Origin of the sequence: Streptomyces sp. NPDC005722 (assembly GCF_040630935.1) — a bacterium.
GTDB lineage: Bacteria > Actinomycetota > Actinomycetes > Streptomycetales > Streptomycetaceae > Actinacidiphila.
In genome coordinates this window covers 1-185,319 of record NZ_JBEXYN010000016.1, presented here as the reverse complement: position 1 = coordinate 185,319, position 185,319 = coordinate 1, and the positions used below count along the sequence as shown (strand labels likewise).

Annotated in this window: 180 protein-coding genes and 2 pseudogenes; 85 read left to right on the top strand and 97 right to left on the bottom strand. The window is 72.9% G+C overall.

Going from position 1 to position 185,319, the window contains the following annotated elements:
• Nucleotides 1-441: 441 nt before the first annotated feature.
• Nucleotides 442-927: a TIGR04141 family sporadically distributed protein gene (locus tag ABZ479_RS20675; protein WP_500462932.1), complete on the top strand. Its 486-nt coding sequence runs from the start codon at nt 442-444 to the stop codon at nt 925-927.
• Here the strand turns inward: ABZ479_RS20675 and ABZ479_RS20670 are convergent.
• From ABZ479_RS20670 to ABZ479_RS20650, 5 genes and pseudogenes are all read right to left on the bottom strand, one after another.
• Nucleotides 924-1,730, bottom strand: a complete 807-nt coding sequence (locus tag ABZ479_RS20670) for a hypothetical protein (protein ID WP_500462931.1) — start codon at nt 1,728-1,730, stop codon at nt 924-926. The two genes, ABZ479_RS20675 and ABZ479_RS20670, sit on opposite strands and share 4 nt — an antisense overlap.
• A 302-nt stretch (nt 1,731-2,032) precedes the next feature.
• Nucleotides 2,033-2,629, bottom strand: coding sequence for a hypothetical protein (locus tag ABZ479_RS20665; RefSeq protein WP_500462930.1), 597 nt, complete (start codon nt 2,627-2,629; stop codon nt 2,033-2,035).
• Between the two features lie 355 nt (nt 2,630-2,984).
• Nucleotides 2,985-3,659 (bottom strand): formylglycine-generating enzyme family protein, encoded by a 675-nt coding sequence (locus tag ABZ479_RS20660; protein ID WP_500462929.1) that lies wholly within the window; start codon nt 3,657-3,659, stop codon nt 2,985-2,987.
• Nucleotides 3,660-4,088: 429 nt separating this feature from the next.
• Nucleotides 4,089-4,268, bottom strand: a pseudogene (locus ABZ479_RS20655) (site-specific integrase); the annotation flags it as partial.
• A gap of 82 nt (nt 4,269-4,350) precedes the next feature.
• Complete coding sequence (locus tag ABZ479_RS20650) at nt 4,351-4,833, bottom strand: WapI family immunity protein (protein WP_500462928.1); 483 nt, start codon at nt 4,831-4,833, stop codon at nt 4,351-4,353.
• A gap of 663 nt (nt 4,834-5,496) precedes the next feature.
• On the opposite strand from ABZ479_RS20650, the gene ABZ479_RS20645 reads away from it, so the two are divergent.
• The gene (locus ABZ479_RS20645; RefSeq protein ID WP_500462927.1) at nt 5,497-6,060 is read left to right on the top strand and encodes a hypothetical protein; all 564 of its coding nucleotides are present in this window, start codon (nt 5,497-5,499) and stop codon (nt 6,058-6,060) included.
• A 264-nt stretch (nt 6,061-6,324) separates the two neighbouring features.
• On the opposite strand, the gene ABZ479_RS20640 is transcribed toward ABZ479_RS20645, so the two are convergent.
• A complete protein-coding gene (locus tag ABZ479_RS20640) occupies nt 6,325-6,534 on the bottom strand; it encodes a hypothetical protein (RefSeq protein WP_500462926.1) in 210 nt (69 codons plus the stop codon).
• Between the two features lie 434 nt (nt 6,535-6,968).
• On the opposite strand from ABZ479_RS20640, the gene ABZ479_RS20635 reads away from it, so the two are divergent.
• Nucleotides 6,969-7,262, top strand: a complete 294-nt coding sequence (locus ABZ479_RS20635; protein ID WP_500462925.1) for a hypothetical protein — start codon at nt 6,969-6,971, stop codon at nt 7,260-7,262.
• 114 nt (nt 7,263-7,376) lie between these two features.
• On the opposite strand, the gene ABZ479_RS20630 is transcribed toward ABZ479_RS20635, so the two are convergent.
• The 3 genes from ABZ479_RS20630 to ABZ479_RS20620 form a co-directional block, all read right to left on the bottom strand.
• Nucleotides 7,377-8,096 (bottom strand): DinB family protein, encoded by a 720-nt coding sequence (locus tag ABZ479_RS20630; protein ID WP_500462924.1) that lies wholly within the window; start codon nt 8,094-8,096, stop codon nt 7,377-7,379.
• Between the two features lie 243 nt (nt 8,097-8,339).
• Nucleotides 8,340-8,888 (bottom strand): hypothetical protein, encoded by a 549-nt coding sequence (locus tag ABZ479_RS20625; protein WP_500462923.1) that lies wholly within the window; start codon nt 8,886-8,888, stop codon nt 8,340-8,342.
• A gap of 493 nt (nt 8,889-9,381) precedes the next feature.
• Nucleotides 9,382-10,197, bottom strand: coding sequence for a hypothetical protein (locus tag ABZ479_RS20620; RefSeq protein WP_500462922.1), 816 nt, complete (start codon nt 10,195-10,197; stop codon nt 9,382-9,384).
• 106 nt (nt 10,198-10,303) lie between these two features.
• Between ABZ479_RS20620 and ABZ479_RS20615 the strand changes: the two genes are divergently transcribed.
• On the top strand, nt 10,304-10,804 hold the full coding sequence (locus tag ABZ479_RS20615; protein WP_500462921.1) for a hypothetical protein: 501 nt from the start codon (nt 10,304-10,306) through the stop codon (nt 10,802-10,804).
• 38 nt (nt 10,805-10,842) lie between these two features.
• On the top strand, nt 10,843-11,055 hold the full coding sequence (locus ABZ479_RS20610) for a hypothetical protein (RefSeq protein WP_500462920.1): 213 nt from the start codon (nt 10,843-10,845) through the stop codon (nt 11,053-11,055).
• Nucleotides 11,056-11,211: 156 nt separating this feature from the next.
• Here ABZ479_RS20610 and ABZ479_RS20605 read toward each other — a convergent pair whose 3' ends face one another.
• On the bottom strand, nt 11,212-11,604 hold the full coding sequence (locus ABZ479_RS20605; RefSeq protein WP_500462919.1) for a hypothetical protein: 393 nt from the start codon (nt 11,602-11,604) through the stop codon (nt 11,212-11,214).
• Between the two features lie 435 nt (nt 11,605-12,039).
• Here ABZ479_RS20605 and ABZ479_RS20600 point away from each other — a divergent pair, with 435 nt between their 5' ends.
• Complete coding sequence (locus ABZ479_RS20600; protein ID WP_500462918.1) at nt 12,040-12,849, top strand: hypothetical protein; 810 nt, start codon at nt 12,040-12,042, stop codon at nt 12,847-12,849.
• 201 nt (nt 12,850-13,050) lie between these two features.
• Here the strand turns inward: ABZ479_RS20600 and snpA are convergent, their stop codons facing one another.
• Together snpA and ABZ479_RS20590 are read right to left on the bottom strand one after the other, a co-directional pair.
• Entirely contained in the window at nt 13,051-13,854 is an 804-nt protein-coding gene (snpA, locus tag ABZ479_RS20595; RefSeq protein WP_500462917.1) for a snapalysin, read from the bottom strand.
• Between the two features lie 487 nt (nt 13,855-14,341).
• Nucleotides 14,342-15,304 (bottom strand): TIGR03619 family F420-dependent LLM class oxidoreductase, encoded by a 963-nt coding sequence (locus tag ABZ479_RS20590; protein WP_500462916.1) that lies wholly within the window; start codon nt 15,302-15,304, stop codon nt 14,342-14,344.
• A 94-nt stretch (nt 15,305-15,398) separates the two neighbouring features.
• Between ABZ479_RS20590 and ABZ479_RS20585 the strand changes: the two genes are divergently transcribed.
• On the top strand, nt 15,399-15,965 hold the full coding sequence (locus tag ABZ479_RS20585) for a helix-turn-helix domain-containing protein (protein WP_500462915.1): 567 nt from the start codon (nt 15,399-15,401) through the stop codon (nt 15,963-15,965).
• Between the two features lie 26 nt (nt 15,966-15,991).
• Here ABZ479_RS20585 and ABZ479_RS20580 read toward each other — a convergent pair whose 3' ends face one another.
• A complete protein-coding gene (locus ABZ479_RS20580) occupies nt 15,992-16,438 on the bottom strand; it encodes a DUF4240 domain-containing protein (protein ID WP_500462914.1) in 447 nt (148 codons plus the stop codon).
• Nucleotides 16,439-16,749: 311 nt separating this feature from the next.
• Here ABZ479_RS20580 and ABZ479_RS20575 point away from each other — a divergent pair, with 311 nt between their 5' ends.
• Together ABZ479_RS20575 and ABZ479_RS20570 are read left to right on the top strand one after the other, a co-directional pair.
• Nucleotides 16,750-17,763 (top strand): DUF1259 domain-containing protein, encoded by a 1,014-nt coding sequence (locus ABZ479_RS20575; RefSeq protein WP_500462913.1) that lies wholly within the window; start codon nt 16,750-16,752, stop codon nt 17,761-17,763.
• A gap of 149 nt (nt 17,764-17,912) precedes the next feature.
• Nucleotides 17,913-18,233 carry a hypothetical protein gene (locus ABZ479_RS20570; RefSeq protein ID WP_500462912.1) on the top strand — a complete coding sequence of 107 codons (321 nt, stop codon included), beginning with the start codon at nt 17,913-17,915 and terminating at the stop codon, nt 18,231-18,233.
• Between the two features lie 83 nt (nt 18,234-18,316).
• On the opposite strand, the gene ABZ479_RS20565 is transcribed toward ABZ479_RS20570, so the two are convergent.
• The 5 genes from ABZ479_RS20565 to ABZ479_RS20545 all read right to left on the bottom strand — a co-directional run bounded on the left by ABZ479_RS20565 (nt 18,317) and on the right by ABZ479_RS20545 (nt 22,767).
• Entirely contained in the window at nt 18,317-19,540 is a 1,224-nt protein-coding gene (locus ABZ479_RS20565) for an NAD(P)/FAD-dependent oxidoreductase (RefSeq protein WP_500462911.1), read from the bottom strand.
• Between the two features lie 98 nt (nt 19,541-19,638).
• On the bottom strand, nt 19,639-20,604 hold the full coding sequence (gene sigJ / locus ABZ479_RS20560) for an RNA polymerase sigma factor SigJ (RefSeq protein ID WP_500462910.1): 966 nt from the start codon (nt 20,602-20,604) through the stop codon (nt 19,639-19,641).
• Between the two features lie 33 nt (nt 20,605-20,637).
• Nucleotides 20,638-20,811, bottom strand: a complete 174-nt coding sequence (locus ABZ479_RS20555; RefSeq protein ID WP_500462909.1) for a hypothetical protein — start codon at nt 20,809-20,811, stop codon at nt 20,638-20,640.
• 187 nt (nt 20,812-20,998) lie between these two features.
• Nucleotides 20,999-21,298, bottom strand: coding sequence for a hypothetical protein (locus ABZ479_RS20550; RefSeq protein ID WP_500462908.1), 300 nt, complete (start codon nt 21,296-21,298; stop codon nt 20,999-21,001).
• 377 nt (nt 21,299-21,675) lie between these two features.
• Nucleotides 21,676-22,767 (bottom strand): hypothetical protein, encoded by a 1,092-nt coding sequence (locus tag ABZ479_RS20545; protein WP_500462907.1) that lies wholly within the window; start codon nt 22,765-22,767, stop codon nt 21,676-21,678.
• Nucleotides 22,768-23,275: 508 nt separating this feature from the next.
• Between ABZ479_RS20545 and ABZ479_RS20540 the strand changes: the two genes are divergently transcribed.
• On the top strand, nt 23,276-23,791 hold the full coding sequence (locus ABZ479_RS20540; protein ID WP_499598577.1) for a VOC family protein: 516 nt from the start codon (nt 23,276-23,278) through the stop codon (nt 23,789-23,791).
• A gap of 82 nt (nt 23,792-23,873) precedes the next feature.
• Here ABZ479_RS20540 and ABZ479_RS20535 read toward each other — a convergent pair whose 3' ends face one another.
• The 3 genes from ABZ479_RS20535 to ABZ479_RS20525 all read right to left on the bottom strand — a co-directional run bounded on the left by ABZ479_RS20535 (nt 23,874) and on the right by ABZ479_RS20525 (nt 28,292).
• Nucleotides 23,874-24,956 (bottom strand): WxL protein peptidoglycan domain-containing protein, encoded by a 1,083-nt coding sequence (locus tag ABZ479_RS20535; RefSeq protein ID WP_500462906.1) that lies wholly within the window; start codon nt 24,954-24,956, stop codon nt 23,874-23,876.
• Nucleotides 24,957-25,027: 71 nt separating this feature from the next.
• Nucleotides 25,028-26,953: a purple acid phosphatase family protein gene (locus ABZ479_RS20530; protein ID WP_499598583.1), complete on the bottom strand. Its 1,926-nt coding sequence runs from the start codon at nt 26,951-26,953 to the stop codon at nt 25,028-25,030.
• A gap of 130 nt (nt 26,954-27,083) precedes the next feature.
• Nucleotides 27,084-28,292 carry a HupE/UreJ family protein gene (locus ABZ479_RS20525; RefSeq protein WP_500462905.1) on the bottom strand — a complete coding sequence of 403 codons (1,209 nt, stop codon included), beginning with the start codon at nt 28,290-28,292 and terminating at the stop codon, nt 27,084-27,086.
• Nucleotides 28,293-28,465: 173 nt separating this feature from the next.
• On the opposite strand from ABZ479_RS20525, the gene ABZ479_RS20520 reads away from it, so the two are divergent.
• The 5 genes from ABZ479_RS20520 to ABZ479_RS20500 all read left to right on the top strand — a co-directional run bounded on the left by ABZ479_RS20520 (nt 28,466) and on the right by ABZ479_RS20500 (nt 32,807).
• Nucleotides 28,466-29,143 carry a type 1 periplasmic-binding domain-containing protein gene (locus ABZ479_RS20520; RefSeq protein WP_500462904.1) on the top strand — a complete coding sequence of 226 codons (678 nt, stop codon included), beginning with the start codon at nt 28,466-28,468 and terminating at the stop codon, nt 29,141-29,143.
• A gap of 363 nt (nt 29,144-29,506) precedes the next feature.
• Nucleotides 29,507-30,025, top strand: coding sequence for a hypothetical protein (locus ABZ479_RS20515; RefSeq protein ID WP_500462903.1), 519 nt, complete (start codon nt 29,507-29,509; stop codon nt 30,023-30,025).
• A gap of 84 nt (nt 30,026-30,109) precedes the next feature.
• The gene (locus tag ABZ479_RS20510; RefSeq protein WP_499598594.1) at nt 30,110-30,952 is read left to right on the top strand and encodes a DUF4097 family beta strand repeat-containing protein; all 843 of its coding nucleotides are present in this window, start codon (nt 30,110-30,112) and stop codon (nt 30,950-30,952) included.
• A gap of 59 nt (nt 30,953-31,011) precedes the next feature.
• Nucleotides 31,012-32,016, top strand: a complete 1,005-nt coding sequence (locus ABZ479_RS20505) for an ATP-binding cassette domain-containing protein (RefSeq protein WP_500462902.1) — start codon at nt 31,012-31,014, stop codon at nt 32,014-32,016.
• Nucleotides 32,013-32,807: an ABC transporter permease gene (locus tag ABZ479_RS20500; protein WP_500462901.1), complete on the top strand. Its 795-nt coding sequence runs from the start codon at nt 32,013-32,015 to the stop codon at nt 32,805-32,807. Before ABZ479_RS20505 ends, ABZ479_RS20500 begins: the two co-directional genes overlap by 4 nt.
• A 72-nt stretch (nt 32,808-32,879) precedes the next feature.
• On the opposite strand, the gene ABZ479_RS20495 is transcribed toward ABZ479_RS20500, so the two are convergent.
• Together ABZ479_RS20495 and ABZ479_RS20490 are read right to left on the bottom strand one after the other, a co-directional pair.
• Nucleotides 32,880-34,553 carry an alkaline phosphatase D family protein gene (locus ABZ479_RS20495; protein ID WP_500462900.1) on the bottom strand — a complete coding sequence of 558 codons (1,674 nt, stop codon included), beginning with the start codon at nt 34,551-34,553 and terminating at the stop codon, nt 32,880-32,882.
• A 113-nt stretch (nt 34,554-34,666) separates the two neighbouring features.
• The gene (locus ABZ479_RS20490) at nt 34,667-35,338 is read right to left on the bottom strand and encodes an HNH endonuclease family protein (protein WP_499598606.1); all 672 of its coding nucleotides are present in this window, start codon (nt 35,336-35,338) and stop codon (nt 34,667-34,669) included.
• Between the two features lie 320 nt (nt 35,339-35,658).
• Here ABZ479_RS20490 and ABZ479_RS20485 point away from each other — a divergent pair, with 320 nt between their 5' ends.
• Nucleotides 35,659-36,144 carry a hypothetical protein gene (locus ABZ479_RS20485; RefSeq protein ID WP_500462899.1) on the top strand — a complete coding sequence of 162 codons (486 nt, stop codon included), beginning with the start codon at nt 35,659-35,661 and terminating at the stop codon, nt 36,142-36,144.
• On the opposite strand, the gene ABZ479_RS20480 is transcribed toward ABZ479_RS20485, so the two are convergent.
• Both ABZ479_RS20480 and ABZ479_RS20475 read right to left on the bottom strand, forming a co-directional pair.
• Entirely contained in the window at nt 36,039-36,797 is a 759-nt protein-coding gene (locus tag ABZ479_RS20480; protein WP_500462943.1) for a Mut7-C RNAse domain-containing protein, read from the bottom strand. The genes ABZ479_RS20485 and ABZ479_RS20480 overlap by 106 nt on opposite strands.
• A gap of 67 nt (nt 36,798-36,864) precedes the next feature.
• The gene (locus ABZ479_RS20475) at nt 36,865-37,884 is read right to left on the bottom strand and encodes an NAD-dependent epimerase/dehydratase family protein (protein ID WP_500462898.1); all 1,020 of its coding nucleotides are present in this window, start codon (nt 37,882-37,884) and stop codon (nt 36,865-36,867) included.
• Nucleotides 37,885-38,010: 126 nt separating this feature from the next.
• On the opposite strand from ABZ479_RS20475, the gene ABZ479_RS20470 reads away from it, so the two are divergent.
• Nucleotides 38,011-38,586: a TetR/AcrR family transcriptional regulator gene (locus ABZ479_RS20470; RefSeq protein WP_500462897.1), complete on the top strand. Its 576-nt coding sequence runs from the start codon at nt 38,011-38,013 to the stop codon at nt 38,584-38,586.
• A 409-nt stretch (nt 38,587-38,995) separates the two neighbouring features.
• On the opposite strand, the gene ABZ479_RS20465 is transcribed toward ABZ479_RS20470, so the two are convergent.
• The 4 genes from ABZ479_RS20465 to ABZ479_RS20450 all read right to left on the bottom strand — a co-directional run bounded on the left by ABZ479_RS20465 (nt 38,996) and on the right by ABZ479_RS20450 (nt 42,489).
• Nucleotides 38,996-39,520, bottom strand: a complete 525-nt coding sequence (locus ABZ479_RS20465; protein WP_500462896.1) for a ferredoxin — start codon at nt 39,518-39,520, stop codon at nt 38,996-38,998.
• A gap of 455 nt (nt 39,521-39,975) precedes the next feature.
• Nucleotides 39,976-40,638 (bottom strand): HAD-IA family hydrolase, encoded by a 663-nt coding sequence (locus tag ABZ479_RS20460; protein WP_499598620.1) that lies wholly within the window; start codon nt 40,636-40,638, stop codon nt 39,976-39,978.
• Nucleotides 40,639-40,809: 171 nt separating this feature from the next.
• Entirely contained in the window at nt 40,810-41,343 is a 534-nt protein-coding gene (locus ABZ479_RS20455; protein WP_500462942.1) for a hypothetical protein, read from the bottom strand.
• Nucleotides 41,344-41,502: 159 nt separating this feature from the next.
• Complete coding sequence (locus ABZ479_RS20450) at nt 41,503-42,489, bottom strand: peptidoglycan-binding domain-containing protein (RefSeq protein ID WP_500462895.1); 987 nt, start codon at nt 42,487-42,489, stop codon at nt 41,503-41,505.
• A 187-nt stretch (nt 42,490-42,676) separates the two neighbouring features.
• On the opposite strand from ABZ479_RS20450, the gene ABZ479_RS20445 reads away from it, so the two are divergent.
• A complete protein-coding gene (locus ABZ479_RS20445; RefSeq protein ID WP_500462894.1) occupies nt 42,677-44,722 on the top strand; it encodes an MFS transporter in 2,046 nt (681 codons plus the stop codon).
• 13 nt (nt 44,723-44,735) lie between these two features.
• On the opposite strand, the gene ABZ479_RS20440 is transcribed toward ABZ479_RS20445, so the two are convergent.
• Both ABZ479_RS20440 and ABZ479_RS20435 read right to left on the bottom strand, forming a co-directional pair.
• A complete protein-coding gene (locus ABZ479_RS20440; protein WP_500462893.1) occupies nt 44,736-45,242 on the bottom strand; it encodes a hypothetical protein in 507 nt (168 codons plus the stop codon).
• Nucleotides 45,243-45,334: 92 nt separating this feature from the next.
• A complete protein-coding gene (locus tag ABZ479_RS20435) occupies nt 45,335-45,664 on the bottom strand; it encodes an antibiotic biosynthesis monooxygenase family protein (protein WP_500462892.1) in 330 nt (109 codons plus the stop codon).
• 154 nt (nt 45,665-45,818) lie between these two features.
• On the opposite strand from ABZ479_RS20435, the gene ABZ479_RS20430 reads away from it, so the two are divergent.
• Nucleotides 45,819-46,106: a DUF2087 domain-containing protein gene (locus ABZ479_RS20430; protein WP_500462941.1), complete on the top strand. Its 288-nt coding sequence runs from the start codon at nt 45,819-45,821 to the stop codon at nt 46,104-46,106.
• Nucleotides 46,107-46,136: 30 nt separating this feature from the next.
• Here ABZ479_RS20430 and ABZ479_RS20425 read toward each other — a convergent pair whose 3' ends face one another.
• Nucleotides 46,137-46,814 carry a hypothetical protein gene (locus tag ABZ479_RS20425; RefSeq protein WP_500462891.1) on the bottom strand — a complete coding sequence of 226 codons (678 nt, stop codon included), beginning with the start codon at nt 46,812-46,814 and terminating at the stop codon, nt 46,137-46,139.
• Between the two features lie 129 nt (nt 46,815-46,943).
• A complete protein-coding gene (locus ABZ479_RS20420; RefSeq protein ID WP_500462890.1) occupies nt 46,944-47,615 on the bottom strand; it encodes a DedA family protein in 672 nt (223 codons plus the stop codon).
• Nucleotides 47,616-48,103: 488 nt separating this feature from the next.
• Here ABZ479_RS20420 and ABZ479_RS20415 point away from each other — a divergent pair, with 488 nt between their 5' ends.
• From ABZ479_RS20415 to ABZ479_RS20405, 3 genes are all read left to right on the top strand, one after another.
• A complete protein-coding gene (locus tag ABZ479_RS20415; RefSeq protein WP_499598645.1) occupies nt 48,104-49,525 on the top strand; it encodes a family 2B encapsulin nanocompartment shell protein in 1,422 nt (473 codons plus the stop codon).
• Nucleotides 49,526-49,721: 196 nt separating this feature from the next.
• Entirely contained in the window at nt 49,722-50,489 is a 768-nt protein-coding gene (locus ABZ479_RS20410; RefSeq protein ID WP_500462889.1) for a DUF4097 family beta strand repeat-containing protein, read from the top strand.
• A gap of 90 nt (nt 50,490-50,579) precedes the next feature.
• The gene (locus tag ABZ479_RS20405) at nt 50,580-51,824 is read left to right on the top strand and encodes a hypothetical protein (protein ID WP_500462888.1); all 1,245 of its coding nucleotides are present in this window, start codon (nt 50,580-50,582) and stop codon (nt 51,822-51,824) included.
• 698 nt (nt 51,825-52,522) lie between these two features.
• Here ABZ479_RS20405 and ABZ479_RS20400 read toward each other — a convergent pair.
• Both ABZ479_RS20400 and ABZ479_RS20395 read right to left on the bottom strand, forming a co-directional pair.
• Nucleotides 52,523-52,747 (bottom strand): FmdB family zinc ribbon protein, encoded by a 225-nt coding sequence (locus tag ABZ479_RS20400; protein ID WP_499598650.1) that lies wholly within the window; start codon nt 52,745-52,747, stop codon nt 52,523-52,525.
• A 20-nt stretch (nt 52,748-52,767) separates the two neighbouring features.
• Nucleotides 52,768-53,427: an O-methyltransferase gene (locus ABZ479_RS20395; RefSeq protein WP_500462887.1), complete on the bottom strand. Its 660-nt coding sequence runs from the start codon at nt 53,425-53,427 to the stop codon at nt 52,768-52,770.
• A 22-nt stretch (nt 53,428-53,449) separates the two neighbouring features.
• On the opposite strand from ABZ479_RS20395, the gene ABZ479_RS20390 reads away from it, so the two are divergent.
• The gene (locus tag ABZ479_RS20390) at nt 53,450-54,094 is read left to right on the top strand and encodes a nucleoside/nucleotide kinase family protein (RefSeq protein WP_500462886.1); all 645 of its coding nucleotides are present in this window, start codon (nt 53,450-53,452) and stop codon (nt 54,092-54,094) included.
• Here ABZ479_RS20390 and ABZ479_RS20385 read toward each other — a convergent pair.
• From ABZ479_RS20385 to ABZ479_RS20375, 3 genes are read right to left on the bottom strand one after another with little or no spacing between them, the layout of a single operon-like run.
• Nucleotides 54,075-54,902, bottom strand: coding sequence for an HAD family hydrolase (locus tag ABZ479_RS20385; protein WP_500462885.1), 828 nt, complete (start codon nt 54,900-54,902; stop codon nt 54,075-54,077). The two genes, ABZ479_RS20390 and ABZ479_RS20385, sit on opposite strands and share 20 nt — an antisense overlap.
• Complete coding sequence (locus ABZ479_RS20380; protein WP_500462884.1) at nt 54,899-57,325, bottom strand: phosphoribosyltransferase; 2,427 nt, start codon at nt 57,323-57,325, stop codon at nt 54,899-54,901. Before ABZ479_RS20380 ends, ABZ479_RS20385 begins: the two co-directional genes overlap by 4 nt.
• Nucleotides 57,326-57,357: 32 nt before the next feature.
• Nucleotides 57,358-58,524: an HpcH/HpaI aldolase/citrate lyase family protein gene (locus ABZ479_RS20375; protein ID WP_500462883.1), complete on the bottom strand. Its 1,167-nt coding sequence runs from the start codon at nt 58,522-58,524 to the stop codon at nt 57,358-57,360.
• A 226-nt stretch (nt 58,525-58,750) separates the two neighbouring features.
• Between ABZ479_RS20375 and ABZ479_RS20370 the strand changes: the two genes are divergently transcribed.
• Entirely contained in the window at nt 58,751-59,716 is a 966-nt protein-coding gene (locus ABZ479_RS20370; RefSeq protein WP_500462882.1) for a TerD family protein, read from the top strand.
• 25 nt (nt 59,717-59,741) lie between these two features.
• On the opposite strand, the gene ABZ479_RS20365 is transcribed toward ABZ479_RS20370, so the two are convergent.
• The 6 genes from ABZ479_RS20365 to ABZ479_RS20340 form a co-directional block, all read right to left on the bottom strand.
• Nucleotides 59,742-60,473, bottom strand: a complete 732-nt coding sequence (locus ABZ479_RS20365; RefSeq protein WP_500462881.1) for a TerD family protein — start codon at nt 60,471-60,473, stop codon at nt 59,742-59,744.
• Between the two features lie 82 nt (nt 60,474-60,555).
• Nucleotides 60,556-61,698, bottom strand: a complete 1,143-nt coding sequence (locus ABZ479_RS20360) for a DUF475 domain-containing protein (RefSeq protein ID WP_500462880.1) — start codon at nt 61,696-61,698, stop codon at nt 60,556-60,558.
• A gap of 16 nt (nt 61,699-61,714) precedes the next feature.
• Complete coding sequence (locus tag ABZ479_RS20355) at nt 61,715-62,290, bottom strand: TerD family protein (protein ID WP_500462879.1); 576 nt, start codon at nt 62,288-62,290, stop codon at nt 61,715-61,717.
• 62 nt (nt 62,291-62,352) lie between these two features.
• A complete protein-coding gene (locus ABZ479_RS20350; RefSeq protein ID WP_499598660.1) occupies nt 62,353-62,928 on the bottom strand; it encodes a TerD family protein in 576 nt (191 codons plus the stop codon).
• A 73-nt stretch (nt 62,929-63,001) separates the two neighbouring features.
• Complete coding sequence (locus ABZ479_RS20345) at nt 63,002-63,460, bottom strand: peroxiredoxin (protein WP_500462878.1); 459 nt, start codon at nt 63,458-63,460, stop codon at nt 63,002-63,004.
• A gap of 132 nt (nt 63,461-63,592) precedes the next feature.
• Nucleotides 63,593-64,033: a DUF3052 domain-containing protein gene (locus ABZ479_RS20340; RefSeq protein ID WP_026250565.1), complete on the bottom strand. Its 441-nt coding sequence runs from the start codon at nt 64,031-64,033 to the stop codon at nt 63,593-63,595.
• 406 nt (nt 64,034-64,439) lie between these two features.
• On the opposite strand from ABZ479_RS20340, the gene aceE reads away from it, so the two are divergent.
• On the top strand, nt 64,440-67,184 hold the full coding sequence (gene aceE / locus ABZ479_RS20335; RefSeq protein WP_500462877.1) for a pyruvate dehydrogenase (acetyl-transferring), homodimeric type: 2,745 nt from the start codon (nt 64,440-64,442) through the stop codon (nt 67,182-67,184).
• Nucleotides 67,185-67,263: 79 nt separating this feature from the next.
• Here aceE and ABZ479_RS20330 read toward each other — a convergent pair whose 3' ends face one another.
• Entirely contained in the window at nt 67,264-67,653 is a 390-nt protein-coding gene (locus ABZ479_RS20330) for a peptidase inhibitor family I36 protein (protein WP_500462876.1), read from the bottom strand.
• A gap of 104 nt (nt 67,654-67,757) precedes the next feature.
• Complete coding sequence (locus tag ABZ479_RS20325) at nt 67,758-69,359, bottom strand: MFS transporter (protein WP_499598667.1); 1,602 nt, start codon at nt 69,357-69,359, stop codon at nt 67,758-67,760.
• 106 nt (nt 69,360-69,465) lie between these two features.
• On the opposite strand from ABZ479_RS20325, the gene ABZ479_RS20320 reads away from it, so the two are divergent.
• The 3 genes from ABZ479_RS20320 (at nt 69,466) to ABZ479_RS20310 (ending at nt 72,337) form a co-directional block, all read left to right on the top strand.
• Nucleotides 69,466-70,149, top strand: a complete 684-nt coding sequence (locus ABZ479_RS20320; protein WP_499598668.1) for a TetR/AcrR family transcriptional regulator — start codon at nt 69,466-69,468, stop codon at nt 70,147-70,149.
• Between the two features lie 53 nt (nt 70,150-70,202).
• On the top strand, nt 70,203-71,402 hold the full coding sequence (locus ABZ479_RS20315; RefSeq protein WP_500462875.1) for an alpha/beta hydrolase: 1,200 nt from the start codon (nt 70,203-70,205) through the stop codon (nt 71,400-71,402).
• 146 nt (nt 71,403-71,548) lie between these two features.
• Complete coding sequence (locus tag ABZ479_RS20310) at nt 71,549-72,337, top strand: DUF4429 domain-containing protein (RefSeq protein WP_500462874.1); 789 nt, start codon at nt 71,549-71,551, stop codon at nt 72,335-72,337.
• On the opposite strand, the gene ABZ479_RS20305 is transcribed toward ABZ479_RS20310, so the two are convergent.
• Entirely contained in the window at nt 72,298-73,323 is a 1,026-nt protein-coding gene (locus ABZ479_RS20305) for an aldo/keto reductase (protein WP_500462873.1), read from the bottom strand. The two genes, ABZ479_RS20310 and ABZ479_RS20305, sit on opposite strands and share 40 nt — an antisense overlap.
• 5 nt (nt 73,324-73,328) lie before the next feature.
• Nucleotides 73,329-73,790 (bottom strand): MerR family transcriptional regulator, encoded by a 462-nt coding sequence (locus ABZ479_RS20300; RefSeq protein ID WP_499598675.1) that lies wholly within the window; start codon nt 73,788-73,790, stop codon nt 73,329-73,331.
• 61 nt (nt 73,791-73,851) lie between these two features.
• Between ABZ479_RS20300 and ABZ479_RS20295 the strand changes: the two genes are divergently transcribed.
• Complete coding sequence (locus ABZ479_RS20295; RefSeq protein WP_500462872.1) at nt 73,852-74,670, top strand: serine hydrolase domain-containing protein; 819 nt, start codon at nt 73,852-73,854, stop codon at nt 74,668-74,670.
• On the opposite strand, the gene ABZ479_RS20290 is transcribed toward ABZ479_RS20295, so the two are convergent.
• Together ABZ479_RS20290 and ABZ479_RS20285 are read right to left on the bottom strand one after the other, a co-directional pair.
• Nucleotides 74,642-75,364 (bottom strand): cache domain-containing protein, encoded by a 723-nt coding sequence (locus ABZ479_RS20290; protein WP_500462871.1) that lies wholly within the window; start codon nt 75,362-75,364, stop codon nt 74,642-74,644. The two genes, ABZ479_RS20295 and ABZ479_RS20290, sit on opposite strands and share 29 nt — an antisense overlap.
• 47 nt (nt 75,365-75,411) lie before the next feature.
• Complete coding sequence (locus ABZ479_RS20285) at nt 75,412-76,158, bottom strand: FadR/GntR family transcriptional regulator (protein WP_499598681.1); 747 nt, start codon at nt 76,156-76,158, stop codon at nt 75,412-75,414.
• Nucleotides 76,159-76,272: 114 nt separating this feature from the next.
• Here ABZ479_RS20285 and ABZ479_RS20280 point away from each other — a divergent pair, with 114 nt between their 5' ends.
• From ABZ479_RS20280 to fabF, 9 genes are all read left to right on the top strand, one after another.
• The gene (locus tag ABZ479_RS20280) at nt 76,273-77,379 is read left to right on the top strand and encodes an ABC transporter ATP-binding protein (RefSeq protein ID WP_500462870.1); all 1,107 of its coding nucleotides are present in this window, start codon (nt 76,273-76,275) and stop codon (nt 77,377-77,379) included.
• On the top strand, nt 77,370-78,569 hold the full coding sequence (locus tag ABZ479_RS20275; protein WP_500462869.1) for an ABC transporter substrate-binding protein: 1,200 nt from the start codon (nt 77,370-77,372) through the stop codon (nt 78,567-78,569). The genes ABZ479_RS20280 and ABZ479_RS20275 overlap by 10 nt, the downstream gene beginning before the upstream one ends.
• 7 nt (nt 78,570-78,576) lie before the next feature.
• Nucleotides 78,577-79,485 carry an ABC transporter permease gene (locus ABZ479_RS20270; protein ID WP_500462868.1) on the top strand — a complete coding sequence of 303 codons (909 nt, stop codon included), beginning with the start codon at nt 78,577-78,579 and terminating at the stop codon, nt 79,483-79,485.
• A gap of 11 nt (nt 79,486-79,496) precedes the next feature.
• Nucleotides 79,497-80,312 (top strand): ABC transporter permease, encoded by an 816-nt coding sequence (locus ABZ479_RS20265; protein ID WP_500462940.1) that lies wholly within the window; start codon nt 79,497-79,499, stop codon nt 80,310-80,312.
• Between the two features lie 67 nt (nt 80,313-80,379).
• A complete protein-coding gene (locus ABZ479_RS20260; protein WP_500462867.1) occupies nt 80,380-81,579 on the top strand; it encodes a PucR family transcriptional regulator in 1,200 nt (399 codons plus the stop codon).
• A 101-nt stretch (nt 81,580-81,680) separates the two neighbouring features.
• Nucleotides 81,681-82,616 (top strand): ACP S-malonyltransferase, encoded by a 936-nt coding sequence (locus ABZ479_RS20255; RefSeq protein ID WP_500462866.1) that lies wholly within the window; start codon nt 81,681-81,683, stop codon nt 82,614-82,616.
• Between the two features lie 14 nt (nt 82,617-82,630).
• Nucleotides 82,631-83,662 (top strand): ketoacyl-ACP synthase III, encoded by a 1,032-nt coding sequence (locus ABZ479_RS20250; protein WP_499598692.1) that lies wholly within the window; start codon nt 82,631-82,633, stop codon nt 83,660-83,662.
• A gap of 76 nt (nt 83,663-83,738) precedes the next feature.
• Nucleotides 83,739-83,984 (top strand): acyl carrier protein, encoded by a 246-nt coding sequence (locus ABZ479_RS20245; RefSeq protein ID WP_018556746.1) that lies wholly within the window; start codon nt 83,739-83,741, stop codon nt 83,982-83,984.
• Between the two features lie 64 nt (nt 83,985-84,048).
• Nucleotides 84,049-85,311 (top strand): beta-ketoacyl-ACP synthase II, encoded by a 1,263-nt coding sequence (gene fabF / locus ABZ479_RS20240; RefSeq protein ID WP_499598694.1) that lies wholly within the window; start codon nt 84,049-84,051, stop codon nt 85,309-85,311.
• A gap of 67 nt (nt 85,312-85,378) precedes the next feature.
• Here the strand turns inward: fabF and ABZ479_RS20235 are convergent, their stop codons facing one another.
• On the bottom strand, nt 85,379-86,335 hold the full coding sequence (locus tag ABZ479_RS20235) for a beta-ketoacyl-ACP synthase III (RefSeq protein WP_500462865.1): 957 nt from the start codon (nt 86,333-86,335) through the stop codon (nt 85,379-85,381).
• Between the two features lie 62 nt (nt 86,336-86,397).
• Between ABZ479_RS20235 and ABZ479_RS20230 the strand changes: the two genes are divergently transcribed.
• From ABZ479_RS20230 to ABZ479_RS20220, 3 genes are all read left to right on the top strand, one after another.
• Nucleotides 86,398-87,000 (top strand): TetR/AcrR family transcriptional regulator, encoded by a 603-nt coding sequence (locus ABZ479_RS20230; RefSeq protein WP_500462864.1) that lies wholly within the window; start codon nt 86,398-86,400, stop codon nt 86,998-87,000.
• 72 nt (nt 87,001-87,072) lie between these two features.
• On the top strand, nt 87,073-87,747 hold the full coding sequence (locus ABZ479_RS20225; protein ID WP_500462863.1) for a hypothetical protein: 675 nt from the start codon (nt 87,073-87,075) through the stop codon (nt 87,745-87,747).
• Nucleotides 87,748-87,750: 3 nt separating this feature from the next.
• The gene (locus ABZ479_RS20220; RefSeq protein ID WP_500462862.1) at nt 87,751-88,512 is read left to right on the top strand and encodes a bestrophin-like domain; all 762 of its coding nucleotides are present in this window, start codon (nt 87,751-87,753) and stop codon (nt 88,510-88,512) included.
• Here ABZ479_RS20220 and ABZ479_RS20215 read toward each other — a convergent pair whose 3' ends face one another.
• On the bottom strand, nt 88,513-89,388 hold the full coding sequence (locus tag ABZ479_RS20215) for an NAD(P)-dependent oxidoreductase (protein WP_500462861.1): 876 nt from the start codon (nt 89,386-89,388) through the stop codon (nt 88,513-88,515).
• 99 nt (nt 89,389-89,487) lie between these two features.
• Here ABZ479_RS20215 and ABZ479_RS20210 point away from each other — a divergent pair, with 99 nt between their 5' ends.
• The 3 genes from ABZ479_RS20210 to ABZ479_RS20200 all read left to right on the top strand — a co-directional run bounded on the left by ABZ479_RS20210 (nt 89,488) and on the right by ABZ479_RS20200 (nt 92,512).
• Nucleotides 89,488-90,072 (top strand): sigma-70 family RNA polymerase sigma factor, encoded by a 585-nt coding sequence (locus ABZ479_RS20210; RefSeq protein WP_499599331.1) that lies wholly within the window; start codon nt 89,488-89,490, stop codon nt 90,070-90,072.
• Complete coding sequence (locus ABZ479_RS20205) at nt 90,069-90,851, top strand: anti-sigma factor (protein WP_500462860.1); 783 nt, start codon at nt 90,069-90,071, stop codon at nt 90,849-90,851. Before ABZ479_RS20210 ends, ABZ479_RS20205 begins: the two co-directional genes overlap by 4 nt.
• A gap of 302 nt (nt 90,852-91,153) precedes the next feature.
• Entirely contained in the window at nt 91,154-92,512 is a 1,359-nt protein-coding gene (locus ABZ479_RS20200) for a cryptochrome/photolyase family protein (protein WP_500462859.1), read from the top strand.
• 288 nt (nt 92,513-92,800) lie between these two features.
• On the opposite strand, the gene ABZ479_RS20195 is transcribed toward ABZ479_RS20200, so the two are convergent.
• The 5 genes from ABZ479_RS20195 to ABZ479_RS20175 are packed head-to-tail and all read right to left on the bottom strand — an operon-like array spanning nt 92,801 to nt 98,214.
• Nucleotides 92,801-93,622 (bottom strand): DUF1295 domain-containing protein, encoded by an 822-nt coding sequence (locus ABZ479_RS20195; RefSeq protein ID WP_500462858.1) that lies wholly within the window; start codon nt 93,620-93,622, stop codon nt 92,801-92,803.
• A gap of 5 nt (nt 93,623-93,627) precedes the next feature.
• A complete protein-coding gene (locus ABZ479_RS20190; RefSeq protein ID WP_500462857.1) occupies nt 93,628-94,914 on the bottom strand; it encodes a class I SAM-dependent methyltransferase in 1,287 nt (428 codons plus the stop codon).
• Nucleotides 94,911-96,197, bottom strand: a complete 1,287-nt coding sequence (locus ABZ479_RS20185) for a class I SAM-dependent methyltransferase (protein ID WP_500462856.1) — start codon at nt 96,195-96,197, stop codon at nt 94,911-94,913. The genes ABZ479_RS20190 and ABZ479_RS20185 overlap by 4 nt, the downstream gene beginning before the upstream one ends.
• Nucleotides 96,194-96,949: a DUF1365 domain-containing protein gene (locus tag ABZ479_RS20180; RefSeq protein ID WP_500462939.1), complete on the bottom strand. Its 756-nt coding sequence runs from the start codon at nt 96,947-96,949 to the stop codon at nt 96,194-96,196. Before ABZ479_RS20180 ends, ABZ479_RS20185 begins: the two co-directional genes overlap by 4 nt.
• The gene (locus tag ABZ479_RS20175) at nt 96,943-98,214 is read right to left on the bottom strand and encodes an NAD(P)/FAD-dependent oxidoreductase (RefSeq protein WP_500462855.1); all 1,272 of its coding nucleotides are present in this window, start codon (nt 98,212-98,214) and stop codon (nt 96,943-96,945) included. Before ABZ479_RS20175 ends, ABZ479_RS20180 begins: the two co-directional genes overlap by 7 nt.
• Before the next feature lie 182 nt (nt 98,215-98,396).
• Here ABZ479_RS20175 and ABZ479_RS20170 point away from each other — a divergent pair, with 182 nt between their 5' ends.
• Genes ABZ479_RS20170 through ABZ479_RS20160 form a run of 3 tightly spaced genes read left to right on the top strand, consistent with a single transcriptional unit; the run spans nt 98,397 to nt 100,794 of the window.
• Nucleotides 98,397-99,107, top strand: a complete 711-nt coding sequence (locus tag ABZ479_RS20170) for an alpha/beta hydrolase (protein WP_500462854.1) — start codon at nt 98,397-98,399, stop codon at nt 99,105-99,107.
• A complete protein-coding gene (locus ABZ479_RS20165) occupies nt 99,104-99,313 on the top strand; it encodes a hypothetical protein (protein ID WP_500462853.1) in 210 nt (69 codons plus the stop codon). The genes ABZ479_RS20170 and ABZ479_RS20165 overlap by 4 nt, the downstream gene beginning before the upstream one ends.
• Entirely contained in the window at nt 99,310-100,794 is a 1,485-nt protein-coding gene (locus ABZ479_RS20160) for an SDR family oxidoreductase (protein WP_500462852.1), read from the top strand. The genes ABZ479_RS20165 and ABZ479_RS20160 overlap by 4 nt, the downstream gene beginning before the upstream one ends.
• Before the next feature lie 10 nt (nt 100,795-100,804).
• Here ABZ479_RS20160 and ABZ479_RS20155 read toward each other — a convergent pair whose 3' ends face one another.
• Complete coding sequence (locus tag ABZ479_RS20155) at nt 100,805-101,221, bottom strand: MarR family winged helix-turn-helix transcriptional regulator (RefSeq protein WP_500462938.1); 417 nt, start codon at nt 101,219-101,221, stop codon at nt 100,805-100,807.
• 170 nt (nt 101,222-101,391) lie between these two features.
• Here ABZ479_RS20155 and ABZ479_RS20150 point away from each other — a divergent pair, with 170 nt between their 5' ends.
• Nucleotides 101,392-103,527 (top strand): MMPL family transporter, encoded by a 2,136-nt coding sequence (locus ABZ479_RS20150; protein WP_500462851.1) that lies wholly within the window; start codon nt 101,392-101,394, stop codon nt 103,525-103,527.
• Here the strand turns inward: ABZ479_RS20150 and ABZ479_RS20145 are convergent.
• Nucleotides 103,515-104,009 carry a DUF3145 domain-containing protein gene (locus tag ABZ479_RS20145; protein WP_499598721.1) on the bottom strand — a complete coding sequence of 165 codons (495 nt, stop codon included), beginning with the start codon at nt 104,007-104,009 and terminating at the stop codon, nt 103,515-103,517. The two genes, ABZ479_RS20150 and ABZ479_RS20145, sit on opposite strands and share 13 nt — an antisense overlap.
• A gap of 236 nt (nt 104,010-104,245) precedes the next feature.
• Here ABZ479_RS20145 and ABZ479_RS20140 point away from each other — a divergent pair, with 236 nt between their 5' ends.
• The 9 genes from ABZ479_RS20140 to ABZ479_RS20100 all read left to right on the top strand — a co-directional run bounded on the left by ABZ479_RS20140 (nt 104,246) and on the right by ABZ479_RS20100 (nt 115,012).
• Entirely contained in the window at nt 104,246-105,154 is a 909-nt protein-coding gene (locus tag ABZ479_RS20140) for an SGNH/GDSL hydrolase family protein (RefSeq protein WP_500462850.1), read from the top strand.
• A 198-nt stretch (nt 105,155-105,352) separates the two neighbouring features.
• Entirely contained in the window at nt 105,353-106,513 is a 1,161-nt protein-coding gene (locus ABZ479_RS20135; RefSeq protein ID WP_499598724.1) for a mandelate racemase/muconate lactonizing enzyme family protein, read from the top strand.
• Nucleotides 106,510-107,532: a zinc-dependent alcohol dehydrogenase gene (locus tag ABZ479_RS20130; RefSeq protein WP_500462849.1), complete on the top strand. Its 1,023-nt coding sequence runs from the start codon at nt 106,510-106,512 to the stop codon at nt 107,530-107,532. Before ABZ479_RS20135 ends, ABZ479_RS20130 begins: the two co-directional genes overlap by 4 nt.
• Before the next feature lie 103 nt (nt 107,533-107,635).
• A complete protein-coding gene (locus ABZ479_RS20125) occupies nt 107,636-108,682 on the top strand; it encodes a hypothetical protein (protein WP_499598727.1) in 1,047 nt (348 codons plus the stop codon).
• 6 nt (nt 108,683-108,688) lie between these two features.
• The gene (gene chvE / locus ABZ479_RS20120; RefSeq protein ID WP_499598728.1) at nt 108,689-109,810 is read left to right on the top strand and encodes a multiple monosaccharide ABC transporter substrate-binding protein; all 1,122 of its coding nucleotides are present in this window, start codon (nt 108,689-108,691) and stop codon (nt 109,808-109,810) included.
• 64 nt (nt 109,811-109,874) lie between these two features.
• Nucleotides 109,875-111,425: a multiple monosaccharide ABC transporter ATP-binding protein gene (gene mmsA / locus ABZ479_RS20115; RefSeq protein WP_500462848.1), complete on the top strand. Its 1,551-nt coding sequence runs from the start codon at nt 109,875-109,877 to the stop codon at nt 111,423-111,425.
• A gap of 1 nt (nt 111,426) precedes the next feature.
• On the top strand, nt 111,427-112,686 hold the full coding sequence (mmsB, locus tag ABZ479_RS20110; RefSeq protein ID WP_499598731.1) for a multiple monosaccharide ABC transporter permease: 1,260 nt from the start codon (nt 111,427-111,429) through the stop codon (nt 112,684-112,686).
• A gap of 42 nt (nt 112,687-112,728) precedes the next feature.
• Nucleotides 112,729-113,910 carry an aldose epimerase family protein gene (locus ABZ479_RS20105; RefSeq protein WP_500462937.1) on the top strand — a complete coding sequence of 394 codons (1,182 nt, stop codon included), beginning with the start codon at nt 112,729-112,731 and terminating at the stop codon, nt 113,908-113,910.
• Nucleotides 113,911-114,124: 214 nt separating this feature from the next.
• Entirely contained in the window at nt 114,125-115,012 is an 888-nt protein-coding gene (locus ABZ479_RS20100; RefSeq protein ID WP_500462847.1) for a hypothetical protein, read from the top strand.
• 51 nt (nt 115,013-115,063) lie between these two features.
• Here ABZ479_RS20100 and ABZ479_RS20095 read toward each other — a convergent pair whose 3' ends face one another.
• The 7 genes from ABZ479_RS20095 to ABZ479_RS20065 form a co-directional block, all read right to left on the bottom strand.
• Nucleotides 115,064-116,683, bottom strand: a complete 1,620-nt coding sequence (locus tag ABZ479_RS20095; RefSeq protein ID WP_500462846.1) for a pyridoxal phosphate-dependent aminotransferase — start codon at nt 116,681-116,683, stop codon at nt 115,064-115,066.
• 153 nt (nt 116,684-116,836) lie between these two features.
• A complete protein-coding gene (locus ABZ479_RS20090) occupies nt 116,837-118,057 on the bottom strand; it encodes a PA0049 C-terminal domain-containing protein (RefSeq protein WP_500462845.1) in 1,221 nt (406 codons plus the stop codon).
• 632 nt (nt 118,058-118,689) lie between these two features.
• On the bottom strand, nt 118,690-119,460 hold the full coding sequence (locus tag ABZ479_RS20085) for a class I SAM-dependent methyltransferase (protein ID WP_500462844.1): 771 nt from the start codon (nt 119,458-119,460) through the stop codon (nt 118,690-118,692).
• 87 nt (nt 119,461-119,547) lie between these two features.
• The gene (locus tag ABZ479_RS20080) at nt 119,548-120,354 is read right to left on the bottom strand and encodes an EI24 domain-containing protein (RefSeq protein WP_500462843.1); all 807 of its coding nucleotides are present in this window, start codon (nt 120,352-120,354) and stop codon (nt 119,548-119,550) included.
• Nucleotides 120,355-120,394: 40 nt separating this feature from the next.
• Nucleotides 120,395-120,937 carry a hypothetical protein gene (locus ABZ479_RS20075; protein ID WP_500462842.1) on the bottom strand — a complete coding sequence of 181 codons (543 nt, stop codon included), beginning with the start codon at nt 120,935-120,937 and terminating at the stop codon, nt 120,395-120,397.
• A 257-nt stretch (nt 120,938-121,194) separates the two neighbouring features.
• Nucleotides 121,195-123,711 carry a beta-glucosidase gene (locus ABZ479_RS20070; RefSeq protein ID WP_500462841.1) on the bottom strand — a complete coding sequence of 839 codons (2,517 nt, stop codon included), beginning with the start codon at nt 123,709-123,711 and terminating at the stop codon, nt 121,195-121,197.
• 505 nt (nt 123,712-124,216) lie between these two features.
• Nucleotides 124,217-125,242, bottom strand: coding sequence for an aldo/keto reductase (locus ABZ479_RS20065; protein WP_500462840.1), 1,026 nt, complete (start codon nt 125,240-125,242; stop codon nt 124,217-124,219).
• A gap of 165 nt (nt 125,243-125,407) precedes the next feature.
• Here ABZ479_RS20065 and ABZ479_RS20060 point away from each other — a divergent pair, with 165 nt between their 5' ends.
• Entirely contained in the window at nt 125,408-125,971 is a 564-nt protein-coding gene (locus tag ABZ479_RS20060; protein WP_500462839.1) for a TetR/AcrR family transcriptional regulator, read from the top strand.
• Nucleotides 125,972-125,978: 7 nt separating this feature from the next.
• Here the strand turns inward: ABZ479_RS20060 and ABZ479_RS20055 are convergent, their stop codons facing one another.
• From ABZ479_RS20055 to ABZ479_RS20040, 4 genes are all read right to left on the bottom strand, one after another.
• The gene (locus ABZ479_RS20055) at nt 125,979-126,656 is read right to left on the bottom strand and encodes a response regulator transcription factor (RefSeq protein ID WP_500462838.1); all 678 of its coding nucleotides are present in this window, start codon (nt 126,654-126,656) and stop codon (nt 125,979-125,981) included.
• Nucleotides 126,644-127,816, bottom strand: coding sequence for a sensor histidine kinase (locus tag ABZ479_RS20050; RefSeq protein WP_500462837.1), 1,173 nt, complete (start codon nt 127,814-127,816; stop codon nt 126,644-126,646). Before ABZ479_RS20050 ends, ABZ479_RS20055 begins: the two co-directional genes overlap by 13 nt.
• Nucleotides 127,817-128,433: 617 nt before the next feature.
• Entirely contained in the window at nt 128,434-129,273 is an 840-nt protein-coding gene (locus ABZ479_RS20045) for an oxidoreductase (protein WP_500462836.1), read from the bottom strand.
• Nucleotides 129,274-129,442: 169 nt separating this feature from the next.
• Nucleotides 129,443-130,117 carry a TVP38/TMEM64 family protein gene (locus ABZ479_RS20040; RefSeq protein WP_500462835.1) on the bottom strand — a complete coding sequence of 225 codons (675 nt, stop codon included), beginning with the start codon at nt 130,115-130,117 and terminating at the stop codon, nt 129,443-129,445.
• 56 nt (nt 130,118-130,173) lie between these two features.
• On the opposite strand from ABZ479_RS20040, the gene ABZ479_RS20035 reads away from it, so the two are divergent.
• Nucleotides 130,174-130,881 carry a DNA alkylation repair protein gene (locus ABZ479_RS20035; protein WP_500462834.1) on the top strand — a complete coding sequence of 236 codons (708 nt, stop codon included), beginning with the start codon at nt 130,174-130,176 and terminating at the stop codon, nt 130,879-130,881.
• A gap of 294 nt (nt 130,882-131,175) precedes the next feature.
• Nucleotides 131,176-131,922 (top strand): hypothetical protein, encoded by a 747-nt coding sequence (locus ABZ479_RS20030; protein ID WP_500462833.1) that lies wholly within the window; start codon nt 131,176-131,178, stop codon nt 131,920-131,922.
• Between the two features lie 79 nt (nt 131,923-132,001).
• Here the strand turns inward: ABZ479_RS20030 and ABZ479_RS20025 are convergent.
• The 4 genes and pseudogenes from ABZ479_RS20025 to ABZ479_RS20010 all read right to left on the bottom strand — a co-directional run.
• Nucleotides 132,002-132,211, bottom strand: a pseudogene (locus tag ABZ479_RS20025) (tyrosine-type recombinase/integrase); the annotation flags it as partial.
• Between the two features lie 316 nt (nt 132,212-132,527).
• A complete protein-coding gene (locus ABZ479_RS20020) occupies nt 132,528-133,031 on the bottom strand; it encodes a hypothetical protein (protein ID WP_500462832.1) in 504 nt (167 codons plus the stop codon).
• Between the two features lie 426 nt (nt 133,032-133,457).
• Nucleotides 133,458-133,646: a hypothetical protein gene (locus ABZ479_RS20015; RefSeq protein ID WP_500462831.1), complete on the bottom strand. Its 189-nt coding sequence runs from the start codon at nt 133,644-133,646 to the stop codon at nt 133,458-133,460.
• Nucleotides 133,647-133,883: 237 nt separating this feature from the next.
• Nucleotides 133,884-134,384: a DUF6086 family protein gene (locus ABZ479_RS20010; RefSeq protein WP_500462936.1), complete on the bottom strand. Its 501-nt coding sequence runs from the start codon at nt 134,382-134,384 to the stop codon at nt 133,884-133,886.
• 331 nt (nt 134,385-134,715) lie between these two features.
• Between ABZ479_RS20010 and tuf the strand changes: the two genes are divergently transcribed.
• Complete coding sequence (tuf, locus tag ABZ479_RS20005) at nt 134,716-135,888, top strand: elongation factor Tu (RefSeq protein ID WP_499600781.1); 1,173 nt, start codon at nt 134,716-134,718, stop codon at nt 135,886-135,888.
• Nucleotides 135,889-135,973: 85 nt separating this feature from the next.
• A complete protein-coding gene (locus ABZ479_RS20000) occupies nt 135,974-136,828 on the top strand; it encodes a spermidine synthase (protein ID WP_500462830.1) in 855 nt (284 codons plus the stop codon).
• Here ABZ479_RS20000 and ABZ479_RS19995 read toward each other — a convergent pair.
• Both ABZ479_RS19995 and ABZ479_RS19990 read right to left on the bottom strand, forming a co-directional pair.
• Nucleotides 136,768-138,102, bottom strand: a complete 1,335-nt coding sequence (locus ABZ479_RS19995) for an MFS transporter (RefSeq protein WP_500462829.1) — start codon at nt 138,100-138,102, stop codon at nt 136,768-136,770. The genes ABZ479_RS20000 and ABZ479_RS19995 overlap by 61 nt on opposite strands.
• Before the next feature lie 74 nt (nt 138,103-138,176).
• The gene (locus tag ABZ479_RS19990; protein WP_500462828.1) at nt 138,177-139,145 is read right to left on the bottom strand and encodes a DUF8017 domain-containing protein; all 969 of its coding nucleotides are present in this window, start codon (nt 139,143-139,145) and stop codon (nt 138,177-138,179) included.
• Nucleotides 139,146-139,218: 73 nt separating this feature from the next.
• Between ABZ479_RS19990 and ABZ479_RS19985 the strand changes: the two genes are divergently transcribed.
• Together ABZ479_RS19985 and ABZ479_RS19980 are read left to right on the top strand one after the other, a co-directional pair.
• Nucleotides 139,219-139,671, top strand: a complete 453-nt coding sequence (locus ABZ479_RS19985) for a DUF4442 domain-containing protein (RefSeq protein WP_500462827.1) — start codon at nt 139,219-139,221, stop codon at nt 139,669-139,671.
• A 362-nt stretch (nt 139,672-140,033) separates the two neighbouring features.
• Complete coding sequence (locus ABZ479_RS19980; RefSeq protein ID WP_500462826.1) at nt 140,034-140,690, top strand: DedA family protein; 657 nt, start codon at nt 140,034-140,036, stop codon at nt 140,688-140,690.
• Nucleotides 140,691-140,709: 19 nt separating this feature from the next.
• Here ABZ479_RS19980 and ABZ479_RS19975 read toward each other — a convergent pair whose 3' ends face one another.
• Entirely contained in the window at nt 140,710-141,243 is a 534-nt protein-coding gene (locus tag ABZ479_RS19975; protein ID WP_500462825.1) for a gamma carbonic anhydrase family protein, read from the bottom strand.
• 56 nt (nt 141,244-141,299) lie between these two features.
• Between ABZ479_RS19975 and ABZ479_RS19970 the strand changes: the two genes are divergently transcribed.
• The 3 genes from ABZ479_RS19970 (at nt 141,300) to ABZ479_RS19960 (ending at nt 144,205) form a co-directional block, all read left to right on the top strand.
• Nucleotides 141,300-142,220 (top strand): pseudouridine-5'-phosphate glycosidase, encoded by a 921-nt coding sequence (locus ABZ479_RS19970; protein ID WP_500462824.1) that lies wholly within the window; start codon nt 141,300-141,302, stop codon nt 142,218-142,220.
• 40 nt (nt 142,221-142,260) lie between these two features.
• A complete protein-coding gene (locus ABZ479_RS19965; RefSeq protein ID WP_500462823.1) occupies nt 142,261-143,037 on the top strand; it encodes an acyltransferase in 777 nt (258 codons plus the stop codon).
• Between the two features lie 85 nt (nt 143,038-143,122).
• Nucleotides 143,123-144,205 (top strand): NAD(P)/FAD-dependent oxidoreductase, encoded by a 1,083-nt coding sequence (locus ABZ479_RS19960; protein WP_500462822.1) that lies wholly within the window; start codon nt 143,123-143,125, stop codon nt 144,203-144,205.
• 55 nt (nt 144,206-144,260) lie between these two features.
• On the opposite strand, the gene ABZ479_RS19955 is transcribed toward ABZ479_RS19960, so the two are convergent.
• The gene (locus ABZ479_RS19955; RefSeq protein WP_500462935.1) at nt 144,261-144,761 is read right to left on the bottom strand and encodes a helix-turn-helix domain-containing protein; all 501 of its coding nucleotides are present in this window, start codon (nt 144,759-144,761) and stop codon (nt 144,261-144,263) included.
• Nucleotides 144,762-145,512: 751 nt separating this feature from the next.
• Between ABZ479_RS19955 and ABZ479_RS19950 the strand changes: the two genes are divergently transcribed.
• Complete coding sequence (locus ABZ479_RS19950; protein WP_499600769.1) at nt 145,513-146,070, top strand: YbaK/EbsC family protein; 558 nt, start codon at nt 145,513-145,515, stop codon at nt 146,068-146,070.
• Complete coding sequence (locus ABZ479_RS19945; protein ID WP_500462821.1) at nt 146,067-146,891, top strand: GNAT family N-acetyltransferase; 825 nt, start codon at nt 146,067-146,069, stop codon at nt 146,889-146,891. The genes ABZ479_RS19950 and ABZ479_RS19945 overlap by 4 nt, the downstream gene beginning before the upstream one ends.
• On the opposite strand, the gene ABZ479_RS19940 is transcribed toward ABZ479_RS19945, so the two are convergent.
• Nucleotides 146,866-147,408 (bottom strand): GNAT family N-acetyltransferase, encoded by a 543-nt coding sequence (locus ABZ479_RS19940; RefSeq protein WP_500462820.1) that lies wholly within the window; start codon nt 147,406-147,408, stop codon nt 146,866-146,868. The genes ABZ479_RS19945 and ABZ479_RS19940 overlap by 26 nt on opposite strands.
• Nucleotides 147,409-147,513: 105 nt before the next feature.
• On the opposite strand from ABZ479_RS19940, the gene ABZ479_RS19935 reads away from it, so the two are divergent.
• A complete protein-coding gene (locus ABZ479_RS19935; protein WP_500462819.1) occupies nt 147,514-147,681 on the top strand; it encodes a hypothetical protein in 168 nt (55 codons plus the stop codon).
• Nucleotides 147,682-147,687: 6 nt separating this feature from the next.
• On the opposite strand, the gene ABZ479_RS19930 is transcribed toward ABZ479_RS19935, so the two are convergent.
• Nucleotides 147,688-148,095: a CoA-binding protein gene (locus ABZ479_RS19930; RefSeq protein ID WP_500462818.1), complete on the bottom strand. Its 408-nt coding sequence runs from the start codon at nt 148,093-148,095 to the stop codon at nt 147,688-147,690.
• Nucleotides 148,096-148,242: 147 nt separating this feature from the next.
• On the opposite strand from ABZ479_RS19930, the gene ABZ479_RS19925 reads away from it, so the two are divergent.
• On the top strand, nt 148,243-148,470 hold the full coding sequence (locus ABZ479_RS19925; RefSeq protein WP_500462817.1) for a hypothetical protein: 228 nt from the start codon (nt 148,243-148,245) through the stop codon (nt 148,468-148,470).
• Between the two features lie 186 nt (nt 148,471-148,656).
• Nucleotides 148,657-149,286, top strand: coding sequence for a YigZ family protein (locus tag ABZ479_RS19920; RefSeq protein WP_500462816.1), 630 nt, complete (start codon nt 148,657-148,659; stop codon nt 149,284-149,286).
• Nucleotides 149,287-149,313: 27 nt separating this feature from the next.
• Here the strand turns inward: ABZ479_RS19920 and ABZ479_RS19915 are convergent, their stop codons facing one another.
• Together ABZ479_RS19915 and ABZ479_RS19910 are read right to left on the bottom strand one after the other, a co-directional pair.
• Nucleotides 149,314-149,541, bottom strand: coding sequence for a hypothetical protein (locus tag ABZ479_RS19915; protein WP_500462815.1), 228 nt, complete (start codon nt 149,539-149,541; stop codon nt 149,314-149,316).
• A gap of 67 nt (nt 149,542-149,608) precedes the next feature.
• Nucleotides 149,609-151,252, bottom strand: a complete 1,644-nt coding sequence (locus tag ABZ479_RS19910; RefSeq protein ID WP_500462934.1) for a serine/threonine-protein kinase — start codon at nt 151,250-151,252, stop codon at nt 149,609-149,611.
• 183 nt (nt 151,253-151,435) lie between these two features.
• Here ABZ479_RS19910 and ABZ479_RS19905 point away from each other — a divergent pair, with 183 nt between their 5' ends.
• Complete coding sequence (locus ABZ479_RS19905; protein WP_500462814.1) at nt 151,436-152,596, top strand: exonuclease SbcCD subunit D; 1,161 nt, start codon at nt 151,436-151,438, stop codon at nt 152,594-152,596.
• Nucleotides 152,596-155,598, top strand: coding sequence for an AAA family ATPase (locus tag ABZ479_RS19900; protein ID WP_500462813.1), 3,003 nt, complete (start codon nt 152,596-152,598; stop codon nt 155,596-155,598). The genes ABZ479_RS19905 and ABZ479_RS19900 overlap by 1 nt, the downstream gene beginning before the upstream one ends.
• Here the strand turns inward: ABZ479_RS19900 and ABZ479_RS19895 are convergent.
• A complete protein-coding gene (locus ABZ479_RS19895) occupies nt 155,563-156,012 on the bottom strand; it encodes an Lrp/AsnC family transcriptional regulator (protein ID WP_499600760.1) in 450 nt (149 codons plus the stop codon). The genes ABZ479_RS19900 and ABZ479_RS19895 overlap by 36 nt on opposite strands.
• A 94-nt stretch (nt 156,013-156,106) precedes the next feature.
• On the opposite strand from ABZ479_RS19895, the gene ABZ479_RS19890 reads away from it, so the two are divergent.
• Nucleotides 156,107-156,643, top strand: coding sequence for a rhodanese-like domain-containing protein (locus ABZ479_RS19890; RefSeq protein ID WP_500462812.1), 537 nt, complete (start codon nt 156,107-156,109; stop codon nt 156,641-156,643).
• Between the two features lie 18 nt (nt 156,644-156,661).
• On the opposite strand, the gene ABZ479_RS19885 is transcribed toward ABZ479_RS19890, so the two are convergent.
• From ABZ479_RS19885 to ABZ479_RS19865, 5 genes are all read right to left on the bottom strand, one after another.
• Nucleotides 156,662-157,471 carry an ATP-grasp domain-containing protein gene (locus ABZ479_RS19885; protein ID WP_500462811.1) on the bottom strand — a complete coding sequence of 270 codons (810 nt, stop codon included), beginning with the start codon at nt 157,469-157,471 and terminating at the stop codon, nt 156,662-156,664.
• 42 nt (nt 157,472-157,513) lie between these two features.
• Nucleotides 157,514-158,056: a GNAT family N-acetyltransferase gene (locus ABZ479_RS19880; RefSeq protein ID WP_500462810.1), complete on the bottom strand. Its 543-nt coding sequence runs from the start codon at nt 158,054-158,056 to the stop codon at nt 157,514-157,516.
• Nucleotides 158,053-159,000, bottom strand: coding sequence for an ATP-grasp domain-containing protein (locus tag ABZ479_RS19875; protein WP_500462809.1), 948 nt, complete (start codon nt 158,998-159,000; stop codon nt 158,053-158,055). Before ABZ479_RS19875 ends, ABZ479_RS19880 begins: the two co-directional genes overlap by 4 nt.
• A 215-nt stretch (nt 159,001-159,215) precedes the next feature.
• Nucleotides 159,216-160,892 carry a DUF885 domain-containing protein gene (locus ABZ479_RS19870; RefSeq protein WP_500462807.1) on the bottom strand — a complete coding sequence of 559 codons (1,677 nt, stop codon included), beginning with the start codon at nt 160,890-160,892 and terminating at the stop codon, nt 159,216-159,218.
• A gap of 48 nt (nt 160,893-160,940) precedes the next feature.
• The gene (locus ABZ479_RS19865) at nt 160,941-161,423 is read right to left on the bottom strand and encodes an Lrp/AsnC family transcriptional regulator (RefSeq protein ID WP_500462806.1); all 483 of its coding nucleotides are present in this window, start codon (nt 161,421-161,423) and stop codon (nt 160,941-160,943) included.
• Between the two features lie 59 nt (nt 161,424-161,482).
• Between ABZ479_RS19865 and ABZ479_RS19860 the strand changes: the two genes are divergently transcribed.
• Nucleotides 161,483-162,658, top strand: coding sequence for a trans-sulfuration enzyme family protein (locus ABZ479_RS19860; protein ID WP_500462804.1), 1,176 nt, complete (start codon nt 161,483-161,485; stop codon nt 162,656-162,658).
• On the opposite strand, the gene ABZ479_RS19855 is transcribed toward ABZ479_RS19860, so the two are convergent.
• The 5 genes from ABZ479_RS19855 to ABZ479_RS19835 all read right to left on the bottom strand — a co-directional run bounded on the left by ABZ479_RS19855 (nt 162,612) and on the right by ABZ479_RS19835 (nt 167,288).
• The gene (locus ABZ479_RS19855; RefSeq protein WP_500462803.1) at nt 162,612-163,982 is read right to left on the bottom strand and encodes a GNAT family N-acetyltransferase; all 1,371 of its coding nucleotides are present in this window, start codon (nt 163,980-163,982) and stop codon (nt 162,612-162,614) included. The genes ABZ479_RS19860 and ABZ479_RS19855 overlap by 47 nt on opposite strands.
• 76 nt (nt 163,983-164,058) lie before the next feature.
• Complete coding sequence (locus ABZ479_RS19850) at nt 164,059-164,619, bottom strand: DUF1990 domain-containing protein (RefSeq protein WP_500462933.1); 561 nt, start codon at nt 164,617-164,619, stop codon at nt 164,059-164,061.
• Between the two features lie 174 nt (nt 164,620-164,793).
• Nucleotides 164,794-165,507, bottom strand: a complete 714-nt coding sequence (locus ABZ479_RS19845; RefSeq protein ID WP_500462802.1) for a hypothetical protein — start codon at nt 165,505-165,507, stop codon at nt 164,794-164,796.
• Between the two features lie 74 nt (nt 165,508-165,581).
• The gene (locus ABZ479_RS19840; RefSeq protein ID WP_500462801.1) at nt 165,582-166,175 is read right to left on the bottom strand and encodes a dihydrofolate reductase family protein; all 594 of its coding nucleotides are present in this window, start codon (nt 166,173-166,175) and stop codon (nt 165,582-165,584) included.
• Between the two features lie 492 nt (nt 166,176-166,667).
• Nucleotides 166,668-167,288 carry a TetR/AcrR family transcriptional regulator gene (locus ABZ479_RS19835; protein ID WP_500462800.1) on the bottom strand — a complete coding sequence of 207 codons (621 nt, stop codon included), beginning with the start codon at nt 167,286-167,288 and terminating at the stop codon, nt 166,668-166,670.
• Between the two features lie 158 nt (nt 167,289-167,446).
• Here ABZ479_RS19835 and ABZ479_RS19830 point away from each other — a divergent pair, with 158 nt between their 5' ends.
• From ABZ479_RS19830 to ABZ479_RS19805, 6 genes are all read left to right on the top strand, one after another.
• Nucleotides 167,447-168,073, top strand: a complete 627-nt coding sequence (locus tag ABZ479_RS19830) for a cysteine hydrolase family protein (RefSeq protein WP_500462799.1) — start codon at nt 167,447-167,449, stop codon at nt 168,071-168,073.
• 111 nt (nt 168,074-168,184) lie between these two features.
• A complete protein-coding gene (locus ABZ479_RS19825; RefSeq protein WP_500462798.1) occupies nt 168,185-168,865 on the top strand; it encodes a flavodoxin family protein in 681 nt (226 codons plus the stop codon).
• A 77-nt stretch (nt 168,866-168,942) separates the two neighbouring features.
• Nucleotides 168,943-169,197, top strand: a complete 255-nt coding sequence (locus tag ABZ479_RS19820) for a hypothetical protein (protein WP_499600745.1) — start codon at nt 168,943-168,945, stop codon at nt 169,195-169,197.
• Nucleotides 169,198-169,378: 181 nt separating this feature from the next.
• The gene (locus ABZ479_RS19815; RefSeq protein WP_500462797.1) at nt 169,379-169,936 is read left to right on the top strand and encodes a helix-turn-helix transcriptional regulator; all 558 of its coding nucleotides are present in this window, start codon (nt 169,379-169,381) and stop codon (nt 169,934-169,936) included.
• 42 nt (nt 169,937-169,978) lie between these two features.
• Nucleotides 169,979-170,710, top strand: a complete 732-nt coding sequence (locus ABZ479_RS19810) for a hypothetical protein (RefSeq protein WP_500462796.1) — start codon at nt 169,979-169,981, stop codon at nt 170,708-170,710.
• Between the two features lie 182 nt (nt 170,711-170,892).
• On the top strand, nt 170,893-171,570 hold the full coding sequence (locus ABZ479_RS19805; RefSeq protein WP_500462795.1) for an alpha/beta fold hydrolase: 678 nt from the start codon (nt 170,893-170,895) through the stop codon (nt 171,568-171,570).
• Between the two features lie 97 nt (nt 171,571-171,667).
• Here ABZ479_RS19805 and ABZ479_RS19800 read toward each other — a convergent pair whose 3' ends face one another.
• A complete protein-coding gene (locus ABZ479_RS19800; RefSeq protein ID WP_500462794.1) occupies nt 171,668-173,251 on the bottom strand; it encodes an alkaline phosphatase D family protein in 1,584 nt (527 codons plus the stop codon).
• 432 nt (nt 173,252-173,683) lie between these two features.
• Between ABZ479_RS19800 and ABZ479_RS19795 the strand changes: the two genes are divergently transcribed.
• The 3 genes from ABZ479_RS19795 to ABZ479_RS19785 all read left to right on the top strand — a co-directional run bounded on the left by ABZ479_RS19795 (nt 173,684) and on the right by ABZ479_RS19785 (nt 180,429).
• The gene (locus ABZ479_RS19795) at nt 173,684-175,522 is read left to right on the top strand and encodes an HSP90 family protein (protein ID WP_500462793.1); all 1,839 of its coding nucleotides are present in this window, start codon (nt 173,684-173,686) and stop codon (nt 175,520-175,522) included.
• Nucleotides 175,519-178,488 carry a tetratricopeptide repeat protein gene (locus ABZ479_RS19790; RefSeq protein WP_500462792.1) on the top strand — a complete coding sequence of 990 codons (2,970 nt, stop codon included), beginning with the start codon at nt 175,519-175,521 and terminating at the stop codon, nt 178,486-178,488. Before ABZ479_RS19795 ends, ABZ479_RS19790 begins: the two co-directional genes overlap by 4 nt.
• Before the next feature lie 99 nt (nt 178,489-178,587).
• Nucleotides 178,588-180,429, top strand: coding sequence for a glycoside hydrolase family 15 protein (locus ABZ479_RS19785; protein ID WP_500462791.1), 1,842 nt, complete (start codon nt 178,588-178,590; stop codon nt 180,427-180,429).
• Here the strand turns inward: ABZ479_RS19785 and ABZ479_RS19780 are convergent.
• The 3 genes from ABZ479_RS19780 to ABZ479_RS19770 all read right to left on the bottom strand — a co-directional run bounded on the left by ABZ479_RS19780 (nt 180,426) and on the right by ABZ479_RS19770 (nt 184,509).
• Complete coding sequence (locus ABZ479_RS19780; protein ID WP_500462790.1) at nt 180,426-181,202, bottom strand: N-acetyltransferase; 777 nt, start codon at nt 181,200-181,202, stop codon at nt 180,426-180,428. The two genes, ABZ479_RS19785 and ABZ479_RS19780, sit on opposite strands and share 4 nt — an antisense overlap.
• Before the next feature lie 50 nt (nt 181,203-181,252).
• A complete protein-coding gene (locus ABZ479_RS19775; RefSeq protein WP_500462789.1) occupies nt 181,253-182,482 on the bottom strand; it encodes an MFS transporter in 1,230 nt (409 codons plus the stop codon).
• A 578-nt stretch (nt 182,483-183,060) separates the two neighbouring features.
• A complete protein-coding gene (locus tag ABZ479_RS19770; RefSeq protein WP_500462788.1) occupies nt 183,061-184,509 on the bottom strand; it encodes an NCS2 family permease in 1,449 nt (482 codons plus the stop codon).
• Between the last annotated feature and the right edge of the window lie 810 nt (nt 184,510-185,319).

The following is a 185,319-nucleotide window of genomic DNA, read 5'->3' as shown; positions in this document are numbered from 1 at the left end:
CTTGAAACGATCCCTGCGCGGTAAGTCTTTCTCTTCCTCTTCAAGGCGCTCCCGCCGCGCAGAGCGCGGCGGCGCGCGGCCCGGCGCCTCGGGCCGACGCTCCAGTCTTCGCCCCGCTCCGGCCCGGCCGCCGGCCGCCCGCCAGACGGCGGAGGGTTGACGAGGGGGACACCCTCTGTGGCTGGGGCAGTCGGCTCCGCGGCTTTACGCGGCCACCATGGGGCGAGCCTCGAAGATCGGGGCCCACATCGGGCCTTAGCGGGCAGGTCCACAGACCGCCCGAGTCGCCAACAGCTTACGGGCCCCGATCTCTCGCCCCATGGCAGCTCCCGCCCAAAGCCGCTACGCCGACCTCTGAGCCGACAGCAGACACCCCATCAAACAATCATTCGCATTTTGTGGATTTACCGCACTCTGTCACGAACTCTACCAGATAGACACATGCCATGGGACCATCAGAAGCTCGAACCCGGGCCTCAGGGGGATGCGATGCGGGTATCAATCTATCTGTTTCGAGCCGAAGCCAGCGCATTCAGTGACCTGCTACGAGAATTCCCCTCCGGCTCCCGCGAACCGGAACGGCGCAGGCTGAAGGACGGCATAACGATATTTGGACTTCGCGTAACGGCGAACATGGCGGACCCGTTCAAAGTCGCAGCGATCCAAGTAAGGACCCTGAGCGAAAACTCGCGCCAGCAGCGAAGTCAAACAGCTAATCGGACTAGAGTTGCAGAGTTCGACGTAGAAGTAGAACGAGAATGGCTGAGATACTTGAAGGCCGATGTAAGTGACGGCGTAAGCTGGGCATCCGGAGTGGGCGGCTCACAGTCTCTGTCACTCACCACCAGGATGGATTTGCGGACGGTCGCGGCGGGAGTGCGGTATCGGGACCCCCCGTGTGGCGATCCCGAGACGTTCACTCGCTAACCTGCAAGGTGGCGGAGGAAGTCGTTCACAAACTTCCCCACCTGTTCCTTAGTTGTAGTGTCACGCACATCGATTCGGTCGATGTATCCGACCCCTGCGTTACGCAGCAACCGCTCCCTGCTCTTATCATCCGAGGCCCTAGCCTTGTGATGAGGCCCGTCGACTTCGATCACACCTACCCGACCACGATAGGTTACTAGCAAGTCCGGCTCGAATGTATGCCCAAGAACTCGCATGGCACCCAACGGCATGATTCCAATTGTGTCGTTATCAGGAAGCGTTGCCTGGTGCGCCTTCAGCATCGAATAGACACGGTGTTCCCACTTATTAGTGAAGTGGAGGCCATCTTCTGTCGGGTGCTTAGGTTCGGTCCGGACACGCCTCGCCTGATTTGTTTGATATACGCCTTGGGATGCGCGAAGCTGATCTCGCCAGTCTGCGGCAACCTTGGGAAGCAATGTACGGATGCGGACCTGGTTGATCTCAAATCCATCCTTCTCCGTCACCGTGCATGCGGCAAAGTAGATGCGTTCGACGATCTCAGACGTGAAGAGATCCAACAAGTGAGGTTCAACGTCGACTACTACTTCGTAGTAGTCCTTGCCCCAGTCCGTGCTGACGTAATCCAGCTCGAACCCGGGCACCTCGGTAAGGAGCGTTGACGCGTCCGCGTGTCCGCGCTGAAGCAGAAGGACCGCAGTCGCCCCGTGGACGCGCTCGTTCTTCAACCGCCGTATCTCGTCGTCTGACAGTCCCGCAGGATCAGCCAACATGTCGTCAATCGACCGGAGTTCATCACCCATAGCCCTAGATTGTGGCAGCCACCACCGACATCCGGGTGTGGACCAGGTGACAGCGGCCAACCACATCGCTTGGGAGCTCGGCGCCGGTGCGAGCTGACACGCAGCGACCATCTACGAGTAGTCCGGGCCGTGTCGAATGTCTGTCGAAGCCGAGTGATAGGCCGTCGTCGGCGCTGATGGTTGCCCGGGTCAGGACCCGGTGCAGCCCGGCCCGTGTCCAGGTCACAGGCGTAGGGGACATCGCTCAGGTACTCGTTTCCGCCGAGGGTGGACGGCTGGCAAGATGGGCTGCTTCTTGTCGCCTAGGCTCCGGCGCCCAACGGGAGAGGGTCGTGGTGATGCCAGATGAGGTAGCGGTCCTCCCGGCGTAGCTCCGCCGAGCCCCACTCGATCCTCATGACGCCCCGCTCCATGGAACACGCGTAGGCGATGAGGACTAGGCGCACGTCCTCGGGCAAAAGGTTGAGATCGGGGTGCACCTCAGACTCGTCGAGCTCATCCAGACCCAGGTCAAAAGCTTGTTGCATGGGCTCCGGACCATGACGCCGGATCAGATCAGCCCGGAAGCCGGTGGCTCGCCGTAGACGCGCGGCTGTGACAGGAACGTCCTTCTTCGCATAGCGGATCGGATAGAACACTCGATCACTAACGACCATCAGCGTTCGCCCCTGCAACCGTACGGGGGTCGCACCCGCAACTGTGGCCAGGCCGGCGGCGAGCTCCTCGTACTGCACGGCGTACAGCCCATGCCCGTAAGCCTCTAGGGTCTGAGTGTGAACCCCCTCGTGCCCGCTACGTGCCCTAGCGTGCGCTCGTTCCAGGCTGGCGGGGATGGCCTCGGATAGAAGCTCTGCAGCATCACCGAAGGCTTGCTGTGCCCACCCTGTCACTGCCTCCACGACACACCACCCATCCCCTTGTGACCCCGACCCCAGCGCCGTCCACCCAAACGGTGTGGCGAGGGTAGTGAGGGCTGCAAGTACGCATCCGGCGCACAACGGGGCGCACATACTGAGGAGGGACCCCGCCGAGACGTCACTCAGACCTCCTCACGGGTCCACTTCCTGCCGCACGGGGAGGGCCTAAGGCGCCTACTCCGCTGTCGCGGCTGACATCACCGGGTGACATCAACGCCAACGCATCACCGCAGAGCCGAGCGACCGGAGACCGGCGAGAGACCGGCCCGGCAGGCGCCTTCTACCAGTACACAAGGAGCCTGGCCCGAACTTACAAGGCAGCTGTCACGCGCGCTGCCTAGACATGCCCTGGACCGGTTGGCACAGGTGCGACCGGACGGAGCGCAGTGAAGCCGTTGATCTCGTATCGGGTGCTGGAGAGCAACAACAGCCACTCGTCGCAGCCTTGCCACGGATAGCAGTCGGCGGCGCCTCCGCGCGCCACCCGCAGACCGTCACCAGTGCGTGGGCGGGCGTCCACCGGCGCGTCCGTGAAATGCGGTACCCACACGTCAGCGCAGATTTCGTTCGCCGACCCCATCGCCGCCAGCCCGAAGGCGTTCTCGGCCGCGGCGGTCCGCTCCTCGTCGGCGAAGTCGTCGAGCACCTGGTCCTCGTCCGGCTTCCCATCACCGCGGAAGGTCAGGGTGGTCGTGCCTGCGCGGGCCGCGTACTCCCACTCCGCCTCGCTCGGCAGCCGGAACGGCCACGCGCCGAGCAGGTCGTCCAGGTCGTCCTCGACCCGGGCCGTGCCCGACGCCGAATCGGTGAATCTGTCCTCGTACTCGGGCAGCCAGTGTTGTACCTGCGCGACCGTGAGCGGATGCCGGGCGATCAGGAACGGCTCGACCCGCACTTCTCGCACCGGTTGGGCCTCGGCGGCACCAGCGAAGAACGGTTCGAGGTCGTCCTCTGCGCCGCCGGCACGCTCGATGGCGCGGACCGCGTCCAGCTCCGCGTCAGACAAGCCCATCCGAAACGTCCCACCGGGAACCACGCGGAAGACCACTCCGGACGGCGTGTGCCGCCAAGCCGGTCGGCCGGCCACGATCTCTTGAGCCCACATGGTGCCGGACGCTAGCAGTCAGGCATCCCGGATGAACGAGGGGCTCTGCATTCCATCGCGCAGCGGTAGAGCTTCGGGTCACGAGGTGCAGTGCCACATCCGTGCCACATCGGACGGCCAACCACGGTCAATGACGGCATGCCGCAGTCGAGATACCGCGCTGAGCTGGGGACGCCCCAAAGCCGCTCTGACCTGCGTACCCTCGACGACCCTGACCGCCAGGCTTACAAGGCAGGTGTCGGCGGTTCGAAACCGTCCACGCCCACCAGTGAAAAGACCCCCAGCCGGTCATGGCTGGGGGTCTTCGACATCCGGATCCGACATCAACGCCCACGCTCACTCACGGCCGGGACGCCTCCGCAGCAGCCGGTCCATGTGGCTGACGGCCTCCCGCTGGGTGTCCTGCACCACGTGCGTGTAGACGTTCATCGTGACGGCGATCTGGGAACGGCCCAGGATCTCCATCACCACGCCGGGCGCGACGCCGGCCGCGGTGAGGAGTGTGGCGCAGCCGGATGACGAGCCGCGACAACGCTGATCCACCGTCTCCTGGTCGGCGGCACAAGCGACGACGCAGAGATCTGTGGACTCTTGTTGATCAGCGGGCCGGGAAGGAAGCCAGGGCAAGATCCCACTGGTCCGCGGCAAGAAGCAGTGAAGAGGCATCCGTCCGGACCTCTACGAAGTACTGGTAGATGTCTGGCCTGTCATCCCCCAGTCGCCACGGCGGCGCCGCCTCCAGGGATAGATGAAGGCGAATCACTGCCTCAGCTTCGCTTTGCGCGGCGAGACTGAAGGCCAGGACCGGCTCGTTGAACCAGGTGTCGGGGGACAAAAAGCCTTCCTCATCGGGGTGCCTCACAGCCACTGCCCCCTCAGCCACCGCACGTAGCCACGCGGTGACCTGGCCAGCCTCGTGGGTCAGCAGAGCTGGATCGGCAAAGGCCCAGTGGCCTTCAGCGGTCGTCACCTTGCCACCAATGACCAGCCAGTTGTCGTCGTACCGATTACCTCGGGCCCTGGCGAACTGATAGCGCAGTGGGCGAAGCTCGACACGGTTTACATGATCACTCAAGAGCACTGCTACAGGATGCCACGGCCCTCTCGGGCGGTGAACGGCGCTGATCAAGACCAGGGCAACGCTGGGACAACAAGCACCTCATCCCGGTGCGGTAGGACTTTCTCTACTTCATCAAGACGCCCGGCGTCCGGCCGCGCCCACGCTTCTGCCTCCGTCCCCCTCGGCGCGCCGTCCGCCGCCACGCGCCACGAAGGTAGGCAGAGGGGCATGAGGTCAGAACCGTGGTGGCTGGGGCGGGCGCCGACACGATCTCCACCGCTCCGGGGTCACAGCGTTCAAGCACCGCTCCAAACCGATGGCTACAGGTCAGCAGAGGTTTTCCTGATGTACCGCGATGCTGTTGGCCCGGCCTCGTCTCATTCGCCCCGAGCCGTCCGGGCCGTCCGGGCCGGGACAAACCCACCCGAGTTACCGGCAAGCGTACGGCCACCTCATCACGCCCGGCCCCAGCCCAGGCGCGCCGTCGGCCATACCCGCTCCGCCACCCTCGTCCCCGTCCACGCGAGCCATCCCGATGAGATGACCAACGGCATGAAGTGTCGCCATACTGGCCCTCTCACGAGGTGGGGAGCCCATGACCGATGGTCCACAGGTCTCCGAGCTGACGAAGAGTGCGAAGATCACGTCGTGGCCGCGGCTCCGGTATGACCGAAAGGACGGGATGTGGACCGTGATGAGGCGCCTACCAGGTGGAGTGGATGGCTCAGCCGGGAGATCGAGATCGCGGAGAATGTATTGGATAACCCGGTACCCGTGGAGATACGGGGAGGGTGGACGAGTAACTTCCAGATATTTCCGCTGCGAAAGACATCCTGCGAGATCGTCACCGGACGCGAATTGGGCTGGACCAGGGGTGTCCGGCCGACCCGGGCCGTCGTGCCCGCCGGCTTCAACTTCCTGCGGGTGGTTCGCCGGTGCCCGGGGCGCAGTGTGGGTGGGTTCGCCCGTTGGCGGCTGTCCGTGCTCTCCGGGGCGGAATTGCCGCTTCTCTCAGGGACGGTGTCCGGCAGTGGAGCCGCCGTGTTCCGCTACGAAGGCGGACCGGCTGGTGTGACCTTCGACTTCCATTCCGAGATCACGGCCAATGCCCTGGTATTCAACCGAGCGGCGGGCGGCGAGGTGATCCGTCTCTCCGAGCACTCCCAGATCAAGGGTGTGGGCCGGCTGCCCGGTGCCGGGCTCCTGAGCGTCCCCGACTGTCGACAGTGGGTCGTCAAGGTCTTCTGATCGACGCAGTCCGGATAGCTCCGACCGGCGTGACGTGACACCGCTCGTAGTGCCTTCTCAGCGCCCGCTCGGGTGGGGGATGAGATCGCCAGATGACATCAACGACGATGGACAACCACAGGACGAGGCACCCGGAGACCGACCAGAGACCTCCGTGTAAACGCCTCCCGGCAGGCCGTGCGAGCCCGGCCCGAACCTACAAGGCTGGGGTCTCAGCGCGGGCGCAGGTCAACGCGGTCGATGGGCTGTGGGGTGGGCAGCGCCCTACACGACCCACAGGGCTGCGTCGACGGCGATGAGGACGGCCCCCAGGACCAACGCGATGAGGCCGTTTCGTCTCACGGTCCTCGCGGTTTCGAAGGCTCCTTCTGCCTTGTCGCGTCGCGCCGAGGCCAGGAGGAGGAGCGCCAACAGCAGACTGATGAGCCCGATCGCCCCGAGGAAAACCCCTACCAGTCTGCCGAGCATCAGCACGGTGCCCGCTTCCCTCGCAGCGATCACAATGGTCCCCCGACGAACACGAGTTCTGTCCCAGTCTCCGCCCATGGTGGTGCCTGCAGCTCCCCACCACAAGATCAATGCCGGTGAAATGTGAAGCTCACGCAGGTGATCTCGATGTCCTCGAGCGCGAACGAGCGGCTCAGATGCAGCACCAGCACGACTCCTTGTTCGCTGAGCGAGCCCCGAAGTCGAGACGACTTAGCCCTTCTGCCGGTCACGGGAGCTCACGCGGCTCTCGACGACGGTAGTGCCGGGCCGTTCAGCACACCCTGCGCTGTGACAGGAGGAGATGGGTGTTCAGGCGAGCGGACCAGGCCGCATGGCTGCGGTGGACCACGCTGTCGGCGACGGCCGGAGCAGTCACGTTGGCGGGGGTGAGTGCCAATGCGTCAGGTGGAGGCACCACGGTGGACTGCCGCAGCAACTCTTCAGCCCTCCAGGCCGCCATCGCGGCTGCTGCTCCGGGGGCGACACTCACCGTGCGAGGGACGTGCATCGGTCCCTTCACCATCGGGAAGTCCCTGACCCTCATCGGCCGGAAAAAGGCAGTACTCGACGGCAATCACGCGGGCACCACCGTGACGGGCAACGGAGCCGTGCAGGTGCGGTTGACCCGCCTGACCATCACCGGTGGCCAGGGAGGTCAGGGCGGAGGTATCCGCAACTCCGGCGGTACGCTGACGGTGGACGATCCACGCTGACCGCGAACACCTCCGCCGGTACCGGGGGCGGCATCTTCAACGACGGCACGGCCACGGTGTTGACGACTGCCGGCAGTGGCAGACCCCACGGCTGGCTCGAGTCCGCAGCCGGCCCTACCCGGCGTCCTGTGCCTCGATCAGGTCGAGGTCGCGGACGCAGAAGCCGTGGTGCTCGAAGGTCTCGTTGAGCACCGTGCCGAGGCACTGCCGCACCGAGCGGCCCCGGGCGTACGGCGGCCAGACATCGTCGTCGGGCACCGGCGCCCGCGCTGCGAGCTGCACAGCGGTGACCTCGTCGAGCCAGGCCTCGAGCTCGGCGGCCTGTGCGTCACGCACGCTCACGATCTCGTCGAGGGCCGGATCGAGCGAGAGGTCAAGCCCGTGCGCTCCACGGTAGGGCTCGGCGGTCGGCCCGATGCCCATCGGCGTGAACAGCTCCGTCGAGCCCAGGCAGCAGCGGCGGAACCACGAGTCGTGGACGAAGACCAGATGGCGCATCGTCTGCACCGCCGACCACTCGTCGTTCACGCTGCGGCGCTCGATGCCGGGCGTACCGCGGATGCGCTCGATCGTGCCGGCCCAGCCGGCATGGAGCTGACGCGATGCCTCGCGCAGATCGGCCGGGTCCTCGGAGCGCATCAGCACCCGCACCGGATGACGCCGGTCGAGCTCTGCCTCGACGTACTCGGTGACCTCGACACCGTTCACCACCAGGTTGGTGACGAGCCCGTCGATCACGGCATCCTGCATGGCGACGCCGATCAGGCGTGCCCCGGTCAGATCGCACTCGCGGAACTCGGCACCGTGCAGATCCTCGTCAACGTACCGCTTCATGCTCCGCATGCTAGGTGCGAGCACTGACAACCCGGCATCCCCAGGTCGCGACTCACGTGGCAGGTCCCGGACGATCATGGAGCGGTCACTGCGCCTCTCCGCACTCGGCCGCTCCTCAAGCTGCGGGCGCCAGCCGCGAGGGCCAGGGAAAGGGTCGACCGCATGCGCCGCGAGCCCTGCCATCAGCCACGCCAAGAAGGATGGGGGCGGCGTCGAGCGCCACCCCTGCGGGTGTCGGAGAGGTCAGCCTTTGACGATGACCACCTTGTCCTTGGGGTTGATGGGGTTCACCGTGTCGAAGACGATGCGGTGGGACTCCTCGTCCAGGTAGAAGGTGGCGGTGTAGAGGTCGCGCGTGACCGTCGCCTCCAGGTCGGTGCTCGTCATCCACGACGAGACCGACGCCGTCCCGGCGGCCTGGGCGACGGGGCCGGGGATGCTCTTGGGACGTGAATGCTCGAACGTCCAGTAGGGGTGGTCGAGGAGCGCCTCCATGTCGGCCGCCGTGGTGTCGAAGTAGCCCACGAGCCGGAAGTCGGTCGGCCCGGGGACCCGACCGGAACCGCCGGAGAGGTTGACGGCGCACCACCGCGTGCGGACGACCGTGCCCAGTTTCGAGAACCGGTCGGTGATCTGCTGCGTAGTGTCGCGCAACTCGCAGCGTGCGGCCGGTTTCCCGTTCTCCGACGCCTCTTGCGCTCGCGCGGGCGCATTGGGGGTGCAGGCAACGGTCAGGAGCAGCGCGGCAACGGACAGCACCCCGGCCGACATACGCGCCCCGTGGTCCCTCATCGGCGGCCTCCCGGTCTGAATGCGCTGGAAAAGCCACGGCGGCGACCCGGACATCTCGTCCACACGCGCACGGTAACAGCCGCCGGGCGTGCCACAGCGGTGCTGCATCGGGCGGGAGCCAGGAGGAGCGTCCCGGGGATCAGGGGTGCGCAAGGGTACGACCTCCGGACTCTGGTCAAGGCAGGGAGCCCGCGGGCGCGGCGCGTGGTTGCCGACCTCCTCGCTCCTGGAGCTGATGTCGCCCACGAGTCGAGCACCATCCCTGGGCCAACGCAGCCGGCAGCCGGCAGCCGGTACAAACTTGCGTACGGCGTGAGTGCGGAAGCCGTACCGGATGACGAGGTCCACGAGTTCTCCGGCTGCGGGTCCAGCGGTCAACAACGTGGCGTCGCGGTCGCGATGCCTGGCTGAGCCCGGGTCTCTCCGCGGCCGCTCTGACCGCGTACCCTCGACGCCCTGGAGCACCGGCCCGAATCTGTTCCGACCCCGGCAGTCAGGTCGCGTGGGGGATGTAGGGCGATGCTGCGACCTGTGCCATCGTCCGGAGTTTCGTGAAGTAGGAAGCGCAGTATTCCTCGTTGATCAGGGGCACGATCTTGTCGAGGTCGGCGATGCAGCCCAAGAGGGAGGCAATGCCCCTGTCGTCAAGTCCGCCGTTCAGTTCTCGTTGCACGAGGCCGGCGACGTCAGCGTCCAGGAGGACCAGGTCCACGCCGTCGAGGTCCACGCCGCGGAAGCCGTCGGGGAACGGTGCACGCCGGTGATCCTTCCACAGCTGGGCGAGTCCGCCGACGGGCTGTACTCCGCCCACCGGGGTGGCTCTCGTCTCTGCTGCGGACGGTGGGCGAAGGAGCAGGGCGACGGCATCGAATACGGCACGCACCATTGCGACCGCTTGGGCCGCTCTGACGGCGGCACTTGACGCGGCGCCCTGCGTGAGCCGGTCGCGCAGTAGCCGGCTGCGGTCGAGTTCGGCGGCGAGTCCGGCCGTGATGAGTCCCGTGTCGGTGGCCCGCTGGATCAGGGCGTGAAGCGGGTCGTTCGAGCCCAGACGCTCGGCGAGGACGTGCTCCAGGGCGAACAGGGAGTGCGTGACGGCGACGGTGGCGAACTCGTAGCGGTAGTAGGAGTGCCGGATGAGCTCGCGGGAGGTTTCCATCGCGCTCATGACGTACATCGACGCCCCGTGAGGCAAAACCAGGTCCGAGACCAAGGCGTGCATGCCGTCGTAGTCCAGAGCGGTGTCGCGGCCACGTGGATCCGGCATGGGCATGGAAAGCGGGCCGGGCATCGACGGCAGGGTGTTCACCGGGGCAGTCTTGTCGCCGGAGGGCTGTTGGTGCCATCGGATTTACTCGGAGCGGTCACCGATCCGCCGCATGTTGCCGCTGGCCCGGCTATGAAGACCAAGTTCAGTGTGGTTGTTCCTGTGGCGGCTGACATCACCGGATGACATCAAAGGCCTCAAGGCCTGGGGCGAGCCCTACGAAGACCTCATACGGCCCACCGACGTTCGTCCACCCCGGCCGACGGAAGGCTGCAGCGACGACCCGCCCTTCCAGGCCACCGGGCTCCCCGCCGGACTCGTGCGTACACTGCTCGCCGACCGCAGCGAGGATCTCATACGACCCGGGAAGGTCGCGTTGCAAGCGAGCGTCACACACATCCCGTTGAACATCGCCACCCCGCTTGCGCCGGACACCGGCTGTCAGGCCGGTGACCGCCTCACCTCGCTCGTAAAACAGGTGCCGGGGGTTGGGTTGACAGTCGATGATGCGCTCATGAGCGACGACTTGACGGAGGAGCCCGTCCGGCTGGTAGCGGCCAACGTCGTGGCCTGGCGTCGGTGTGGCGTGGGCGGGCAGGAACTTCGCCCTGGGACGAAGTTCTTCAAGGGCGGGCGAAGGTGTACGTAGCCGATGTGCAATGGGGCCAAGGAGGCCATCGGCTCACGGTGATCGGACGTGAACGGCACACGAGCCGCTGGATCGCCATCGACATGGCGACCCGCGATCTGCGCAACTTCCGCCCGAAGCCCGTCTACGCCCCGCGAGTCCTGGAGCGGCTGCGCGAAGCCGGACGAGGACACGGGTTCGGCGCAACCGCCGAAACGGTCTCCGCCACCCTGGAGCTGTATGCGCACCAGTACCGGGACGAGGCCGGCTGAGTGCCGAACTGCGCCGCGACAACCACCGCACGAACGCGGACGACCACGGACGTCCACAAGCACTTCGCGCGGGAGGCGGACGGTTCCACCCGAAGTCACAGGGTCGCGTGCAGTGCTTCGGACGACGAGGCCACTCCTGAGGCCTCAGGGAAGCAACTATCCCCCGTTCACGCAGCTGTACGAGCCGTCGTCATTGCGCCCCACGCTGTCGTACGACCAGCAGTGGAGCGCCGGCGCGAGCGTCCACATCCGCACTGCCATGAGGACACCGATGCAGGCGACAGCGGTCCATCCCCCGTAGGACCGCCAGCCGGAGAGCGCCAGTCCGCCGACGCCCACCAGGGCCGCGAACACCAGCATGTAGACGATCACCGGCCCCATGTTCTCCCGCAACCCGGGGAACGACTCCATCTCGATGGTCCCCCCGAAGCTGAACAACACCACGAGTACGGCAAAGGCGAAGACGATGGCGGCCGTGCAACCACGGGCTGCGCGCGCGTACGGCTCAAGCCGGATCTCGGCCGGCTCGGCAGAGTGCTCCTCGTACACGGCACCTCCTCATCCGCGGGTGAGCCGCGATCGTAACGGCCGGGCAGAGCACCGCAGGAGGCACCCGCACCCGACTCGGCACCCGCAACGCGCACTTGGCGGATCCCATGATGTACGCGCCAGGCCTCGGGACAGTCGAATGCGCGTCGGAGCCGGAACAAGCAAAGGCCCGCCCTCCGGAGAGTCGCATCCTGTTACGCGCGGGGCGTGGCTCCCGTCTTCCGCTGCAATCCCGTCCGGGCGGCACCGAACGCATCTACGACGAGTCCACGGACGTCGACCGGCTCACGCCCGCAGAAGTCGCAGAGCGTATGTCCGCGGTCCGGGGAGGCCGGCTGTTCGACGCCCTCGATGACGGTGGCGCCCCACCTGCGGAGCCGGAGCCGTGATCGTAAGCGCCGGAGCGCCGTCTATTGTCCCTCGTAGCCTGTCCTGGTGACGAGCGCACAAGAGCACCCCACGTCCGCGGTGACGCGGTCCCTGCCCGAGGCGGAAACCATCCTCCGCGACACCGACTGGGCCGGTCTGGAGCATCTGTGGGGTCCCGCGGGCGACGTGCCCGCTGCGCTGGCGGCCCTCCGCGGCACGGATCCCGTTGTCCACGCGCGCGTCATGGACAAGGACCTCGATTGCCTGCGCCACTCGAACGGTGTCTCCCCGGCCACGGTGCCCGCGGCGTTGTTCATCGCCGCGATCCTTCCGGATCCGTGCACCGAGGTCGAAGGGACCTACTACTCCTGGGACGCCCCAGTCGGAGGGGAACGGCGCAGCCTGCTCCGCGTGGAACTGCTCGAATGGCTGGCGTCACTGGCCCACGACACCGACGACGAGCTGCACGCCAGGCTACTGAGGCGGGGCGAGGTCTCGCCGGAGATCGAGACGGTACGGGCTTTGCGGCCACTGTTCTTCCGGGCAGTCGCCCCCTTCCTGGACGACGCCGAGTCGGCCGTGCGCCACGCGGCCCTCATGACGGCCGTCTTCCTCTCCGAACACCCCGATCTGGCAGGCCACCGACCTCACCTGGCCATCCGTGCGCGGGACCTCCTGGAGACCTGCGAACGCCCCCAGTACTACCGCCACAGCGCCATCGACGGTCTCAAGGCCTGGGGCGAGCCCTACGAAGACCTCATACGTCCCACCAACGTTCGTCCACCCCAGCCGACGGAACAAGAGGGATCGCCGTGGGATGACGCGGTCTCCGTCGACGACCAGCAGCCCGGCTGCAGCGACGACCCGCGCTATTAGGGCTGCCGGTCCCAAGCCCAAGCGGCGGGCGAGTTCGCGCAGCTCGGGGGCGTCGTACGGGCGAGCCACAGGCGCATCCTCCCGCGGCCACACCCTGCTTGGCGAGCGAGCCGGGCAGCCACCCGTGCCGCATGGGGCGGTCCGCCCGGGTGTGGCTGAAGCCATCCGCGACAGCGCACCGCTTCCCATGCGGGAACGGGATCACCTCCAGGGCGAACCGTGGATCGGACGCCCCGGGCCGTGGCCCGGCATCACGGGCTGCTGCGCCGGGGGTGCGGGGTTGACCTGGCCGCCGGGCAGCTGCGCCGGGGGCACCTGGCCGCCGGGCAGCTGCGTTCCCGTGCCCGGGGCCTGTGCGAGTCCGCCGGCCCACAGCTCGTCGACACGCGAGCGCTCGGTGGCGTCCGGGTAGCGGTTGGTGCAGGACGGGCCGGGGCCGCCGCCCGACATCAGCTCGCTGCACGGCCCGCTGTAGTTGTCCGGCAGGCCCAGCACGTGCCCGGTCTCGTGGGTGACGACGCGGATCGAGTCGTCCTGCCGGTTCTGGGTGTAGTCGAGGAAGACGTAGCCGCTTCCGTGGCCGTCGGTGGAGGCGTAGGACCCGCGCTGGTCGTTGCCCTCGTAGTAGGAGAAGTCCGCGTTGCCCGAGGCTTCTTGAAGCTTGACGTTGGACTCGGAGCTGTTCCATATCGAGGCGGCGCTCGATATCTGCGAACGGAAGCTCGGTGCGTGGGAGGCGTCGTAGTGGACGGTCACCGCCTGCGCGTTGGGCTGGGCGGCGCGCTTCGCGGCGACCGACGTGAGGACGGCCTTGAAGAACGCCTCGTTGTTCGCGGCCTCCTCGCCCGACCCGTCGTACCGCGCCGCTGCGGAAGTACCGGTGGAGGCGGACGGGGTGGCGGGCGCGTGGGCGCTCGCCGGCACCGCCGCGCCCAGCGCGCTGGAGGCCAGACCCAGGCCGAGAGCCAGGGCGAAGAGTCTCGGGGACGTACGGGACGACTTCATGGGAGGTCTCCTACTCACTCGGTGACGCCGAGCGTCCGGTGCGCGTCCGACTCCGCGAACACCGGTTCCGACCTGCAGCGACGTCCTGTGGGTCGCCATTCTTAGAACGGCCCGACGGGGAGCGCAACGGGCCCTGCCACTAGGTCGCCTCGTAGGTCCCGGGACCTTGCCACGGCAAGTGATCGGGCCTCCGTCCGCACACGGCGGTGGAGGAAGGAGCTGTCGCAACGTCAGGACCCGTACGCCGAAGGCAAGTCGGCGTACGGGTCGGCCGGGCGGAATCGCGGGACGCGCGACAGGATTCACATTCCGGCGAAGTTGGACAAATTCGCAGATATCTTCCACACGCACCTACTAAGTGCGGCGGTAGGTAGGCGGGGTCTTGTGACCGATGTCATAGATTGCGGGCTTCCGCTTCTTTCGCACCCCGCCGGCCCCGATTCGGCCCCCTTCCCGAGTCACCCCCACCGCACGGGCGCACCGCTCGTCACGGCGCGCGGACGCCGAGGCGGTCGGCCTCCTCGATCACCTCGCCGAGCAGCCCGAGCCATTCGTCCACGTCGGCGGCCTGCAGGCCCACGTCGAGCCCGAGGCCCTGGCCGCCGGCCAGGTAGACCTGGGTCGCGCCGCACTCGCGGGCGGCCATGAGGTCCTCGGCGACCTGCCGGGGCGATCCGCCGAGGAAGGGCCGGCCCTCCCCGATCGGTTCGCGGGTGAGCGGGGTCGGCCAGGGCACCTGGTTGACCACCGTCAGGTCCCCCGGGTCGCGGCCCGCCTCCCGGGCGGCGTCGTGGAACGCGGAGACGATGCCGCGCAGTTCCTGCGCCGAGGACGTGATCGGGATGAGGCCGTCCGCGATCCGGGCGGCACGCCGGACGGCGGCCGGCGCGTTCGCGGCCAGTAGCACCGGGATGTGGGCCTGGACCGGCTTGGGGTTCACCTCCGAGGGCGCGATCTTGTAGAACTCCCCGTCGTGCCGGACCGGGTCCGGGCCCCACGAGGTCCGCATCGCCGTGATGAATTCCTCCGTGCGGGCGCCCTTGCGGCCGATCGGCACGTTCGCCGTCTCGAACTCGTTGTGCTGCCAGCCCTGTCCGAGGCCGGCGATGACCCGGCCCCCGCTGAACCGGTCCAGGGTGGCGAGCCGGCGGGCGAGCATCACGGGCACGTGCAGCGGCGCCACCAGGACCGCGGTGCCCAGCTTGATCCGCTCGGTCACGGCGGCGACATGGCTCAGCGTCTCCAGCGGCTCGTACGTCGAGCCGTAGAACTCCGGCAGCATGTCGGGGTCGCCCCCCGTCCACAGCACGACCTTCTCGATCGGGCGCAGCAGGCGCTCGAACGTCCACAGGGCGGCGTAGCCGAGGCGTTCGGCCTCCACTGCGACCCTGACGATCGTCTCCGGCGAGGTCTGCGGCCCGGCGGTGGGCAGTGCGAGACCGATCTCCATGGGTCCTCCAACAGGTGCGGTGCGTGGTTCCGGGACGCGGCCGGTGACGACACGGGCGACGCGGGCGGGCTCTCTTTCTTATATACTAGAATCTGTGTCCAATATAGTAGATCCGCTGGTCGCGCAGATCGCAGCGCGCATCCACAGCGAACGGGAACAGCGCCGATGGACCCTGGCGCAGCTCGCGGACGCCTCAGGGGTGTCCCGAGCGATGATCAACCGGATCGAGCGCGCCGAGAGCAGCCCCACCGCCGTCGTCCTCGGCAAACTGGCGGCCGCGTTCCAGGTGCCCCTCTCCGCCCTGCTCACCCCGCCCGAGGCCACCGGGGTGCACCGGACGGCCGACGCCACGGAGTGGCACGACCCGGCCACCGGGTACCGCCGGCGCCAGATCACCGGGCCGCGGTTCCCCGCGGACATCGCCGAGGTCCGCCTGCCGCCGGGGGCCCGTGTGCCGTACCCGGCGGCGTCCCTGGCCTTCCAGCGGGTGGCCGTCTGGGTGCTCGACGGCCGGCTGACCTTCCACGAAGGCGACGCCGTGCACGAACTCGACGCGGGCGACTCGATCGAGATCGACGAACCGGTCGCGCACGTCTTCGCCAACACCAGCGACGCCGAGTGCCGCTACGCGGTCGTGCTCGCCCGCGTCGCGGGGCCGTGACCTCTCCCCCACGGCAGAGCGAGGTCCTACTGGGAGCGCGCCCAGCCCGCGGTGTTGGAGTAGGACTCGTAGCGGTAGCGCGTACGGCGTTCCCACTCCTCGCCGGTGAGGTGCTCGTACGCCAGGTCCGGGACGTACAGCAGGCCTTCGGCCCATACAAGACCGCTCACGAAGGGCTCGAACGCCGCCGGATCCCGCAGGACGCGGTCGTACGTCTCGCGTCCGGCGGCGACGACGGCGGCCCGGGTGTACAGGAAGGCGTCGCCCGACAGGTCCTGTCCGTACTCCCTGCGATCCAGCCGGTACAGCGCCCACGACAGGTGCTCCGCGAACTGTTTCACCGTACCCAGGGGGCCCGCGACCAGGCGTGCGGTCAGGGCGGCGACGAGCCGCTCCGCGTCCGGGTCGGGCGTCGTCGGCGTGCAGTCCTCGATCAGCTGCCAGAAGGCGTTCTCGTCCACGTACGCGAGCATGACGGAAGCCTCCGACAGGCCCCGTCGCGGTCGGCACGGCGCGATGAGCCGGGGGCTCGGGTCGACGTCACGCCCCCGCGGGGCTCCGTCGGGCGCCGTTGACGGGCCGGCCCGGACCCGCCGGGTGCGGGCCGGCGGATGACACCCCGGCGGGCCGCGCCGCCGCCGCGGGCGCGGCGCGGGCGCGGAGGCCGTTGCGCCGGGTGGGCTCACCCGTTTGCCGACGGACGCTTCACCCACCTGGCCGCAGTGCTGGCGGTGCTGGGGTGTGTGCGTGGCTCGCCGTGCTTCCATCCCGTCAGGAGGCACACATGATGCGTGAGGACCGACAGCAGGACACCACCCCGCGGACGGGTGCGTCACGGCGGCATCTGCTCGCCGCGGCCACACTGGCGCCGGTGCTGGGCGGGGCGATCTCGGCGTGCGCGCCGGCCGGGACGTCGAAGCAGCACAACCACCCGTCGGTCATGCCCGTGCGCACCGCCCTGACGGACTGGAAGGACGTGGCCGTCGCGCTGGGGCGGACGGGGGACATCAGGCGCGACTTCATGTACCACACGGGCCTGCCGCGCCGGGACCTCAACGTGGTCTCACAGGGCGTCACCGTCAAACCGGGGCTCGCACTGGGCTCGCACGTGTCCTTCGTCCGGTACGCCGACGGGAACACGCTGCTGATGGGCGACGTGGTGGTCACCGAGAAGGAGATGCAGTCGTTCGCCGACGTGCTGCACGAGCGCAAGATCGAGCAGACCGCGATCCACAAGCACCTGCTGTCGCAGGACCCCGAGATCTGGTGGGTGCACGTCCACGCGCACGGCAAGGACCCCGTGGCCATCGCCAAGGGCCTGCGCGCGGCGCTCGACCGGACCGGCGCCCCGCCCCCGGGACGGCCGGACCACTCCGTACCGCGCCAGCTGGACATGGACACCGCCGCCATCGACAAGGTGATGGGCGTCAAGGGCGGCATCGACGACGGCGTCTACAAGAACACCTTCGTGCGCAAGGAGACCATCACCGACAACGGGATGGTCCTGCCGCCGGGCCTCGGGTCGACCAGTGCGATCAACTACCAGCCGCTGGGCAACGGCCGGGCCGCGGTCAGCGGCGACTGCGCCATGATCGCCAGTGAGGTCCAGGACGTCCTGGCGGCCCTCAGGCGTGCCGGGTGCCAGCTCGTCGAGCTGCACAACCACGGGCTCACGGACGAACCGCGGCTGTTCTTCGTCCACTTCTGGGCCGTTGGTGACGCGGTGAAGCTCGCCAAGGGGATCCGCGCCGCGCTGGACGCCACCAACGTCAAGGGGATGGCGGTCGAGATCGGCTGACCGCCCGTCCCGCCGGCGGGTACGTGTGTCCCGGCCGCCGCTCCGCACCGCACCCCGGTCGCGGCAGCGGCGGCCGGCTCCGTCCCCGCCCCGGGGCGGTACCGTCTGCGGGGACGGTCAAGGGGCGGGACGCGGGGAGGACACGGGGCATGGCGGGACGGTGGTACACCGCGCTGGGGGTGAACCTGCTGCTGGGGATACCGGGCGTGGTCCCGCTCTGGATGCTCTGGTACCTCGCGGCGAACTGGCCGCTGGCGGACCTGGGTCTGACGCGGCGGGATCCGACGGAGAACGACGGCATCCTGCCCGGGCTGGTCCTCTTCGGGCCCGTCGTGCTGCTGTTCGCCGTCCTGTGGTGGGCGGCCAACCGGCCGCTCGCGGCGCGGACGGCGCTCACCGCGCGCCGCTACTGGCTGCTGAGCGTCCTGGCCACGTTGCTGCCGACGGCGGCACTCTTCGCCAACTCCTGAGCGCCCGGGTGTCCCGCCGCCCCGCGCGCGGGGTGGTCCCCCGCGGCGGGGCGTGGTGGGCGTGACGTCGGTCACGGGGCGGGTCAGGCCGGGGTGCGGACGGCGGGGTCGGACGGGACCGGCCGGGTGGCGACCCTGCGGCGGCGGCCGGGGAGGCCCAAGGTCGGGTTGGCGACTCCCCAGGCGGCGCCCTTGCAGACCAGCTCCTTGTAGACGGCGGCGAACCGTCCGGTGACGGCCGCGCCGACGGCACGGTCGTCGGCGGTGACGAACTGGATCAGGCCCTCCTTGCGGCCCAGCGAGATGCACTGGTTGAAGTAACGCAGCGGCACGTTGGGGAGCTTGCCGCCGGTCAGGCGGGCGGCGATGGAGTCGGCGGCCTGCCAGGCGGTGGGGATGCCCGAGGCGCACGACATCCGCAGCGGCTTGCCGCCGGGGCCCGCCACCAGGGCGGCGTCGCCGATGGCGTAGACGTCCGGGTGGGAGACCGAGCGCATGGTGCCGTCGACCACGATCTGGCCGGTGGTGGTGGTCTCCAGGGTGGTGGCCCCGGCGATCGGGTGGACGGCGAAGCCCGCGGTCCACAGGGTGACGGCGGCCGGGAGCGACGTGCCGTCGGCGGTGACGACGTGGCCGGCCTCCACGGCGGCGACGGTGGTGTGCTCGTGCACGGTGATGCCGAGCCGGTCGACGACCTTGCGCAGGTGCCGGGCGCCCTTCGGGGAGAGCCAGTCGCCGAGGCCGCCGTGGGCGGCGAGGGCGACGGCGAGGTCAGGGCGGGCCTCGGCGATCTCGGTGGCGGCCTCCAGACCGGTGAGACCGCCGCCGACCACCATGACGTGACGGCCGGCCTCGAGCCCGGCCAGGCGCTCGCGCGCCCGGAGCGCACCGGCGCGGCCGGCGATCTCGTGGGCGTGCTCGGCGGCGCCGGGGACGCCCTGGTCCTTCCAGCCGCTGCCGAGCGCGTAGACGAGGGTGTCGTACGGCAGTTCCTCGGCGCTGCCGGTGCCGCCGGTGCTTCCGTCACCGTCCACGCCCCGGACGGTGACGGTGCGGCGGTCGGCGTCGACGCCGGTGACCCTGGCCGTCCTCAGTTCGACGCCGGTGCCCTCGAACATCCCGGCGAGGGGCCGGGGCGTGAGGTCCTGGCCCGCGGCGAGTTGGTGCATCCGGACGCGCTCGACGAAGTCGGGGTCCGCGTTCACGAGGGTGACGGCGACGTCCTCGCGGTGCAGTCGCCGGGCGAGGCGCCCGGCGGCGCTGGCTCCGGTGTACCCGGCTCCGAGGACGACGATGCGGTGCTGCATGTCCTGGCTCCTGTCTGCTCTCCAGCGGATTCGCCACTTGAACCGGGCGGCCCGCCGTTTCCTGACAGGAATGGGATGTGAAGCACGTCACATCGGCGTCAGAAGGCGTGGAGCAGGGGTTCCCCGTGGTCGCCGGCCGCCCATCGCCTCGTGGCGCGGTCGAGCTTGTCGGGGTTGACCTGGTTGCGGACGGCGGCGATGCCGGCGGCGGTGAGCTCCAGGCACATGACGCCGACGACCCGGCCGTCGACGACCGCCACCACGGCGGGAGCGCCGTTGGCGGCCGTCACGTGGACCTCGGCCGAGCCGCCGACGAGCGCCCGCTTGGCGGTGCCCGGCGTGAACAGGCCCCGCAGGAACTTCGCGACGGCGACGGCGCCCTCGAACGCCTTGGTGCGGGCCGGGATCTTCCCGCCGCCGTCGCCGACCGCGACGACGTCCTGGGTGAGCAGCCGTACGAGCGGCTCGGTCCGGCCGCTGGTGGCGGCCGCCAGGAACTCCTCGACGACCCGCCGCGCCGCCGCCTCGTCGATCACGGCGCCGGCGCCGGCGGCGGCACCGCGGGCCCTGCCGTCCGCGACGTGCTTCTTCGCGCGGTGGTGGATCTGCTGGCTGGCGGTCTCGGTGATGTCGAGGATCTCGGCGATCTCACGGTGCGGGTAGGCGAAGGCCTCCCGCAGCACGTACACGGCGCGCTCGCTCGGGGTGAGGCGTTCCAGCAGGACGAGGACCGCGTACGAGACCGATTCGCGCTGCTCCGCGGTGTCGGCCGGGCCGAGCATCGGGTCGCCGGCGAGCAGCGGCTCGGGGAGCCACTGGCCGACGTACGTCTCGCGCCTGGCGCGGGCCGAGGTGAGCTGGTTGAGGCACAGGTTGGTGAGCACCTTGGTCAGCCACGCCTCGGGGACCTCGATGCGGCCGACGTCGGCGGCCTGCCAGCGCAGGAACGTCTCCTGCACGGCGTCCTCGGCTTCGCTCGCTGAGCCGAGCAGACGGTAGGCGACGGCTTCCAGGCGGGGCCTGGACGCCTCGAACCGGTCCACGTCGTGCGGGGTCAGGGCCATGGCCGGGATCCTAGCCCTCGCGCGGTCGGGCCGTCAGTGCGTGACGTCGAGGACGTCGAGGCGGGCGACCGCGCCGGTCTCGACGGGCCGGCCGGGCAGCGCCGGGTCGGACACGCCCAGGACGGTGCAGTACGCGGCGGGCGCCGAAGTGCTCCGGCACGCGGTCGAGGGTGCCGAGGGTGGTCCTCGTCCGGAGTTCGAAGTCACCGGTCCCGACGAGGGTTCCGCCGCTGTCGTGGGACGACTGGCCCGGAAGAACCGGGCGGCGAGGGGCCGCCGCCGGGACTCCCGCCGCTGACGGCCGCGGCCCGAGGCCGGAGGCCCCGTGACGGTTCGTCACGGTACCTCCGGCCGGGCGGGGCGTTCCGCGGTGGCCGCCGGGGGCGGTGAACCCTCAGCGGAACGGGAAGTATCCGCCGCCGAATCCGCCGAATCCACCGAATCCGCCGACGGGGACGACCACGGGGACGACGACGGCGGGGACGAACCCACCGTAGAAGTTGTTGCCGTAGAACCCGTTGCCACCGAAGCCGCCGAAGCCGCCGCCGCCTTGGACGTAGCTCGTGACGCCTGTCGAACGGGCGATGGTCGTGGTCTGTGGTGCCGCATCGGCGGTGCCCGCCGCGACAAAGGCGAGCATCGGTGCCGCGAGCGCCGCGGCGACAGTCCGGCGGACGGTGATGTTTGCACGCATGTCAATCTCCTTCGTACGTGAAGATTGGTGGACAACGGCCGTGCCATTTCCGACCGTCGTCGAACCGGCTTCGTGTGCCTGGAGCCGGCAGGACGAGGGGCACGTGACCCACGCGTTCTCGCTCACCGGGCAGGGACGCCGTGATGCAAGGCGGCAAACGCCGAGGACATGACCGTGACACGGGTGGGGCGCGGAGTCAAAAGAAAGCGCCGCGTCACGGCGCGGGCGCGGACGCTTCTCCGCAGGTCAGGAGCGGTGCGACGGCCCCGTCGGAAATCTTCGCGGCCCCGCGGCCGACCGTGTACCCTCCGACGCCCCCTGGCCAATGACCGGGGTCCGGGATCACCCTCCGCGACCATCGCCCGGCCCGGCCCGCGTCACGCGATCGCCGGATCCGACTCCTCGCGCACCGACCAGTGCGGCCCCTCCGGGAGGGCCCCGCTCGCCTCACCCGTCCCGCGCAGCGGCAGGAGGACGACCGCGGCCCCGGCCAGCGCGCACAGCAGCCAGTCGACCGCCCAGTGCAGACGGCCGGGTCCGGCGTAGAGGACGGGGGCGGCGATCAGCGCGGCGAGCAGGGCCCCGCCGAGGATCCGGCCGTGGACCGGTGCGGAGAACGCGGTGGTGCGCGGCAGGCGGCGTACGGGACGGTCGGCGGTGGCCGCGCGGTGTGCGCCCCCGAGGTACGGGCGCGCCTCGTCCGGATCCGCGAGGCCCGTGAAGACCTCGCCGCCGTCGGCGACGAACGCCGCGGGCAACTCCTCGTCGATCAGCTTCCACCGCTCCGGCCAGCAGAGCCAGCCCTCCTGGCCGGCGAGGCGCAGGCTCGCCCGGCCCACCTCCTTCGCGGGCCCGGCCAGCCTGATCTCGCGTGCGCCGTCGTGGAGCACGACCCAGTGGAACTGCGTGACGTCCAGTTCGCCGGGCTTGGACCCGCGCTCGAGGTACCGCATCCGGACCGGTTCCCCGACCCGGACGCGTACGGCGTGGAGTTCGCCCCGTCCCGCGTCCTCGGACAGCACCCGCATCTTGGCGCGCATCTCGGCCCCGCTGACCCGGCGGCGTGCGAAGAGCAGCGTCTTCACCGTCAGCACCAGCACGAGGATGATCACCGCTCCGGACAGGACGCCCCCGGAGCCGGCCGCCAGGCGGGCGAGCACGAACGGCGTCACGATGAGGAGGACGGCCCCCGTCGTGCGGCCCACTGCACGGGCGGGGAGCGGCAGTCTGCGGGGCAGTGGCGGCGGGAGCGGCTGTCCCGGAGGCGAGGGCGCCGTGACGAGGGGCGGCGCCACGTGAGAGGCGAGCGCCCAGGCCCCGGCGGTGACGGCGGCCGCTCCGAGGGCCGAGAGGACGTCCCAGCGCGGGGCCGGGGCGTCGTAGCGCACGAAGACCAGCGCCAGGGCCACGGCGGCGCAGGCCAGGGCCATGCCGCCGAACGTGCGGGTGATCAGGGTGGAGCGTCGCATGGATGTCCTTCACCGGGCGGGTTGAGCCGGGGTGGGGGACGCCGTCTCACAGGGGTGATCTCTCGCGTGCGTACGGCCGGCCGGGGCCGGTGCACCGCTCGCTGTACGGTGCACCAGTTTCACCGGTGATCCGGAGCGAAGTAAAGGGACGCCCCGTCACCATTCGGGAACAGGAAGGCGGTTGAAGCGCATTCAGCCCGCACCACCTCGGGCCGCATGCCTCACGGGCGGCCCGACAGGCCGCGCGGTGGGCGGGTCGACTCCGGTCGCGTCATGCGGCGCAGTGTGGCAGTGCGTGGTCGGGGCCGCGTGGTCCGGACGAGCGGGGTCGTCCGTGCACCGCGCCCACCCCCATGCTTGACGTGTCAAATAAATGGCTCTATGTTCGGTTGACGGGTCAAGTAATTGGGGCAGGGGTCAGGGCGGGCCCGACCGTCGCCAGGGCTCGCCCGCCCGGCCGGCGCGGTCCGGACAGTCGGCCCAGTCCGCAGGATGAGGAGTCACGACCATGGCACAGCCGAACGGCGAGGAACTGCAGGCGATCCTGGAACGCCAGGCGGAACTGCGGGACCGCTACCTCCTGCCGGCCGCGGAGCGCCCCGCGCCGACGACGCAGGGCGTCCACCACGCCGCGTTCATCGCCCGGGACGTCGAGGAGACCATCCTCTTCTACCGGGACGTCCTGGGCCTTCCGCTCGTCGACCTCGTCGAGAACCGCGACTACCGCGGGTCGACGCACTTCTTCTTCGACATGGGCGGCGAGAACATGCTCGCCTTCTTCGACTTCCCGGGGCACCCCCACCCCGAGTACGCCGAGACCGTCGGCGGCGGCCACCACGTCGCGCTGTCGGTCACGCCCGAGGTCTTCGCCACGGTGAAGGCCCGCCTCGAGGAACGGGGCATCGCGTACGCGGACTTCCCGACCGAGGTCGCACAGAGCATGTTCCTGGCCGACCCCAACGGGCTCCGGATCGAGCTCATCACCGAGCCCAAGGGCTACGCGCTCGGCGAGTACCTCCTCTGACCCCGCCACACCAAGAGCCGCGCGCAGCCCGGGCACTCCACGGGCCGCGCGCGGCTCTTGGCGGTTGCGGAGCCGCCGGGCGTCAGCTCTTCTCGGTCGCGCCCTTCGTGTCCTTCTCGCGGAGCGCCTTCTCCACGGCGTCCCGCACGCGGCCGTCCTCGCGCTGCTTGCGCCGTGCGCGGCCGCGGCGGGTGAAGATGATCGCGGCGGCGACGGCCGCGGCGACCAGGACGACCAGCAGGAGCAGGATCCAGGGGACCGCCCAGCCGTGGGCGGTGGCCTCGACCGGGTCCAGGGGGGTGATGGAGCCCGACGCGTCGGTGAGCATCGGGGTGAGGGTGGCGGTCGCGGTCAGGCTGACCGCGGGGGCCACGCCGTGGACGGGCACCTTCACCTTCCAGCGCTCACCGGGGAGCAGCTCGGGCGGTGCGGCGATGTCGCCGGCGTTCGCCCGCAGCCAGCCGAACGGGCCCGCCACCGAGACGGACTGGCGCGCCGACAGCATCGCGTTGCCGGTGTTGTGGATCGTGTACGTGACGGTCGCGTCGCCCTTGCCGAAGGGGCTCGCCGGGCCGTCGTAGTCGACGTGCAGGTCCTCCACCGCGAGCTTGGGCTTGAGTTCGCCGCTGACCCGCAGCTTGACCCGGATGCCCAGCCGCCGGTCCACGTTGATGCCCTGGGCCTCGTCGGACTGCTTGAGCGAGGTCAGGATGCCGCCGACGTAGTCGCCGGGGGTGGCGTTGTCCGGGACGGTGACGGTGAAGGGGATCTCGGCGGTCTTGCCGGGCTCGATCTCGACGCTGTCGCGGTCGGCGTGGACCCAGGCACCGATCTTGACGGACTTCTTGTCCTTGGTGAGCAGGTCGAGCTGCCCGGTGTCGGTGGTGTAGCCGTCGGCGGCGTAGAGCGCGAGCCGCAGCGGGTCCTTGCTGCGGTTGGCCACGACCATGGCGTCCTTGACCTGTCCGCCGGGGTTCACGCTGTAGCTGTAGCTGGACCGGTCGTCGCCGAACCCGTTCGCGGCCGTCCTGACCGTCCAGGTGACGTCGCCGTCGGCCGCCCGGGCGGGGCCCGCGTGGAGGCCCACGAGGGCGAGGGCCGCGAGCAGGACCAGGACGGCGGTGCGGGCGAGGGGCGTCGTGCGGCGCGGTGCGGACGGGTGCATGTCGGGGTCTCCTGGAGCGGGGAGGCGGGGCAGGCACCGACGGTGCCTGCCCCGCCGTCAAACGGGTACGGTCAGCTGCTCAGCGCAGTGATCGTGAGGGTGGCGCGGTAGCCGCCCTTCTCGACGCTGTCCGGGATCTTCAGATCCAGGTCGGCGCCGAGCTTGGCGGAGCCCCGCGGGTGGCCCTGCTCGGCGGTGCCGAGGCCCCGCGAGACGGACAGACCCTGGCCGTGGTCGTCGTAGCCGGAGGTCACCGGGTCACCGGCCGTGGCACCGGCGCCGCCGTCGAGGACGTACGGCGTCCAGCCCAGGTAGGAGCCGGAGAACGTCTTGTCGGCGTCCTTGAAGTCGCTCACGTTGGCCGAGATCGACCACGGGGCGAGCGAACGGCGGCTGTCGGAGACGAGGATCGGGTTGATCTTGCCGCCCGCGACGAAGTGGTCGCCGTTCTCCTCCTTGGCCGTGCCGAGGTCCACCAGGCCGTTGTAGCCGTCGATGGTCCAGCCGAACTCACCCGGAGCCGGGTTGGGGACGTTGACCTGCAGGTCCTGCTTGTCGCCGTGGTACGGGTGCACCGTGACGTCGTCGACGTGCGAACCGACCGGCTGGTCGGCGCCGTTGGCGGCGCTGCGGATGTTCTCGACCACGAGCTTGTCGTTGCGCACCTGGACCTTGACGTAGGTGCGGACGTGCTCCTGGTTCTGGACCGAGTTGTACCAGTAGCTGTTCGGGTTCAGCGGGTCGGCGCCGTTGCCCGCGCCGCTGGTGCCGCTGCTGTCCGGCTTGGTGATGTCGTAGTACTTCGAGCCCGAGGCGGAGTTGGCCGTCACGTAGAGGACGCCGCCGGGACCCGGGTACACGTCGGAGGCGCCGGGCTGCTCGGCCGGGTTCTCCTTCTCACCGTTCTTGATCAGGTAGCTGCGGGAGTAGCTGTGGTCGTGGCCCTGCAGGACCAGGTCCACCCCGAGCTTGGAGAACGTCGTCGGGAAGTCCAGACGACGCTGCTTGTTGTCGCCGTCCTTGGCGTGCGAGGCCGGCGAGTAGATCGCGTGGTGGTAGACGAGGACCTTCCACTTGGCCTCGTTGCCGTGCTTGTTGATGACGTCGGTCACGTAGTTGACGTGCGCCGCGTCACCGCCGCCGTTGGCGGAGTTGTAGCTGTTGCTGTTCAGGTCGATGAACAGGACATCCTTGTAGATGTACCAGTAGTCACCGCCCGACTTGGTGCCCGCGGGGTTCCCGTTGTCGTAGTACGGGGCCGAGCGGTCGGTGTTCGGGGTGGTGAAGTGCTGCTCGTAGGCCTTGCCGCCGACGTCGTGGTTGCCGATGGTGGCGGCCCACGGGTACTGGCGCAGTCCGTCGGGAGCGAGGAAGGAGTTCCACTGGGACTCGGTGTTGGCCGTCTCGACCTGGTCACCGCCCGACACCAGGATCTCGGCGTTCGGGTTGGCACGCAGCGAGACGTCGACCGTGTCCTGCCAGCCGGCCTGGTCGGCGGCCAGGTTGCCGGAGGAACCGATCTGCGGGTCGCCGTAGAACAGGAAGTCGTACTCGCCCTCGAAGTCCTGCGTCTTGAACGAGTAGGCGGAGGACCAGTTGCCCTCGCTGCCGACGCGGTAGGAGTACTGGGTGTTCTCCTTGAGGCCGGTGATCGTCGCGTGGCGGTTGTAGCCGCCGCTCGTGGCGATGTTGGCCGCGCCGATGGCGTCGAAGGAAGCGGCGCCGGCCGGGAACTCGTCGTTCACCAGCTGCGCGGTCGGGACGACCTGGATCTGCTGCGCCGTGTCGGCGGAGGAGTACCAGGTCACGGTGCGCTGCGTCTCGTTGGCGCCGACACCGAGGACGATGCCGCTCAGCGTGGCGGTGTCGGCGGCGGACGCCGAGGTCACCAGCCCGTTGCCAAGGGCAACCGTCAGGCCGAGGAACGCCGCGGTGGCCCCGGTGGCCACACGGCGCCGCGCGGACCCGGAGGTCCGCGAGGAGTTGCTCGATCTCATGTTTGTCATTTCCTTCTGTGCACGAATCGTGTGCATCGAGTGGAGATCTCCACGCTCACCCCGCCAGGTAAAGCGAACATAAATGCGAGCTACGTGGTAGTTGAACTTCGGACGAGCCCTGGACGGAGTCTCAGAATCCGGACACACGTTGCACGAACCACACCAGCCCCATCACGGACACCCCCGCGGAAATCGCACCCGTGGCCCACAGCCCGGCCCGCGCCGAGCGCCGGCGCAACACGATGAGCAGTGGGAAGACGACGGCGATGATGGCCAACTGCACGGTCTCGATACCGACGTTGAACACCAGCAGGGACCACAGCAGCGTCCACGACCAGGCCTCGTCGATCCCCAGAGCGCCCGCGAAGCCCAGGCCGTGCACCAGGCCGAAGCAGAACACGACGCCCAGCCGGGTCCATCCGGCCCGGTCCAGGCTGAAGTGCCCCTGCCCGGACGACTCGAGTTCGGTCGCGTGGTCGCCGCGCCGCCAGATCCGCCACAGGTACCAGCCGGCGACCACGGCGATCGACAGCGCGATGACCGGCTCCACGATCCGCGCGGGCACGTCGACCACGCCCAGCGCGGCGAGCATGAACGTCACCGAGTGCGCCAGGGTGAAGCTGGTGGCCGCCAGCACGATCTCGCGCGGCCGCCGCGAACCGGCGATCAGGGCGAGCAGGAAGAGGATGTGGTCGATGCCGGTCAGCAGGTGCTCGGCGCCGAGCCGGAAGAACTCCCAGAAGCGCTCGTACCAGGACTGGCCGACCGAGAAGGACGGGTGCTGGGCGTCGAGTGCGGCACTGCCCGAGCCGCCGTCGAGCGCGTACGTGACGATCGTCTTGACGCCCTTGACGTAGCCCTCGGAGTCGGGGAACAGCCCGCTGCGCACCTCGTGGTCGTCGCCCTGCGGGCAGTTCCAGTCCAGGCGGAGGGTGGCGTACGGGACGCCCTCGCGGGTGCCCATGGTGAAGCCGCCGGCCTGGGTCGCGGTGCAGGCCTTGGCGTCGGAGGTCACCGTGAAGCGCTCGCGGGCGTACGCCACGGCGGACTCGGCGTGCGCCGCCAGTGCCGCGGCCTGCGCGCGGGAGTCCCCGGCGTCGAAGGCGGCGGTTCCTTCACGGAAGAGGTCGTCGTCGTGCTGGTAGTCGGCGGCGGACACGACGAAGAGGTCGTACTCGAGCTCCAGCGTGGTCCGGATGCGGCCCCCGTCGGCCGGCGCGACGTCGGCGTACACGGTCGAGGTGAACCCGTGCGCGAACGCGGACTGCTGCCCGAGGCCGAGGAGGGCGATCACCGCCGCGGTGATCCCGACGAGGGTGCGGCGGAGGCGATGTGACATGTGGCTCCTTCAGGTTGCCACTGCACCGTGCACGTCATGGGTGAACCGGAACCGGCCGGTCGGCGAATCGTGCGAAAACAAGTTCGAGAACGGCCCCCGGTGGATGGAGACCATGGGAAACGGGATTGCAGGATGGGGACGGCACCACCTGTCACACCCGGAGGTCGATCGCCTTGCGCCCCTCGCTTCGGGCCGCCGCCGTCCTGGCCGCGGCCACCGCGCTGCTCACCGGATGCGGCTCCGGCGACGACTGGTCGCGGCCGCACCCGAGCCCCAGCGCCGTCGGCACCCCCGGCCCCGGGTTCGTCGACCGCGCCGCCCCGCCCGCCCCCGAGGCCACCGCCACCCCGCGGCCCGGCTCCTGGTCGGGGGTCCACCCCTCCGAGGGCTACCGCGTCGTCCTGCTGACCGCGGGCGACGACCGTCCCACCAAGACGCTCGTGACCGCGGTCGAGGAGTGGGCCCGGGCCGAGCACGTCGACCTCAGGAAGGTCGAGGCCGAGCACGCCGCCGACCTCCTGCCCGCCGCCACCCGGGCCCTCGACCTGCACCCGGACCTCATCGTCAGCGCCGGCAACGACCTGATCGACCCCCTCGCCACGGTCACCCCGAACCACCTCTCGCAGCAGTTCCTCGTGGTGGGCGCGGAACTGGCCGAGCCCACCGCCAACGTCACCTCCGTCGACTGGTCCGGCGCCTCGTTCCGCGGCGAGGGTCTGGGCATGTCCTCGACGTACGACGCCGGCACCTTCACCCCCGCCCGCTGCGCCGCGGCGATCCGCGCGGGCGTGGCGTCCGTGCTGGGCGGCGTGACGGGCATCGTCCTCTGGCTGGACGAGCACGAGGGGTGACACCCCCGGCGCCGCGCCCGTCCCCTGGCACTCCGCCGCCGAGGCCCTGACCCGGACCCCGCGCCGCCACGGCGTCGCGCGCTCCGAGGACCCGGCAGAACGCGCGGACTGACCGGCGGGCGGATGCTCCTGCGGAGGCATCACGTGGCACCGGATGGCACCACATGGCGCCATGTGGTGCCATCCGGTGCCATCCGGTGCCACATTGCGCCTCGGATGGCGCGTCGGTCACCGATGACACCACCTCCGACCCCACCGCAACCATCACGTTTACGCAGCTCAGACCCCATGTCGCCATTCCGGTGCCACGTACGGCGCCATAGGGGCTTGCGCATGGCGCCATGATGGTGCCACTATGGCGTCATGGACCTCACCCCGTATGTCGACACCCTCCGCCGCGAACTCGCGGTGGCCGCCGAAGCCGGCGGGGAGGACGCCCGCGAGCTGGCGGAACGGCTCACCGCTCCCCTGGAGTCGGCGACCCGCCTGACCATGCTCAACGTGCTCTCCGCCGCGATGGACGAGATCACCCGTGAACTCGCCCCCGGCTCGGTCGACGTACGGCTGCGCGGGCTGGACCCCGACTTCGTGGTGACGCTGCCGCCCACCGGCGGCGGCACCGCGGACCAGGGCACCGCGCCCGTCGAACCGCTCAGGGCCCCCGCGGCGGCCGAGGGCGACGAGGGCGGCACCGCCCGCGTCAACCTGCGCCTGCCGGCGCACCTCAAGACCCGCGCCGAGGAGGCCGCCGGGCGCGAGGGCCTGTCGGTCAACGCGTGGCTGGTGCGCGCCGTGTCGGCCGCGGTCGACGGCGCACCGCAGCCGCGTGCCGAGGAGAAGACCCGCACCACCGGACAGAGCTTCCGGGGCTGGGTGCGCTAAGCGCCCCCCGCCCCGACCCACTTCACCCACACACCACGTCCCACCAGCGGGGACGACCCAAGGACTCAAGAGGACGGGACAGCCATGCCTTCTTTCGACACCCCCGGACCCATCTCGGTCACCGCCCACGTGGGCGCCGGTTCCATCCGGTTCACCGCGGGCGACCGCCCCGACACCGTGGTCGAGGTGCGGCCCCGCGAGCCGAAGCGGGACAAGGACGTACGGGCCGCCGAGCAGACCGAGGTCGCGTACGCGAACGGCGCCCTGACCGTCAGGACGAAGGAGCGCTTCCTCATCGGGCCCAGCGGCGCCGTCGACGTGACGGTCGAACTGCCCACGGGCTCGGACGTCGACGTCACCGGCTCCTGGACCCAGGTGCTGGGCGAGGGCCGGCTCGGCGAGGTCCGCGTGAAGACCTCGTCCAACGACGTCCGCTTCGACACGACCGGCCCGCTGCAGCTGACCGCCTCCCACGGCACGGTCACCGTCGACCGCGTCGAGGGCCCGGCCGAGATCACCACCAGCTCCGGCACCCTGCGCGTCGGCACCCTCGGCGGCCCCGCCGAGATGCGGAACTCGCACGGCACCACGACCGTCGGCGCCGCGCTCGGGGAACTGCGGGTGCGCGGGGCCCACGGCAACGTCGACATCGCGCGCGCCGAGGCCTCGGTCACGGCCACCGTGGCCCACGGCAACCTGCGCGTGGCCGAGGTCGCCCGCGGCACCGTCCGGCTGGAGACCTCCTACGGCGCGATCGAGGTCGGCGTCCGCGAGGGCACGGCCGCCTGGCTCGACGTCAGCTCCGAGCGCGGGCAGGTGCGCAACACGCTCAGCGGCTCCGAGGCCCCGCAGAAGACCGAGGACACCGTCGAGGTCCACGCCCGGACCCGCTGGGGCAACATCGAGATCCACCGCGCCCGGGCCTGAGCACCACCACCCCCACCGCTCCCCTCCCCACCCGCCTCAGCCTTCGATCGGAGGGCCCCATGCCTTCATCTGTCATGCCCACGCCCAGGACTTCTCCGGACGGCCGCACACCACCGGCCGCCGTCTCCGCCGTCGGACTGCGCAAGTCCTTCGGCGACAAGACCGTCCTCGACGGCATCGACCTGCGCATCCCCGCCGGTTCGGTGTTCGCGCTGCTGGGCCCCAACGGCGCCGGCAAGACCACCGCCGTCAAGATCCTCTCCACGCTCATCACCGCCGACGGCGGGCAGGCCCAGGTCGCCGGCCACGACCTCGCCGTCGAGCCGCAGGCGGTGCGCGCCGCGATCGGCGTCACCGGTCAATTCTCCGCCGTCGACGGGCTGATCACCGGCGAGGAGAACATGCTGCTGATGGCCGACCTGCACCACCTGTCCAAGAGCGAGGGCAGGAAGGTGACCGCCGCACTGCTGGAGCGGTTCGACCTCACGGAGGCGGCCAAGAAGCCCGCGTCGACCTACTCCGGCGGCATGAAGCGCCGCCTCGACATCGCCATGACGCTGGTCGGCAGCCCCCGCATCATCTTCCTCGACGAGCCCACCACGGGCCTGGACCCGCGCAGCCGCCACACCATGTGGCAGATCATCCGCGAGCTGGTCTCCGACGGCGTCACCGTCTTCCTCACCACCCAGTACCTGGAGGAGGCCGACGAACTCGCCGACCGCATCGCGGTCCTGAACAACGGCACCATCGCCGCCGAGGGCACCGCGGAGGAACTCAAGCGACTCGTCCCCGGCGGCCACGTACGGCTCCGCTTCACCGACCCCGCCGCCTACCGCTCCGCCACCGACGAACTGCCCGCCGCCGCCGGCGACGACGAGGCACTGACCCTGCAGATCCCCAGCGACGGCAGCCAGCGCGCCCTGCGCACCCTGCTGGACCGGCTCGACGCCGCCGCGATCGAAGCCGACGAACTGACCGTCCACACCCCCGACCTCGACGACGTCTTCTTCGCCCTGACCGGCGACGCCACCCTTCCCCACCAGACCACGGAGGCCCTGCGATGAGCACCCCCACCTTCGCCCTGCGCGACAGCGCGACCATGCTGCGCCGCAACCTCCTGCACGCCCGCCGCTACCCCTCCCTCACCCTCAACCTCCTCCTCACCCCGGTCATGCTGCTCCTGCTGTTCGTCTACGTCTTCGGCGACACCATGAGCGCCGGCATCGGCGGCGGCACCCCCGACCGCTCCGCCTACATCGCCTACCTCGTCCCCGGTCTGCTCCTGATGACCGTCGGCGGCACCACCATCGGCACCGCCGTCTCCGTATCCAACGACATGACCGAGGGCATCATCGCCCGCTTCCGCACCATGGCCATCCACCGCGGCTCCGTGATCGTCGGGCACGTCGTCGGCAGCGTCCTGCAGTGCCTCGCCGGCGTCCTGGTCGTCGCCGCCGTCGCCGTCGCCATCGGCTTCCGCTCCACCCACGCGACGGTCCTGGAATGGCTCGCCGCCCTCGCCCTGCTCGTCCTGTTCGCCACCGCGCTGACCTGGATCGCCGTCGGCATGGGTCTGGTCAGCCCCAACGCCGAGGCCGCCAGCAACAACGCCACGCCCCTGATCCTGCTCCCGCTCCTGTCGAGCGCCTTCGTCCCCCTCGACTCCATGCCCGGCTGGTTCCGGCCCGTCGCCGAGTACCAGCCCTTCACCCCCGCCATCGAGACCCTCCGCGGCCTCCTCCTCGGCACCGGCATCGGCCACAACGCCTGGATCGCCGTCGCCTGGTGCGTCGGCCTCACCGTCCTCGGCTACTTCTGGTCCACCGCGAGGTTCAACAGCACCGGCAAGTTCTGATCCTCCATACACACCACGACGGAGGGCCCGCGCGCGGCGCGGGCCCTCCGTCGTGGTGTCCGGTCGTGGTGGTCAGCCGGTCGTGAGGTGCGTGTCCATCACCGTCACCAGCGCCGCCCGTCGTGCGGTCCCCTCCGGCGCGCGGGTCTGGTCGAGGCGGAGCTCCGCGGCGCGGCCCCGCAGGGTCAGGGTCATCAACTGGTTGCCGAACCAGGGACCGTCCAGCTTGCGCCAGCCCAGCGCGGGGCGGTCGACGCGGCCGTGGCGGGCGAGCACCCGGCCGAGGAGCCGGGCGGGACCGGTCCAGGCGAAGCGGAAGGCGAGGCGCATGTACCCGGGGATGGTGTTGTGCACCGGGGAGCAGGTGAGTTGCAGCACCCGGGAGCGCAGGGGCCGGCCCGGGCGGGTGGCCTCGGCGGTGTAGGCGTGGTGGACGTCGCCCGACAGGACGCAGATCGTGGCGGGGGCCTCGGGCGCGTCCGCGGCGTCGGTGAGGATGCCGGCGAGGTCGTCGAAGGAGTCGGGGAAGGCCGACCAGTGCTCGAGGTCGCCGGCCTGCCGCAGGCGCTCCCCGCGGTGGGTCCAGCGGTGGCCGCGGCTGCCGCCGCAGAGGGCCGAACTCCAGGCCTCGGTGGCGTGGATGGCGTGCGGCAGGAGCCAGGGCAGCGAGGTGCCGACGAGCAGGTGGTCGAAGCTGCCGTCCGGGCGGGCGTTCTCGCGCAGCCAGTCGAGTTCCGCCGGGTCGAGCATGGCGCGTTCGTGCTCGTCCAGGACGCGGGAGGCACGTGAGTCGACCATGAGCAGGCGGGTGCGGCCGAGGTCGCGGCGGTAGCTCCAGCGGGTGTGCGCCGGGTCGGCCTCCACGCGGGCGGCGAAGGCGCGCAGGGTCTCGGTGCCGTCGTCGGCGGCGCGTACCGCCGCGAGCAGCTTGTCGGCGGCGAGTTCGGCGGGGGTGAGGTTGCCCAGGTGCTGGTGGACCCAGTACGAGGTGAGGCCGCTGGTGACGCGTTCGTGCCACCAGTCCGTCTCCCGCATGCTGTCGCGCCACGTGTGGGAGGTGTTCCAGTCGTCTATGACGTCGTGGTCGTCGAAGATCATGCAGCTGGGCACGGTGGACAGCAGCCAGCGGATGTCCGGGTCGAGCCAGGACTCGTAGTAGAGGTGGGTGTATTCCTCGTAGTCGGCGACCTGGTCCCAGGGCGGCTCGTTCAGGTCGCGTCGCCGGGCGAGCCAGCGACGGGTGGCCGCGGAGGTCTCGTCGGCGTAGATCTGGTCGCCGAGCAGCAGCAGGAGGTCGGGGCGGGGCGCGTCGCCGGAGGCGATGTGGTGGGCGAGGGTGTCCAGCGCGTCGGGGCCGATGGGGTCGGGTTCGTCCGGGGGCGGTGCGGCCCAGCGGCAGGAGCCGAAGGCGACCCGCAGCGGCCGTCCGTCCGCCTCTCCGTCCCCTTCGCCGCTGCCGTCGTGCCCGGCGGTGCGGATCGTGCTCGGCGGGTACGGGGAGTCGGCGAGCGGCCAGACCTGCCGCCCGTCGAGGAGCACGCGGTACGCCGTCGTGGTGCCGGGGCGCAGCCCGTCCACGGTGACGACGGCGTAGTGGTGGCCGGCGATCTGCCAGGTGCGCTCGGTGCCTTCGGCCCCGTCGTCGCAGGAGACGGTCACGGTGGCGGGTCGGTCGGCCTCGACCCACACGGTGGCCGTTCCCTCGTCCACGTACCTCAGCAGCGGGCCCAGGCGCAGTTCTGCCATGGCGGTCGGCCTTCCCTCCGTCGTCGTGAGTTGTGGACGTCGGAGGGAAGGCGTGAGTTCCCGGCCGCGCCCCGGCCGCGGTCCCGGCGGCCGGGCGGGGCCGGGACGCGGGATCAGCAGCCGCTGAGCACGCTGCTGAGCTTGTTCTTCTCGGCGGTGTCGACCGACAGGCCGTAGTAGTACTTGACCTGGACCCAGGCGCGCACGTAGGTGCAGGCGTAGGCGGAGCGCGACGGCATCCAGGTGGCCGGGTCCTGGTCGCCCTTGGCCTGGTTGACGTTGTCGGTGACGGCGATCAGCTGCGGACGGGTGAGGTCGTTGGCGAAGGACTGGCGCTTGGCGGTGGTCCAGGCGGAGGCGCCGGAGTCCCAGGCCTCGGCGAGGGGCACGAGGTGGTCGATGTCGAGGTCGGAGGCGGCGGTCCAGGTGGCGCCGTCGTAGACGGAGTACCAACTGCCGCTGGTGGCCGAGCAGGAGGAGTTGGTGACCACGCCGCTGCCGTCGCGCTTGAGGACGGTCTCACGGGTGTCGCAGGCACCGCTGATGGTGATCCAGTGCGGGAAGAGGTCGCGGTTGTATCCGGAGCGGTTCTCGGTGGCGACCTTGAGCGAGGCCAGGTAGGTGCGGGCCGTGGCGGCGCTGACGGGCGTGGGGAGCGCCGCCTGCGCGGTGGGGCCGTTCAGGGTCGCGAAACCGGCGAACAGGCTGGTGAGAGCCACGAGGAGACCCAGGCGTCGACGCGCGTAGACACTGCGACGCGCGAGAGCACTGCGTATCCGGGACATAGGGAACTCCCTCTAGGTGTGGGGGTGTTTGGCCACTGAAACCGCTGGCCATCCTTCTGCTGGGACGTTTCTGCGGGACAAGCGGCAGGTAACAGGTTGGCGACATGGACACGTCATGTCTAGAGGCCGGACGTCACCGGATCCACACCACCGGGCCCGCGCCGGCCGGCCCCTACGGCCCGGGCACGGTGGGCGCAGGCCGCCAAGGCAGCACGGAACGGGCACCTCTGACTACCCGTCAGTCTTGGCCGCGACGTGCCGCACTGCCGCGAGGGCCCGGGCTACACTGCTCCGCCCGACCCCGACGGGAGGCCCCCTCGGTGTTCCCCGCACGCGTACGTGCCGGTGCATCCTCGGCCCTGGCGGTCCTCGCCCTGTCCGGCTGCTCCGCCGGCTGGGGCTGCAGCGGCACGACCGCGGAACGCGGCGCGGCCGGGGTCCGGGTGCGGGTCGAGGACGACGAGGAGCGCGTGGTGCTGGGCTGCCGGACGATCTCCCCGTCCCAGGCGTTCGGGCCGAACGGCGACCCCACCGGCGACGACTGGCTCACCGTCGGGCACCCCGGGCGGGTGGCCGCGGTGCTGGTGATACCCGACGACCGGTCCTACGACAGGCGGACCTGCGAGCAGGACATCAAGGACGGCGGCGGACCGCACCCCCCGGAACCGGCCCGCATCGGGGAACGCCTCCAAGCCGTCGCTCAGTTGGCGAGCCGTCCGGGCGGGGCGGCCTGGGCGGCGCCGAACTCGGTCACCGCGTCCCGGACGATGGTCTCCAGGCGGGCGTGGTGCGCGCCGCGCCAGTAGGGGCGCTCGCAGTCGGCGCACTGCGCGAAGACGTCGTAGCTGCGACGGGTGCCGTGCTCCAGCTTCTCCCAGACCGCGTCCTTGTCGGCCTCCCGCAACGGCCCGTTGCACGCCGTGCAGCGCGTCCAGGGGGCCAGGTCGGGGGCGAACCGCCCCAACACGTCGCGCAGTTGCTCGTCGGGCTGGTCGCTGTAGACGTACGCGCCCGCCCACAGCTCCCGGCGGCGCAGCAGTCCGCGGTCGCGTGAGAGCATCACCCGCCGCTCGGCGGCCGAGCGGGCGGCCAGGGCCGGGTCCCCGATGTCCTCGCTCTCGTACGCGGCGTCGACGCCCAGCAGGCGCAACCGCCGGGCGAGCGTGCCCAGGTGCACGTCGAGCAGGAAGCGCAGGGGCGCGCCCGGCACCGACTGCGGCCGGGTGACGGGCTCGACCTCCACGTGCTCGCCGCCGGCGGGCACGTACGAGACGGGCACCTCCCGGCCGTCCGCCAGCAGCCGGCCGACCTCGGTGAGCGGGACCCCGAGCGACTCCACGACGTGCCCCAGGGTGGACACCCCGTCGGTGACGACGGTCGTCCGCCCCTCCCGTCGTGGCGCCGCGGCGAAGAGCCGCAGCGCGGAGGCGAAGGTGATGCCGATCTCGGGTCCGTTCAGGCCGCTCACCCCGCCAGGATGTCACCCCGGCGGCGCGGGGCACACGCGGATTTCCCCGCGAGCCGGATCACACCGCCCCGTGGTCGATGAGGCTGCGGGCGCAGTCCAGCACCGTCTGCCGGGCCGGCCGGGGCTCCCAGCCCAGGACGCGGCGCGCCTTCTCGGTGCTGTGGCGGTTGCGGCGGCCGAGCGAGGGCGTGATCTCGCGCAGGGACGGGTCGGTGAACCGGGCCGCGAACCGTACGGCCAGGTCCGGGACCTGCCGGGTGGCCACCTTGCGGCCGTCCGGGCCGAGCCCGTCGCGCAGGGCGCGGGCCATGTCCGCCATCCAGATGAACTCGCCCGTGGCCAGGAAGCGTTCGCCCGCGGCCCGCGGCGAGGCCATCGCCCGGATGTGGACGTCCACGAGGTCGCGCACGTCCACCACCTCCAGCCCGATCCTCGGGACCCCGCGCATCCCGCCGGTCAGCATGCGCGCGACGACGCCGACGGAACCGCAGGTGTCCGGCGTGAGGACGGGGCCGAAGACCGCGCCGGGCAGCACGGTCGTCAGCTCGGTCGGGCCGTCGTGGGCGGCCATGAAGTCCCAGGCCGCGCGTTCGGCGACGGTCTTGGAGCGCCGGTACGGGATCAGCGTCGGGTCGTCGGGGTCGGTCCACAGCGTCTCGTCGGTCACGCCCTCCTCCGCGTACGAGGACGGGCTGGCGGCGTTCGCCGCGGAGGTCATCACGACGCGCCCCACCCCGGCCGCGGTCGCCGCGCGCAGCACCCGCAGCGCGCCGTCGCGGGCGGTGGCGACCAGGGTGCCGGGGTCGGCGGCGTTGAGGCCGAGCGGGGAGGCGACGTGCAGCACCCGGTCGACGCCCTCCAGCGCGGCGTCCCACCCCTCGTCGGAGGTGAGGTCGGCGACGGCGAACCGCAGCCGCCCGGCGGGGTCGGCGACCTGCGCCACGGCCTCGGTGACGGCCCGCTCCCTGTCCCGGCCGCGCACGGTCGTCCGCACGTCGTAGCCGCGCCGCAGGAGTTCGGCGACGCACCAGCCTCCGATGTAGCCGCTACCGCCGGTGACCAGGACCAATTCGGGCATGACGGTGTCCTCCGTGCGTGGGGATGGGTGTGCCAGAATGAAGCGGAGGCCCCTCCGCCACACCTCCCGACCGTACCGGAGGCCACTCCGCTTTAGCAATCGACCACCGACGGACGGCCGACACCCGTGAACCCGAAGCCCCCCGGACCGACCCGCAAGGACGCCCGCGACAACCGCGAGCGGATCCTGACCGCCGCCCGCGAGGAGCTCTCCACCTCCAGCGGCGCGTCCCTCACGGCGATCGCCAGGAAGGCGGGCGTGGGCATCGGGACGCTCTACCGCCACTTCCCCACCCGGGAAGCCCTGATCATGGAGCTCTACCGGCACGACATCGGGAAGCTGATCGGCCGCGCCCCCGAACTGCTGGAAGTCCACCCGCCGTTGACGGCGCTGCGGCTCTGGTTCGACGAGGTCGCCCACTACGGGCGGCTCAAGTTCGGCGTCGCCGAGGTCGTCCACGCGGCGACCAACGGCGGCCTGGACGACGAGAACTACGAACCCTTCGTCGCCGCCATCGGCACGCTGCTCGAGGCGGGGGCCGCCGAGGGGTCGCTCAAGCGCGGGCTCGACCCCGAGGACGTGCTGCTGCAGCTGAGCGTGCTGTGGCGGATCGACCCGGCCCGCAACGGGGAGGCGCGGGCGGGGCGGATCCTGGACCTGATCGTCGACGGGCTTCGCTTCGCGGGGGGCCGGGGGGTGTGAGGCGCCCGGTTGTCGTGTGCGGCGCCGTTGTGGGTTGCTGTTGGGGTCTCTCCCCCACCCTCCCGCCCGATTGCCCGGCGCGGTTGGTGCGGGTCCCGCACCTCGTTGTGGGGTCGGCGCCGCGCCGGCGCACGTCCTCAACGCTCGCGGTTTACGTCCACATCCTTGGGCACCGCGTCCGCCGCTCGTCGTTTCCGGGCGCACCCCGACACACCCCCTCCCGTCGTATCGGCGCACAACGGCCGGTGGAGGGTCAGATAGGCACGCGCGGCAACCCCGGACCGCCTTCGCACCGCGTCCGGCTGTCATGCGCCTCGACTTCCGGAGGGGATATGGCAGGTGCCCTACGGGGGTTGCCCCAGCTCGCACCGCTGACCCACGTTGCTTGACACATCAAACGCGCGGCCGCCTAGAGCCGCGGCAGCCGGTCACCGGGAGTGGGTGAGATCCTCTCCTCCAGCCAGTGGAGGTAGACCCGCAGGTCCGCGGCGAGCCCGTCCGCGATGTACGCTGCGTAGTCGGCGACGGAGGCAGCAAGGCCCTGTCCGGCCCAGTCCGCCTCTTCCCAGCGGTGTTCCCCAGCCGACAGGTATGAGGTGATCCGGCCGCGCTCGCGCCACCACTCCCGGACGGACTCGACGGTCCAGTGTGCGTCGCCGTCGCAGGCGTACCCGGCGAAGGGGTCCTCGTCCGCCGCTTCGACGAGCCGCGCCAGCTCGTCCGGCGTCCGGGGCTGCCGGTAGACGTACTCCGTCAGGTACTCGCCCCCGTAGAGGACGTGACAGGGCGCGTGCAGCCGGCCCGTCCAGCAGTTGTCGGTCTCGGCGCCATAGAAAGGGCCGGGAACGTTGAGCCACATGCGGTCCTCCCAACGGCCGCCGAACACTTTACGGTCGTCGCCGAGAAGCGGGAGGGGGTCGAAGTAGAGGGTCACCCACCGAGACTAGGCCCCAGCCGGGGTCTCCCGGCCGCCCCTCGCACCGAAGGATGGGGCGGCTGAAGACCGGTGCGGGGCGCGAAGGCGGTGCGGGATTGTCGCAAGTGCCATCTGACCCCCCACCGGCCGTTGTGCGCCCATACGAGAGGAGGGGGTGTGTCGGGGTGCGCCCATGGGGGTCCCCCCGGCCGAAGGCTGGGGGAGACGAGCGGTTAAGTGCGGTGCCCGACGATGTGGGGGTAAACCGCGAGCGTTCTGGGGGTCCCCCTGGCCGAAGGTTGGGGGAGTGCGCCGGTGCGGCCCCGACCCCAGACATACTTGCGCAGGCCCGCACCAATCGCGCCGGATGGGGGTCCCCCCGGCCGAAGGCTGGGGGAGGGCGGGAGGGTGGGGGAGAGACCCCAACGGCAACCACAACGGCGCCGCACACGACAACCGCCCCACACCCATGCCTAGCCGATGTGGAGCAGAAGCGTCCCGTCCGCCGCGGCCTCGACGCGCACCTGCGCGAGGTGGTCGACGTGGACCGTCGGCCCGTGGGCCGCCGCGCGGGGGCCCACGCCGACCACCCGCATCCCGGCGGCCTTGGCGGCCGCGATGCCGACCTCGGAGTCCTCGAAGACCACGCAGTCCTCGGGGCCGAAGCCCAGCTCGGCGGCGCCCTTGAGGAAGCCCTCCGGGTCGGGCTTGCTGGCGCTGACGCTCTCCGCGGTGACCATGACCTCGGGCATCGGGAGCCGGGCGGCGCCCATGCGGGCCCGGGCGAGGGCCTCGTCCGCGGAGGTCACCAGGGCGTGCGGACGGCCCTGCAGCGCCGCCATGAACGCCGGGGCGCCCTCGACCGGGACGACGCCGTCGACGTCGGCGGTCTCCTCCGCGAGCATGCGGGCGTTGTCGGCGTGGTTCTCCGCCATCGGGCGGTCCGGGAGCAGCACCGCCATCGTGGCGTGGCCCTGGCGGCCGTGGACGACCTTCATCACGGCGTCGCCGTCGAGCCCGTGCGTCGCGGCCCACCGGCGCCAGCAGCGCTCGACCACGGCATCGGAGTTGACCAGCGTGCCGTCCATGTCCAGCAGAAGGGCGCGGGCGGGGACGACGGTGGACGGCGACAGCATGGAACTCCCTCGGACGTACAAGCAAGTGGCCCGCCCGCCGGTCAGGGGAAACGGGCGGAACCACTTTGTTCCTACACGATACAAAACCGTGCGGCGGTTCCGCCAGGGGGGGGTGCCCGCCGGCGTGTCCGGCGCGCGGGCCGGCCGCGCCCCTCCAGCGGGCGACGCGGGTCACCGCGTGGCGTCCGCCCCGTCCACGTACTGCAGCAGCCCGTGGGTGAAGCCCGCGGTCCGGGGCGCCGCCCCGGGCGGGGCCTGCGGGTCGGTGAACTGCAGCCGCCAGCGGCTGGGGGCGTCGCCCTCCAGGGGCCGCGCGGGCGGGAAGGCCCGGGCCACCTCGTCGACGGTGCAGGACCAGGGCGCGAGGTCGGCGAGGCCCGACAGCCGCGGCCCCCGCTCCCCCGGCGCGCGGACCAGCCACTCGTTCCAGACCGCCCCGCCGCCCGGAGCGCACAGCACCTCGTACCGCAGGGTCGGCCACAGCGGGACCGGCCACAGCAGCGCGGGGCAGGTCAGGTCGCCCACCTGGCGCCGGAGCACCGTCTCGGGCGGCCCGAGCACCGTCCGGTAGCGGCGCTCACCGCGCGGGAAGCCCTTGGCGTGCCCCCAGGCCTGCCAGCGGCGGTTCGCCTCCCGCATCTCGCCACGGCTCGCCCCGAGCGTGCGCAGCGCCTCCTCCACCAGTTCGGGCCGGTGGTCGGCCATGCGCCGCAGCAGTACGAGCTGGAAGCCCCTCGGCCCGAAGTCGTCGATCGCCACGCCCCCATCCTGCCCGAGCGCCCCTGCGGGCCGGACACGGCGGCGCCCGCCGCGGAACCGGGTGCGGTCCGGGGCGGGCGTCGTCGTGCGGAACGCGGCGGCCGGTCAGTCCCGGCCGTGTCCGTTCCCGTCGTCCCCGTCGGGGTCCGGGTCCTGCGTGGACCCGGTCTTCGCCTCCAGGGCGGCCCGGGTGTTGGGCCCGTAGACGCCCTGCGGGTCGCCCTTGACCCCGTAGAAGAACTGGAAGCGGGACACGGCGTCGCCGACCTTGCGGCTGTAGTCGCCGTCGGCGGGACCGTAGTAGAGCCGCATCGCCTTGAGGCGGTTCTGCAGGTCCACCACGGCCGGGCCGGTGTCGCCGCGCTGCAGCGTCACGGGCGCGGCCGGCGGCGGCGCGGAACTGGGGGCCTGGGAGACCTGACCGCTCGCGGAGGCCGTCGGCCGGGACGCGGTCGCGCTGGGCGTCGGCGCGCCGGTCGTGGCCGAGGCCGAGGCGCTCGCCGAGGCGAGCGTGGAGGGGGTGACGCTGGGCGAGGCCGAGCGCGAGACGGAGGCCGAGGGCCGCGCGGAGGACGGCAGTTCGACCGCCGGCTCGGACACGCCCTGGTCGGGGGCCGCCTCGGTGCGGTCCGGCACGCCGGTCAGCTGGGCGGTGAGGAAGACCGCGCCGACGGCGAGGCCGACGGCCGCGATGCCCGCACCGGCGACGAGCGCGCCCCGACGGCGGCGGTGCGCCCCGGCGCGGCGCCTGCCCTCGGAGCGGGAGGGATGGGGCACCAGCTCGCGGGACGTGGCGGCCACCGGCACCGGCAGCCGGTCCGAGGAGACCGTGCCGAGGTCGATGAGGTCGGTGTCCTCCTCCTGCCCGGCCGCCCCGCCGGCCCCCTCCGGCGGCACGGGCGGCAGCGGTGCCGTCGGCGGGCCCGCGTCGTGCGACGGGAAGGCCTCGGCGGCCCCCGCCGCGACGGCGGCCGGCACGGCCTCCTCCGCGTCCGCGTAGCCCTCGGGTCCCGGCACGTACGGCCGCACCCGGAGGGACTCGTACTCGTGCTCCTCCTGCGAAGCCGGTGACCCCGGCTTGTCAGACGCCACCGGCGCCCCCTCCCCATCCCCTGACAGACGCAGTGATTATGCAGACCGCGCGGGCCCGGTGCCCAGGCGCCTCCGGCCCCTCCGGTCGTACAAACGGAGCCAATCTCGTGGAAAGGGTGTGAATATTTATGAAGAAGTGACGTGAACGCGGTACCGGAGCCCCGGTGCCCGAGGGGAACGAGTCCCTATGGCGCAGGACGACACCACTGCCCCGGCGGGACGGGCCGCGGGGGACGGCCCGGCCGAAGTGACCGACAAACGTGCGGTGTACGTCGCGATCGGCGCGCTCGCCCTCGGCCTCCTGCTCGCCGCCCTCGACCAGACGATCGTCTCCACCGCGCTGCCGACGATCGTCAGCGACCTGGGGGGCCTGAAGCACCTCTCCTGGGTGGTCACCGCCTACCTGCTGGCCTCCACCGCCGCCACCCCGCTGTGGGGCAAGCTCGGCGACATGTACGGGCGGAAGAAGCTCTTCCAGTCCGTCATCGTGATCTTCCTGATCGGCTCCGCGCTGTGCGGCCTGTCCCGGAGCATGGGCGAGCTCATCGCCTTCCGCGCGCTGCAGGGCCTGGGCGGCGGCGGGCTGATCGTGCTGTCGATGGCGATCGTGGGCGACATCGTGCCGCCGCGCGACCGGGGGCGCTACCAGGGCGTGTTCGGGGCGGTGTTCGGCGCGAGCAGCGTGCTCGGGCCGCTGCTGGGCGGGCTGTTCGTGGACACCCTCAGCTGGCGCTGGGTCTTCTACGTCAACCTCCCCCTGGGCATCGTCGCGCTCGCCGTCATCGCCACCGTGCTCCACATCCCGGTCCGGCGCACCACGCACCGCATCGACTACGGCGGCATGGTGCTGGTGGCGGCCGCGGCGACCTGCCTGGTGCTGATGACCTCACTGGGCGGTACGACCTGGGCCTGGGGCTCCTGGCAGGTCATCGGGCTGGCGGTGCTGGGCGTGCTGCTGGCCGGGGCCTTCGTCCTCGTCGAGCGGCGGGCGGAGGAACCGGTGCTGCCGCTGCGGCTGTTCCGCATCCGCACCTTCTGGCTGTGCTCGGTGATCTCGTTCGTCATCGGCTTCGCCATGTTCGGCTCGCTGACCTTCCTGCCGACCTTCCTCCAGGTCGTCCACGGCTACTCGCCGACCTGGTCGGGCGTGCACATGATCCCCATGGTGGTGGGCATGCTGGTGGCCTCCACCGCCTCGGGCCAGATCGTCTCCCGCACCGGCCACTACAAGGTCTTCCCGATCGCCGGGACCGCCGTCACGATCCTCGGGCTGTTCCTGCTGCACCGGCTCGACGAGACCACCGCGGTCTGGGCGCTCAGCAGCTACCTGCTCGTCTTCGGCCTGGGGCTCGGCCTGGTCATGCAGGTGCTGATCCTCGCCGTGCAGAACGCGGTGGGCTACGCCGACCTGGGCGCCGCCACCTCGGGTGCCACCTTCTTCCGCTCCATCGGCGCGGCCTTCGGCGTCTCCATCTTCGGCACGATCTTCGCGACCAACCTGGCCCGCGAGATCACCGCCGCCCTCAGCGGGCTCGCCCTGCCGCCCGGCTTCGACCCGGCCATGGTCCAGTCCGATCCGCGCGGCGTACGGCAACTCCCGGCGTCCCTGCGCGACCCGGTGCTGCACGCGTACTCCACCGCCATCACCAGCGTCTTCCTGTGGGCGGTGCCAGTCTGCGCGCTGGCCTTCGTCGTGGCCTGGTTCCTCAAGGAGCAGCCGCTGCGGCGCACCGTCACCGTGCCCGACGCGAGCGAGACGATCGGCGCCAACCCCGTCGACCGCTCCTCCCTCGACGAGATCGCCCGCGGCCTGAGCGTGCTCGGCAGCCGGGAGGCCCGCCGCGACCTGTACGTACGGATCACCGACCTGACCGGCCTCGGCCTCCAGCCCGCCTCCGGCTGGCTGCTGCTGTACATCGCCCGCACCGGCTCCGCCGACCCCGTCGACCTCGCCGTGCAGACCACCGTGCCCTACGACGTCATCGAGGCCGCCGCCTTCGAGATCGAGGAACACCGCTACGCCGCGCGCCGCGGCAACCCGCTGTACCTCACCGAACGCGGTCAGGAGGTCGTGGCCCTGCTCACCGAGGCCCGCCGCAAGGTGCTGGCCGAACTCCTCGGCGACTGGGACCCGGAACACCACGCCGACCTGGCGGCCCTGCTCACCCGGCTCACCACCGAGCTCTGCGGCCAGGACCAGGACCGGCCCGGCCCCCACCGCCCGGCGGCGTGAGCGGGCGGGACGGTCACGGCGCGAGCGCGGCGAAGGCGGCCAGCGCGGTGAAGTCCGGCTCGCGCAGCCCGACGCGCGGGTCGACGTGGTGCAGCAGGGCCGTGCCGGGGTGGTGGGCGGCGACCCAGTCCGTGTCGGCCGGGCTCTGCTCGTCGTCGACCCAGGCGAAACGCCGTCCGGCGGCGTACGCCACCAGTGCCTCGGTCTTCCAGTGGACGAGGTCGGGGCGGTGCGCGAACAGCGCGGCGCCGAAGTCGACGTACGGCAGTTCGGGCAGACCGATGACCGGGCCGATCCAGTGGTTGGCCTCCGCCATCCACGTGGTGGCCCAGCACAGTTCGAAGCCCAGCCCGAGCAGCGCCTCGCCGTGCGCGGGGTTGAGCCACACCCGCAGCGGACGTGCGGAGACGCCGGGCACCGGGACCCGCAGCGTGGTGTAGCCATCGGGCCGCCGGGTGCGCTTGGCCGCGTACGGGTTGAGCGGGCCGTCGACGTCGAGGAAGAGCAGCGGCCTGTCCATGGTCACAGCCTGACGCCCGGTGATCGCGGACGGCAAGGCGGTTTCCCGGGGCCGGGTGGGCGGCGCCCCGCAGGACGGGGCGCCGCGCGGGCTCAGGCCTGCTTCGGCGCGGCCTGCTGGACGACCTCGAAGGACCACACCGTGGACCCGGTGGCGGCCGGCCTGGGGCGCTCGCCGCCCTCGCCGCCGCCCTCGCGGTGCGCGGCCTGCATCGGACCGGACATCCAGTTGCGGAAGTCCTCCTCGCTGCGCCAGCGCGTGTACACGAGGTACTGGTCGGTGCCCTCGACCGGGCGCAGCAGCTCGAACCACTCGAAGCCGTCCGAACTCTCGACGGCGCCCGCCCGCGAGGCGAACCGCTGCTCCAGGACCTCGCGCTGCTCGGCCGGGACGGTCAGTACGTTGATCTTGACGACGCTCATGCGTCCATCCTGCCTCAGCGCACGCCCGTCACCGGCCCGGCGGGCCGCGCACCACGTCCGGGCGTGCCCACGTGGCGCCGGGAGGGAAAATCGCGTGCCGCGGCCGGTCGGGCGTGGGACGCTGCGCGACGGAGTACGCGACGGAGTAGCCGTCCTGATCCTGGAGGAGTGCGCGGTGTCCGAGAGTGGTGCGCATGCGGTGTCGGCCCTGTTCTCGCAGGGACGGCTGACGGTCGTCCCGCGCCGGGCGGCGCGGCGTGAGCAGTTGCTGCGGCACCTGACCGAGACACTCTTCCTGCCGGGCCGGGACTACCACGAGCGCGAGGTCAACGAGGCGCTGCGGACGGTGCACGACGACTGCGCGGCCCTGCGCCGCTACCTGGTCGAGGGCGGCTGGCTGGAGCGCTCCGCGGACGGGGCCGCGTACCGCAGGAAGCGCTGACCCCCGCCGCGGCACGGGAGCCCGGGCGCGTCAGCGGGGGGCGCCGTTGCGCGGCTGACCCGGACCGGCGGGGCCGTCCGGGCCGGGGGCGTCGGCGGCGGGCTGCGGGCGCCCGGGGGCGAGCAGCAGCAGGCACACGGCGATGACCCAGAGACCGGCGAGCCCGAGGCCGATGAAGCCGGCGAACGGGATGAACATCAGTACGCCCAGGACGAAGGCCGCCCATCCCAGCCAGTGCGGCAGCGCGCCGGCGGCACTGCGGGAGACGGCCAGTCCCGCCCCGAGCAGCATGACGCCGATCCCGGCCAGGATGGGCATGAACAGGTCGCTGCCGAGGGCGTTGAGCGCCTGGAGGGCGCCGCCGCCGACCAGTGGCCGGTCGCTGGCCTCGATGAGGCTGAGGGTGAGCCCGGCGCTGATCCAGAAGCCGAGGGCGGCCAGGATGCCGCCGGCGAAGGCGACCTGGGGCAGCCAGCCGGTGCGGTCGGACGCGGCCAGGACGTGCCGCAGGTAGCCGGCGAAGAACGCCAGGAAGAGCCCGGCGACGAGCAGCAGGTAGAGGCCGACGCCCTGCCTGGTGTCGTGGCTGAGGTAGAACGCCCTGACCGCGACTCCGGAACTGCCGATGCCCGGGGTGGCCCCCTGGAGCGCGTAGGAGACGGCGGCCAGGATCACGGCCGCCAGGCCGGTGAGCGGTCCGAGTCGCATCGGGGGTCTCCGATCCGTCCGTGGGCCCCCCAGACCGGTGGATGTCCGTACCGATGCTGTCACGCCTCGTGGTGGGCCGCCCACCGGCGGAGACCACCCGGGGCGGGTGCGGGGCCGAGCCGGTACGGGTCAGCGGGCCTCGGCGACGGCGGCCCGCTCGGGCGAGGCCGCGGCCTGCGCGGGCAGCGTAACGGGGACGACCGCGTGGGCGCGGCGCTCGCGGCGGAAGACGTACGCGGCGAGGGAGCCGGAGCCGAGCAGGGCGACGGCGGAGGTGGCGGTGCCGAGCCAGCCCGCGCCGAGCCACTGGCCACCCGCGTAGCCAAGGCCCACGCTGTACGCGGCCCAGGCCAGTCCGGCCAGCGCGGACCAGGGCAGGAACTCGCGGATGCGGCGGTGCGCGGCGCCCGCGCTGAGGCTGACGACGGAGCGGCCGGCCGGGGCGAAGCGGGCGAGCACGACGAGCGCGCCGCCGCCGCGGGACAGGACCGCGCCGAGGATCTCCTGGGCGGTGGAGAGCCGGCGGGAGTGCGCCACGTGGTGGTCGATCCAGTTGCCGCCGCGCCAGGCCAGGCGGTACGCGGCGAGGTCGCCGAGGGTGGAGGCCGCGGCGGCGCAGAGCAGCAGGGCGAGTACGTCGAGGAGGTCGTTGCTGCCGCCGGCTGCGGTGCCGGCCGTGGCGGCCGAGATGAGCAGGACGCCGCTCGGCATCACCGGCAGGAAGACGTCGAGCACGATGGAGGCGGCTACCAGGGCGTAGATCCACGGTGAATCGAACAGGGAACCTGCTCCGACGAACACCGCGTCCTCCTCTCCTGGCGAGTGCGCGGCGCCTCCGGGGGGTGAGGCGGTGTCGCGCAGAAGCGGTTCTCCTGCGACCCGCTCTCAGCCGTACAGCGTACGCCAGCCATGCTCAGGTGATCCCCTCGGGGGCGCGTGACGTTTTCCTCATCTTCGATGGTGGGCATCGGGAATAGCACGCGATTAACCGGGAGGGGCGACGAAACGTCCCCGGAACGAGATGTTCCACTCACCTTCCCGTGCGCATCATGGACATGCCACACATTCACACCCTGCCGACCTGCGCGAGCGGTCGCACACGCGTACGTCCGGGCGCGCTCACCCGAATGAGTGAGTGCAGGGTGCTCCACCCGGTGGGTAGTTACCGGGAGGAAAGCGGCCGAAGGCAGGGGGACCACCGCACAACAAACCTCGTTCCACCGTGAATTGTTTGTCTTAACCACGCCTTTGTGCGCGTGGGCCATCAGGCCGCAAGGGAAGGACCATCCATGACGGTTGAGCCGGGTGTCGCGTCGGAGGCGGCGACGGGGAACGGCCAGTCTCAGCGGAGTCTGAGCACCGCTGCGGCGCGGAATTTGGCGACGACCACCAAATCCGCGCCACAGATGCAGGGAATCACGTCACGGTGGCTGCTGAGGGTGCTGCCGTGGGTCGAGGCCGCCGGCGGCGCCTACCGGGTCAACCGGCGGCTCAGCTACTCGGTGGGCGACGGGAGGGTGGACTTCGTCCAGACCGGCTCCGAGGTCCGGGTGATCCCGGCGGAACTCGGCGAACTGCCGCTGCTGCGGGGCTTCACCGAGGACGCGGTGCTCACCGCCCTCGCCGGGCAGTTCGAGCAGCGGGAGTACGCGCCCGGCGACACGATCGTGGCCGCCGGGGAGCCGGCCGACCACGTCTTCCTCGTCGCCCACGGCAGGATCAACAAGCTGGCCCCGGCCAAGTGGGACGGCCAGGGCGTGATCGGCAGCATCGCCGACGGCGACCACTTCGGCTCCGAGGGCCTGGCCGGCCCCGAGAGCACCTGGGACTACACCGCGAGGGCGGCCACCCCGGTCACCGCGCTCGCCCTGCCGCGCCAGGCCTTCCAGTCCGTCATGCAGCAGGCCGACGGACTGCGCGAGCACGTCGCGGGCTTCGTCACCGGAACCCAGCAGGCACAGAACAAGTACGGCGAGAAGGCCATCGAACTGGCCTCCGGCCACGTCGGGGAACCCGACCTGCCCGGCACCTTCGTGGACTACGACCTCGCCCCGCGCGAGTACGAGCTGAGCGTCGCCCAGACCGTGCTGAAGGTCCACACCCGCGTCGCCGACCTGTACAACCAGCCCTACAACCAGGTCGAGCAGCAGGTGAAGCTGACCATCGAGGCACTGCGCGAACGGCAGGAGCACGAACTGGTCAACAACCGGGAGTTCGGCCTGCTGCACAACGCGGACTACCGGCAGCGCATCACCACGCACTCCGGCCCGCCCACCCCGGACGACCTCGACGAGCTGATCAGCCGGCGCCGCAACGCCCAGTACCTGCTGGCCCATCCGCGGGCCATCGCGGCCATCGGAAGGGAATTCAACAGCCGCGGTCTCGTGCCGCACACCGTCGATTTCCACGGCCACCACATCCCGTCGTGGCGCGGAATCCCGATCCTCCCCTGCAACAAGATCCCGATTTCCCGGGAGAACACCACCTCGATCCTGGTGATGCGCACCGGCGAGGACAACCAGGGTGTGATCGGCCTCCACCAGACGGGAATCCCGGACGAGTTCGAGCCGGGCCTCTCGGTGCGTTTCATGGGAATCGACGAGAAGGCGATCATCTCCTATCTCGTCAGCACCTACTATTCGGCCGCCGTCCTCGTCCCCGACGCCCTCGGCGTCCTGGAGAACGTCGAGATCGCGCGGGCCGGGGAGTAGCCCCGGCGCCCGCGCGACCCGCGGGAACGACGGCGCGTGCCCGTGGCGCGGCGGAACGGCCCCGGCCGGCCGCACCGTCCACCACGGGCACGGCCGCCGCCCGCGGAACCCCCGGACGGGGCGGGGGTTTTCCCCACCCCGCTTCCGGTGGGCGCCCTGATTCCGGGCAGAACGGGCGCTCCGTAGCGTCCTGGGTATGACGAAGAGCACCCGCACGTTGAGGACCATCGCCGCCGCCGCGGGCGTCGTGGCGCTGATCGGTACGGCGTCCGCCTGCGCGAACGCCTCCGACGACAGCGAGCCGGAGCGCAAGAGCTTCGCGCTCGACGGGAACGAGCTGACCATCGACTCCTCCGACAGCAGGGTCGTGGTGAAACCGGCCGACGTGGACGAGGTCCAGGTCACCCGCTGGTTCGACGGGTGGGCCGTGTTCGGGGACACCCCGAAGGCCACCTGGTCGATGCGGGGGCACACCCTCAGCTTCCGCACCAAGTGCCAGGGCGTGGCGCAGAACTGCTCGGTGCGGCACGAGGTCCTGGTGCCGCGCGGGGTACGCCTGACGGTGGTCAACGGCGACGGCAGCGTGGAGGCGAGCGGCTTCAGCACCCCGCTGGAGCTCAGCACGGGCGACGGCTCGGTCGTCGTCCGGGACGTGACCGGCCCCCTGCGGCTCTCCAGCGGCGACGGCCGGATCGACGCCGACGGCATCGGCTCCCGCGAGGTGAGCGCACACACCTCCGACGGCTCGGTGAAGCTGGCCTTCGACGAGGTGCCCGACCTCGTCGAGGCGACGAGCGGCGACGGCCGGGTCAGCGTCGCGCTGCCCCACCAGGGCTACAAGGTCTCGGCGCGCTCCGGCGACGGGCACGTCAGCGTCGACGTCCCCCGCGACGAGAGCAGCGGCCACGTCGTGACGGTCCGTACGGGCGACGGCTCGGTGAGCGTCACGGAAGCCGGCCGCTGACCGCAACCGCCCGACCCGTGTATTCGTCCCAGCCAGGTGGGAGACTGGAGCGGACAACCACCGGCGGCGGACCTGCGGGAGAGGGCGACTGTGACGACGGCACGCTCGTGGTGGCGGCGCGGCGACAACCTGCGCGCCGACGCCCAGGCCGCGAAGGACGCCGCCGCCGAGGCGTTCTACGAGCTGGACACGGCCCAGCGCGACCTGGTGATCTCCATAGAGACCATCACCGCGGTCGACAGCTCCCCCGCCGCGCGGCGCGCGAGCGAGGACTTCCGCTCGCTGGGCGAGCGCATCGACCAGGTCAGCGCCGCCTACATCGCGGCGGTCGACGCCTACGACCTGGACCGCGACGAGTTGGAGGCCGCCACCGCGGCCCGCGCCCGCACCGAGCTCACCAAGGCGAAGGACGACCTGGTCCGGGCCAGGCAGGACCTGGACGCCTTCGCCCGGGGGCTCGGCCCGCTGCTGGACAAGGCCGAGACCCAGCTCGCCCGGCTGGCCCCGGCCGTCGAACGAGCCCGGCAGGCCCTGCTCGCCGCGTCCAACGCGCTGGACGCGGTACGGGCCTCGGGCCTGCGCGCGGACGACCTCGCGGCCCGGCTGGCCGCTCTGGGCCCGGAGCTGACCAAGCTCAACCAGGGCGCCGGGACGCACGGCGTCCAGGAGACGATCCGGCGGGCCGACGAGGTGCTGCGCACGGCCGAGGCGATCCGCGCGGAGGCCGAGCGGCTGCCCGAGCGGGCCCGCGAGATCGACAAGCGGATCGTGTCGCTGCGCACCCGCACGCAGGCCCTGGCCACCCGCACGGAGGGCGTCGATCCGGTCCTCAGCGAGCTGCGCCGCCGCTTCAGCATGGCGTGCTGGCAGGACCTGCAGCACGTGCCGGAGCGGGCGACGGAGGCCGTCGGCCGTGCGGAGCAGAAGCTCTCGGAGGCGGCGAAGGCCCGGGACGAGCAGCGCTGGCCGGACGCGACGGCCCTGCTCGGCACGGTACGGGCGCTGCTCGACGACGCCGACGCGGCGGTGTCCGCGGCCGGTGACCGGCTGCGCCGGCTCAACGAGGTGAGCAAGGACCCGCAGGGCGAGATCGAGCGGACCCGGTTCGCCGTCCGGGACGCCCAGCGGCTCGCCATGCAGGGCCGTACGACACCGGAGCAGCGGCACGCGCGCCCGCTCGACGAGGCCGTGGCCCGGCTCGACCGCGCCGTCGAGGGCCTCCAGGGCCGGCACCCCGACTGGTGGCACTTCCTCATGGAGACGGCGGCGGTACGCGACGCGGCGGCGCGGGTCGTCACCGCCATCCGCGAGGACCGCGCCTCGGGACGCCCGTAGCGCACCCCGGCCGCGTGCCGTTCGGCTCTCCCGCCGTCTCGCGCCCTGCGGGCGCACAGCGCCGGCTGCGGAGGGGAGGGAGGGGGGCCTGCCTTGTCCGCAGTGTGCGGGTGGGTGGGTGGTGCGGGTTCAGGCGCCGGAGCGGGGTGGGTTGTTCGTCCGGTTCGGGTTTCGTTGCCGTCCGCGGGTACAGATGGCCGGTTGCCACGCCCACTGCCGGTGGTGGGCGCGCCCGCCGTAACCCGCGACTGCGGGTATTTCGGGGTGCTGCAGGGCGGTCGCCGGGAGATCGGGCCCGCTTTCGACGGTATGGACGTCGAAACAGAGCCCGATCTTCGCGCGGACGGAGATCGGGCCCGCTTTCAGCGGTATAGCCGTCGAAACAGAGCCCGATGTCCGATCGGGGAAGCACCCGCAGACGCCGGTTACGGCGGGCGCGCCACCCACGAACGGTAGGCGTGGTCACCAGTCATCTATACCTGCGGACGGCAACGAGACCCGAGCCAGACGAACAACCGGCCCCGCTCCGGCGCCTGAACGCCAGCCACGCACCCACCCGCACACCGCAAACAAGGCAGGCCCCCACCCTCCCCGTCCGCAGCCCGCCGCTGTGCGCCCGCAGGGCGCGAGACGGCGCGACAGCCGAACGACCGGGGACGGTACCGCCCTCAGCCGCAGCCTCCGCCTCAGCCTCAGCCTCAGCCGCAGCACCCTCCGCCGCAGCACCCGCCGCCGCCCGCGGCCGGGCGGGGGGCCGCCGCGGCGGACGCGGAGGCGGTGCCGCCCACCGCGACCGTCGACAGGAGCTTGACGGTGTCGTCGTGCCCGGCGGGGCACTCCGCCGGGGCGGAGGACTCGGCCATCGGCCGGCTCAGCTCGAACGTGGTGCCGCAGGAGCGGCAGCGGTACTCGTAACGGGGCATGGGCACAGATTAACCACGGCTCACAGCTTGCGCGCCAGGGTCAGCCCGTCCGCCACGGTCAGCAGCAGCGCCTCGACGCGCCCGTCGGACGCGACGCGGTCGTTGAAGGCCTGGATCCCCGCCGTGCCGCCCGTGGCGTGCGGGTCCACGACCCGCCCGTGGTAGAGCGTGTTGTCGGCGGCGACGATCCCGCCGGGCCGCATCCGCGGCACCAGTTCCTCCCAGTAGTTGAGGTAGTTGTCCTTGTCGGCGTCGAGGTAGACGAAGTCGATCCACGGATCGCCGGGCAGGGCGCGCAGCGTGTCCAGCGCGGGCGCGATCCGCAGGTCGACGCGGTCGGCGACACCGGCCTTGGCCCAGGCCTCACGGGCGACCGCGGTCCACTCCTCGGAGACGTCGCAGGCGATGAGCCGCCCGTCCGCGGGCAGCGCCTGCGCCATGGACAGCGCCGAGAAGCCGGTGAAGGTGCCGACCTCGACGACCTGCCGCGCGCCGGTCAGCCGTACCAGGAAGGCCAGCAGCGGGCCCTGCTCGCGCGCCGACTGCATGGCGGCCGCGTCACCGAAGCGGGAGCGCGTGATCTCCACCAGTTCCTCCTGGACCGGGTCCAGGGGCGGGTTGTGCTGCAGGACGTACTCGTACAGTTCGGGCGTGAGCTGCGGGTTCTTTGTCTCGTGCACGGCGGCTCCTTAAGGTGGCGGCATGTACGTGGATGACGTCCTCGCCCTGGTGCCCAGCATGCCAGGCAGGCGGGTTCTGCTGGGGCTGACGGGTGCGCCCGCGGCGGGCAAGTCGACGCTGGCCCGTTCGCTGGTGGAGGGGGTCGACGCGCGGCTCGGCGCGGGCACCGCGGCCTACGTGCCGATGGACGGCTTCCACCTCTCCAACGCCCAGCTGGACCGGCTCGGGCTGCGCGGCCGCAAGGGCGCGCCGGAGACCTTCGACGTGGACGGCTACGTCCACCTGCTGCGGCGGCTGCGCTCGTGGCAGGGCCGTACCGTCTACGCGCCGGACTTCGACCGGGCGCTGGACGAGCCGGTCGCGGCGGGGATCGCCGTGCCGCCCGGGGCCCGGCTGGTCGTGACGGAGGGGAACTACCTGGCGGACGACGCCGCCGGCTGGCACGAGGTCAGGGACCTGCTGGACGAGCTGTGGTTCGTCGAGGCCGACCCGGCGGTCCGCGAGGAGCGGCTGCTGGAACGGCATCTGACGGGCGGTCGCACCGAGTCGGAGGCCTGGGCCTTCATCGAGGCCAGCGAACGGCCGAACGCGCTGCGCGTCGAGGCGACGCGCAGCGCGTGCACGCGGGTCGTGCGGCCGGACGGGGTCAGCGGCGCGCCACGCTGAGCATCCGGCGCAGGATCTCCTCCCCCGCCGCGACGCCCGGCAGGGTCAGCGCGTCGACGTGCGGCGCGCCCCAGCCGGTGTCGGCGAGTTCGCCGTGGCCGGGCCGCCAGGCGGTGTGGGCGGCGAGCAGCAGGTCCGCGTCGAGCAGGGAGTCGCCCGCGGCGAGCACGTGGTCGGCGCCGGTGCGGCGGACGACCTCGGCCAGGGCCGCGGACTTGGTGAGGGGCTTGGGGACGGCGTAGACCTTGCGGCCCTGCAGCGAGACCGTCCAGCCGCGCTCCTCGGCCCATTCGGCGAGGTCCTTCACCCAGAGCTCGGGCAACAGCGACCGCTCCACGACCAGGTAGACGAACAGGTCCTCGGCGACGCGCTCCTTGCGCAGCCAGGACCCGTCCGAGGTGCGGGCCAGGTAGGCGCGGACCTCCTCCAGCGGCGCGCAGCCCTCGGCGAGGCGGCGGCGCATCTCGGCGTTCCAGTCGTGGTCGGTGTGGCCCTTGACCAGGAGGTGCCCGCCGTTGGCGCAGATCGCGTACCGCGGCACCGGGCCCGGCAGGTTGATGCGCCGGTACTGCTTGCGGGTGCGGGTCGTCGCCGGGACGAACTCGGCGGCGGCGGCGAGCCGCTGGATCAGCACGGCGGCGTTCTCGGTCATGAAGGACAGCGGCCGGCCCTCGTGCACCTCGACGCACAGCAGCCGCGGTGCCTCCTCGTCGGCCATGGACAGGGCCAGGGCCGAGGGCGAGTAGATGAGGGTGCGGTCCAGGTCGCTGGCGACGAGGGACTTCACGATCTCCGGGCGTTGCTTCACTTGGCCTCCACCGCCTTGCCGTCCGTTCCGGTCGCGCCCCGGGTGAAGCGCGGGTGGATCAGCCCGACGCAGGAGTACGGCAGGTCGTCCACCTCCTCCACCGGAACGCCGCGCTGCTCGGCGAGCAGCCGGATGTGCGCCAGGTCGCCGCCCGCGCCGCGCCGGGCGAGGACCCGCCAGGGCACGCGGCGCAGCAGCACCCGGGTGGTCTCGCCGACGCCGGGCTTGACCAGGTTGACGTCCCCGATCCCGTACTCCTCGCTGATCCGCTCGACGGCCTTCCAGCCCTCCCAGGTGGGCGTGCGGTCGCCGGCCTGGAGTTCCTTGACGTCGCGGGCGACCTCGTCGGTCACGGCGGCGAAGCGGGCCGACACCTCGTCCAGGAAGAGGCCGGAGACGTCCGAGCCGGCCAGCTCGCGGTAGAACTTGGCGCCGTGGAACTCGTCGGGGCCGATCAGGTCGGAGCGCAGCACGGTGCGCGAGACCAGGCCGGAGACGGTCGAGTTCAGGCACGCGGACGGGATGAGGAAGTCGTCGCGGGTGCCGAAGGTGCGGACGCACGAGCCGGGGTCGGCGAGCACCGCGATCTCCGGGTCGAAGCCCCCGAACGGGGCCACGGCGTCGGCCAGTTCGCGGGTGATGGCGCCCTTGCCGGTCCAGCCGTCGACGAACACCGCACGGGCGGGGTCGTGGTGATCGGCCAGCCAGCGCAGGGCGGTGGTGTCGATGCCGCGGCCGCGGACGATGGACACGGCGTAGTGCGGGAGGTCCAGGCCGTGCGCGTGCCGGGCCCAGCGGCGCATCAGCACGCCGACCGGGGTGCCCGCGCGGGCCAGCGACACCAGGACGGCGTCCGGGCCGCGTTCGGCGAGCACCAGCTCGGTCACGGCGCCGACGGCGCGGGCGATCCGGCCGGCGGAGTCCGCCAGCGCGGACCGGAACAGCTCCTGGTACTCCGCGCTGGGCTGGTACTCCACGGGCAGCGACTCGGCGTAGTGCGCCCCGCCGCTCTGGATGGCCTCCTCGCGCTCCTCGGTGGGCGCCTCCAGCTCGACGTCGGAGAGGTCCTTCAGCAGCCAGCCGACCTCGTCGGCGGCGTACGAGGAGAACGCGGGTCCGCGCAGCGGCTCCGGGAGCGTGGGGGCGGGCGGGCGGGGTTCGTACGAGGGCACCACGGCCAGCAGGAGCCTTTCGGTGTGGGCGGCGAGCTGCGCGAGCAGCCCGCCGGGGGCGTGCAGGGCGGGCGTGTCGCCCGCGCTGTCCACGACGGCGACGACGGTGTCGAAGCCCGCGCCCGCCACGTTGTACGCGTAGCGCTCGCCGGGGCCGTCGGCGGGCCCGTCGTGGTCGGGGAAGGTGATCCGGGTGCGTATCGCGTACCCCGGGTCGTCCACGGCCAGGACCGGCGAGCGGGTCGTCGTGGAGAACCGCACCTCCGCGGCGGGCAGGGCGTCCTGCAGGGCCTGCGCCAGCCGCAGCGGGGCGTACATCAGCTCCTCGTTGCCGAGCACGAGGACGCGCCGGGCCGGGTTGCCGCCGAGGACGCGCAGGTCCTCCGCCAGGCCTGCCGCCATCGCGGGCAGCGCCGCCTCCAGCCGTGCGCGGTGCACGGGCGTGAAGCCGTGCCGGCCGCCGTCGGGCAGCCCGGCGGGCCAGTCGAGCCGCGCCCGGTGCGGCACCGCGGCCGCGGCCGCGGCCCGGCAGGCCGGCTCGGCGGCGGCATGGGCGGCGACCAGGGCCTGGCCCCGCTCCAGCACGCCTTCGGGGAGGCCGACCGTGCCCGAGGCCAGGGCGAGGACGTCGACGCCCGCGCCCAGGTCGGCCGCGAAGCGGTCGAGGAGTGCGCGGTCGGCCTCCGAGCGCATGTCGACCAGGGCGACCACGACGTAGCGGCGGCGCGGGTAGCGGGCGTGCAGCGCCCGCACCGTGTTGAGCACCGTCCGGCCGGTGGAGAACTCGTCGTCGACCAGCACCAGCGGCCCGTCCCCGGACAGCAGGCCGGCGTCCTCGGGCAGCAGGAGGTGCGAGGTGGCGTGGCTGTGCTCCTCCTCGAAGCCGCCGACCGGCTCGACCCCGGCGACCGGGCGCCGCGTGGAGTGCAGGTACGGGGCGGTGCCGACGCCGTCGGCCACGGCGTGCCCGAGGCCGGTCGCGGTCTCGGCGTAGCCGAGCACCACGGCGCGGGCCGCCTCCTCATCGCCCAGCAGCTCCCGCACGCGCACGCCGAGCCCGTACCCGGCGTCGTAGACGACCCGCGGGCGCTGCGGCACGTGCTTGCCCAGCACGTTGGAGACGAGCAGGTGCGCGCGCTTGGGGTTGCGGCGCAGGGCGAGGCCGAGCAGACCGCTCAGCCCCTCTCCCCGCAGGGTGACGCCGAGGCGGTCGGCGACCCACTGCCCGGACCAGACGTGCTCGACTGCCATGCGCTCGGCACTCTCCCTCTCGCTGTGGTCGGTCACGACGGCACGCACGCGGAGAGCAGTTCGACGAAGCCGATCTCCTCCCGTGCCACGCCGAAGACCTCGGCGCGCCGCACGGTGCGCTCGGCCCAGGCGCGGTGCGGCTTCACCTCGTTCATCTTGTTCGTGTAGGCCGAGCGCAGCACGCCCCCGCCGCTGCGGTCCTCGTGGAGTATGTCGACGGCGTCGCTCCACTCCTCGTGGGAGACGACGCTGAGCGCGTGCACGGGCTGGACGTGCGAGGGGTGGATGCAGGTCTTGCCCTGCAGGCCGTTCGTCCGGTCCAGTTCGATCTCGCGCAGCAGCCCGTCCATGTCGCGCTGGATGAGGGCCTCGCGCAGGTCCACGGCCGCGGGGACGAAGGGGCTCTGCCGCAGCAGTGGCTTGAACATGCGCTCGGAGTGCTTGAAGTACTCCCAGACCGGTCCGGTGATGGTGAAGCCGGTGCCGTCGGCGCGCCCGAGGACGTTGACGACGTCGGCGATGATCGAGGCGACGATGCGGACGTCGTAGGCGGTCATGTCGGGCGAGCGGCGCAGCCCGTAGGCGGAGCAGAAGTCGGTGACGCCCAGCCGCAGTGCGAGGACCCGGTCACGGTACTTGTCGACGGTGCGGGAGATGCCGTACAGCGTCTCGGTGCGGGTCTCCAGGTGGAGCAGTTGCGGGGACTCCAGGACCGGCATCGCGAACAGCCGCCGTCCGCTGTCCGCCTCGGCGGCGGCGAGGGCCTCCAGGAAGGGGACCCCGGACTCCTCGGTGAACTTGGGGAGCACGAACCCGGAGAGCAGGGACGCGTGGTCGCCGAGCCGGCGGACGAGGTCGGTGATCTGGCCGGGGGTGCGGACGCGGATGAAGAGCAGCGGGGGGTCGCCGTCCGGGATCCGGTGGGACAGTTCGCCGAACTGGCGGACCAGGTTCTCCTCCGCGGCCTCGACGTCGCCGTCGTCGATGGAGTCCTCCAGGCACAGCACCATCGAGACGACCCCACGCGCGGCCTGCTTGAGCACGTCGTCGGCGAGCCGCGACCGGGTGGCCGGGCAGTAGAGGGTGGCGCCGAGGGCGACGGCGAGCGTGCCGGCCGTCGAGGCCGCGGTGAACTCCGCGGGCTCCCGGTGGAAGAGCTCGTTCCGTACGTCCGGCGCGAGGTGCCCGAAGTGGCGCATGCGTTCCCCCGTGGCAGGTGGTGGATGGTGTGGTGGGAAGCGTCCCCCGACGCCGTGGCCGATTATCGTACGTGTGAGCCCCCTGCGGACGTTCCCGGCGTACGTGAAAATCAGGTAACCCCCGCGGGTCCGGAACGTGTCGACCTGTCCGCATCTCTCCCCCGCGCCACACCCGTCACACGCCCCGCGTTGTGGCCACGGCCCCCGGGAGGGCAGGATTACGCGCATGACGCAGGCGATGGTGAAGGGCTCCAACATCCCGGTGACGGCCTCGGGGGTGCGGGCGGTGCTCCGCTGGAGCCCGGGGGCGGGTGTGCCGGACGTCGACGCCTCGGCGCTGCTGCTGGGTGCGGACGGCCGGGTGCGCTCGGACGAGGACTTCATCTTCTACAACCAGCCCCGGCACCCTGGGGGCGCCGCCCGGCACCTGCCCAAGCGCAGCGAGCCGGCCGGCCTGACGGACGCGATCGAGGTCGACCTGACCGCGCTGGAGGAGGGCGTGGACCGGGTGGTCGTCGCGGCCTCCTCGGACGGCGGCCCCTTCGCCCTGGTCTCCGACCTGACGGTGCTGCTCTACGACACGGCAGGCGGCGCCGACGCCGAGCCGCTGGCGCTCTTCGACGTCGTCCCGGACACCGGCGACGAGTCGGCCCTGATCTGCGGCGAGCTGTACCGCCGGTCGGGCGGCTGGAAGTTCCGCGCGCTGGGGCAGGGCTACGCGGCGGGGCTGGAGGCGCTGGCCACCGAGTTCGGCATCACCGTGGAGGAGGGCGACCTCGACGAGGCGCCGCCGCCGCGGCCGGAGGGCGAGGCGGCCGCGGTGCCGCAGCCCGTGCCGCCGACCGTCGCGGTGACCGGGGAGCCGGACGCGTACACCCTGCAGGCCCCGTCCCAGGTGCCCCCGCAGCCCAGCGCGCCGCCCTCCTACGGCTACCCGCAGGAGCCCCAGCCCACAGTGGCCGCCCCGGCGTACGGCTACCCGCAGGAGCCCCAGCCGACCGTGGCCGCGGCCCCGGCGTACGGGTACCCGCAGGAGCCCCAGGCCACGGTGGCCGCCGCCCCGGCGTACGGCTACCCGCAGGAGCAGCCCGCGCCGACCTCCGCGGCCCCCGGTCCCGCGTACGGCTACCCGCAGCCGGTCCAGGGGTTCCGGCTGCCGCCGATGGGCCCGCAGTTCCAGGAACGCCGCTGAGCGGGCCCGGCACGGGGCCGCGCGCTCAGACCTTGGTCTTGTAGCCGCGGCCCCACTGCAGGCCCCAGCCGTAGAGCCGGTCGAGCTCGGCCTGGAAGCCGTAGACGTACTTCACCTCGCGGCGCACGGTCAGGTCGCCCTTCCTGTTCTCGATGAGCACCACGGCGCAGGAGCGGGCCTGCGGTTCGCGCTCGTCCAGCAGGATCTCGATCCGCGGGCCCGAACTGGGGAAGATCTCCACCTTGGCGTGGGTGCGGTCGAAGGCGGGCGTGCCGTCGTAGATGTAGACGAACACGAGCATGCGCCTGAACTCTTCGTGCTTGTCGAGGTTGATGTAGAGCGTCTCGCCGGACGAGCCGCCGAAGCGGTCGTCGCCGGTCATCTGGATGTACGGCGGGGCGTCGAGGTCGCCGAGGAAGTTGCCGAGCGGCTGGACCACGCCCTTGGTGCCGTCGGCCAGCTCGTACATGCACGCCAGGTCGAGGTCGACGTTGACCATGGCGGGGCCGGCGGCCTGCACGGGCTCCGGCTTGAACAGGTGCATCTGCCGGCTCAGCCAGGAGCCGCTGCGCTGGTTCCAGCCGCCGGTGTCGGAGGTGCGCATCTGCCAGGACAGGTTGATGCGCAGGTTGCCGACGGCCGCGCCCTGCTTGGACAGCGAGACGACCTGGTGCCGCTTGGTGAGCTCGATGGTGTGCGCGTTCGCCATGTCGAACTGCGCGTTGAAGCCGCCGCTCGGCCGCAGGAAGTTCCACATGTCCGTCCGTCCCCTGCACGCAGGCCGCCCCCCACCGGTCGGCGGGGGGCGGCGTGAACCCGATTGTCGTGACGAGCCGGGGTCAGACCCCGCTCGTCACCTCCGTCTTGTCGTCCCGCTGCTCGGAGCTTTCCCCGAGACGGCGGTTTCGCACCACCGACGACCAGTAGGAAGCGCCGATCAGGACGACGCCGATGAGGCCGGTGATGACCTCGTTGATCTCGAACCTGATCGTCACCAGGAGGATGACGGCCAGCGCGCCGATCGCGTAGTGCGCGCCGTGCTCCAGGTAGACGTAGTCGTCCAGGGTGCCCTTGCGGACCAGGTAGACGGTCAGCGACCGGATGTACATCGCACCGATACCGAGGCCGAGGGCGATGATGAAGATGTCGTTGGAGATCGCGAACGCGCCGATGACGCCGTCGAAGGAGAACGACGCGTCGATGACCTCGAGGTAGAGGAAGAGGAAGAACGCCGCCTTGCCCGCCAGGCCCACGGCCGAGGCGCCGCTGCCGGCCGGCTTGCCGCCCGAGCTGATCTCCTCGAGCTCCTCGTCGGCCTCGTCCGCCTCGTCCTCCAGCTTGTCCTCGAAGTAGCTCGAGATGCCGCCGACGACGAGGTAGGTGATGAGGCCGCCGATGCCGGAGAGCAGCACCGTGGAGGACTTGTCGCCGCCGCCGTGCGGGACGGCGGTGGCGAGGGTGGTGGCGGTGATCAGCAGGGCGACCAGGGCGACGACCACGGAGAGCGTGTCGAGCTTGCCGAGCTTGGAGAGGGGCTTCTCCAGCCAGGCGAGCCACTTGTGCTCCCGCTCCTCGAAGATGAAGTCGAGGAAGATCATCAACAGGAACATCCCGCCGAACGCGGCGATCGCCGGGTGCGCGGAGGTGACGAGGTGCTCGTACTGTTCCTTGTTGTTGATCGCCAGGTCGATGGCCTCGATGGGCCCGAGCTTCGCCGTGATCGACACGATGATGATCGGGAACACGAGTCGCATGCCGAAGACGGCGATCAGAATGCCGATGGTGAGGAAGATCTTCTGCCAGAAGGCATTCATCTTCCGCAGGATGCCGGCGTTGATCACCGCGTTGTCGAAGGAGAGCGAGATCTCCAGCACCGACAGGATGGCGACGAGGGCAAGCCCCTCCGCACCCCACAGATAACCGGCGAGGGCGAGGCCGGCGGCGGTGACACCGAACGACCAGCCGAAAGTTCGGAGGAGCACTGGATATCCAATCCCTTTACGAAACGTTGACCCCAAAGTCTAGGGCGATGCCCCGGAGCCCTGATGCATACCCCTGGCCAACGGCTCGGAACTTCCATTCGCCGCCGTACCTGTAGAGCTCACCGAAGATCATCGCTGTTTCGCTCGAGGCGTCCTCGGAGAGGTCGTAGCGCGCCAGTTCGCTCTGGTCGGTCTGGTTGACCACCCGGATGAAGGCATTGCTGACCTGGCCGAAGGTCTGGCCCCGGGCATCGGCGTCGTAGATGGAGACCGGGAAGACGATCTTGTCGACCCGCTCGGGCACGGCGGACAGGTCCACCAGCAGGACCTCGTCGTCGCCGTCGCCGTCACCGGTCAGGTTGTCGCCGGTGTGCTCGACCGAGCCCTCCGGGCTCTTGAGGTTGTTGTAGAAGACGAAGTACTCGTCGCCGAGCACCCGGCCCGAGGCGCACAGCAGGGCGCTGGCGTCCAGGTCGAAGGGCGCCCCGGTGGTGGAGCGCGCGTCCCAGCCGAGCCCGATCAGGACCTGGGTCAGATTGGGTGCGGCCTTGGTGAGGGAGACATTGCCCCCCTTGGCGAGCGTCACGCCCATGCTGTTCTCCTCCCCCGCGGGGCTCGCGGCCCGCCGTGCGCGGACCGCGAGGCCCCGGCGAATCAGACGTTGACGCCGAAGTCCTGCGCGATGCCGCGCAGGCCGGACGCGTAACCCTGGCCGATGGCCCGGAACTTCCACTCCGCACCGTGCCGGTAGAGCTCGCCGAAGACCATCGCCGTCTCGGTCGAGGCGTCCTCGGTGAGGTCGTAGCGGGCCAGTTCCTTGTCGTCGGCCTGGTTGACGACGCGGATGAACGCGTTGCGGACCTGGCCGAACGACTGCTGACGGGTCTCGGCGTCGTAGATCGACACCGGGAAGACGATCTTGGCGACCTCGGCCGGCACGCCGGCCAGGTTCACCTTGATCTGCTCGTCGTCCCCTTCGCCCTCGCCGGTGATGTTGTCACCGGTGTGCTCCACGGAGCCGTCGGGGCTCCTGAGGTTGTTGAAGAAGACGAAGTGCTGGTCGGAGAGCACCTTGCCCTCGGTGCCCGTGAGCAGGGCACTGGCGTCGAGGTCGAAGTCGGCGCCCGTGGTGGTGCGGGCGTCCCAGCCGAGGCCGACGATGACGGCCGTGAGGTTGGGGGCCTCCTTCGTCAGCGATACGTTGCCACCCTTGCTGAGGCTGACTCCCACGAGTCCTCCCATGTCATCGCGTGCTGCTCGTATCAGGATCAACGCCCTGAGGTTAGTACCCGGTTCCCCAGGACTACAGGGCTTCGAGCGCCTTGACGTACTCGTTCAGGTCACGGGCGTCCGGCAGGCCGTTGACGACGGTCCAGCGGATCAGGCCCTCCCTGTCGATGACGAAGGTGCCGCGCACCGCGCAGCCCTTGTCCTCGGCGAAGACGCCGTAGGCGCGGGAGACCTCGCCGTGCGGCCAGAAGTCGGAGAGCAGCGGGTACTCCAGGCCCTCCTGGTCGGAGAAGACGCGCTGGGTGTGCATCGAGTCGTTGGAGACCGCGAGCAGCTGGACGTCGTCGTTCTGGAAGGCCGGCAGCTCGTCGCGGAGCGCGCACAGTTCGCCGGTGCAGACCCCGGTGAAGGCGAAGGGGAAGAAGAGCAGGACGACGTTCTTGGAGCCCTTGAAGTCGGACAGCCGCACGGTCCGGCCGTGCTGGTCCCGCAACGCGAAGTCGGGGGCCTGGTCGCCTACGGCGAGCGCCATGGTGGACACACCTCTCGGTGGACGGAGACGGACCCACGGCCGGGTCCCTCCGTCAGTCTCGCACCGCGGGACGCACGCGGTACGAGGCGCCCCCGCGACGCTCGGTCACGGGGGCGCGGTACCGGGCTGCGCTCAGCGCTTGCCGGCCTTCGCCGTCTTGGGGGTCACCAGACGACTGGCGGTCCAGTCCTTGGAGACGTTGACACTGCTGGTCTGAGCCAGGCCCGCGGTCTGCGCGGCCTCTCCGATGTCACTCGGCTCGACGTGCCCGTCACGGCCGGTCTTCGGGGTCATGAGCCAGATCTGGGCGCCCTCGTCGATGGCGGACGTGGCGTCGACCAGGGCGTCGGTCAGATCGCCGTCATCATCACGGAACCACAGGATGACGCCGTCGGCGACGTCGTCGTACTCCTCGTCCGCGAGCTCTTCGCCCGTGATCCCCTCAATACCCTCACGGAGCTCGTGATCGACGTCGTCGTCGTAGCCGAGCTCCTGGACCACCTGTCCGGGCTCAAAACCAAGCCGGCTCGCCGGGTTGGTTTGCTCCTCCGCGTGGCCCGCGGTCGCGCTCACGCTCTGCCTCCTGTCATGGGGGTTGTCTTCCCGCTCCTGTGCGGGGTTATGGGCGGTAGTCCACACGGGCGCGGCGGATCGCGCAAGTACCCAGCCGCCCATCCCGCCCAAACGTTGACGTGTCACCGCAACCCGAACCGTGAGGGGTGACGTGGCTCACTCCACTATGCCAGGGTTTCTCCCGAATCGGGGTTGCGGTCGGTCGTACGTCCGAGTGGGCGTAGAGTTGCGGTTTGGTCGAACGGCCACCGGACAGCCATGCGAGAGCCTCAAGAGGGTCTGGAAGAGGGGTCTGTCTCACTTAGTGGTGGTTACCACTCAGTAGAGATGACGTATCCCGAACGCGCGGTACACGATGGAGGCGGCGCGACCCAGCAGAGCAAGACCCTAGAAGCGAAGGAATAGCGTGGCTTCCGGATCAGATCGCAACCCGATCATCATTGGCGGCCTTCCCAGCCAGGTCCCGGATTTCGATCCCGAGGAGACGGCGGAATGGCTCGACTCGCTTGACGCCGCCATCGACGAGCGCGGACGCGAGCGCGCCCGCTACCTCATGCTCCGCCTGATCGAGCGAGCCCGCGAGCGGCGGGTTGCCGTGCCCGAGATGCGCAGCACCGATTACGTCAACACCATCGCCACCAAGGACGAGCCGTTCTTCCCCGGCAACGAGGACATCGAGCGGCGCATCCTGAACGCGACCCGCTGGAACGCGGCGGTCATGGTGTCCCGGGCGCAGCGCCCGGGCATCGGCGTCGGCGGGCACATCGCCACCTTCGCGTCCTCGGCCTCCCTGTACGACGTGGGCTTCAACCACTTCTTCCGGGGCAAGGACGACGGCAAGGGCGGGGACCAGATCTTCTTCCAGGGCCACGCCTCCCCTGGTGTGTACGCCCGTGCCTTCATGCTGGACCGGCTCTCCGAGACCCAGCTCGACGCCTTCCGCCAGGAGAAGTCCAAGGCGCCGTACGGCCTGTCGAGCTACCCGCACCCGCGGCTCATGCCGGACTTCTGGGAGTTCCCGACCGTCTCCATGGGCCTCGGCCCGCTGGGCGCGATCTACCAGGCGCGGATGAACCGCTACCTGCAGGCGCGCGGCATCGCCGACACCGAGCAGTCGCACGTGTGGGCCTTCCTCGGCGACGGCGAGATGGACGAGCCCGAGTCACTCGGCCAGCTCTCCCTGGCCGCCCGTGAGGGCCTGGACAACCTCACCTTCGTCGTCAACTGCAACCTGCAGCGGCTCGACGGCCCGGTGCGCGGCAACGGCAAGATCATCCAGGAGCTGGAGTCGCAGTTCCGCGGTGCCGGCTGGAACGTCATCAAGCTGATCTGGGACCGCACCTGGGACCCGCTGCTCGCCCAGGACCGCGACGGCGTGCTGGTGAACAAGCTCAACACCACGCCCGACGGCCAGTTCCAGACCTACGCCACCGAGACCGGCGAGTACATCCGCGACCACTTCTTCGGCGACGACCACCGGCTGCGCAAGATGGTCGAGGGCCTCAGCGACGCCCAGATCCTGCACCTGGGCCGCGGCGGCCACGACCACCGCAAGATCTACGCGGCGTACAAGGCGGCCCGCGAGCACAAGGGCCAGCCGACCGTGATCCTGGCCCAGACCGTCAAGGGCTGGACGCTCGGCCCCAACTTCGAGGGCCGCAACGCGACCCACCAGATGAAGAAGCTGACGGTCGACGACCTCAAGCGCTTCCGCGACCGCCTGCACCTGCCGATCGCCGACAAGGAGCTGGAGTCCGGCGCGCCGCCGTACTACCACCCGGGCCGGAACTCGGAGGAGATCCAGTACATGCACGACCGGCGCAAGGGCCTGGGCGGCTACGTCCCGACCCGCGTCGTGCGCGCGAAGCCGCTGGCCCTGCCGGACGACAAGGCCTACGCGGGCACCCGCAAGGGCTCCGGCCAGCAGACGATCGCCACCACCATGGCCTTCGTCCGGCTGCTGAAGGACCTCATGCGGGACAAGGAGATCGGCAAGCGCTTCGTGCCGATCGCCCCGGACGAGTACCGCACCTTCGGCATGGACTCGCTCTTCCCGTCGGCCAAGATCTACAACCCGCTGGGCCAGACGTACGAGTCGGTCGACCGCGAGCTGCTGCTGGCGTACAAGGAGTCCCCGACCGGCCAGATGCTGCACGACGGCATCTCCGAGGCGGGCTGCACCGCCTCGCTGATCGCCGCCGGGTCGTCCTACGCGACCCACGGCGAGCCGCTGATCCCGGTCTACGTCTTCTACTCGATGTTCGGCTTCCAGCGGACCGGCGACCAGTTCTGGCAGATGGCCGACCAGCTGGCGCGCGGTTTCGTGCTGGGCGCCACGGCGGGCCGCACCACCCTCACCGGTGAGGGCCTGCAGCACGCCGACGGCCACTCGCACCTGCTGGCCTCGACCAACCCGGCCGTCGTCGCGTACGACCCCGCGTTCGGCTTCGAGATGGCGCACATCGTCCGGGACGGCCTGCGCCGCATGTACGGCGAGCCCGCCCCCGGCGAGGACCCGAACGTCTTCTACTACCTCACCGTCTACAACGAGCCGATCGTCCAGCCGGCCGAGCCGGAGAACGTGGACGTCGAGGGCATCCTCAGGGGCCTGTACAAGTACCGGGCCGCCGAGGCGGGCGCGATCCCGGCGCAGATCCTGGCCTCCGGCGTGAGCGTGCCGTGGGCGCTGGAGGCGCAGCGGATCCTCGCCGAGGAGTGGAACGTCCGGGCCGACGTGTGGTCCGCGACCTCCTGGAACGAGCTGCGGCGCGACGCCGTCGAGGCCGAGGAGCACAACCTGCTCCACCCGGAGGAGGAGCAGCGCGTCCCCTACGTGACGCGGAAGCTCAGCGGCTCCGAGGGCCCGTTCGTGGCCGTCTCGGACTGGATGCGGGCCGTCCCGGACCAGATCTCCCGCTGGGTGCCGGGCACCTGGCAGTCGCTCGGTGCCGACGGCTTCGGCTTCGCCGACACCCGTGGCGCGGCGCGCCGGTTCTTCCACATCGACGCCCAGTCGGTGGTCCTCGGCGTGCTCACCGAGCTCGCCCGGGAGGGGAAGATCGACCGCTCCGTGCTGAAGCAGGCGATCGACCGCTACCAGCTGCTCGACGTCGCCGCCGCCGACCCCGGCGCTGCGGGCGGCGACGCGTAACACCGTCGTCCCGACCGGGCCCCCGCCGCGCGACCGCGCGGCGGGGGCCCGGCGTTTCCCGGCTCCCCGCGGGCTCGTGTCACTGGTCGACGATCTGGAAGGCGCGGACGGTGTGCCCGGACTCCGGGACCCAGGTGCCCGACGGGAACGTCTCGAAGTCGCCCTCGGTGGAGCACTCGGCGCTCTGGTAGGTCGTCACGAGCTTGCGCGTCCGGTTGACGAACGACTTCGCGGACGTCCCGGGCGGCAGCGGCACACAGGAGTTGACGTCGGTGTCGGCGAGCTCGTGGACGAGCCGCGCCCCGCGGAATCCCGGCTTCCCCCACAGGCACAGCTCCCCCGGGTCGCAGCGGCCGGCCGGACCGGCCGTGGGGCCGGCCGCCGTGGGGGCGGCGGCCGCGGGCGGCGCGGGGGCCGCCAGGGCCGCCGCCGCCGCGGTCAGGGCAAGGGTCAGGGCCGCACTGCGCATGTGGATCACTCCCCCGTGGTGGTCGGAGTTCCACGGTGAACGGCGAGGCCCGGGGCCGCCAAGGGCCCCGGGCCTCGTTCACCCGGATAGGGAAACCTCCGGCGTCAGATGTGCACCCCGCCGCCCGCGGCGTCGGCGTTGACGCCGCGCTTGGTCAGGAAGGCGATGCCCGCGGCGAAGGCCGCCACGACACCGGCGACGGTGAAGGCCAGCCCCATCCCCGAGAGGAAGGTCTCGTTGGTGACCTTGGTGATCAGCGCGACGACCTCGGCCGGGGTGTCCTTGGCGACGGGCGGCACGCCGACCACGACCGCGTCGGCGGCCTGCGCCGCCTGCTCGCCCTTCAGCGGCGGCAGGCCGGCCGCGGCCCACTTCTCGGGCAGCGCGCTGTCCACCCGCGAGGCCATGATCGTGCCGAGGACGGCGGTACCGAGGCTGCCGCCGACCTGCATGGCGGAGCCCTGGAGGCCGCCGGCCACACCGGACAGCTCCAGCGGGGCGTTGCCGACGATGACGTCGGTGGCGCCGACCATCACCGGGGCCAGGCCGAGGCCCAGCAGCGCGAACCACAGGGACATGACCCCGGTGCCGGAGTCGGCCTCCAGGCCGGTCATGCCGAACATGGCGACCGCCGTGCACACCATGCCGCCGACCAGCGGCACCCGGGGACCGAACTTGGTGATCAGCGCGCCCGCCACGGGCGAGCTGACGATCATCATCGCGGTGAGCGGCAGCAGGTGGACGCCGCACTCCACCGCCGACATGCCGTGGACGTTCTGCAGGTAGAAGGTGACGAAGAACAGGCCGCCCAGGAAGGCGAAGGCCATGAGCACCATCAGCGCGGTGCCCGCGGACAGCGGCACCGAACGGAACATCCGCAGCGGGATCAGCGGCTCGGAGGCCTTGGTCTCCCAGAGCGCGAACAGGACGAAGAGCAGCACGGAGCCGACCAGGAAGCCCAGGGTCAGCGGGTCGCCCCAGCCCCACTCCGGGGCCTTGATCAGGCCCCAGACCAGACCGAACATCGCACTGGAGAGCAGCACGATGCCGGGGACGTCGAAGGACCGCGGGGCGTTCTCGGCACGCACGTCCTTGAGGATGACCAGGCCCAGGACCAGCGCGACCAGACCCACGGGCACGTTGATGAAGAAGACCGACTCCCAGTTGACGTGCTCGACGAGCAGACCGCCCGCGATCGGCCCGGCGGCGGTGGAGGCACCGATGACCATGCCCCAGATGCCGATGGCCATGTTGAGCTTCTCGGCCGGGAAGGTGGCGCGCAGCAGGCCGAGCGCGGCGGGCTGCAGCAGCGCGCCGAACACGCCCTGCAGGACGCGGAGCGCGATCACCATGCCGACGCCGCTGGACACCCCGATCAGGCCGGAGGTGAGGGCGAAGCCCGCGAGGCCGACGAGGAAGGTCTGGCGGTGGCCGAACCGGTCGCCGAGCTTGCCCGCGGTGATCAGCGAGACCGCCAGGGCCAGCATGTAGCCGGTGGTGATCCACTGGATCTGCTCGCGGGAGGCACCCAGGTCGGCTTGGATGGCCGGGTTGGCGACGGCGACGATCGTGCCGTCCAGGGCCACCACCATGACGCCGATGGCGACCGAGAACAGGGTCAGCCAGGGGTGGCCGCGGAGGGGTTTCTTGGAAGGCGCCGGTATCGAGTCCGGGGCCTTGTCGGTGACGACGGAGCCTTGGGTCATGGGCAAGAGATTATGTCAGTGCCTGACATTTGACCAAAGCAGTCATCCGTCGGTAACTGTCAGGAAGCACGGAACTATCGTGGGGCCCCCTGGAGGTGGACGGCAGATGAAGCACGCGATGCGCGCGACGCCCGTGTGCGGACTGCGCGAACGCAAGAAGCAGCGCACGCGCGACGCGCTCATACGGGCCGCGATCGAACTGTTCGTCGTCAAGGGCTACGAGCGCACGACCGTCGACGAGATCGCCGCCGAGGTCGAGGTCTCGCAGCGCACCTTCTTCCGCTACTTCGCGGGCAAGGAGGAGGTCGCGCTCGCGCTGGAGGACAGCGTCGAGGAGGCCTTCGTCTCCGCCGTGGCCGAGCGCCCGGCCGGCGAACCGCCCTTCGAGGCGCTGCGCGCGGCGCTGGACGAGTCCTGGCACAGCATCAGCGCCGTCATCGCCGCCGTCGTGCCGCTGTCGACGTACATGGCGATGTACCGGGTGATCGAGTCCACGCCGACGCTGCTGTCCGCCCAGATGCGCCATTCGGCGCTCGTCGAGGAGCGGCTCGCCTCGGTCATCGCCGCCCGGGAGGGACTGGACGCGGCCGACCCGCGGCCGCGGGTGCTCGTGGCGGCCGTCGGCGGGGTCATCCGGGTGGCCCAGCGGCTGTGGGGCGACGGCGACGAGACCACCGTGGAGTCCATCCGCCGGGTCACCGAGGAACACCTCGACCTGCTGGTCCCGGTCCTCGCACAACCGTGGGACGAACACCAGGGTGTGTCCGGAATCTCCTTGTTCCAAACGTGACTTGGGTCACGGCGTGCCCAGGGGGTCTCCGGCGTCTCCTAGGGTGTCCCCCAGTGAACCTCGTCGACGAGCGCTTCAGCTCACCCTCCCTGCGCGCCCTTCTGGCCCTGGCCGTGGTCTTCGTCATGCTGGCGACCACCGGCTGGACCGCGCTGCGCCAGCACAACGGCGGCGGGGACGCGTTGTCGGTGGCCACCGCCGCGTGGCGGCACGGCTCGGTCGGCGGGCGGGCGCTTCCCGATCCCCAGGCGGCCCCCGGTGTGATCGCGCGCTTCTTCGCCTCGGTCGGACCGGACGGCGCCAAGCGGCTCGCCGACCGCTACCCGCTCGTCGTCGGCAACCTCAACGGCGCCCCGCTCGGCCTGCGTTACCAGGCCAACCGGCGTTCGCTCGGCACGGCCCGCGTGCAGGAGACCGCCCGTTCGCGCAGTGCCCTGCTGACCGCGGAGGGCCGCCAGGACGCCGCGCGACGCGCCGAACGCTACGCCTCGCTGCTCGACGGGGGACGGCAGATCCTCGCCTTCGACCCCACCGGCCGGGGCCGCGCCGCCGAGGTCTTCGGCGACCTCGGTTCCGCCGAACGGGTGTCGCTCGTCGTGCCCGGGGTCGACACCGACGTGCTCTCCTTCGAACGCGAGGACGACCCGACCCGGGCCCCCGTCGGCATGGCCCGCTCGCTGTACGCGGCCGAGCGCGCCGCCGCCCCGCGCACCCGGACGGCCGTCATCGCCTGGGCCGACTACACCACCCCGCAGGGCGTCGGCCTGGACGCCTCCACCGGGGAACTGGCCGAGCAGGGCGCCGTCCGGCTGGCCGCGCTGGTACGGGCGTTGCCCGCCCGCGGCCGCGTCTCGCTGTTCTGCCACTCCTACGGCTCGGTGCTGTGCGGAGTCGCCGCCCCCGGCCTGCCGGCCGGCCGGGTCTCCGACATCGCCGTCTTCGGCAGCCCCGGCATGCGGGTCGACAAGGCGGCCGACCTGGGCACGGCCGCCCGGGTGTGGGCGACCCGGGACAGCACCGACTGGATCGGCGACGTGCCGCACATGGAGTTCGCCGGGCTCGGCCACGGCGCCGACCCCGTCTCCCGGGCCTTCGGCGCCCGCGTGGTGACCTCGGAGGCCGCCGAAGGGCACGCGGGCTACTTCCGCTCCGGCACGGACAGCCTCGCCAACTTCACCAGCATCGCCCTCGGCCGCTACCCGGACGTCCGGTGCGCCGACGGCAGCGACTGCACGGCGGGCGTGGCCGAGTAGCCACCCCGAGGACGGCGCTCCGCCGCGCGACGCACCGCACCCGGTGCGCCTGCGGCGCCGGATGGGACACCCCGTGTACCGACATGGCCTAGTCCGGCCGCGCCCGGCCGGTTCCCGAAACGGCGACGCGGCCTACGATGACCCGTATGGGTGACGTATTGGCCGGATCCAACGCCGTATGGGAGTTCGATGCCGACGCTGTGCTCATCCGTTACGAGCGGGGGATGCGCAACTCGAAGCTGCTGCAGATCCTTGGCTGGCGACGTGTCCCCTTCGAAGCCCTCGCGGGCGTCGAACTCGCCCCGGGGCGGCGCGGGACGATGGTGCTGCGCGCGCTTCCGCGCCGGGGCGCCGACCCCCTGATGGAGGCCGCCAAGGGCCAGCTCAAGGAGTCCGCCGACCCCTACCGGCTGGTGCTGCCCGCGGAGCGGGAACTGCTCGCCGAGTACTACGCCGGGGAGCTGCTGTCCGCGATCGGCGCGGCCGGAGGCGGCGCGGAGGCCGGGCCCGCCCAGCGCCACCTGGTGGACGTGCCGTCCGCTCCCCATTCGTTCAAGGCGTACGACGGCAAGGCCACCTTCGACGGCGAGACGGTGTCCTTCCGCTGGTTCTGGACGGGCGCCTCGACGGCCAAGTGGAAGGCCGGCGACCAGCACTTCCCGGTTGCCGCGCTGTCGGGGGTCGACTGGCGCTCCCCCGAGATGCTCGGCGGCCACCTGCGGCTGCTGCCGCGCGACGCGGACGGCCACGGCGCAGGCAACCCCGACGACGACCCGGCGACCGTCGTCTTCGGACTGGGCTACGGCCTCGTCCACGAGTCGCTGCCGCTGGCGGCGGCGGTCGTGGCGGCGGTCCAGCGGGCCGCGCGGGCGCGGCCCGCCCTGGACCGGGAGAGCTACTCGCGCGCCGCCGACGTGGACGACATGTCCGGGTAGCGGTCGCCCGCGACCTGACCGGCGATCGGTTCCAGCCGCCCCAGCTCCGCCGCGTCGAGCACGATCCGGGTGGCGGCGGCGTTCTCCCGCAGACGCCCGGCCTTGCGGGTCCCCGGGATCGGCACCACGGTCAGGCCGTGCACCTGTGCCCGCTGCTGCACCCACGCCAGGGCGATCTGCGCGGGCGTGGCGCCGTGCGCCCCGGCGATCTCCCGCAGCGGCTCCAGCAGGTCGAGGTTGCGCTTGGCGTTCTCCCCCGAGAAGCGGGGCTGGCTCTGCCGGAAGTCGTCCGCCGTCAGCTCGGAGGCGTCCTGGAAGGAGCCGGTCAGGAAGCCCCGGCCCAGCGGGGAGTACGGCACGAGCGCCACCCCCAGCTCGGCGGCGGCGCCGGTCAGCGAGACCTCCACGTCCCGGCTGAAGAGCGACCACTCCGACTGCACGGCCGTGATCGGGTGCACGGCGTGCGCCTCGCGCAGCTCGGCCCCGGTCACCTCCGACAGGCCCAGGTACCTGACCTTGCCCGCCCGCACCAGCTCGGCCATCGCGCCGACGGAGTCGGCCAGCGGCACGGCGGGGTCGCGGCGGTGCATGTAGTACAGGTCGATGACGTCCACACCGAGCCTGCGCAGGCTGCGGTCGACGGCCTGGCGGACGTACTCCGGGTCGTTGCGCACGGCCCGGTACCGCAGGTCGTCGGCCTTCCGTTCCATGCCGAACTTGGTGGCGAGGGTGATCTCGTCCCGGTGCTCGCGCACGAAGGGGGCGAGGAACTCCTCGTTGGCGCCCAGGCCGTACACGTCGGCGGTGTCGAGGAGGGTGACCCCGAGGTCCAGGGCCGCGTCGAGGGTGGCGCGGGCGGCGGCCTCGTCGGTGGGGCCGTAGAACTCGCTCATGCCCATGCAGCCGAGCCCCTGGACGCCGACCCGGGGGCCGTCCGTGCCGAGCGTGACCTCGGCGATCGGCTCGTACGTGTCGCTGTCGCTCATGCGCTTCACGCCCTCTCCGACGCCCGGCGGGCGTCAGCGTAGGTGTCGATCTTGTGGTCCAGGACCGCGAGGGTGTCCTGCAGCTCGGCGATCCGCCGCAGCACGTCGCGCCGGGTGGACTCCAGCAGCTCCTGCCGCTCGGGGAAGGTGTGCTGCCCCAGCCGCACCAGCTCGGCGTAGCGGACCATGTCCGCGACCGGCATGCCGGTCAGCCGCAGCTTGCCGACGAAGGCCAGCCAGTCGAGGTCGCGGTTGGTGAAGCGGCGCTGCCCGGTGTGGGAGCGGTCGACGTGCGGCATCAGTCCGATGCGCTCGTACCAGCGCAGCGTGTGCGCGGTCAGTCCGGTGAAGGCCGCCACCTCGCTGATCGTGTAGCGGTCCCGGCCGTCCGGCAGGGGGTGCCGCGCCTCGTCGGAGCAGTTGCGTACGCTTCCGGGCTTGCTCTTGGCCACCTGCGTCACGGTCATGGGTTCCACGCTAAAACCCTGGAGTGCACTCCAGGCAAGGCCATTCGTTAGGCTCACCGTCATGCGGAGCCTGAGCAGCCTGAGCGCCATCGAGAACTGGCCTGTCCCGACGGCCTCGGCGGCGGTCGTCCGCCGTGACGGCACGGTCCTGGGAACGTACGGCGAGACCGGACGGCGCTTCCGGCTGGCGTCGGTGACCAAGCCGCTGTCCGCCTACGCGGCGCTCGTCGCGGTGGAGGAGGGCGCGGTCGAGCTCGACGAACCGGCCGGGCCCGAGGGCTCGACCGTACGGCACCTGCTCGCCCACACCTCCGGCCTCGCCTTCGACGAGCACCGGGTGATGGCGGCCCCCGGCACGCGGCGGATCTACTCCAACGCCGGCTTCGACGCGCTGGCGGACCACATCACCAAGGCCAGCGGGATCCCCTTCGCCGAGTACCTGCGCCAGGCGGTGCTGGAGCCGCTCGGCATGCACGCCACCGACTGCCCCGGCTCGGCGGGCGCCGGCGCGGTCTCCACCGTCGACGACCTGGTCCGCTTCGCCGCCGAGGTGCAGGCACCGCGGCTGCTGGCCCCGCAGACCGTCGCCGCGGCGACCTCCGTCGTCTTCCCCGGCCTCAAGGGCGTGCTGCCCGGCTACGGCGGTCAGAACCCCAACGACTGGGGCCTGGGCTTCGAGATCCGGGACCACAAGTCCCCGCACTGGACGGGCGCCTCGTCCTCCCCGCGCACCTTCGGCCACTTCGGCCAGTCCGGCACCTTCCTCTGGGTCGACCCCGAGGCGGGCGCCGCCTGCGTCGTCCTGACGGACCGTGACTTCGGCGAGTGGGCCCTGCCGTTGTGGCCGGCGCTCACGGACGCGGTCCTGGCAGAGCTGTGACCAGCGTCAGCGGGATCGGTCCGCAGGACCGGCCGCTGACGCTGCGCAGGAGGGAACCGGCCAGGTGGCGGGGGTCGGTGGAGGCGGCGACCCGGCCCCGGGCGTTGACCAGGGCGGCCGGTGCGGGCAGCCGGTGCAGCAGGGGCAGCACGGCGGCCTCGAAGTGGCGCAGGTAGACGTCGGCCGCGGCGACCCCGAGGAAGTGCCCGCCGTGCCGGACCGGCACCGACAGGGTGAGGCTGTACTCGTCGGAGCACAGGTAGTCCACGTACGGCCCGGCCACGGCGCGCTCGCCGGTGGCGCGGGGCAGCGCGAACCAGTCCCAGTGGGTGTAGTCGGAGTACGCCGAGGTGCCCGGGTCGAGGTCGGGCAGGAGCGGGCGCAGGCCGTCCTCGCCGTGGTTCTGCCACCACTCCAGCCAGGCGGGTACGTCGCCGAGCAGCCCGGGTTCGGCGATGAAGCCGATGCCGGAGACCAGGTCGTGGCGGCGCCGCAGCCGGTCGTGCAGCAGGGGGCGCAGCGCGGCGAGGTCGGCCGTGGTGGGGGCCCGGCCGGCGGCGCGCACGGCGGCGATGGCGGTGGTGCGTTCGGCGACCCGGGCGACGTCGGCGAAGACGTCCTCCAGGGTGCCGCGGACCCGGTCCACGACGTCGGCGACGACCTCGTCGACGAGGGCGGTTGAGCTGACGGCCACGGCGGCTGCCTCCGGTGCGGGAGGACGGGAGGTGCGGGACGCCCGGGTCAGCCGGTGACGGTCAGACGCAGTCCGATCAGGCGTTCCATCGCGTCCTGCACCCGTCGTTCGGCCAGGGACCGGGCCAACTCCGGGTCGCCGTCGCGCACGGCGCGGAGCAGCGCGCGGTGCAGCCCGACGACCGCCGCGCGGGCGTCGTCCTCCCCGAGTGCGAGACAGATTAGCGCTCCGATCTCCGCCTGGATACGGATCTCCTCCTTGGTGAGACGGGCCGACTGGGAGGCGGCGGCGAGTTCCACATGGAGCCGGCCGTAGACGCGGCCGCGGGCGGCGGGGTCGGCGGCCGCCTCGAACTCCTCCAGGGAGCGTTCCAGCGGGGCGAGGTCCTCCGGCGCGGTGCGCTGGGCGGCCAGCAGGGCGGCGGTGCCGGCGACGGCGGCCCAGTGGTCGGCCAGGTCGCGCAGTTCCTCGGTGCTCCAGTCGGCCAGCCGGTGGCCGAGCCGGGCGGTGCGCGGCCGGTCGGGGGCGGTGACGAAGCTGCCGCCGCCGCGGCCGCGGCGGGTGGTGACCAGGCCCTGCTGCCGCAGGGCCATGAGGGCCTCGCGCAGGGTCACGGTGGAGACACCGAGGCGGGTGGCGAGCTCGCTCTCGCCGGGCAGTTGCTCCCCGTCGGCGAGCAGGCCCAGTTCGATGGCGTCCGCGAGGCGACGCACGACCGCGTCGACCCGGGCGAGGTTGCCGACCGGCGCGAAGACCGCGTGCAGCGCGCCATTCGAAAGTTTGCTCACCCGCACACCTTCTCACTTGGCGAAAGCTTTACCCCGGGCAGGCCTTGTCCTCTGAAATATAACTTCATAGGTTTTCGGTCAACGCGTCAACGCTCCAGCCAAGAGGGAGGTTCCCCACCGATGGAGGGAACGGCCGAGGAACCGGACAGCGGCACCCCCGCCGTACGCCTGCGGGACCTGCGCAAGTCCTTCGGGCAGGTGCACGCGGTCGCCGGGGTGGACCTGGAGGTGGCCGACGGCGAGTTCTTCTCGATGCTGGGCCCCTCCGGTTCCGGCAAGACCACGGTGCTGCGGATGGTCGCGGGCTTCGAGGCCCCGACCGCCGGCACGGTGGAGCTGGCCGGCCGGGACGTCACCCGGCTCGCCCCCTTCGAGCGGGACGTCAACACCGTCTTCCAGGACTACGCGCTCTTCCCGCACATGACGGTGGAGCAGAACGTCGCCTACGGGCTGAAGGTCCGCAAGGTGCCCAAGGCGGAACGGGTCGAACGCGCCCGTGCGGCGCTGGCCTCGGTCCGGCTGGAGGGGTTCGGCGGGCGCCGCCCGGCACAGCTCTCCGGCGGCCAGCGGCAGCGGGTCGCACTGGCCCGCGCCCTCGTGGGGCGTCCCCGGGTGCTGCTGCTCGACGAGCCGCTGGGGGCGCTCGACCTCAAGCTGCGCGAGCAGATGCAGGTCGAACTGAAGGCGATCCAGCGCGAGGTGGGCATCACCTTCGTCCTCGTCACCCACGACCAGGAGGAGGCGCTGACCCTCAGCGACCGGATCGCGGTCTTCCACCAGGGCCGGATCGAGCAGGTCGGCACCCCCGCCGAGGTGTATGAGCGGCCGGCCACGCCCTTCGTCGCGGGCTTCGTGGGCACCTCCAACCTGCTCACCGACGGCACCGGGACCTACAGCGTCCGCCCGGAGAAGATCCGCCTGCTGGGTCCCGGCGGCCCCTCGGACGCCCCAATCGCCACAGACGCCTCGGACACCTCGGACGCCTCCGACGACGAGCTGCGCACCGTCTCCGGCACCGTCGCCGAGGTCGTCTACCTCGGCGACAGCACACGCTTCCTGGTCGACCTCGACGGGGGCGGACGGCTCACCGCCCTGCAGCAGAACCAGGAGACCTCCTCGGCCGACGTCGCCGCCTACCGGGGAACCCGCGTCCGCCTCCAGTGGCACCGCCGGCACAACGTCACCGTCCAGTCCCCCCACCCGGAAACGGAGTCCACGTGCGTCTGACCCGTACCCTCGCAGCCTGCACCGTCCTGGCCCTGGCCACCGCCTGCGGCGGGTCGTCCTCCCCCGGCAAGGGCGCCGGCTCCTCCGGCGGCGCCTTCACCCCGCCCAAGCTCAGCGCGCCGAAGGCGCTGGGCAAGACGGAGGGCGCGGTGAACCTGATCGCCTGGGCCGGCTACGCCGAGGACGGCTCGAACGACAAGTCCGTCGACTGGGTCACCCCGTTCGAGAAGGAGACCGGCTGCCAGGTCAACACCAAGGTGGCCGGCACCTCCGACGAGATGGTCAGCCTGATGAAGACCGGCCAGTACGACGCCGTGTCGGCCTCCGGCGACGCCTCGCTGCGCCTCATCGCCTCGGGCGACGCGGCACCGGTCAACACCGGCCTCGTCCCCAACTACAAGGACGTCTTCGCCGACCTGAAGATGCAGAAGTGGAACTCGGTGAACGGCGTCGCCTACGGCATCCCGCACGGCCGAGGCGCCAACCTGCTGATGTACCGCACCGACAAGGTCTCCCCCGCCCCCACCTCCTGGTCGGCGGTCTTCGACAAGGCCTCCCCATACAAGGGCCACGTCACCGCGTACGACTCCGCCATCTACATCGCGGACGCCGCCCTCTACCTGATGAAGACCAAGCCGGAGCTGGGCATCAAGGACCCGTACGCGCTGGACCAGAAGCAGTTCGACGCCTCCGTCGCCCTGCTGAAGGAGCAGAACGCCAACGTCGGCGAGTACTGGAGCGACTACCTCAAGGAGATCTCCTCCTTCAAGAGCGGCGACTCCGTCATCGGCACCAGTTGGCAGGTCATCGCCAACCTCGCCAAGGCCGAGAAGGCACCGGTCGAAGCGGTCCTGCCGAGCGAGGGCTCCACCGGCTGGTCCGACACCTGGATGGTCTCGGCCAAGGCCCAGCACCCCAACTGCGCCTACAAGTGGCTGGACTGGATCGTCTCGCCGAAGGTGAACGCCCAGGTCGCCGAGTGGTTCGGCGAGGCCCCGGCGAACGAGAGGTCCTGCGCCCAGACCGCGGCCAAGGACCACTGCACCGTCTTCCACGCGGCCGACGAGCCCTACTGGAAGCAGGTCCACTTCTGGAACACGCCCATCCCGCAGTGCCTGGACGGCCGCACCGACGTGAAGTGCGTGCCCTACGCCCAGTGGGTCCAGGCCTGGACCGAGATCAAGGGCTGAGCCGTCCGTGACCACCACGTCCACCCCGCCCACCCCGCCCACCACGACGGGCGGCACCCCCGGGCGGCGGCTGGCAGGTTCCCTGCACCGCCGCCCGCGGCTGCGGCTGTCGCTGCTGCTGTCCGCACCGCTGCTCTGGCTGGTGCTCGCCTACCTGGGCTCGCTGGCCGCGCTCTTCCTCTCCGCGTTCTGGACGACCGACCCCTTCACCTCCGACGTGGTGAGGGTCTGGAGCACCGACAACTTCCGCACCCTCCTCACCACGGACGTCTACCGGGACGTCGCCCTGCGCAGCGTCGGCGTGGCCGTCGCGGTGACCGCGATCGACGTCGTCGTCGCCTTCCCCATCGCCTTCTACACCGCCCGGGTGGCCGCCCCCAGGTACCGGCACCTGCTGGTGGTCGCCGTGCTCACCCCGCTGTGGGCCAGCTACCTGGTCAAGGCGTACGCCTGGCGGATCATGCTCTCCGAGGGCGGGCCGCTGGACTGGGCGCTGGCGCCACTCGGCCTGAGCGGACCCGGCTACGGGCTGCCCGCGGCGGTCGTCGTGCTGGCCTACCTGTGGCTGCCCTACATGATCCTGCCGATCCACGCCGGGCTGGAGCAGCTGCCGGACGCCCTGCTGGACGCCTCCGCCGACCTCGGGGCCCGTACCTGGCGCACCTTCCGGTCCGTGGTGCTGCCCATGGTGCTGCCCTCGGTCGCGGCCGGCTCGGTCTTCACCTTCTCGCTCAGCCTCGGCGACTACATCGCCGTGCAGATCGTCGGCGGCAAGACCCAGCTGATCGGCAACGTCGTCTACTCCAACATCACCCTCGACCTGCCGCTCGCCGCGGCGCTGGGCACCGTGCCGGTCGCGGTGATCGTCCTCTACCTGCTGGCCATGCGCCGCACCGGCGCGCTCCGGAGTCTGTGAGGGCCGTGACCATGCAACTCTCCCGTCCCGCCCGCATCGCCCTGCGCGTCGCGGCCGCGCTGGGCTTCGCGATCATCTACGTGCCGCTGCTGCTCGTCCTGCTCAACTCCTTCAACGCCGCCCGCGGCTTCGGCTGGCCCCCCTCGGGGCTGACCCTGCACTGGTGGGCCGACGCCTGGCACAGCTCCGGCGCCCGCTCCGCGCTGTGGACCTCGGTGAAGGCGGGGCTCGGCGCGACGGCGGTCTCCCTGGTCCTGGGCACCCTGATCGCCTTCGCCGTCTCCCGGTACCGCTTCTTCGGGCGGGAGGCGCTCTCCTTCGTCGTCGTCCTGCCGATCGCGCTGCCCGGCATCGTCACGGGCATCGCCCTCAACACCGCGTTCCGTACGGTGCTGGAGCCGCTGGGCGTGGGGCTGGGGCTGTTCACGGTCGTCGTCGGCCACGCCACCTTCTGCGTCGTGGTGGTCTTCAACAACGTCGTGGCCCGGCTGCGGCGCACCTCGGGCTCGTACGAGGAGGCGGCGATGGACCTGGGGGCCGACACCTTCCAGGTCTTCCGCGACATCACCTTCCCGCTGGTGCGCACCGCGCTGCTGGCCGGCGGGCTGCTGGCCTTCGCCCTCTCCTTCGACGAGATCGTCGTCACCACCTTCACCGCGGGTCCCGGTGTCCAGACCCTCCCCGTGTGGATCTTCAGCAACATGGCCAGGCCGCAGCAGGCGCCCGTCGTCAACGTGGTGGCCGCGGTGCTCGTCGTCGCGTCGGTGATCCCGGTCTACCTCGCGCAGCGGCTGTCGGCCGACTCCGCCTCGGGAGGCCGCCTCTGAGCCGCCGGTGGCCGCAGGTGAGGGGTACGTGCCAATGCATCCGCCCGGATAAGGCAGGCTTGTACCCGTGCCAGAACCCGCGCTGAACGCATTCGACCCCGCCCGCGACCACCCCCACTCCGCCACGCTGAGGAGGCTGGAGAAGTCCTCGGGGCGCCTGGCGGCGGCCGCGATCGCGCGGATGGACGGTCAGCTGCCCTGGTACCGGGCCATGCCCCCGGAGAACCGCTCGTGGATCGGGCTGGTGGCGCAGGCGGGCATCGCGGCCTTCACGGAGTGGTTCCGCCACCCGGAGACCCCCCAGGCGATCAGCACCGACGTCTTCGGCACCGCCCCGCGGGAGCTGACCCGGGCGATCTCGCTGCGCCAGACGGTGGAGATGGTGCGCACCACCATCGAGGTCATGGAGTCGGCGATCGACGAGGTCGCGGCCCCCGGCGACGAGTCGGTGCTGCGCGAGGCCCTGCTGGTCTACGCGCGGGAGATCGCCTTCGCGACGGCCCAGGTCTACGCCCAGGCCGCCGAGGCGCGCGGCGCCTGGGACGCCCGGCTGGAGTCCCTGGTGGTCAACGCGGTGCTGTCCGGCGAGGCCGACGAGGGCGTGCTGTCGCGGGCGGCGGCGCTGGGCTGGAGCTCCCCCGACAAGATCGTGGTGGTGCTGGGCACGGCACCCAACGGGGACAGCGAGCTGACCGTCGAGGCGATCCGGCGGGCGGCGCGGCACGCCAAGCTGCAGGTGCTCACCGGGGTCCTCGGCGACCGCCTGATCGTGGTCGCGGGTGGTGACGGGGAGCCGCTGCGCGTCGCCAAGGCCCTGATCGGGCCGTTCGCGGCCGGTCCGGTGGTCGCCGGGCCCGTGGTGGGCGACCTGCTGGCGGCGTCGAAGTCGGCCGCGGCCGCGGCCGCGGGCCTGAAGGCGTGCGCGGCCTGGCCCGACGCGCCGCGTCCGGTGATCGCCGACGACCTGCTCCCGGAGCGCGCGATGGCGGGCGACCGACACGCCCGCGATCAGCTGGTGGAGGAGATCTACAGGCCGTTGGAGGAAGCTGGTTCGGCACTGCTTGAGACTCTGTCCGTCTACCTCGAACAGGCCTCGTCGCTGGAAGGGGCCGCCCGGATGTTGTTCGTTCACCCCAACACCGTTCGCTACCGGCTCCGACGTGTGACGGACGTCACCGGCTGGTCGCCCTCGGACGTGCGCTCCGCCTTCACCCTTCGCATCGCGCTCATCCTGGGCCGACTCTCCGAGGCGGGGCAGACACCGTAGACGCACCCAGGGCCTTTGTGGGACACCAACAAATCGCCCGTCGGTTCTTGGTCCCTGTCCCCACGGGCGGGGATCACCTCGCTCAAGAGAGAGTTGAAAGCGTGCTCGTACTCGTCGCTCCCGGCCAGGGCGCCCAGGCCCCCGGCTTCCTGAACCCGTGGCTCGAACTCCCCGGTGTCGCCGACCGTCTCTCCGGTCTGTCCTCGACCGCCGGTCTCGACCTCGCCCACTTCGGCACCAAGGCCGAGGCCGAGGAGATCCGCGACACCGCGGTCGCCCAGCCCCTGCTGGTGGCGGCCGGTCTGGTCGCGGCGGAACAGCTGTTCGACGGCCCGGCCGCCGCGCGTTCCGCGCTGGGCGCCGTGGCGGGTCACAGCGTCGGCGAGATCACGGCGGCGGCCGTCGGGGGCGTGCTGAGCGCCGAGGCGGCGATGAGCTTCGTCCGTACCCGCAGCACCGCGATGGCCCAGGCCGCGGCCGTCACCGAGACCGGCATGTCGGCCGTGCTCGGCGGCGACCCGGACGTCGTCGTCGCCCACCTGGAGAACCTCGGCCTCACCCCGGCGAACATCAACGGGGCCGGTCAGATCGTGGCGGCCGGCACCGCGAAGCAGCTCGCGGAGCTGACCTCGGACAAGCCCGAGAAGGCGCGGGTCATCCCGCTGAAGGTGGCGGGCGCGTTCCACACCCACCACATGACCCCGGCCGTGGCCGTGCTGGAGGAGCTGGCGCAGTCGCTGGCCGTCTCCGACCCCGCCCTGCCGTACGTGTCCAACGCCGACGGCGCGGTCGTCCGCTCCGGCGCCGAGGTCGTCTCGCGCCTGGTGTCGCAGGTGTCCAACCCGGTCCGCTGGGACCTGTGCATGGAGACCTTCAAGGAACTCGGCGTCACCGCGATCATCGAGCTGGTGCCGGGTGGCACCCTGGTGGGGCTGGCCAAGCGCGCGCTGCCCGGCGTCGCGACCCTGGCCCTCAAGACCCCGGACGACCTCGAGGCCGCCCGCGCGATCGTGGCCGAGCACGGCACCCAGGAATAGGAGTCCCCGCAGACATGGCGAAGATCAGGCCCAGCAAGGGCTCCCCGTACGCGCGCATCATGGGCGTCGGCGGCTACCGGCCGACCCGTGTGGTGCCCAACGAGGTGATCCTGGAGAACATCGACTCCAGCGACGAGTGGATCCGCTCGCGCTCGGGCATCGCCTCCCGGCACTGGGCCGGCCCGGAGGAGACGGTCGCCGAGATGTCGGTGACCGCGGCGGGCAAGGCCATCGCCGACGCGGGGATCTCGGCGGAGGACATCGGGGGCGTCATCGTCGCCACCGTCTCCCACTTCAAGCAGACCCCGGCCGTCGCGACCGAGATCGCGCACCGGATCGGCGCGGGCAAGCCGGCCGCCTTCGACATCTCGGCGGGCTGCGCGGGCTTCACGTACGCCGTGACCCTCGCCAAGGGCATGGTCACCGAGGGCAGCGCGAAGCACGTCCTGGTGATCGGCGTCGAGCGGCTGAGCGACCTGACGGACAAGTCGGACCGCGCCACCGCCTTCCTCTTCGGCGACGGCGCCGGCGCGGTCATCATCGGCCCGGCCGACGAGCCCGAGATCGGCCCCACCGTCTGGGGCTCGGAGGGCGACAAGTCCAACACCATCACCCAGACCGTCGCGTGGGACCGCTTCCGTGTGGGCGACGTCTCGCAGCTGCCGGTGGGCGAGGACGGGGAGCTGAAGTTCCCCGCGATCACCCAGGAGGGCCAGACCGTCTTCCGCTGGGCGGTGTTCGAGATGGCCAAGGTGGCCCAGGAGGCGCTGGACGCCGCCGGGATCAGCGCGGACGACCTGGACGTCTTCATCCCGCACCAGGCCAACATGCGCATCATCGACTCGATGATCAAGGCGCTCAAGCTGCCGGAACACGTCGCGGTCGCCCGCGACATCGAGACCACCGGCAACACCTCCGCCGCGTCGATCCCGCTCGCGATGGAGCGTCTGCTCGCCACCGGACAGGCCAAGAGCGGCGACACGGCACTGATCATCGGTTTCGGGGCGGGGCTCGTGTACGCCGCCACTGTCGTTACCCTCCCCTAGGCACCACCACCCACGCGGCGCGCACTCCCGCCCGCCGCAGCCCGTAGTAACCAGCACGAAGAAGGAGAGCGCCGCCATGGCCACCCAGGAAGAGATCGTCGAGGGTCTCGCGGAGATCGTGAACGAGATCGCCGGCATCCCGACCGAGGACGTCCAGCTGGACAAGTCCTTCACCGACGACCTGGACGTCGACTCGCTGTCCATGGTCGAGGTCGTCGTCGCCGCCGAGGAGCGCTTCGAGGTCAAGATCCCGGACGACGACGTCAAGCAGCTGAAGACCGTCGGCGACGCCGTCGACTACATCCTCAAGGCCCAGGCCTGAGCCTGAGCCACCCCTGGTCGACGTGTCTGTCGCCCGCCCTTCTAGACGTGGAGAGACAATCCCTGTGAGCCCGACCAATCACACCGTGGTCGTCACCGGTATCGGCGCAACCACTCCGCTGGGCGGGGACAGCGCGTCGACCTGGGAAGGGTTGACCGCCGGACGTTCCGGCGTACGCCCCCTGGAGCAGGACTGGGCCGCCGAGCTGCCGGTGCGCATCGCCGCGCAGATCGCCGTGGAGCCGCTGGAGGTCCTGCCCCGCCCGGTCGCCCGCAAGCTCGACCGTTCGGCGCAGTTCGCGCTGATCGCCACCCGTGAGGCCTGGGCCGACGCGGGCTTCACCGCCAAGGCCGGCGAGGACAGCTCGGTCGACCCCGACCGCCTGGGCACCGTGATCGCCTCCGGCATCGGCGGCGTCACCACACTGCTCGACCAGTACGACAACCTCAAGAACTCCGGCCCGCGCAAGGTGTCCCCGCACACCGTGCCGATGCTGATGCCCAACAGCCCCTCGGCCAACGTCAGCCTCGAGGTCAACGCCCGCGCCGGTGTGCACACCCCGGTCAGCGCCTGCGCCTCCGGCGCCGAGGCCGTCGGCTACGCGTACGAGATGATCCGCTCCGGCCGCGCCGACGTCGTCGTCGCCGGCGGCACCGAGGCGGCCGTGCACCCGCTGCCGATCGCCGCGTTCGCCAACATGATGGCGATGTCCAAGAACAACGACGACCCGCGGGGCGCCTCCCGCCCGTACGACAAGGGCCGTGACGGCTTCGTCCTCGGCGAGGGCGCGGGTGTCGTGGTGCTGGAGTCGGCCGAGCACGCCGCCCGGCGCGGCGCCCGGGTCTACGCCGAGGTGCTGGGCCAGGGCCTGTCGTCCGACGCCCACCACATCGCGCAGCCGGAGCCCACCGGCCGCGGCATCGCCGCCGCGCTGGAGCAGCTGATCGCCGCGACCGGCCTGGACCTGGCGCAGATCGTCCACCTGAACGCGCACGCGACCTCCACCCCGCAGGGTGACGTGGCCGAGGTCAAGGCGCTCCGCAAGGTGCTCGGCGACCACCTCGACCACGTGGCCATCTCGGCCACCAAGTCGATGACCGGTCACCTGCTGGGCGGCGCCGGCGGCATCGAGACGGTCGCCACCGTCCTCGCCCTGCACCACCGGCTCGCGCCGCCGTCGATCAACATCGACGACCTGGACGACGAGATCGACCCCGGTCTGGTCTCCACCGAGGCGCGCAAGCTGCCCGAGGGCCCGATCGTGGCCGTCAACAACTCCTTCGGCTTCGGCGGCCACAACGTCGTCATGGCGTTCAAGAGCGCCTGAGCCGTACGGCACCCCTGAGGGCCGGTCAGCCGCTCGCGCGGCCGACCGGCCCTCGGTCGTCCCCGGGTCAGGGGCAGCCGACGACCTGCCCGGCCCAGGACAGCCCGCCGCCGAAACCGAGCAGCAGCACGGGAGCGCCCGGGGTGAGCTCACCCCGCTCGACGAGCTTGGCGAAGGCCAGCGGCACGGAGGCCGCCGAGGTGTTCCCGGAGTCCACGACGTCACGCGCCACGACCGCCTGCGGGGCGTCCAACCGGCTCACGACGGCCTCGATGATCCGCAGGTTGGCCTGGTGCGTCACGATGCCGCCGAGCTCGCGGGGGGTGACACCGGCACGCCGGCAGGCCTCCTCGGCGATCGGGGCGAGGGTCGTGGTGGCCCAGCGGAAGACCGCCTGGCCGTCCTGGGCGAAGCGGGGCTGCCAGGCGCCGGCCAGCCGTACGGCGTCGGCGCGGGTGGGGTCCGAGCCCCACACGACCGGGCCGATGCCGGGGAGCGCCCCCGGAGCGGCGTCCGCGGCGCTGACCAGGGCCGCGCCGGCCCCGTCGCCCAGCAGGACGCAGGTGCTGCGGTCAGTCCAGTCGGTGAGGTCCGACATCTTCTCGGCTCCGACGACCAGGGCGTGGCGCGCGGCGCCGGCCCGTACGGCGTGGTCGGCGGCGGCGAGCGCGGTGGTGAAGCCGGCGCAGGCGTTGTTGAGGTCGTAGGAGGCGGGGGCCGTCATGCCGAGCCGGGCCGCGACCTGGGCGGCGGTGCTGGGGCTGCGGTCGACGGCGCTGGAGGTGGCGACGACGACCAGGTCGACCTCGGAGGGGTCCAGGCCCGCGGTGGCGAGGGCCTTGCCCGCGGCGGCCACGGCCATGTCGGCGACCGACTCGTCCTCGTCGGCGATGTGCCGGGTGGCGATGCCGGTGCGCTGCCGGATCCAGGCGTCGCTGGTGTCGACCATGGTGGCCAAGTCGTCGTTGGTGAGGACGCGTTGCGGCTGGTGGTGGCCCAGGGCGGCGATGCGGGATGCAGTCATGCCCGAACTATAGCGACCGATCGGTCGGACTCTAAAGGCGGAGGGGTGGCTACGATGGGCGCATGAGCCCACGCAAGTCCGCCGCCGAGGCGCGCCACACCCGTGAGCGGATCATCGAACGCAGCGTCGCGGTCGCCTCCGTGGAGGGTCTGGAGGGCCTCACGATCGGCCGGCTCGCGACCGACCTCGGGATCAGCAAGTCCGGGCTGCTGGGGCACTTCGGTACCAAGGAGGCCCTGCAGATCGCCGCGCTGCGGCGGGCCTCGGAGATCTTCACGCGCGCCGTGTGGGTGCCCGCGTCGGGGGCCGCCCCCGGCCTCGCCCGGCTGACCGCGATCTGCGAGGCCTGGGTGACCTACCTGGACCGCGAGCGCGAGGCCTTCCCCGGCGGCTGCCTGTTCACCGCCTCCGCCGTGGAGTTCGACGGCCGGGAGGGGCCGGTCCGGGACGCGGTCGCCCGGCTCTACACCGTCTGGCGGCGCCGGCTGACCCGCGACATCCGGGCCGCCGTGGAGCACGGCGAACTGCCCCCGGACACCGACCCGGAGCAGCTGGTCTTCGAGCTGAACGGGATCTACTTCTCCCTCAACCACGCCGTCCAGCTCTTCGGCGACCGGAGCGCCCCCGACCGCGCCCGGCGTGCGCTGCGGCGTGTCCTGAGCTGACGAATCAGCCCTTCGGGGGGATTGGCCGCATCCCCCGGATGGGCGCGCCCGGCCCCGCGCAGGATCGTGTCCATGAGCATCTGGCTGAGGGGGGCCGGCCTCACGGCGGCCGCGGCGCTGACGGTGCTGGTGCCGGGCGCGGCCGGGGGGACGGCGTACGCGCACGACCCACCCGGGCCACCGGGCCCGCCCGTGGTCCGGTTCCTGCCCGACGGCACCGTACGGGTGGAGACCGGCGGCGGGGCCGTCCGGGTGGAGACACGTGACGGGGAGACCCGGGCCCGGGTCACGCACGGCGGGGACACCGTGGACGCCCGCACGGGCAAGGACGGCTCGTCCGCGACCGTCCGGCGACGGCACTGTCCCGCGTACGAGTCGACGGTGAACGCCCGCACCGACGGCGGCGGTTCACGGGGCTCGGTGTCCTGGCGGCACCCCTGCGGGCCGGCGCCGCGCCCCACCCCCGCCCGCCCCGTGCGCCGCGCACCGGCCCCGGCACCCACGCCGACCCCCACCCCGACACCGACGCCGACGCCGACGCCGACCCCCACCCCGACACCCACGCCCACCCCGACCCCGACCCCCACGCCCCGCGCGGAACTCCCGGTGGTCGCCTACCGCAAGGCGAGCGCGCCGCCCCCGCCCGAGGGGCCGAGCATCGTCCAGCTCATGCTGCTCGTCACCGCCCCGGCGGTCCTGTCCGCCGCGGCGCTCAAACCCCGCTCCCAAGCCCGCTCCCGGAGGTGATCGATGTCGGACTGGCTCGTCCTGGGCATCGCGATGGCCGCGGCCTGCGCCGTGGTGCTGACCATCGTGCTCATCAACCACCGCCGCATCGGGGACGACGACGACCCCTCGGAGACCCCCGACGTCATCGAGTACATGACGATGATGATCGGCGTGGTGTACGCCATCGTCCTCGGCCTCGCCATCGCCGGCGTCTGGGAGGCCCGCGGGGGCGCCGAGGACACCTTCCACCGCGAGACCCAGGCCCTGCACGAGGTGCGGCAGCGGGTCCAGGTCTACCCGGCCGAGGTCCGCGACCAGGTGCGTGCCGACGTGGACGCGTACGTCTCCTACGTCGCGCACACCGAACTGCCCTACATGATCAAGCACGGGGAGAACACCGGGCGCGGCTCGGAGCTCCTCGACAAGGTGCGCCGCGACGTGACCGACTTCGAACCGCGCACCCCGCTGGCCAACCAGGCGTACCAGCCGGTCGTCGACCAGGTCGCGGCCGCCGACGACGCGCGCACCGGACGCGGCGAGAACGCCGGTCCGACCATGCCGGGGGTGGTGTGGTTCGGCCTGGTCACCGGCGCCCTCGTCGCGGTGGGACTGATCTTCAGCCTGCAGATCCGGCGCTCCCGGCGGGAACTCGTCCTCGCCGGGCTCTACAGCGCCCTGATCGCCTTCCTGCTCTTCCTCATCTGGGACCTGGACGCCCCCTTCGGCCGCGACCCGGCCGAGGCGGCGGCGTCCTTCACCAGCCTCTTCCCGCACATCGGGTGATCACTTCTCGAAGCTCGCGAAGTACGAGGCCACCATGTCCTCCGCCCCGTGCCCGAGCTCGGCCGCGCGGCGGAAGCGCTCGGCGCCCGCCGCCATGACGTCGAGCCGGACCCCGGCGGACTCCCCGGCCTCCACGATCAGCCGGGCGTCCTTCTCCGCGGTGTGCACGGCGAAGCTGGGGGTGAAGTCGCCGGCCAGGACCGCCGCCGACTTCGCCCGCAGGTAGCCCATGTCGAGGGTGCCGCCGGAGACGGCCTGGAGGAAGTCCGCTGCGTCCACGCCGAGGCCCTTCGCGAGCGCGAGGGCCTCGGCGGTGCCGTGGGTGACCGTCAGCACCCAGCTGTTGACGACCAGCTTGAGGCGGCTGGCGGCGCCCTCGGCCGCGTCCTCCCCCACCCACACGGTGCGGCTGCCGATCGCGTCGAAGACCGGCGCCACCTTCTGCCGGGCCTCCTGCGGCCCGGCGGCCAGCACCAGGAGCTGCCCGTTCTCCGCGGGCTGCCGGGTGCCCAGCACGGGCGAGTCGAGGAAGACGACGCCGTGCTCCCGCGCGAACTGCGCGAACGCCCCGAGGGCGGCCACGCCCGCGGTGGTGCACTGCGCCCACACCGCGCCCTTACGCAGCGCCGGCGCCGCCTGCCGCATGGTCTCCAGGGCGGAGTCGGCGTCGTGCAGGATGGTCACCACCACGTCGGCACCGTCCACCGCCTCCGCGGGGGTGTCGACGACGCGTGCGCCGTCCTTGCCGAGCGGCTCGGCCTTCTCCTTCGTTCGGTTCCACACGCGGACGTCGAGGCCGGCCCCGACGAGGTTGCGGGCCATCGCGGCACCCATGATCCCGGTGCCCAGAACTGCTGCTGAAGTGGTGTCGGACATGAGTGCCACGGTACGACGGACCCATCCGAAACGCTCGCGGCGCCGAATGCCGGACGGGACACTTGTCCGCGACACCCGGAATCGAACGCTGGAGGTGTGGTGAGGGAACCGCTGCGGTTCGGCAGGCCCGCACGGCAGGGGCCGGACCCCTCGGAGCTGCTGCTCGCCGTCGCGCGCGGCGACCAGGAGGCCTTCGCCCGGCTGTACGACGCCGTGAGCGGACCGGTGCTCGGGCTGGTGCGCGGAGTGCTCAGGGACCCCGCGCAGTCGGAGGAGGTGACGCAGGAGGTGCTGGTGGAGGTGTGGCGCACCGCCGCCCGCTTCCGGCCGGAGAAGGGCAGCGCGATGACCTGGGTGATGACCCTGGCCCACCGCAGGGCCGTGGACCGGGTGCGGTCCGCGAACGCGGCGGCCGACCGCGAGCACAAGGCGGCGCTGCTGGAGCGCACCCCCGCCTACGACGAGGTCACCGAACAGGTCGAGGCCCGGCTGGAGGCCGAACAGGTGCGGCGCTGCATGCGCACCCTCACCGAGGTGCAGCACCAGTCGGTGACCCTCGCCTACTACCGGGGGCTGACGTACCGGGAGGTCGCCGAGCTGCTGGCGCTGCCGCTGGGCACCGTCAAGACCCGGCTCCGGGACGGGCTGATACGGCTGCGCGACTGCCTGGGGGTGACCGCGTGAGCACCGAGGCCGAACTGCACACCCTCACCGGCGCCTACGCCGTCGACGCGCTGACGCGGCACGAGCGCGCGGAGTTCGAACGCCACCTCGCGGAGTGCGAGGCCTGCGCGCTGGAGGTGCGCGAGCTGGCGGCGACCGCCGCCCGCCTCGGGCTCGCCGCGGCCGAGCCCGTCCCGCCCCGCGTGAAGGACGACGTCATGCGGCTCATAGCCAACGTGCGGCAGGAGCCGCCGTCGGTGCCCGAGCCGCCCCGCGCCGCGGCCCGGGCGACGCGCCGCCGCGCCTCGCAGCCCGCCCGGCGCCGGGTCCGCTTCGCCCTGGCGGCCTGCCTCGCCGCGGCCGCGGCACTGGGCGGGGTCGCGGTCTGGCAGCAGCAACAACTCGGCGACCTGCGCCAGGAGAACCGGCAGACCCAGGCCCAGGCGGAGCAGATCTCCCGGGTCCTGGCGGCGCCCGACGCCGTCACGACCTCCGCGAAGCTCGCGGGCGGCGCCAACGGCACGGTGGTCGTCTCCCGCAGCCAGGACCGCGCAGTGTTCTTCGCCCACGGCATGCCGGCGCTGACCGGCGACCGGGTCTACCAGCTCTGGTACGCCGACGGCGACACGATGCGCTCCGCGGGCCTCATGCCGAAGCCGTCCGGTGGCGACACCACCCAGGCCGTCCTCCTCCAGGGCGCCGTCGACGGCGCCTCCGGCATGGGCATCACCGTCGAGCCCCCCGGCGGCTCCCCCCGGCCCACCTCCGACCCGCTGGCCCTTGTGACCTTCCCGGCGTAGCACCCGTGCCGCGCACCGGCCCGCCCCGGGCGCGGTGCGCGGCACGGGCCGCCGCTGAGGGCGCCACGGAGGCACCCGGACGCCCGGCACACGACTCGTACGGCATCGCCGGGAGGCCGTGCCACGAGGCGGCACACCGACGCGTGGACGGCCGGGGAACGCGGCCCAGCTCGGGCAACGCCGGCACGCCGCGCCCCTGCGGGGTCGCGGAGCGCGACGCGGCGGGGCGCCTCACGGCGTGGGGAGGGGCGGCGCCATAGGCTCGCCGGGCGGCACCACCGGCCAGGAGGAGTGCAACGGACGTGACGACGACGTCGATCTGCCTGTTCACCGCCGATCTGCGGCTGCACGACAACCCCGTCCTGCGTGCCGCCCTCGACTCCGCCGCCCAGGTCGTCCCCCTGTTCGTGCTCGACGAGGCCATCGAGGCGGCGGGCTTCGCCGCGCCCAACCGCGCCGCGTTCCTCGCCGACTGCCTCGCCGACCTCGACGAGGGGCTGCGGAAGCGCGGCGGACGGCTGGTGCTGCGCCGCGGGGACGTGGCACGCGAGACCTGCCGGGTCGCCGAGGAGACCGGTGCCGGGCAGGTGCACATCGCCGCCGGGGTGAGCCGCTACGCCGCGCGGCGCGAGGAGCGGCTGCGGAAGGCGCTGACCGGGGCCGGACGTGAACTGCGGGTGCACGACGCCGTGCTGACGGCGGTCGCGCCCGGTGCGGTGACCCCGGCGGGCAAGGACAGCTTCGGGGTGTTCACCCCGTACTTCCGGCGCTGGGAGACCGTGGACCTGCGCGACCCGCTGGGCGCCCCCCGCACCGTCCGGGTGCCGGACGGCGTGACGTCCCGCCCGCTCCCGAAGGCGCCGAAGGACACCTCGCCCGGGCTGCCCGCGGGCGGGGAGACCGAGGCCCGCGAACGCTGGCGGGCCTGGCGGGCGTCGGGGCTCTCCGCGTACGAGGACCGGCACGACGACCTGGCGGGCGACGCCACCTCCCGGCTCTCGCCCTACCTGCACTTCGGCTGCCTGTCGGCCACCGAACTGGTCCGGAGCGGCCGGGACGCCGGCGGGCCCGGCGCGGACGCGTTCGTACGGCAGCTGGCGTGGCGGGAGTTCCACCACCAGGTGCTCGCCGCCCGCCCCGACGCCGCCTCCCGGGACCTGCGCACGCGCGGCGACCGCTGGCGCGGCGACGGCCCGGAGGCGGACGCGTGGCGCGAGGGCCGCACCGGCTACCCCGTGATCGACGCGGCGATGCGGCAGTTGCGGCACGAGGGCTGGATGCACAACCGGGCGCGGCTGCTGGCCGCGAGCTTCCTGACGAAGACGCTGTACGTGGACTGGCGGATCGGCGCCGCGCACTTCCTGGATTTGCTGGTGGACGGCGACGTCGCCAACAACCAGCTGAACTGGCAGTGGGTGGCGGGCACCGGCACCGACACCCGCCCCAACCGGGTGCTCAACCCCCTGGTGCAGGCCCGCCGTTTCGACCCGGACGGCGCCTACGTGCACCGCTGGGTGCCGGAACTGGCCGACGTGCCGGGCGGCGCCGTGCACCGCCCCTGGCGGCTCCCCGAGGCGGAACGCGCCGCCCTGGACTACCCCGCCCCCCTCGTCGACCTCGACGAGGCCCTCGCCCGCTTCCGCGGCGCCCGCGCCAAGTAGCGGCCCTCCCCGGAGGTGAGCCGCGTCAACCGGCCTGCGGACGGGCGGCCTTCCGCCCGGGAAGCGCGGCATCCTCTGCGGCCGTGAACACACGGAGGGGACAGCCGTTCCACCCCGGCACCCCGCCTCCGGCCGCCCGCGACCGTCCGACCACCCGCCCCGCCCGGCCACGCCACTCGGCCCGCTGCCACGGCGCCCGCGGCACGCAGCGACGCCCGCGCACACCCCGCGCCGGACCGCCGGGCCACCCGGCACCCCCACGCTCGGCCCGGCGCCGCGGGCCGCCGCTCACCGGGGCGGGGCAGCGCCCTGCCCCCGCGGCGGCCGGGGGAAGAAGCCGCTGGTGCGTGCGGCGTAGCCGGCCCAGCCGGGGCGGTCCGCCATGTGGCGTTCCAGCAGGGCCTTGCCGCTGCCCCGGGTGAGCAGGTACGACATCAGCAGCGGCGAGACGGCCGACACCACGGCGGCCTGCCAGGCGTCGCAGGTGAGCGCGAACAGGCCCCACCAGACGCAGAAGTCGCCGAAGTAGTTGGGGTGCCGGGTCCAGCTCCACAGGCCGCGGTCCATGATGCGGCCGCGGTTCGCCGGGTCGGCCTTGAAGCGGGCCAGTTGGTGGTCGCCGACGGCCTCGAAGAGCAGGCCGGTGAGCCAGAGCAGCGCGCCGACGACGGCCGCCGGGCCGACCGGGCCGGGGACGTACGAGGCGGCCTGGACGGGCAGCGAGACGACCAGGACGAGCGCGCCCTGCAGCAGGTACACCGCGCGCAGGGCGTAGGCGGCCCGGCTGCCGGGGGCCTTGGCCAGGAAGACCTCGTAGCGGGGGTCCTCGCCGTGGCCGCGCCCGCGGCGCGCGATGTGGACGGCGAGCCGCAGGCCCCACACGGCGGTCAGCGCGAACACCAGCGCGCGGCGGGCCGGGTCGCCGTGCCCGGCGGACATGCCGTAGGCGGACGCGGCGACCGCCGTGAAGGCCGCGCCCCAGGCGACGTCGACGTAGCGGTGCCGGCCGCGGGACAGCGCGAAGGCGAAGGTGGCGAGCATGACGGCGAGCGCGGCCCCGGCCGCCACGGCCGCGCCCGCCCCGAACGCGCCCCAGGGGAAGCCGTCCATCGCCCTCACCACCCGGTGTACCAGGCGGCGGGCGTGCCGGCCGGGGCACCGGTGCCGTCGGCGGTGGGCCGTACGGCGAGGATCTGGTCGACGCCCATGCGGCGTTCCGCGAAGGCCAGCGCGCCGCCCGCCAGGTACAGCCGCCACACACGGGCGGTCTCCTCGCCGGCCAGGAGGACGACGTCGGGCCAGCGCCGCTCCAGGGTGGCCAGCCAGGCCCGCACGGTGCGCACGTAGTGCTCGCGCAGCGACTCCACGGCCTTGACCTCCAGCCCCGCGTCCTCCAGCAGGTTCACGGTGCGGCCCAGCGGCCGCATGTGCATGTCGGGGGCGATGTACGTCCCGATGAAGGCGCCGCCGCCGGGGGCGGCGCGCCCGCGGGACATCTGCTGCACCAGTGCCCTGCCCCGGGGGCGCAGCATGCGGTGGACGGCGGCCGCGAACCGCGGGTAGTGCTCGTCGCCGACGTGCTCGCCCATCTCGACCGCGCTGACCGCCTCGTAGCCGCCGTCCCCCTCCAGGTCGCGGTAGTCGCGCAGTTCGACGGTGACGTACTGCTCCAGCCCCTCCCGGCGGATCCGCTCGCGGACGAAGTCCCGCTGGGCGGCGGAGAGGGTGACGGCGTGGACCTGCGCGCGGTGGGTCCGGGCGGCGTGCAGGGCGAGCGCGCCCCAGCCGCAGCCGATGTCGAGCAGCCGCGTGCCGGGGCGCAGGTCCAGCTTGCGGCAGATGAGTTCGAGCTTGTCGCGCTGGGCGTCGGCGAGGCCGTACGTGGGGTCGTCGTCGCGGGTCCAGTAGCCGCAGGAGTAGGCCATGGAGGGGTCGAGGAGGAGTTCGTAGAAGTCGTTGGACAGGTCGTAGTGGTGGCTGACGGCGGCCCGGTCGCGGCTCCTGGTGTGCGGGGTGCCGTGGAGCCTGGCGCGGCCGCGGGGGGCGGGCGGGCGCGGCCCGACCGCGCCGAGCCGTAAGGCGGCGCCGGCGGCGCGGAGCCGGTCGCCCGCGGTCAGCCGGGGAGGGCGCAGCCCGCCGTCCCGGGTGGCGTGCCACAGGGCGCGCAGCCCCTCGGTGAGGTCGCCGCGCACGTCGATGTCGCCGGTGATGTACGCCTCGGCGAGGCCGAGTTCGCCGGGCTGCCACAGGAGTCTTCGCAGCGCGCGCCGGGAGCGCAGGACGACCAGCGGGGCGTCGCGCGGCCCGGCCGTGCTGCCGTCCCAGGCCCGCAGCCGTACGGGCAGCGGGCCGCCCGTGAACCGCTCCAGCAGCGGGGCGAGGGTGTCCGCGGCGCCCCTCACCTGCCGGCCTCCCCACGGGTCAGCCGCAGTTGGACCACGTCGAGGTAGCCGGAGCGGAAGCCGGCCTCGGAGTAGGCGAGGTAGAGGGTCCACATGCGGCGGAAGGTCTCGTCGAAGCCGAGGGCGGCGACGTCGGCGGCGCGTTCGGTGAAGCGCTCGCGCCACAGCCGCAGCGTCTCGGCGTAGTGCGGGCCGAAGCCGTCGCAGGAGGCGACGCGCAGCGCGGTGTGCTCGTCGAGGGTCCGGTCGATCGCCTCCAGCGAGGGGATGAGGCCGCCCGGGAAGACGTACTTCTGGATCCAGGTGTGGGTGTCGCGGGTGGCGAGCATGCGCTCGTCGGGCATGGTGATCGCCTGGAGGGCGACCGTGCCGCCGGGGGCGAGCAGCCGGTCCAGGGCGGTGAAGTACGCCGGCCAGTACTCGGCGCCGACGGCCTCGATCATCTCGACGCTGACGACGGCGTCGAAGCTCCCGGTCACCTGCCGGTAGTCGCGCAGCCGGACGGTGGCCCGGTCCTGCTGCCCCGCGGCGGCGATCCGGTCAGTGGCGAGCCGGCGCTGCTCCTCGGAGAGGGTGACGGAGACGACCTCGGCGCCGCGGCGGGCGGCGCGGACGGCGAGTTCGCCCCAGCCGGTGCCGATCTCCAGCAGCCGGGTGCCCTCGCCGACGCGTGCCAGGTCGAGCAGCCGGTCGATCTTGCGGTGCTGTGCGGCGGCCAGTTGGGCGCGCCGGGCGGGGAAGCCGCGGAAGACGGCCGAGGAGTAGGTGAGGGTCTCGTCGAGGAAGAGCGAGAACAGCTCGTTGGACAGGTCGTAGTGGGCGTGGATGTTGCCGCGGGCGCCGTCGAGGGTGTTGCGCCGTTCCGAGGGCTGCCGGTGCGCCCACAGGGGGCGCAGCCGTTGCAGCGGCCGTGGGACGAGTTCGGTGACGTGCGAGGCGAGCACGGTGAGGACGGCCGTCAGGTCGGGCGCGTCCCATTCGCCGGCCATGTAGGACTCGCCGAAGCCGATGAGGCCGCCGGTGCCGACCCGGCGGTGGAAGGCCTCGGGGTCGGCGATCAGCACGGCGGGACCGCCCGTGCCGAGTACGGGGCCGCCCTCGCCGAGGCGGCAGCGCAGCGGCAGCCGGCTCAGGGCGCGTCGTACGACGGCGCCGGCGGCGGCGGCGCGCAGGCGGGAGCAGCGTGGTGGTGCGGCGACGTCCGGCCAGCGGCGGGGGTCCACGCCGGTGGCGCGGGCGGCGGCGGAGGCGGAGAGGGGGACGGACGTGGTGGACGTGGTCACTCGAAACCCTCCTGGGGCGCGTGGACGGGACGGTGCTGCACGGGCAGTCCGCGCAGCAGCAGCCGGATGCCGTGCCGGCGGATGCCGGCCGACACCGCGGCCGTGGACCAGGGGTGGCGGGCGGCGGCGCGCAGCAGGCCCGGCGCGGTGGCCGGGCGGCGTTCGCCGCGCACGGTGGCGGTGAACGGGGTGCCGCCGCCGGGGCGTTCCAGGTGGACGGTGAGGTGCAGCCGGTCGTGCGGCTCGGGCAGCCGCATGCGGTAGCCGCCGTCGACGGGGAAGAACGGCGAGACGTGGAAGTCCTTGGCGACGTGGGCGCCGTCGCGTTCGTCGGTGTGCAGCAGGTAGGCGTGCCGCTCCCCGTAGGTGTTGTGGACCTCGGCGACGACGCAGACGAGGGCGCCGGCCGGGTCGTGGCACCAGTACAGGGTCAGCGGGTTGAAGACGTGGCCGAGGACCCGGGCGTGGCAGAGCATCCGGACCGGCCCGCCGTGCAGGTCGACGCCCCGCACGGCGAGGTAGGCGTCGAGGGCGGCCCGTACGGTCGGGTGCCGTCCGCCGAAGTGGTCGCGCGGGTCGAAGCGGGCGAGCGGCCGCAGCGCGGCGGGGAGCCGGGGCGGCCGGGCGGGGTCGGTGAGCCACATGTAGGTGCGGTGGGTGAAGGCGTGCCGCAGCGGCCGGGTGCGGACGTGGGTGATCGTGCACTCGTACAGGGCGGGCACCTGCGCGGGCAGGCCGGCCGGGGTCACCAGCTCACCCCCAGCCGGCGGGCGGCCTCGGCGCCGGAGCGGCAGCCGTCCTCGTGGAAGCCCCAGCCGTGGTAGGCCCCGGCGTAGACGGTGACGGGGGTGGCGAGGGCGGGCAGCCGCCGGCGCGCGGCCAGCGACCCGGGGGTGTAGACGGGGTGCTCGTACACCATGCGGGCGAGGACCCGGGCGGGGTCGACCCGTCCGTCGTCGCCGAGGGTGACGATGTGGCGCTCGGGGGTGTCCAGCCGCTGGAGGCGGTTCATGTCGTAGCTGACGCGGACCCCGCCGGGGTCGGGGGCGCAGGACGGCATGAGGTGGTTCCAGGAGGCGCGGGCGGCGCGGTTGCGGGGCAGCACCGCGGTGTCGGTGTGCAGCAGCGTCGGGTTGCGGGAGTACGGGATGGCGCCGAGCACCGCGCGCTCGTCCGCGGTGGGGTCGGCGAGCAGCCGCAGCGCCTGGTCGGGATGGGTGGCGACGACCACCGCGTCGTAGGTCTCGGTCTCCCCGTCGTCGGTGACGACGTCGGCGCCGTCGGCGTGCCGCCGCAGGGCGCGCACGGGGGTGGCGGTGCGGACCGCGGAGAGCCGTTTGACGATGCGCTCGACGTAGACGCGTGAGCCGCCGGTGACGGTGCGCCAGGTGGGTGAGCCGTCGACCGAGAGCATCCCGTGGTGGTCCAGGAAGCGGAAGAGGTGTTCCGCCGGGTAGTGCGCCGCGGTCCGCGGCGAGCAGGACCAGACGCAGGACACCAGGGGGGTCATGAAATGGGCCGTGAAGTACGCCGAGAACCCCCCCGCGCCGAGGAACTCCCCCAGCGTGGCGGTGTCGTCGGAACCGCCCTCCGCGAGCAGCCGCCGGGCCAGGCGGTGGAATCGGGGCACTTCGGCCAGCATACGCAGGTAGGCGGGGCGCAGCGCGTTGCGCGGCTGGGCGAAGATCCCCGACGGGCCGCGGGCGCCGGCGTACTCCAGTCCGCAGCCCTCGCAGCGGACGGACATGCTCATCTCCGACTCCTGCGTGGGGACGCCGAGTTCGGCGAAGATCCGCAGCAGGTGGGGGTAGGTGCGCTCGTTGTGGACGATGAAGCCGCTGTCGACGGCGGTCACCCGGCCGTCGCGGGAGGGGACGTCGTGGGTGTGCGCGTGTCCGCCGAGGCGGTCGTCGGCCTCCAACAGCGCTACGTCGCAGTGCCGTTGCAGCAGGTAGGCGGCGGTGAGCCCGGCGACCCCGCTGCCCACGACGGCCACCCTTCGCCTTCTGTCGGTCACGTGCCGTCCCTTCGTCGCGTTCCACTCCCTGCTGGGTGGTTCGGAGCCCGCGGCGGGGCGGATTGGTCCGTAGGGCAATCCGCCGTGCCCGCGGCGGCGAATCCATGGGTGGAGGCACGTGACGGGCGGGGCCGCGAAGGGCGGCCGATAATGACGGAGAGCGCACGAGAGAGGCGGATCCGATGACGTACGGTGACGAAGCGGGCGACGGCGGGCCGCGTCCGGCGCTGGTCCCGTACGTGCTGCCCCGGCGGCCCCGCGCTGCCGTCCTGGCGCTGCACGGCGGCCGCGCGGAGGGCCTGGAACCGCCCCCGCCGTGGAACCTCCCGGCGGCCCGGATGCGTCCGTTCGTCCGCGCGATCGGCCGGGCCACGGCCGGGCACGAGGTGGCGCTGGCGGGCGTCCGCTACCGGCACCGCGGCTGGAACGGCGCACGGGAGGACGCCGCGCGGGACGCCCTGCGGGCGCTGGAGGCGCTGCGGCAACGGGCTGGGGAGGTGCCCGTGGTGCTGGTGGGGCACTCGATGGGCGGCCGGGCGGCACTGCGGGCGGCCGGGCACCCGCTGGTGGGCTCGGTCGTGGGGCTGGCGCCGTGGTGCCCGGAGGGCGAGCCGGTGGGGCACCTGGCCGGACGCCGACTGGTGCTGCTGCACGGCGACCGGGACCGGGTCACCGACCCCGCGGGCTCGCTGACCCTGACCCGGCGGGCCCGGGAGGCGGGCGCCCGGGCCTGCCACCTGGTGGTGCCGGGCGGCGACCACGCGATGCTGCGCGGCGCCGGGACCTGGCACGCCCTGACGACCCGCCTGGTGGCCGGCCTGCTGCGGCTGCGTCCGCTGCCGCCGGAGGTGGCGGGCGCACTGACCGCCCCGGGAACGGAAGGAGCGCGATGAGCCCGCGTCTGCGAACGGCCGCCCGCCCGGCCACCGGCCCGACGGGCACCGCGCCGGCCGCACACCACGCCCGGGCCCCGCTGGTCCCGCTCCTGCTCACGGTGGCCCTGCCCGCGCTGGCGGCCCTGGCGACCGTGCTGCGCGCCCTGCTGCCGCCGGAGCCGGCGGCCGGCCCGTACGCCCGTGACGCGGGGAGTCCGCGATGAGCCTCACCTGCCTCGTGACGGGCGCCACCGGCTACATCGGCGGCCGCCTCGTCCCGGAACTGCTGGAGGCCGGGCACCGGGTGCGCTGCCTGGCCCGTACGCCCGGCAAGCTGCGCGACCACCCCTGGGCGGGCGAGGTGGAGGTCGTCAAGGGCGACGTCACGGACCCCGGGTCGGTGGCGGCGGCGCTGGAGGGCGTGGACGTCGCGTACTACCTGGTGCACGCCCTGGGCAGCGGGCGGGACTTCGAGCGGACCGACCGGAGGGCCGCGGAGGTCTTCGGGTCCCGCGCGCGGGCCGCGGGCGTCCGGCGGATCGTCTACCTGGGCGGGCTGACCCCCGCCGCGGTGCCCGAGCGCGAACTGTCGCCGCACCTGCGCTCCCGCGCCGAGGTGGGCCGGGTGCTGCTCGCCTCCGGCGTGCCGACGGCGGCCCTGCGGGCCGCGGTGATCATCGGCTCCGGCTCGGCCTCCTTCGAGATGCTGCGCTACCTCACCGAACGACTGCCGGTGATGGTCACCCCGCGCTGGGTGGGCACCCGGATCCAGCCGATCGCCGTACGGGACGTGCTGCGCTACCTGGTGGACTGCGCGACGCTGCCGCCCGAGGTGAGCCGCGCCTTCGACATCGGCGGCCCCGACGTGCTCACGTACCGCGCCATGATGCTGAAGTACGCCGGGGTGGCGGGGCTGCCGCCGCGGCTGATCGTGCCGGTGCCGGTGCTGACGCCGCGGTTGTCGAGCCACTGGGTCGGCCTGGTCACCCCGGTGCCCGCCGGCATCGCGCGACCGCTGACGGAGTCGCTGCGGTACGAGGTGGTCTGCCGCGACCACGACATCGCACGGTGGGTGCCGGACCCGCCCGAGGGGATGATCGGCGTCGAGCAGGCGCTGCGCCTGGCGCTGCAGCGCATCCGGGAGGCGAACGTGGTCACCCGCTGGTCGTCGGCCGCGGTGCCCGGCGCGCCGAGCGACCCGCTGCCGACGGACCCGGACTGGGCGGGCGGCTCCCTCTACGCCGACCGCCGGACGCGGGTCGTGGACGCGTCCCCCGAGGCGCTGTGGCGGGTCATCGAGGGCATCGGCGGCGACAACGGCTGGTACTCCTTCCCGCTGGCCTGGGCCGTGCGCGGCTGGCTCGACCGCTTCGTGGGCGGGGTCGGGCTGCGCCGGGGGCGGCGGGACGCGGCGCACCTGCGGGCGGGCGACTCGCTCGACTTCTGGCGGGTGGAGGAGATCGAGCCGGGCCGGCTGCTGCGGCTGCGCGCCGAGATGCGGCTGCCGGGCATGGCCTGGCTGGAGCTGACGGCCGGCCGGGACGTCGCCGGGCGCACCGTCTACGGGCAGCGGGCGCTGTTCCACCCGCGCGGGCTGGCGGGCCACGCGTACTGGTGGAGCGTGTCGCCGTTCCACTCGGTGGTGTTCGGCGGCATGGCGCGCAACATCGCCGCGGCGGCCCGGGAGGGCGCGGCGGGGCCGTGACGGCGGCCGCTCAGTCCTGGACGGGGGCGCGCAGGGCCGTCAGCTCGTCGTTCATCGCGGCGAGGAAGCGCATCACGACGGCGAGTTCGTCCTCGGTGAAGCGGGCGCGTGCCGCGTCGGTGCCGTGGGCGAGCGGGCGGAAGAACTCCCGGGCCACCGCCCTGCCCCGCGGGGCGTAGTGCAGATGGACCACGCGGCGGTCGGCGGCGTCCCGGGTGCGGCGGATGTGGCCGGTGCGTTCGAGCCGGTCGAGGCAGGCGGTGACGGCACCGGAGGTCAGGTTGAGGCGTTCGCGGAGCAGACCGGGGGTCATGGCGCCGCCCTGGCCGTCGCCGTCGAGGATCGCGACCAGCGCCTGCACGTCGGTGTGGTGCAGCTTCTGGCTCTGCGCGAAGTCCTGCGCGATGCGGTTGAACTCGCCGTTCATCCGGCGCAGCTGCACGGCGAAGGCCTGCAGCCCGGTCGGGGACTCGTCCTGGAGGTTGTCGGGCACCCCCCCATCGTAAATAATCTCGATTATCAAGATACTCAATCGCTGAGATATACCCTTCCTCGCGGGGGAGAATCCCCCGGTTCCACGTCCCACGGGAGAGAGCGATGACATCCCTGCCGCGCGCCGTCCGCTGGCTGCTGCCCGTGCTGGTGCTGGTCGCCTGGCTGGGCATCGGGGGCAACCTCGGCCCGTACGCGGGCAAGCTGGGCGAGGTCTCCACCAACGACCAGGCGGCCTTCCTGCCGCGCAGCGCCGAGTCCACGAAGGCCGTCGCCGAACGGACGGCCTTCACCCGGAACGGGACGGTGCCGGCGATCGTCGTCTGGACCGCCGACCGCGGCCCGGTGACGGACGCCCAGCAGCAGGCCGCCACGGCCGCCCTGGCCTCGCTGTCCGGCACGCAGGGCGTGGCCGGGCGCCCCTCCCCCGCGGTGCGCTCCGAGGACGGCCGGGCCCTGCAGGGCGTCGTACAGCTGCGCCCCGACCTCGGCCGGGAGGTCGGGGACGCCGTCGGCCGGATCCAGGACACCGCGGCCGGCGTCGCGGGGACCACCGCCCACGTCGCCGGACCCGCGGCCTCGCAGGCCGACCTGGGCGACGCCTTCGCGGGCATCGACGGGCTGCTGCTGTTCACCGCGCTCGGCGTGGTGCTGGCGATCCTGCTGCTGGTCTACCGCGCCCTGCTGCTGCCCCTGGTCATCATCGTCGGCTCGGTCTTCTCGCTCGGCCTGGCCTGCGGGGTGGTCTACGTGCTGGCCGACCACGGCCTCGTCCGGGTCGACGGCCAGGTCCAGGGCATCCTGTCGATCCTCGTCATCGGCGCGGCCACCGACTACGCGCTGCTGCTGGCCGCCCGCTTCCGCGAGGAACTCGCGGCCCGCGGCGACCGGTTCGCGGCGATGCGGGCCGCGCTGCGCCGCTCCGCCGGGGCGATCGTGGCGAGCGCCGCCACCGTGGCCCTCGGCCTGCTCGCGCTGCTCGCCAGCGACCTCACCAACAACCGCGCCCTCGGCCCGGTCGGCGCCGTCGGGATCGTCTGCGCCGTCGCGAGCAGCCTGACCTTCCTGCCCGCGGCGCTGCTCCTGCTCGGCCGCGCCGCCTACTGGCCCGCCCGGCCGCGGGAGCGGCGCCCGGAGGGCGAGGGCGTGTGGCGGCGGATCGCGGCCCTGGTGGACCGCGCGCCGCGCCGGGTCTGGGCCGTGAGCCTGCTGGTCCTGGTGGGCTGCGCCGCCTTCTCCCCCGCGCTGACCGCCCGCGGGGTGCCGCTGGACGAGATCTTCGTCCACCAGGCCCCCTCGGTGACCGCCCAGCGCGTCCTCGGCGCGCACTTCCCCGGCGGATCGGGGAACCCCGCGGTGGTCATCGCGGAGGCGGACCGGCTCGACCAGGTCACCCGCGCCGCGGCCGGCACCGCCGGGGTCGACTCCGTCGCCCCGCGCACCGCCTCGGGCCGCCCCGGCGGGGGCGAGCCGCTCGTCGCCGGCGGCCGGGTCCTGCTGGAGGTGACGCTGGACGACGCCGCCGACTCCGACGCCGCCAAGGCCACGGTGCAGCGGCTGCGCACGGCCGTGCACGCGGTGCCCGGCGCGGAGGCGGTGGTCGGCGGCTACACCGCCCAGCAGCTGGACACCCAGCGGACCGCGGAGCGCGACCGGACCCTGGTCGTCCCCGTCGTCCTCGCGATCATCCTGGTGATCCTCGGGGCGCTGCTGCGCAGCCTGCTGCTGCCGCTGCTGATGGTCGCCACGGTGGCCCTCAACTTCGCGGCCACCCTGGGGGTGTCGGCGCTGGTCTTCCGCCACGTGTTCGGCTTCTCGGCGACGGACGCCTCGGTGCCGCTGTACGGCTTCGTCTTCCTGGTGGCCCTCGGCGTGGACTACAACATCTTCCTGATGACCCGGGTCCGCGAGGAGACGCTGGCCCACGGCACGCGGCGGGGCGTCCTGCGCGGGCTGACCGCCACCGGAGGGGTGATCACCTCGGCGGGCGTCGTGCTCGCGGCCACCTTCGCGGCGCTCGGGGTGATCCCGCTGGCCTTCCTGGTGCAGATCGCCTTCATCGTCGCCTTCGGGGTGCTGCTGGACACCCTGCTGGTGCGCTCGTTCCTGCTGCCCGCGCTGGTACGGGACATCGGCCCCACGGTGTGGTGGCCCGGCGCCGCGGCACGCACCGGCGACGGCCCGCCGGCGCCGGAAGGCACCACGGCACCGCCGCGGGTGGCGGAACGTCAGACGACCTGATGCAGCCAGCGCACGGGGGCGCCCTCACCCGCGTAGCGGAAGGGCTCCAGCTCGTCGTCCCACGGCTTGCCGAGCAGCTTGGCGACTTCCGTCTCCAGGTCGGCCTCGCCCTTGCGGGCGCGGGCGAGCGCGGCGCGCAGCCGGTCCTCGGGGATGAGGATGTCCCCGTGGATGCCGGTGACGGCGTGGAAGATGCCGAGTTCGGGGGTGCTGCTGTAGCGCTCCCCCTCGGAGCCGGCCGACGGCTCCGCCGTCACCTCGAAGCGCAGCAGGTGCCAGCCGCGCAGCGCGGACGCCAGTTTGGAGGCGGTGCCGGCTTCCGCCTGCCAGGAGAACTCGGCCCGCCAGGTGCCCGGAGAGGCGGGCTGGCGGATCCAGTCCAGGTTCACGCGCACGCCGAGGACGCCCGCCACTGCCCACTCGACGTGCGGGCACAGCGCGCGTGGCGCGGAGTGCACGTACAGAACTCCACGTGTCGTCACCGGGACCTCCAGTGTGGGACGAGGTACGCCTTCCCCAGCGGCCTCACGCCCATAACCGAGCCATCCGGGACAGCAGTGGACATTCTGCACTAATCATAACGAATGAGACAAGATCTGACCTCTGATCACCTCTTTCGCACCACCTGTCAGGGAAAAAGCTACCGCGCGGCGTCAGGCGAGGAGTGACGTACTGTCGGGATCAGCGAGAAGTCACCCACTCGTCCGAGGGAGAACGGATGCGCCAGTCGCTCCCGCGCGGGGCCAGCGGCGCCCTGATCGTGCTGGTCACCCTGCTCACGACGGCACTCGCGGCCGGCTGCTCGGCCGGTCAGGGCCCGAACAGCACCGAGGCCGCCGCCGCGGGGCGGGCGGGCGCGGAGAAGCGCCCCACGCGGGTGTGGGACACCACCCCGGCCTCGCTGGCCGCGCTCGGGGACTCCATCACCCGCGCCTTCGACGCCTGCGGGATCCTGACGGACTGTCCGGACCTGTCCTGGGCGACCGGCAGCCGCAAGTCCGTGGAGAGCGTGGCCTCCCGGGTGCTGGACAAGCCCGCCACCGAGAGCTGGAACCTGGCGGCCAGCGGCGCCAAGATGCACGACCTGGCGGCCCAGGCGAAGAAGGCGGTCGAACTGCGGCCGCAGCAGGTGACGATCCTGATGGGGGCCAACGACGCGTGCGCGCGCAGCACCGACCGCATGACCCCGGTGGCCGAATACCGCAAGGATTTCTCCGCGGCCCTCAGGACCCTCGACCGCGACCTGCCGAAGGCCCAGGTCTTCGTCGCGAGCGTGCCCGACCTGATGCGCCTGTGGGACGTCGGCCGGCAGAACGCGCTGGGGCGGCAGATCTGGAAGCTGGGCCTGTGCCCGTCGATGCTCTCCGACGCGCAGTCGATGACCACGGCCGCCCAAGACCGCCGGCGGACCGTACGCGAACGGGTGATGGCCTACAACGACGTCCTGCGGCAGGAGTGCGCGCGCCTCGAGCGCTGCCGCTACGACGACGGCGCGGTCTTCGACTACAGGTTCACCCAGAAGGAGCTGAGTCCCTGGGACTGGTTCCACCCGAGCGCCGAGGGTCAGGCGAAGCTGGCGGGACTGGTCTACGCGGCGGCCTTCGGGCCGGGCGCGGTCGGACGCTAGGGCGTACCCGCCACCCCCGTTCGGGGTTTCGGACACGGCGCGGTGCGCGCCACGGGCGGACGGACTCACTTCGGCAACATCGCCGTCACCTCCCCGGCACACCCATTGACACCGCCGGGAGCCCGTAACTACGTTCCCTTCAACATTTCGAACGTGTGACGAAATCTCGAACGACACACCCTGTAAGGGGCGGCTTCCGTGCGCATCACCGGCATCAGCACCCATGTGGTCGGCACTCCCTGGCGGAATCTCACCTATGTACTCGTCCACACCGACGAGGGGCTCACGGGCGTCGGCGAGACCCGCATGCTCGGCCACACCGACGCGTTGCTCGGCTACCTCCGCGAGGCGGAGGTCAACCACATCGCCGGCTCCGACCCCTTCGCGGTCGAGGACCTGGTCAGCCGGATGAAGTACGGCGACTACGGGCGCGCCGGCGAGATCGTCATGTCCGGCATCGCCGTCATCGAGATGGCCTGCTGGGACATCAAGGGCAAGGCGCTGGGCGTCCCCGTCTGGCAGCTGCTCGGCGGCAAGGTGAACGAGAAGGTCAAGGCGTACGCCAACGGCTGGTACACCACCGAGCGCACCCCGGAGGCGTACCACAAGGCCGCCCGCGCCGTGGTGGAGCGGGGCTACCGCGCCCTGAAGATCGACCCCTTCGGCACCGGCCACTTCGAGCTGGACCACGCGGCGACCTCCTACTCCATATCCCTCATCGAGGCCGTGCGCGACGCGATCGGCCCCGAGGCCGAGCTGCTGGTGGAGATGCACGGGCGGTTCAGCCCGGCGACCGCGATCCGCGTCGCGAACGAACTGGCGCCCTTCAAGCCCAGCTGGATCGAGGAGCCGGTGCCGCCGGAGAACCTCAAGGCCCTGGCGAAGGTGGCCGCCCACACCGACCTGCCGATCGCGACCGGTGAGCGCATCCACGACCGCTACGAGTTCCGCGAGCTGTTCGAGCTGCAGGCCGCCGACATCATCCAGCCCGACCTCGGGCACATCGGCGGCATCAACGAGGTCCGCAAGCTCGCCGCCACCGCGGAGACCCACTACGTGCTGGTCGCCCCGCACAACGTGGGCGGCTCCGTGCTCACCGCCGCGAGCCTCCAGCTCGCCGGGTGCACCCCCAACTTCAAGATCCTCGAGCACTTCAACGACTTCGCGGACTCCGAGATCAAGAAGGTCGTCAAGGGCGCCCCCGTGGTGGGCGAGGACGGCTGCTTCACCCTCTCGGACGCGCCTGGCCTCGGTGTCGAGCTCGACGTCGACGCCGCCGCCGAGTTCCCCCAGCAGCAGGCCCGTTTCGACCTGTGGGCCGAGGGCTGGGAGCGCCGCAAGCCGAAGGGCGCGAAGTGACCGTCCACACCCCCCGCGCCGTCGTGCTCGACGGGCCCGGCCGGCACCGGGTCGCGCCGGCCGGACCGGTGCCGCCCGGTCCGGGCGAGGCGCTGGTCCGCGTGCACGCGGCGGGCATCTGCGGCAGCGACCGTGAGATGTACGCCGGCACCCGCCCCGAGGGGTACGTCCGTTACCCCGTCACCCCCGGCCACGAGTGGTCGGGCACGGTGGAGGCGGTCGGCGCCGGGGTGACCGCGGGCCTGGTGGGCCGGAAGGTCGTCGGCGAGGGCTTCCGCAACTGCCAGGTCTGCGAGCGCTGCCACGCCGGGGAGACCACGCTGTGCAGCGCCCCGTACGAGGAGACGGGCTTCACGCAGCCCGGCGCCATGGCGGACACCCTGACGCTGCCCGCCCGGCTGCTGCACGTCCTGGACGACGCCGCCGACCTGCGCACCGCCGTGCTCCTGGAGCCGGCCGCGTGCGTGGCGGCGGCGCTGCTGAAGGCCCCGGCCGCGCCCGGCGACCGGGTGGCGGTCGTCGGCACCGGCACGCTCGGCATGCTGGCGGTGCAGTTCCTGGCCGCGGTGTCCCCGGCGGAGCTGCTGGTGGTGGGCACGGGCCGGGTCCGGGAGGAGCTGGCCGCCTCGTTCGGTGCCACGCGGTTCCGCACCGCCGCCGAACTGGGCCCGGAGGAGGGGACGTACGACCTGGTGGTCGAGGCCGCCGGGTCCGCCTCCGCGGCCCACGTCTCGGCGGGGCTGCTGCGCCGCGGTGGCCGGCTGGCGCTGACCGGCATCCCCGCGCCGGGGGCGCTCGGACTCGACCCGACCGACCTGGTGGTGCGCCAGCTGACCGTGCACACGGTCTTCGGCGCGCCGCCCGCCGCCTGGGCGCACACCGTCCGGGCCTTCGACGCCGGGATCCTGGACCCCGCTCCGCTGATCACGCACGACCTCCCCCTGGAGGAGTACGCCGACGCCCTGGAGCTGCTGGGGAGCCGGGACCCCAAGGTGGGGAAGGTGCTGCTGCGTCCGTGACCGCTCCCTGCACGGCGGGCACACGATGTCCCTTCCGTGCCCTCCCACACCCAATGAACCGAACGTCGTCCGACATGCCGAACGACGAGAACGAAGGAGCACCGTGACCGACGCACCCACCCCGAGCCCCGGCACGGCCGGCGCCGCCTCAGGCGCCCGCCGCCCGGGCCAGTACGCGCTCGCCCTCCTCGGTCACGGCGCGCCGGCGGACGACCCGGCCGACGCCTCCCCGCACTCCTTCCCCGACGGCGGCACCTGGCGCACCGAGATCCCCTCCGTGGAGGGCCCGGAGGCGCTCGCCACCGTGTTGGAGGAGAGCGAGCGGCTGGAGGTGCCGGTCCACCGCATCAGCCAGGGCAGCGGCATCTGGATGCTGACGGACGCGGAGATCACCGAGATGGTCACCGCCTGCGCCGAACGCGACGTCGAGCTCTGCCTGTTCACCGGCCCCCGCGGCACGTGGGACATCGGCGCCGCGACCCGTACCGACTCCCGCGGCGGGGGCCTGCGCGCCCGCGGTCACGACCAGGTGGCCGGCTGCGTCGAGGACGCGCTGCGGGCGGCCGCCCTCGGCGTGCGCTGCCTGCTCGTCGCGGACGAGGGCGTGCTGTGGCTGCTGCACCAGCTGCGCGAGCAGGGGCTGCTGCCGGCCGACACCACCTTCAAGGTCTCGGCGCTGGTCGGCCCGGTCAACCCGGCGGCCTACGCGGTGTGGGAGCGCCTCGGCGCCGACTCCATCAACATCCCCTCCGACCTGACCCTCCAGCAGATCACCGAGATCCGCCGGGTCAGCCGGGCGCCGATGGACTTCTACATCGAGGCCCCCGACGACCTCGGCGGCTTCGTACGGCTCTACGATGCGGCGGAGCTGATCCGCCGCGGTGCGCCGATCTACCTCAAGTTCGGGCTGAGCAAGGCTCCCGGCATCTACCCGTACGGACGTCAGCTGCGGGAGGTCGCCCTGTCGACCGCCCGCGAGCGGGTCCGGCGCGGCCGCCTTGTGCTCGACCTGCTCTCCCGGCTGGGCGCGGACGGCGGGCACTCCCCGCTGGGCGCGCGACTGCCGGGCCCGCTCCACCGCTTCCCCCAGGACATCGCGACCGACCCGGACCAGGCGACCGACCCCCGCCTGGCCGCCGAAAGGATCTGATCAGCCATGCGCATCGCCAGAGCCGCACACCTGCGCACCACAGCCGCGCTGATAGCAACCCTCGCCCTCGGGGCCACCGCGACCGCCTGCGGGCAGAGCGACAACACCGGCGGCGGCGACAAGGACGGGGGGAAGGGCGGCACCATCGGCATCGCCATGCCCACCAAGTCGTCGGAGCGCTGGATCGCCGACGGCGACAACATGGTCAAGCAGTTCAAGGCCCAGGGCTACAAGACCGACCTGCAGTACGGCGACGACAAGGTCGAGAACCAGGTCGCCCAGATCCAGAACATGATCACCAAGGGCGACAAGCTGCTGGTGATCGCCGCCATCGACGGCTCGGCCCTCAGCGACGTGCTGCAGCAGGCCCACGACGCGGGCATCAAGGTCATCTCCTACGACCGCCTCATCCTGGGCTCGGAGAACGTCGACTACTACGCGACCTTCGACAACTTCAAGGTCGGCCAGCTCCAGGCCGGTTACATCGTCGAGAAGCTGGGCCTGAAGGACGGCAGCAAGAAGGGCCCCTTCAACATCGAGCTGTTCGCCGGCTCGCCCGACGACAACAACACCAAGTACTTCTTCAACGGCGCGATGGACGTCCTCAAGCCGTACATCGACAAGAAGCAGCTGGTGGTCAAGAGCGGCCAGACCGAGATGACCCAGGTCACCACCCTGCGCTGGGACGGCGCCACCGCCCAGGCCCGCATGGACGACCTGCTCAGCAAGTCGTACACCTCCGACGAGGTGGACGCGGTCCTGTCCCCGTACGACGGCATCTCCCGCGGCATCATCTCGGCGCTGAAGAGCGTGAGCTACGGCACCGCCCAGAAGCCGCTGCCGATCGTCACCGGCCAGGACGCCGAGGTCGCCTCGATCAAGTCGATCATCGCGGGCGAGCAGGCCCAGACCGTCTACAAGGACACCCGCGAACTCGCCAAGGTCGCCGTCCAGATGGGCAACGCGGTGCTGACCGGCGGCAAGCCGGAGACCAACGACACCAAGACCTACGACAACGGCAAGAAGGTCGTCCCGACCTACCTGCTGCCGCCGGTCAGCGTCGACAAGTCGAACTACAAGGAGACCGTGGTCGACTCCGGCTACATCAAGGAGTCCGAGCTCCAGTAGTCCGGAGCCCGGAGCACGACCGACGATCCCCCCTCCCACCACCCGAGGAGAACGGAAAGCAGGAATGGCCGGACCCGTCCTCGAAATGCGCTCCATCACCAAGACCTTCCCAGGGGTCAAGGCGCTCTCCGACGTCACCCTGACTGTCGCCGAGGGCGAGGTCCACGCCATCTGCGGTGAGAACGGTGCGGGCAAGTCGACCCTGATGAAGGTGCTCAGCGGGGTCTATCCGCACGGCAGTTACGAAGGGGAGATCCTCTTCCGCGGTGAGACCTGCGAGTTCCGCGACATCCGCGCGAGCGAGCAGCGCGGCATCGTGATCATCCACCAGGAACTCGCCCTGGTGCCCTACCTGTCCATCGCCGAGAACATCTTCCTCGGCAACGAGCACTCCACCCGCGGTGTCATCAGCTGGAACGAGACGATGCTGCACGCGGCCCGGCTGCTGAAGCGGGTCGGGCTGGCCGACGCCCCGTCCACCCGCGTGGCGGACATCGGCGTCGGCAAGCAGCAGCTCGTCGAGATCGCCAAGGCGCTGTCCAAGGAGGTCAAGCTCCTCATCCTGGACGAGCCGACCGCGGCCCTGAACGACGAGGACAGCCGCAAGCTCCTGGACCTCATCCTGGAGTTCAAGGAGCACGGCATCTCCTGCATCATCATCTCGCACAAGCTCAACGAGATCGCCAGGGTCGCCGACTCCATCACCATCCTGCGCGACGGGCGGACCATCGAGACGCTCGACATGAAGGCCACCGACGAGGACGGCGAGAACACCGTCACCGAGGAGCGGATCATCCGCGGCATGGTCGGCCGCGACCTCGACCACCGCTTCCCCGAGCGGGAGCCGGAGATCGGCGAGGTGGCCTTCGCCGTCGAGGACTGGACCGTGCACCACCCGATCGACCAGCAACGCAAGGTCGTCGACGGGGTCTCCCTCAACGTCCGGCGCGGCGAGATCGTGGGCATCGCCGGGCTGATGGGGGCCGGCCGCACCGAACTGGCCATGAGCGTCTTCGGCCGCTCCTACGGCCGCGGCATCAGCGGCCGGGTCTACCTGCACGGCGAGGAGATCCGTACCCGCACCGTCCCGGAGGCGGTGGGCCACGGCATCGCCTACGTCACCGAGGACCGCAAGCACTACGGGCTGAACCTCATCGACGACATCAGCCGCAACATCTCGCTCAGCGCCCTGTCCAAGGTCGCCCGGCGCGGTGTCGTCAACCAGCACGAGGAGGCCCGCGTCGCCGAGTCCTTCCGCTCGACGATGAACATCAAGACCCCGACGGTCTTCGAGACCACGGGCAAGCTGAGCGGCGGCAACCAGCAGAAGGTCGTCCTCAGCAAGTGGATCTTCGCCGGACCCGAGGTCCTCATCCTCGACGAGCCCACCCGGGGCATCGACGTCGGCGCCAAGTACGAGATCTACACGGTCATCAACGACCTGGCGGCCCAGGGCAAGGCCGTCGTCTTCATCTCCTCCGAACTGCCGGAGCTGCTCGGCATGTGCGACCGCATCTACACGATGTCGGCGGGGCGGCTGACCGGGGAGATCCCGCGCGAGAGCGCGACGCAGGAAGTGCTGATGCGCCACATGACCATGGACCGAGGTAACTGAGATGGGCAGCCCGGTGAAGACCGACAAGACTCCTCCGCCGCCCGCCGGGGGCGCGGCCGCGACCGCCGGGGGCGGCGGCACGGGAGGCGGGGCCGCCGGCCTCCTGCTGCAGGCGGCACGGCGCAACATGCGCCAGTACGGCATGATCATCGCGCTGGTGCTGATCGCGGCGCTGTTCCAGATATGGTCCGGCGGCATCCTGCTCAAACCGCAGAACGTCACCAACCTCATCGGCCAGAACAGCTACATCCTGATCCTGGCCATCGGCATGATGGTCGTGATCATCGCCGGCCACATCGACCTGTCCGTCGGCTCGCTCGCGGCCTTCGTCAGCGCGGCCGCCGCGGTGATGATCATCCACCACCACGTGTCGTGGCCGCTGGCCCTGGTCGCCTGCCTGCTCATCGGCGCGGTCGCGGGTGCCTGGCAGGGCTACTTCATCGCGTACGTCGGGATCCCGTCGTTCATCGTGACCCTGGCCGGCATGCTGCTCTTCCGCGGCGGCACGCAGATCTTCCTGGAGGGCCAGTCCATCTCGCCCTTCCCGCAGGGCTTCCAGAAGATCGGCAACGGCTTCCTGCCCGAGGTCGGGCCGCACACCAACTACCACAACCTGACGCTGCTCATCGGTCTCGTGGTGATCGCCATCACCGTCGTCCAGGAGATCCGTGACCGCCGCCAGCAGCTCGCGTACGACCTGGACGTGCTGCCGCGCAACTTCTTCCTGCTGAAGCTGCTCGCCATCGTCGCCTGCGTCGTCGCCTTCACCATGACCCTCGCCAGCTACCACGGCGTGCCGATCGTGCTGCTCATCCTCGCCGGACTGCTCATCGTCTTCGGCTTCGTGATGCGCAACGCCGTCGTCGGCCGCCACGTGTACGCGCTCGGCGGCAACCAGGCGGCGGCCAAGCTCTCCGGCGTCAAGGACAAGCGGGTCGTCTTCCTGGTCTTCGTGAACATGGGCGTGCTCGCCGCCCTCGCCGGACTGGTCTACGCGGCGCGGCTGAACGCCGGCGTGCCGCAGGCCGGCATCAACTTCGAGCTCGAGGCCATCGCCGCCGCCTTCATCGGCGGTGCCTCCGCCACCGGCGGCGTCGGCACGGTGCTGGGCGCCATCATCGGCGGCCTGGTGCTCGGGGTGCTCAACAACGGGATGTCGCTGGTCGGCATCGGCACGGACTACCAGCAGGTCATCAAGGGTCTGGTGCTCCTGGCCGCGGTCGGCTTCGACGTCTGGAACAAGCGCAAGGTCGGTTCGTAAAGCAGCTACCTATCGAAGGAGCCGCAAGTGAACAGACGTACATTGATCGCGGGCGCGGCGCTCGGGGCGGTCGCGCCCGCGATCGGCGGGACGAACGCCTGGGCGGCCGGCAGGGCCGCCACGGCGCGGCAGACCGCCGACGCCAGGCACAGGCCCGCGGGCAGGAGCAAGGTGAGCAAGGAACACTTCGGGACCCTCGACGACGGCACCAAGGTCGACATCTGGACGGTCAGCAACGGCGGGATCACCCTCAAGGTGCTCTCGTACGGCGGCGTCGTCCAGACCCTGGAGCTGCCCGACCGGCGCGGCCGCCGCGTCAACGTGTCCCTCGGATTCGACGACCTGGCCGGCTACGTGGCGAACAGCCCGTACTTCGGCGCCCTGATCGGCCGCTACGGCAACCGCATCGCGGGCGGGAAGTTCACCCTGGACGGCCACACCTACCAGCTGCCCGTCAACGACGGCCCGAACAGCCTCCACGGCGGCGACCGGGGCTTCGACAAGCGGGTCTGGGCGGTCGAGGGCTTCACGGCGGGCTCGGACGCCGGGCTCGTGCTGCGCTACACCAGCGCGGACGGCGAGATGGGCTACCCGGGCACGCTCAAGGTCAAGGTCGTCTACACCCTGACCGCCGACGCCCGGTGGCGGATCGACTACACCGCCACCACCGACAAGGCGACGGTCGTCAACCTCACCAACCACACGTACTTCAACCTGCGCGGCGAGGGCGACGGCGGCATCTACGACCACGAGGTCCGGATCGCCGCCCGGCGCTACACCCCGGTCGGCTCCACCCTGATCCCGACCGGTGAGCTGGCGCCCGTCGCCGGCACCCCGTTCGACTTCCGCTCCCCGAAGACGATCGGCCGCGACATCCGCTCCGCCCACCAGCAGATCCTGTACGGGCAGGGCATCGACCACAACTTCGTGCTCGACAAGGGCCGCACGGCCGCACCCGAGCACATCGTGACGGTCACCGAGCCCGTCTCCGGGCGGGTCATGCGGATCGCCACCACCGAGCCCGGTGTGCAGTTCTACACGGGCAACTTCCTGACCGGGGCGTTCGCCGGCTCCTCGGGCCGGGTCTACCGGCAGGGCGACGGCTTCTGCCTGGAGACCCAGCACTTCCCGGACTCCCCCAACCAGCCCGCGTTCCCGTCGACGGTCCTGCGGCCGGGGCAGACCTACCGTTCCACCACGGTGCACTCCTTCGGCACCCACTGAGCGGCGCCACCCTCCCCGCGGGCGGGGGCGGCCGGGATTCTCTCCCGGGCGCCCCCGCCTGTCGACTTCGGTACCGGCACCCGGTGAACGCCCCTTCGGCCGTACGGGAATGTTCTGGGCCACCGGAATGACAGCGGCGGGCAGTGCGCGCGCCGGGGGGTACGGATCCCGTCGATCGAGCCCTGCGGCTTTCGCATTCGACGAGGAGTCCCCCATGAGTCCTGACGGCAGGTCGCCATCGCCGCGCAGGTTCCGGCGGTACGGACGGCTGACCGGCGTGGTCGTGCCGCTCGCCGTCGCCGCGGCCGCGGCGACGGCGCCCGTGCTCGCCACGACCCCCGGCACCGTCACCACCGCGGCCGGCGCGAGGACGGCCGCCCACGACCCCAGGCCGCCCGCCACCCGCGGCGTCGCCGCGGACGACGACGAGGACGGCGGGGACGGCGGCGAGGAGGAGGCCCGCGACGAGGGCGGCCGCGAGGACTCCGGGGACGGCGGGGAGCGCTCGGACCAGCGGGGCGGCCGGGAGACCGACCGGGGCGACAGCGGCGGGGACGAGGGCGAGGACGGGAACGGCGGGAACGGCGGAAACGGCCGGGACGACCGCGGTGACCAGGGCGGGCAGGGCGGGCAGGGCGGGCAGCGCGATCAGGGCGAGGACGGCGGCCAGGGCGGCAACCAGCGGGGTGAGCAGGGCGGGAACCAGCGCGGGGACGGGCCGCAGCAGCAGCGCCGCGACGACCCGGGCGGGAACCGCGACGACGGGTCCCGCGACGGCGCCTGCGTCAGCATCGACTCCACCCTCCGCAGGGGCGACCAGGAGATCTCCGTCGCCGTGTTCGAGGGCCGCCTCTACATCGGCGGCCGCACCCTTCCCAGCGGGCGTTTCGTCTGGCACTCGCTCAGCAACAACCGGGGCTACCCGCGCGGTGTCTGCGGCGCCACGGTGACCTCCGTCGGCTCCGGCGTGTGGGTCAAGGCGATCACCCGGGACGGCAGGGTGGTCGAGACGCACTGCACCGTCAACGAGACGAGCGGCAAGCAGAGCTCGTGCCAGGCGTGGAAGACCCTGGAAAGCCGCTCGTTCCGCTCGGCCAGGTGACCCGGCGCCCGCGCCGGCCGGTGAGCGACCGGCCCGCGCGGGCGTGGTGCGTCAGGAGGCGTCCTGCCAGTACAGCGCGGGCCGCGGAGTGCCGGGCGGCACCGAGGCGAAGGCCGGCGGGACCTCGGCGGCCGGCGCCGGGTACATCTCCGTGGCGGGCGCCTCGGGCCGCGGCTGCGGCGGCTGGGGCTGCCGCTGCGGTTGCGGCTGGGCCTGGGGCGGAACCTGGAATTGCGGCTGGAATTGCGGCTGGGATGGTGGCTGTGGCTGCGGCTCGGGTCTGACCTCGTAGACCGGCTGGGGAGGCCCCGGGAGCGGCGCGAAGGGCTGCTCGTACAGCGGCTGGGGCGGCGGGGCCTGCTGGATCTGCGGGAACGACTGCGCGGGCGGTACGGCGGCCTGCACCGGCGGGGCGGCCTGGATCTGCGGCAGTTGCTGCGGCACGGGCTGCGGGGGCTGAGGGGGCTGCTCCTGGACGGGTGCGGCAGCCGCGGGCGCGGGAGCGGGAGCCGCGTACCAGGTGCTGCCGTAGAGCACCGTGCTCAGCCCGGTGAGCAGCCGCTGGACGTCGGCCTGGGGGCGGACCACCAGCCGCATGAAACGGCTGCTGCTGCCCAGTTTGTTGCCGCAATCGCGGACCAGCACCCCGTGCTCGGCCAGCAGCCGGTCGCGCAGCACCGCCCCGTCGACGCCGTCGGGGAGCTTGACGAAGACGAAGTTGCCCTGCGACGGGTAGACCGTCAGCCCCGGCAGCGCCGCGAGCTGCCAGGTCATCTCCTGGCGGTCGCGGGAGACCATGCGCAGGCTCTGCGCGTACTCCTCGCGGTGGTCCTTGAGCATGAAGACCACCGCCTCGGCGAAGGAGTTGAGGTTCCACTTCGGCAGCATGCGGCGGACCTTCCCGGCCAGCGCCGGGTTGGCGACGAGGTAGCCGAAGCGGATGCCGTGCAGGCCGAAGTTCTTGCCGAGGCTGCGCAGCACGACCACGTTGGGCCGCAGGACGGCCTCGTCGGCGACGCTCGGCCACGCCTCGGCGTCGCTGAAGTCGAGGAAGGACTCGTCGATCACGACGAGGTCGAGGTCGGACAGGGCGTCCATCAGCGCCACGACGGCGTGCTTGGGGAGGAAGCCGCCGTCGGGGTTGTTGGGGTTGCAGATCACGGCCGTACGGGAGCCGCGGGCGCGGACGAACGCGACGAAGGCCGCCGGATCGAGGGCGAACCCGGCGGCCTCCGGGAGGAGGAACATGTCGACGCGCTTGCCGGTCTCCATCGGCTGGTCGGTCCAGCGGCCGAAGGTCGGTATCGGGACGGCCAGGCTCTCGCGGACCAGCAGGTGGTCGATCCAGGTGATCAGCTCGGTGGAGCCGTTGCCCATGGCCACGGTCTGCGGGTTGAGGCCGAGCAGCGAGCACAGCTCGTTGGTGATCACGTCGGTGCTGCTCGGGTAGTAGGTGAGGATGTCCCGCATCGACTCCTGGAGCTTGTCGTACATGGCCGGGCTCGGGAAGTACGGGTTGCACGGGATGCAGAAGTCGACGATGTCCCGTCCCTGGCCCGAGGACGCCGCGCCGCCGGCGGCGCGGCGCAGCGCGAAGTACGAGGGACTGTGCGCGGTGTTGGCGCGGAACAACTCGGTGGCATTACCGGTGACGCCGACGGCGACGGTCACGGCAGGACCTCCCTCGATCACGGGGGCCGCGCCGCGGCGGCCCGCTTCCCCTTGCCCGCACCACCGTGTCGCACAACCCTCACATCTGGTGCACATGGGTTGTTCATTGGACAAGTGGTGCACGGTTCGGCTGTCTTGCGGCCTTCCCGCGTCTCATACGGGCCCGGTCGCGCTTGCGTTCAGCGTGTCCGTGGCCGCGACGAGGAGGGCGCGGATCTGCGCGGTGACCGCGAGCCGCTGGGCGACGAGGGCCGGGTCGGTGACCGTGCCGCCGGCCGGGTCGGTGTTGCCGGGGCCGAAGTGCAGCACCGGGGTGTGGACGTGGCCGCCCGGGGCGGGCAGCGCGAGCGTGTCCCGGAGCAGGGTCGCCCGGTAGGCGATCTCGTTGGAGAGGTAGTCGCCGCCGCCCCCGGCGCGGGCGGCGGAGCCTGCCGTCGGGCCGCCGTCACGGGCGACGGGGGCGCCCGCCCCGGCCGGGACCTCGGTGACCGCCGTGCGGTCGTGCACCGGGAAGGCGCCGGTGCCCGCGGCGGCCATCGCCGCGTACGGGAGCGTGGACGCCGTCCACTGCGGCTGCCGGCCAGGGACGGCGACCGGGACCGGGCCGGTGACGGACAGGCCGGCGTTGTCGGGGTGGCCGCCGCGCCAGGCGCCGTTGAAGCGTTCGAGGTCGAAGCGCCCGTCCCGGCCCTGGCTGACGGTGACGAAGAGGTCGACCCGGCGCGGTCCGGGCCGGAACCGGGGGCGCAGCACCCGCTCGACCGCGCCGTCGGTGAAGTCGCCCCAGCGCACCGGGAAGACGACGGTCTCGACGCGGGCCGGGCCGGCGGCGGTCTCCAGCGTGACGCCGTCCAGGGCGAGCGCCGCGGCCCCGGAGGGGTTGCTGCGGCGTACGTCGGCGTCCAGCCGGAAGGGGTCGAAGCCGGTCAGCAGGACGCGCAGGACGCCCTCCGCGGGCGGCGGGCGGAGGGCGTCCTGTCCCCGCGTGGCACCCTCCAGGCGGGCCCGCAGCGCCGCGCGGACGGCGGCGGGCAGCGGGAACGCCGGCTCCCAGCGCCGCAGTTCTGCGCCGAGGGCGAGCCGGGCCCAGTACAGCGGCCGGTCGTCGTCGTGGCTCAGGTCGCCCTCCACCGGCCCGCGGCCCTGGGCCCGGTCCACCGCGGCCCGCCACAGGGCGCGCCCGTGGCGCCGTACCGTCCGCGCCGCCGCGGCCGGGTCGCGGGCCTCCGCCAGCGCCCGGGCGAACCGCGGGGCCGCGGCGTCGAAGCCGCCGCGGCGCAGGATCTCGCGCGGCACCTCGCCCTCCAGGCGCAGTTCCTCGGCCGTGGGCGGCGGGACGTCGGCGGGCACACCGGGGTGGAGCGGCAACCGCATCGCGGGAAACCTCCGGACGGTCGGGTACGGGTCGGCCGACCGGAGCATGCCCCACCGTCCCCCCACCCCGCCAGGCCCCCCCCGCCAAGGCGGCCCGGCCCGGGGCCCGCCGCGTGGTGCCCTCGGCAACGCGGCCAGGCGGCCGGGCCCGGGGGCACAGATCCCGCTGCCGCGGCCATGCGGCACGGAGCCGTGCGGGAGGCCTGGGCCCACCGCTGACCGGGTCCCCCGGGCAGGCCCCACATCCACCGCCCCTCCGCCCCGAGAACGTGCCCCAGAGACACCGGCACCCCTCCCGGAAGCCGGGCCGCCCACCTCAACCCCCGGGCCGCCCGCTGACCGTCCCCCAGGCGGACCCACAGCCAGCGCCCCTCCACCCCGAGAAGGCCCCCAAGCGCACCCGGCACCCCTCCCGGAAGCCCGGCCCACCTCAACCCCCGGACCGCCCGCTGACCGGTCCCAGGCAGGCCCCAAGGCCGCCGCCCCGGCGCCCCTCCCGGAGGGCGGGGCGTCGCGCACGGCGTGGCGGGAGGCCGCGCCGCCGGAGCGTTCGGGCCGCGCCCACGACGGGGCACGTCACCTCATGGGCCCGGAGGGTCTCCCACGCCACCCGTCGGGGGCGTCCGTCGGGCCTAGGACGACAGGGCGCGGCCCGGTTTGCGGACGAGGAAGAAGATGCTCGGCCCGAAGCCCACGCGGGCCAGCGGGGACTGCAGGGCGCCCTCGGCGCGTACCAGTGCCGAGTGCGGGACCACCCGCTTCAGGCGTGCGCTGCGCAGGTTGGACACCGACAGCCGGCGCTCCACGCGCAGCCCCGCGGCCTCCAGTTGCTCGGCGACCGTGCGCGGGTGGTGGTTGACGAACGGGATGCTGTCGCGCTCCCGGTTCTCCGCGGAGCGGATGTCGACCGGGGACAGCGGCACCCGCCGCCGGTGGGCCGCGTAGCGGAGGCGGTTGGCGGCGTGCGCGAGGTTGGCGGTCTCGACGACGGCGGTGCCGCCCGGGCGCAGCACCCGGGTCATCTCGGTCAGGGCGGCCCGCGGGTCGGGCAGGTGGTGCATGACGCGGATCAGGGTGACCAGGTCCACGCTCTCGGAGTGCAGGCCCAGGCCCCCCGCGCTCATCAGCCGCATGCTCACCCCGGCGAGCCCCCTGAGGTACTCCTCCGCGTCGTTGAGCTGCTTGCGGCTGGCGTCCACCAGCGTGACCCGGTCGGCGAACTCGCGCAGCACGGGCACGAGCCGGCCGTAGCCGCCGCCGACGTCCGCCGCGTGGCCGAAGTGCCGGCCCGCGAGCAGCCGGCGCAACGCGGCCACCTCCGCGGCGTGTTCGTAGCCGCGGCCCACCCAGTAGCTGCGGTAGCTCTGCGGGTTGTCGTCGTACTGGTTGGTGCGCTGCGCCATGGCGCGCCTCCCCCTCGCGTGCTCGTCCTCCCGACATACGTCACGCGGCAGGTGCGGACTATGGTTCCCTCCGCTTCGCTCCCGGCGCTACGGCTTGCGGAGGTCCGGCGGCCCCACCGGCACTCCGGGCTCCGCCCGCGGCTCCGGCTCCTCCTGCGGCGGCGGCATCAGGGACCGCGCCAGGAGCGTGGCGCCGGCGACCGCGCCGGGCATGAGCAGGACGGATACCAGCGGCACCAGGAAGCACAGGATCAGCGGCACCCCGAACCCGAGGGTGAGCGTCATCCGGCCGCGCAGCAGGCGCATCCGCTCCCGCAGCGGCACCTGCCGGCGCTGGAAGGCCACGCCGGTGAGTTCGAGGGCGAGGAAGTAGCCGGAGACGCAGAAGCCGATCGCGGGGACGACGGTCTGACCGACGACGGGGATGAAGCCGGCGGCGAAGAGCAGGACGCCCCAGGCCGCGACCCGGACCAGCACGCGCAGGCTGTCCCGGGCGGACTGCAGCAGTTCCCGCCACAGCGGGACGTCGGGCGCGTCCGGGGCACCGCCCTCGGAGACGTCGACCCGCTCGGCGAGGGACTCGTAGAAGGGCTGGCCCACCAGGAGCGTCACCGCGGTGAAGGAGATCACCGCCAGCAGCAGGCCGCCGCCGAAGGCGACCGCGGTGAGCAGCCCGCGGAACAGGCCGCGCCACGGCGAGTCCCAGTCGTCGGCGAAGGGCGTGGCCCAGGCGGTCGCGTCGTCGGCCCAGAAGGCGAGGGCGACCAGTGCCGCCGCGTAGCCGACGAGTGTGATCAGCGCGGGCAGCAGCCCGAAGCCGAACCAGCGGCCGTGCCGGAGCACCCAGCGCTGGCCGTCCACGAAGAGCCGTATCCCGGAGGCAAGATCTCGCATGCGCGACAGGGTATGCGAACCCCCGCCCGGCCGGGACGGCTCAGACCATGACCTCGCAGTCCCGCGGGCCCGCGGGGTCGGGGTCGAAGAGGCAGACGTCGGAGCCCGTGTCGCCGCTGACGACGCCGGTCCCCGCGATGTCCTCGGCCTTCAGGAAGAGCACGTCGTCGCCGGGCCCGCCGCTGACGGTGCCGGAGTTGGCCTCGGCGTCGCCGATCAGGTCGACCAGATCGTCGCCGGTGCCGCCGGCGACCAGCCCGGTGTTCCCGCCGTCGACCTCGATCATGTCGGCCCCGTCGCCGCCGTCGACCGTGCCCGCGTTGCCGCCGTGGACGGTGATCACGTCGACGCCGCCGCCCCCGGCGACCACCACGCCGGCGGGGACGCCGTACGCGCAGTCGATCTCGTCGAAGCCCTCGGTGCCGGCGACGACGCCGCCGGTGACCGGCCGGCCGTTCACCGTGCAGACGGCGGGCGCGGGCGGTTCGCCGGCCCGCGCGGACCCGGTCAGCAGCACGGACGCGCCGGCCAGGGCGAGTGCCGCGCCGACCAGGACCGGACGGGTGCGCGTACGTGCCGTCATCGCTGCTCCTCGGGTGGACGCCCGGGGTGGGCGCGTTCGGCACGAGCGTCACGGCACGGCACGTGGCCCGCAATCGGGCGGGGTCCGCCCGGGGGACCCTGCCGGCGCGGGTCTCTGACGAACCGTCACCACACGACCGCGCCGCCGTACGCCCGCCCGGCGGTCCGGCACCGGTCCGTCCCGCGGCGACGCACGACGCGAAGGGCGACGGCCCCGCACCCCGGGGAGGGTGTCAGGGACCTCCCCGGGGTGGTGGGTCAGCCGTCCACGGCCACCGGCACCGTGAGACGGCGGTCGGCGACGCTGCGCGCGACCTCGGCTGTGTACGTACCCGCAAGAAGGCGCCAGTCACCCTCCGAGGGGTCCCAGATCTGCGCGGCGCGGCGGGTGAGCGCGACGCGGGCCTGCGTCGCGGCGCCCGCGGGGAGTTCGACGGCGAGGAATCCGGCCAGGACGCGGGCCGGACGGCCGACCGCCGGGTCCTCGTCCGCGGGCGGCGCCAGGTAGACCTGGACGACCTCGCGCCCGGGCCGGTCGCCGGTGTTGCGCAGCCGTACGGTGAGCGTGCCGAGGAGGTCCGGCCCGCCGTCCGCGGCCGGGCCCTGCGCGGGCGTGAAGGAGGCGTCCTCGTAGGCCCAGTCGGTGTAGCCGAGCCCGTGGCCGAAGGGGTACGCGGGTGCCGTCCCGGCCCGTTCCCAGGCGCGGTAGCCGACGAAGACGCCCTCGTCGTAGCGGAGCACCCCGTCCCGGGGGACGACCTCCACGACCGGGGCGTCGGCCAGCCGGGCCGGCCAGGTGGTGGGCAGCCTGCCGCCGGGCTCGGCCGCGCCGAGGAGCACGTCGGCGAGTGCCGCGCCGGCCTCCTGTCCGGGGAACCAGCCGATCAGCACCGCGGCGACCTCCTCGCGCCACGGCATCTCCACCGGCGAGCCGGCGTTCACCACGACCACCGTCCGCGGGTTCACCGCGGCCACGGCGTGGACGAGTTCGTCCTGCCGGCCCGGCAGTCGCAGGTCGGCGCGGTCGAAGCCCTCGCTCTCGACCCGCTCGGTGGTCGCGACGACGACCACCGCCACCTCCGCGTCCCGCGCCGCGGCGACCGCCTCCGCGATCGACTCGTCCCCGTCCCGCCGCGGTTCGCCGTGGACGAGCGAGAAGACGACCGCGCGGACCGGTCCCCGGCCGTCCTTCGGGACGACGTGCGTCAGCGAGACCGCGACGGGCACCCCCGCGGTCAGTTCGACCCGGCCGCGCTCGACGGGCGCGCCGAACATCCCCTCGAAGGGACCGGACTCGGGGCCGGCGACCTGGGTGCCGTCGAAGACCTCCGCGCCGTCCACGACGAGCCGGAAGCCGCCCAGTCCGCGGGTGCCGAAGTGGTGGGCGCCGCTCTCGCGCGGGGTGAAGGTGCCGGTCACCTCCACGGAGTGCAGGGCGTCGTGGGTCACGCCGTCGGGCAGGTCGCCGCCCATCCACTGCACGTGGCCACCCGGCAGGGTGCAGCCGCCGATGACCTCGCCCGCGACGTCCCGGCAGACCGCGCGCAGTGCGAACCCGGTCCCGGCGGGCGCGAGTTCCCCGTTGGGGTCGGCGCCCACGGCGAAGGTCAGGGCGGTGGCCTCCGGCAGCGCCGCCCGCAGGCCGTCCAGGGGCGAGACGACCCGGCTGGGGAAGACCTGCGCGGATCCGCCGCCCAGCACCCTGGCGTCGCGCGCGGCGGCGCCGATGAGCGCGATGCGGCGCACGGCGGTGGGATCCACGGGGAGGACGGGCCGCTCGCCGCGCGGTTCGTTGCGTACCAGGACGAAGGAGCGGCGGGCGATCTCGCGGGCCAGCGCGGGTCCGTCGACCGGGGCGGGGATCCGCCCGGCGGGCACCGCCGCGGGGGTGTCCGCCAGCAGGCCCACCCGGCCGGCCAGCCGCAGCACGTTGCGCACCGCGGTGTCCACGGCGGACTCCTCGACGCGGCCCTCGCGCACGGCGCGGGCCAGCGCCTCCCCGTAGACGGTGCGCGGTCCGGGCATCGCCACGTCGAGGCCGCCGGCGAGGGCGGCGGCGGTGTCCCGGGCGGCCGCCCAGTCGGAGACGACGAAGCCGTCGAAGCCCCACTCCTGGCGCAGCACCTCGTTCTGCAGGTGGTGGTGCTCGGTCATGGTGGTGCCGTTGACGGAGTTGTAGGCGGCCATGACGCCCCAGGGGCGGGCGTTCCTGACGATGGCCTCGAAGGGTGCGAGGTAGAGCTCGCGCAGCGCGCGCTCGCCGATCACGTTGTCGACGGTGAAGCGCTCGGTCTCAGCGTCGTTGGCGACGAAGTGCTTGACGGTGGTGCCGACCCCGCCGTCCTGGACGCCCGCGACGTAGCCGGTGCCGATCTCACCGGTGAGGTACGGGTCCTCGGAGTACGCCTCGAAGTGCCGCCCGCCCAGCGGCGAGCGGTGCAGGTTGACGGTCGGCGCGAGCAGGACGTGCACGCCCTTGCGGCGGGCCTCCTGGGCGAGCAGCCGCCCGGTGCGGCGGGCGAGGGCGGGGTCCCAGGTGGCGGCGAGCGCCGTGGGGCTGGGCAGCGCGACGGAGGGGTCGTCGGCGGTCCAGCGCACGCCGCGCACCCCGATGGGCCCGTCCGACATGACGAGCGGGCCCAGTCCGATCTCGGGCAGCGCGGGCAGCGACCACATGTCCTGCCCGGCCAGCAGCCGCGCCTTCGCGTCGAGGTCGAGCTTGCCCAGCGCGCGTTCGACCGCGTCGTCGAGCGGGGTTCCGGAGGTGTCGGTCATGGGGCGGACTCCTTCGTGAGGACGTGACAACCCGTCGCCCGCCCGTGCCTGACGGGCCGTCGCCATCCTCCGGCCCGCACCCTGTTGATCGGTAGGCGTCGTCACCTCTTCGTTACATTCCGGCGGCCCGCGCGGCACGCCCCAGGTCGTGTCGTCAAACGCCCCCCTGCTCAGCGACGCTCCCCCAGCTGCGCTGGGAGGTGCCCCCACGCTGCGTTGTCGAATCGTCCGAGTAGCCCACTACGAGGACGACTCTCCGCCTTGCGATGCACCGCACCTGGGGGCACCTCCCGGCGCAAGCCGGGGGAGCCGCGGGACCCGCCCTCCGGGCGGTGGGGGCACCTCCCAGCGCCAGCTGGGGGAGCTCATTTGACGACCCGACCTAGCCGGGAGCGGTCCGTCGGGCCCGGATCGGCCGGCCCGGGCCGGCGGTGGTGACGCCGCCGGCCGCACCGGCCACCCCCGGTGCCGTCGCCGGCGCGGGGACCGGCCCCCTGGTCGGGCGTCAGGCGCGGCGGCGGCGCAGGGACGGGTCGAGCAGGGCCGGCGGGGTGTCGAACTTCTCGTGCGGGGCGAGGTCGAGGCCGGGGGCGACGATCGCGTCGATCGCGTCGAGCAGGTCGTCGCCGAGCACGGTGTCCGCAGCGGCGAGGTGGGCCCGCAGGTGGTCCGGGGTGCGGGGGCCGATGATCGCGGCGGTGACGGCGGGGTGCGCCGTCACGAAGCCGAGGGCGAGCTGGACCATGGTCAGGCCGGCGTCCTCGGCGAGCGCGGCGAGCCGCTCCACGGCGTCGAGCCGGGCCCGGTTGGCCGGGAGCGCGGTGTCGAAGCGCTCCGGCATGAAGGACGAGCGGCTGGTGGTGACCGCGCGGCCCTCGCGGATCGCCCCGGACAGCCAGCCCGAGGCCAGCGGGCTCCACGCCAGCACGCCGAGGCCGTACTCCTCGGCCACCGGCAGCACATGGGTCTCCGCACCGCGCTGGAGGACGGAGTAGCCGGGCTGTTCGGTGACGTAGCGGCCCAGGTGGTGTTCGCGGGCGGCCCACTGGGCCTGCACGATGCGGTACGCGGGGAAGGTCGAGGAGCCGAAGTAGCGGATCTTGCCCGCGCGTTGCAGGTCGGTCAGGGCCGACAGGGTCTCCTCGTCGCCGGTGGCCGGGTCCCACCGGTGGATCTGGTAGAGGTCGACGTGGTCGACGCCGAGCCGGCGCAGGCTGTCCTCCAGGGCCCTGACGAGCCAGCGGCGGGAACCGCCGCGGTGGTTGCGCTCCTCGCCCATCGGCATGGCCGCCTTCGTGGCCAGCACGATGTCGTCGCGGCGGCCGGCGAGTGCCTTGCCGACCATCTCCTCCGACTCGCCTGCGCTGTACATGTCGGCGGTGTCGATGACGTTGATCCCCGCCTCGACGGCGGCGTCGACGAGGGCGGTGGCCTCGTCCTGTGTGGTGCGCCCGATGCTGCCGAAGTTCATCGCGCCGAGCGCGAGGGAACTGACCTGCACACCGGTGCGGCCCAAGGTGCGGTACTGCATGAGCGTGTTCTCCCTTGCGGGTGGGTGGCGTCGTGCGGCGCAAGCGCGCACGGATTGGTCCCGGGGCGAGCGCCCTGGCATCATGAGGAAACGGAACCTCGTTCCATTAAAGATACGGAACGCGGTTCCGTTTTGGCAAGCACGGTTCGTGGGAGGAGCGGCACGGTGGTCGAGAGGTCCCCGCGGGCGGACGCCCGGCGCAATCAGGAGAGCCTGCTCGAGGCGGCCGCCGCGGCCTTCGTCGCGTCGGGCGTGGAGGCCCCCGTACGCGACATCGCCGCCCGGGCCGGTGTCGGGACGGGCACCATCTACCGCCACTTCCCGACCCGCGCGGACCTGATCGTCGCCGTCTACCGGCACCAGGTCGACGCCTGCGCCGAGGCCGCACCCGCGCTGCTGGCCGGCGGCGTGAGCCCGTACACCGCGCTGGCCCGGTGGATCGACCTCTTCGTCGACTTCCTGGTGACCAAGCACGGGCTCGCCGCCGTGCTGCGGTCCGACAATGCCGGCTTCGAGGCGCTGCACGCCTACTTCCTCGACCGCCTCCTGCCCGTGTGCTCCGGACTGCTCGACGCGGCCGCCGCCTCCGGCGAGATCCGCTCCGACGTGGAGGCGTACGCGCTCATGCGGGGCGTCGGGAACCTCTGCATCGGCGCGGAGGCCGATCCGCGCTACGACGCGCGCCGCCTGGCCGGGCTCCTCGTCGCCGGTCTGCGCCGGGGCGACTGACCCGTCGTCAGGCCAGGCCGGCCCGGTACACCACCAGGGCGATCTGGACGCGGTTGTTCAGGCCGAGCTTGGTGAGGATGTGGGACACGTGCGCCTTCACGGTGGCGACGCTCATGTACAGCGCCGCCGAGATCTCGGCGTTGGTCCTGCCCTGCGCCACCGCGAGCGCGACCTCCCGCTCCCGCTGCCCCAGGAGGCCGAGCAACCGCTCCGCCTCCCCCCGGTCGGCGGTGCCCGCGCCGCCGGCCTCGTCGCCGGGGGCCATGACGGCCCCGATGAGCTGCTTGACGGCGGCCGGGGAGAGGACCGGTTCGCCCGCCACGACGTTCCGCACCGCGGCGACGATCTGGGCGGGCGGCGTGTGCTTGAGGACGTAGCCCGCCGCGCCCGCCCGCAACGCCTCCAGGACGTAGCCGTCCGTCGTGAACGTCGTCAGGATCAGCACCTCGGGCGGCCGGGGCCTGCGCCGCAGTTCGGCGGTGGCGCTCAGACCGTCCATCCGCGGCATCCGGATGTCCATCAGGACGAGGTCGGGCCGGTGCGCGTCGACCAGCGGCAGGACCTCCGTGCCGTCCGCGGCCTCGGCGACCACCTCGATGTCCTGCGCGCCGGACAGCATCATGCGCAGGCCCGAGCGCACCAGCGGGTCGTCGTCCACGATCAGGACGCGGGTCACCTGGTCCACGGCAGCCGGACCTCGAGCGCGAAGCCGGTGGCGGTGAGGGTGCGCCGCACGGTGCCGCCCGCCAGGGCCGCCCTCTCCTCCATCCCGACGAGGCCCTGACCGGCGCCCGCGGGGTGCGCGGCGCGGTCCGGCCGTACCGGGTTGCGGGCCGTGATGGTCAGCCCCTGCCGGGCCCCGCCGGTCAGCGACAGCCGCAGCGGGCCGTCCGGGGCGTGCTTGCGGTGGTTGGTGAGCGCTTCCTGCAGGATGCGGTACGCGGCTCGGCTCGTGGCCGGGTCCATGGTCGTCAGGTCCTCCGTGTCCTGGTGCAGCTCGACGGTGGCGCCGGCCGCGCGCGACTCCTCGACCAGCAGCTCCAGGTCGGCCACCGCGGGCTGCGGCGGCTCGGCGTGCGCGCTGACCGTGGGGGTGCGCAGGACGCGCAGCACGTCCTGCAGGTCCTCCAGAGCCTGGCCCGCGCTCTGCCGGATCACCCCGGCCGCCTCGGCGACCTGGGCCGGCGACGCGGTGGGGTGGAACTCCAGCGCGCCCGCGTGCACGCTGAGCAGCGTGAGCCGGTGGGCCAGCACGTCGTGCATCTCCCGGGCGATCTCCTCCCGGGCGTGCTGCCGGGCCTGCTCGGCCCGCAGGTCCGCCTCCCGCTCCGCCCGCGCGGCCCGCTCCCGCACCCCGGCCACGTACAGGCCCCAGCCGACGGCGCCGCCCACGCACGCCACCGCGGACACCGCCGCGGCGGCGGTCAGCGGCCCGGCGTACGAGGCGAGCACGGACTGCGCGAGCACGGGCAGCAACGCCACCGCGGTGACCAGGAGCGTCGTCCGCGGGGGACGGGTGGCGGCCACGGTGAACAGCGCCACCAGCAGCGGGACGACCACCGGGCAGACCACCGTCAGCGCCACGAGGGCCAGGGCCAGCGCGACCGGGTGACGCCGGCGCCAGAACAGGGCCACGCACGCCAGCAGCGGGACCAGCGCCGCCTGGAGCGGCCAGACGGGCGGCAGTAGAGAGGTGAGGAAGGCGCCGCTGGACAACTGCGGGTACACGTGCTGCCCCGACTGCTGCACCCGCATGACGAGCACCGTCAGCCCGGCGGCCGCGACCACCACGCCCGCGTCCATGAGCCGCGGATGCCCGTGCAGGGCCCGTCTCACATCGATCACGCACGCAACCGTAAGCGCCGTCCCGGCCCGCATCAAAACATATCGGGCGTCCCCGGCGGACTTCTATACCAAAGTATAGGGACGCCCAACCGCGCATCGCTCCTTCGGACGGGAAAGGCCGCCGCCTGCGGCCGAATTCCCGGGTCCCCGCGGTCCGTGCTTTTGCGGCCACGACCCTCGGGAAATTCACCGGCCATTTCGGCCTGCCCCGAATTCCGGCGCCCGGCGGCCTTCGCCCTACCTCGGGCGTGATCGGGAGCGTCGGGAGTCACCGCTCCGGCACGGCCTTCGTGTGCGGAAATGTCGCCCTCGCCTTCGACGGCGGGTTCACGCCGGAACACCTGGAAAGAGTCGCGGAAAGAAGGTCCACGCCACGTTCCTCGTCCCGGGGAAAGGCCACGCGGACACATATCCGCCGACGCCGCGGCGCACGGCGCTAGAAGGCCGTGAAACAAGCAACCGCACCAGGTCGCCGACGATGAACTCTCGCCGGTCGTGCACGGGCCGGACCGGCACGGTCCACCGGCCGTGGGGCCCGGTGCCCGCACCTGTTCCGCGATCTGGTTCGATGCCGGTGGAACGCGGCAGCCGGGCGGGGCGTGATCACCGCCGCCGGGTCAGGCATCGGCGGGGAAGTCCGTGGACGCCGTCACGTCGGCCCACGCGGCGAGGTCGCCGGCGAGTTGCCGTTGCCCCTGCTCGACCAGGCGCAGGGCGTCGCTGCCGAGCACGAGGTGGAGCGGCGGCTCGTCGGCCTCCAGGACCCGGAGCACGGCGCGCGCCGCGCGGACCGGGTCGCCGGTCTGGTTGCCGCTCTTGGCCTGGCGCGCGGTGCGGATCGGTTCGAAGAGGGCGTCGTAGTCGGGGACGGTGCGCGGGGCGCGCACCATCGAGCGGCCGGCCCAGTCGGTACGGAACGAGCCGAGGGCCAGGGAGGTGACGCGGATGCCGAAGCCCGCGACCTCCTGCGCCAGGGACGCGGCGATCCCCTCCATCGCGAACTTGCTGGCCCCGTAGAACGCGACGCCGGGCAGGGCGGTCAGGCCCGCCATGGACGACACCGAGAAGACGTGGCCGCCGCGGCGCCGGCGCATGTGCGGCAGGACGGCCTTGATGACCGCGACACTGCCGAAGACGTTGACGTCGAACTGGCGCCGCAGGTCGCCCATCGTGGACTCCTCGACGGTCCCCTCCAGGCCGTAGCCGGCATTGCTGATCAGCACCTCGACCGGGCCGACGGTCCGCTCGACCTCGTCGACCACCGCGACGACGGCGTCCTCGTCGGTGACGTCCAGAACCCTGCCGACGGCCCGGCCGGGCGCGAGCGCCTCGAACTCCGCCGCCTGCTCGGCCTTTCGGACGGTACCGATCACCCGGTGCCCCGCCGCCAGGGCCTCCTCGGCGAAGGCGCGGCCCAGGCCACTGCCCACGGCGGTGATGAAGAACGTCCGGTGCACAGCACGACTCCTCGGCGACGGCGGATGGGTGCGGACGCGCCCGGCCCGGTGCCGGCCCGCGCCGGAGCCTCGTACGCCGGTGTCCGCGCCCTGATCATCCGCCGGGAACCGGCACCGGTGCCACGACCGGCTCCCTCCCTGCTGGAAGGCGGAACCTCCCAGCGCGAGGTCACCGCCTGCGGCGGGTGCGGGCGGCGACCACGACCGCGGCGAGGCCGGTGACCGCGATGAAGCCCATCGCGACGAGGAAGACCGGCGACGTGGGCGTGGCGGCGCGGCTCCCGGCGACGACGTAGGCCCCCGTGTTGGGCACGCTGCCCAGCGCCGTGGCCAGCAGGAAGGGCGCCAGCCGCATCCGCGAGACCGCCGCGCTGTAGTTGGCCGCCGCGAAGGGCACGCCGGGGAACAGACGCATCGCCAGCATCGTGCGGAAGCCGTGCTCACTGAGCTGGCGGTCCGCGGCGAGCAGTACCCGCCCGCGCAGCAACGGGCGCAACGCGTCCCGCCCGAGGAGGCGGCCCAGGACGAAGGCGAGGCCGGCGCCGAGCACCGTTCCCGCGAGGGCCGCGGGCAGTCCGGCCTGGGCGCCGAAGAGCGCCCCGGCACCGACGTTGAGCAGCGGGCGCGGCACGAAGGCGAGGGCGCACAGCCCGTAGCCCGCGGCGAAGAGCACCACCGCCGCGACACCGGTGAGTTGGACGGGCCAGCCGTGCGCGAGCAGCCGCTGGGGCTCCCACACCAGCACCGAGGCGGCGGCCCCGGACAGCAGGACGACCAGCAGCGCCAGCCGGGCCCACGACGCCGCTCGCGGGCGCGGACGGGAGAGGGCGGTGACCTCGGACATCCCGCGAGCCTAGCGGAGGACGATGTCGCTCCGGTGCCGCCGCGTACCGTAGGGCCATGGCCCCTCCCGCCCAGGCCGTGCCGGCCAGCGCCCTCGCGGACCTCGTCCTGCCGCGGCTGACCACGGCGTACGGCGGCGCCGCGGACCCGGTGCGGGCCGCCTCGGCCGCCGCGTACATGCGGGACGCGTTCCCGTTCCTCGGCATCGCGACGCCCGCCCGGCGCACCCTCTCCCGCGCCGTGCTCGCGGGCACGCCGCGGCCGGACGAGGCCGACTGCACGGCCGTCGCCCTGCGTTGCTGGGCGCTCCCCGAACGGGAGTACCGCTACTTCGCCGTGGACTACCTGCGCCGCCACGTGGGGCGCTGCTCCACGGACTTCCTCGCCACGGCCCGGCACCTCGTCACGACCGAGCCCTGGTGGGACACCGTCGACCTGCTCGCCGCACACGTCGTCGGACGGCTCGTCGCCGCCGACCCCGCCCTGGTGGGCACGATGGACGAGTGGATCGAGGACGAGGACCTCTGGCTCGCCCGCACCGCGCTGCTCCACCAGTTGACGTACAAGGCGGACACCGACCCCCGGCGGCTGTTCCGTTACTGCCTGCGGCAGGCGGGCCACCGGGACTTCTTCATCCGCAAGGCCGTCGGCTGGGCACTGCGCGAGTACGCCCGCACCGACCCCGGCGCCGTGCGCGCTTTCCTCGCGCAGGAGGGGGAGCGGCTGTCGCCGCTGTCGGTACGGGAGGCGGGCAAGCACCTGTGAGCGGGAACGACGGGCGGATCCGCGTGCGCAGGTTCGAATCCTGCCGGGGGCACCTCGCACGAGGCGCCAAAAGACCCCGCCACCAGCCACAACGCTGGATGCGGGTCTTCCCGTATGCGCAGGCGCGTGCCCGCCGAAAGTGGCCGTAGGACGGGGTCTGTGGACAGTACGTGGACTGGATCTTGAGGCATCCGCCCAGGTGGCCGGGGCCTTTCGAAGGCGCGCTGCCACGAGCTCACGTCATCTCCCTGGTCGCCGCGGAGACGCGGCCTTGCTGATGCTTGGATCATCCGCATGACGGACTGGTCGCGACTCCACCACGCTTACGGCACCGCAGAAGACATCCCGGGCCTACTCGCCACCGTGAGCCCGGACCCGCAGCACGCTGGCTGGGACGATGTTTGGTCCCGGCTGTGCCATCAGGGCACCGTCTACTCGGCCAGCTATGCAGCACTGCCGACTCTGACCCGGCTCGCGCGCGAGTGGTCGGCCGCCGACCGACGGATGCCGCTCATCCTGGCCGGCGCCATCGTGGCCAGCACAGATCAGCCGTACGGCGACGAAGATCCGCGAGCAACCCACGCCTCGGAGATATCCGAGCTCGTGGAACTAACGGAAGAAGCCCTTCAAGACCCCGGACTCGCCCACACCCCTTCGGAATACGTCTACCTGCTGTCGGCCCTCCTCAGCTTCGAGGGTGTCGAAGTCTGGAGCGAACAACTCGACGGGTTGAACGATGAGGAGTACGAAGTTCCCTGCCCCGCCTGCGAAGCCGAGAACTTCATCGTGTTCGGGGAGCACGGCTACTTCTCGACCACGGACAGCATGTACATGAATCAGACCGCGGCAAAGAGGCTGCCGCTACAGCCACAGGCCCCCTCAGCCCTGGAGGGGCTGGCGCAAAGGCTGCACGCCCGCGCCATCGCAGACGGCCATCCCGACGTCGCCCACAAGCTGACCTTCATCTTCGGCACCGCGCAGTGCGCCGACTGTGATGCGGTCTTCAGCGTCGACGAAGCCATCGTTACCCATTGGGGGTGACGACTGCGCAGTTGGGACACTTCCGGAAACGATGAGACCCCTGGCATGAAGCCAGGGGTCTCAGTCTCGGAGAGGCTGTTCACTCGTACTCGCGCAGTAGGTCTTCAACACGGCGGTTCGCAACCTCCTGCCGCCCATCGATGCACTTCGCGTACCGACTGAGCAGCACTACCACGCTGTTACCCGCCCGTTCGGCGACCTCGGTCGCGTCCACGCCGGCGTTCAAGCATGTCGACAGTGCCGAGTGCCGCAGATCGTACGGGCGGCGCGCGAGGGGCGATAGAGCCACCGTGCTGAGAGGAAACCCGCTCTGGCTGGGGCGGTCGGCTCCACGGCTTTACGCAGCCACCATGGGGCGAGCCTCGAAGATCGGGGCCCACATCGGGCTATTGCGGGCAGGCCCACAGACTGCCCGAGTCGCCGCAAGCTTACGGGCCCCGATCTCTCGCCCCATGGCAGCCCCAGCCCAAAGCCCCTCCGCGCCGGCCAAGCTGTGCGTGCGGGCTGACAGTCGGCCGTCAAAGCCATTCGGTCATTGCCGGCGGCCCAGCAGATCCGCACTAGCAAGCGTGCGCCCCAAACGGGCCGGTCCGGCCAGCGGGACCCTAGTCCGAGCCGTCCAGCCGAGACAGCGGCTCGTGCAATGCCTCTCGAAGTCGGGCCGTAGTGTCGATGCTCAGGCCCATCCGTGCGTGCTCTACCTCCCGCGCAAATACTGCGATCCGATCGAGGTCTCGCAACTGCCGCCGCAACTCGTCTGCAAGTGATTGTTCGAGGTTGTTCCCGTCGTCGTCACTTTCGTACATCAGCTGATCAATGGCTTCGACGGCTCGGCCGCTCACCCAGATCGCGAAGTCCGCGCAGCCGTGCATATAGGCCTCGGCGGCGTGGAGCACGGCAGCGGCGGCGGAGTCGTCAGCATCGTCGGGGCCGTCCTGCCCCTCGTTGTGACAGAAGTCGCTGAGGTAGAAAGAGCCGAGCCCGCGCTTGACCTCCACAAATGCCGTCGAATCACCGAGGGCGGCTTCCCATAGAGCGTTGAGCAGTGGCCGAAGACTCAAGGTGAACCCGAACTGGTCCTCGCTCGGCAGCCGCTCGTGCGTCCGCATGAGGCGTTCCGCGACTGCTACTGCGAACAGAACGCGCTCACCGTCTGAGACGGCAGTCAATCTCTCGGACACCCTTGCGTCCAGGTCCTTCCACGCCTCTTGTGTCACGGCCGCGCTCTTTCGTCTGGTGGTCACTCGATCGGCCCAGACTGTACCTTCGCGTGCCCGACTGGTCAGCCCCGATCTATGGGCAGCCGTGCCACAGACGTGACAGACGCAGCAGCAAGGAACGGCGAACCACGGGAAACCATGGTCGAAAGAAGCTGTGCCGCAGGTGGCAACTTCCGCAGCTCAGAGAGAGTGCGCAGCCTCAGTCTTCCAAACTGGTGCCCCAAGGCCCTCGCGCCAGAGCCGCTCATCATGATGGCGCGAAGCCTCCTACTGGCCCCCAGCCGCTCCGGCGCATCGCGCGGTCTGCGCGATGGATCATTCATCGTCATCCGAAGAGGAGCCCCGTCGTACGGAGATCACCAAGCTCACAATCAGCGTCAGGACGATCAGGACCGCGACAAGGCCCCAGATTCCGGATGCCCAGCCGCTGTCGTCGTTCTTGAGAGGCGCCAAGCCGCCGGGACCAGTGGCCAGGACGCCGAACCCCGTGTCCCCCAGTTTCATGAGGGGAGCGTATTGATGCCGGCGATCCGACGCTAGAGACGTAGGAACGGCAACAAGGTGAGGGTCAGACAGTGGTCGTGCCACATCCGTGCCAGAACGGACTGGAAGCCACGGGGAATCGCGGCACGCAGGGGGAGGCGCCGACCACTACGTCCAAGGCCGGGAATCTGCAGGTCACGCCGCAGACCGCCCCACCTCGCTCCTAAAGTGGTGGTCGATTTCGGAGCTGGGCATCGACTATCCCTTGGAGCTCTGCGAATCGCTTGTCCTGCCTACCTCCCCCAGCCAGATCACTGAGCGCGTACGCCGTGGAACGCAGGGGAGCAACATCCCGCACGCCGTCGGTGCCTCCGACGGTGCCTCGCCAACCGAGGCGCTGTTGGCGATGTTCGAGGTTCGAGCCACGTCGAAGGCACCCGTAGTCAGCCGAGTACAGGCCGCTCCACAGGACGTCTCCGAGTCGTACGTCCTCGCCCGCGTCAGCGGGGCATGAGGCAGCGGGACGTCCCGCGGCCAGGGCACCCGGACATCCCGGAGGGGGCCGTCCGGCGCCGGGGCCGACCGGTCGGCGTCCACGCCGGCGCGCTCGGCGAGCACCGGTGCCGTCGCCGTGAATCCCTCGCCCAGCGCCCGCATGACGTCGCGCCGGGTGCGGAGGTGCCGGGCGAGCAGGGCGCCGACGAACCGGCCGAGGGCCGCCGGGTCGATCCGCGCCTCGTCGTCCTCCGTGGGGCCGATGCCCCGTCAGCCGGGTTCCGGAGGGTCTGGTCACCGAGGAGGTAGTGCCGGCGCACGGGGCCCAGGCGCAGCCCGGCGGAAAATCGTTCGACCGACGGCCGGGGTGTGCCCGATGATCGGCGGCATGTTCCGGTACGCCCTCAGCGCAGATACGTCCGCAGTCGCGGACGCGCTGCAGGCTGCCCCGGCACAGGCTTTCTCGGCCAACGCGTTCGGCGGCGCCCGAATCTGACCCTTCCCGGACAGTCCGGCGGACCCCGCAGGGGGAGGGTCGGCGCGGTCCAGGGGTCCCGCACGCGAGGCGATGAATCGACTTACCGAGGAAGCAACCATGCCCAAGCAGGCGTACGTGCGCACCAAACCGCACCTCAACATCGGCACGATGGGTCACGTCGACCACGGCAAGACCACGTTGACCGCCGCCATCACCAAGGTGCTCAGCGCCCGCGGCTCCGCCGCGTTCGTGCCGTTCGACCGGATCGACAAGGCCCCGGAGGAGGCCGCGCGGGGGATCACCATCACCATCGCGCACGTCGAGTACGAGACGGACACCCGGCACTACGCGCACGTCGACATGCCCGGTCACGCCGATTACGTGAAGAACATGATCACCGGCGCGGCCCAGCTCGACGGCGCGATCCTCGTCGTCTCGGCCCTCGACGGCGTCATGCCGCAGACCGCCGAGCACGTGCTGCTCGCCCGTCAGGTCGGCGTCGAGCACATCGTGGTCGCGCTCAACAAGGCCGACGCCGGCGACCCCGAACTCACCGACCTGGTCGAGCTGGAGGTGCGCGAGCTGCTGTCCGCCCAGGGCTACCCAGGCGACACGTTGCCCGTCGTCAGGGTGTCGGGCCTGCGGGCGCTGGAGGGCGACCCGCGGTGGACGGCGGCCGTCGAGGCGCTGCTCGACGCGGTCGACACGCATGTGCCGATGCCGCACCGCTACACCGACGCGCCCTTCCTGCTGCCGGTGGAGAACGTGCTGACCATCACCGGGCGCGGCACGGTCGTCACCGGCGCGGTGGAGCGGGGCACCGTCCGCGTCGGCGACCGCGTGGACGTGCTCGGCGCGGACACGGCGAGCGTGGTGACCGGCCTGGAGACCTTCGGCAAGCCCATGGAGGAGGCCCAGGCCGGCGACAACGTGGCCCTGTTGCTGCGCGGAGTGGCCCGGGACGTCGTCCGCCGGGGCCACGTGGTGGCCGCGCCGGGCAGCGTCACGCCGAGCCGCCGCTTCCGGGCCCGGGTCTTCCTGCTGCCGGCCGCCGAGGGCGGGCGGCGCACGGGCATCGCCAGCGGGTACCGGCCGCAGTTCTACGTCCGCACCGCCGACGTCGTCGGCGACGTGGACCTGGGCGAGGCGGGGGCGGCCCTTCCGGGGGCGACCGTCGACATGTCCGTGGAACTGGGCCGGGCGGTGCCGCTGGAGCCGGGGCTCGGCTTCGCGATCCGCGAGGGCGGCCGCACGGTCGGCGCGGGCACGGTGACGGCGCTCGACGAGTGAGCGGCGCGGACTGAGCCGGGCCGCCGAGCGCGGGGGTCCGGGGGTTACGTCCCCGGGCCCCCGCGCGTGCTGGGAGAATCGCAGCGTGGAGGACGACGGACGCATACCCGTGAGCCAGGACGTGGACTTCGGCGCGGCCAGACTGCTGCCCGACGTGGACCGGCCCGCGGGCTGGCTGCTCACCGTCGACGGGGCACCGCAGTCGTACGTGGACCTCGACGACCCCACCCACCTGGAGTTCGAGTACACCCGGCGGCTCGCCCACGTGCTGGACGAGGCCGCGCCCGAGGGTGCGCCGCTGGACGTCGTGCACCTGGGCGGCGGGGCCCTGACGCTGCCCCGCTACACCGCCGCGACCCGGCCCGGCTCGCGGCAGCGCGTCGTGGAGGCCGACCGGGCGCTCGCCGGGCTCGTCGCCACCCGGCTCCCGCTGGGTCGCGGCGGCGACGGTGTGGCGATCGCCACGGACGACGCCCGGGCCTGGCTGGAGGGCGCCCCGGACGGCTCGGCGGACGTCGTCGTGGCGGACGTGTTCGGCGGTTCGCGGGTGCCGGCGCACCTGACCTCGTACGAGTTCGTCACCGAGGCCGCCCGGGTGCTGCGCCCCGGCGGGCTGTACCTGGCGAACCTCGCGGACTCGGCGCCCTTCGACTTCCTGCGGCCGCAGATCGCGGGCCTGCGCGAGCTGTTCGGTGAGGTGTGCCTGATCGCCGAGCCCGGGGTGCTGCGGGGCCGCCGCTTCGGCAACGCCGTGCTGGCCGCGAGCCGCACCCTGCTGCCCGTGGACCGGATCGCCCGGCGCGCCGCCTCCGACGTGTTCCCGGCAAGAGTGGTGGAGGGCGACGCGCTGGAGCTGTTCGGACGGGGTGCGCGGCCGGTCTACGACAAGGACGCGGTGCCCTCGCCGATCCCGCCCGACGGCTCCTTCGGCGTCGGCTGACCGCCCCGGGCGACCGTCCGCCCACCGTCGGGCTCGTCCACCCGGCGCAGCCGCCGTACCTCGGGCACGGTGAGCACGGCGCCGGTGAGCAGCACCGTCAGCGCCGCGCAGCCCCACAGCGCCCCGTACAGGCCGAAGGCGTCCGCGGCGGGGCCGGCCAGGGCGGTGCCGATCGGCATCATCGAGACCGAGCCGAACCAGTCGTAGGCCGCGACGCGGGAGAGCTTGTCCTCGGGGATCTCCTGGTGCAGCGCCATCATCCAGGTCACGCCGAAGACCTCGATCGACATGCCCGCCACCAGCATCGCGCAGGCCAGCAGCGGCACCGGGACCGCCAGCGCCAGCGCGGCGGCGGGCAGCGAGAACGGGAAGACGCAGAGCACCCCGGCGAGCAGGATGCGGCGCGGCCGCCAGCGGAGCATCAGCAGCCCGCCCAGCAGGTTCCCGGCGCCGAACGCGGCCAGGGCGGCGCCCCACGGCCCGGCGCCGCCGAGGTGCTCGCGGGCGACGAGCGGGCCGTACACCGCGTCGGCGGCGGTGATCACGGCGTTGACGACGGAGAACTGCACCACGATGCCCCACAGCCAGCGCCGCGAGGCGAACTCCCGCCAGCCCTCGCGCAGATCGCCCAGCAGACCGCCGCCGCTCCGTTCCGCGCGGTCGCGTAGCGCGGCTGGGGGGACCCGCAGCAGTGCGCGCAGTCCCGCGGCGACCGCGAAGCACGCCGCGTCCACCGCCAGCACCCAGCCCGGCCCCGCGAGGGCCACCAGCGCCCCGGCGAGGGCGGCACCGCCCACGTTGGCCCCGTTGACGCCGAGCCGGAACACCGCGAAGGCGCGGCTCGCGTGGGCGGAGTCGACGGTCGACAGCAGCATGCCCTCGTTGGCGGGGGCGAAGAAGGCCTGGCCGGTGCCGCCCAGCGCGGAGAGCACCGCCATGTGCCAGATCTCGGCCCGGCCGGTCAGCACCAGGACGGCGAACGCGCCCTGCGAGACGGTGTTGAGGCAGTTGGCCGCGACCATGACCCGGTGCCGCGGCAGCCGGTCGGCGACCGCGCCACCGATGAGCAGGAAGACGACCAGCGGCACCGTCCGCGCGGCGGCGACGAGTCCGATCTCCGTACCGTCACCGCCCGCCTGCAGTACGGCGAACGCCGACGCGACGACGGCGCCTGAGGCGCCGATCCCGGTCACGAAGGCGGACGCGGCCAGGAGCCGGAAGTTGCGGCCGGCCCAGTCCGGGAACCGCAGCCGATGGGGGACGTCGGGTTTCACCCGGGGACTATCGTCGCTGGGCCGGGCTTTGGCAAACCGATTTCCGGGCCGTCGGCGGAGGGCGGGCCGCGGCCTCAGCCGACCAGCCGGACGCTGTCGCGGACCTTCGCCACCGTCGCGGCGTCGATCGCGCCCGCGTAGCCGCTGTCCACGATCAGCAGCCAGGAACGGACCTCCTTGTCCTTGCCGAGGAAGGTGAAGCTGTACGCGGTGCCGTCGGCCGCGCACGTGCCCTTCATCCCGGTCGCGCGCGTGGAGGCGGTCCAACCGTGCAGGCCCTGCGCGTTGGTGTAGGCGCGGGGGGCGGCCTCGGTGAGCTTGGTGCCGCCCTCCTTCTTGTACTTGCCGTACGCCCAGTTGTAGGCCTCGTTGGCGGCCTCGGACTTCAGGCTCTTGGCGCCCTTCCCGCCCTTCACACCGGCCAGTCCGCGCTCGTCGGTGCCGCACCACTTCTCGTCGAGGACGGCCGCGCCCCCGGTGACGACCCGGTTGGTGCCCCACTCGTAGCCGATGAGCAGGCCCTGCGGCTTGGCCGTCCAGTCCTTCGGGAGGTCGTAGGCGACGCCCATGTCGCTGCGCACGACGGTCTGCCAGCCGGGCACCACGGGCTTGACCGTGTCCTCGCCCGGGTTGCCGCGGGCGTCGTCCGGGCCGGGGCCCTCCTCGTCGGCCGTCGCGGAGGGGGTGGGGGTGGGGGACTGCGGCGCGCTCCGCGAGGCGACCGGTGAGCCGGTGCCGGACGGGCCGGCCTGCGGGTCCTCGTCGTCGCCGGTGAGCTTCACGGCGACCAGCGCGCCGGCGGCGACCACCGCGACCGCGGCCACCACCGACACGGCGACCACCACGCCCCGCCGCCCCCCGGGCGGCTGCGGCCCGCCCGGCGCCGGCGGCGGCCCCCACGTCTGCGGGGGCTGCTGGTAGGCGGGGTGCTGCTGCGGCTGGTACGGGGAGGGCTGCTGCTGCTGGTGGCCCCACTGGGGCTGGTTCTGCGGGGGCTGCTGCGGATGCTGCGGTCCCCCCGGCTGCTGCTGTCCTGGCCACATGGCTCGAAACACTAGGGGTTGAGCGGTCGCGGTTCCATGGAAGCGCTGATTACTTGCTGGTAACATCCGGCCCATGCCCGAGAACCAGCCGCAGATAGGCGAGCTCATGGCGGCCACCGTGCCCATGGCCGCCACCCTCAGCATCGAGTTCCTGGAGACCACCGCCGAGCACGCCGTGGTCCGCCTCCCCGACCAGGCCGCCTACCACAACCACGTCGGCGGCCCCCACGCCGGTGCGATGTTCACCCTGGCCGAGACCGCCAGCGGCGCCGTCGTCCTCGCCGCCTTCGCCGACCACCTCTCCCGCGCCGTCCCCCTCGCCGTCCGCGCCGAGATCGGCTACAAGAAGCTCGCCATGGGCCCGGTCGCCGCCACCGCCCGCCTCGGCCGCCCCGCCGCCGACGTCATCGCCGAACTCGACAAGGGCGAACGCCCCGAGTTCCCCGTCACGGTCGCCCTCCGGCGCGAGGACGGCGCGGTCACGGGCGAGATGACCATCATCTGGACCCTCCGCCCCAACGGCTGAGCAGGGCCGGCGAGTTGTATTCGGCCGTCTCGCTCCGGGTGTAACTCCCCGTGGACGCGGTGGGCGTTCGGCTCCAGGACTGCGACGTCCGTTGTCTTCGTGCGGCCGGAGCGGTTCCGGCCGGGTGCCCCGCGGCGGCACGCTCTGCGGCGGTGATGCCGGTCAGCCCCATGGGCGCACACGCTACGGGCTCGGCGGGCCCCTGTGACCTCCGCCACGTGGCTTCCTCCGCGGTCCCCGTGGCGGTGCCCCGTGGCGTACGGGGCGGCACGGGGCGCGGGCCGGGTCGGCTACGCTGCAACGACGTGCGCGCACCGGCGCGTCGACCGACATCCCGTCCGCCCTAGGGGGAGGAAGCGGCCTTGCACGTCCAGGAGTGGCTCGGCACGATCCCGCCGGTCAGCGTCTACCTGCTGGTGGGCCTCGTGATCGGCCTGGAGAGCCTAGGCATCCCGCTGCCGGGCGAGATCATCCTCGTCAGTTCCGCCCTGCTCGCCTCGCAGGGGCACGTGGACCCCTGGGTGGTGGGCGTGTGCGCCTCCGCCGGGGCGATCGTGGGCGACTCGATCGGCTACGCCATCGGCCGCCGAGGCGGCCGGCCCATGCTCGACAAACTGGGGCGGCGCTTCCCCAAGCACTTCTCGCCGGCGCACATCGCGACCGCCGAGGCGTCGTTCACGCGCTGGGGCATGTGGGCGGTGTTCTTCGGCCGCTTCGTGGCGCTGCTGCGGATCTTCGCCGGCCCGCTGTCGGGCGTGCTGAGGATGCCGTACTGGAAGTTCCTCACCGCCAACGTCCTCGGCGGCATCGTGTGGGCGGGCGGCACCACGGCGGTCATCTATTACGTGGGCATCGTCGCCGAGCCGTGGCTCAAGCGGTTCTCGTGGCTCGGCCTGGTTGCCGCCGTGCTGATCGGCCTCGGCTCGTTCCTCGTCGTACGCCGCCGGGCCAAGGCCGCGGCCAACGCCCACGAGGCCGCGCCCGAGGCGGACGCCGTGGCGGCGGCCACCACCGACTGAGCGGCCGGTCCCGGGGCCGTCAGTCCCCGGCGAAGGCGGCCCGGTGGGCGTCCGCGAGCGCGACGTAGTGCTCGGCGTTGAGCCGCACCATCTCGCGCTCCTCCGCGGTGAGCCCACGGCGCACCTTCGCCGGCACGCCCGCCACCAGCGACCCCGGGGGAACCCGCATGCCCTGGGGGACGAGCGCGCCCGCCGCGACCAGCGAGCCCGTGCCGATGTGCGCGCCGTTGAGGACGGTGGCACCCATGCCGACCAGCACGTCGTCCTCGACCACGCAGCCGTGCAGCACCGCGTTGTGGCCCACCGTGACGCGCGCGCCGATCACCGCCGGGAACCCGGGGTCGGCGTGCACCGTCGAGTTGTCCTGGACGTTGCTGCCCTCGCCGAGGCTGATCGCCTCGCAGTCGCCGCGCAGCACCGCGTGGTACCAGACGCTCGCGCCGGCCGCCATCGTCACGTCGCCCAGCACCACCGAGGTCGGCGCGGTGAAGGCGGCGGGGTCCAGCCGGGGTGAGCGTCCGGCGACGTCCGCGATCAAGGCTCTCTCCGTCATGGGGATCACCGTAGTCCCGTGATTGCGCCGATCGCCCCGCGGGTAGCGCGTACTGCGTGCTGAAGTTCTCCGACGAAGTGATCATCGCGCTGGAAACCGGTGCCCCGGTCGTCGCCCTGGAGTCGACGATCATCTCCCACGGCCTGCCCCGCCCCCGCAACCACCAGGTGGCCCTGGAGCTCGAGGCCGCCGTGCGCGAGGCGGGCGCCGTCCCCGCGACGATCGCGGTGCTGGACGGAGTGCCGTGCATCGGGCTCGACGCGAAGGGCCTGGAGCGCATCGCCGGCGACGAGGGCATGCGCAAGCTCGGCCACCGCGACCTGCCCGTCGCGGTCGCCACCGGCGCGAGCGGCGCCACCACCGTCTCCGCCACGGCCTTCCTCGCCGCCCGCGCCGGGCTGCGGGTCTTCGCCACCGGCGGACTGGGCGGCGTGCACCGCGGCTGGACGGAGGAGCAGGACGAGTCCGCCGACCTGCGGCTGCTCGCCGGCACCCGGATCACCGTCGTGTGCGCCGGGGTGAAGTCCATCCTCGACGTGCCCGCCACCCTGCAGCGGCTGGAGACCCTCGGCGTCACCGTCGTGGGGTACGGGACCGCCGAGTTCCCCGGTTTCTACCTCAGCGGCTCCGGGCAGCCCGTGGACTGGACGGTCCGCACGCCCGACGAGGCCGCCTGCGTCATGGCCGCCCAGGACGACCTCGACGGCCCGCCGTCCGCGGTGATCCTCGCCAACCCCGTGCCGGAGCACGAGCAGCTCGACCCGGCGCTGCACGACCGCGTCCTGGCGGAGGCGCTGGCCGCCGCCGAACGCGAGGGCGTCACCGGGCAGGCCGTCACGCCGTTCCTCCTCGGGCACCTCGTCGAGCACACCGGCGGCGCCAGCCTGGAGGCGAACCTCGCCGCCGTGCGCGGCAACGTCCGCCTCGCCGCGCGGGTCGCCGTCGCCTGGACGGAACGCGGCGTACATCACACCTGATCGCCCGGCCGCGCCCCCGCACCCTCGGTACCGTGATCGGGTGCCGAAGAACGAGAACCTGTTCTCCTCCGCGGCGGCCTGGCGCCGCCGCGCCGTCTCGCGCCTGGTGCACCGCGGCTGGCGGTGGGTCCAGAACGCGGGTGCCGTCTCCGCCGACCGCCCGGGCCCGCTGCGCTTCGGCCGGATCGGCGCGGGCACCCGCCTCGCCTTCCCGCAGGGGACGATCTTCGGCGAGGAGTGGATCCACCTCGGCGAGTGCTGCATCATCGGCGAACAGGTCACCCTCACGGCCGGGATGATGCCCGGCCTCGACCTCGGCCCCGACCCCGTCGTCCGGCTCGGCAACGGCGTCGTCCTCGGCCGCGGCAGCCACGTCATCGCCTCCCGGCCGGTGGTGTTCGGCGACGACGTCTACTGCGGGCCGTACGTGTACGTGACCAGCGACAACCACTCCTACGACGACCCGCACGAGCCCATCGGCCGCCAGTGGCCGCGCTCCGCACCCGTCGAGATCGGCTCCGGCAGCTGGCTCGGCGCGGGCGCGGTGATCCTGCCGGGGGCGCGGATCGGGCGGAACGTCGTCGTCGCGGCCGGCGCCATCGTGCGCGGCGAGGTCCCCGACCACTGCGTGGTGGCGGGCGCGCCCGCCCGGGTCGTCCGGCGCTGGACGCCCGAGCGCGGCTGGGAGCCGCCGCTGCGCACGCCCGCGCCGCGGCCGGTCCCCGCCGGCACCACCCACCAGCAACTGGCCGCGCTCGCGGGGCTGGAGCCCGAACTCCTCGCGGGGCTGGAGGACAAGCTCACCTCCGAGGCCTGACCGTTCCAGGCGACCCACCGCGGCTTCGTTGCCGAAACGGCATGGAACATTGCCCCCCGCCCACGGCCGGCGTGATCGTGCCGCCATGGACGAGAACACGAAGGACAACGGTGACGGCGGCGGGAACGGCCTGGAGGCTCCGGGCGGCGTGTGGGACGTGGTGGTCGTCGGGGGAGGCGCCGCCGGCCTCTCCGGCGCCTTGACCCTGGCCCGGGTACGGCGGCCGGTGCTCGTGATCGACGCGGGCGAGCCCCGCAACGCCCCCGCCGCCGCCGCGCACGGGCTGCTGGGACGGGACGGCATCGCCCCGCTGGAACTGCTGCGGAAGGGACGGGAGGAAGTCGCCTCCTACGGCGGCCGGGTCGCCGCCGGACGCGTCACCGCGATCCGCCGCGACGGCGACGTCTTCGTCGCCGAGTGCGAGGACGGGCGGAGCACGCGGGCCCGGCGGGTCCTGGTGACCTCCGGCCTGGTCGACGAACTGCCGGACGTGCCGGGCCTGGCGGGGCGGTGGGGCAAGGACGTGGTGCACTGCGTCTTCTGCCACGGCTGGGAGGCCCGCGACACCGCGGTCGGGGTCCTCGGCAGCTTCCACCAGGCCCTGCTGTTCCGGCAGTTGTCCGAGGACGTGACGCTGTTCCTCGGCCCCGGCACGAATCTGACGCCCGATCAGTGGGAGCAGCTCGCGGGGCTGCGCGTGGGCGTCGTCGACGGCGCCGTGAGCGGCCTGGAGACCGACGACGGCGACCGGCTGGCCGGGGTGCGCCTGGCCTCCGGGCACGTGGTGCCCCTCCGCGTCCTCGCGGTCGCCCCGCGCTTCACGGCCCGGGCGTCCTTCCTCGGGGGTCTCGGTCTTTCCGTACGGGAGCACCCGGCGGGCTTCGGGGAGCAGCTCACGGTGGACGCCTCCGGCTTCACCGGCGTCGACGGCGTGTGGGCCGCGGGGAACGTCAGCGACCTGATGGCGGGCGTCCCCGTCGCCGCGGCCGCCGGGACGACGGCCGCCGCCGCCATCGTCATGGACCTGCTGGCCGAGGACGCGCGTGCGGCCGCCCGGTCGCGCCGGGCCGGGAGCGCCGAGGTGTTCAGCGGCCCGATGGAGGCGGAGGTCACGCGGCGCGTCCTCGGCACGCGGGCGCACGGGGTGGACCCGCGGCAGGGGGTGTGAGCCCCTGGTGGCGCGGGTGGCGCCGGTAACGCCGGTCGTCCCGGTCGTGCCCGGCTCAGGCGGTGCGGGCCCGCAGATGGGCCCGCTCGCCCTGCCGCCCGAACAGGACGAGCAGTTCGACGGGTTGCTCTCCCTCGGGGCCGAGCCAGTGCGGGACGTGGGTGTCGAACTCCGCCGCCTCGCCCGGCTTGAGCACCACGCGCCGGTCGCCGAGGAGCAGCAGCAGGCGGCCGGCCAGCACGTAGACCCACTCGAAGCCCTCGTGGGTCTTCAACTCGGGTTCCGTGCCGGGGTGCGGCGGGATCAGCAGCTTGTGCGCCTGGATCCCGCCGGGCCTGCTCAGCGGCACGTACGTCAGGCCGTCCCGGGTCACCGGCCGGAGGTGGATGCGGGGGTCGCCGGTACGGGGCGCCCCGACGAGCTCGTCGAGCGGCACCGCGTGGACCTCCGCCAGGGTCAGCAGCAGCTCCAGGGTCGGCTTGCGCCCGCCGCCCTCCAGCCGGGACAGGGTGCTCTCGTTGATCCCCGTCCGCTCGGCCAGTTCCGCCAGCGTCATGCCGCGCCGCCGCCGCAGCTCCCGCAACCGGGGCCCGACCGCGTCCAGCACTTCTTTCCTCGTGTCGCCCACACCCCCAGGCTGCCGAAACGGCACGCCTTGATGCAAACCCGGCAACGGCGGTGGCGCGGGCGGCACGGCCGCCCCGCGTGGTGGGTGGGGCGCCCGTGCGCCCGCTCGCTGAGCGGACCGGCGCCGACTCGTCCTTCGCGTTGCCGTGAAGAAGGCGATGCCGGTCCGGCCGGTGAGGGTGGGGCGGTGGGCGGTCGGCACGGCCGTCGCGAGCGGACAGGGCAGGGCGAACCGGAGAGGCGGCAGGGCACGCCCCGACTGCCGGCGGCGGCGAACGTGGGGTGGGCGTGGCGCGATGCGTCGCACCTCGAACCGGACCGCACCGCGTGAACGGCGGCGCGGGCGAACGAGGCAGGGCGGCGGGGACCCGCCGATCCCACCGGGCGCGCGGCGACGAACCGCAGACGCGGCGAGGCCCCGCCCCGGCTGTCCGTGCCGGCGACGACCGGGTGGCGGGGGAGCGGCCGCTTCCCGTCGCCCCGCAGAGCGCGGCCGGGTCAGCGCACCGACGAGTCCTCCGGCGCCGCGACGAGCACGGCCCGGGCACGGCCGCCCCGGCCAGGACCGTACGCCGTCGGGGCGCGGCGGCACACCGGCAACGCGCGGGCGCGGCGGGCCCCCGTGCTCGCCGTTCGGGACGGTCCGCCGCCAACTCCCGGGATTTGTTAGCGTGCCGGACATGCGCGCACCCATCGGCACCTTCACCGACGTCCACCCCGCCGTGGAACGGCTCGACCTGCTGCCGGCCCCCGTCGCCGCCGCGCTGACCGCCTGGAGCGGGCAGGTGCCGGTGGAGGAACTGCTGCTTGTCGACACCGACCCCGAGAAGGCCGACACCGCGGTCTTCGCCGAGACGTACGGGGTCGGCCTGGAGCAGTCCGCGAACTGCGTGGTCGTCGCGGGCAAGCGCGGCGGGGAGGTCACGCTCGCCGCGTGCGTCGTCCTCGCCACCACGCGGGCCGACGTGAACGGCCTCGTGCGGCGTCACCTCGGCGTACGCAAGGCCTCCTTCGCACCGATGGACACCGCCGTGGGCGAGAGCGGCATGGAGTACGGCGGCATCACCCCGATCGGGCTGCCCGCCGGCTGGCCGCTGCTGGTGGACGCCTCGGTCACGGACACCCCGTACGTGATCATCGGCAGCGGCCGGCGGCGCGGCAAGCTGCTCGTGCCCGGCAAGGCGCTGGCGTCGCTGCCCGGTGTCGAACTGCTGGAAGGGCTGGGACTCCCCGCGTGACGGAACTGCTGGACCGCCTGGAGCGCTACTACGACGCCGTTCCCCGGGCGGGCGCCCGCGCCGAGGAGCACGGTCCGCTCACCCTCTTCGTGCGCGAGGGCGTCGGCTGGCCCTTCTACGCCCGCCCGGCGCCGGACGCGGACGGCGGTCCCGTCGGCCGGGACGACGTGGACCGGGTCCGGGCCCGCCAGCGCGAGCTGGGCGTGCCCGAGTGCTTCGAGTGGATCGCCGAGACCGCCCCGGCGTTGCGGGCCGCGGCGGAGGCGTCCGGGCTCGCCGTGCACGAGCATCCGCTGATGGTGCTCGACCCGCTCGCCCCTCCCGCTCTGCTGCCGGAGCTGCCCGCGGGCGTCGGCGTGCGGCTGCTGGAGCCCGGCGACCCGGCGCTGCCCAGCGCGCTGACCGTCCCGCACCTGGCGTTCGCGCAGCCCGGTACGGCCATCGGCACCGCCGGGCGGGCCGAACTCGCCGCCGCGGTCCCGCTGCACGCCGCCCCGGGCCTCGTGGCGACCGCGGAGGCGCGCCTACGGGCCGGGCTCACCGTCCACGCCGCCGCTGTCGAGGGCGGCACGGCGCTCTGCGCGGGCCAGTACAACCCCGTGGGCGAGGTCTGCGAGATCGTCGGAGTCGGCACCCTGCCCAGCGCGCGCCGCCGCGGCCTGGCCCTCGCGGTCACCGGCGCGCTCGTCGCCGACGCCCGTGAACGCGGGCTGAGTACGGTGTTCCTGTCGGCCGGGGACGAGGACGTCGCCAGGATCTACGCCCGGCTCGGCTTCCACCGGGTCGGCACGGCCCTCATCGCGGAGCCGCCCGTCCACTGACCGGGTCGCCGGGCGCCTCGCCGGCAGGCCGCCGTGACAGGTCCAGCGACAGCGGTGTCGAGTGCTCGGCGAAGCCCAGGCTGCGGTACAGCGGCTCGGCCTCCGCGGTCGCGTGCAGGTCGACGCGGGTCACGCCCTGTTCGGCGAACCACCCGAGCAGCGCCTCCGTCGTGGCCCGCGCGTACCCCCGCCCCCGGTAGCGGGGGTCGGTGCAGACGTTGAAGACGAAGCCGAACCGGCCCGCCGGGTGCGCCGGCGCGGGCAGCCGCTCCTCGATCCGGCCCACCGCGCACGCCGCCAGGTGCGGGTGCGCACCGACCACCGGTCCGCCGTCCACCACGAACGCCCCCAGCCACCGCGGACCGCCCCCGGCGAGCTGCTCGCGCGCCCGCTCCTCGGCGGCCGCCTCCCAGGGACCGGGCTCGTCCCGCCCGCTCGTGGCCAGGAACATCAGCCGCCGCAGCCGCACCAGCTCGGCGGCGTCGTCGGGGCGGGCGGGGCGTACGGGACCGGGCATGCGCGCACGCTACAACACGGGTCCGGGCGCCACGCAGCGAGTTTCCGGCGCATCCCGCATGCCCGCCCCCGCAGCGGTGAGGCGTACCGGAGAGGTGATGAAGCGATGAGCCACCCGGCCCGCGGCCCCCGCCGCTGGACCGTACGCACCCTCCCGGACCGCCTCGACAAGGACGGCGACCCCTGGAAGGGGCTCGGCACCTGCCGCCGCGCCCTCGGCCCGGCACTGCGGCGGCTGGCGGAGCTGGAGTCGGCGGAGCGGCCCGGCGGCTGAGCCCGGCTACCCGAGCTGCGGGATCTCGATCGCCGGGCAGCGGTCCATGACCATGAGCAGCCCCGCGTCCCGGGTGCGCGTGTACGCGGCCTCATCGACCACGCCGAGCTGGTACCAGACCGCCTTCGCGCCGATTGCGACGGCCTCGTCGGCGACCGCTCCGGCCAGGTCGGAGTTGACGAAGACGTCCACCACGTCGACCGGGAACGGGATGTCGGCGAGCGAGGCGTAGCCCTGCTCCCCGTGCACGGTCTCGGCCTTCGGGTGCACCGGCACCACGCGCTTGCCGTAGCGCTGCAGGACCGCGGCGACGCCGTACGCCGCCCGCGAGGCGTTGTTGGACAGCCCCACCACGGCCCAGGTGTCCCCGAGACCGGTCAGGATCTCCCGAACCGCCGCGTCGTCTCCGTGCACGTCGTCCTCCCTCACTCCGCTCCGCAGCAGTCAACCAGAGGACGCACCGGGCTGTTCCCGTGGACGCCTCACGCCGTCATGCCGCCACGTCGCAGACCGGCCGGTGCGTGTAGCGTGATCCCCCTTTCGAGCAGGTGAGGTCTACTGATGGACGTGGTGCGTCTCATGGAGGCGCTGGCCGAGCAGGGCGTGACGGTACTGCTCAAGGCGGATGCGGAACGTCTGCGCGGTGGGACAAAGCCGTGGACGTTCGTCGCGAGCGGCGCCCCGTTCCACGAGGAGCTGCTCGTGCGCACGGACGCCGCCTCCGTGGAAGCCTGTTTGGAGATCTGCCTGCCGCGCCTGCGTGCCCTGGGTCTGGTCATCCCTGAGTGAGGGAGCGGCCGGACGTGGTCCGTGCGGCGGTCTCATCGCGCCGGCGGTTCCGGAGGCGGTGGCCGGGCCGGGCATGCGGTTGAACACGTGGCGCTGGGATGCCGCGCGCCGCTCTCCGTGCTCACGCGCACCCGGGTGGCGAAAGGCGTTCCGGCCCTGCCGCTGACAAGGGATTAGGGTGGCGGGGTGGTGGAGCGGTATCTGACGATCGGGCGCGAGCACGTCCACGAGAGCGAGATCAAGCGCTCGCGGTTCCTGTGCGCGCTGGCGCCGGTGTCCGGCGAGGAGGCGGCGCAGGAGTTCATCGCCCGCGTCCGCAAGGAGCACGCCGGGGCGTCGCACAACTGCTACGCGTACGTGATCGGCGCCGAGGGGCGGATCCACAAGGCGAGCGACGACGGGGAGCCGGGCGGCACCGCGGGCACCCCCATGCTGCAGGTGCTGCTGCGCCGCGAGATCCGGGACGTCGTCGCCGTCGTCACCCGCTACTACGGCGGCATCCAGCTCGGCGCGGGCGGCCTGGTGCGCGCCTACGGGGGCGCCGTCTCGGCGGCCCTCGACGAGCTCGGCACCGTGGAGCGGCAGAAGCTCGCCCTGGTCACCGTCGTCGCCGACCACCAGCGGGCCGGGCGCATCGAGAACGACCTGCGTGCCGCCGGCCGCACGGTGCGCGGCGTCACCTACGGCGCGGCCGAGGTACGCATCGAGCTGGGCGTGCCGGAGGAGGAACTGGCCTCCTTCCGGGCCTGGCTCGCCGACGCCTCCGCCGGGACCGCGGGCGTCGAGGTGGCGGGCAGCGCCTTCGTGGACGTCTGACCACCCGGGAACGTCAGTGGCGGCCGCCTACGGCCTGCGGACCGTGAGCCCAGCGGGCGTCGTGGCGTCCCGCCACCACCGCTCCCGGTACCGGGCCGGCCGCGCGGTGAACAAGCCCGCGCGCAGCCCCCACACCGCCGCGACCAGTGCCGGCGCCGCCGGCGCGGCCGCTTCGTGCCCGGTCAGCCGCAGCCCGGCGGAGAGGACGCCGGTCACCATGACGGCCGCCCCGGCTGCCGGTGTCGTCGCGTCCACCGCACCGACGGTGGGGCCCGCACGGCGGACGGTCACCTGTAGACGCCGGGTTCGCCCGTCCGGGAGGTCAGGCCGGGTAGACGTCGGTGACCTTGCCCTGCAGGGTGGCCTGCACATAACAGGTGCGGTGGCTGTCCACGCGGTAGACGGACATGTAGCGGGCCTTGCCGATCAGCTCGGACTTGACGATGACGTAGACGTACTCGGGGTCGGGGACCTTGCACTCCTTCTCGGCGCGGCGCATCAGGGCCGGGAGCGCGTCCCAGGCGACCGTGCGCAGGTCGATCAGCGGGGTGTCGTCGACGGTGCTTCCGTCGGTCCAGACCGACGCCTTGTCATCGGCGTACCGGAACTTGTCGTAGATCTCCTTGTCGGTCTTCGTGGGCGCGTCGAAGATCGCGTAGTCCTGGTAGAGCGTGAGCTCCAGCACCTTGGTGTCACCCGAGACCGACTTCACGACCCCGGCCATGGAGCGGCCCCCGGCCGGGGAGAGCAGCTTCTTCGAAGCCGCCGTACTCGGGGCGCCGGAGGACCGGGTGCCCTTCGGCGAGGTCGTGCCGCCCTTGCCTGCCGCGCCCGCGTCCCCGTCGCCGTGGAGCTGGGGGAGGAGGGTCCACAGCAGGACGCCCGCGACGCCCACCGCCGCGACCGCGGTGGCGGCGGCCACGACGCGGCCGGCGCGGCCGTCGCGCGGCGCGGGGAGCGGGGTGGGGCGGGTCGGCTGTTGCGGCGGGTAGTACGCGTGGGGTGCCATCGGCTGGTACGTCGCCGGGGCGGGCCCGAAACCGGCGGGGGCCGCGTCCGCGGGCGCGGGCCCGGGCGCGGAGGACACGGGCGCGGAGGGCACAGGCGCGGGCGCCACGCCCCGCTCCGCGTCGGCGAGCATCCGGTCGAGTACGTCGGCGTCGGGCCGCGCGGCGGCGTCCCGTACCAGCAGGGCGGTCAGCACGGGGGCGAGCGGTCCGGACCGGGCCGGCGGCGGCAGGGGCTCGTCGAGGACGGCGACGAGCGTGGCGATGCTCGTCTCGCGGCGCAGCGGGTGGACGCCCTCCACCGCGACGTACAGCAGCATGCCGAGCGACCACAGGTCGGAGGCGGGGTTGCCCTCCTCGCCGCGGATGCGTTCGGGGGCGATGTACTCGGGCGAGCCGATGAGCCCGCCGGTGGTCGTCAGCCGCGTCGAGTCGCGGAGCGTGGCGATGCCGAAGTCGGTGAGCACCGGCGTCATGTCGGGCCGGAGCAGCACGTTGGCGGGCTTCACGTCGCGGTGGTGGACGCCGACCGCGTGCGCGGCGCGCAGGCCCGCCAGGACGCCGCGGCCGACGGCGGCCGCCTCCGGCGGGGTGAGCGGGCCGCGGGCCAGCCGGTCCTGGAGGGAGCCGCCGGTCACCAGCTCCATCACCAGCCAGGGGTGCGCGAGGTCCGTCGTGTCCACGATGTGGTGGATCGTTGCGACGTTGGGGTGGTGCACCCGGGCCAGCGCGCGGGCCTCGCGCAGCACGCGCTCGCGCAGTTTCGCCGCCGCCTCGGGGTCGGCGTCGGCCAACTCCGGTTCGGGCGGGCGCACTTCCTTCAGGGCGACCTCGCGGTGCAGGGCGGTGTCCCGGGCCCGCCACACCAGGCCCATGCCGCCGCCGCCCAGCCGTTCCAGCAGTTCGAAGCGGCCGTCGATCAGTCGTCTGCCGGAGTCGCTCGCCGTCATGGCGGACATCGTACGGGCGGGCGGGGACACGGCTTGACCGACCTTGCCCGACTTCGGACTCGCCCGACGCGTTGACAGTGGTGGCGGATAGCCTGCTGTCGAAGCGCACGGGACCGGTGGGGACGCCGGGGCCCGTGCGGAGCATGCGGAACGTGAGCCGGAGGAACGGAACATGCGGGCGGGAGAGCCACGGTGAGGTTGCTGCACACCTCCGACTGGCATCTGGGGCGGTCCTTCCACCGGGTCGGACTCCTCGAGGCCCAGGCGGCGTTCGTCGACCACCTGGTGGCGACGGTGCGCGCGGAGCGCGTCGACGCCGTCCTCGTGGCCGGCGACGTCTACGACCGGGCGCTGCCCTCGCTGCCCGCCGTCGAACTCTTCGACGACGCGCTGCACCGGCTCGCCGGTCTCGGCGTGCCCACGGTGATGATCTCCGGCAACCACGACTCCGCCCGCCGGCTGGGCGTGGCCTCCGGCCTCATCGACCGCGCCGGGATCCACCTGCGGACCGACCCGGCCGGGTGTGCAACGCCGGTCGTCCTCGCGGACGCGCACGGGCCGGTCGCCCTGTACGGGCTGCCGTACCTCGAACCCGCCCTGGTGCGCGAGGAGTTCACCCTCGACCGGGCCGGGCACGCCGAGGTGCTGACCGCCGCGATGGCACGGGTCCGCGCCGACCTGGCCGCGCGCCCCGCGGGCACCCGCTCGGTCGTGCTGGCCCACGCCTTCGTCGCGGGCGGCGCGCCCAGCGACAGCGAGCGCGACATCACGGTCGGCGGTGTGGCGGCCGTCCCCGCGGGCGTCTTCGACGGCGTCGACTACGTCGCCCTCGGCCACCTCCACGGCTGCCAGACGATCTCCGAGCGCGTGCGCTACTCAGGCTCGCCGCTCGCCTACTCCTTCTCCGAGGCCGACCACCGCAAGAGCATGTGGCTGGTCGACCTCGGTGCCGACGGCTCCGTGACCGCCGAGCGGGTCGACTGCCCCGTCCCCCGGCCGCTCGCCAGGATCCGCGGCCACCTCGAGGAGCTGCTGGCGGACCCGGCGTACGAACGGCACGAGGACTCCTGGGTCGAGGCCACCCTCACCGACCCGCACCGCCCGCACGAGCCCATGGCCCGCCTGCGCGAGCGGTTCCCGCACGCACTCGCGCTGGCCTTCGAGCCCGAGCGCGTCGACGACGACCCCCACGCCTCGTACGCGCAGCGCCTGCGCGGCCGCACCGACCGCCAGATCGCCGAGGACTTCGTGACCCACGTCCGGGGCACCGCCCCCGACGCCGCGGAGCGGACGGTCCTGCGGGACGCGTTCGACGCGGTCCGCAGCGACGCCGCACGGGCGGAGACCGACTGATGCGCCTGCACCGTCTGACCCTGACCGCCTTCGGGCCGTTCGCCGGCAGCCACACCGTGGACTTCGACGAGCTGTCCGCCGCCGGGCTCTTCCTGCTGCACGGCGCGACCGGCGCCGGCAAGACCTCCGTGCTCGACGGGGTGTGCTTCGCCCTGTACGGCGGCGTCCCCGGCAGCCGGCAGGGCAACCGGCTGCGCAGCGACCACGCGGAGGGCGACACGCTCACCGAGGTCGTGCTCGACCTGACCGTGGGCGGCCGGCGGCTGGAGATCACCCGGCGGCCCGAGCAGCCCCGCCCCAAGAAGCGCGGCACGGGCTACACGATGGAGAAGGCCGTCACCCTGCTGCGCGAGCACACCGCGGGGGAGTGGCGGGCGCTCAGCAAGTCCCACCAGGAGGCCGGCGAGGAGCTGAAGCAGCTCATCGGCATGAGCCGGGAGCAGTTCTGCCAGGTCGTGCTGCTGCCCCAGGGCGAGTTCGCGACGTTCCTGCGGGCCACCGCCACCGAGCGGGCCGCGCTGCTCGGCAGGCTCTTCGACACCCGCCGCTTCAAGGCCGTCGAGGAGTGGCTGCGGGCCGAGCGCAGGGCCGCCGAGCAGCGGGTCGCCGCCGGGGACGGGGAGCTGCTGCGGCTCGCCGAGCGCATGGGCCAGGCCGCGGGGGACGATCCCGACGCCCTCGCCGGGCCGTCGCCGGACGGCGTCGCCGCCGGCGACCCGGAACTGGCCGGGCACATCCTGCGCTGGGCGGCCGTCCTGGCCACCACCGCCTACGAGCGCGTCGACGCCGCCGACCTCGCGGTGACCGCCGCGGAGGCCGCGCACGAGCAGGCCCAGCGCGAGGCCGAGGAAGCACGCGAGCTCGCCGCACGGCAGGGCCGGCACGCGGCCGCCGGGCGCCGCACCCAGGCCATGGCCGGCGAGCGTGAGGCCCGCGACCGCGAACAGGAACTGCTGGCGACCGCGGAGCGGGCCGCGACCGTGGTGCCCGCACTGGAACTGCGCGAGCGCGCCGCCACCCGGCAGGCCGGCGCGGCCGCCGACGAGCGCACCGCCCGCGCGGGCCTGCCCACCGAGCGGTACGAGGCGGGCGACGAACAGCTCGCGGAGTACGAGAACCGGCTCCGGGAGGAGCTGGGCTCCCTCGCCGACGCCGGCCGGGACGAGCAGCGCGCCGCCGAACTGGCCCACGACCGCGGGCGCGTGGAGCGCGAGGCCGCCGAGGACGAGCGGCTGATCGCCGACACGGCCGGCTGGCTCGACGGCTGGGAGGCCGAACGCCTCGGCCGTGAACGGGCCGTGGACGCCGCCCAGTCCGCCGCCACCCGCGCCGCCGAACTGTCCGGGGCCCTCGACCGGGCCCGCCGCCGCCGCGACGCCGCCCGGGAACGCGACACCCACGCCACCGCGCTGCTCGCCGCGCAGGACCGGCTGCGCGCGGCACGCGACACCGCCGCCGACGCCCGCGACCACTGGCAGGACGTCCGCGAGGCCCGCATCAACGGCATCGCCGCCGAACTGGCCGCCCGGCTCAGCCCCGGCGAAGGCTGCCTGGTGTGCGGTGCCACGGAGCACCCCCACCCGGCCCGCCCCACCGGTCACCAGGTGGGCCGCGCCGACGAGGAGGCCGCGCAGGAGGCCCAGCAGCGGGCCACCGCCGCCCGGGACACCGCGCAGGAGCAGGTCGTACGCCTCACAGCGGCCCGCGACGCGGCCCTGGCCACCGCGGGAGCGGAACCGGAGCCCGAACTCGCCGCCGCGCACGCCGCGCTGGAGGAGGAGTACCGGGCCGCCGCCCGCGCCGCCGCGGAAGCGCCGCAGGCGCGCCAGGCGCTCGACCGGGCCCTCGCGGAGCACGCCCGGCGTGCCGCCGACCGCAACGAGGCCGGGCAGCGTCTCGCCTCCCTCACCACCCGCCGGGAACTCCTCGACCGGGAGGACGCCGAGCTGGCCGCCCGGCTGACGCGGGCCCGCGGCGCGTACGCCACCGTCGCCGAACGCCGTAGCCGGCTCGCGGCCGACGCCCAGCGCGCGGCGACCGCCGCGGCGGCGGCCCGCGCCGCGCAGGAATCGGCCCGCGCGCTCAAGGAGGCCGACTCCGACCTGGCCGACGCCGCCTACAAGGCCGGCTTCCCCACCCCCGAGGCGGCGGCCGCCGCCGTGCTCCCCGGGACGGAACTGCGGCGGCTGCGGCAGCGAGCGGAGGAGTGGCGCCGCGAGGAAGCCGCGGTCACCGCCGAACTCACCTCGCTGGAACTGGCGGAGGCCGCCGCGCTGCCCCCGGCCGACCCCGACGCCGCCCGGCGCGCCGTGGAGGCCGCGACCGCACGGCTGCGCGGCGCCGCCGCCCGTCAGTCCGCCGCGCACACCACCCGCGACGCCCTCGACCGGCTGCGCGCCGAGGCGACGCGCGGCACCAGGGCGCTGGCCCCGGCCCGCGAGGAGTACGCGCGGCTGCGGCGCCTCGCCGACCTGGCCACCGGCGCCGGCGAGAACACCCTGCGCATGGAGCTGGAGACCTATGTGCTCGCGGCCCGGCTGGAGCAGGTCGCGGCCGCGGCCAGCGCCCGGCTGCACCGCATGTCCTCCGGGCGCTACACCCTCGTCCACACCGACGCCCGCGCCTCGCGCAACGTCAAGTCGGGCCTCGGGCTGATGGTCGTGGACTCCTGGACGGGCACCGAGCGCGACACCGCCACGCTCTCCGGCGGCGAGACCTTCTTCGCCTCCCTGGCCCTCGCCCTCGGCCTGGCGGACGTCGTCACGGACGAGGCGGGCGGCGCCCGGCTCGACACGCTCTTCGTCGACGAGGGCTTCGGCAGCCTCGACGAGCAGACCCTCGACGAGGTGCTGGACGTCCTCGACGGGCTGCGCGAACGGGACCGCGCCGTCGGCATCGTCAGCCACGTCGCCGAGCTGCGGCAGCGCGTCCCCGCCCAGTTGCAGGTCGTCAAGGGACAGCGGGGGTCAGCCCTCCGCCACCGCACGGCGGGGGAGCGGTGAGGAGTAGACGACGTTCGTCGTCACCGGACCGAGGCCCGAGACACGGCCGGTGACCTCCTCCAGGTGACGCATGGAGCGGGCGGTGACCTTCATGACGAAGCAGTCGTCGCCCGTGACGTGATGGGCCTCCAGGATCTCCGGGGTCGACTCCAGGAGGTCGTGGAACGGCTTGTAGTTGCCGTGGGGGTAGCGCAGCCGGACGAACGCCAGGATCGGGCGCCCGGTCCGCTCCAGGTCCACCACGGCCGTGTACGCCGTGATCACGCCCGCCTCCTCCAGCCGCCGGACCCGCTCGGTCACGGCGCTCGGGGACATCGACACGGCACGCGCCAGCTCGGCGTAACTGGCCCTGCCGTCGCGCTGCAGGGCGTCCAGGATGCGCCAGTCGGTGGCGTCGAGGGAATCCACGGTCATACCCCCTGGCTACCAGGGAAATTCCCGGCCGGGCAAGGCGGACACCGGGGAACGACCCTTCAGGCGGCGGCCCGCGGTTCGTAGATTTACCGCCATGACGACACCGACCGCCGCCACCGCCGCCCCCGCTCCCACCGCCGCCCCCGCTCCCACCGCCGGCAACCCCGTGCTGCGCGTGCCGCCCGCGGCTCCCGCCGAGGCCGCCGCGTACTTCGCCGCGAGCCTCGCCTTCCACACCGACGTGTCCGACGTCGCGGCCGCCCTCGCCACCGCGGCGGAGACCGGCGCCGCACCCGGATTCGTCGTCGTCGACTCGCGCTCCACCGAGGCCTGGGAGCAGGGCCACGTCCCCGGCGCCGTCCACCTGCCCACCGCGGACGTGCCGCGGCTCGCCGCGGCTCTCCTCGACCGCGACGTGCCCGTCGTCGTCCACTGCTGGGGCCCCGGCTGCAACGGCGCCGCCCGCGCCGCGCACGCCCTGGCCGGCCTCGGCTACCAGGTCAAGGAGATGCTCGGCGGCATGGAGTACTGGATCCGCGAGGGCTTCGCCCACGAGACGGCCGACGGCACCGTGCGGCGCGCCGCCGACCCGCTGACCGCCCCGGTGGGCGCGGACGACTGCGGCTGCTGAGGCCGCCGCGGGGCTGCCTCAGCGCACGACGGAGACGGCCGGCCGCAGGAACCGGCGGTCCCGCGGCGCGACCCCTGCGAGCGGCGCCGCCGCCCGCAGGACGACGTCCAGCGCGGCGTCGGCGTCGCAGGCGTAATGGCCGCTCGCCCAGGCCGCGTTGGCCTCGACCACCGCCCAGCCGTCCGCGGTCCGGCCGACGTCGACCACGACCGCTCCCGGCAGCTCCGGCACGCCGGGTGCGAAGAGCCGTGCGGCGAAGTCCCGTACCTCGGCGGCCGGTCGGTCGCCGTCCAGCGGCGCCACGTCCAGCTCGCCGCGGGTCGCGTAGCGGCTGCCCGTCACCACCTCGCCGTCCAGGAGGAACAGCCGGTACTCGACGGCGAACGCCACGATGTCGCTGACCAGCACGGGAGCGTCGTCGTCGACCGCGTCCGGGCCGGGCAGACCGCTGCCGTCGGGATACACCCTGGCCGGGAAGCTCTTGTCGTTCGGCGGCTTCATGAAGGCGGGCCGGCGCAGCGCGCGGGCCTCGGCCAGGGTCGTGAACCCGACGTTCCGCCCGACGAGTTCGAACGGCAGCCGTGCCAGCCAGTCCTCGTCCGCCTCCAGCAGCCCCAGGCCCAGGTCCCCGGCGACGGCGTCGGCGAACAGCGGCCCCGCGTACAGCGAGGGGCCCACCGTGCCCGCCGCGTCCTGCGGCACCCGCCACGTCGGGAGGGTGCGGGTCGCCATGCCGCGCCGGCGGGCGGCGGCGGCCAGCGCGTGGCCGGTGGCGGTCACCCGGGGCGACAGGAAGAGGGTCCGGGGCGTCGGGGGCGCGGTGTTCACGGTCCCGATGGTGCCGCAGCGGGCGGGTGCCGCGACAGCCGATTACGCCGGCGCGGCCTGGCCGACCGGCCGCAACTCGTACGCCCACTGGGCGTCGCGGTCCGCGATCCGCCCGAAGCCCGCCCGCTCCAGCACCCGTTGCGAGGCGCCGTTGCCCGGGTCGGTGGTCGCCAGCACGGAGTGCACCTCGGCACGGCTCAGCGCCCACCGGGACAGCGCCAGCACCGCGTCCGTCGCCCACCCGGCGCCGCGTGCGGACTCCGACAGGTCGTAGCCGATCTCCACCTGCCCGTCGACGGCGGAGGGCGGGCCGTGGAAGCCGATGCCGCCGAGCGCGAGGCCGTCCCGCGACCGCTGGATCACGAACAGCCCCCACCCCGGGGCGAACACGCCGGCGGCCGCCGCGATCGTCGCCATCCCTGCCGCGATGATGGTCCCCTCGCCCGGCCCCCCGTCGATCCACTCCAGCCCGGCCGGCTTCCCGTCGGCCAGCTGCGCCGCATCGTCCGGCGCCTGCTCGCGCAGGGTCAGCCGGCCGTGGCTGAGCACCAGGCGGCCGTTGGCGCGGGAGGCCTGAGGGATCATCGGGCGGCACCGTTTCGCAGCGGGGATCGGTCGGACGGGTCGCCGTGGGACGGGACGGGTCCGCCGCGTTCGCCGGCCAGGGCGGAGAGCGCGGCGGCGAGCACCGTCGGTGAGGCGCCGGCGGGCAGGTCCGAGACCTGCCCGTCGCCGACCTCCACCACCCGCCACCGGCCGTCCTCGTGCAGCGCCAGGTCGGTGGTCACGAAGGGGCAGCCCAGCTCGCGCACCAGGGGGCGTACCGCCTCCAGGTCCGGTGCCGGACGCAGCTCCGGGGTGTCCGGGTGAGCCGTGACGAGCGCGGGTTCGCCCCCGGTCCACCAGACCCTGGCCTCGCCGGCCGCCGTGACGAAGGGCTCGAAGGCCCGGACGACGACGCCGCCCGTGAGGTCCTCTCCCTGGAGCGCGGCGAAGCGGGCGACGACCGAGGCCAGACGCCCGGTGTCCGCGAGCGCGGGGACGTGGCACGCCTCGTCCCACTCGTGCTTGCGGGACTTCACGTAGTCCTTGACCACGGCAGGGCCGCCGCCGAGGGGCGCGGTCGCCGCAGCGAGCTCCGCCGCGCCGGGAGGCGTCCCGCCGGGGGCGACGGGCAGCCACGTGCTGAGCGGCGTGTGCCGGGCGAACGTCCCGTACCAGCCGGGAAGCTCGTGCGCCCGTCGGTACTGCCCGGGAGAGGTCCCCAGGACGACGTTGCGTTCGGCCAGGGCCGCGGCCAGCGCGGCGTACCGCTCCGAGGACATCATCCACCCCCGGTACCAGGCGGGTCCCGCACCGCGGGGGACGCGTGAGCAGGCGGCGGTGGCGTCGCCCGCCAGCAGGGCGTCGTGGTCCACCAGGGCCACCTCGTGGCCGAGCGCGCGCACCGCGTCGGCCTCGGCCGCGAAGTGCGCGTCGACGCGGCGCGGCCGCAGCGCGTCGGCGCAGAAGACGAACAACACCCCCATACCCGCACCCTATCCGTCCGGCCTCGCCGTCGGCAGGCAACCTGTCGCCGACCTGTCGGGGGCGGGCGCCGACCCGTCGGGGCGGGCGCCGCCAGGAGACCGTGGACCGCGCCGGCGGTGGGCGTGCGGCCGGTCTTCCCCGCGTACCGGCCCCCGGGCACGCAAGGGGTGGCGGGGCCGACCCGGGCCCCGCCACCCTGCGCACCGCCCGCTCGCTACAGCTTCGAGAGCTCGTCGACGAGGTCGTCCAGGCCCAGGGAGCCCTGCGACAGCGCGGCCATGTGCCAGGCCTTGGGGTCGAAGGACTCGCCGTGGGCCTTGCGTGCGGCCTCGCGGCCGGCGAGCCAGGCGCGCTCGCCCAGCTTGTAGCCGATGGCCTGGCCCGGCATGCCGAGGTAGCGGATGATCTCGCTGTCCAGCATGGCGTCGCTGAGGCCGTTGAAGCGCCCGAAGAACTCCCGTCCCAGCTCCGGCGTCCAGGTCTCGCCCGGGCGGTAGGGGCTGTCCTGCGGGATCTCCAGCTCCAGGTGCATGCCGATGTCCAGGATGACGCGGGTGGCCCGCAGCATCTGCGCGTTGAGGTACCCGAGCCTGCGGCCCGCGTCCGTCAGGAAGCCGAGCTCGTCCATCAGGCGCTCGGCGTACAGGGCCCAGCCCTCGGCGTTGGCGCTGACCTGGCCCAGGGTGGCCTGGTAGCGGCTGAGCCGGTCCGCGACGTACACCCACTGCGCGAGCTGCAGGTGGTGGCCGGGGACGCCCTCGTGGTACCAGGTGCTGACCAGGTCCCAGACGGGGAACCGCTCGCGGCCCAGGGTGGGCAGCCAGGTGCGGCCCGGGCGGGAGAAGTCCAGCGACGGCGACGTGTAGTACGGCGCGGCGGCGCTGCCGGGCGGGGCGATGCGGGACTCGACGCGCTTGACGGGCTCCGCGAGGTCGAAGTGGGTGCCGTCGAGCGCCGCCATGGCCTCGTCCATCACCCCCTGCAGCCACTCGCGGACCGCGTCGACGCCCTCGATGGCCTCGCCGGCCTCGTCCAGGTGCGCCAGGGCCTCCATCGGGGTGGCGCCGGGCAGCACCTTCTCCGCCTCGACGCGCATCTCGGCCTCGATGCGCCGGAACTCCTCCCAGCCCCAGGCGTACGCCTCGTCCAGGTCGAGGTCGGAGCCCGTCCAGTAGCGGGCCCAGCGGGCGTAGCGCTCGCGGCCGACGGCGTCGGAAGTGCCCTCCACAGCCGGGGCGTAGCTGTCGCGCAGCCAGTCGCGCAGGCCGGCGACGGCGGCGGTGGCCTCGGCGGCGCCCGCGTCCAGCTCGGACCGCAGGGCCTGCGGGCCCTCCGCCACGAACTGCGCGAACCAGCTCGCCCCCGCGTCCTCGCCCAGCCACTCGCCGAGCTGCTCCACGACCGTGGTGACCTGGCGCGGTCCGGCCGGCAGCTTGCGGGAAAGGCCCTCCTCCAGGGACGCCCGGTAGCCCGCCAGGGCCTCCGGGACGGCGCGCAGCCGGGCGGCGACGTCGGCCCAGTCCTCGTCGGTCGCGGTCGGCATCAGCATGAAGACACCGCGCACCGAGTGGACGGGGGAGTGCAGGTTGCTCACGGCCCGCAGGCCCTCACCGGCCTCGTGCACGGCCAGCTCGGCGGTCAGCCGCTCGCGCAGCAGCCGCGCGCAGCGGCGCTCGTCGTCGTCCGGCACCTCGGCCGCGTCGATGTCGGCCAGCGTGCGGCGGGCCAGCTCGGCCTGGGCCTCCAGCCCGGCCGGGGTGAAGTCGGGGAGCCGGTCCTGTCCGGTCCGCACCCCCAGGTACGTGGCGGTGATGGGGTCGAGTTCGGTGACCGCGTCGACGTACGCGTCGGCGATCCGGCGGGGCAGCGCGCTGCCGGTGGTGTCGGGCATGGTCACATCCTGGTACGGAGCGGCCCGCTCCGTCATCACCATTGACGATCATATTCCTGACGTGGGCGGGAGCAGCGGGCCGCAGTCCCAGTGCTGGAATATCAACCGGGTCTCCACGCGGGCGACTTCGGGCCGCGAGGTGAACTCGTCGACGACCAGCCGCTGGAGGTCGCCGGTGCTCGCGACGGCCACGTGGACGAGGTAGTCGTCGGGCCCGGTGAGGTGGAACAGGGCCCGGGACTCCGGCAGCGCCCGCACCCGTTCCGCGAAGGGGCCGATCAGCTCGCGGCGGTGCGGCCGCACCTGCACCGCCAGCAGCGCCTCCAGCGGCCGTCCGAGCCGGGCCGGGTCCACCCGCAGCTCGTGGCCGAGGATCACTCCCGTACGGCGCAGCCGGGCGACCCGGTCCAGGCAGGTGGACGGCGCTACGCCGACGGCCGCGGAGAGGTCCTTGTACGTCGTCCGTGCGTCGTTCTGCAGCAGCCGCAGAATCTCGAGGTCGACCGGATCCAGAAGCACAGAATCGGACATCGGCCGAAGTTAACACGGGCTGCTGCCGCTACGTGCCGGTAGCTGTTCAGCATCGGGCCATGGACACGACAGCATCGGCGCCCACCCGCGCCCTCGCCACCGAGGCTGTGCACGCCGGCCGCGAAGACCTCGCCGACCTCGGTCTGCACGCCGTTCCCCTGGACCTGTCCACCACCTACCCCTCGCGGGACAGCCGCGCCGAGGCCGCCCGCCTGGACGACTTCGCCGCGACGGGCGCCGCACTGACCGGCCCGCCGGTCTACTCGCGGCTCGACAACCCCACCGTCGCCCGCTTCGAGACCGCGCTGGCCCGCCTGGAGGGCGCCGAGGCGGCCGTGGCCTTCGCCAGCGGCATGGCCGCCCTCACCGCGACCCTGCTGGCCCGCGCCTCGATGGGGCTGCGCCACGTGGTGGCCGTCCGCCCGCTGTACGGCTGCAGCGACCACCTGCTGACCGGGGGCCTGATCGGCACCGAGGTGACCTGGACCGATCCGGCCGGAATCGCCGACGCCATCCGCCCCGACACCGGCCTGGTGATCGTGGAGACCCCCGCCAACCCGACGCTGGCCGAGGTCGACCTGCGGGCCGTCGCCCACTCCTGCGGCGAGGTGCCGCTGCTGGTCGACAACACCTTCGCCACGCCCGTCCTGCAGCGGCCCCTGGAGAGCGGCGCCAGGATCGTGCTGCACAGCGCCACCAAGTACCTGGGCGGCCACGGCGACGTCCTCGGCGGGATCATCGCCTGCGACGAGGAGTTCGCCCGCGTGCTGCGCAAGGTCCGCTTCGCCACCGGCGGGGTGCTGCACCCCCTCGCGGGCTACCTGCTGCTGCGCGGGCTGTCCACGCTGCCGGTCCGGGTGAGGTCCGCCTCGGCGACGGCGGCCGCGCTGGCCGAGCGGCTGGCCGCCGACCCACGGGTGGTGAAGGTGCACTACCCGCGGATCGGCGGCGCCATGGTCGCGTTCGAGGTCCAGGGCGACCCGCACGAGGTGATCGCCGGGGTCCGGCTGATCACCCCGGCGGTCAGCCTCGGCAGCGTCGACACCCTCATCCAGCACCCGGCCTCGATCAGTCACCGCATCGTCGACGAGGGCGACCGGCACGACTCCGGCGTCAGCGACCGGCTGCTGCGCCTGTCGGTCGGGCTCGAGGACGTCGAGGACCTCTGGGAGGACCTGGACATCGCGCTCAGCGCAGCGACGCGCTCGCGCCGGCCGGTGACAGCGTCGCGGTGATGACCAGCGTGCCGTCCTCGACCTGGTAGTCCAGCGGCAGACCCAGGCGGCGCATCGTCGCGACCATCCCGGTGTTGGTCGCCCGGGTCACCGCGTACACGCTCTCGCACCCCGCGTCGACGGCCTGGGCGACCAGGCGGCGCAGCAGTTCCAGGCCGATGCCGCGGCGCTGCCAGGTGTCCTCGACCAGCAGGGCGACCTCGGTCTCGTCGCCGTCCCACAGCAGGTGGCCGAGGGCGACGAGCCGGCCGGAGACCGTCTGCACGGCGAGCGTCCGCCCGAAGCGGGGGCTGAGCAGGTGGGTCAGGTAGCGGTCCACGTCCGCGACCGGGCCGTGGTAACGGCGCGCCAGCGTCGCGCTGGAGCAGCGGTCGTGGAGTTCGCGGGCGGCCTCGAGGTCCTCGGGGCCCGCCCGGCGGACGCTGATCTCGTTGCCCTCCGGCAGGGTGAGGACGGCACGGCCGTCCGGCAGCCGGGCGCCGAGCTGCGCGTCGAGTTCGACGAGGGCGCGGGCCCGGGCGAACTCGGTCGGGGTGAACGGGAGGTAGGCGCGTTCCACGGTCACGGTGCCGCCGGCCGGGTCGCGCAGCCGCATGACCGTGCCCTCCAGGACGTCCTCGGCCGGGTCGGGGCCGGCCGTGCCGGGCGGGGTGGACCTGATCGTGCAGCGGCCGAACAACTGGCGCAGGGCCAGGGGCAGTTCGGCGGCGTCCATGGCGGTGCGGGTGGCCAGGCCCAGCACCCGGGTCGGGGTGTCGACGAGGTCGTGGGCGTCGGCCCGCTCGATCCAGGTGTCCCGCCCGCCGCCGTCGGCGACGGCCCGCGTCAGGTCGCCCGGCGCGAGCGCGGCCGGGGCGCGGACCAGGAAGTCGTCCACGGTGCCCTCGGCCAGGGGGTGGGTCTGGAGCGTGAGGATGTCCACGTCCCGCCCGGCCAGCGCGGCGCAGAGGGCGGCGAGGCTGCCCGGGGTGTCCCGCACGGTGGTGCGGACCCGCCACAACGTGGTTCCCGCGTCGGGCCGTTCGTCGGCGGAGCTTTCCCCCGGCTCCGTCGTACGGTCCCCGGCGTGGCTCCCGTCGGGTGGGGGAGAATGAACGTGCCGGCGTGCCCACCATGTGTGGAAGCCGGCGGTCGCGCCGAGCGCGGCGGCCGACAGGCACAACAGGGCGGGGCCGTCGGGGGCGTGCCCGACGAGGTTGGCGATGAGGTCGGCGGTGGCCACGGCCACGAAGAGCGCGGCGAGTTCGATGACGTCGCGGCGCCAGTGGTGCTGCCGCCGCGCGAGGGCGGCGGGGGCCGCCGTGGCGGAAGTCAGTTCTCGCATGCGAACACCATGCCGAACTGGTGTTGCGTGAGCACGAACGCGTTGTGACCGACGGGTAAAGGGTGTCCCATGTCGGTTAACTCCCCCTTTCAACAGTTCCGTCCTGCGACAACCGGCGCAGGCACCGGCCGTAGCGGCGCGCGATGCCACGCTGAGTGACGCGTCCCAAGGGGCCCAGTAGACCCACGTACCACGCCCCCGGTCCACTGAAGGCCGTGACATCAAGCCACACGGACCCGTCCGGCGCGCGGCTCACCACGAAGGCCTCCTCACCGCGTTCCGGGTGACCGGGGAGTGTCCCGTACGCGAACCCCACGCGCTCCGGGCCGCGTTCGGCCCACACCACCTCGCACGGCGCGCGCAGCGGCCCGATCCGCAGCGGCACCCGTACGCCCGGTGCCGCGTCGGGGGTACCGGCGGGCACCCGCAGTCCGGTCGCCCGGTGCATCCGCCAGTCCATCAGCGCCCGTCCGGCCGCGGCCAGCACTTCGGGGCCCTCGCCGAGCCGGATCCGCTCGTGCAGGCGGTGGAACCCCGGCGGGGTCGGTCCGCCGGTCCGGGTCACCCCGACCTGCTCGTAGGTGAAATCACCCGCCACGACGCCGTCCTCCCGGTCTGTCGGGACGCCGCGGAGCACCCTCCCCTGGTCGCCCCACGAGGTCTGGAAATCGCCGTATTGCCCGGTCGATTTGCACATGCTAAGCCCCGCGGGGTGCCCGCCGCCCGGCGACACGACGTCCTTCGCACCCCGCTTGTCGTGCACGGCCGCGGAGTCCGCGGCCGCCCGTGGGCGCGGCGCCGCGGGCGAACGTCAGAGCCCCGGGCCCTCCGGGCCCGGCGGGACGCCGCGTGCCACTCCGTACGGCGTCAGCGCGAGCATCCCCGTGCCGCGCACCGGGGTCTCGGGGGTGAGGCTCATGGGGCTGGGGCCGAACGTGGCGGCGATGTCGGGCGCCATGTCGAAGGTGGCCCACTGCCACTCCTGCTCGTCCTTTTCGCTTTCCTCAGCCGCGTCCCACTCCGCGGACAGCCCCAGCTCCACCCGGCGGGCCCGTTCGTGGGGAAGGGGGTCGCCGAGGGTCAGTAGCTCGTCCTCGCCGTCACCGGTCTCGCAGTAGCGCCGTACGACCTGGCCGGCCTCGGCCACCAGCCACGCCGATCCGTCGTTCCGGGCGCCGTAGTAGTAGGCCTGTGCCCGGCCGTAGCGGCCGCTGAGCGCCGTGCACAACTGGAGGACCTCCTCGCTGCGTTCGATGTCGCAGGGGTTGCACCAGTCGCCGAGGACGAGGGTCCAGCCGTCGAGCTCCGGGGAGACGTAGACGCGCGCGCCACGGATCCCGTCCTCGCCCGCCCCGCCGTGGGCGTCCGCGTCGAGCACCGCGAACGCCTCGGCGAACCCCACCGGCCTGGGGTGGGCGAGGCCGAGCACGTCGATGAGTCCGGCCTGGTCGCCGGTGGGCACGGCCAGCCAGTAGTTCCAGCAGGTGATCAACGGCTCGGGGCGGTCCCCGTCGTGTGCGTGCACGGGGACACCCTGCCAGGCCCGTCGCGCGGCCCCCGACGGGGTGCGGCGGGAGGGCGGCCCGCCCGCCGCCCCGGCTACCGCGCGGCGCGCCGGTACGTGCAGACGTTGACGCCCTTGTCGCTGGTGACCGTCGAGACCAGCTCGAAGGCGCGCAGTCCGCCGTCCTCGGGGAAGACCGACTTGCCGCCGCCGAGGAGCACCGGCATGACCATGAGGCGGAGTTCGTCGACCAGGTCCTCGCCGAGCAGGGCGCGCACCAGGGTGGGGCTGCCCATGACGACGAGGTTCCCGCCGGGGGTGTCCCGCAGCTTCCTGATCCCGGCGACGGCCTCCCCACCGGGGATGCGGGTGGTGTTGTTCCAGGTGAGCTCGGAGTCGGCCAGCGTGTCGGACACCACGTACTTCGGCAGCGCGTTCATCCGGTCCGCGAAGGGGTCGCCCGCCCGCTCGGGCCAGGCGCCGGCCATCGCCGCCCAGGTGCGGCGCCCGTACAGCAGCGCGTCCGCCTTGCCCACCGCCTCGTCGAAGGCGCCGCCCACGACCTCCGGGTCGAAGAAGGGGTGCGTCCAGCCGCCGTTGGCGAAGCCGCCGTCGGTGTCCTCCTCCGGCCCGCCCGGGCCCTGCACGACCCCGTCGAGGCTGATGAACTCGGTGACCACGATGCGCATGTGACCCGCTCCTCCGTCTACGTCAACTCACTGCGGTTACGCCGTTGAAGACCGTCGCACTGCCCCGGAATCATCGCCCGGGGGCGGACGATGTGCGGCGGTCTCCGCCTCATCCCTACGACTCACCACGGAAGTTGACCGCTCTTGAGCGGATCCGACCACTTCGGTGGCGTGCTGACCCGTCCCTTCGGGAAGGCCGGACGTCCCCTTGGTGCAGAGGGCCCCGCGCCCACTTCAACCGGGCCGGGTCCTCGTGCAGGGTGGGCGGTCGGACGCGAACGGCGTCCTCGGCCTGGCGCGAACTCCGGTGGAGTCGCCGTCATCGGCGGCGCCGGCGCCGCCCGTGCTGGAGGGGGGAGTGGCCCGGTGGTCGGCGGGGTCACGGGATGCCGTCCGGTGGGAGGGTCCACCGCCCCGCCCCCCGGCCCGCGTCGGCGCTCCACCGGGCGTGGACGTGCGCGAAGCGCGGCGGCGGACGGGCGCCGCTGCGTCTCAGGTGCCGGGGGTCGCGGTCCGCGCCTCGACCTGCTCCCTGGTCGCCGCGAGGATCGCCTCCGAAAGGGCGGGGTCGGCCCCGGCCACGGCACGCGAGAGGACCAGCGCGCCCACCATGCTCGACAGTGTCGCGAGGTCGGGGGCGTCAGCCTGCTCCTCGCCGGGCGCATCCCGCCGCCGGAGCCGCGCCAGGGAGTCGGCCATCCCCGTGATCCCCTCCACGAAGAGTTCCTGGAGCGCGGGTTCGCTGCGACCGGCGTCACAGGCGAGCGCGGCCACGGTGCACCCCTGCTCCGGTGTGTCCCGGTGGTCCGCGGACACGTACGTGTCGACGAAGCGCCGGAGGAAGGAGGGGGCCTCGGAGGGCTTCTGGTCCGGACCGTCGTCCAACGCGGCGTCGACCGCGGCCACGCTCTCGGCCAGTCCGCGTCGGCAGACCTCGGACTCCAGTGCCTGCTTGGAGGGGAAGTGGCCGTAGAAGCCCCCGTGCGTGAGGCCGGCCGCCTTCATGACGTCGGAGATCGACACGGCGCTGAAGCCGTGCTTCCTGAACTGCCGGGCCGCGCTGACGACGACCTGCTCACGGTTCGCAGCCGCTTGCTCACGGGTTACCCGCATGACCACCTCCAGAGACCTTCGCTTGACACTTTACATGACGGCCATCATGATTAAGTTATTCATGTTGGTCATCATGTAAACGGTGGCCGACACCGCGGCGGCAGCGGTCAGCGCCGCATCCCCCCACGACCGACCTCAGGTCAGGACAGGAACCACCCATGAATGCCCGCAGCTATCCGGCAGCCCGGACCGCCCTGGTCGCGGTCGACCTGCTGAACGACTTCCTCGCCGAGGACGGGAAGCTCGCCGGCCAGATCGGCCCCGTGCTGGAGGAGTCCGGTCTGCGATCCCGGCTCGCCCGCCTGCTCACCGGTGCGCGCGAGGCCGGGGTCACGGTCTTCCACGCGCCGCACGGCCTCAAGGAAGGCGTGTTCGACGACCTCAGGCACGTCCTTCCGCGCTTCCGGTTCGCCGTGGACAACGAGGTGTTCTGGGAGGGCAGCCGCGGCGGCGACTTCTACCCGCCGCTGCGCCCGCGCCAGGGCGACGTCGTCGTAGGCCGCCACCGGATGTTCGACGCGTTCTCCGGTACCGGCCTGCACGAGCAGTTGCGGGCCCACGCGATCGAGAAGGTGGTCCTGGCGGGTCTGACCTCGCAGACCTGCATCGAGGGCACCGGTCGCCACGCCCTGGAGGCCGGCTACCACGTCACCTTCCTCAGCGACGCGGTCGCGGACTTCACCGAGGAGGCGCACCGGGCGGCCCTCGAGATCTCCTACCCCACCTACGGGCACGAGGTGACCACCGTCGACCGGTTCCTGGCCGCGGTGGAACCGGCCGCGTAGCCGGGATCCGATCCCGCCGCGTACGGCACGCAGACGCATGCGCGACGACGCGGGGCGGCCCTCCGCCCGGCGCACACGAACCCCCTTCAGCACGACCCAGGAAGAACGATCATGGCCACACTCTCCGTCGTCTACCATTCGCCGAACGGCCACACCCGCGCGATGGCCGAGCACATCGCCCGCGGCGCCGGGACCGTGCCGGGCACCGACGTCCACCTCATCGAGATCCGTGGTGAGCAGGTCACCGACGGACGCTGGTCGCACGCCCCGACCATGGAACTCCTCGGCGCCTCCGACGCCGTGGTGTTCGGCGCCCCGACCTTCATGGGCAGCCTGTCCGCCGTCTTCAAGGCCTTCCTCGAAGGCGCCTTCCACCCGTTCCTCGGCCAGGAGTGGAAGGACAAGCTCGCGGGAGGCTTCACCCACTCCGCCTCCCAGAACGGCGACAAGCTGTTCTCGCTGCAGCAACTCGCCGTCTTCGCCGCGCAGATGAACATGCAGTGGATCTCCGTGGGCGACTCGGCCGGCCACAACTGGACCGGTGGCACTCGCTACGACGTCAACCGGCTGGGGTCCTGGCTGGGCGCGATGGGCCAGACCAACGCCGACGAGGGTCCCGACCCGGCCGGATCGCACGGCGACCGGGTCACCGCGCAGCGGTACGGGGCACGCCTGGCCGAGCTGACGGCGCGCTGGGTGCACGGCACGCCGTACCCGGTGCGACGGCTCACGCAGGAGGAGTTCCGTGAACTGTCGGCCCGCAGCGCGGCCGAGGCACGAGCCCGCCGCTGAACCGGCGCACCCGCGGCCGACCCGGTCCGGCGCCGGGATGCCGGCGCGGGCCCACCGAGAAGAACTGGGAGACAGCGATGTACCTGCACGTGACCGGGACGGTGACGGAGCCCGCCGGGCTCGCGCCGTTCGCCGAGGAGGAGCGGCGTGTGCTCGAGGAACTCAAGGCCGAGGGAACCGTGGTGATGGCCCTGCGCCGCCACGACAGGCCCGGCGCCCTGCTCGTGGTCGAGGCGGACGGACCGGGCGACGCTCAGGAGCGGTTGAGCCGACTCCCGTACGTCGCCCACGGTCTGCTGACCCTGGAGTACGTCGAGGTCAGCCGGTTGTGAGCCGGGGAACCGCGACGGAACGGAGTGACATGCGTTGAGCGGGCAAGACCCGGCGACCGTGACCCGGTGCGTGCCGGCGTCCACCGCGGTCGTCGCGCCCGACGCCCGGGGTGGGACGGCCCCGTGTGATCCCGTTCCCGTCGCGGTCCTCTCCGAGGACCGGCTGACGTACGAAGGCGCGGTGGCGGCCCTGTCCGGATTCCCCGGCCTACGGATGCTGCCCTGGGAGCACCGCCGGAACGCACAGGTGCTCGTCGCGTTCTCCGGCGAGCCGCCGGAGCGGGTGTTGACGCTCCTGGGGCAGGTCGCGGAGGCCCAGCCGGACATCCAGGTCGTCCTCGTCGCGGAATCCGTCTCCGAGCCGCAGTTGATGAGGGCGATCGGTCTCGGCGTGGTGAGCGTCCTGCTGCGCGAGCGCGTCACGTTCGCTCACATCGGGCGGGCCGTCGCCGCGGCACGCGAAGGACGCTCCGACATCTCCCCCGAGTTGCTGCGCCACCTCGTCCACCGCATCAGAGACGTCGACCGGGCCGGGACGGGTGACGGACACGGCCTGAAACCACGGGAGATCACGGTGCTGGGAATGCTCTCGGACGGACTCGACACGGCGCAGATCGCGCGTCGGCTGAACTATTCGGAACGTACCATCAAGAGCATCGTCCACGGAATCGTCATCAATCTCGGGGTGAGCAACCGCACCCATGCCGTCGCCCATGTGATCCGGGCCGGATTGCTGTGACGGAGCGCAGGAAAAGAATACCGACACCTGGAGAAGACGAAGATGAACGACCTGGTCGACCGCGTCCTGCGGGCCCACGGCGGACCCGATCGCTGGTCCGGTATCGACTCGCTGAACGCGGACGTGGTGTTCGGAGGCCCCTTCTGGCGCATCAGGGGATTCTCGGAGAGGCCCTTCGGCGCGAAGGTGACGGTGGACACCCGCCGTGAGCGGATCCGCTTCAGCCCGTGGACGGCCCTGGGCAGGGACCTGACGTTCCACGCCGACGAGGACGCCGTGGAGCTGCGGACGCCCGGTGACGAGGTCCTCGAACGGCGCACCGGCGTCCGGGCCGGCTTCACGGGATACGACCTGTCCTCGCCGTGGGAGTCCGTGCAGGTCGGCTACTTCATCGGGTACGCCATGTGGAACTACCTGAACACGCCGTTCCTGTTCACCCGCCCAGGGGTCCGGACCCGCGAGGTGGCCCCGTGGAGCGAGGGCGGCGAGGTGTGGCGCCGGCTGCGCGTGACGTTCCCCGAGGACATCGCCACGCACTGCGCCGAGCAGACCTTCTACTTCGGCGGCGACGGCATGCTCCGCCGGCTCGACTACGACGTCGACGTCAACGTCGGGGTCCCCGTCGCCCATTACGTCGGCGCGTACCGGGAATTCGGCGGAATCGTCTTCCCGACGCGGCGCAGGGTCCACCGGAGGAATCCCGACAATTCCGCGAGCGACAACTGGTCGATCGACATCGAGGTGCAGGACGTGAGGGTTTGCCGGCCTGACTGACATGCGGTGCCCCAAAGGGCGGACTTTCCTTCCCGCGTGACGCAGAAAGCCCCGATGCCGGCGCCCTACGATCCGGGAAACAGTCCGGTGCCGTGAGTGGGGGGCCTGTCCGCGGTCAGCGGAAGGGGAAATGCGGCGCCTCCACGCCGGCGGGCCGGCCCTTCACAAGGAGAGGCACACGCATGACCACCATTCTGCTCGTCCACGGAGCGATCGCCGACGGGTCGTCCTGGGCGAAGGTCATACCCCTGCTGCAGGCCGCGGGACACGACACCGTCGCCGTGCAGCAGCCGCTGAGCTCGATCGGCGACGACGTCGCCAAGGTACGCGGCGTGCTCGACGAACTCGACGGCCCCGTGGTCGTGGTGGGCCATTCCTTCGGCGGTGTCGTCATCACCCAGGCGGCGCACGACGCCCCCCAGGTGAGTGCCCTGGTGTACGTCGCGGCGTTCGCGCCCGACGAGGGCGAGAGCGCCGCGACACTGGGCGAACCGTTCGGGCGGCTCCCCTCGGCCGAACACTTCGAGGTGGACCGGCAGGGCCGCTTCACGCTTCCGCAGAAGCTGTTCCCGCAGTACTTCTGCCAGGACGTCGCACCGGAGGAGGCCCGGGTGCTGGCCGCCGTCCAGGGGCCCAGCGATCTGGCCCGCTTCGGGTTCGTGTCGGGCCCCCCGGCCTGGCGTGAGCACCCGTGCCACTACGTCGTCGCCGAGGACGACCGGATCATCCCGCCGGACCTGGAGCGCTTCGTGGCCCGGCGCATGGGGGCCGAGACGGTGTCGGTGCCGGGCGCCGGCCACCTGGTCATGGTCTCGCAGCCGCGGGCCGTGGCGGACGTGATCCTGGCGGCCGCCCGCTGAGCGGTGCGGACGGCAGCGGACCGCACCGGACCGCGCCGGACGGCCCGGCGGCGCGCACGCACCGCCGGGCCGTCGAACCGCCGCGCACCCCGCGCCGCTACTGCCCGACCAGCCCCGCCCGCAGCACCTTCGTGAACAGCACCGTGCCGTCCTGCTCGCGAAGCCGCACCGTCATGTCGCCGGAGTGGCCGTCGATGTCGACCTGCCCGAAGAACTGGTAGCCCTCGGCGGGCGAGACGTTCGACGCCGTCGGCGCCTTCACGAAGACCCGCTCCGGCCCGAAGGTGCCGTCCAGTGCGCTCGCCGGGAAGGCGCCTGCGTTCAGCGGACCGGACACGAACTCCCAGAACGGCGCGAAGTCCGTGAACGCCGCACGCGACGGCTGGTAGTGCTGCGCCGAGGTGTGGTGGACGTCGGCGGTCAGCCACACCGTGCCCGTGATCCTGCGGTGCTTGACGAACCGCAGCAGCTCGGCGATCTGCAGCTCGCGCCCGAGCGGCGCGCCCGGGTCGCCCTGCGCCACGGCCTCGATGTTCGGCCGGCTCTCCGTCGTGTCGGGCACCACCAGCCCGAGCGGCATGTCGGCGGCGATCACCTTCCACACCGCCCGCGACCGCGACAGCTCCCGCTTCAGCCACTCCAGCTGCTCCCGGCCGAGGATGCCCTGCGCGTCGTGGGCCTGGTCGTCGGGGGAGTTGGCGTTGCGGTACGTGCGCATGTCGAGGACGAACACGTCCAGCAGCGGGCCCTGCCGCAGCACCCGGTGGACCCGCCCGGCGCCGTCCGGGCGCAGCGAGGAGACGGGGAAGTACTCGGCGAACGCCCGCCGCGCCCGGGTCGCGAGGACGTCCACGCTCTTCTCGGTGTAGCGCGGGTCCGAGGCGGCGATCACCTCGCCCGGGTACCAGTTGTTGCGGACCTCGTGGTCGTCCCACTGGATGACCGACGGCACCTGGGCGTTGAAGCGTCGCAGGGCCTCGTCGAGCAGGTTGTAGCGGAAGTTGCCGCGGAACTCGGTCAGGGACTCGGCGACCTTGGACTTCTCCGCCGTGGTGATGTTGCGGTAGGTGCTGCCGTCGGGGAGCGCCTGGGTCGCCGAGATCGGGCCGTCGGCGTAGATGTTGTCACCGCTGCACAGGAAGAAGTCCGGGTCCACCGCGCCCATGGCGTCGAAGATGCGGTAGCCGCCGATGTCGGGGTTGATGCCCCAGCCCTGCCCGGCCAGGTCGCCCGACCACACGAAGCGCACCCCGCCGCGCCGCGCGTCGGGCGCCGTACGGAAGGTGCCCGTGACCGGCGCGCCGGTGCGGCGCGGGTCGTCGGGGTCGGCCAGCAGGACCCGGTAGTGGACCTGCTCGCCCGCGGGCAGGCCGTGCAGCCGGGTCACCCCGGTGAAGTCGGTGCCGGGGCCGACCACCGGACCGTGGAAGCGCCGGGTGTGCCGGAACGAGCCGGTCGCCGAGGTCTCCACCACCACCCGCGCGGGCCGGTCCGCCCGCACCCATACCAGGCCGCCCGACGCCGTCACGTCGCCGGTCTGCACACCCGACGTCGCCGCCGGTCTCCCCGACAGGGCCAGCGCGGGCGCGGCCACCGCGGGCACCAGCAGTGCCCCGGAGGCCGCCAGACCGCCCCTCAGCACCGAGCGCCGTCCGACCGTGCTCCCGGATCCGTCCGTCATCCTGGCCTCCCAAGTACGAGCCGTGCACGCCGACGTGACGCCGAAACGCGTCCGTCCCCGTTCCTACTCGCGCCGCGTGCCGTGGATCCGAACGCCCAGTGAACAACCGCCCCGCGCCGCCCCGGACACGCGCATGGGCACGGGCTTCCCCACGGCCCCCGGACACCCGGCAGGCAGGACCGGTGCCTCCCCGACGCCACGGCGCGCGGCCAGGCCCGGACCTGCGCGGCGGCGACAACGCCCACGCCCCCGGCCCGACCACGGCGCCCGGCCGTTCCCCGCGCTCCCCGCCCACCGTCCCGCACCACGAAACCCCCTGGTCACCCCGGGCTCCGCGGCCATACGATGGTCCGCAATCCGGCGGCCGCGATCACCCGATCGCCCTACCCGCGCCCCGCCCTCCCTCCTCGGGGATGCACCGGCGCCCCCACGATGACTGCAGATCAGACACCGCACACCTTCCAGGTCGACCTTCGCGGCCTGGTGGACCTCCTCTCCCACCACCTCTACTCCAGCCCCAAGGTCTACCTGCGGGAGCTGCTGCAGAACGGCGTCGACGCGATCACCGCCCGCCGGGCCGGGCAGCCCGACGCCCCCGCCCGGGTGCGCCTGCACGCCGCGGACGGCCGGCTGCGCGTCGAGGACACCGGCGTCGGCCTCACCGAGTCCGACGTGCACGACCTGCTGGCCACCATCGGCCGCAGCTCCAAGCGCGACGGCCTGGAGAGCGCCCGCTCCGAGTTCCTCGGCCAGTTCGGCATCGGGCTGCTCGCCTGCTTCGTCGTCGCCGCGGAGATCCGCGTCGTCAGCCGGTCCGCCCGCACCCCGGACGCCCCGCCGGTGGAGTGGACCGCCCGTGACGACGGCTCGTACACCGTCCGCACGCTGCCCGCGCAGGAGCACCCCGAGCCCGGTACGACCGTGCACCTCACCGCCCGGCCGGGCGCGGCGGAATGGCTCGCCGAGGAGCGGGTGCTCGCCCTCGCCAAGGACTTCGGCTCGCTGCTGCCGTACGACGTGCGGGTCGGCGACACCCCCGTCACCGAGCGCCCGCCGGTCTGGGAGCGCCCGCACCCCGGTCAGGCCGCCCGCCGGGTCGCGCTCGCCCGGCACTGCCACGAGCAGTTCGGCTTCACGCCGCTCGACGTCATCGACCTCGACGTCCCCCTCGCGGGCGTGCGCGGCGTCGGTTACGTCCTGCCGGCCGCGGTCAGCCCCGCCCACCGCGCCGGCCACCGCGTCCACCTCAAGGGCATGCTGCTCACCGACCGGGCCGACGAACTGCTGCCGGAGTGGGCCTTCTTCGTCCGCTGCGTGATCGACACCGACAGCCTGCGCCCCACCGCCTCCCGGGAGAGCCTGTACGCCGACGAGACGCTCGCCGCCGTCCGCGAGGCGCTCGGCGAGCGCATCCGCGGCTGGCTGACCGAGCTCGCCGCGGGCGACGAGGAACGGCTCGCCCAGTTCCTCGCCGTCCACCACCTCGGCGTCAAGTCGCTTGCCCGGCACGACGCGGAGATGCTGCGGACGATGCTGCCGTGGCTGCCCTTCGAGACCACCGACGGGCAGCTCTCGCTCGCCGAGTTCGCCCGCCGCCACCCCGTCGTCCACTTCACCCGCACCGTCGAGGAGTACCGGCAGGTCGCCGCGATCGCCTCCGCGCAGGGCATCGGGGTCGTCAACGGCGGCTACACCTACGACGCCGACCTGGTCGAGCTGCTGCCCACCGTGCGTCCCGGCACCGCCGTCGCCGAACTCGACGCGGACACCGTCACCGCGCACCTCGACGCCGTCGACCCGGCCGAGGAACTCGCCCTGTCCGGCTTCCTCGCGGCGGCCCGCGCCCGGCTCGACGTGCTCGGCTGCGACGTGTCGCTGCGCACCTTCCACCCGATCACCGTCCCCGCGCTCCACCTGGACGACCGGGCCGCCCGCCACGAACGCGCCCGCGCCGAGGAGGAGGAGCAGGCCGACGAGCTGTGGGCGGGCATCCTCGGCTCGCTGCGCGGCGGCGCCCCACGCGCCCGGCTGGTCCTGAACCACCTCAACCCGCTGGTCCGGCGGATCAGCGGCTTCAGCGACCCCGAACTCGTCGGCACCGCCGCCGAGGCGCTGTACGGCCAGGCCCTGCTGATGGCCCAGCGCCCGCTGCGCCCCGCGGACTCCGCGCTCCTCAACCGCGCCTTCCTCGGCCTGCTGCAGTGGGCGGCGCAGACCGCGGACGGCCCCGCGGGCAGACCCGGCGACGCCGAACAGGAGGACGGCCGATGAGCACCCAGGACCCGGCGGTCGAGACCGTACGCCGCGCGCTCCACCACAACAGGGAGGAGCCCGAGGGCCGCGCCCGCAACGCCGGCGCCGAGCGGCTCGTCGCCGAGGCCGAGGCCACCGGCGACACCCCGCTGCTCCTCGACACCCTGTTCAACCTCGCGAGCGCGTACGCCTACAGCAGCGAGAAGGACAAGTTCTTCGTGCCCTTCGCCCGCCTGCTGCGCATGTGGGACGAACGGCCCGGGGACTTCGACGGCGAGAACACCCACCACCTGCACTGGATCTTCAAGTGGGTGGCCAACGGGATGCTCGACCAGCCCGGCGTGCCGCTCGCCTCCATCGAGAAGTGGCAGCGCGAGATGGAGCACCGCTACCGCCTCGCGGACCACTCCGAACGTGCCGTGCGCCAGGGCGAGTTCCGCATCGCCCGGCACCTGGGCGACACGGCCCGCGCCGAAGCCGCCCACGCCGCGTGGCTGGCCGCCGACCGCGACGCCATGGCCGACTGCCACGCCTGCGAACTGCACGGACAGGGCGGCTGGCAGGTCGACCGGGGCCGCGACGAGGAGGCACTGGACACCTGGCGGCCCGTCCTCGCCGGGCAGTACACCTGCGCCCACGAACCGCACAACGTGCTGGCCTCCTCGCTGCTGCCGCTGGTACGGCTCGGCCGGCTCGACGAGGCCCGCGCCCACCACCTGCGCGGCTACCGCCTGGTGCGCAGCTTGGAGAGCATGCGCGGCGCGGTCTCCTCCCACGTCGAGTTCTGCGCCCTGACCGGCAACGAGGCGCGGGCGCTGGAGATCCTGGCCGAGCACCCCGCGTACTTCACCGACACCGGCGACCCCGACACGCTCATGGACCACCTGGCCGTCGCCGGGCTGCTCATGCGCCGCCTCGTCGCCCTCGGCCACGGAGACCGCGGCGTCCCCGGCCCCGCCGGCACCGAATGGACCGCCCGCGCACTGCTGCCCCACGCCGAACGCGAGGCGGCCGCCGTCGCCGCGCGCTTCGACGTACGCAACGGCAACGACGCCGTCAGCCGCCGGATGCGCGAGCGCCTCGCCGCCGTACCGCTCGTCGAGCGGCTCCCGCTGGGCGTCCGGGCCCTCCAGCGCCTCGCCGCGCCCTCCGCCGGCCCGCGGCACGCGCCCGTCCCCGCCGCGTCGCCGCCCGCGGGCGGCGACGACGTCCCCGCGCTGCTCGCCGAGGCCCGCGGGCTGAGCGAGGCCCAGCACCCCGACGCGGGCGCCGCCTGGGCCGCCGCCGGCCGCGCCGCGGAGCGCACCGGCACCGCCCTGGACGTCCTCGACCGCGCCGAGATCGCCGACCGCGCCGGGATCGTCGCCTTCGCCGATCCCGGCACCGCCGTACCGCTCTTCGGCACGGCCGCCGAACTCTTCGAGGCCGCGGGCAAGCCCGGCGAGGCCGCCGCCTGCCGCGCCCGCGCCGCCTACGCGGTGGCCGTCGCGGAAGGCGGCGCCGACAACGTCGCCGCGCTCGACACCGCCCTCGACGACCTGCGGAAGCTGTACGACACCGGCCGGGCCACCGCCCGGCAGCTCACCGGCGCCTGGCTGGCCCGGTTCGACGTCCGGCCGCCGGACGCCGAGGCCGGGGCGGAACTGCTGCGGATCATCGCCTTCGCCGAGGAGCACCGCGCCGAGGAGCGGATGACGGGACGGCTCGCCGACGCGCTCACCCTGCACGCCCGCCTCACCGCCGCCCGCGGCGAGGTGGACGTCTCCGCCGGGCTCTTCGCACGGGCCGCCGGCCTCCACCACGAGGCGGCGACCCCCTGGTACGCGGCCGAGCCCGAGGCGCTGCTCGCCGACCTCTCGCTGCAGCGGGACGACCACGCAACCGCCGAGGAGTCCGCCCGCGCCGCCCTGGAGCACGGCGCCGCCACCCTGGGCCCGGTGCACCGCGCCCACCTGCACACCGTGCTGGCCGCCGCGCTCGCCGAGCGCGGCGCCGACGCCGAGGCCGCCGACCAGGCCCTGGAGGGCGCCCACTGGGCCGACGAGGGCGAGGTGTCCGAGCAGCTGGGCGCCTGGGCGCGGCTCGTCCTCGGCGGCGCGCTGCTGCGCGAGGGCAGGGCCGCGGAGTCCGCCACCGTCCTGGAGACCGCCCTGCCCGACCTGGTGCGGGCCCACCACGACGGGCGGGTCGTCCAGGCCCGCTGGTGGCTGGGCGAGGCGCTGCGCGACCTGGACGAGCCGCGGGCCGCGGCCGAGCAGTTCCTGCTCGCCGCGGAGATCGCGCAGGGCTGGGACGAGCAGCAGGACCACGCGGTCCTCGCGAACCTGGCCGCCGACTCCCTGGAACGGGCGGGCCTGGCCGGCGAGGCGGCCCAGGCGTACGACCGGGCCGGTGAGCTCTGGCGCGCGATGGGGCGCCCCGTCCCGCTCGTCCGCACCCTGCGCGCCCGGGCCTGGCTCGCCCTCCACGACGAACGGGACGGACTCGCCGCGGGCCGCTCCGCGATGGCCGAGGCCGCCGCGGTAGCCGAGGAGGCCCTCGCCGCGGCGACGGCGGCAGGCGACGGGGCGGCCGCGGCGCAACTGCGCGCCGAGCTGGCCGGGACCCACCGGCAGACCGGCGAGCTGATCGTCCGTGCCTGTCCCGGCGAGCCCGGCGAGGACGACACGGACGGCTCGGCCCGCGCCGCCTACGAGGAGGGCCTGGCCTGCGCGGAACATGCGATCGCGCTCTTCGGCCCGGGTCCCGCGCGCAGCGCCGCCCAGCTGATGGCCGCCTGGCTGGAGGCCGACCTCGGACGGCCCGCCGCGGCCGCGGAGCGCGCCCGCGCCGTGATCGCCCTGTACGCCGGGGAGGACGGGGACGGCGACGAGGTCGCGGCCCAGCGGCTGGCCGAGGCGCGCTCCGTCCTCGAGTACGTCGGCGAACGGCCGGCAGGAGCGGACAAGGCGCAGGCGGGGGAGGCGGCGGCCGGGGAGGCGTAGGCCCGGAGGGCGGCGCGGTGCTGACCGAGAAGGAGGAGCACCCGGAGGGTTAGTCTGAATGGTGGCTTTTGCCCTTCCCCGGCGCGCGAGGAGGCCACCGTGACAGCCGAAGCCCTCCGGTCCGAGTTCGCACCGGCCGACGGCCGGTACCTGCCGATCGCCGCCCACGGGCTCATCGGCGACCTGCGCAGCGCGGCGCTGGTCGGCACGAACGGCACCATCGACTGGTACTGCTCCGGACGCTTCGACGCCCCCAGCGTCTTCGCCTCCATCCTCGACGCCGACCGGGGAGGTAGCTTCGAGCTGGCCGCGGACGTGCCCGCGCGCACCAAGCAGTTCTACTTCCCCGACACCAACGTGCTGATCACCCGGTTCTTCGCCGAGGACGGCATGGGCGAGGTCCAGGACTTCATGCCGGTCGTCGACGAGTCCCACGAGGCCGGCCGGCACCGCCTCATCCGCCGCGTGGTCTGCGTGCGGGGCGTGCTGCCGTTCCGGATGCGGGTGGCCCCGCGCTTCGACTACGGAACCGTGCCGCACACCGTCCACATGAGCGGGATGCAGGCGCTCTTCGCCACCGCCGCGCAGACCATCGCGCTGACCTGCTCGGTGCCGCTGGAGCACGACGGCCGGGACGTGTGGGCCCAGTTCAAGCTCTCCGAGGGCGAGGCCGCCGTCTTCGCCCTGGACCAGGTCGGCGACGGTGTCGGACCGCGCGGCTGCCCGCTGACCGAGGCGGAGGAGCAGTTCGACAAGACCGTGCAGTACTGGCGGCACTGGCTCTCCCAGTCCAAGTACCGGGGCCGCTGGCGCGAGATGGTGCACCGTTCCGCACTCACCCTGAAGCTGCTCACCTACGCGCCCACCGGCGCCATCATCGCCGCGCCCACCACCAGCCTCCCCGAGCGCATCGGCGGCGAGCGCAACTGGGACTACCGCTACGTCTGGATCCGCGACGCCGCCTTCTGCGTCTACGCGCTGCTGCGGCTGGGCTTCACCGACGAGGCCGAGGCGTTCATGAACTTCCTGTCGGACCGCGTCTGCGGGGGCGGTCCGCGCTGCGCGGCCGGCCCGCTGCAGATCATGTACGGCATCGACGGCCGCTCCGAGCTGCCCGAACGGGAGCTGGGCCACCTGGAGGGCTACTCGGGCTCCGCACCCGTCCGGGTCGGCAACAACGCCGTCCACCAGCTCCAGCTGGACATCTACGGCGAGCTCATCGACTCCCTCTACCTGTACGACAAGTGGGGCAAGCCGATCTCCAGCGCGCACTGGGACACCGTCTGCGAACTGGTGGACTGGGTCTGCGACAACTGGGACCAGCCCGACGAGGGCATCTGGGAGACCCGCGGCGGCCGCAAGCCCTTCCTGTACTCCCGCGTGATGTGCTGGGTGGCGATCGAGCGCGGCATCCGCATGGCGAACCACCGCGGCCTGCCCGCCAACCGCGAGCGCTGGTACGGGGCCCGCGACGACCTCTACCGGCGGATCATGAGGAACGGCTGGTCCGAGGCGCGCGGCGCGTTCACCCAGAGCGAGGGCGAGGACGTGCTGGACGCCTCGGTGCTGATGATGCCGCTGTCCAAGTTCATCTCGCCGACCGACCCCAAGTGGCTCTCGACGCTCGACGCCCTCGGCAAGGACCTCGTCTCCGACTCCCTGGTCTACCGCTACGACCCCCTCGCGAGCCCGGACGGCGTCCCCGGCGACGAGGGCACCTTCTCCATCTGCTCCTTCTGGTACGTCGAGGCCCTCACCCGCGCCGGGCGCAAGGACGAGGCGCGGCTGGCCTTCGAGAAGATGATCACCTACGGCAACCACCTCGGCCTGTACGCCGAGGAGATCGACCGGGCCGGCGAGCAGCGCGGCAACTTCCCGCAGGCCTTCACGCACCTGGCCCTGATCAGCGCCGCCTTCAACCTCGACCGGGCGCTGGGCTAGCCAGGTCTGGCCTGGCGGCCGCCGGTGGCGTGCCGGACCCACACGTTCGGCTCGACGTACACGGCGTGGTCGTGCGCGGTGTCGCAGTGCACCGGCACCAGCGCGCCGGGCACCTCGACGGCGCCGTCGCGGTCGAAGGGCAGCCCCGTCCAGCGCCGCCACTGGGCCGGCGTCCCGCTGACCGTCATGGAGGCCGGAGCGACCTTCACGACGACGCCGCCCGCCCTGACGTGCACCCGCAGCCACGGGTCCTCGGGCAGCCCGTCCTCGCGCAGCAGGCCGACGTAGTCGGTCATGGGGAGCCGCGGCCGCAGGTGCTTGGCCGTGGGACGGACGGGGGCGAACAACGCGTCGTGGCCCACCTCCCGCGCGGCGTCGCGCAGCGCGGCCACCAGGCGGTGCGACAGGCCGCGCCCCAGGTGACCGGTGTCGACGGTGATCTCCAGCGCGCTCGCGGCCGTCGCCGGCCGCCCGGCGCGCAGGTCGCCGTACGCCCACACCAGTACGCGGTCCCAGCCCTGGTCGGGGGTCTCCTCGCGGCCCTCGCCGGTGGCGTCGAAGGGGACGGCGAAGCCCCGGGCCACGACCCGGTCGCCGTCGGTGGCGACGACGCAGTGGCGCGGGAAGTCCTCCGCCACCCGGTGCAACAGGGCCCCGGCGACCGGGTCCTGGGGGACGAAGGCCGGCCAGTCCTCGGAGATCTCCCAGAGCCGGGGGAGCAGCTCGGGGCGCTCGGCGAGGGTGGTGATGCGGATGCTTCCGGTGTCGTTCACGAGCCCGCACCCTGCCAGACGCCGCTGCGCCCCGGCATCCGGGTTCCCGTTCAGGCCGCCCGGCCCACGCTGGAACGCGCCACGTCGGAACGGGCCACGACCGCGCCGGCACGGCGCCCCACCGTCACGGCGCCCCGGGCCCCGGAACCGGCGCCCCGGGCCACCACGGTGAGCGGCACGGCGGAGAGCAGCAGCAGACAGGCCAGGACGCCGCCCATCAGCGGGAAGCCCAGCCGGGCGCCGAGCAGCGCACCGGTCAGCGGCCCGCAGGCCACCCCGAGCGAGGACGCCGAACCGGCGTACACCGCCCAGCGGCCGCGCGGGTCGAGGGCGGCGGCCAGGCCGATGGCGTACGAGAGCACCACCGGGTAGACGGTGTTCCACAGCACCTCGCCCACCGCGAAGGCCACCGCGCCGCGGGCCGAGGCGCTGGCCGCCACGCACACGGCGATCACGACGGTGCCCACCCCCACGGGCACCGCTCGCCCGAGGCGCGGACCGAGCGCACCCGCGCCCACGACGCCCAGCAGCCCACCCCCGAGGGCGGCCGCGAACACCATGCCGACCGCCGCCTCCGACAGGCCGACCCGGTCCAGCCCGATGCGGCCGCTCACCCCCCACAGCGCGTTCTGCGCGAGCGACCAGCACAGCATCGACGCGGCGAGCACGGCACCGGCGCCCACGTGCGGCAGCGGCGGCCCGGCGGGCGGCGCGGCGGCCGCGGTCCGCGGGCAGGGCCGGGCGGGCAGCCGCCGGGTCAGCGGGAGGACGAGCAGCGCGGCGGCGGCGATGGCCGCGAAGGGCAGGGCGTGGCCGCCGCCGAGCCGCGGCAGGACCAGGTAGAGCGCCCCGGCCGTCGCGGAGGTGGCCAGCAGCCCGAGCACCGTCACCCGGTGCGGCTCCCGCTCCCCGGCGATCCCGACCGCGGCCACCGCCGAGGAGGTGCCGGAGCCGAAGCCGCCGGCGACGCAGCCCAGGACGACCAGCGGGACGACTCCGGTGGCCGCGGCCGTCGTGAAGCCGCCCGCGATCATCAGCAGTCCGTACCGGGCCAGCCGCGCCCGGCCGATCCGGTCCACCCGCGAGGCGAGCGTGAAACCGGCGCCGGCCGAGCCGAGCAGCAGCACGCTGCCGACCGCCCCGGCCTGGGAACCGCTCAGGGCGAGCCCGGTGGTCAGGCGGCCGACGACGGTCGGCATCAGGTACGGCGCGAGGTAGCCGGCGCAGAAGAGGGCGACGAGCGGCAGCAGGGCGCGCGAGGGCGCGGTCCGCGAAGACATGGGCGTTCCTGGAGGACGGCCGGAGGCACGGCGAGCAGAGGGGGAGTGGTGCGACCGTCGACGGACAGGAACGCGCGGAACCATGTGTATCAAGCAACCAGGCTCGCCGATAAGGGGGGATTCCCCACTCAAACCCGCTGTTGCCGAATCGAGATCAAACGCTCGCATGAGGCCCACACGCCCCGGTGCCCACGTCCCCGTCCGGCAGCGGCAGCGAGGTCCCCCGGTCCGCGCCCGCCCGCACCCGGAACTCCGGTCCGGGGAAGCGGTGTTCGGTGGCGGGGCGGCGCGGCCGCGTCGGCCGGTGCGGTCCGGTCGCGGGCCGGTCTCCTGCGGCAGCGCCCGCCGGCAGGCCGCCGCCCGGCACGGCGGGACGCACGTCCGGGGACGTGCGCCACGTCACACCGGAGGATCCGGAACGGGCGGGAACTCCGCCCCCGCGCCGGTAGTTCGACAGGTACGGGCCGAGCGCGGAGCGCCGGTCCGGCCAGCGGCCCCGACCGGGGGCCCCCGTCCCGGTCGGGGTCTTCACCGTGAGGCCGCGGGAGGCCGTGCCGGCCCCCGCGGCCCACCGGGCGCTACTTCACCCCGAGCAGCTGCTCGATCGGGTCGATCGCGAAGTAGACGACGAAGAGCGCCGACACCGCCCACAACAGCCAGTGCACCTGCCGGGCCTTGCCCAGCACGGCCTTGAGCAGCACGAAGGCGATGAAACCGGCACCGATCCCGTTGGTGATCGAGTACGTGAAGGGCATCACGGCGATCGTCAGGAACGCCGGGAGGGCGATCTCGAAGTCGTCCCAGCCGATGTTCTTGACCTGGGTCATCATCAGGAAGCCGACCGCGACCAGCGCCGGCGCCGCCGCCTGCAGCGGCACGATCGTCAGCAGCGGGCTCAGGAAGAGCGCCACCGCGAACAGACCGCCGGTGACCAGGTTGGCGAAGCCCGTGCGCGCCCCCTCGCCGACGCCCGCCGCCGACTCGATGTAGGCCGTGTTCGACGACGCGGAGGCCGCGCCGCCCGCGACGGCCGCGGCACCGTCGATGAGCAGCACCCGGCCCAGGTTCGGGACCTTGCCCTCCTCGTCCAGCAGGCCCGCCTCGGCGGTGATGCCGACGACCGTGCCCATGGTGTCGAAGAAGTCCGACAGGATCAGGGTGAAGACCAGCAGCACCACCGTGATGAAGCTGACCTCGGCGAACCCGCCGAAGAGGCTGAAGTGCCCCAGCAGCCCGAAGTCCGGCGCGGCGAACACGTCGTCGGGCACCTTGGGCGTGGTCAGCCCCCAGCTCTTCACGTCCGCGACGGCGTCGACCACGATCGCCAGCACGGTCATGGCGACGATGCTGATCAGGATGGCGCCCTTCACCTTGCGGGCCAGCAGGGCGATCGTCAGCAGCACCCCCAGGCAGAAGACCAGCACCGGCCAGCCCGACAGCGCCCCGCCCCCGCCCAGCTGAACGGGGACCGTGGTGTTCGCGGCGTCCGGGATGCGGCTGACGAAGCCGGCGTCCACGAAGCCGATGAAGGCGATGAACAGGCCGATGCCCACGCTGATCGCCTGTTTCAGCGGCTGGGGTATCGCGTGCATCACCGCCTCGCGCAGCCCGGTCACCACCAGGACGCAGATGACCACGCCCTCGATGACGATCAGGCCCATCGCGTCGTCCCAGCTCATCAGGGGCGCGATCTGGAAGGCGACCACGGCGTTGAGCCCGAGGCCGGCCGCGATGGCCAGCGGCAGGTTGCCGCCGACGCCCATCACGATGGTCATGACGGCCGCCACCAGCGCGGTGGCGGTGACCAGTTGACCGGTCGACAGGACGTGGCCGAACTTGTCCTTCGCGCTCCCGAGGATGATCGGGTTCAGCACGAGGATGTACGCCATGGTGAAGAAGGTGGCGAAGCCGCCGCGGACTTCACGGCCGAAGGTCGAACCGCGCTCCCCGATGCGGAAGTAGCGGTCGAGTGCGTTCTGCGGTGGTGGTGGCGAGCCCTTCGCCACGTCGGTGGCCTGAGCGGACATGGTGCTCCTCGGGGTTGGTGCGACAACCTGACGACCTGCTGGAGGCTGGGGGGATTGTGTACGCCGGAACGCCCCCTCGGGTTTTGAATCCGTTTCCTTGTGTTAACGAATCGGCACCGCCCGGCGGGTGGGGCCGGCCCGCGGATGTGCCGGTGCCGGTGCGCCGGTTCTTCGGCTGTCGCGCCGTCTCGCGCCCTTCGGGCGCAAAGATGCGGGCTGCGGGTGGGAGGGTGGCGGTCCGGGGCCGGTCGGCAGTCTGCGGCCCGGTGGTCGGTTGGGGTTCAGGCGCCGGAGCGGGGCCGGTTGTTCGTCTGGTGCCGGTCTCGTTGCCGTCCGCGGGTATAGATGGCCGGTGGCCACGCCCACTGTTGGTGGGTGGCGCGCCCGCCGTAACCGGCGTCTGCGGGTGCTTCCCCGATCCGAGATCGGGCTCTGTTTCGACGTCCATACCGTCGAAAGCGGGCCCGATCTCCCGCCGACCGCGCGACAGCACCCCGAATCACCCGCAGTCGCGGGTTACGGCGGGCGCGCCCACCGCCCACGGATGGCGTGGAAGCGGCCATCTGCACCCGCGGACGGCAACGAGACCGCCGCCAGGGGAGAGGCAACCCGCTCCGGCGCCTGAACCCCGGCCATGCACCCACCCGCACACGCCGACGAGCCCCGGACCGCCACCCTCCCCTCCGCAGCCGGCCGCTGTGCGCCCGAAGGGCGCGAGACGAACCCGCACCCACTCACCGGCCGCACCCACCCCCACCCACCCGCACCCGGGCACAAAAGTAATGCGAGGGTCGAGGTGTCCGGCCGGCC

Excerpts from the sequence above, each read along its gene's own strand:
- ABZ479_RS19875 (WP_500462809.1), bottom strand. The coding sequence starts at position 159,000 with ATGGGGGTGTTGTTCGTCTTCTGCGCCGACGCGCTGCGGCCGCGCCGC.
- ABZ479_RS19880 (WP_500462810.1), bottom strand. The coding sequence starts at position 158,056 with ATGATCCCTCAGGCCTCCCGCGCCAACGGCCGCCTGGTGCTCAGCCAC.
- ABZ479_RS20165 (WP_500462853.1), top strand. The coding sequence starts at position 99,104 with ATGAGCCCGCGTCTGCGAACGGCCGCCCGCCCGGCCACCGGCCCGACG.
- ABZ479_RS20300 (WP_499598675.1), bottom strand. The coding sequence starts at position 73,790 with ATGACCGTGACGCAGGTGGCCAAGAGCAAGCCCGGAAGCGTACGCAAC.
- ABZ479_RS20020 (WP_500462832.1), bottom strand. The coding sequence starts at position 133,031 with ATGCGGACGCACGAGCGGCTGCCGAGCGAGGACCAGTTCGGGTTCACC.
- ABZ479_RS19805 (WP_500462795.1), top strand. The coding sequence starts at position 170,893 with ATGACCACCATTCTGCTCGTCCACGGAGCGATCGCCGACGGGTCGTCC.
- ABZ479_RS20440 (WP_500462893.1), bottom strand. The coding sequence starts at position 45,242 with ATGGACAGGCCGCTGCTCTTCCTCGACGTCGACGGCCCGCTCAACCCG.
- ABZ479_RS20100 (WP_500462847.1), top strand. The coding sequence starts at position 114,125 with ATGAGTCCTGACGGCAGGTCGCCATCGCCGCGCAGGTTCCGGCGGTAC.
- ABZ479_RS20505 (WP_500462902.1), top strand. The coding sequence starts at position 31,012 with ATGCCTTCATCTGTCATGCCCACGCCCAGGACTTCTCCGGACGGCCGC.
- ABZ479_RS20400 (WP_499598650.1), bottom strand. The coding sequence starts at position 52,747 with ATGCCCCGTTACGAGTACCGCTGCCGCTCCTGCGGCACCACGTTCGAG.
- ABZ479_RS20375 (WP_500462883.1), bottom strand. The coding sequence starts at position 58,524 with ATGCGCCACTTCGGGCACCTCGCGCCGGACGTACGGAACGAGCTCTTC.
- ABZ479_RS20455 (WP_500462942.1), bottom strand. The coding sequence starts at position 41,343 with ATGGCCGACCACCGGCCCGAACTGGTGGAGGAGGCGCTGCGCACGCTC.
- ABZ479_RS19800 (WP_500462794.1), bottom strand. The coding sequence starts at position 173,251 with ATGACGGACGGATCCGGGAGCACGGTCGGACGGCGCTCGGTGCTGAGG.
- ABZ479_RS20035 (WP_500462834.1), top strand. The coding sequence starts at position 130,174 with ATGGCCCCTCCCGCCCAGGCCGTGCCGGCCAGCGCCCTCGCGGACCTC.
- ABZ479_RS19990 (WP_500462828.1), bottom strand. The coding sequence starts at position 139,145 with ATGTGGCCAGGACAGCAGCAGCCGGGGGGACCGCAGCATCCGCAGCAG.
- ABZ479_RS20150 (WP_500462851.1), top strand. The coding sequence starts at position 101,392 with ATGACATCCCTGCCGCGCGCCGTCCGCTGGCTGCTGCCCGTGCTGGTG.
- ABZ479_RS20155 (WP_500462938.1), bottom strand. The coding sequence starts at position 101,221 with ATGAACGGCGAGTTCAACCGCATCGCGCAGGACTTCGCGCAGAGCCAG.
- ABZ479_RS20540 (WP_499598577.1), top strand. The coding sequence starts at position 23,276 with ATGGCACAGCCGAACGGCGAGGAACTGCAGGCGATCCTGGAACGCCAG.
- ABZ479_RS19810 (WP_500462796.1), top strand. The coding sequence starts at position 169,979 with ATGAACGACCTGGTCGACCGCGTCCTGCGGGCCCACGGCGGACCCGAT.
- ABZ479_RS20365 (WP_500462881.1), bottom strand. The coding sequence starts at position 60,473 with ATGTGGAACTTCCTGCGGCCGAGCGGCGGCTTCAACGCGCAGTTCGAC.
- ABZ479_RS20170 (WP_500462854.1), top strand. The coding sequence starts at position 98,397 with ATGACGTACGGTGACGAAGCGGGCGACGGCGGGCCGCGTCCGGCGCTG.
- ABZ479_RS19895 (WP_499600760.1), bottom strand. The coding sequence starts at position 156,012 with ATGACCGTGGATTCCCTCGACGCCACCGACTGGCGCATCCTGGACGCC.
- ABZ479_RS19860 (WP_500462804.1), top strand. The coding sequence starts at position 161,483 with ATGGACACGACAGCATCGGCGCCCACCCGCGCCCTCGCCACCGAGGCT.
- ABZ479_RS20460 (WP_499598620.1), bottom strand. The coding sequence starts at position 40,638 with ATGCTGTCGCCGTCCACCGTCGTCCCCGCCCGCGCCCTTCTGCTGGAC.
- ABZ479_RS20065 (WP_500462840.1), bottom strand. The coding sequence starts at position 125,242 with ATGCAGTACCGCACCTTGGGCCGCACCGGTGTGCAGGTCAGTTCCCTC.
- ABZ479_RS20510 (WP_499598594.1), top strand. The coding sequence starts at position 30,110 with ATGCCTTCTTTCGACACCCCCGGACCCATCTCGGTCACCGCCCACGTG.
- ABZ479_RS20070 (WP_500462841.1), bottom strand. The coding sequence starts at position 123,711 with ATGACCGACACCTCCGGAACCCCGCTCGACGACGCGGTCGAACGCGCG.
- ABZ479_RS20320 (WP_499598668.1), top strand. The coding sequence starts at position 69,466 with ATGAAGCACGCGATGCGCGCGACGCCCGTGTGCGGACTGCGCGAACGC.
- chvE (WP_499598728.1), top strand. The coding sequence starts at position 108,689 with ATGCGCATCGCCAGAGCCGCACACCTGCGCACCACAGCCGCGCTGATA.
- ABZ479_RS20075 (WP_500462842.1), bottom strand. The coding sequence starts at position 120,937 with ATGACGGCACGTACGCGCACCCGTCCGGTCCTGGTCGGCGCGGCACTC.
- ABZ479_RS20220 (WP_500462862.1), top strand. The coding sequence starts at position 87,751 with ATGTCGGACTGGCTCGTCCTGGGCATCGCGATGGCCGCGGCCTGCGCC.
- ABZ479_RS20030 (WP_500462833.1), top strand. The coding sequence starts at position 131,176 with ATGACGGACTGGTCGCGACTCCACCACGCTTACGGCACCGCAGAAGAC.
- ABZ479_RS19960 (WP_500462822.1), top strand. The coding sequence starts at position 143,123 with ATGGACGAGAACACGAAGGACAACGGTGACGGCGGCGGGAACGGCCTG.
- ABZ479_RS19840 (WP_500462801.1), bottom strand. The coding sequence starts at position 166,175 with ATGCGCATCGTGGTCACCGAGTTCATCAGCCTCGACGGGGTCGTGCAG.
- ABZ479_RS19900 (WP_500462813.1), top strand. The coding sequence starts at position 152,596 with ATGCGCCTGCACCGTCTGACCCTGACCGCCTTCGGGCCGTTCGCCGGC.
- ABZ479_RS20195 (WP_500462858.1), bottom strand. The coding sequence starts at position 93,622 with ATGGACGGCTTCCCCTGGGGCGCGTTCGGGGCGGGCGCGGCCGTGGCG.
- ABZ479_RS19830 (WP_500462799.1), top strand. The coding sequence starts at position 167,447 with ATGAATGCCCGCAGCTATCCGGCAGCCCGGACCGCCCTGGTCGCGGTC.
- ABZ479_RS20435 (WP_500462892.1), bottom strand. The coding sequence starts at position 45,664 with ATGAGCGTCGTCAAGATCAACGTACTGACCGTCCCGGCCGAGCAGCGC.
- ABZ479_RS19910 (WP_500462934.1), bottom strand. The coding sequence starts at position 151,252 with ATGTCCGCCATGACGGCGAGCGACTCCGGCAGACGACTGATCGACGGC.
- ABZ479_RS19770 (WP_500462788.1), bottom strand. The coding sequence starts at position 184,509 with ATGTCCGCTCAGGCCACCGACGTGGCGAAGGGCTCGCCACCACCACCG.
- ABZ479_RS20085 (WP_500462844.1), bottom strand. The coding sequence starts at position 119,460 with ATGGCGCAGCGCACCAACCAGTACGACGACAACCCGCAGAGCTACCGC.
- ABZ479_RS19925 (WP_500462817.1), top strand. The coding sequence starts at position 148,243 with ATGGACGTGGTGCGTCTCATGGAGGCGCTGGCCGAGCAGGGCGTGACG.
- tuf (WP_499600781.1), top strand. The coding sequence starts at position 134,716 with ATGCCCAAGCAGGCGTACGTGCGCACCAAACCGCACCTCAACATCGGC.
- ABZ479_RS20675 (WP_500462932.1), top strand. The coding sequence starts at position 442 with ATGCCATGGGACCATCAGAAGCTCGAACCCGGGCCTCAGGGGGATGCG.
- ABZ479_RS20495 (WP_500462900.1), bottom strand. The coding sequence starts at position 34,553 with ATGGCAGAACTGCGCCTGGGCCCGCTGCTGAGGTACGTGGACGAGGGA.
- snpA (WP_500462917.1), bottom strand. The coding sequence starts at position 13,854 with ATGAAGTCGTCCCGTACGTCCCCGAGACTCTTCGCCCTGGCTCTCGGC.
- ABZ479_RS20475 (WP_500462898.1), bottom strand. The coding sequence starts at position 37,884 with ATGCCCGAATTGGTCCTGGTCACCGGCGGTAGCGGCTACATCGGAGGC.
- ABZ479_RS20245 (WP_018556746.1), top strand. The coding sequence starts at position 83,739 with ATGGCCACCCAGGAAGAGATCGTCGAGGGTCTCGCGGAGATCGTGAAC.
- ABZ479_RS19790 (WP_500462792.1), top strand. The coding sequence starts at position 175,519 with ATGAGCACCCAGGACCCGGCGGTCGAGACCGTACGCCGCGCGCTCCAC.
- ABZ479_RS20330 (WP_500462876.1), bottom strand. The coding sequence starts at position 67,653 with ATGCGCAGTGCGGCCCTGACCCTTGCCCTGACCGCGGCGGCGGCGGCC.
- ABZ479_RS19775 (WP_500462789.1), bottom strand. The coding sequence starts at position 182,482 with ATGTCTTCGCGGACCGCGCCCTCGCGCGCCCTGCTGCCGCTCGTCGCC.
- ABZ479_RS20305 (WP_500462873.1), bottom strand. The coding sequence starts at position 73,323 with ATGAGCGACAGCGACACGTACGAGCCGATCGCCGAGGTCACGCTCGGC.
- ABZ479_RS20535 (WP_500462906.1), bottom strand. The coding sequence starts at position 24,956 with ATGCACCCGTCCGCACCGCGCCGCACGACGCCCCTCGCCCGCACCGCC.
- ABZ479_RS19985 (WP_500462827.1), top strand. The coding sequence starts at position 139,219 with ATGCCCGAGAACCAGCCGCAGATAGGCGAGCTCATGGCGGCCACCGTG.
- ABZ479_RS20660 (WP_500462929.1), bottom strand. The coding sequence starts at position 3,659 with ATGGGCTTGTCTGACGCGGAGCTGGACGCGGTCCGCGCCATCGAGCGT.
- ABZ479_RS20140 (WP_500462850.1), top strand. The coding sequence starts at position 104,246 with ATGCGCCAGTCGCTCCCGCGCGGGGCCAGCGGCGCCCTGATCGTGCTG.
- ABZ479_RS20040 (WP_500462835.1), bottom strand. The coding sequence starts at position 130,117 with ATGTCCGAGGTCACCGCCCTCTCCCGTCCGCGCCCGCGAGCGGCGTCG.
- ABZ479_RS19950 (WP_499600769.1), top strand. The coding sequence starts at position 145,513 with ATGCGCGCACCCATCGGCACCTTCACCGACGTCCACCCCGCCGTGGAA.
- ABZ479_RS19940 (WP_500462820.1), bottom strand. The coding sequence starts at position 147,408 with ATGCCCGGTCCCGTACGCCCCGCCCGCCCCGACGACGCCGCCGAGCTG.
- ABZ479_RS20310 (WP_500462874.1), top strand. The coding sequence starts at position 71,549 with ATGGGTGACGTATTGGCCGGATCCAACGCCGTATGGGAGTTCGATGCC.
- ABZ479_RS20250 (WP_499598692.1), top strand. The coding sequence starts at position 82,631 with ATGGCGAAGATCAGGCCCAGCAAGGGCTCCCCGTACGCGCGCATCATG.
- ABZ479_RS20515 (WP_500462903.1), top strand. The coding sequence starts at position 29,507 with ATGGACCTCACCCCGTATGTCGACACCCTCCGCCGCGAACTCGCGGTG.
- mmsA (WP_500462848.1), top strand. The coding sequence starts at position 109,875 with ATGGCCGGACCCGTCCTCGAAATGCGCTCCATCACCAAGACCTTCCCA.
- ABZ479_RS20550 (WP_500462908.1), bottom strand. The coding sequence starts at position 21,298 with ATGCGTGCAAACATCACCGTCCGCCGGACTGTCGCCGCGGCGCTCGCG.
- ABZ479_RS19820 (WP_499600745.1), top strand. The coding sequence starts at position 168,943 with ATGTACCTGCACGTGACCGGGACGGTGACGGAGCCCGCCGGGCTCGCG.
- ABZ479_RS19890 (WP_500462812.1), top strand. The coding sequence starts at position 156,107 with ATGACGACACCGACCGCCGCCACCGCCGCCCCCGCTCCCACCGCCGCC.
- ABZ479_RS20080 (WP_500462843.1), bottom strand. The coding sequence starts at position 120,354 with ATGCGAGATCTTGCCTCCGGGATACGGCTCTTCGTGGACGGCCAGCGC.
- ABZ479_RS19855 (WP_500462803.1), bottom strand. The coding sequence starts at position 163,982 with ATGCGAGAACTGACTTCCGCCACGGCGGCCCCCGCCGCCCTCGCGCGG.
- ABZ479_RS20355 (WP_500462879.1), bottom strand. The coding sequence starts at position 62,290 with ATGGGCGTGACGCTCGCCAAGGGGGGCAATGTCTCCCTCACCAAGGCC.
- ABZ479_RS20590 (WP_500462916.1), bottom strand. The coding sequence starts at position 15,304 with ATGGAGATCGGTCTCGCACTGCCCACCGCCGGGCCGCAGACCTCGCCG.
- ABZ479_RS19835 (WP_500462800.1), bottom strand. The coding sequence starts at position 167,288 with ATGCGGGTAACCCGTGAGCAAGCGGCTGCGAACCGTGAGCAGGTCGTC.
- ABZ479_RS20090 (WP_500462845.1), bottom strand. The coding sequence starts at position 118,057 with ATGCGGTTGCCGCTCCACCCCGGTGTGCCCGCCGACGTCCCGCCGCCC.
- ABZ479_RS20410 (WP_500462889.1), top strand. The coding sequence starts at position 49,722 with ATGACGAAGAGCACCCGCACGTTGAGGACCATCGCCGCCGCCGCGGGC.
- ABZ479_RS20570 (WP_500462912.1), top strand. The coding sequence starts at position 17,913 with ATGGCGGGACGGTGGTACACCGCGCTGGGGGTGAACCTGCTGCTGGGG.
- ABZ479_RS20325 (WP_499598667.1), bottom strand. The coding sequence starts at position 69,359 with ATGACCCAAGGCTCCGTCGTCACCGACAAGGCCCCGGACTCGATACCG.
- ABZ479_RS20390 (WP_500462886.1), top strand. The coding sequence starts at position 53,450 with ATGTACGTGGATGACGTCCTCGCCCTGGTGCCCAGCATGCCAGGCAGG.
- ABZ479_RS20670 (WP_500462931.1), bottom strand. The coding sequence starts at position 1,730 with ATGGGTGATGAACTCCGGTCGATTGACGACATGTTGGCTGATCCTGCG.
- ABZ479_RS20215 (WP_500462861.1), bottom strand. The coding sequence starts at position 89,388 with ATGTCCGACACCACTTCAGCAGCAGTTCTGGGCACCGGGATCATGGGT.
- ABZ479_RS20380 (WP_500462884.1), bottom strand. The coding sequence starts at position 57,325 with ATGGCAGTCGAGCACGTCTGGTCCGGGCAGTGGGTCGCCGACCGCCTC.
- ABZ479_RS20345 (WP_500462878.1), bottom strand. The coding sequence starts at position 63,460 with ATGGCGCTCGCCGTAGGCGACCAGGCCCCCGACTTCGCGTTGCGGGAC.
- ABZ479_RS19865 (WP_500462806.1), bottom strand. The coding sequence starts at position 161,423 with ATGTCCGATTCTGTGCTTCTGGATCCGGTCGACCTCGAGATTCTGCGG.
- ABZ479_RS20625 (WP_500462923.1), bottom strand. The coding sequence starts at position 8,888 with ATGAGGGACCACGGGGCGCGTATGTCGGCCGGGGTGCTGTCCGTTGCC.
- ABZ479_RS20500 (WP_500462901.1), top strand. The coding sequence starts at position 32,013 with ATGAGCACCCCCACCTTCGCCCTGCGCGACAGCGCGACCATGCTGCGC.
- ABZ479_RS19955 (WP_500462935.1), bottom strand. The coding sequence starts at position 144,761 with ATGACGCTGGCGGAACTGGCCGAGCGGACGGGGATCAACGAGAGCACC.
- ABZ479_RS19795 (WP_500462793.1), top strand. The coding sequence starts at position 173,684 with ATGACTGCAGATCAGACACCGCACACCTTCCAGGTCGACCTTCGCGGC.
- ABZ479_RS20015 (WP_500462831.1), bottom strand. The coding sequence starts at position 133,646 with ATGAAACTGGGGGACACGGGGTTCGGCGTCCTGGCCACTGGTCCCGGC.
- ABZ479_RS20630 (WP_500462924.1), bottom strand. The coding sequence starts at position 8,096 with ATGAAGCGGTACGTTGACGAGGATCTGCACGGTGCCGAGTTCCGCGAG.
- ABZ479_RS20545 (WP_500462907.1), bottom strand. The coding sequence starts at position 22,767 with ATGCGACGCTCCACCCTGATCACCCGCACGTTCGGCGGCATGGCCCTG.
- ABZ479_RS20565 (WP_500462911.1), bottom strand. The coding sequence starts at position 19,540 with ATGCAGCACCGCATCGTCGTCCTCGGAGCCGGGTACACCGGAGCCAGC.
- ABZ479_RS20280 (WP_500462870.1), top strand. The coding sequence starts at position 76,273 with ATGGAGGGAACGGCCGAGGAACCGGACAGCGGCACCCCCGCCGTACGC.
- ABZ479_RS20235 (WP_500462865.1), bottom strand. The coding sequence starts at position 86,335 with ATGACTGCATCCCGCATCGCCGCCCTGGGCCACCACCAGCCGCAACGC.
- ABZ479_RS20265 (WP_500462940.1), top strand. The coding sequence starts at position 79,497 with ATGCAACTCTCCCGTCCCGCCCGCATCGCCCTGCGCGTCGCGGCCGCG.
- ABZ479_RS20230 (WP_500462864.1), top strand. The coding sequence starts at position 86,398 with ATGAGCCCACGCAAGTCCGCCGCCGAGGCGCGCCACACCCGTGAGCGG.
- ABZ479_RS20415 (WP_499598645.1), top strand. The coding sequence starts at position 48,104 with ATGACGGTTGAGCCGGGTGTCGCGTCGGAGGCGGCGACGGGGAACGGC.
- ABZ479_RS20425 (WP_500462891.1), bottom strand. The coding sequence starts at position 46,814 with ATGCGACTCGGACCGCTCACCGGCCTGGCGGCCGTGATCCTGGCCGCC.
- ABZ479_RS20445 (WP_500462894.1), top strand. The coding sequence starts at position 42,677 with ATGGCGCAGGACGACACCACTGCCCCGGCGGGACGGGCCGCGGGGGAC.
- ABZ479_RS20575 (WP_500462913.1), top strand. The coding sequence starts at position 16,750 with ATGATGCGTGAGGACCGACAGCAGGACACCACCCCGCGGACGGGTGCG.
- ABZ479_RS20225 (WP_500462863.1), top strand. The coding sequence starts at position 87,073 with ATGAGCATCTGGCTGAGGGGGGCCGGCCTCACGGCGGCCGCGGCGCTG.
- ABZ479_RS20580 (WP_500462914.1), bottom strand. The coding sequence starts at position 16,438 with ATGCTCGCGTACGTGGACGAGAACGCCTTCTGGCAGCTGATCGAGGAC.
- ABZ479_RS19975 (WP_500462825.1), bottom strand. The coding sequence starts at position 141,243 with ATGACGGAGAGAGCCTTGATCGCGGACGTCGCCGGACGCTCACCCCGG.
- ABZ479_RS20525 (WP_500462905.1), bottom strand. The coding sequence starts at position 28,292 with ATGTCACATCGCCTCCGCCGCACCCTCGTCGGGATCACCGCGGCGGTG.
- ABZ479_RS19870 (WP_500462807.1), bottom strand. The coding sequence starts at position 160,892 with ATGCCCGACACCACCGGCAGCGCGCTGCCCCGCCGGATCGCCGACGCG.
- ABZ479_RS20530 (WP_499598583.1), bottom strand. The coding sequence starts at position 26,953 with ATGAGATCGAGCAACTCCTCGCGGACCTCCGGGTCCGCGCGGCGCCGT.
- ABZ479_RS19935 (WP_500462819.1), top strand. The coding sequence starts at position 147,514 with ATGAGCCACCCGGCCCGCGGCCCCCGCCGCTGGACCGTACGCACCCTC.
- ABZ479_RS20490 (WP_499598606.1), bottom strand. The coding sequence starts at position 35,338 with ATGTCCCGGATACGCAGTGCTCTCGCGCGTCGCAGTGTCTACGCGCGT.
- ABZ479_RS19825 (WP_500462798.1), top strand. The coding sequence starts at position 168,185 with ATGGCCACACTCTCCGTCGTCTACCATTCGCCGAACGGCCACACCCGC.
- ABZ479_RS20370 (WP_500462882.1), top strand. The coding sequence starts at position 58,751 with ATGACGCAGGCGATGGTGAAGGGCTCCAACATCCCGGTGACGGCCTCG.
- mmsB (WP_499598731.1), top strand. The coding sequence starts at position 111,427 with ATGGGCAGCCCGGTGAAGACCGACAAGACTCCTCCGCCGCCCGCCGGG.
- ABZ479_RS20160 (WP_500462852.1), top strand. The coding sequence starts at position 99,310 with ATGAGCCTCACCTGCCTCGTGACGGGCGCCACCGGCTACATCGGCGGC.
- sigJ (WP_500462910.1), bottom strand. The coding sequence starts at position 20,604 with ATGGCCCTGACCCCGCACGACGTGGACCGGTTCGAGGCGTCCAGGCCC.
- ABZ479_RS20295 (WP_500462872.1), top strand. The coding sequence starts at position 73,852 with ATGCGGAGCCTGAGCAGCCTGAGCGCCATCGAGAACTGGCCTGTCCCG.